Annotated in this window: 182 protein-coding genes, 1 tRNA gene, 2 pseudogenes and 1 riboswitch; of the genes and pseudogenes, 91 read left to right on the plus strand and 94 right to left on the minus strand. The window is 38.9% G+C overall.

Going from position 1 to position 204,027, the window contains the following annotated elements; all coding sequences use genetic code 11:
• Positions 1–97 precede the first annotated feature (97 nt).
• From ABD000_RS04835 to ABD000_RS04905, 15 genes are all read left to right on the plus strand, one after another.
• On the plus strand, positions 98–3,679 hold the full coding sequence (locus ABD000_RS04835) for a S8 family serine peptidase (protein ID WP_343764543.1): 3,582 nt from the start codon (positions 98–100) through the stop codon (positions 3,677–3,679).
• Positions 3,680–4,219: 540 nt separating this feature from the next.
• Positions 4,220–5,362 (plus strand): trans-sulfuration enzyme family protein, encoded by a 1,143-nt coding sequence (locus tag ABD000_RS04840; RefSeq protein WP_343764546.1) that lies wholly within the window; start codon positions 4,220–4,222, stop codon positions 5,360–5,362.
• 140 nt (positions 5,363–5,502) lie between these two features.
• Positions 5,503–6,141, plus strand: a complete 639-nt coding sequence (locus tag ABD000_RS04845) for a peroxiredoxin (RefSeq protein ID WP_343764548.1) — start codon at positions 5,503–5,505, stop codon at positions 6,139–6,141.
• 6 nt (positions 6,142–6,147) lie between these two features.
• Positions 6,148–6,462: a thioredoxin family protein gene (locus ABD000_RS04850; protein ID WP_343764550.1), complete on the plus strand. Its 315-nt coding sequence runs from the start codon at positions 6,148–6,150 to the stop codon at positions 6,460–6,462.
• On the plus strand, positions 6,443–6,691 hold the full coding sequence (locus tag ABD000_RS04855) for a DUF6952 family protein (RefSeq protein ID WP_343764552.1): 249 nt from the start codon (positions 6,443–6,445) through the stop codon (positions 6,689–6,691). The genes ABD000_RS04850 and ABD000_RS04855 overlap by 20 nt, the downstream gene beginning before the upstream one ends.
• Positions 6,692–6,790: 99 nt before the next feature.
• Positions 6,791–7,153: a diacylglycerol kinase family protein gene (locus ABD000_RS04860; RefSeq protein WP_343764554.1), complete on the plus strand. Its 363-nt coding sequence runs from the start codon at positions 6,791–6,793 to the stop codon at positions 7,151–7,153.
• A gap of 51 nt (positions 7,154–7,204) precedes the next feature.
• Positions 7,205–7,630 carry a hypothetical protein gene (locus tag ABD000_RS04865; protein WP_343764557.1) on the plus strand — a complete coding sequence of 142 codons (426 nt, stop codon included), beginning with the start codon at positions 7,205–7,207 and terminating at the stop codon, positions 7,628–7,630.
• A 67-nt stretch (positions 7,631–7,697) separates the two neighbouring features.
• A complete protein-coding gene (locus ABD000_RS04870; RefSeq protein WP_343764559.1) occupies positions 7,698–10,118 on the plus strand; it encodes a DNA translocase FtsK in 2,421 nt (806 codons plus the stop codon).
• Positions 10,119–10,128: 10 nt separating this feature from the next.
• Positions 10,129–10,767, plus strand: a complete 639-nt coding sequence (lolA1, locus tag ABD000_RS04875; RefSeq protein WP_343764561.1) for an outer membrane lipoprotein periplasmic chaperone LolA1 — start codon at positions 10,129–10,131, stop codon at positions 10,765–10,767.
• Between the two features lie 5 nt (positions 10,768–10,772).
• Complete coding sequence (locus ABD000_RS04880) at positions 10,773–12,209, plus strand: LptF/LptG family permease (RefSeq protein ID WP_343764563.1); 1,437 nt, start codon at positions 10,773–10,775, stop codon at positions 12,207–12,209.
• Positions 12,210–12,257: 48 nt separating this feature from the next.
• Positions 12,258–13,409, plus strand: a complete 1,152-nt coding sequence (gene ribB, locus ABD000_RS04885) for a 3,4-dihydroxy-2-butanone-4-phosphate synthase (RefSeq protein ID WP_343764565.1) — start codon at positions 12,258–12,260, stop codon at positions 13,407–13,409.
• 84 nt (positions 13,410–13,493) lie between these two features.
• Positions 13,494–15,566: a T9SS type A sorting domain-containing protein gene (locus tag ABD000_RS04890; protein WP_343764567.1), complete on the plus strand. Its 2,073-nt coding sequence runs from the start codon at positions 13,494–13,496 to the stop codon at positions 15,564–15,566.
• Between the two features lie 592 nt (positions 15,567–16,158).
• The gene (locus ABD000_RS04895; RefSeq protein ID WP_343764569.1) at positions 16,159–19,773 is read left to right on the plus strand and encodes an Ig-like domain-containing protein; all 3,615 of its coding nucleotides are present in this window, start codon (positions 16,159–16,161) and stop codon (positions 19,771–19,773) included.
• 32 nt (positions 19,774–19,805) lie between these two features.
• The gene (locus ABD000_RS04900) at positions 19,806–20,735 is read left to right on the plus strand and encodes a PorP/SprF family type IX secretion system membrane protein (RefSeq protein ID WP_343764571.1); all 930 of its coding nucleotides are present in this window, start codon (positions 19,806–19,808) and stop codon (positions 20,733–20,735) included.
• Positions 20,736–20,750: 15 nt separating this feature from the next.
• Positions 20,751–22,478: an OmpA family protein gene (locus ABD000_RS04905; protein WP_343764574.1), complete on the plus strand. Its 1,728-nt coding sequence runs from the start codon at positions 20,751–20,753 to the stop codon at positions 22,476–22,478.
• 16 nt (positions 22,479–22,494) lie between these two features.
• Here ABD000_RS04905 and ABD000_RS04910 read toward each other — a convergent pair whose 3' ends face one another.
• Positions 22,495–23,706: a DegT/DnrJ/EryC1/StrS family aminotransferase gene (locus ABD000_RS04910; RefSeq protein WP_343764578.1), complete on the minus strand. Its 1,212-nt coding sequence runs from the start codon at positions 23,704–23,706 to the stop codon at positions 22,495–22,497.
• A gap of 1 nt (position 23,707) precedes the next feature.
• Positions 23,708–24,337 (minus strand): NAD(P)H-dependent oxidoreductase, encoded by a 630-nt coding sequence (locus ABD000_RS04915; RefSeq protein WP_343764580.1) that lies wholly within the window; start codon positions 24,335–24,337, stop codon positions 23,708–23,710.
• Positions 24,338–24,431: 94 nt separating this feature from the next.
• Here ABD000_RS04915 and ABD000_RS04920 point away from each other — a divergent pair, with 94 nt between their 5' ends.
• A complete protein-coding gene (locus ABD000_RS04920) occupies positions 24,432–24,818 on the plus strand; it encodes an acyl-CoA thioesterase (RefSeq protein WP_343764581.1) in 387 nt (128 codons plus the stop codon).
• A gap of 4 nt (positions 24,819–24,822) precedes the next feature.
• On the opposite strand, the gene ABD000_RS04925 is transcribed toward ABD000_RS04920, so the two are convergent.
• Complete coding sequence (locus tag ABD000_RS04925; protein ID WP_425545349.1) at positions 24,823–25,284, minus strand: Lrp/AsnC family transcriptional regulator; 462 nt, start codon at positions 25,282–25,284, stop codon at positions 24,823–24,825.
• Positions 25,285–25,438: 154 nt separating this feature from the next.
• On the opposite strand from ABD000_RS04925, the gene ABD000_RS04930 reads away from it, so the two are divergent.
• The gene (locus ABD000_RS04930; RefSeq protein WP_343764583.1) at positions 25,439–26,638 is read left to right on the plus strand and encodes an aminotransferase class I/II-fold pyridoxal phosphate-dependent enzyme; all 1,200 of its coding nucleotides are present in this window, start codon (positions 25,439–25,441) and stop codon (positions 26,636–26,638) included.
• Between the two features lie 72 nt (positions 26,639–26,710).
• Here the strand turns inward: ABD000_RS04930 and ABD000_RS04935 are convergent, their stop codons facing one another.
• Positions 26,711–28,057, minus strand: coding sequence for an autotransporter outer membrane beta-barrel domain-containing protein (locus ABD000_RS04935; protein ID WP_343764585.1), 1,347 nt, complete (start codon positions 28,055–28,057; stop codon positions 26,711–26,713).
• Positions 28,058–28,296: 239 nt separating this feature from the next.
• On the opposite strand from ABD000_RS04935, the gene nhaC reads away from it, so the two are divergent.
• From nhaC to ABD000_RS04955, 4 genes are all read left to right on the plus strand, one after another.
• Positions 28,297–29,781 (plus strand): Na+/H+ antiporter NhaC, encoded by a 1,485-nt coding sequence (gene nhaC / locus ABD000_RS04940; RefSeq protein ID WP_343764589.1) that lies wholly within the window; start codon positions 28,297–28,299, stop codon positions 29,779–29,781.
• 76 nt (positions 29,782–29,857) lie between these two features.
• Positions 29,858–30,574, plus strand: coding sequence for a bacillithiol biosynthesis deacetylase BshB1 (gene bshB1, locus ABD000_RS04945; RefSeq protein WP_343764592.1), 717 nt, complete (start codon positions 29,858–29,860; stop codon positions 30,572–30,574).
• Positions 30,575–30,641: 67 nt separating this feature from the next.
• Positions 30,642–30,717, plus strand: a tRNA-His gene (locus ABD000_RS04950).
• An 821-nt stretch (positions 30,718–31,538) separates the two neighbouring features.
• The gene (locus tag ABD000_RS04955; RefSeq protein WP_343764594.1) at positions 31,539–32,762 is read left to right on the plus strand and encodes a BaiN/RdsA family NAD(P)/FAD-dependent oxidoreductase; all 1,224 of its coding nucleotides are present in this window, start codon (positions 31,539–31,541) and stop codon (positions 32,760–32,762) included.
• 27 nt (positions 32,763–32,789) lie between these two features.
• Here ABD000_RS04955 and ABD000_RS04960 read toward each other — a convergent pair whose 3' ends face one another.
• Together ABD000_RS04960 and ABD000_RS04965 are read right to left on the minus strand one after the other, a co-directional pair.
• On the minus strand, positions 32,790–35,036 hold the full coding sequence (locus ABD000_RS04960; RefSeq protein ID WP_343764595.1) for an FUSC family protein: 2,247 nt from the start codon (positions 35,034–35,036) through the stop codon (positions 32,790–32,792).
• 135 nt (positions 35,037–35,171) lie between these two features.
• Complete coding sequence (locus ABD000_RS04965; protein ID WP_343764597.1) at positions 35,172–35,606, minus strand: nuclear transport factor 2 family protein; 435 nt, start codon at positions 35,604–35,606, stop codon at positions 35,172–35,174.
• 91 nt (positions 35,607–35,697) lie between these two features.
• On the opposite strand from ABD000_RS04965, the gene ABD000_RS04970 reads away from it, so the two are divergent.
• The 3 genes from ABD000_RS04970 (at position 35,698) to ABD000_RS04980 (ending at position 38,052) form a co-directional block, all read left to right on the plus strand.
• Complete coding sequence (locus tag ABD000_RS04970; protein ID WP_343764601.1) at positions 35,698–36,588, plus strand: LysR family transcriptional regulator; 891 nt, start codon at positions 35,698–35,700, stop codon at positions 36,586–36,588.
• A 218-nt stretch (positions 36,589–36,806) separates the two neighbouring features.
• The gene (locus tag ABD000_RS04975) at positions 36,807–37,907 is read left to right on the plus strand and encodes a methyltransferase (protein WP_343764605.1); all 1,101 of its coding nucleotides are present in this window, start codon (positions 36,807–36,809) and stop codon (positions 37,905–37,907) included.
• Positions 37,900–38,052: a hypothetical protein gene (locus ABD000_RS04980; RefSeq protein WP_343764608.1), complete on the plus strand. Its 153-nt coding sequence runs from the start codon at positions 37,900–37,902 to the stop codon at positions 38,050–38,052. The genes ABD000_RS04975 and ABD000_RS04980 overlap by 8 nt, the downstream gene beginning before the upstream one ends.
• Positions 38,053–38,137: 85 nt before the next feature.
• On the opposite strand, the gene ABD000_RS04985 is transcribed toward ABD000_RS04980, so the two are convergent.
• From ABD000_RS04985 to ABD000_RS04995, 3 genes are all read right to left on the minus strand, one after another.
• Positions 38,138–40,786, minus strand: a complete 2,649-nt coding sequence (locus tag ABD000_RS04985; protein WP_343764611.1) for a tetratricopeptide repeat protein — start codon at positions 40,784–40,786, stop codon at positions 38,138–38,140.
• A 156-nt stretch (positions 40,787–40,942) separates the two neighbouring features.
• Positions 40,943–42,760: a phage tail protein gene (locus ABD000_RS04990; protein WP_343764615.1), complete on the minus strand. Its 1,818-nt coding sequence runs from the start codon at positions 42,758–42,760 to the stop codon at positions 40,943–40,945.
• 19 nt (positions 42,761–42,779) lie between these two features.
• On the minus strand, positions 42,780–43,280 hold the full coding sequence (locus ABD000_RS04995) for a hypothetical protein (RefSeq protein ID WP_343764617.1): 501 nt from the start codon (positions 43,278–43,280) through the stop codon (positions 42,780–42,782).
• A gap of 185 nt (positions 43,281–43,465) precedes the next feature.
• On the opposite strand from ABD000_RS04995, the gene ABD000_RS05000 reads away from it, so the two are divergent.
• Complete coding sequence (locus tag ABD000_RS05000; protein WP_343764620.1) at positions 43,466–43,798, plus strand: single-stranded DNA-binding protein; 333 nt, start codon at positions 43,466–43,468, stop codon at positions 43,796–43,798.
• Positions 43,799–44,259: 461 nt separating this feature from the next.
• Here ABD000_RS05000 and ABD000_RS05005 read toward each other — a convergent pair whose 3' ends face one another.
• The 3 genes from ABD000_RS05005 to ABD000_RS05015 are packed head-to-tail and all read right to left on the minus strand — an operon-like array spanning position 44,260 to position 48,226.
• Entirely contained in the window at positions 44,260–46,758 is a 2,499-nt protein-coding gene (locus ABD000_RS05005) for a TonB-dependent receptor (RefSeq protein ID WP_343764624.1), read from the minus strand.
• Entirely contained in the window at positions 46,751–47,653 is a 903-nt protein-coding gene (locus ABD000_RS05010; RefSeq protein ID WP_343764627.1) for a FecR family protein, read from the minus strand. The genes ABD000_RS05005 and ABD000_RS05010 overlap by 8 nt, the downstream gene beginning before the upstream one ends.
• A 54-nt stretch (positions 47,654–47,707) precedes the next feature.
• Complete coding sequence (locus ABD000_RS05015; RefSeq protein ID WP_343764631.1) at positions 47,708–48,226, minus strand: RNA polymerase sigma factor; 519 nt, start codon at positions 48,224–48,226, stop codon at positions 47,708–47,710.
• A 148-nt stretch (positions 48,227–48,374) separates the two neighbouring features.
• Between ABD000_RS05015 and ABD000_RS05020 the strand changes: the two genes are divergently transcribed.
• Positions 48,375–50,153 (plus strand): hypothetical protein, encoded by a 1,779-nt coding sequence (locus tag ABD000_RS05020; protein ID WP_343764633.1) that lies wholly within the window; start codon positions 48,375–48,377, stop codon positions 50,151–50,153.
• A gap of 23 nt (positions 50,154–50,176) precedes the next feature.
• Complete coding sequence (locus ABD000_RS05025) at positions 50,177–50,665, plus strand: hypothetical protein (protein ID WP_343764635.1); 489 nt, start codon at positions 50,177–50,179, stop codon at positions 50,663–50,665.
• Positions 50,666–50,767: 102 nt separating this feature from the next.
• On the opposite strand, the gene ABD000_RS05030 is transcribed toward ABD000_RS05025, so the two are convergent.
• The 7 genes from ABD000_RS05030 to ABD000_RS05060 all read right to left on the minus strand — a co-directional run bounded on the left by ABD000_RS05030 (position 50,768) and on the right by ABD000_RS05060 (position 59,841).
• On the minus strand, positions 50,768–51,547 hold the full coding sequence (locus ABD000_RS05030; protein ID WP_343764637.1) for an SDR family NAD(P)-dependent oxidoreductase: 780 nt from the start codon (positions 51,545–51,547) through the stop codon (positions 50,768–50,770).
• A gap of 44 nt (positions 51,548–51,591) precedes the next feature.
• Entirely contained in the window at positions 51,592–52,896 is a 1,305-nt protein-coding gene (gene nhaA, locus ABD000_RS05035) for a Na+/H+ antiporter NhaA (RefSeq protein ID WP_343764641.1), read from the minus strand.
• 202 nt (positions 52,897–53,098) lie between these two features.
• The gene (locus ABD000_RS05040; protein ID WP_343764644.1) at positions 53,099–54,916 is read right to left on the minus strand and encodes an acyl-CoA dehydrogenase family protein; all 1,818 of its coding nucleotides are present in this window, start codon (positions 54,914–54,916) and stop codon (positions 53,099–53,101) included.
• Positions 54,917–55,343: 427 nt separating this feature from the next.
• A complete protein-coding gene (locus tag ABD000_RS05045; protein WP_343764646.1) occupies positions 55,344–56,534 on the minus strand; it encodes an acetyl-CoA C-acyltransferase in 1,191 nt (396 codons plus the stop codon).
• A 45-nt stretch (positions 56,535–56,579) separates the two neighbouring features.
• On the minus strand, positions 56,580–56,936 hold the full coding sequence (locus ABD000_RS05050; RefSeq protein WP_343764648.1) for a four helix bundle protein: 357 nt from the start codon (positions 56,934–56,936) through the stop codon (positions 56,580–56,582).
• Between the two features lie 39 nt (positions 56,937–56,975).
• Positions 56,976–59,384 (minus strand): 3-hydroxyacyl-CoA dehydrogenase/enoyl-CoA hydratase family protein, encoded by a 2,409-nt coding sequence (locus ABD000_RS05055; protein ID WP_343764650.1) that lies wholly within the window; start codon positions 59,382–59,384, stop codon positions 56,976–56,978.
• A 1-nt stretch (position 59,385) separates the two neighbouring features.
• On the minus strand, positions 59,386–59,841 hold the full coding sequence (locus ABD000_RS05060) for a MarR family winged helix-turn-helix transcriptional regulator (RefSeq protein ID WP_343764652.1): 456 nt from the start codon (positions 59,839–59,841) through the stop codon (positions 59,386–59,388).
• Between the two features lie 338 nt (positions 59,842–60,179).
• Here ABD000_RS05060 and ABD000_RS05065 point away from each other — a divergent pair, with 338 nt between their 5' ends.
• From ABD000_RS05065 to ABD000_RS05080, 4 genes are all read left to right on the plus strand, one after another.
• A complete protein-coding gene (locus ABD000_RS05065) occupies positions 60,180–62,588 on the plus strand; it encodes a T9SS type A sorting domain-containing protein (RefSeq protein ID WP_343764654.1) in 2,409 nt (802 codons plus the stop codon).
• Between the two features lie 138 nt (positions 62,589–62,726).
• On the plus strand, positions 62,727–63,578 hold the full coding sequence (locus ABD000_RS05070; RefSeq protein WP_343764656.1) for a PhzF family phenazine biosynthesis protein: 852 nt from the start codon (positions 62,727–62,729) through the stop codon (positions 63,576–63,578).
• Between the two features lie 79 nt (positions 63,579–63,657).
• A complete protein-coding gene (locus tag ABD000_RS05075) occupies positions 63,658–64,344 on the plus strand; it encodes a T9SS type A sorting domain-containing protein (protein ID WP_343764658.1) in 687 nt (228 codons plus the stop codon).
• Positions 64,345–64,405: 61 nt separating this feature from the next.
• Positions 64,406–64,573, plus strand: coding sequence for a Lacal_2735 family protein (locus ABD000_RS05080; protein WP_343764660.1), 168 nt, complete (start codon positions 64,406–64,408; stop codon positions 64,571–64,573).
• 11 nt (positions 64,574–64,584) lie between these two features.
• Here the strand turns inward: ABD000_RS05080 and ABD000_RS05085 are convergent, their stop codons facing one another.
• On the minus strand, positions 64,585–65,007 hold the full coding sequence (locus ABD000_RS05085) for a hypothetical protein (RefSeq protein WP_343764662.1): 423 nt from the start codon (positions 65,005–65,007) through the stop codon (positions 64,585–64,587).
• Positions 65,008–65,109: 102 nt separating this feature from the next.
• On the opposite strand from ABD000_RS05085, the gene ABD000_RS05090 reads away from it, so the two are divergent.
• On the plus strand, positions 65,110–65,952 hold the full coding sequence (locus ABD000_RS05090) for a 1,4-dihydroxy-2-naphthoyl-CoA synthase (RefSeq protein ID WP_343764664.1): 843 nt from the start codon (positions 65,110–65,112) through the stop codon (positions 65,950–65,952).
• A 437-nt stretch (positions 65,953–66,389) separates the two neighbouring features.
• Positions 66,390–68,615, plus strand: a complete 2,226-nt coding sequence (locus ABD000_RS05095) for a T9SS type A sorting domain-containing protein (protein WP_343764666.1) — start codon at positions 66,390–66,392, stop codon at positions 68,613–68,615.
• Between the two features lie 43 nt (positions 68,616–68,658).
• Here ABD000_RS05095 and ABD000_RS05100 read toward each other — a convergent pair whose 3' ends face one another.
• Positions 68,659–70,410 (minus strand): aromatic amino acid hydroxylase, encoded by a 1,752-nt coding sequence (locus ABD000_RS05100; protein ID WP_343764668.1) that lies wholly within the window; start codon positions 70,408–70,410, stop codon positions 68,659–68,661.
• A 531-nt stretch (positions 70,411–70,941) separates the two neighbouring features.
• On the opposite strand from ABD000_RS05100, the gene ABD000_RS05105 reads away from it, so the two are divergent.
• Entirely contained in the window at positions 70,942–72,279 is a 1,338-nt protein-coding gene (locus ABD000_RS05105) for a M24 family metallopeptidase (RefSeq protein WP_343764670.1), read from the plus strand.
• A 53-nt stretch (positions 72,280–72,332) separates the two neighbouring features.
• Here the strand turns inward: ABD000_RS05105 and ABD000_RS05110 are convergent, their stop codons facing one another.
• The 5 genes from ABD000_RS05110 to ABD000_RS05130 all read right to left on the minus strand — a co-directional run bounded on the left by ABD000_RS05110 (position 72,333) and on the right by ABD000_RS05130 (position 78,705).
• Positions 72,333–73,979 carry a serine hydrolase domain-containing protein gene (locus ABD000_RS05110; protein WP_343764672.1) on the minus strand — a complete coding sequence of 549 codons (1,647 nt, stop codon included), beginning with the start codon at positions 73,977–73,979 and terminating at the stop codon, positions 72,333–72,335.
• Between the two features lie 72 nt (positions 73,980–74,051).
• Positions 74,052–75,230: a helix-turn-helix domain-containing protein gene (locus tag ABD000_RS05115; RefSeq protein WP_343764674.1), complete on the minus strand. Its 1,179-nt coding sequence runs from the start codon at positions 75,228–75,230 to the stop codon at positions 74,052–74,054.
• 100 nt (positions 75,231–75,330) lie between these two features.
• A complete protein-coding gene (locus tag ABD000_RS05120; protein ID WP_343764676.1) occupies positions 75,331–76,110 on the minus strand; it encodes a CPBP family intramembrane glutamic endopeptidase in 780 nt (259 codons plus the stop codon).
• A gap of 298 nt (positions 76,111–76,408) precedes the next feature.
• The gene (locus ABD000_RS05125) at positions 76,409–77,239 is read right to left on the minus strand and encodes an alpha/beta fold hydrolase (protein WP_343764678.1); all 831 of its coding nucleotides are present in this window, start codon (positions 77,237–77,239) and stop codon (positions 76,409–76,411) included.
• Positions 77,240–77,394: 155 nt separating this feature from the next.
• A complete protein-coding gene (locus ABD000_RS05130; protein WP_343764680.1) occupies positions 77,395–78,705 on the minus strand; it encodes an amidohydrolase family protein in 1,311 nt (436 codons plus the stop codon).
• Between the two features lie 480 nt (positions 78,706–79,185).
• Between ABD000_RS05130 and dnaK the strand changes: the two genes are divergently transcribed.
• Complete coding sequence (dnaK, locus tag ABD000_RS05135; RefSeq protein WP_343764681.1) at positions 79,186–81,099, plus strand: molecular chaperone DnaK; 1,914 nt, start codon at positions 79,186–79,188, stop codon at positions 81,097–81,099.
• Between the two features lie 466 nt (positions 81,100–81,565).
• Here the strand turns inward: dnaK and ABD000_RS05140 are convergent, their stop codons facing one another.
• The 5 genes from ABD000_RS05140 to panB all read right to left on the minus strand — a co-directional run bounded on the left by ABD000_RS05140 (position 81,566) and on the right by panB (position 85,562).
• Complete coding sequence (locus ABD000_RS05140; protein ID WP_343764682.1) at positions 81,566–81,847, minus strand: hypothetical protein; 282 nt, start codon at positions 81,845–81,847, stop codon at positions 81,566–81,568.
• An 82-nt stretch (positions 81,848–81,929) separates the two neighbouring features.
• Positions 81,930–83,309: an aldehyde dehydrogenase gene (locus ABD000_RS05145; RefSeq protein ID WP_343764683.1), complete on the minus strand. Its 1,380-nt coding sequence runs from the start codon at positions 83,307–83,309 to the stop codon at positions 81,930–81,932.
• 94 nt (positions 83,310–83,403) lie between these two features.
• Complete coding sequence (locus tag ABD000_RS05150) at positions 83,404–84,108, minus strand: RluA family pseudouridine synthase (protein WP_343764804.1); 705 nt, start codon at positions 84,106–84,108, stop codon at positions 83,404–83,406.
• Positions 84,109–84,293: 185 nt separating this feature from the next.
• Positions 84,294–84,650: a four helix bundle protein gene (locus ABD000_RS05155; RefSeq protein WP_343764684.1), complete on the minus strand. Its 357-nt coding sequence runs from the start codon at positions 84,648–84,650 to the stop codon at positions 84,294–84,296.
• A gap of 93 nt (positions 84,651–84,743) precedes the next feature.
• Entirely contained in the window at positions 84,744–85,562 is an 819-nt protein-coding gene (gene panB, locus ABD000_RS05160) for a 3-methyl-2-oxobutanoate hydroxymethyltransferase (RefSeq protein WP_343764685.1), read from the minus strand.
• A 59-nt stretch (positions 85,563–85,621) separates the two neighbouring features.
• Between panB and ABD000_RS05165 the strand changes: the two genes are divergently transcribed.
• Positions 85,622–86,086, plus strand: coding sequence for a nuclear transport factor 2 family protein (locus ABD000_RS05165; RefSeq protein ID WP_343764686.1), 465 nt, complete (start codon positions 85,622–85,624; stop codon positions 86,084–86,086).
• Positions 86,087–86,103: 17 nt separating this feature from the next.
• On the opposite strand, the gene ABD000_RS05170 is transcribed toward ABD000_RS05165, so the two are convergent.
• Complete coding sequence (locus ABD000_RS05170; RefSeq protein WP_343764687.1) at positions 86,104–86,844, minus strand: CPBP family glutamic-type intramembrane protease; 741 nt, start codon at positions 86,842–86,844, stop codon at positions 86,104–86,106.
• A gap of 64 nt (positions 86,845–86,908) precedes the next feature.
• Between ABD000_RS05170 and ABD000_RS05175 the strand changes: the two genes are divergently transcribed.
• The gene (locus ABD000_RS05175; protein ID WP_343764688.1) at positions 86,909–87,265 is read left to right on the plus strand and encodes a S24 family peptidase; all 357 of its coding nucleotides are present in this window, start codon (positions 86,909–86,911) and stop codon (positions 87,263–87,265) included.
• On the plus strand, positions 87,262–88,530 hold the full coding sequence (locus ABD000_RS05180; RefSeq protein ID WP_343764689.1) for a Y-family DNA polymerase: 1,269 nt from the start codon (positions 87,262–87,264) through the stop codon (positions 88,528–88,530). The genes ABD000_RS05175 and ABD000_RS05180 overlap by 4 nt, the downstream gene beginning before the upstream one ends.
• An 83-nt stretch (positions 88,531–88,613) precedes the next feature.
• On the opposite strand, the gene ABD000_RS05185 is transcribed toward ABD000_RS05180, so the two are convergent.
• The 5 genes from ABD000_RS05185 to ABD000_RS05205 all read right to left on the minus strand — a co-directional run bounded on the left by ABD000_RS05185 (position 88,614) and on the right by ABD000_RS05205 (position 92,733).
• Positions 88,614–89,111 (minus strand): nuclear transport factor 2 family protein, encoded by a 498-nt coding sequence (locus ABD000_RS05185; RefSeq protein WP_343764690.1) that lies wholly within the window; start codon positions 89,109–89,111, stop codon positions 88,614–88,616.
• Positions 89,112–89,177: 66 nt separating this feature from the next.
• A complete protein-coding gene (locus ABD000_RS05190; protein ID WP_343764691.1) occupies positions 89,178–89,891 on the minus strand; it encodes a head GIN domain-containing protein in 714 nt (237 codons plus the stop codon).
• A gap of 88 nt (positions 89,892–89,979) precedes the next feature.
• The gene (locus ABD000_RS05195; protein WP_343764692.1) at positions 89,980–91,773 is read right to left on the minus strand and encodes a PspC domain-containing protein; all 1,794 of its coding nucleotides are present in this window, start codon (positions 91,771–91,773) and stop codon (positions 89,980–89,982) included.
• Positions 91,770–92,111, minus strand: coding sequence for a PadR family transcriptional regulator (locus ABD000_RS05200; protein ID WP_343764693.1), 342 nt, complete (start codon positions 92,109–92,111; stop codon positions 91,770–91,772). The genes ABD000_RS05195 and ABD000_RS05200 overlap by 4 nt, the downstream gene beginning before the upstream one ends.
• Before the next feature lie 10 nt (positions 92,112–92,121).
• Complete coding sequence (locus tag ABD000_RS05205; protein WP_343764694.1) at positions 92,122–92,733, minus strand: DUF4870 domain-containing protein; 612 nt, start codon at positions 92,731–92,733, stop codon at positions 92,122–92,124.
• 267 nt (positions 92,734–93,000) lie between these two features.
• On the opposite strand from ABD000_RS05205, the gene ABD000_RS05210 reads away from it, so the two are divergent.
• The 3 genes from ABD000_RS05210 (at position 93,001) to ABD000_RS05220 (ending at position 94,968) form a co-directional block, all read left to right on the plus strand.
• A complete protein-coding gene (locus tag ABD000_RS05210) occupies positions 93,001–93,462 on the plus strand; it encodes a DUF4442 domain-containing protein (protein ID WP_343764695.1) in 462 nt (153 codons plus the stop codon).
• Positions 93,463–93,848: 386 nt separating this feature from the next.
• Positions 93,849–94,649 (plus strand): TIGR00266 family protein, encoded by an 801-nt coding sequence (locus tag ABD000_RS05215; protein ID WP_343764696.1) that lies wholly within the window; start codon positions 93,849–93,851, stop codon positions 94,647–94,649.
• 124 nt (positions 94,650–94,773) lie between these two features.
• Positions 94,774–94,968, plus strand: a complete 195-nt coding sequence (locus ABD000_RS05220) for a hypothetical protein (RefSeq protein ID WP_343764697.1) — start codon at positions 94,774–94,776, stop codon at positions 94,966–94,968.
• Here the strand turns inward: ABD000_RS05220 and ABD000_RS05225 are convergent.
• Positions 94,961–95,602 carry an alpha/beta hydrolase gene (locus tag ABD000_RS05225; RefSeq protein ID WP_343764698.1) on the minus strand — a complete coding sequence of 214 codons (642 nt, stop codon included), beginning with the start codon at positions 95,600–95,602 and terminating at the stop codon, positions 94,961–94,963. The genes ABD000_RS05220 and ABD000_RS05225 overlap by 8 nt on opposite strands.
• Before the next feature lie 62 nt (positions 95,603–95,664).
• On the opposite strand from ABD000_RS05225, the gene ABD000_RS05230 reads away from it, so the two are divergent.
• The 4 genes from ABD000_RS05230 (at position 95,665) to ABD000_RS05245 (ending at position 99,468) form a co-directional block, all read left to right on the plus strand.
• Positions 95,665–96,087 carry a PaaI family thioesterase gene (locus ABD000_RS05230; RefSeq protein ID WP_343764699.1) on the plus strand — a complete coding sequence of 141 codons (423 nt, stop codon included), beginning with the start codon at positions 95,665–95,667 and terminating at the stop codon, positions 96,085–96,087.
• Between the two features lie 3 nt (positions 96,088–96,090).
• A complete protein-coding gene (locus ABD000_RS05235) occupies positions 96,091–97,218 on the plus strand; it encodes a chorismate-binding protein (RefSeq protein ID WP_343764700.1) in 1,128 nt (375 codons plus the stop codon).
• 51 nt (positions 97,219–97,269) lie between these two features.
• On the plus strand, positions 97,270–99,048 hold the full coding sequence (menD, locus tag ABD000_RS05240) for a 2-succinyl-5-enolpyruvyl-6-hydroxy-3-cyclohexene-1-carboxylic-acid synthase (protein ID WP_343764701.1): 1,779 nt from the start codon (positions 97,270–97,272) through the stop codon (positions 99,046–99,048).
• Positions 99,049–99,126: 78 nt separating this feature from the next.
• Entirely contained in the window at positions 99,127–99,468 is a 342-nt protein-coding gene (locus ABD000_RS05245) for a DUF2853 family protein (protein WP_343764702.1), read from the plus strand.
• Positions 99,469–99,555: 87 nt separating this feature from the next.
• On the opposite strand, the gene ABD000_RS05250 is transcribed toward ABD000_RS05245, so the two are convergent.
• The 3 genes from ABD000_RS05250 to purL all read right to left on the minus strand — a co-directional run bounded on the left by ABD000_RS05250 (position 99,556) and on the right by purL (position 107,567).
• Positions 99,556–101,340, minus strand: a complete 1,785-nt coding sequence (locus tag ABD000_RS05250; protein ID WP_343764703.1) for an AMP-dependent synthetase/ligase — start codon at positions 101,338–101,340, stop codon at positions 99,556–99,558.
• A gap of 123 nt (positions 101,341–101,463) precedes the next feature.
• On the minus strand, positions 101,464–103,857 hold the full coding sequence (locus ABD000_RS05255; protein ID WP_343764704.1) for a M14 family metallopeptidase: 2,394 nt from the start codon (positions 103,855–103,857) through the stop codon (positions 101,464–101,466).
• A gap of 8 nt (positions 103,858–103,865) precedes the next feature.
• Entirely contained in the window at positions 103,866–107,567 is a 3,702-nt protein-coding gene (gene purL / locus ABD000_RS05260; protein WP_343764705.1) for a phosphoribosylformylglycinamidine synthase, read from the minus strand.
• 191 nt (positions 107,568–107,758) lie between these two features.
• Here purL and ABD000_RS05265 point away from each other — a divergent pair, with 191 nt between their 5' ends.
• Together ABD000_RS05265 and ABD000_RS05270 are read left to right on the plus strand one after the other, a co-directional pair.
• Positions 107,759–108,310 carry a hypothetical protein gene (locus ABD000_RS05265; protein WP_343764706.1) on the plus strand — a complete coding sequence of 184 codons (552 nt, stop codon included), beginning with the start codon at positions 107,759–107,761 and terminating at the stop codon, positions 108,308–108,310.
• A gap of 139 nt (positions 108,311–108,449) precedes the next feature.
• The gene (locus ABD000_RS05270; RefSeq protein ID WP_343764707.1) at positions 108,450–110,747 is read left to right on the plus strand and encodes a T9SS type A sorting domain-containing protein; all 2,298 of its coding nucleotides are present in this window, start codon (positions 108,450–108,452) and stop codon (positions 110,745–110,747) included.
• A 106-nt stretch (positions 110,748–110,853) separates the two neighbouring features.
• On the opposite strand, the gene ABD000_RS05275 is transcribed toward ABD000_RS05270, so the two are convergent.
• From ABD000_RS05275 to ABD000_RS05315, 9 genes are all read right to left on the minus strand, one after another.
• A complete protein-coding gene (locus ABD000_RS05275; protein ID WP_343764708.1) occupies positions 110,854–111,924 on the minus strand; it encodes an endonuclease in 1,071 nt (356 codons plus the stop codon).
• Positions 111,925–111,930: 6 nt separating this feature from the next.
• Positions 111,931–113,145 (minus strand): RsmB/NOP family class I SAM-dependent RNA methyltransferase, encoded by a 1,215-nt coding sequence (locus tag ABD000_RS05280; RefSeq protein WP_343764709.1) that lies wholly within the window; start codon positions 113,143–113,145, stop codon positions 111,931–111,933.
• A 71-nt stretch (positions 113,146–113,216) separates the two neighbouring features.
• Positions 113,217–113,648, minus strand: a complete 432-nt coding sequence (locus ABD000_RS05285) for a sensor of ECF-type sigma factor (protein WP_343764710.1) — start codon at positions 113,646–113,648, stop codon at positions 113,217–113,219.
• Positions 113,649–113,665: 17 nt separating this feature from the next.
• Positions 113,666–114,172 carry a hypothetical protein gene (locus ABD000_RS05290; RefSeq protein WP_343764711.1) on the minus strand — a complete coding sequence of 169 codons (507 nt, stop codon included), beginning with the start codon at positions 114,170–114,172 and terminating at the stop codon, positions 113,666–113,668.
• Positions 114,169–114,654 (minus strand): RNA polymerase sigma factor, encoded by a 486-nt coding sequence (locus ABD000_RS05295; RefSeq protein ID WP_486323391.1) that lies wholly within the window; start codon positions 114,652–114,654, stop codon positions 114,169–114,171. Before ABD000_RS05295 ends, ABD000_RS05290 begins: the two co-directional genes overlap by 4 nt.
• 527 nt (positions 114,655–115,181) lie before the next feature.
• Positions 115,182–117,005, minus strand: coding sequence for an ABC transporter ATP-binding protein (locus ABD000_RS05300; RefSeq protein ID WP_343764713.1), 1,824 nt, complete (start codon positions 117,003–117,005; stop codon positions 115,182–115,184).
• Between the two features lie 9 nt (positions 117,006–117,014).
• On the minus strand, positions 117,015–118,733 hold the full coding sequence (locus tag ABD000_RS05305) for a phospho-sugar mutase (RefSeq protein ID WP_343764714.1): 1,719 nt from the start codon (positions 118,731–118,733) through the stop codon (positions 117,015–117,017).
• A gap of 61 nt (positions 118,734–118,794) precedes the next feature.
• On the minus strand, positions 118,795–119,736 hold the full coding sequence (locus ABD000_RS05310) for a glycosyltransferase family 2 protein (protein WP_343764715.1): 942 nt from the start codon (positions 119,734–119,736) through the stop codon (positions 118,795–118,797).
• 3 nt (positions 119,737–119,739) lie between these two features.
• On the minus strand, positions 119,740–120,270 hold the full coding sequence (locus tag ABD000_RS05315; protein WP_343764716.1) for a DUF4199 domain-containing protein: 531 nt from the start codon (positions 120,268–120,270) through the stop codon (positions 119,740–119,742).
• Between the two features lie 178 nt (positions 120,271–120,448).
• Here ABD000_RS05315 and ABD000_RS05320 point away from each other — a divergent pair, with 178 nt between their 5' ends.
• The 3 genes from ABD000_RS05320 to ABD000_RS05330 all read left to right on the plus strand — a co-directional run bounded on the left by ABD000_RS05320 (position 120,449) and on the right by ABD000_RS05330 (position 122,481).
• Positions 120,449–120,700, plus strand: coding sequence for a type B 50S ribosomal protein L31 (locus ABD000_RS05320; protein ID WP_343764717.1), 252 nt, complete (start codon positions 120,449–120,451; stop codon positions 120,698–120,700).
• Positions 120,701–120,806: 106 nt separating this feature from the next.
• Positions 120,807–121,973: a GlmU family protein gene (locus tag ABD000_RS05325; RefSeq protein ID WP_343764718.1), complete on the plus strand. Its 1,167-nt coding sequence runs from the start codon at positions 120,807–120,809 to the stop codon at positions 121,971–121,973.
• A gap of 40 nt (positions 121,974–122,013) precedes the next feature.
• Complete coding sequence (locus ABD000_RS05330) at positions 122,014–122,481, plus strand: hypothetical protein (protein WP_343764719.1); 468 nt, start codon at positions 122,014–122,016, stop codon at positions 122,479–122,481.
• On the opposite strand, the gene ABD000_RS05335 is transcribed toward ABD000_RS05330, so the two are convergent.
• Both ABD000_RS05335 and ABD000_RS05340 read right to left on the minus strand, forming a co-directional pair.
• Positions 122,482–122,751, minus strand: a complete 270-nt coding sequence (locus ABD000_RS05335; RefSeq protein ID WP_343764720.1) for a F0F1 ATP synthase subunit delta — start codon at positions 122,749–122,751, stop codon at positions 122,482–122,484.
• A gap of 76 nt (positions 122,752–122,827) precedes the next feature.
• Positions 122,828–124,441, minus strand: a complete 1,614-nt coding sequence (locus ABD000_RS05340) for an ABC transporter substrate-binding protein (protein ID WP_343764721.1) — start codon at positions 124,439–124,441, stop codon at positions 122,828–122,830.
• A gap of 87 nt (positions 124,442–124,528) precedes the next feature.
• Between ABD000_RS05340 and mtaB the strand changes: the two genes are divergently transcribed.
• Positions 124,529–125,878 carry a tRNA (N(6)-L-threonylcarbamoyladenosine(37)-C(2))-methylthiotransferase MtaB gene (mtaB, locus tag ABD000_RS05345; protein WP_343764722.1) on the plus strand — a complete coding sequence of 450 codons (1,350 nt, stop codon included), beginning with the start codon at positions 124,529–124,531 and terminating at the stop codon, positions 125,876–125,878.
• Here mtaB and ABD000_RS05350 read toward each other — a convergent pair.
• The gene (locus ABD000_RS05350; protein ID WP_425545351.1) at positions 125,875–126,177 is read right to left on the minus strand and encodes a GNAT family N-acetyltransferase; all 303 of its coding nucleotides are present in this window, start codon (positions 126,175–126,177) and stop codon (positions 125,875–125,877) included. The genes mtaB and ABD000_RS05350 overlap by 4 nt on opposite strands.
• 14 nt (positions 126,178–126,191) lie before the next feature.
• Positions 126,192–126,902, minus strand: coding sequence for a pirin family protein (locus ABD000_RS05355; protein WP_343764724.1), 711 nt, complete (start codon positions 126,900–126,902; stop codon positions 126,192–126,194).
• Between the two features lie 173 nt (positions 126,903–127,075).
• Here ABD000_RS05355 and ABD000_RS05360 point away from each other — a divergent pair, with 173 nt between their 5' ends.
• On the plus strand, positions 127,076–127,759 hold the full coding sequence (locus ABD000_RS05360) for an alpha/beta fold hydrolase (RefSeq protein ID WP_343764725.1): 684 nt from the start codon (positions 127,076–127,078) through the stop codon (positions 127,757–127,759).
• A gap of 36 nt (positions 127,760–127,795) precedes the next feature.
• Entirely contained in the window at positions 127,796–128,725 is a 930-nt protein-coding gene (locus tag ABD000_RS05365) for a lytic transglycosylase domain-containing protein (RefSeq protein WP_343764726.1), read from the plus strand.
• Position 128,726: 1 nt separating this feature from the next.
• Here ABD000_RS05365 and ABD000_RS05370 read toward each other — a convergent pair whose 3' ends face one another.
• From ABD000_RS05370 to ABD000_RS05380, 3 genes are all read right to left on the minus strand, one after another.
• Complete coding sequence (locus ABD000_RS05370; protein ID WP_343764727.1) at positions 128,727–129,512, minus strand: UvrD-helicase domain-containing protein; 786 nt, start codon at positions 129,510–129,512, stop codon at positions 128,727–128,729.
• Between the two features lie 104 nt (positions 129,513–129,616).
• Positions 129,617–130,132, minus strand: a complete 516-nt coding sequence (locus ABD000_RS05375) for a DUF2892 domain-containing protein (protein ID WP_343764728.1) — start codon at positions 130,130–130,132, stop codon at positions 129,617–129,619.
• Positions 130,133–130,137: 5 nt separating this feature from the next.
• Positions 130,138–130,974: a DUF6263 family protein gene (locus ABD000_RS05380; RefSeq protein ID WP_343764729.1), complete on the minus strand. Its 837-nt coding sequence runs from the start codon at positions 130,972–130,974 to the stop codon at positions 130,138–130,140.
• A gap of 222 nt (positions 130,975–131,196) precedes the next feature.
• Here ABD000_RS05380 and rpmH point away from each other — a divergent pair, with 222 nt between their 5' ends.
• The 6 genes from rpmH to ABD000_RS05410 all read left to right on the plus strand — a co-directional run bounded on the left by rpmH (position 131,197) and on the right by ABD000_RS05410 (position 137,240).
• A complete protein-coding gene (gene rpmH / locus ABD000_RS05385) occupies positions 131,197–131,355 on the plus strand; it encodes a 50S ribosomal protein L34 (protein WP_343764730.1) in 159 nt (52 codons plus the stop codon).
• A 92-nt stretch (positions 131,356–131,447) separates the two neighbouring features.
• Entirely contained in the window at positions 131,448–134,300 is a 2,853-nt protein-coding gene (gene carB, locus ABD000_RS05390) for a carbamoyl-phosphate synthase large subunit (protein ID WP_343764731.1), read from the plus strand.
• A gap of 557 nt (positions 134,301–134,857) precedes the next feature.
• Positions 134,858–135,325, plus strand: coding sequence for a large conductance mechanosensitive channel protein MscL (gene mscL / locus ABD000_RS05395; protein WP_343764732.1), 468 nt, complete (start codon positions 134,858–134,860; stop codon positions 135,323–135,325).
• Positions 135,326–135,339: 14 nt separating this feature from the next.
• On the plus strand, positions 135,340–136,098 hold the full coding sequence (locus ABD000_RS05400) for an SDR family NAD(P)-dependent oxidoreductase (RefSeq protein ID WP_343764733.1): 759 nt from the start codon (positions 135,340–135,342) through the stop codon (positions 136,096–136,098).
• Positions 136,099–136,114: 16 nt separating this feature from the next.
• Positions 136,115–136,579, plus strand: a complete 465-nt coding sequence (locus ABD000_RS05405) for a hypothetical protein (protein WP_343764734.1) — start codon at positions 136,115–136,117, stop codon at positions 136,577–136,579.
• Between the two features lie 127 nt (positions 136,580–136,706).
• On the plus strand, positions 136,707–137,240 hold the full coding sequence (locus ABD000_RS05410) for a hypothetical protein (protein ID WP_343764735.1): 534 nt from the start codon (positions 136,707–136,709) through the stop codon (positions 137,238–137,240).
• Positions 137,241–137,748: 508 nt separating this feature from the next.
• On the opposite strand, the gene ABD000_RS05415 is transcribed toward ABD000_RS05410, so the two are convergent.
• The 10 genes from ABD000_RS05415 to ABD000_RS05460 form a co-directional block, all read right to left on the minus strand.
• Positions 137,749–139,272 (minus strand): GH3 family acyl-acid amido synthetase, encoded by a 1,524-nt coding sequence (locus tag ABD000_RS05415; protein ID WP_343764736.1) that lies wholly within the window; start codon positions 139,270–139,272, stop codon positions 137,749–137,751.
• Positions 139,273–139,363: 91 nt separating this feature from the next.
• Positions 139,364–139,840 (minus strand): nuclear transport factor 2 family protein, encoded by a 477-nt coding sequence (locus ABD000_RS05420; protein WP_343764737.1) that lies wholly within the window; start codon positions 139,838–139,840, stop codon positions 139,364–139,366.
• Positions 139,837–141,024, minus strand: a complete 1,188-nt coding sequence (gene fabV, locus ABD000_RS05425) for an enoyl-ACP reductase FabV (protein WP_343764738.1) — start codon at positions 141,022–141,024, stop codon at positions 139,837–139,839. The genes ABD000_RS05420 and fabV overlap by 4 nt, the downstream gene beginning before the upstream one ends.
• A gap of 25 nt (positions 141,025–141,049) precedes the next feature.
• Complete coding sequence (locus ABD000_RS05430; RefSeq protein WP_343764739.1) at positions 141,050–141,406, minus strand: DUF4260 domain-containing protein; 357 nt, start codon at positions 141,404–141,406, stop codon at positions 141,050–141,052.
• Positions 141,403–141,960, minus strand: a complete 558-nt coding sequence (locus ABD000_RS05435) for an acyl-CoA thioesterase (RefSeq protein WP_343764740.1) — start codon at positions 141,958–141,960, stop codon at positions 141,403–141,405. The genes ABD000_RS05430 and ABD000_RS05435 overlap by 4 nt, the downstream gene beginning before the upstream one ends.
• Position 141,961: 1 nt before the next feature.
• Positions 141,962–142,330 carry a 6-phosphogluconate dehydrogenase gene (locus tag ABD000_RS05440; protein WP_343764741.1) on the minus strand — a complete coding sequence of 123 codons (369 nt, stop codon included), beginning with the start codon at positions 142,328–142,330 and terminating at the stop codon, positions 141,962–141,964.
• 115 nt (positions 142,331–142,445) lie between these two features.
• Positions 142,446–143,822, minus strand: a complete 1,377-nt coding sequence (locus tag ABD000_RS05445; protein WP_343764742.1) for a DNA recombination protein RmuC — start codon at positions 143,820–143,822, stop codon at positions 142,446–142,448.
• Between the two features lie 71 nt (positions 143,823–143,893).
• Entirely contained in the window at positions 143,894–144,682 is a 789-nt protein-coding gene (locus tag ABD000_RS05450; RefSeq protein WP_343764743.1) for an ABC transporter ATP-binding protein, read from the minus strand.
• 3 nt (positions 144,683–144,685) lie between these two features.
• Entirely contained in the window at positions 144,686–145,708 is a 1,023-nt protein-coding gene (locus tag ABD000_RS05455; RefSeq protein ID WP_343764744.1) for an iron chelate uptake ABC transporter family permease subunit, read from the minus strand.
• Positions 145,705–146,844: an ABC transporter substrate-binding protein gene (locus ABD000_RS05460; RefSeq protein ID WP_343764745.1), complete on the minus strand. Its 1,140-nt coding sequence runs from the start codon at positions 146,842–146,844 to the stop codon at positions 145,705–145,707. The genes ABD000_RS05455 and ABD000_RS05460 overlap by 4 nt, the downstream gene beginning before the upstream one ends.
• A gap of 69 nt (positions 146,845–146,913) precedes the next feature.
• Positions 146,914–147,143: riboswitch (cobalamin riboswitch) on the plus strand.
• 31 nt (positions 147,144–147,174) lie between these two features.
• Here ABD000_RS05460 and ABD000_RS05465 point away from each other — a divergent pair.
• Both ABD000_RS05465 and ABD000_RS05470 read left to right on the plus strand, forming a co-directional pair.
• On the plus strand, positions 147,175–149,055 hold the full coding sequence (locus ABD000_RS05465) for a TonB-dependent receptor plug domain-containing protein (protein WP_343764746.1): 1,881 nt from the start codon (positions 147,175–147,177) through the stop codon (positions 149,053–149,055).
• A gap of 2 nt (positions 149,056–149,057) precedes the next feature.
• The gene (locus tag ABD000_RS05470; RefSeq protein ID WP_343764747.1) at positions 149,058–150,155 is read left to right on the plus strand and encodes a YncE family protein; all 1,098 of its coding nucleotides are present in this window, start codon (positions 149,058–149,060) and stop codon (positions 150,153–150,155) included.
• 61 nt (positions 150,156–150,216) lie between these two features.
• Here ABD000_RS05470 and ABD000_RS05475 read toward each other — a convergent pair whose 3' ends face one another.
• Positions 150,217–151,674, minus strand: coding sequence for a S41 family peptidase (locus ABD000_RS05475; RefSeq protein ID WP_343764748.1), 1,458 nt, complete (start codon positions 151,672–151,674; stop codon positions 150,217–150,219).
• Positions 151,675–151,803: 129 nt separating this feature from the next.
• Between ABD000_RS05475 and ABD000_RS05480 the strand changes: the two genes are divergently transcribed.
• From ABD000_RS05480 to ABD000_RS05505, 6 genes are all read left to right on the plus strand, one after another.
• Positions 151,804–152,313 carry an RNA polymerase sigma factor gene (locus tag ABD000_RS05480; protein WP_343764749.1) on the plus strand — a complete coding sequence of 170 codons (510 nt, stop codon included), beginning with the start codon at positions 151,804–151,806 and terminating at the stop codon, positions 152,311–152,313.
• Positions 152,300–152,728, plus strand: a complete 429-nt coding sequence (locus ABD000_RS05485) for a hypothetical protein (protein WP_343764750.1) — start codon at positions 152,300–152,302, stop codon at positions 152,726–152,728. The genes ABD000_RS05480 and ABD000_RS05485 overlap by 14 nt, the downstream gene beginning before the upstream one ends.
• A gap of 35 nt (positions 152,729–152,763) precedes the next feature.
• Positions 152,764–153,291, plus strand: coding sequence for a DUF4252 domain-containing protein (locus ABD000_RS05490; protein WP_343764751.1), 528 nt, complete (start codon positions 152,764–152,766; stop codon positions 153,289–153,291).
• 7 nt (positions 153,292–153,298) lie between these two features.
• A complete protein-coding gene (locus ABD000_RS05495; protein ID WP_343764752.1) occupies positions 153,299–153,850 on the plus strand; it encodes a DUF4252 domain-containing protein in 552 nt (183 codons plus the stop codon).
• Positions 153,851–154,074: 224 nt separating this feature from the next.
• Positions 154,075–154,284: a hypothetical protein gene (locus ABD000_RS05500; protein ID WP_343764753.1), complete on the plus strand. Its 210-nt coding sequence runs from the start codon at positions 154,075–154,077 to the stop codon at positions 154,282–154,284.
• The gene (locus ABD000_RS05505; RefSeq protein ID WP_343764754.1) at positions 154,268–154,741 is read left to right on the plus strand and encodes a DUF6036 family nucleotidyltransferase; all 474 of its coding nucleotides are present in this window, start codon (positions 154,268–154,270) and stop codon (positions 154,739–154,741) included. The genes ABD000_RS05500 and ABD000_RS05505 overlap by 17 nt, the downstream gene beginning before the upstream one ends.
• Here ABD000_RS05505 and purB read toward each other — a convergent pair.
• Genes purB through ABD000_RS05520 form a run of 3 tightly spaced genes read right to left on the minus strand, consistent with a single transcriptional unit; the run spans position 154,738 to position 157,385 of the window.
• Positions 154,738–156,075, minus strand: coding sequence for an adenylosuccinate lyase (gene purB, locus ABD000_RS05510; protein WP_425545350.1), 1,338 nt, complete (start codon positions 156,073–156,075; stop codon positions 154,738–154,740). The two genes, ABD000_RS05505 and purB, sit on opposite strands and share 4 nt — an antisense overlap.
• A gap of 53 nt (positions 156,076–156,128) precedes the next feature.
• On the minus strand, positions 156,129–156,689 hold the full coding sequence (locus tag ABD000_RS05515; protein ID WP_343764755.1) for an adenylosuccinate lyase: 561 nt from the start codon (positions 156,687–156,689) through the stop codon (positions 156,129–156,131).
• Between the two features lie 15 nt (positions 156,690–156,704).
• On the minus strand, positions 156,705–157,385 hold the full coding sequence (locus tag ABD000_RS05520; RefSeq protein ID WP_343764756.1) for an SIR2 family NAD-dependent protein deacylase: 681 nt from the start codon (positions 157,383–157,385) through the stop codon (positions 156,705–156,707).
• A gap of 109 nt (positions 157,386–157,494) precedes the next feature.
• Between ABD000_RS05520 and ABD000_RS05525 the strand changes: the two genes are divergently transcribed.
• Both ABD000_RS05525 and ABD000_RS05530 read left to right on the plus strand, forming a co-directional pair.
• Positions 157,495–158,355, plus strand: a complete 861-nt coding sequence (locus ABD000_RS05525) for a hypothetical protein (RefSeq protein ID WP_343764757.1) — start codon at positions 157,495–157,497, stop codon at positions 158,353–158,355.
• A gap of 72 nt (positions 158,356–158,427) precedes the next feature.
• A complete protein-coding gene (locus ABD000_RS05530) occupies positions 158,428–159,099 on the plus strand; it encodes a TrmH family RNA methyltransferase (protein WP_343764758.1) in 672 nt (223 codons plus the stop codon).
• 217 nt (positions 159,100–159,316) lie between these two features.
• Here ABD000_RS05530 and ABD000_RS05535 read toward each other — a convergent pair whose 3' ends face one another.
• The 4 genes from ABD000_RS05535 to rlmH form a co-directional block, all read right to left on the minus strand.
• Positions 159,317–160,081, minus strand: coding sequence for a carboxypeptidase-like regulatory domain-containing protein (locus tag ABD000_RS05535; RefSeq protein ID WP_343764759.1), 765 nt, complete (start codon positions 160,079–160,081; stop codon positions 159,317–159,319).
• Positions 160,082–160,280: 199 nt separating this feature from the next.
• Positions 160,281–162,083 (minus strand): DEAD/DEAH box helicase, encoded by a 1,803-nt coding sequence (locus ABD000_RS05540; protein ID WP_343764760.1) that lies wholly within the window; start codon positions 162,081–162,083, stop codon positions 160,281–160,283.
• A gap of 157 nt (positions 162,084–162,240) precedes the next feature.
• On the minus strand, positions 162,241–162,813 hold the full coding sequence (locus ABD000_RS05545; protein ID WP_343764761.1) for a non-canonical purine NTP diphosphatase: 573 nt from the start codon (positions 162,811–162,813) through the stop codon (positions 162,241–162,243).
• 9 nt (positions 162,814–162,822) lie between these two features.
• Complete coding sequence (rlmH, locus tag ABD000_RS05550) at positions 162,823–163,296, minus strand: 23S rRNA (pseudouridine(1915)-N(3))-methyltransferase RlmH (protein ID WP_343764762.1); 474 nt, start codon at positions 163,294–163,296, stop codon at positions 162,823–162,825.
• Positions 163,297–163,365: 69 nt separating this feature from the next.
• Between rlmH and nadC the strand changes: the two genes are divergently transcribed.
• The 5 genes from nadC (at position 163,366) to priA (ending at position 168,704) form a co-directional block, all read left to right on the plus strand.
• Complete coding sequence (gene nadC / locus ABD000_RS05555) at positions 163,366–164,223, plus strand: carboxylating nicotinate-nucleotide diphosphorylase (RefSeq protein WP_343764763.1); 858 nt, start codon at positions 163,366–163,368, stop codon at positions 164,221–164,223.
• A 10-nt stretch (positions 164,224–164,233) separates the two neighbouring features.
• On the plus strand, positions 164,234–165,157 hold the full coding sequence (locus ABD000_RS05560; protein WP_343764764.1) for a YihY/virulence factor BrkB family protein: 924 nt from the start codon (positions 164,234–164,236) through the stop codon (positions 165,155–165,157).
• Between the two features lie 24 nt (positions 165,158–165,181).
• Positions 165,182–165,739 (plus strand): chalcone isomerase family protein, encoded by a 558-nt coding sequence (locus ABD000_RS05565; RefSeq protein WP_343764765.1) that lies wholly within the window; start codon positions 165,182–165,184, stop codon positions 165,737–165,739.
• Positions 165,740–165,801: 62 nt separating this feature from the next.
• Entirely contained in the window at positions 165,802–166,236 is a 435-nt protein-coding gene (locus ABD000_RS05570) for a DUF2147 domain-containing protein (RefSeq protein WP_343764766.1), read from the plus strand.
• A gap of 17 nt (positions 166,237–166,253) precedes the next feature.
• Complete coding sequence (gene priA, locus ABD000_RS05575) at positions 166,254–168,704, plus strand: replication restart helicase PriA (protein ID WP_343764767.1); 2,451 nt, start codon at positions 166,254–166,256, stop codon at positions 168,702–168,704.
• Positions 168,705–168,706: 2 nt separating this feature from the next.
• Here the strand turns inward: priA and ABD000_RS05580 are convergent, their stop codons facing one another.
• Positions 168,707–169,414, minus strand: coding sequence for a LytR/AlgR family response regulator transcription factor (locus ABD000_RS05580; protein ID WP_343764806.1), 708 nt, complete (start codon positions 169,412–169,414; stop codon positions 168,707–168,709).
• A gap of 190 nt (positions 169,415–169,604) precedes the next feature.
• Here ABD000_RS05580 and rpsF point away from each other — a divergent pair, with 190 nt between their 5' ends.
• The 5 genes from rpsF (at position 169,605) to ABD000_RS05605 (ending at position 172,692) form a co-directional block, all read left to right on the plus strand.
• Entirely contained in the window at positions 169,605–169,943 is a 339-nt protein-coding gene (gene rpsF / locus ABD000_RS05585; protein WP_343764768.1) for a 30S ribosomal protein S6, read from the plus strand.
• Between the two features lies 1 nt (position 169,944).
• Positions 169,945–170,241: a 30S ribosomal protein S18 gene (gene rpsR / locus ABD000_RS05590; protein WP_343764769.1), complete on the plus strand. Its 297-nt coding sequence runs from the start codon at positions 169,945–169,947 to the stop codon at positions 170,239–170,241.
• A gap of 12 nt (positions 170,242–170,253) precedes the next feature.
• Positions 170,254–170,703 carry a 50S ribosomal protein L9 gene (gene rplI / locus ABD000_RS05595; protein WP_343764770.1) on the plus strand — a complete coding sequence of 150 codons (450 nt, stop codon included), beginning with the start codon at positions 170,254–170,256 and terminating at the stop codon, positions 170,701–170,703.
• 240 nt (positions 170,704–170,943) lie between these two features.
• Positions 170,944–171,258 carry a hypothetical protein gene (locus ABD000_RS05600; RefSeq protein ID WP_343764771.1) on the plus strand — a complete coding sequence of 105 codons (315 nt, stop codon included), beginning with the start codon at positions 170,944–170,946 and terminating at the stop codon, positions 171,256–171,258.
• 99 nt (positions 171,259–171,357) lie between these two features.
• A complete protein-coding gene (locus ABD000_RS05605) occupies positions 171,358–172,692 on the plus strand; it encodes a sigma-54-dependent transcriptional regulator (protein ID WP_343764772.1) in 1,335 nt (444 codons plus the stop codon).
• Here the strand turns inward: ABD000_RS05605 and ABD000_RS05610 are convergent.
• Positions 172,689–175,094 carry a hybrid sensor histidine kinase/response regulator gene (locus ABD000_RS05610; RefSeq protein WP_343764773.1) on the minus strand — a complete coding sequence of 802 codons (2,406 nt, stop codon included), beginning with the start codon at positions 175,092–175,094 and terminating at the stop codon, positions 172,689–172,691. The two genes, ABD000_RS05605 and ABD000_RS05610, sit on opposite strands and share 4 nt — an antisense overlap.
• Before the next feature lie 79 nt (positions 175,095–175,173).
• Between ABD000_RS05610 and ABD000_RS05615 the strand changes: the two genes are divergently transcribed.
• A complete protein-coding gene (locus tag ABD000_RS05615; protein ID WP_343764774.1) occupies positions 175,174–175,647 on the plus strand; it encodes a DUF6495 family protein in 474 nt (157 codons plus the stop codon).
• Between the two features lie 87 nt (positions 175,648–175,734).
• Here the strand turns inward: ABD000_RS05615 and ABD000_RS05620 are convergent, their stop codons facing one another.
• The 3 genes from ABD000_RS05620 to ABD000_RS05630 all read right to left on the minus strand — a co-directional run bounded on the left by ABD000_RS05620 (position 175,735) and on the right by ABD000_RS05630 (position 179,297).
• On the minus strand, positions 175,735–177,207 hold the full coding sequence (locus ABD000_RS05620) for a S41 family peptidase (protein WP_343764775.1): 1,473 nt from the start codon (positions 177,205–177,207) through the stop codon (positions 175,735–175,737).
• Between the two features lie 66 nt (positions 177,208–177,273).
• Positions 177,274–178,017, minus strand: a complete 744-nt coding sequence (locus tag ABD000_RS05625) for a helix-turn-helix domain-containing protein (RefSeq protein ID WP_343764776.1) — start codon at positions 178,015–178,017, stop codon at positions 177,274–177,276.
• 41 nt (positions 178,018–178,058) lie between these two features.
• Positions 178,059–179,297: an ABC transporter permease gene (locus ABD000_RS05630; protein ID WP_343764777.1), complete on the minus strand. Its 1,239-nt coding sequence runs from the start codon at positions 179,295–179,297 to the stop codon at positions 178,059–178,061.
• A gap of 141 nt (positions 179,298–179,438) precedes the next feature.
• On the opposite strand from ABD000_RS05630, the gene hisS reads away from it, so the two are divergent.
• Both hisS and ABD000_RS05640 read left to right on the plus strand, forming a co-directional pair.
• Positions 179,439–180,890, plus strand: a complete 1,452-nt coding sequence (gene hisS, locus ABD000_RS05635; RefSeq protein WP_343764778.1) for a histidine--tRNA ligase — start codon at positions 179,439–179,441, stop codon at positions 180,888–180,890.
• A gap of 75 nt (positions 180,891–180,965) precedes the next feature.
• On the plus strand, positions 180,966–181,142 hold the full coding sequence (locus tag ABD000_RS05640) for a hypothetical protein (RefSeq protein ID WP_343764779.1): 177 nt from the start codon (positions 180,966–180,968) through the stop codon (positions 181,140–181,142).
• A gap of 112 nt (positions 181,143–181,254) precedes the next feature.
• Here the strand turns inward: ABD000_RS05640 and ABD000_RS05645 are convergent, their stop codons facing one another.
• Positions 181,255–182,541, minus strand: coding sequence for an APC family permease (locus ABD000_RS05645; RefSeq protein WP_343764780.1), 1,287 nt, complete (start codon positions 182,539–182,541; stop codon positions 181,255–181,257).
• A gap of 177 nt (positions 182,542–182,718) precedes the next feature.
• On the opposite strand from ABD000_RS05645, the gene ABD000_RS05650 reads away from it, so the two are divergent.
• On the plus strand, positions 182,719–183,273 hold the full coding sequence (locus tag ABD000_RS05650; RefSeq protein WP_343764781.1) for a phosphatase PAP2 family protein: 555 nt from the start codon (positions 182,719–182,721) through the stop codon (positions 183,271–183,273).
• Between the two features lie 124 nt (positions 183,274–183,397).
• Here the strand turns inward: ABD000_RS05650 and ABD000_RS05655 are convergent, their stop codons facing one another.
• Together ABD000_RS05655 and recG are read right to left on the minus strand one after the other, a co-directional pair.
• Complete coding sequence (locus ABD000_RS05655; RefSeq protein ID WP_343764782.1) at positions 183,398–183,886, minus strand: P-loop nucleotide/nucleoside kinase family protein; 489 nt, start codon at positions 183,884–183,886, stop codon at positions 183,398–183,400.
• Positions 183,887–183,932: 46 nt separating this feature from the next.
• Positions 183,933–186,038, minus strand: a complete 2,106-nt coding sequence (gene recG, locus ABD000_RS05660; protein WP_343764783.1) for an ATP-dependent DNA helicase RecG — start codon at positions 186,036–186,038, stop codon at positions 183,933–183,935.
• Between the two features lie 70 nt (positions 186,039–186,108).
• On the opposite strand from recG, the gene ABD000_RS05665 reads away from it, so the two are divergent.
• Both ABD000_RS05665 and ABD000_RS05670 read left to right on the plus strand, forming a co-directional pair.
• Entirely contained in the window at positions 186,109–188,199 is a 2,091-nt protein-coding gene (locus tag ABD000_RS05665; RefSeq protein ID WP_343764784.1) for a M1 family metallopeptidase, read from the plus strand.
• Positions 188,196–189,104, plus strand: a complete 909-nt coding sequence (locus ABD000_RS05670) for a patatin-like phospholipase family protein (RefSeq protein WP_343764785.1) — start codon at positions 188,196–188,198, stop codon at positions 189,102–189,104. The genes ABD000_RS05665 and ABD000_RS05670 overlap by 4 nt, the downstream gene beginning before the upstream one ends.
• A 240-nt stretch (positions 189,105–189,344) precedes the next feature.
• Here ABD000_RS05670 and ABD000_RS05675 read toward each other — a convergent pair whose 3' ends face one another.
• The 4 genes and pseudogenes from ABD000_RS05675 to ABD000_RS05690 form a co-directional block, all read right to left on the minus strand.
• Positions 189,345–189,866 (minus strand): DUF7935 family protein, encoded by a 522-nt coding sequence (locus ABD000_RS05675; protein WP_343764786.1) that lies wholly within the window; start codon positions 189,864–189,866, stop codon positions 189,345–189,347.
• A gap of 33 nt (positions 189,867–189,899) precedes the next feature.
• Positions 189,900–190,475, minus strand: a pseudogene (locus tag ABD000_RS05680) (TPM domain-containing protein).
• Complete coding sequence (locus ABD000_RS05685; protein WP_343764788.1) at positions 190,472–190,768, minus strand: putative quinol monooxygenase; 297 nt, start codon at positions 190,766–190,768, stop codon at positions 190,472–190,474. The pseudogene ABD000_RS05680 and the gene ABD000_RS05685 overlap by 4 nt, the downstream one beginning before the upstream one ends.
• Positions 190,768–191,598: an SAM hydrolase/SAM-dependent halogenase family protein gene (locus tag ABD000_RS05690; protein WP_343764789.1), complete on the minus strand. Its 831-nt coding sequence runs from the start codon at positions 191,596–191,598 to the stop codon at positions 190,768–190,770. Before ABD000_RS05690 ends, ABD000_RS05685 begins: the two co-directional genes overlap by 1 nt.
• 99 nt (positions 191,599–191,697) lie before the next feature.
• Between ABD000_RS05690 and ABD000_RS05695 the strand changes: the two genes are divergently transcribed.
• From ABD000_RS05695 to ABD000_RS05705, 3 genes are all read left to right on the plus strand, one after another.
• The gene (locus tag ABD000_RS05695; RefSeq protein WP_343764790.1) at positions 191,698–192,651 is read left to right on the plus strand and encodes a PhoH family protein; all 954 of its coding nucleotides are present in this window, start codon (positions 191,698–191,700) and stop codon (positions 192,649–192,651) included.
• A 103-nt stretch (positions 192,652–192,754) separates the two neighbouring features.
• The gene (locus tag ABD000_RS05700) at positions 192,755–193,702 is read left to right on the plus strand and encodes a phosphoribosylaminoimidazolesuccinocarboxamide synthase (RefSeq protein ID WP_343764791.1); all 948 of its coding nucleotides are present in this window, start codon (positions 192,755–192,757) and stop codon (positions 193,700–193,702) included.
• Between the two features lie 6 nt (positions 193,703–193,708).
• Positions 193,709–194,284, plus strand: coding sequence for a pentapeptide repeat-containing protein (locus ABD000_RS05705; RefSeq protein ID WP_343764792.1), 576 nt, complete (start codon positions 193,709–193,711; stop codon positions 194,282–194,284).
• Between the two features lie 29 nt (positions 194,285–194,313).
• Here ABD000_RS05705 and ABD000_RS05710 read toward each other — a convergent pair whose 3' ends face one another.
• A complete protein-coding gene (locus ABD000_RS05710; protein WP_343764793.1) occupies positions 194,314–194,934 on the minus strand; it encodes a hypothetical protein in 621 nt (206 codons plus the stop codon).
• Positions 194,935–195,335: 401 nt separating this feature from the next.
• On the opposite strand from ABD000_RS05710, the gene ABD000_RS05715 reads away from it, so the two are divergent.
• Positions 195,336–195,947: a LytR/AlgR family response regulator transcription factor gene (locus tag ABD000_RS05715; RefSeq protein WP_343764794.1), complete on the plus strand. Its 612-nt coding sequence runs from the start codon at positions 195,336–195,338 to the stop codon at positions 195,945–195,947.
• 103 nt (positions 195,948–196,050) lie between these two features.
• Here the strand turns inward: ABD000_RS05715 and ABD000_RS05720 are convergent, their stop codons facing one another.
• Positions 196,051–196,479 carry a hypothetical protein gene (locus ABD000_RS05720; RefSeq protein ID WP_343764795.1) on the minus strand — a complete coding sequence of 143 codons (429 nt, stop codon included), beginning with the start codon at positions 196,477–196,479 and terminating at the stop codon, positions 196,051–196,053.
• Positions 196,480–196,640: 161 nt separating this feature from the next.
• Here ABD000_RS05720 and ABD000_RS14030 point away from each other — a divergent pair.
• Positions 196,641–196,778 (plus strand): annotated as a pseudogene (locus ABD000_RS14030) (transposase); the annotation flags it as partial.
• 188 nt (positions 196,779–196,966) lie between these two features.
• On the opposite strand, the gene ABD000_RS05725 reads toward ABD000_RS14030, so the two are convergent.
• The 4 genes from ABD000_RS05725 to ABD000_RS05740 all read right to left on the minus strand — a co-directional run bounded on the left by ABD000_RS05725 (position 196,967) and on the right by ABD000_RS05740 (position 201,117).
• Complete coding sequence (locus ABD000_RS05725; protein WP_343764796.1) at positions 196,967–197,428, minus strand: nuclear transport factor 2 family protein; 462 nt, start codon at positions 197,426–197,428, stop codon at positions 196,967–196,969.
• Between the two features lie 580 nt (positions 197,429–198,008).
• Positions 198,009–198,425: a hypothetical protein gene (locus ABD000_RS05730; RefSeq protein ID WP_343764797.1), complete on the minus strand. Its 417-nt coding sequence runs from the start codon at positions 198,423–198,425 to the stop codon at positions 198,009–198,011.
• Between the two features lie 453 nt (positions 198,426–198,878).
• The gene (locus tag ABD000_RS05735; RefSeq protein ID WP_343764798.1) at positions 198,879–199,295 is read right to left on the minus strand and encodes a hypothetical protein; all 417 of its coding nucleotides are present in this window, start codon (positions 199,293–199,295) and stop codon (positions 198,879–198,881) included.
• Positions 199,296–199,929: 634 nt separating this feature from the next.
• Positions 199,930–201,117, minus strand: a complete 1,188-nt coding sequence (locus tag ABD000_RS05740; RefSeq protein WP_343764799.1) for a DUF4932 domain-containing protein — start codon at positions 201,115–201,117, stop codon at positions 199,930–199,932.
• A gap of 425 nt (positions 201,118–201,542) precedes the next feature.
• Here ABD000_RS05740 and ABD000_RS05745 point away from each other — a divergent pair, with 425 nt between their 5' ends.
• Positions 201,543–202,598 carry an IS110 family RNA-guided transposase gene (locus tag ABD000_RS05745; protein WP_343764800.1) on the plus strand — a complete coding sequence of 352 codons (1,056 nt, stop codon included), beginning with the start codon at positions 201,543–201,545 and terminating at the stop codon, positions 202,596–202,598.
• A gap of 253 nt (positions 202,599–202,851) precedes the next feature.
• Here ABD000_RS05745 and ABD000_RS05750 read toward each other — a convergent pair whose 3' ends face one another.
• On the minus strand, positions 202,852–203,901 hold the full coding sequence (locus ABD000_RS05750; protein ID WP_343764801.1) for a serine hydrolase domain-containing protein: 1,050 nt from the start codon (positions 203,899–203,901) through the stop codon (positions 202,852–202,854).
• Between the last annotated feature and the right edge of the window lie 126 nt (positions 203,902–204,027).

Consider the following 204,027-nt stretch of genomic DNA (forward strand, 5'->3'; position numbering starts at 1 on the left):
TATGTTAAAAATTAGGCATTTAACATTCGTGTATGTGAATTTTTTTAACACATCTCCTATATTTGATCTTTATTGATATACTAATTGAACATTAATTATGAAAAAAGCTACCATATTGACATTTTTTAGATCGTTAGGAATAGTTTTATGCTCTTTCTTATTTACTCTTTCCTCCCACGCTCAGGACTATACCATTCAATTTTTGAACGAATCCATTGAGCTACCTGAAAATTTTGGATCGTTTTCCTGGGACTCCTTTTCTGACCAAAATAAATATAGAGATGGATATTATGGTTGGATACAATTCTATGAAACGCCAACTCAGGCTGAGCAAAATCAACTTCGTGCTATGGGAGTAGAGTTGATCGACTATATCCCTAACAAAGCATATTTGTTTTATGCTAAACAAATTAATGTTCAGGAATTTAACAACTTAGAGGTGCGTTCTATCGTTCCTATTGAGGCCCAATATAAATTGAGCTATGACTTGAAGTCTGAAACTGTAGGTGATTGGGCAATACAGGGTAATTCTTATGTGGTAAATTTGGTTACACATCAAGGTGCGAAATCGGCAACACTTGATAATTTGGTTCAGTTAGGAATACAAACCAACAAACACTATAAGGGAGCAGATATGCTAGAGGTAGTTGTTGCTCCTAATAGGATATCTGATTTAGCTTCTTTGCCTACGGTAAAATGGATAGAGCCTATCCCACAACCGGGAGAGCCAGAGGATACCAGAGGTCGCTCTTTGCACAAGGCCAACACCATCGATACGCAAACCGCAACAGGAAGAAATTATACTGGTGATGGGATTGGAGTAATGGTACGGGACGACGGTGTCGTAGGTCCACATATTGATTTTCAAGGACGTTTGGATAACTCGGGAGCTTCAGTATCCGGACCTACACATGGCGACGGAGTAGCAGGTATTATGGCTGGTGCGGGGAATCTCGACCCTGACAAAAGAGGGATGGCCGCAGGTGCGAGTGTTTACGCTGTAAACTATGTGCCTTCTCATTTAGATGCAGCTACGACCAGCTTAATTGAGTCTGGTGATGTAGTGATTACCAATTCATCATTTAGTGATGGTTGTAATGCCGGGAATACAGTAAACATGAGAACTGTGGATACCCAGGCAAATAACTATTTGTCTTTATTACATGTGTATTCTGCCGGTAATTCTAATGGAAATGAGTGTGGTTACGGTGCAGGAACTCAATGGGGAAACATTACCGGAGGTCACAAGCAAGGTAAAAATGTTATTGCAACAGCCAATGTAAATTTTGCCGGTACACTAGCCACTAGTAGTAGTAGAGGTCCCGCGTATGATGGACGTATTAAACCAGACATCACAGCCAATGGACAAGGTCATCTTTCTACTGCCGAAAATAATACCTATCAAACATTCGGTGGTACCTCTGGTGCGGCACCGGGTATTGCAGGAGTTTCGGCTCAATTATATGAGGCTTATCAGGGTATATATGGAACTCTACCTGATGCGTCCTTAATTAAAGCCACGCTATTGAATACAGCTAATGACTACGGTAATGTTGGTCCTGACTTTAGATTTGGTTGGGGTATAGTTAATGCATTACGTGCAGCAATGTTATTAGAGGAAGGTCGTTTTCTATCTGATGAAATAGGCCAGGGTGAATCAAACACACATACCATAACGGTCCCTGCTAATACAAAGCAAGTCCGTTTTATGGTATACTGGAATGATCAGGCTGCTGCTGCCGGAGTCACACCGGCTTTAGTCAATGATATTGATATGACTGTTAATGATCCCGATTCTAATACACTCAGTCCATGGATACTGGATTCTACTCCTAATGCCGGAGCCTTAAATCAACCGGCCACTAATGGTGAAGACCATCTTAACAATATGGAGCAAGTTTTAATAGACAACCCTGTAGCAGGAGATTATACCATCAATCTAAGTGGTTTTAATGTTCCTTTTGGACCTCAGGAATATGTAGTAGTGTACGAAGTCATTGCTGAGGATGTAATGATCACTTATCCTTTTGGTGGAGAAAAATTTACACCGGGTACTGCCGAAGTTATTCGCTGGGATGCATTACCGGGAGACGAAGATTTTTTAATTGAGTACTCTGTTGACAATGGCATATTTTGGAATACTATTGGTACTTCTCCTTCTACAACGCGTTATAGAAGCTGGAATGTACCTGCATCAATTTCAGGAAATTGTTTTGTGCGAATTACGAGAGGAGATGAAGTTAGCGTACATACTGATTCTTTTTCGATTGCAGAACGAGTAAGCAACGTTGAGATTGCTTCAGTTTGCCCAGATACGTATACGGTGACCTGGAATGAAGTTACGGGTGCAACCACCTATGATGTATATGCATTAGGAGAGAAGTTTATGGAAGTTGTTGGTACAGTGAATACCAATACAGCCGATATTCCGGTAGTAGATTTAGATAAACCGCTTTGGGTTGCAGTAGTTGCAAAGAATATAGCACTTGGATGGGAAAGCAAACGTACGATCGCTGTAGGCGGAACAACCGGATTACAGAATTGTGTGCTGACCAATGACTTAGCGATAGAGGAACTTAATGTAAATGAAGATGATTTTCTTTTAGCCTGTGATAATCAACCTGTGGTAGTATCTGCAGATATAAGTAATACGGGAGCGGAGCAACAATCTAACTTTATGATATCCTATCAATTAAATGATGATCCTGTGGTTGAAGAAATGTATACGGAAACACTGGCTTCGGGTGAGCTTATTACCTTTGAATTTGCAGAGCCTGTTAGCATAACGACTGATGGTGACTATTCACTAAAAGTTTGGGTAACCTTAGATTCTGACCAGAATGAGTTTAACGATGAAATTGAATTACCTTTTTATGCTTTTGTAAACCCTGAAGCAATAAACTTTGTAGAAGGATTTGAAGAAGCTAATTATCTTCCAAATGGATGGAACATTGTCAATCCAGATGATGGTACAACTTGGGAAGAACGTTCTGGTATAATTGGGTCTGATGGAAATCAAACGGTAAGTGTAGCAATTGATAACTTCTCTTACAATGCTGCCGGTCAAGAAGATGTTATTGCTACAGCTATATATGATCTTGAGAACGAAAGTAATGCAAGCTTGTTATTTGATATCGCTAAAGCACAATACTCAGCTCAATTTACAGATTCATTTAGAGTTGATATTTCGACAGATTGTGGAGATACCTTTCAGGAGATATATTTTGAAACGGGACTTGATTTATCTACAGTAGCGGGTTATATAACATCTAACTGGTCTCCAACTTCTCCGTCTAATTGGCGTACAGAAATCATAGATCTTTCGGCTTATGCAGGGAGCAATGTAGTACTTAGATTTGTAAATATTAATGGCTACGGGAACAGTACATTTATTGATAATGTAGCACTCCAATCTTCCTTGTCTGTCAATGATAAAGATTTATTTGGAGCTATTAGCATGTATCCTAATCCTGCATCTGACATGTTAACGATTGAAGCTCCGGCTGGAACACCAATATCGTCGGTTAGGATTTATAATCAACTAGGTCAATCAGTACTTGAGATGGCTAATAAAGATGCACAAGCAATTCTTGACTTAAGTAATTTTGCGTCTGGTCTATACCTTGTATCGATTGAGGCAGAAGGTCAATTAATTACGAAGAAATTGATTGTAGATTAGTCTTATGTTATAATCTATTATATTAGAATATATTTGAGGAACTCCCTATTCATTAATTTTATAGGGAGTTCTTTCGTTATATGGCTATTAGCGCGATTAAATGCTCAGTTCGCGAATAATCTATCCACCGATTGGTTGTTTACTCTGTTATTTGTTTAAGGAGTTATTTTGATGTTGATAACTTATCGATGTAGTTTAAAACCTCGGCTTAAAGCCGTACTATTTACGGCGGTCATTTTTATTTTTTTCTACTTGAGTGTATTGTACATTCAAAATCCTAAAACCTGTAACTTATTTCCAATTTTAAGGATAGGTACTGGTTTATTTATATAATTTTAGCCATTGCTTTTATTTTTTCCCTGATAATAGCTTACAGGTCTGGCATTAAAAATTTTGATTTTTTTTCTGTTTTATCAGTTGGGATTTTTCAAGGCCTAATATTCATGCACTATTTAATCATTAGTCCTGTTTATCTTTTAGAACAGGGCTATTATCGTGTCAAAGATTTTCTATCTTTCGCATTGATTTAGAATAGATCCAATGAAAAAAGGAATTAATACCATATGTACCCATGTAGGGGAACTTAAAGATAACGAACACAAAGGAGCCGTTTCACCTTTGTATATGTCTACATCATACGCCTTTGAAGATGTGGAAACCAAACGTTATCCACGGTACTTCAATACACCCAATCAGGTGGCGCTTTCAAAAAAAATCGCTGCGTTAGAGCATGCTGAAGCAGGGATGATCTTTGGCAGTGGTATGGCGGCGGTAAGTACGGCCTTATTAGCCTTTCTTCAACAAGGCGATCATATTGTATTACAGCAAACATTATATGGAGGAACCAGTAATCTGGTGGTAGAGGAGTTTGAAAAATTTGGCATTGACTATTCGTTCACAAAAGATTTAGAGATTTCTTCTTTTGAGAAAGAAATAAAGAGGAACACTAAAGTCATTTATATTGAAACTCCGTCAAATCCACTACTGACGATCACCAATATTGAGGCTGTCGCACGTCTGGCTAAACAGCACGAACTGGTTACGATGATCGACAATACGTTCGCCTCACCAATAAATCAAAACCCTATTGACCTTGGGATTGATATCGTAATTCATTCGGCAACAAAATATTTAGGGGGTCACAGTGATATTCTGGCGGGAGCAATCGCAACATCGACTGCTCATATGGATCAGATTTTTCAATTAGCAAAAAATTTAGGCGGTAGTCTAAGTGATTATACGGTTTGGCTATTAGAACGAAGTATAAAGACACTGGCATTAAGGGTTGAGCGTCAAAACAACAACGCCCTTACCATGGCAGAATGGCTTAAAAACCATGATTTAGTGGATACGGTGTATTATCCCGGGTTGAAGGATCACCCAAATCACGAATTGGCAAAAACGCAAATGCACGGATTTGGTGGGATGTTATCGTTTGAATGCGCTGCTTCGGTGAATACGACCTCGTTTTTTAAGGCACTTCAACTTATCAAACCATCCATGAGCCTGGCAGGAGTAGAAAGTACGATGCTGCTTCCGGCATTAACATCTCATTCGTTGTTAACTCCGAATGAGCGATATGCCCAGGGTATATCTGATCATTTGATACGATTTTCTGTAGGAATTGAAGAGGTTGAAGATCTTCAGCAGGACATTTCTTCGGCATTACGTGCTGGATTATAGCTCATTACAATACTATCCTTTCTAAGCATAAAGATTGCTTATATACTAATACGTAAAAGTGAATAAAAGGCTACTGCATAACGAGAGTTTGCCTGTATTTTTGCACCGTAAAAAAAATTGAACTTTTAATGTATAAGCACATGGCAGTAGTAGGAAAAAAATTTCCAAATATCGCAGTAAATGCAATGAATGAAATGGGTGATACCTTCACCTTAAATGTTTTTGAAGAAGCAACAAAAAATAATAAAAAAGTACTTCTTTTTTGGTATCCAAAAGATTTCACTTTTGTATGCCCAACAGAATTACACGCTTTTCAAGAGGCTTTAACCGAATTTGAAAAACGAAATGTGATGGTGATTGGCGCATCTTGCGATACCCCAGAGGTACACTTTGCCTGGTTAAATATACCCAAGGATGATGGAGGTATAGAGGGAGTAACCTATCCAATTCTTGCAGATTCTAACCGTAACTTATCGGGACAATTAGGTATTCTTGACATCACCAATGAGCGTTATGATGAAGAAACCGGTATCGTACAGGTAGATGGTGATAACGTAACGTATAGAGCAACTTATTTAATTGATGAAGAAGGTACAGTTTTTCACGAGGGTATTAACCACATGCCTGTGGGTAGAAATGTACAGGAATTCTTGCGTCTGATCGATGCTTTTACTCATGTACAGGAAAAAGGAGAGGTTTGTCCTGCAAACTGGGAAGATGGTAAGACAGCAATGAATGCTAATAGAGACGGGGTAGCATCTTATTTCTCTCAAAATTAAATTATTATGGTAGAAACCTTAGATCAAGATAATTTAGCGGAACTTGTTTCAGAAAATGAGACCGTTGTGGTGCAGTACATGGCTTCCTGGTGCGGAAACTGCCGCGTCATGAAACCTAAATTTAAGAAATTGGCACAAGAGCATGAAGCGGCTAAATTTGTGCTGGTAGATGCTGAAAAATTTCCGGACTCTAGAAAATTAGCTACAGTGGATAACCTACCTACATTTGCAACCTTTAAGAATGGAAGCTTTGTGGGTCAGGAACAAACAAATAAATTTGATGTACTCAAAAATTTAGTCAATGAAATTACCAGTAATTAGACATCTCAATAAAAATAACTCAAAAGAGACGCTTGCTCAAACCGTAGAAGTTTTAGAATCATTTACTGAGCATAGATCAATTAAGGAAGAAGAAATGGATGTGATCGGTGAATTGATTACTAATTTATGCGGAGCGATTGAAGTTCATGACATGATCGATAATGGTATGGAGGAACGTGACGCAGCAAATAGTTTTGCCAAAAAAGTAATGGGATCTATTGATCGATAAGTTACGTTTTGAGATATATTGTATAAAACCTCATTGAAAGATGAGGTTTTCTTTTTTTAAGTTCTTTTTTAAGCTAAAAAGAATATATTTTTACATGCTATGAGCAAAAACTTTATTGTTAGCAGGATAAAAAGTGTTGGGTATGCCGCAAAAGGAGCATGGTTACTCATCAAAAATGAGCCAAGCATTAAAGTTCAATCGATTATTGCAGTAATCGTTACGATTGCGGGTTTTTTACTGGATATTTCACGCGAAGAATGGATGTTACAATTTCTGGCGATAGGTTTAGTAATGGGAGTAGAAGGAGTGAATACCGCGATTGAAAAAACAGCAGATTTTATCCATCCTGATTTTGATACCAATATAGGCCAAATTAAAGATATCGCTGCTGGTGCAGTATTTATAGCCGCAATTATAGCGATTGCTATTGGGATGATCATCTATTTGCCTAAATTAGTGTAGCAATTACGTTTAATTTTTTCAAACGTTTATCTAAATCTTACACCTACCATCATGGCAATATTTGAATGTGAACCACCCGTATCAAAAAAAGTAAACCCTTTTATAGGCGTTCTCCTTTTTTTAATTTCTATTGTGCTTCTTGTTACCACCGGCCCTTTAGGTCTTATCTATGGTTTGGGGTATAAGCTCTTCACAAAATTCATGACCGGTATCGGAGACTTTTGTTTAGAGATCGCTATCTCTGTTGATCAATTAGGGAATGTCTTGATGCAGCACCTGTTAAACCATTTATGGATTACTTCTAAGGGATATAAATTTGGGAATCGGGATGAAACTATCTCTAGCGTGATAGGAAAAAATCTACAAACTGATACGCTCACGTCTTTTGGGAAGCTCATGGACAGGATACTGGATTTTTTAGAACCGGAACATTCACTCAATAGTATTGATTATTTTATTCAACCCATTGAGGAGTAAATGCTTTTTAAAACGTAGCCTTGATAATTGGATATATTTGTATTTTCGTGCGGATTATTCAGATTGAATGGCAAAAAAGAAAGCAACCCCTAAAACAAAGAGTAAAAAGCAATTTAAAGCGCCTAAACTGTCTTTAAACAGACAACAACGAGTCGTGTTGGGTAGTTTTTTGACAATTCTTGGTATAGCCATTCTTATTGCTTTTGTTTCATTTATGTTTACCTGGAAGGCAGATCAAAGCATCATCGCTACACTGGGAAATCGCGAAGCCGAAGCACAAAACTGGCTAAGCAAATTTGGCGCGGGCATAAGTCATTTCTTTATTTATAAAGGCTTTGGAGTTTCCGCATTTAGCATTGCGGTTCTCATTATTGTATCAGGAATTTACCTTTTCTTAGACCTTACCTTGTCCTCTTTAAAAAGCTTATGGATATGGGGCATTTTAGTCATGCTATGGTTGTCTGTATTTTTTGGTTTCTTCGGAAAAGAGCATGCGTTACTAGGTGGTACAGTAGGATTTGAGATGAACGATTTTCTTCAGGACTACCTTGGGTTCATAGGAGCCGTTCTTTTGATGACTTTTTTGCTCATTACATATTTTGTGATACGGCTGAAGATTACACCTGAAAGAGTTTCAGCCTATTTTAAAACTGCTCAAAAGGAGATGGAGGCTGATGCCGAAGCTTCTACCGCCACAATTTCAGAAATTGAGCAGGTAGAAGAAGATTATGTACCTAAAGAACCGCTGGATGTAGTTGTAGAAAAACCTCTTCAGGAAAATGTAAATGAGGTAGACTTTGAAGATTCCTTTAAGGCAAAATCTGGAGTTGAAAAGGACTCTACTCCGTCGGAAAAGCCTTCCGCCAAAGAAAAAATGACCATAGCATCAACAACAGATGACGATCTGGCGATGGAAGTAGAAACTACTGCAGAAGAGGAAGTGGTAGAAAATTTAAGTTCAAAACTGGTCAAGGATTACGGCGAATTTGACCCTACCTTAGAGTTGGGAAAATATCGTTTTCCCCCCATTGATTTATTAAAAGATTACAATGCAGGCGGTACAGGGATAACGATTGATCAAGCCGAACTGGAGGAAAACAAGAACAATATTGTTGATACGCTCAAAAACTATAAAATTGAAATTGCGCAAATTAAAGCAACCGTTGGACCAACAGTAACCCTTTATGAAATTGTTCCTGCAGCCGGAGTAAGAATTTCAAAAATCAAGAACCTTGAGGATGATATCGCACTCTCTTTGGCAGCTCTTGGGATTAGAATTATTGCTCCTATGCCCGGTAAAGGGACCATTGGGATTGAAGTTCCTAATAAAAAACCGGCAATCGTAAGCATGCGCTCTGCCATAGCTTCGCAAAAATTTCAACAAGCAGAAATGGCATTGCCCATTTCTTTTGGTAAAACCATTAGCAATGAAACCTTTGTTGTGGATCTCGCGAAAATGCCACACCTTTTAATGGCAGGAGCAACAGGTCAAGGTAAGTCTGTGGGGCTAAATGCCGTTTTAACTTCGTTACTCTATAAAAAACATCCTGCCGAAGTTAAGTTTGTTTTGGTAGATCCCAAAAAAGTAGAGCTCACTTTGTTCAATAAAATAGAACGTCATTATTTAGCTAAATTACCTGATAGCGAAGAAGCCATTATCACTGATAATTCTAAGGTAATCAATACACTTAACAGTTTATGTATTGAGATGGATGCACGGTACGACTTGCTCAAGGATGCCATGGTGCGTAATCTTAAAGAATACAACGCTAAATTCAAAGCCAGAAAACTCAATCCAGAGAATGGCCATCGTTTCTTGCCCTACATCGTTCTGGTCGTAGATGAGTTTGCTGATTTGATTATGACTGCAGGTAAAGAAGTAGAGACTCCAATTGCCCGTTTGGCGCAATTGGCGCGTGCTATAGGAATACATCTGATTATTGCTACTCAGCGGCCTTCTGTAAATGTAATTACCGGGATGATTAAAGCAAACTTCCCAGCACGGGTTGCGTTTAGAGTAACGTCCAAGATTGATTCCAGGACAATTTTAGATGCTGGTGGGGCAGATCAATTAATCGGTCGTGGAGACATGTTATATACCCAGGGAAATGAAGTGATTAGAATCCAATGTGCGTTTGTGGATACGCCTGAGGTTGAGAAGATTGTGGACTTTATTGGGGCACAAAAAGCCTATCCTGAAGCACACCTTTTACCAGAATATATTGGGGAAGATAGTGGCACAAGTCTTGATATAGATAAGAGTGAACGCGATGCGCTGTTTAGAGAAGCAGCTGAAGTTTTGGTGACAGCTCAACAGGGATCCGCATCTTTATTACAACGCAAACTCAAATTAGGATATAACAGGGCTGGTCGAATTATTGATCAGTTAGAAGCCGCAGGGATTGTAGGTCCTTTTGAAGGTAGCAAAGCGCGGCAAGTGTTAATTCCAGATTTAATCGCGCTAGAACAACATTTAGAGAATGAATAAAATTTTTACGATGAAAAAAGTACTAATAGTTATGACTTTATGTCTTGGATTTTCCTTTATAGGAAATGCTCAAAACGCAAAGACCTTACTTGATGAGGTTTCCCAAAAGGTGAAATCCTATGAGAATATTACCATTGATTTTAAGTATATTTTAGAAAACAACGCCGAAAATATAAAGCAAGAGAGCAATGGTAAAGTCTGTCTTGAGGGAGAAAAATATCGTCTTGAACTTATGGGAGTGACTCAACTCTTTGATGGAAAGAAAATTTATTCCATCATGCCAGAGGATGAAGAAATAAATATCTCAAGCTATTCTGAAGCAAATGAGACTTCTATTACTCCTTCAAAAATGCTCACGTTTTACGAGGATGGATATTCCTATACAATGGATAAGTCTGAAAATATAAAAGGGAGAATGATACAATTCATTAAGTTAGTTCCTATTGATTCAAATGCCGAGGTTGACTATGTCATGCTGGGGATTGATAAACAGACCAAACATATTTATACCCTCACGCAAGCTCAAGAAGATGGGACAAACGTGATTATTAAGGTGAATAGCTTTAAGACAGATCAACCCATGCCCAATCAAATGTTTACGTTTGAAGAGGCGAAATACCCTGATTATTATATCAACAGGCTTGACTAGGTTTTTTGAAAATACTGGATCGCTACATATTATCAAGTTATATTAAAACATTTGTGGTCGTTTTAGTGATCCTTATGTTTATCTTTTTATTACAGACGATTTGGCTATATATTTCAGAATTAGCTGGTAAAGACCTGGATATTGTCATCATAGGCAAGTTTTTGCTCTATTTTTCTCCTAAGCTAATTCCGCTGGTGTTACCCCTTTCTATATTGGTAACGTCTATAATGACCTTTGGCAATTTTGCCGAAAATTATGAGTTTGCCGCCATGAAATCGTCAGGAATTTCACTACAGAGAGCCATGAGAGGATTGACTGTATTTATCCTACTGATTAGTATTGGAGCGTTTTTTTTTGCAAATAATGTGATTCCGTTAGCAGAGTATAAGAGCATTAACTTACGAAGAAATATCGCTAAGTTAAAACCCACTATGGCGATCACAACCGGTATCTTTAATGAAGTGGGAGAGTATAATATTAAAGTTAGGGAAAAGACCGGTGAAAATGATCAATTCTTAAAGGACGTTATCATTCATCAAAAATCTCCCGTCGGAAAAAACACCACTGTCATTAAAGCTGACCGCGGAGAATTGGCGGGTAGTGAAGATTCAGATGTACTCTCTTTAATTCTAAAAGATGGAAACTATTACAATGAATTATACACTAAAGATCCTACCAAAAGAAAACGAAAGCCATTTGCAAAAAGCTACTTTGAAGAGTATGTTATTAATATAGACGTCTCTACGTTCAACGACGTAGATCTGGATGAGGAGACTAAAGATAATTCCTATAAAATGCTGCAAATAGGTGAGCTAAGAAAGGAGATTGATTCGCAATCTGTAGCGATCAATGAAGATCAGCTCAATTTTAAAACTAATATCTATGAAAGGACAGGCATAAAAAACTTTAAGAAAAGTTTTGATCCTGTAGATACTGTAAAAGTAAACATTTCTAACAGTGGGATTTTAGATATTATTGAAAAGGAAGATCATCTTCAAATAGTGAATTTGGCGTTAGGTAATACCAATAGTGCTTTATCAACGATTAAAACGACTCAGTCTTCTTTAAAATCAAAAGTGTCTCGCATCAATAGATATGAACTGGTTTTGCATGAAAAATATGTACTGGCTTTTGCCTGTTTTATACTGTTTTTTGTAGGGGCCCCATTGGGAGCAATAATTCGAAAAGGTGGGTTGGGCTTACCTCTAGTTGTCGCTATCTTGTTATTCTTAACGTATCACTTCATTGGGATTTTTGCGAAGAACAGTGCTAAAGATGGAAGCCTGGATGCATTCGTCGCCTCCTGGATCTCTACAATGATTATGCTTCCCTTAGGAATTTATTTAACTTACAGAGCAACTACTGATCAGGGATTACTAAGCTTTGATTTCTTTACGTCGCGATTTCAAAAGCTTTTTAAACGCAAAAAGAAGGAAGATTAATCATTTCTTTATCAGTAATAAATACCTTTGCACAGTAATACACCAATTATGACAACTCAAACGGTTCAAGAGACTACCACAATGAAATTAGATACCATTCAAGAAGCTATTGAGGATATTAAACAAGGTAAAGTGATAATCGTGGTAGATGATGAGGATCGTGAAAATGAAGGTGATTTTTTGGCTGCCGCCGAAAAAGTTACGCCAGAGATGATCAATTTTATGGCAACTCACGGTAGGGGATTGATATGTGCACCATTGACAGAAGGTCGTTGTAAGGAACTTCAGCTTAATTTAATGGTTGGAAATAACACTGATCCTATGGAAACAGCATTTACTGTTTCTGTCGATTTAAAAGGAAATGGAGTAACTACCGGAATATCAGCCTCAGATCGTGCAAAAACTATTACCGCGCTCACTCAGGATTCGCTTAAATCATATGAACTTAGCAGGCCTGGACATATCTTTCCCCTAGTGGCAAAAGAAGGTGGAGTATTGCGAAGAACCGGTCATACTGAAGCTGCGATTGATTTTGCTCGACTTGCAGGCTTAACTCCTGCGGGCGTGATTGTAGAAATCATGAATGAGGATGGTACAATGGCACGTTTGCCTCAATTAAGAGATGTTGCAAAAAAGTTCGATCTTAAAATCGTTTCAATTGAAGATTTAGTGGCGTATCGTATGGAGCATGATTCCTTAATAGAAAAGAAAGAAGATTTTGACGTAGAAACGCGCTTTGGAAAATACAGACTTCGCGCGTATGAACAAACCACAAATCAACAGGTGCATATCGCTCTGACTAAAGGTAACTGGAAAAAAGATGAGCCTGTATTAGTTAGGGTAAACTCTAACCTGGTGAATAATGACTTACTTGGTACACTTACCAATAACGTCAATGAAAAACTGGATCAAATGTTCAAGGCGTTTGAGAATAGGGATAAGGGTGCCATCGTATTCATCAATCAGGATAACCAATCGCTTAATGTATTGAATAGATTAAAAGAACTCAAAGAATTACAAGGCGATGGATTAGCAAAAGCACCTCAAATTCAGATGGATCAACGCGATTTTGGAATAGGCGCACAGATTCTTCATGACTTGGGAATTTCTAAAATCAACCTACTTTCAAATACGCAAAAAACTAAACGGGTAGGTATTATCGGTTATGGTCTTGAAATCATTAAATATGTGCGTTATTGATGATTTAACGTTATTTTAGAAAGACTGCACGGCTGTATTGGCTAATTTCGGGGAAGAAAAATATTCTTTAATATATACATTCCCATGAAAAAAAATTACTGTTACCTATTCTCAAGTGTACTATTTTTGTTTTCTGTAGCTTTATCGGCGCAGAATGCAAGAGTTCAAATTATTCATAACTCGCCGGATGCAAACGCTTCTGCAGTTGATGTTTATGTAAATGATGCACTCCTTCCAGATGGTGATGATGTTCAATTTAGAACAGCAACTCCGTTTTTTGACGCTCCTGCCGGAGTACCCATCACGATAGACATTGCACCGGGTGATAGTGATGATTCTGGTGATTCTATCTTTGACGTTACAGTTACGCTTGATGCAAACGAAAACTACATTATAGTCGCCAATGGTATCTTACCCGGTAGTACAGGTTATAATCCTAGCCCCAATTTTAGTTTAGATATTTTTACAGGCGCTTTAGAAAGCGGAACAAACACATCATTTACTGATATATTGATACATCATGGCTCTACAGATGCACCTACGGTAGATATTGTTGAAACCTCTTTACCTATAGGAACAATAGTTGATGATATTAGTTACCCTGAATTTGAAGGATACGAATTTTTACCAGTGGCAGATTATATTTTGGAGGTCCAAACAGCCGATAACGTAGATATCGTAGCTACGTACAGTGCTCCCTTAGCTACACTGGATTTAGGTAATAATGCAATTACCGTATTAGCCAGTGGTTTTCTTGATCCATCTCAAAATAACGATGGACCGGCTTTTGGTTTATTTGTAGCAACTACTGATGGGGGCGCGCTTTTACCATTACCTTTAATCGAATTTCCCTTGAATGATGAGCCCGTCGATGCTGAAGAATTAAACTGTGGCGATAGTGTGACAGGAAATACAGATAATGCTAATGATAGTGGTGGATCAGGTGCCGGAGATGTCTTTTTCACCTATCAAGGAATAGGAGATTTTGAAACTGTAACACTTTCAACATGTGGTGACGACTCAGATTTTAATACGTCTATACGTGTTTTTGACAGTGTAGATTTAGATAATGAAGTTGCATCTAATGATGATTTTTGTGGTAATCAGTCTGAGGTTATATTTCTTTCAAATGGATTAACAAACTATTACATTTTAGTTGAAGGATCAGGTGATAATGATTCAGGTAATTTTGAATTAAATTTAACTTGTGCAGCACCAACAACTTCTCGCGTACAAATTATACATAACTCTGCAGACTTATTAGTAGAATTTGTGGATATATATGTTTCAGGAGGGTTAATAGTTGATGATTTACAATTTAGATCATCCACACCTTTTGTAGATTTACCAGCTGGTTTTGACATGAATATTGGGGTAGCTCCTAGTAATAGTAATTCCGCAGATGATTCAATTTTCACTACTTCAGTGAACTTGGATCAAAGCGAAAAGTATATTGTTGTAGCCAATGGTATTGTGAGTCCTAATGGATATGATCCAAATGTTCCGTTTTCACTTGAAATCTTTGCGGGAGCGAGAGAGGAAGCTACAAATGGTTCGAATACTGATATTTTAGTACACCATGGAGCGACAGACGCTCCACCGGTAGATGTTACCGAAGTTGGTGTAGGAGCAGGTACGATAGTAAACAACATTAGCTATACTGAATTTCAGGGATATTTAGAATTAGCCACAGATGATTATGCTTTGAGCATAACACCTACCAGTACAACGACTGAAGTCGCAGCCTATTTCGCTCCTTTAGAGACTTTAGAATTAGAGGGAGTAGCATTAACTTTACTAGCCAGTGGTTTTTTATTTCCTGATCAAAATAGTGATGGTCCAGAATTCGGTCTTTGGGCGGCATTTGCAGATGGCGGTGACTTAATAGAATTACCTACAGCTCCGTTGAGCGTTGATGAAAATTCGATACTGGAAATGGATATTTTCCCTAATCCGGCAATTGATCGTTTGAACATTTCTTCAGTGGAAAATATTCGTGATATAGCGATTATTAATACGTTAGGTCAAACCGTTCTTAAAAAAGTAATAAATGCTCAGGAGACGAGTATTGATGTTTCGGGATTAGCAACAGGAATGTATTTTATAAATGCTGGTATAGGTACTAAAACTGCATTATATAAACTAATCAAGAAATAATTAAAATTTAAATACCATAAACTAGGAGTGTTGCGAATGCGGCACTCCTTTTTTATTGCTCATAATTAACGCTGGAATTAATTTTTTAGCTATAACGCAATCTAACAATATCGATTTGCGAAAAGATGAGAAATCACAGATCAATATATATTCTATTCTAAAAGAAGAATATAAAAACTACTACTATGCTTCTCGAAATCTTAGTGATTGCAAGAAAAACCTGCATTTAATGTAATCACTCTTAAATAAGTCTTAATGCCTAAATACTTCACATAAATTTAGAGAAAATTGGAATTATTTTAGGTTAATAAATTAACGATTACGGAAGGAATTTAGAAAGAATTTAGAATAGTTAGTTGATTAAATATCGAAAAATATGTTGATTATCTTTTTTTTAATGCGTTTTGTCGATTATAATGCATTGAGCACACAATAAAAAAAAGCACCTTGATAATTGAAGTAATATTGTTAATACGATATTGATCAATTTTAGCTGTTAACTATAAGCACTATAAAACTTACTAATTCTATGAAACTATATTTACACGTAAAACAAAAAATCATCTTTTCTCTACAAATATTGATAGGGTGCATGTTTTTTGTATCTACTATAGTCCATGCAGAAGTAAATAACAACAAGGACGAATTTATTTTGTTTCCTTCTGTCAATGCTTCAGATTACCGTTTATATCATTCGATAATAGTATTTGTAGATACAGATGGTGACGGTAACGATGACAGTACAGATCCAAATCCTAATGACGCTGTCGCAAATGATGATTTCACCAATGGAGCTGCACAAACCGCAAAGATCGTTGATGTTCTTTTAAATGATGACTTTCTCGCTAATTCTGACCCGAATAATCAGGGAACTACAGAAATTACAGTCTTAGCAACAAGTACAGCATCCGGTTCTATAACTATTGATAATAATACAGGAGAAATTATCTATGTAGCTCCTCTTTCAGAAATAGGCGCACAACCAACAATTGATTATCGAGTTACGAACATAGATACGGGTGTTTTTGCTGAGGCTACATTGACCATAAGCGTAAATGTAGATACTGACGGAGATGGTAATCCCGATGATAGTGATGATAATCCAAATGCCGCCGTTGCCAATGATGATAACGCAAATGCAACTCCAGAGGTTACTAAACTCGTGGATGTATTATTGAATGATGATTTTTTAGCAAATTCAGATGACAATAACTTAGGAACCACTGTAATAACAGACTTAGGATCGGGGAGTGCTGCTGGTACTATAGACATTGATAATGATACGGGCGAAGTCGCTTATACACCCACAATTGGTGAAGAAAACACAGGTAATATTACGATTGATTACAGGGTAGAAAATGTTGAAACCGGTGTTTTCGATACGGCAACAATTATTTTTAATGTCGGCGAACGTGATACCGATGGTGATGGGGCACCAGATAGTATTGATTTAAATCCAAATAGTGCCGTTGCTCAAGACGATTTTGCGACAGTACAACCTCTTAATCCAAGTACGATCGATATTTTATTAAATGACGATTATCTGGGTAATGATGATACCGAAAATGTAGGTACCACAGATGTATCTCTTGATCCTGCCGGCACAACCACCGCACAAGGAGATATTGAATTTGATGATACCACAGGCGAATTAACTTATACTGCTCTCCCGGTAGAAGAAAATACGATTGTTATTGTGGCTTATGAGGTGTGTAATACGCAAACCAATGTGTGCGCTACTGCTGTAGTAGAGATAACGGTAGGTCTGGAAGATACAGATGGAGATGGTAATCCAGATGGGACTGATCAAAACCCAAATGAAGCAGTGGCAGAAGATGATTTAGCTACGGCAAGTCCACTGGTTACCGCAGCGGTTGATGTATTGCTAAATGATGATTTTCTTTCTAATACAAATCCAAACAATCAGGGTGATACGCAAATTACAGATTTAGGAACGGGCTCAGCCCAAGGCAATATTACCATTCTAAATGATATTGGAGAAATCTTATACGTTCCGTTAACTAGTGAAGTAAATACAACAGTGTGTATTGACTATCAGGTTACTAACGCGCTTACAGGGGTATTTGCTACGGCTACATTATGCTTTGATGTAGTTCCGGCGAATCCAGACACAGATGGTGACGGTAATCCAGATGATACAGATCCTAACCCAAATCAAGCCATTGCCAATGACGATTTTATGAATACCGATGTTGGAGTAGAAACAACCATTGACATTTTGGCTAACGATAACTTCTTACCAAATGATAGCCCAATTAATGTTGGGACGACAGAAATAACAGATCTTGGTACAGGTGATGCTACGGGTACAATTAGTTTCAACAATGATACTGGCGAGTTTACATATACTGCTCCAAATGATGAAGATGGAAGTGTAGTTACTGTAGATTACCAGGTGTGTAATATAGATACCAATGTATGTGCAACGGCAACGATCTTTATTACAGTAGGAGTTATTGATACAGATGGTGATGGAAATCCAGATGATAATGATCCTAATCCTACCGATCCCGTTGCCCAAGATGATACAATTGATGTCGAAGCAGGAGATTCAGTGACTGCAGACATTTTGGCAAATGATGATTTCTTAGATAATGACGACCCAATTAATGTTGGTACTACAGATATTACTGACTTAGAAACAGGTAGTGCAGGTGGAACGGTTACATTTAATAATAATACGGGAGAGATTACGTACGAATCTTTATTTTCTGAAGCAAACTTAACAGTTACGGTGAATTATCAAGTCTGTAATACAGAAACTAATATATGCGCTACAGCAACGATTTTTATCAATGTACAAGATACGGGTGGTGGGGCTAATGATCCAATTGCAGTTGACGATACTGTGACTAATCAAACAGTAGGAGATGATGTCGTGGTAAACGTTTTGGCTAATGATAGTGATCCCGATGGGGATTTAGCTGAAAATACAGTGAATATCACAACAGCCGGAGCTACAGATACCGATTCTGACGGAGATAACGATACGCTTGTAGTAGCAGGTCAGGGAACCTGGGCAGTAGATGACTCAACAGGAGAAACCACCTTTACTCCCGAAGCAGGTTATGAAGGTGATCCAACACCTATAACGTATAATGTAAGCGATGAAGCAGGTAACACATCCAATCAGGCTACGGTGACCATTGACTATAATAACGACGGTGGTGGAGCTAATGATCCAATTGCAGTTGACGATACTGTGACTAATCAAACAGTAGGAGATGATGTCGTGGTAAACGTTTTGGCTAATGATAGTGATCCCGATGGGGATTTAGCTGAAAATACAGTGAATATCACAACAGCCGGAGCTACAGATACCGATTCTGACGGAGATAACGATGCACTTGTAGTGGCAGGTCAGGGAACTTGGACAGTAGACGACTCAACAGGAGAAATCACCTTTACTCCTGAAGCAGGTTATGAAGGAGATCCCACACCTATAACATATAATGTGAGCGATGAAGCAGGTAATACGTCTAATGAAGCAGCGGTAACCATAGATTACGATAATGATGGCGGTGGTGGATCAAATGACCCTATTGCTGTAGATGATAATGTTACAGATCAAACTATTGGAGATGTAGTTGTAGTGGATGTGCTAGAAAATGACAGTGATCCCGATGGAGATTTGGATGAACGTACAGTAGAAATTACTACGACAGGTGCTACGGATAGTGACAATGATGGCGATAATGATTCGCTTGTGATTACCGGTGAAGGAACCTGGTCTGTAGATGATGAGTCTGGAGAAATCACTTTTACTCCTCAGGGTGGATTTTTGGACGATCCCACCAGTATAACATACACGGTAAGTGACGAAGAGGGTAATGAATCCAATGAAGCGACGGTATCCATTGACTATGACAATGATAATATTGATAATTTGGAAGTAAGAGTTTTTAATGTGATTACACCAAATATGGATGGTGAAAATGACTTCTTTCTAATTGAGAATATCGAAAATTTTACCAACGACGTTCAGATCTATAATCGATGGGGTGTCTTAGTATATGATGCTAATGGCTATAATAATTCATCTGTACGATTTGATGGAGTTTCTGATGGTCGCGCAACGCTAAATGAGGGTGATGAGCTACCGGTAGGTACATATTTTTACCTTATTAATTATAGCGGAAATAATCTAAGTGATCAACTATCAGGATATCTGTATTTAACCCGTTAGGAAAATACGTTAACATGACAAACTTTACATACATGAAAAAGAATATTTCAATATTGGTAATTTTCCTAATTGCAGGACTAAGCACGAAGATGTCTGCTCAACAGGATCCCCAATACACTCAATATATGTACAACCAAATCAGCTTTAATCCTGCATACACAGGTTCTAAAGAAGCATTGAGTGGTCTCCTGCTTTATCGTAGCCAATGGTTGGGATTAGATGGAGCACCAGATACGTTTACGTTTTCTGTTCATTCCCCGGTTGATATGAGAAAAAAAATAGGATTAGGATTAAATATAATTAGAGATGAGATTGGACCCGTTGACGAAACAACGATAGATGCTACGTTTTCGTATGCGATCAATACCGGGGCGATGAGTAAATTAGCCTTTGGACTAAAGGCAGGTGGACACCTTTTAAACGTAAATTTTCAGGAGCTTAATGAGCAAAACCCGGGTCAGGATGTTTTGCTTCAAGATAATATTGATAATAACTTCTCTCCCAATGTGGGATTAGGACTGTTTCATTACGGTGAACGTCATTATGTAGGTCTTTCAGTACCTAACCTTTTAGAAACAGAACATTTTGATGATGTTAATAATGCAGTGGCTGAAGAGCGAATGACCTACTACCTTACGGGTGGGTATGTATTTGATTTAGGAATTAACACCAAATTTAAGCCCACAGTTTTAGCAAAAGCTATCGATGGAGCTCCATTACAATTAGATGGAAGTGCAAACTTTATGTTTTATGATAAGTTTACACTAGGTGCAGCTTACCGCTGGGATGCCGCCGTGAGTGCTTTAGTGGGATTTCGGTTTGCTGATCAATGGACAGTTGGATTTGCTTACGATTATGATACGACAGATTTTGAAGCTACAAACGATGGATCCATTGAGATATTTTTACAATTTGATCTATTTAGAGCGTATGACATGCTGGTTTCACCAAGATTCTTCTAAAATAACATTACACAAATGAAATATATCACTACTTACGTATTACTTGCACTCCTCATAGCTCCGGTTTTTTTGACGGGTCAAAATGTGGCAAGAAAAATTAAACCTATTAATCAAAAATATGATCGCCTTGAATACGCAGATGCAATCATATATTATGAGGAGTATTTAAAAAAGGGATACAAAAATGAAGATCTTTTGCAACGTCTGGGGAATTCATATTATTTTACTGCGGATCTACTCAATGCAGAGCGTATATATACTCAATTATTTAACATGAATCCTGAACAGGAGCCAGATTATTTGTATCGCTACGCGCAGAGTTTGAGAGCTGCCGAGAAATACGATGAAGCCAATCAAATTATTGAAGAGTTGGGAGAGGATAAAGTAAAGGATATTATTGTACAAGAGTACAGAGAAGATAAAGATTATGTTAAAGACATCTTACGTATCGAAAATACGTACAAAATAAAGGATGCAGGTTTTAATTCTAGCCTTTCAGATTTCGCGGCTACTTTTATGAATGATCATATTGTATTTTCTTCTAATAGAGCAGAGGGTATTGCTAATGTTAAAATTCATAAATGGAACAACCAACCGTTTCTTGATCTTTACATGACTAAGTTAAATGAAAGTGGAGTGCCGACTGAGATCAAAGCCTTAGGAAATAAAGTTAATACTAAATTTCATGAATCCACTTCAGCATTTAGCAAGGATGGTAAGTACATGTATTTTACCCGAAACAACTATTTTGGCGATGAATATAAGAAGAGTGAAAATGGCGTAAACCTGCTAAAACTTTTTAGAGCGACGAATAATAATGGAAAATGGGTAGACATCAAAGAACTGTCATTTAATAGTAATGAATATTCTGTAGCCCATCCTGCATTAAGCCCTGACGGGAAACGTCTTTATTTCGCGTCAGATATGCCCGGTACAATTGGTCAATCCGATATTTATTATGTTACGATCAATGACGATGGGAGCTATGGGGACCCTCAAAACTTAGGAGCGGGTATTAATACTGAAGGAAAAGAATCGTTTCCATTCATATCAAATGATGGAACGATCTACTTTTCATCTACAGGACATCCCGGGATTGGAGGGTTTGATATCTTTTATACAGAAACACTGGCAGATGATTACACAGAACCCAGAAATGTAGGTCGACCGGTAAACAGCAACCTGGATGATTTTGCTTTTGTAGTAAACGACAGTTTGAATATTGGATTTTTCTCTTCTAACCGTGAGGGTGGAGCTGGAGATGATGATATTTATAGCTTTGAACGAACTCAAAAACTCGTTAAAGAAGAAATTGCTCAGGTTGATTCAACTGCTCAGGATACAGCGAAAGTAACCTATAGAAGCGGAGATAAACTAAGTAATTATTTTGATTTCGAAGAGGATGAAGATAAAATATTCTTCGAGTACGATAAATCTCGCATTAGAACACAGGCCAAACCTAAACTAAATAAAATCCTGGCTATTCTTAAAGAAAATCCGGAGATCGAATTGCGCATAGTTTCTCATACTGATATCAGAGGAACAAATCAATACAATGAAGCATTATCAGAGCGCAGAGCTAAAAGTACCAAAGACTATTTGGTAGAAAATGGAATCGACGCCGGTCGACTAGGGATTGATTGGAAAGGTGAAACTCAACCTGCAATTCGTTGTGCGATCACTATAGGATGTTCAGAGAAAGAACATCTTATGAACAGGCGATCAGAATTTTATATTAGATAGTATTTTAAAATAGATATTAGGAAGCAGGTGATGTTGACAGAACGTTCGATATCACCTGTTTCATTTTAGCACCTCTTTGCTGCACCTCTTCTTCACTCCACCCCACTTTTACTAAACAGCTTATGGTACGTGACATCCAGTGATCTGATGCACTAAAATCAATAGTGGAAAAATCCTGCATTCCATTACGTACTTCTTGGGGCAATTTACCCATGGAACGTTGATTTTTGAGATGATCCCATTTTTTATAATAATGCCAGTTATTGTCAAACCAGTAAAAGCATGCGTCTATACCTGCACGACCTAGTTGCGTATGAACACGTTTAGCAGTTTCTTGATCGGGTAAGAAAAAATTTAAGAAGGCACCACTTTCAACTCCATGATCCGGTACACGTCTAAAGGTGACCTCTTCAATTGAAGATAATGTTTCTCTAAGAATGGAATAGTGTTCCCGTTGTTTTGCTAGAACATGATCAAATTTTGTAAGCTGACCTAATCCTACCGCAGCATTAAGTTCAGAAATACGGTAATTATAACCTAAGAAGGGATGCTGTTCTGCTCCTCGATCAGATCCTATATGATCATGACCATGATCCTGAAATTGATCTGCATTGGTGGCATATTTGTGATTATTGGTGATCATTGCACCACCTTCACCACAGGTAATGGTTTTGACATAATCAAAAGAGAAACAACCCAGATCACCATAGGTTCCTAAATAGTTATCGTCATATGTTCCACCAATAGCCTGGCACGCGTCTTCAAGAAGAAGTAAATCATGCTGATCACAAATTTCTTTTAACGATTTAAGATCTGCCATTGATCCACACATGTGTACCGGCATCACAACTTTTGTTTTAGGTGTAATTGCTTTTTTTACTGCTTCAGGAGATAAACATAACGTATCATCAATATCGCACAAGATGGGAACAGCGCCTAGTGCAATAATGGATTCAAAACTTGCGACAAAAGTAAAGGTGGGGATAATCACTTCATCACCGGCTCCTATTCCGGCACTAGCTAATGCAACTGTGAGAGCAGATGTTCCGCTTGACGTGAGCTGGCAGTGGTTTACCTTCATTTTTTCGGCGAAAGCCAATTCAAACTCCTTCGCTTTATGGTGTCCATTACGCATTGCATCAAAGCCGTAGCGCATTAAAACACCATTTTCTAAGACGTCGTTTATGTGATTGCGTTCTTCTTCTCCAAAAACTTCAAATCCAGGCATACTATAATTCTGTAATTGTTTCAGATAAAGGTCTTCTAACCTTTTCCATCTCTGCAAAGATATCATCTTTAGCACGATAACCTATGGGCATAACAAGAACAGACTGTAAGTTTTTACTTTTTAGTGCTAGTGCTTGATCATATGCTACCGGAGAAAAACCTTCCATAGGGCAGGCATCAATATGCTCTAAAGCACAAACAGTCAAAAGATTGCCCATAGCCAAATAAGCCTGGTTAATGCTCCACTGCTTGATTTGTTCACGCTCTTTAGCCTTAAAATCGTCAATCAGAAAATTTTTAAATGGATCTAATATAGTATCTGGAGTATTTCTAATTCGCTGTACTCGTTTGAAGTACTCCTTGATATAATTTTCATTAATTTCTTTCTCTATACAAAAGACCAATACATGTGAAGCCTGAGCCACTTGCTGTTGCCCCATACTGTGTTCCACTAATTCCTGCTGAAGATTCTTATCTTTGATCACAACCAATTGCAAAGGTTGTAGCCCATATGAAGTAGCCGTAAGATTAAATGCTTTTTTTAGGGTCGTTAATTTATCTTCCGGAAGCTGCTTAGATGCATCGAATTTCTTTGTCGCATACCGCCATGAAAGAGCAGAAATAGAATCCATAAACTTATCGTTTTAAAGGTTATGCAAATATAGCTTTTGAGAGTGACCTTTAGCCACTACCTTACAGGCTTTAAAGAAATATTAGATATTGTATATGAGTGACGTAAAACAACGAATAGAAAATGCCAGGACCAGTTTATTTAAAGCCGTGTTTCCTAATACGACTAATCATTACGATACGTTGTTTGGTGGTACCGCGCTGCACATGATGGATGAGGTATCATTTATATGTGCTACGCGATTTAGTCGAAAAAAGGTAGTAACAGTATCTACCGATAAAATTGATTTTAAAAAAGCTATTCCTGAAGGAACAATTATCGAATTAATCGCTCAAGTGATTGATGTTGGAAACACCAGTTGTGTGGTCCAGGTAGATATCTTTAAAGAGGATATGTACAGTCATCATCGGGAAAAAGCAGTATCAGGGAAGTTTACCTTTGTAGCCATAGACGATGAAAAAAAGGCCATATCCATTCTTTAAGGTATTATAGCTCAATAGCCGTACTATTTTTGAGTTCATTAATTACAAAAGAACTTTGGGTACTTCCAATATGGGCAATTGCGGTTAGTTTAGTCACCATAAATTCCCGATAGGCAGCCATATTCTCAACGTAAATTTTTATAATATAGTCATATTCTCCACTAATGTGATAGCACGATAAAACTTCTTTGAGCCGTAGAATTTCCTTTTCAAATAGCTTAATGTGTTGTTCACTATGTTGGATGAGTTTTATTTGGCAGAAAGCGATAAATGCGCGCGAAACTTTTTCAGGATCAATTAAGGCTGCATAGTTCCTTATAACTCCGTTGCGTTCTAATTTCTTAATCCGTTCGTATACAGCAGTTATAGATAGATTGAGCTTATTCGCCAACGCTTTGTTGGTTTGTTTACTGTCGTGCTGGAGTAGACCTAGCAACTGGTGATCTATAGCGTCTAAACGTATCATTTCCTGTAACTGAAAATTATTCTACAAAAATAGTTGATTACCTTTAGATTTAGATGAATAAATTAATATTTCGCTTTTTGATAGCTAAAATATCTAATATTTAAACTAAGGGTTGATTTATATTCTAATTGAGACTAATTTTAAAATAAAAACAATGAGTTTCAAACCCGCAAATGCCATTCAGGATTTACAATACTTTGGCGAATTTGGAGGCGTAAACCCCTCTATTTCAGATTCATCTACCTATACTTTTCTTTCAGCAAAAACCATGTTTGATACCTTTGAGGGTAATGCTGAAGGTTGTTATTTGTATTCAAGACATTCATCTCCGTCAAATTTATATTTAGGAGAGGCACTAGCCGCAATGGCAGGAACCGAGACTGCAAACGTTTGTGCAAGCGGTATGGGAGCAATTACCGCTACATTAATGCAACTTTGTAAGAGCGATGAGCATATTGTATGTAGCAGAACGATTTACGGGGGTACCTATGCATTTTTAAAGAATTTCACTCCGCGGTATAATATCGCTACATCCTTTGTACACATCACTAATTTAAGTGAGGTAGAAGCTGCAATTACCCCTTCAACAAAGGTATTGTATTGCGAGGTAGTAAGTAATCCGCTACTAGAGGTCGCAGATATAAATGCACTATCCCAGTTGGCAAAAAAGCATAACCTCACACTAGTTGTTGATAATACGTTTTCACCCTTGTCCATTACTCCGGCAAAATTAGGAGCAGATGTTATCATACATTCGCTCACTAAATTTATCAATGGTAGTAGCGATACAGTGGGAGGGGTAATCTGTTCAACTCAGGAGTTTATCAATAGTTTACGTGATGTAAATGACGGCGCAAGCATGCTATTGGGAGCTACTATGGACAGTTTGAGAGCAGCTTCTATCTTAAAGAACTTACGCACCCTACATATAAGAATTAAGCAACATAGCCATAATGCACTTTTTTTAGCTCAAAAATTTGAACAAGATGGTTTAAAAGCTGTGTATCCGGGTCTTAAATCTCATCCCGGTCACATCGCATTTAAAGAAATGATGAATCCTGCCTACGGTTTTGGGGGATTATTAACCTTGGACGTGGGATCGTTAGAAAAAGCCAATGAGCTCATGGAACTTTTTCAGGAAAAAAATCTGGGATATCTGGCGGTAAGCTTAGGTTTTTATAAAACGCTATTTAGTGCACCGGGCAGTTCAACATCAAGTGAAATTCCGCTAGAGGAGCAAACGGCAATGGGATTGAGCGACGGGCTGATACGGTTTTCTATTGGTCTTGATGAAGATATTGAACGTACCTATGTTATGATGAGAGATTGTATGAAACAAGTCGGTATTCTTTAGAAACACGTAAAGTTTACCAAACAAAAAACCCGTAAGCGATAAGCTTACGGGTTTTTGTCTAAGTAGAAAATACTATTTCTTTTCAATCAGTTGCTCTATTCTCGCTAAACGCGCTTCAAGCTCTTTAATTTTAGCTTCTTTTGCTTTATTATCAGCATTTAACTCTGTAATGTAGATAAAAAGTTCTTCAATCTTTTCAAGGTTTGTAATAGAAACTTCACCCAAATCGATTGTCATATCGTTAGCTTCAATTTCATTGTATGATTTCACACCTGGTAGGTGGCCATTTTCTTTTACAAAGGCTTCAGCATCTTCTAAGGATGTAAAACGATAGGTAGGATTTATCGTTGAAGATTTTGTAAAATACTCTTCAAATACATAATCAGGGTATGTGTTAGTAGGAGTAGAAAATCCATTTTCTGCAAACACATCACCTTCAACAGTTAAGGTCGCTACAAGATCATTCACATCTCTGTTAATACCAACTCTTCTGTCATCAAAATCTCCACCAATTAAAGGAAATAACGTTAAGTTCTGTGGGTTATCAATATATAATTTTGCATTGGGACTGCTAAAGTTAGCTCCGGTTACGTTTCCAATAGCAATGTTTCGCTGTCTTGCAGCTCCAAAGGATTGTAGAGCACCATTACCAATTGCGACATTATTCACGCTAGTTCCAACATTGAACATAGCACCATCTCCTATAGCAATATCATTCAAATGCTCATTGCCCGTACCTGATCCGTTAGACAAAGCCTCTGGACCTATAGCAACATTATTTTCAGAAGATGTTGAGGCACGTCTCATTGCCCCTCGCCCTACTGCCACGTTTTCAGACCCATCTGTAATCGATCTTCCGGTATTTGTACCGATAAATGTGTTTAATCTTGGCGTTGTAGGATCTTCATTAGCTCCTGAATTTTCACCTATATAAAGCGATCCACCAACATTTTGAGGGACTAGTTGTCCTCTTGTGGTAAGCAATAATCTTGATGTGTTATTTGTTCTAAATGCTAAATTTTGGTTATCTGTAGTTCCCAGGAAATTAGTTCCCGGAGTAGTTCCTGCATTTCCTGTCAATAACCAGGCATCGCCGGTTGAACCACCACCTCCGCTTCCAAGGGCAACCCAATCTGTGGTTGCATTATCCCAAAAATAAAATCCCGGAGCATCTGCACCTACGGTTGTAGTTAAATAAACCACCATTGAATTTTGATCTGCACCAGGGTTAGTTGCCGGGAATGCATCAATTCTCGGGACTAAAAGTCCATCAGTGTCTGCAGGTGATGCTTGATTAGAAGCGACCACATCTAACTGAGCCTGTGGATCAGATGTATTGATTCCAACCTGTGCAGTTGAAATAGTAGACGTGAGTAGGGCGCCTGCGAGTAAAGTAAAATAGTAATTTTTAATTCTCATAACCATAGTATTTAATACGTTCACATTAGAATCTTGGGTGATTACAAATGTTAATTTACGTTCAGCTAGCAAAATAAAGAAAAAAAAAGGGGAAACTCAGACTATAAACCATTAAATATTACCTAAACTCCCTAAATATGTTAACATTTGCAGATAAATTGACATTGTTGTAACATTACGCCAACATATAAAGTGGTTTAATTTAATACTGCTCAATTCCTAATGATCACAAACAACCAATGAATAGTCAATCACAAGATCCTAAAAACGAACAAATTGTAGAGAATAACGAACTTAATATAGGGGAGGCCTTAATCCCTGTGATTGCATTGGTGGGTATGCTGGCATTTAACGTATTTGTATTTGGCGATGATGCCCTTAGTGGTTCGAATCAATTTGTACTTTTACTGGGAGCAGCCGTGGCGGCCATTGTGGGACATTTTAACAAGGTGCATTACACCACGATGGTAGAAGAGGTAGCCCAAAACCTCAAGTCAACTACAGGGGCGATTTTAATTCTTCTTATGGTAGGAGCACTGGCAGGAACTTGGTTGATCAGTGGTATTATACCTACGATGATTTACTATGGGTTACAAATCCTAAGCCCTACCATTTTTCTGGCAGCAAGTGTAATTATTTGTGCCGTAATTTCTGTGGCGACAGGAAGTAGCTGGACGACCTCGGCCACAGTGGGGATTGCCTTAATTGGTATTGCTGAAGCCCTTGGAATCTCCACCGGCATGACTGCAGGAGCTATTTTATCTGGTGCATACTTTGGTGATAAGCTATCTCCATTAAGTGATACAACAAATCTTGCCCCTGCAATGGCAGGTACAGATTTATTCACGCACATTCGATATATGACGTTAACCACTGTGCCTACCATTGTCGTCACTCTTATTGCCTTTATCATCATTGGATTTACGCTTACACCTTCAGGCACGACAGACACCCAAGAAATTCTTACCTCAATCGACAATTCCTTTAGGATTACGGGGTGGTTATTTATAGTACCGGTTTTAGTTATTTTCCTTATCGTGAGAAAGACTCCCCCGCTTATTGCCCTATTAATAGGAACGCTGTTAGGTGCCATCGCTGCGCTCATTTTTCAGCCTGAAATCGTCTTGCTTATATCTGGCGAGCAAGCTCCTTCCTTTACGTCATATTACAAAGGAATCATGAATGCGATCACGGTAGATACAGCAATCCCTACTGAAAATGAATTGCTAAGCGATTTATTTTCTGCAGGAGGAATGAAGGGGATGCTAGGTACAATTTGGTTGATTATATGTGCAATGGTGTTTGGCGGAGTCATGGATGCCATTGGCGCATTGGCAACGATCAGTAGAAGTTTATTACGCCTGTTTGATACTGTTTTTGGATTGTTTGCCAGTACGGTGATCAGCTGTTTAGCCATTAATATTACGGCCAGCGATCAATATTTGGCTATTGTTGTCCCGGGAAAAATGTTTAGCAAAGCCTATAAAGATAAGGGTCTTGCGCCCGAAAATTTATCGCGAACCCTGGAAGATTCGGGTACGGTTACTTCAGTTTTAGTACCGTGGAATACCTGTGGAGCCTATCAAAGTGGTGTACTGAATGTATCGGTAGCAGATTATTTCTTTTATGCTATATTTAATTGGTTGAGTCCGTTTATGACATTGATATTTGCCGCCTTTAGCATTAAAATAAAACAATTGTCTCAGTCCACAGCTGAAGCATAGTAAATAGGGAATAGGCAGTAGGTAGTCCTTAAGAGATAGCATTATAACGTTTACTAAAACAAGGAATAAACATAACATGAAATTAGACATTCTCGCGTTTGGCGCACATCCTGATGATATTGAGCTTTCTTGTGCGGGTACATTGGCAAAAGAAATTGACAGCGGTAAATCTGCCGGAATCATCGATTTGACTCAGGGAGAACTGGGAACCCGCGGAAATAAAGAAATTCGCCGAAAAGAAGCTAAAGCTGCCGCTGACATTTTAAAGATCAGTATTCGGGAGAATTTGAAATTTCGGGATGGTTTTTTTACGAATGACGAAGCTCACCAGTTGGAAATCATTAAAAAACTGCGTCAATATCAGCCGGATATTGTGCTGTGTAATGCCATCGAAGATCGCCATATTGATCATAGAAAAGGCAGTAGTCTGGTAAGTGATGCATGCTTTTTAAGTGGATTGCGAAAAATTGAAACTCAATTCAATGGAGAAGAACAAAAGGCGTGGCGACCAAAAGTAGTCTATCATTATATCCAGTGGAAGGATATAACACCAGATGTTGTGATTGATATTTCGGGATTTATGAAAACAAAATTAGCAGCGGTTAAGGCCTATCGCTCTCAGTTTTACGATCCAGATAGCAATGAACCTGTTACGCCTATCGCCAGTGCAAATTTTTTAGATAGCATTACCTATCGTGCACAAAACTTAGGACGATTAATAGGCGTAGACCATGCCGAAGGATTTACAGCAGAGCGCCATATTGCGGCATCGTCATTATTTGATCTTATCTAAATAATTTATTTTTTTAGAACTAAGCAAAGTATTATCTTTGCAGCCGCTTTAATTATTAAAGTAAAATGGTGGTTGTAGCTCAGTTGGTTAGAGCGCCTGATTGTGGTTCAGGAGGTCGTCGGTTCGAGACCGATCTTCCACCCCTATTTAGAGCTTCGTTGTAATGACGGAGCTTTTTTTGTGTTGTAATTTTAAAATTAACCTGTCAAATCCTGACGCTTCGAAATGCCTCGTACGTAAGCGATGCGGGGAGACCGACTTGCCTTGCCGTAGCTTTAGCGAAGGCAGGTCTTCCACCCTTATTTAAAGCTTCGTTGTAATGACGGAGCTTTTTTTGTGTTGTAATTTTAAAATTAACCTGTCGAATCCCGACGCTTCGAAATGCCTCGTACGTAAGCGATGCGGGGAGACCGACTTGCCTTGCCGTAGCTTTAGCGAAGGCAGGTCTTCCACCCCTAGTAAAAGCTTCGTTGTAATGGCGGAGCTTTTTTTTGTTGTAATTTTAAAATTAACCTGTCGAATCCCAACGCTTCGAAATTCCTCGTACGTAAGCGATGCGGGGGAGACCGACTTGCCTTGCCGTAGCTTTAGCGAAGGCGGGTCTTCCACCCCTAGTAAAAGCCTTGTTTTCACAACAGGGCTTTTTTTATGTTTGGTTTTAATCTTTTAAAGAAAATTAACTTCTCTAACCTCAAACCTCAAACCTCAAACCTCAAACCTCAAACCTCAAACCTCAAACCTCAAACCTCAAACCTCAAACCTCAAACAGTCTAATCGTCTAACAGTCTAACGATCTAACAGTCCAACAGTCTAACAGTCTAACAGTCTAACAGTCTAACGGTCTAACAGTCTAACGGTCTAACAGTCTAATGGTCTAGCAGTCTAAGAGTCTAACGATCTAACAATCCAACAGTCTAACCCATCTAACTCATCTAACCATCTAATCCACTACCTTTGTGTTTTTATGAAAAAAGTAATTGTCATAGGGGGAGGAGCAGCCGGTTTTTTTGCTGCCATCAACGCGAAGGAAATGAATCCTTCCCTGGATATTAGTATCCTGGAAAAGAGAAAAGAAGTTCTTCAAAAAGTAAAAATTAGTGGCGGCGGACGCTGTAACGTAACCCACGCCTGCTTTGATCCCAAAGCCTTAAGCGAGTTTTATCCCCGTGGGCAAAAAGAGTTGTTGGGTCCTTTTCATCAGTTTATGACGGGAGATACCTTTGCCTGGTTTGAAGCCAACGAAATTGAGCTAAAAATAGAAGCCGATAACCGCGTCTTTCCTACCTCAAACTCTTCGCAAACCATTATCGATTGTTTTTTAGATAAAACGAAAGAACTTAACATTGAGGTGCACAAAGGCTGCGGAGTAAACTATATTGAGCCTCAAGAGGATCAATGGATTGTTCATACAAAAGACAAAGACTATACCTGCGACGCAGTCGTCATGGCGGCAGGGAGCAGTAAAAAAACCTGGGAATTGGCTCAAACGCTTGGGCATAGCATTGTTACACCTGTTCCCTCCTTATTTACTTTCAATATTAAAGACGATCGTATTGCCTTGCTTCCCGGGTTGTCTGTTCCTAATGCCCATGTAAACTTAATGGATACTACCTTGGAAGCTTCCGGTCCATTGCTGATTACCCATTGGGGGCTGAGTGGTCCCGCCGTATTGAAATTATCTGCCTTTGGAGCCCGGATATTGGCCGAAAAGAAGTATTCCTACACGGTACAGGTCAATTGGTTATCGCTTCCATTAGAAAACGTGAAAAATACATTGCTTGAACTACGAAAGGCTGAAGCAAAAAAACAGCTTATCCTTCGTTCGGCATTTGCTGATCTTCCAAAACGGTTGTGGGAGCAACTCGTAAGAGCTGCTGGCATAGCACCTAACATGAACTGGGCTGATCTAAGTAATCAACACATTGAAAATTTAGCGCAGCAACTCACGCAATGTGTCTTTAAGGCACAGGGTAAAAGTACGTTTAAAGAAGAGTTTGTCACTGCCGGCGGAGTCGATCTTAAGGAGATTAATTTTAAACGCTTTGAAAGCAGATTACATAAGAATCTCTTTTTTATAGGAGAGGTTTTGGATATAGATGCGGTGACCGGGGGGTTTAACTTTCAGAATGCCTGGACCGGTGGTTATGTGGTGGCAAAAGCATTGGCGACAGATAGCAAACACAGCTAGAATATATCTTTTATAAGGAATGAAAGCTTATACAATAGCCTCAGCATATTTCTTTGTGGCCTTATTCAGATTTTTAGAAAGAGAGTTAAGCCAACTCATGTGGGTAGAAATTAGATAAGCTTCTTGCAGCCCGTGTAAGGTTTCGGTATCTAATTGGGCGTTGCCTTGTTTAATACTTTTATCCCGCGATGCAGCCAACTCTTGGTAACGCTGTTGTAAGGCTTTTTCGGCTTCTTCCGCAGAAATTTTATCGACTTCTTTTGTAACCGAATCATCTTGTAAGCAATGTTGGGCTTGCTCTAGCGTAGTCGCGATCTGTTGTACCAGCGCATTAAATTCATCAGAGGCCGGGGTAGTGGTGTGCTTCATCACAAAATTACCTATAGACGCAATAGCCGAAAGAATCGTATGGTTGAGCGTTACAAGCTCATAAATGAGTTGATACTCCTTTTGCTTCGATTCAGGATCCTGCGTCATGCGTTGAAAGGCCGCATTGAGGTTGCCTATGGCGAGAAAGGCTTCTTTTCTGGCGACATTGTATCCCGTTTTGTTGGCGCTGGGGTCTTCGTAAAAATCACGTGTGGTCAAAAGATACGATCTATTCGCATCTAGCGCCTTCTTCAGCACATCAGTGAGGTTGTTTACTTCCCAGCTGGGCAAGATAATGTAGTTGGAGACCACCGCAATGACTCCGCCTATGATGGTGTCCAGTACGCGATACTGAATCACTTCAAACGCATCAGGATTGATAAACGAATACACAAAAATGATGCTTAAGGTAATGAGCGCGGCGGCCGACTTATAATTTTGCTGCAACAAGGCGAAGGCTAAGATGAGGGAAATAAAGGCCACCGCACCGTACACGATCTCATTTTTAGTAAGCAGTACGATTCCCACGGCAATGGCGGCACCAATAAGCGTACCGATGATGCGATCCTTAGAGCGGTCTTTGGTAAGCCCGTAGCTGGGTCGCATGATGACCACAATGGTCAAAAGGATCCAGTACGTATTTTGTATGTCAAAATAATAGCCAATTCCATACGCGATCAAAATGGCGATGGTGAAACGCAGGGCATGCCGAAACATCTTATCGTCAATGCTAAAATGCTGCAGCAGGACCCCGAGTTTATATTCCTGCAGGGTCAAAAACTTACTCTTATCCTTTTGTTTGAGCGAAACCTTTTCGGCTTCTTTTACGTTAGACATGACCCGCCGTATCGCATTAATTTCTTGCAGCAGTTGCTCCTGGTAATCGTGAAGGTTTTTCAGGATCAACCCGCCTTCACGGGCTTTAGGTAAGCTAAGTGTATCCAGGTACTCGCTGATGGCGTCTTCAACCTTGGATAAGACCTCTTTGAGTGAGTCAGCTTTTGGCAAAGGATCTTTTTGAATCAATACGTCTGCAAGGCGCATCAAATGTTCCCCAAATTGGGTATTCACCTGTTTAGGTGCCTCCATAAAGTGTGGGTGTTCCTTGAAAATTCGATCCAGTTTGTCGTAATCCAGGCGTTCTGCTTCGATCAGTTCAAAAATATTGACCGAAGATAAAAACAGCAACAGGTGCTTTTGGTTGGAGCCGGACTTTCCTGAACGTTTGCGTTCTGTCAATAAAATCTCTCTCAGGGTTTCATGCTTTTCATTGATTTGATGCTGAAGACCAAGCATTTCCTTGAGCAATTCATCTCTGTTTTCACGTTCTGTCAAAAGTTTAGCACGCAGTTGAAGATATTCGCCGATGACCGAAAGGGAATCAGACAGTAGTTGATTGTGGTCTTTTTTAGGTGCCAGCTTTCTAAAGGCGTAGGATACCAGCAAGTACCAAATTCCGCCAACAGCCATTAACCCCACCTGAATCCCTATTTCTTTAGGCGTTTCCTTTTCTACCGCAAAGGCAATCACCATGGCGAGTAATCCCGAAAAGGAAACCAGGGATGCCCTAAACCCATAGACCGCAATAAACGACACCAAAAAGGAAATCAAACTCAGCGCGAGTAGGGTAAGGGAGAGGTAAGGTTTCGCAAACAGGACGATGGCCGTGACCACCATAGTGACTCCAATGCTGACTAAAATGGTAATAATTTTACGTTTGATGCTCCCCGGCACATCCCCGGCCGCATTGAGAAATGCCCCTAACACAATCGCGGGAGCGAGACTTAGCTGTCCTGCAAAATAACAGATCCCAAACGGGATGGCAATCGCCACCCCCAGTCGCAGTCCGCGATCAAAGTGGGAGCTTTTTAAAAATAATTCAATCTGTTTAGGCGTAGTATTCAAGCAGGCGTATGGTTTGCGGCAAAGGTAGTTGAATAGAATGATAGTTGATCCTAAGGAAACGTTTAAAACCTATGAATTAGACGTGAGATTACCCGGATCAGGATTTCGGTTTCCCATGGAATATTTTATGCCTGTTTATTGGAGCACCCGTTCCAAATGCCAGATTTTAGAAACGATCTGCCAGCCTTTTTCTCCGTGTACAAATCCCAGATGATCTACAAATACATTTTGATGCGCTCTGATCCTGATTTTTACGGTGGCGCATTGCGGGGATAGCCAGTCGATGAGGAGTATTTCGGCTTCCGGGGTTTGTTCTTTACTGGCAGGAGAAACGCGTTGCCCTACATCATCGCTAAAACTCTGGATGGATTCTACGAATACCTTCCCCTGATCTACGTCAAATAAACTGGAGTCTTGGTGAAATACTTGATTGAGCAAAGTGGTGTCGCAGTAATAGAGGGCATCAAAATAAGTCTGTACTGCCTTGATCAGATCAGCCGGAGTAGTGGTGTGTGGTGAAGTCATCGTAGTAATGTTTAAATGTTCAATAAAAGTAGGATCTCTATACATCTCTTATGTTTTCGCTCATTAAAATGTTGCACAGCTTAAGCTGAAGATTTTTCACATTCAAGAAAACTACGATTGATTACCTTTGTGGGTGATGGAATTGAAATACTTTAGGCTGATCAAAACAATCCGGGAAGAAGGCAGCATCGCAAACTCTGCCGGCAAACTGTTTTTGACTCAATCTGCCTTAAGTCACCAGTTGAACCAATTGGAACGACGTTTGGGCTTTAAGGTATTTCACCGCAAACGTAACACCTGGCAGTTGACTCCAGAAGGTCAAGAACTCTACAACACAGGAAATATGCTGTTCGACCAGATTGAAAAAAGCTTTAAGACCATTGAGCAGTTGCGCACAGGTTCTGTGGGGAAGATTAGCGTAGGTACAGAATGTTACAGCTTTTACCACGGCCTACCTGCTTTTATTCAAAAAATGGCGGTCCTGTATCCTGATATTGAGGTAAAGCTCAACCTGGAAGCCACGCATCATCCCAATTCAAAACTTCTCTCCAATGAAATAGACATTGCGATGGTCACCAAAAAACCAAAAAACGATAAGCTAACGAGTATCCCAGTCTATGAAGATGAACTCTTTGGCATCCTTCACAAAGAACATCCACTAAGCAAGAAGGATTTTTTAGAGGCAAGTGATTTTACAGAGGCACCTTTAATCATCCATTCGTATCCTTTAGAAACGGTAGCGGTATACAATCAATTTTTACAGCCCAATGGTATCACGCCGACAAAAATCTCTGCCATTCCCCTGACTGAGGTAGCCTTAGAAATGGTAGAGGCGAATATGGGCATTTTATGTATGCCGAAATGGGCGTTGAGTTCGTTTAAATTCTCCGGCGATCTTATTTTTAAGGGGTTAGGTCCACAAGGGCTTAAACGCACCCATTATGTGGTGGTACGAAAAGAGGACCAGCACAAAACATACCTCCAGGATTTTATCGCCACTTTTGAAGAGAACTTTTCGATGGTATAAAGCGTTTTTGGTTTTCTACTTATAGATATCGGAATAATAAATGTTGATGATTCAGCAGTGCAGCTACTGCGGAGCGGGGGAATACGTTTACCATCCTAAGATGTATGATCACAAATTTCTTTTCTTGGGAAGAATAGGGATGGATGATCTAAGTTGATTTTAGCGTTAGAACATCAACTCCTCATTAACCCAAATGAGATCACCTTACATACAAGCATTTGTTTACCTTCACCAAAAAGCAATGCTCTTCACTCATGACAGATATGACCGTACATAAACCAACTCCATTTTTACCCCAAGAAGAACTGGAAGTCTATCATCGTGAAGCAGATCTTTTAGCTACGATAAAAGGCTTAGAAGCGGGTCATTTGGTTCTTATTACAGATTTTTATCATTCCGGTTCGGTCTTACTTAAGGAAGTACAGCGCCATCTTAATACAACATTGCCCAAGAAAACCTTTAAGGAACAACGCGATTACCGTGCAGCATATCATACCTTATCCAACCGTATTATGATCGAAATTAAAGCGCACCAACTCGCCGTAAAGAAGGCTCCGGCGATCGGATGGTTTGAAAAACTATATCCTCAAACGAGTGATTTCTTGTTAACCTTTCCGCAAGTACAAGGCTTAAACAGCGCCTGGCAGTGGTACGAAAACGGGATTTCCATTCCCGTACTTCGCAATAAAATTCATCCCTACTATGGTGTTTACTTTCCCACCCGTTTTGAGCATGTAGCATTGTTTGATCAGTGGCTAAAACGCTACTCGGGGGCAAAAAAAACAGCGATCGATGTGGGTGTGGGTAGCGGAATCTTAGCATTGCAACTGGTAAAATACGGCTTTCAAAAAGTCTTTGGTACAGATACCAATCCCAATGCTATTATAGGCTTAAAAGAATCTATGGGAGAGACAAAACTCTCTCGAAAGATTGAATTGGATGTTGGGTCACTTTTTGGAAAATGGAGCAAGCCCACCGAACTTATCGTATTTAATCCTCCCTGGTTACCCGAAACACGAGAGTCCGAATACCTGGATGAAGCCATCTATTATGATAAAGCCTTGTTTCCGGCTTTTTTTAAAGCGGCCAAAGACATACTTTTGCCAGACGGCAAGCTGGTCCTGATCTTTTCTAACCTGGCACAGATCTCAGGGCTGATCAAAACGAATCCCATCGAAGAAGAGTTAGCCCAGAGCGGACGCTTTCAATTGGAACGCTGCTATAAGAAAAATGTAAAAAGAGCTTCTGAAAAAACAAAACGCGATGCTCACTGGCGAAAAACAGAAGAGGTGGAGCTATGGGTGTTGACGCATGCTTAGGTTATCAAATACAATACTATTTAAAAAGCTAGGTCTAAAAGGGGTTAAACGCACCCATTATGTGGTGGTACGAAAAGCAGACCAGCACAAAACATATATCCAGGATTTTATCGCGACCTTTGAAGAGGACTTTTCAATGATTTAAGGGGTTCTGGGTTTCTGATTATAGATATCGGAATAATAAACGTTGATGATTCAGCAGTGCAGCTACTGCGGAGCGGGCACAGTATTTATATCATTTTAACGGATTTAGCACAAGGACCAGAATTGTTTTCTCCGAGTTCATATGAGACTAGTTGTCCATTCTCGATTTGTTTCCAATCGCTCCAATTTGCTACATCGATAAAATCATATCTGTGGGCAAAAATACTTTCATTTTTAGTCTCTATAAAAGCAAAATTATCTTTTGGATTCCTTGTTCTTCTTAAATTCCCAACTAGTTTTCTTTCATCCTCTTTAAATTCTATTAGGTAGTTTAATGAGTTATCAGTGAATTTATCCTTGAAAAGTAAAATAATTTTTTCCTTTAAATCAACAGTTAGGTTTATATACTTATCATTATTTATAATTAAATCTTTGATATAGCTTTTTAAGTCTTCGATTTTGACTACTGGTAAAATTTTAATAAATGTTAGTATTCCAACGCTGAAATTTTTTGCCATTTTATAATCAACAATTTTTTCTTCCGCACATTCTTCAAATAAGTCAAATGCTTTTTTGAAATGATTTATTCCATTGTCAATATCAGTTTGTATTCTCAATTCACTTTTCCCTGTTTCTGCATAATATGATATTAATTCTGTATTCGCAATTCTTAAATTTTTTGGATCTAATTCAACATTTTCTTTTAAATTTCTTACAACCTGAATAGCCTTGTTGAATTCTTGAGCAGTATTGAAGCATCTAGCTATTAAGAAAGCCGTGTAAGGATGATTCGGTTTTTGAGCATACACTTTTTTTGCATATTCAAGTGCTCCATCTGTATCTTCAAGTTTAAACATTAAAAATTGAGCATAATAAAATAATAAACGAGGATTTTCGGGTGCAATTTCTAAACCAAGTTGATAATCTTCTTCTGCACTCAATAAATCACCTTGAGTAGCCTTAATAAAAGCACCGACTCTATAAACCTCAAAATAATTGGGGTCAATATTTTTTGCTTCTTTGACTTTATTTAATGCGCCCTCAAAATCACCGTTTTTTGAATAAAGCAAAGCTTCTTGAAGAAATTTTGCACTAATCATTTGATTTTGATTGTCGTAAACTAATGCGTTTAAGGCAAACTCATTATACTTTTGAACTTTATTAATTTGCCTTATGCCTATATTGAGTTCTTTTGATTTTTTAATATTTGATTTTATATAAGATTCCTCAATTGGATATTTTTTTGAAAGAAAATCTTTAGCAAAATCAGATATGTAATAAATAACTTCTTCATAGTTGTTCCCATCTTCAATTTGTCTAGATATTAATGTTGTTTTAAATAATTCAATTAAATATTTTCTAACTTCTAATGGTTTGTAATCAGATAAATATATAATTTCTGCATTTGTTACTTTTTTTCTAGATGCACGAATAGTCTTTAATATTGAAATGGCACCATCACTTAATTTCTCATACACATTTGTTAAACAAAAATCTAATAAATCTTCTTTATTATTGATTACCTCGTGTGGTGCAATTCCAGATTCTACAGTACTAACAAACCATTTAATAGCAAGTGGATTGAAATAAAGTTTACTTGATATATCTACTAATGTTTTTTGCGGTAATTTAAGTAATGTTTCACTGTTTCTTATACGAGCAATTTCTCTTATTAACTTTGCGGACTCTGTTTCTGAGAGTCCTTTAAGTTTTCTCGGGTACTCTAATTCTCCAAGACCAATTCTAGAAGTTATTAATATATTACATTTCGTTTGTGCTTCTCGAATAAAATCACGTACCTCGTCACTTTGTATTGTTTCTAGATTATCAATTACCAAAAGAGTTTTAAAATAATCCAAATATTCAAGAACTTCATCTAATTTATTGTTAGTACCAATTGAGCCACTGATTTCTGAAATAAGACCTGTATAATCTGTTATTGCTGTGAATATATCTTCTATTCCTTTTGAGGTCAACATTGTAGTTTTTGCAGAAGTCCAGATTATTAATTCAAATGGACAATTTTCATTCATATCTACAATATCATATGCAACTTTTAGAGCAAGAGCAGTTTTACCAATCCCACCATCTCCCAATACAGAAACAACCTTATTTGATAATATCAATTTTGTCAATACTGCTACATCCTCAGTTCTTCCGATAAATCCTGTTTCATCAAAGTCAGGGACAGGTAAATTGTGACTTACTTTTGATATTTCTTCGTCAATATGATTAGTAGGGAATTTTAAAGTCAGAACATAACTTGGGTCTTTTTCAATCTTTTCTCTTGTATCAATTGTAATTTGCCACTCAATTGGGTCAGATTTTTTCAGGGTGGTTACAAAATCATAAGTGAATGAAAAGTCGCCACCAAGCAAAGGTCTTGTATGCATAACCCTATTTCTTATAGGCGTTAAATCACTTAATTGTTTAAAATTAGATTTTAAATAATCAGATGTTTCCTTTCGTAAAAATTCTTTATTCTTATTCAGAATTGTGAATGTATCTTGAAAATCTAAAAACTCAATTACTTCATCTAAATTTTCTTCATAACTAACACCAGGATTGTCTCTTTCGAATCTATCAATTATTTTTTTTTCTAATTTAGAATCCTTAAAAAAAGCTAGATTTTCAAAATAGGGCGTTATGTTCTTTTTAATGCAATTTTTTAAGTCTATCTCGACACCATAAATTAATGCTGCGAGTGTAAGTCTGGTTTCAGTTATTTTTGACATTCTCTATTATTTTTTATATTGTGTCCAACGGTATTGTATAAGCGCAGTAGAGGTTTTCACACACTAACTTTTCCGCTTATAACTGACGTTAAATTTATACAATTTCTTTGGAGTCATCAATCCACCGCTATTGCGCTTATACGGTGTTGTACCTAGTTATTTAACTCGAATTATAAAGTTTACGTAAGCATTTTTCGGTCTAGATTCGGTACTGGTTTTTTGATTTTTCACAGCACCTGAGTCATCATATTTCTTATTAATACCCAACCTATCGTAATGTTTATGGTGCTCAGCTGATATTCCACCCTTAGAAGTTTGACCTATATGGACGTGTTCTTTAAGTGCATCATCCTGAAAACTACCCACTTCTCCAATTTCGTTATTAGCATTTTTTCTTTCCAAAACATCTGGGTCAACTTGTTTTGAATAGTCTACCCCTCTTAAAAATTGGCCTTGTAAATCGGGAAGCATAAATTCATCTTCACTTACTTTTCCCCAAGTAAATCCAATAGCTTTAAATAATTGAGGATACTCTTTGATTTTAAGAGTATCTCCATTGCATAATTTCCAAGCGTAACTTGGAACTGAATTGCTCTTACCACCATAAGGCAAAATAGAACCTATCGGTGAACTAGTTGTTTTTTGTGTATCTGTTATGTTACTTTCTTGATAGTGCCAATCGCTTGGATAAATTATTGGTGTTGCTACAATTTTAGCGTCTCCTTCATTGAAATTGGCTATAGAGATTTCTAGTGCTGCATTGAAAGAAGTTTGACTTCCAATTTTCATATCCACTTTAGATGGAATCCAATCACCGCCTTTAAATTGCCATTTAATATCATCTTTGTATGCATAAGTATCATTATCTTCTTTCTTTACAGTTACGCCATCATAAGAACCTTCTGCTAAATCTTGCAAATTTGTACTTAAATCAGGTTTGGATTCTAGTATTTCATCTACAGCACCAGGCGTAAGTATGGCATAGTCGCCTTGTTTAGTAATTGCTTGCCATTCTCCGTCTTTATTCTTTTTAATATCTAAGCTAACGTCTTTAAAATAATTTATTAAAATCTCACTAAACTTATTTACAGCAGATTTAGTTCTACTAGGATTACCGTTAACAACTAATTGTAAACTTGCTTTGTTCTCATCAATCATACTTGATAAATAATCACGAGAAACGATACGCTTGTCTTTATAATCTGTACTAACAGTAGCGCCTCCACTTCCACCTCCAGTCTTGATTGGGCCAAGTTTCACGCCCCAACCTCGTGATTTAGATTTGGTACTAACTTTTGAATACTTAATTCGTTCTTCATCACCAAATAATTGCTTTTGAATATTATTTGAGCTTTTTAAAATACTGAAGCCAGTAATTACGTCAGAAGTGTAGATATTGCCTACCGAACTTAAAAATCCTTTAATAGTATTTGTAAATCTTCTTTCTTGGTATAAATCTTTAAGGTCTTTACAACTACCTTCTAATCTAGCTACGTAAGGTGATGGTAAGGAACCGATAGAACTATAGTTTGTGAAAGTTGATGTATTACTATTTAATTTATTTAATATGACATAATTATCTCCTAATTTCAACTCAACTATGAAATCCGTGTGTAATAATGGTGAGATTTCATCAACGATGTAATTTTTCGATTCTAAAAGACCTTTTATTTCAGCTTCTATTTCTACATCGACAAGGTCTATACTCAATCCAACAATCATATTATCATTATCGTTTGAACAATCATCGATTTGTTCTTTAAAGTCCTTCCAGTCAATAACTAATGCTGGTTGATAATAAAATTTATTTTCAAAAGCGCTTTTATATACTTGCAAGGGTGAATCGCCAATTGATGAAATCCTATATACTCCAATATTATTCGGTATGTCAAATTCTAAGCTTGTTATTTGTGAAAATAGTAATGGAGTATAGAATATTGAAAAGCATAGAATTATTGGTCTTAAAGTTTTCATAGTTTTAATTTATGGTTGGTTAGTTATTATTGCCAATTAATTTTTCAAGGAATTTGGCAGGATGATTTTCGAAACCTTTTCTTTTTGGTATATCAAGTTTGGAAGAAAGTATATTAGCTACGTCAATCAAAAATGTTAAGCAATCACTCTCCAATAATTCATAGTTCCTTGTTCTCCATTCATTTAATTTAGAGGTAGCGTCATTGTATTCTTCATCTGTTACTGTAACTACGAGAATCAAGTCTGTAGTTCTTAAAAAATCATCTACTATCTTACCCGGCACTTCTCCCATTATTAAACTTTTACCTCCACTTAAACTTTCTTTAGGATATAAGCCCCAAGACCCCTCGTTTACTGTCATTAATCTTTGAGAATCTTCATATCCAAGTGAGATAAATGCGTGCCCTATTCCGCTACTATCAGCACAAAAAGCAATGAATTTTTTATCCTGCGCAAAAGTTGAACAGTAGATTAAAATAAATAATCCTAATGTTAATGTTGTTCTAAGTGTTTGTTTCATAATTGTGTACAACTCGTTTATAATTACTATCCTAATTTTAAAGTATTTTTAAACGACTACAAACGTTTATAAAAGACTTTAAACGAAAAGAAATATTTCCTAACCGTATGCAGCAAGAGAGCGGGTTCATCTTTGTACCGTCGATCATCGACATCGTTAAAAATAATCATTTAAATCTATTTAGTATGAACACGCTTAGAAACAAAGTACAGTTAATTGGAAACTTAGGCAATGATCCAGAAATCCTCAACTTAGACAGCGGGAAGAAACTCGCTAAATTCTCTATCGCCACCAACGAGTCGTATAAAAACGCCCAAGGAGAAGTGGTCAAAGACACCCAATGGCACAACGTAGTCGCCTGGGGTAAAACCGCAGAGATCATTGAAAAATACCTCGTCAAAGGCAAAGAAGTAGCGATTGAAGGTAAACTCACCAACCGCAGCTATGAAACTAAAGCGGGAGAAAAACGCTACATCACCGAGATTAATTGCAATGAACTGTTGATGTTAGGGAAGTAAAGTTCCTCCCTAAATCCCTCCTAAGGAGGGACTTTTAAATCCTCGTCTGTATGGTAGGCGGGGATTTTTGTTTTGTATTAGGTACAAAGTATAAAGTATTAAGTACAAAGTGCGAGGTACAAAGTACAAAGTAAAAAGTAGCATGAACTACGAACAATGAGCAATGAGCAATAACCAAAGATTAAGTACAAAGTACAAAGTACGAGGTACAAAGTACAAGGTACGAGGTGCAACCTATTAAATACAACAATCAATAATCAATAATCAATGATCAATGATCAATGAGCAATGAGCAATGAGCGATGAGCAATAATCAATAATTAATAAGCAATGATCAATAACCAATAATTAAGTACAAGGTACAAGGTACAAAGTTGGAGGTACAAAGTACGAGATATAAGGTACGAGGTACGAACGAACCTTAAACTCAAAAACCTTAAACTTTCAATCTTCAACAGAATTTACAGAATCAACCTAAACACGGCATTAGTGGTTAAGCCCAGTGCGTACCTGGAAAATTGAGCAGGTTTGTTTTGGGCATTGATGCGGTAATAGTCATTGATTACATTTTGCCGGTCGGTGAGATTCCAGGCAGAGATTCCGGTTTCAGCGCGAAGCGAATTACCCAGCTTAAAGCGGTATAATGCAGAGGCATCTACCCTCAAATAATCCGGCTGGCGTTCTTGATTTGCCTCAGCATATTGAATTTGGTTGTCTTGAACCGAATTTTCCGCCAAGGGAATAGAGGTCGGCCGACCGGTTCTGTAATTGAGTCCGGCAGAAAGATCCCACTTTTCTGTGCTGTAGGTACTACCCACCGTTAGGGTATGGGTCACATCAAAATTACTGGGAAAGCTGATTTCGGGTAGGGATTCAAACCTATAGGTGGCATCCAAATAGGCATAGCTGATCCAGGTACTTAAGGCGCCGGTTTTTTTGCGAAGTAAGAGCTCTACACCGTAGGTTTCCTGGCTGCCTTGTTCTCGCGCAAATTCATATTTGGTGGTAAATCCCTGGCTTTGGGTGGTAATGCCGTCTACCTCTTTGTAAAATCCATTGAGGTCCAGCAGCCAGGATTTTTTCTGAAAGATCATACCCAAAGAGGCTTGCTTACTCGTGAGTATGGGGATGCTGTCATTATCGCTGAGCTGCCAGCGCCTTTTTTCAATGCCTAAAAAGTCATTTTGAAAATTGATGATCTGTGAGGTATTTTGATGTTTGAATTCGGCTAAGGCTTGCAGTTCGATATGCTTGCCCAAGGCTACTCTGGTGGATAGCCGGGGTTCCAGCAGTACGGTGTCCAAGGTACTGATGTAGTTTGCACGTACGCCTCCCCGCACAAAAAGGGTGTTGTTGGGATTGGTGTAATGAACCTGTGCATAGCCGGCGTGCTCCCGCAGCACCTCTTCATCCCTGCGTACAAACCTGGGTACATCCACATCGTTAAGGTTGATGATTTCGGTTTCGGTAAAATCATATCCCAGCAAGGTACGCCAATTATGCTGCGTCATGCGATGTTCCAGTTTTACGCGGGTTTCTGACACCCGATTTTCCTGTAAAAAGCGTTGAGACTCCAGCACATCGGCATTGATCGCCCGCAGGATATAATCACTTTCATAGATGTGCGCTCTGGTGGCGTGAGTGGCATTCCAGTCCCGGGTGTAATTGAGTCCGGCGGCATAACTCCGCTGGGCGATGCTGCTTTCGCGGGTTTGCTGTTCTTGACCTACGTTGGCCGTTTCATTAAAGCGGAGTTCGTTATCAATCACCAACGCATTTAGCCTGATCTTATCCTTAGCTGTGATCTGATACAACCAACGTGCCCCTACATCATAAAAATTAAAGGTTTGATCAGAGTTGGTGACTTCGACCTCATTGAGATCCGCTTCGGTGGTTTGGGTGATGCGGTCAAAGTACGTGGTGTAGGTAGGTGTTCTGTACACCTCGTCTAAAGACCGTCGTGACGCAAGCTGCACCGAGGATCGTGCATTGAGCGGAATATCGGCAAAGGCTTCCGCGTTAAGCAAATTAAGGCCGGCTATACCCTTAAATTTAGTCGTAATCGTCTGGTCTGTTTTCATATGGATGGTGCCCGAAACGCCATCAGTCAATGCAGCATCGGTGCCGTTATGAATCACCTGCGCCTTTTGGGTGATGTGAGGGTTAAAGGCGGAAATAAGGCCGAAAAAATGACCCGTTTGGTACATTTTAATGTCATCCCACAAGATCAAATTTTGATCGTTGGATCCTCCTCTCATGGTGATGTTAGAAACCGTTTCATCTAAGCTGGATATCCCCGGAAGCGCCTGTACGGTATGCAACACATCAGCTTCAATCATTCCGGGCAGTAAGCTAAACTGATCGTAGTCAATCAAGGTGGTTCTATCGCTGGCCTTAGCAATCCCCTTGACCAGATAAGCGTCTATTTGAATGGAACGGAGTTCTTCGCGCTGCGGAATCATCAACACAGGACCACAATCCTTAGTATCAAATGAACCGGCCTCACGTTCCATCACGCCATAGCCTAAATGACTTAGGGTAACCCTAGTCGTAGGATCACTCACTGCCAGTTTAAAATACCCCGAAGCATCGCTTAGGGTGCTTGCATTGGTCGTAACAATTGTAACCCCTTCTAAGGGTGCATTTGAGCCCGGATCCATCACGTAACCGCAGATCTGCATGGTTTTGGTGATGGCGATGATGGAGGCGTCGATACGCGTAAATTTTAACGGAGTGCGCTCTTCCAAGTACGCCAACTGTAGAGTAAGCGAGAACTCGGTAGGAGGAGGGGAGAGCTGTATATCGTCTAAAATGCCGCTTTGATAATTAAAAGATACCTTGTGTTGGGTACTGATTCTGGCAAGAATTTCTTCAAGTTCCACCTTTTGAGCGGTTTCCTGACTCCATACTTGTGCATTAAAACATAGGATTGCGCAAAGACACCAAACGATCTTATTCATCGGTACGGGAAATAATTACCTTGGTGGAATCGATGATGGTATATGCAATAGGTAACGGAGCCGTGATGGAGGTTAAGGCTTTTTCCAGCGTATCGTGTGTAAAGGCACCTGTAAAGTAGAGGTCCTGATCTGCGTCATATTCAATCTTAACCTCAAACTGCTGTTCTAGGGCGTTCAACACCTCTGCCAGCGGAGCGTTTTTAAACACACTTCTATTTTTGAGCCAATAGGGTTCTGCTGTCGCAACGCGCTGTGTACCGGTGCTGCCTGCAAGAGATTTAAATTGTTTTCCTGCGGGGAGTTGTACCGTATCTTTTTGATGGATAACGCGTACTAATCCCTCAAAACAGGTTACTTCAAAGGTGTTTTCGCTGGCGATTACATTAAACTTGGTTCCCAATACGCTGACCGTCCCTTGGGCAGTTTGAACGTCAAATTGTTTTCCCTTTTTGACTTCAAAAAAAGCTTCTCCCTCAAAGGTGAGTGCGCGTTCTTCTTCCCAATTATAGGAGCGAAAGGATAATTGAGAGTTTTGGTTGAGGTGCGCGATGGATTCATCGGGTAGGGTGATGGTGCGGTTTTCAGCAACTACGGTAGAGATGGTTGTGGTAGAAAAACTTACCCAGGCAAGATAACTCAGTCCGCCTAAAACTAAGATGGCAGCTATTCGAGTGATTATTCCGGTCCAGGAGGTTCGGGGATCCTTTTTAGTTTCCAAACGTTGATTTAGCCGGTCAAACGAAATCACGCGCTGTTTATCTGTAACTTTAAAGCGCTGGGCTTCCTCAGCGATTTCTTTGTACAGCGCTGCATCCTCCAAGGCATCAAAGGCTTCTTGTTCTGCCGGAGTAAGGTTATTCTCTAACCACTTCTTTACCAAATATTCTGTGTTCATCTGTTCTCTGGTGTATTACTAAAACAACTTAACGATCAAAAGTCCCAATAAAATTTAGGTCATCTCTTTTAGGCGTGATTTTAAAAAGTGTAAAGCGCCGTAAATGCGGTGTTCTGCCACTTTTTTGGTAATCCCTAATTCATCGGCTACCTGTTGATGGGTTTTTCCGTCGATCTTGTTCAACAAAAAAGCAATCCTGTCGTCTTCCTTCATATCGGCTAATGCCTGCTGGTATCGTTTTAAGAACTCTTTTTTCCGCAGGACAAACTCAGGCGTCTCATGATCGTACTCTCCCGGTTTCAGGTTTTGATACTTGAGGACCACCTTTTGATGCTTGATCTCATTGAGTATTTTATTCCCTGCTACAGTATACAAATAGGATCTTGCGGCTTTAGGGGCTACCTTTTTACAGTTTTCCCATAAGGTGATAAAGGCTTCTTGCACCTTATCTGCCGGGTTGGTATTATCTCCGTATTTATACCGTAATATGGTTGTTAGCGTTTGCGCATACTTTTCATATAAGGCTGAAAATATGCCTTTGTCACAGGTGTCGGGATGTAAGGATTTAGCCAATCGGTGTTGTTTATTTCAGAAAAATAAAGAAAAAATAGGGATTTTTTTTGGGAGATGGTCAGATTGAATTGTTTTATATCAAAGACCGAAGGTTTAAAAGTAGGTTTTAAGACGTTCAACGTATAACACCATTTAAAATACTCATAGTATGAAAACGATTAAAGCATGTATGCTGGTAGTATTAGGAATAGGTTTAATGACCATTTCTTGTAGAACCGAAGATGATCTGGCGATTGATCCTCCCCAAGAGGAACAGATTGAGGCCAACTCTGCCATTGCCAATTTAGTAAGCCGCACCGTAGCGAACGATGGTTCACCCGATAATATCATTGATGGTGCCAGTTGTTTATCAGTACAACTTCCCGTTACCGTTACCGTAAACGGCATTGAAATCGTCATTAACGATAGCGACGGTTATGAGGACATTGAGGACATCATCGACCTTTTTGATGATGATGTAGACAGCGTGGTAATTTCGTATCCCATCACGGTTATTTTAGTTAATTTTTCGACGGTAGTGGTGAATAGTGATGCTGAATTAGCAGCCTTAGCGGCTAACTGCCTTGATGATAATGAAGATGATGATGACATTGAGTGTATCGATTTTCAATATCCCATCACGGCTTCCATTTTCGATGACAACAATGAGGTGATTGGCACGATTACGATCAACTCAGATAGCGAAATGTATGATTTTATTGATGATCTGGAAGACTATGCTGCGGTGACCATGGATTTCCCTATCACGGTTATTCTGGCTGATGGCACTACACAGACCGTGAATACGATTCAGGAATTAGAAAATGTGATTGAAGATGCAGATGATACCTGTGATGAAGATGATGACAATGATTTTGATGATGATGATTGTGATAACTGTACCACCAGTGAACTGGCTGATGTTTTTAATCAGTGTGCGGAATGGACTGTGGATAAATTAGAACGCAACGACCAGGATTTAGAAGATAATTACGAAGGTTATTTCTTTAGCTTTGGAAATGACGGAAGCATTACTGTAACACAAAATGCAACGACCTACACCGGAAGCTGGCAAGCCAGTGGGACAGGAAACAACATTGATGTAGTCATTAATATTCCTTCTCTACCAGATTTTAATGCCACTTGGAACCTGCATGAAATTGAGCAGGAAGATGATGAGGTAGAAGTAGACCTTCGTCTGGGTGATGACCGGTTACGCTTTGAAAGTGACTGTGACGATGATGGAGATGTAGATGATGCAGATTTAGTGAATGCACTCACCACAGGAGATTGGTACGTGACTAATTTCACCGAAGATAATCAGGATGAAACCGGAGTGTATGCAGATTATACCTTTAATTTCTTTACCGATCAGACGACCACGGCAACCAACAGCAATGGAACCACCACTGGATCTTGGGCAACCGACAGTGATGATGGTGAGTTGGAGTTGCTTTTAAATTACGGAGAGGCTGATCCTCTGGATGAATTGACTGAGGATTGGGATGTGGTCGAAGTGACCAACGAAATTATTCGCTTAGAAGATGCCGATGATGATGGAACAGTAGATACACTTACTTTGGAGCGCACACCGTTTGACGGAGGGACTACAGACACTTTAGCAGATTATCTGATTGATGGATTATGGTTTGTAGCTTCTTATGTAGAAGATAACGACGATCAAACGGCAGATTATGCCGGCTACGAATTGAATTTTGATGTTGCCGGAACAGTCGTTGCTTCTAATGGAAATACAACTAATAGCGGTACCTGGTCTGTATTGAATAACGATACTCAAATGACCCTGGATTTTGGAGCAGCCATGCCCTTTGAAGAATTTAATGATGATGATTGGAATGTGATTTCCAGTTCTGCTACTCAGATCGTTATTCAGGATGTGAGTGGAGGTAATGGAGGTACAGATACCTTGACTTTACAAAAAATTTAAACTAATTTATAATATCATAGATCATGAGAAAACAGATAATCATCGCATTCGGTTTAGTATGGGGAATGCTCACCATTACGTCGGCTTGCTCTACAGACGACGATAGTACTGATAACACTAATGACCCTACTGTTCAAATTGCCGAAGTAGAAACGACAGTAAGCAGCGGTACCTGGCGGATCACCAATTACAACGATTCCGGGGAGGATGAAACCTCAGACTTCAACGGCTATGCCTTTAGTTTTAACAGTGATGGATCACTGGTGGCTACCAACGGTACCATTACCTATACCGGCACCTGGGCAGTAGTTGAAGATGATGACAGTGACGACGATAGTCCTGATGATAATGACATTGACTTCGTGATCTCCTTTCCTGTCGATGATGACAACGATTTTGAAGATTTAAATGATGATTGGGATATCGAATCCTATACAGACACGACCATTAATTTGATAGATATTAGTGGAGGTAACGGTGGTACCGATATCTTGGTCTTTGAACGAAATTAAACAAAACCTTTTTTGCCCTTAGTTAAGTTGATTGAGAAGCCGATTGTGACCCTTAGTCATGATTGGCTTTTTTATGGTTTACATACAACATGCTGGCTTGCCTCATTTAGGCTCCTGCATTTTGCGTACTTGCTTTAACAGAATAGACTTGGGCGTAAACGGCACACTTTTCATCATTATTTTTTGCGCAAAAGTCAGTCCGGCCATAACGTCTAATTTTCCGGCAAGCATGGCGTCGTATCCTGCTAAGGCCACCTCACGGGGATCTTGCGGATTGCTAAATAGGTCCGTTTTATCCATACCAGATCGTTGGGCAAAGTTTGTGTCTGTGGCTCCGGGTAATAGTGCAGTGACCGTAATACCGGTATCGTGCAATTCTTCAGCTATGGCATTGCTAAATGAAGTGACGTAAGCTTTAGTCGCATAATATACCGCCTGCATTGGACCGGGTAGTAGAGATGCTGTTGAAGATACGTTGAGGATTTTCCCGTTGCCACGGGCAACCATCTCCGGTAAGAACTTCCGCGAAAGCGCAGTTAAGGCAATAATGTTGAGTTGGATCATGGCGAGGTCTTTTTCCCACTCACGTTCGTGAAACTTTCCTATTCCGCCAAAACCCGCATTGTTGATGAGGTAGTCTACGTTGATGTTCGCATCTTTTATTTGTGCGTATAAATTTTCTACCGCATCATCTTTGGTGAGGTCACTATCGAACATATGCACCTGAATCCCGTAGGTTGACTCCAGTTCATGTTTTAAGGTGCTTAAATCCTCGCGGGTTCTGGCGACGATAATCAAATCACCCCCACGTTGGGCATGGATTTTTGCGAGTTCTTTTCCTATGCCGCTGCTGGCTCCCGTGATTAGGGCTGTTTTTTTCATACTCTATTAGTTTCTTAATTTATGTTTGAGATAATTTAAATTACTTAAAGACTCCTTTTACTCACTAATCGTAAGATTATATAACCTACTAATCCAGAAGTTACTGACCCGATAATAATACCGACTTTAGCAGAATTCATGCTGGTTAGATCATTATGAAATGCCAGTGTATCAATAAATATTGACATTGTAAATCCCACTCCTGCGATAGCTGAAGCGCCCAATATTTGCTTGATGCTTACTCCATCTGGTAATTGAGTAAGATTTAGCTTGATACCCAGGATCGAAAATCCTGCAACCCCTATAAATTTACCTACAAAGAGACTTAGGGCAATATTTCTCATTAATATAAAGTCAAAATTATAGTCTAAGCTGATCATTACCCCGGCATTGGCAAAAGCAAAGATTGGTAATATAAAATAAGCTACAACTGCATGTAATTTATGTTCTAAATGTTGCAAGGGTGACCTTACCTCAAAGGTGATATTTTCAAGATGGTCAATATATTTCATTTCTTTTTTTGAAAGAATGTAACTTCCGTCTTCTTTGGGTGAGGGAGTGATTTTACTGATGAGTTGGTTTAATTGCGTAGAAAAGGAAGTGGTATTAATTTTTCTTTTTATTGGAATGGTAAAGGCCAGCAACACTCCTGCGATGGTGGGATGAACTCCAGATTTTAAAAACAAAAACCATATCACTATCGCCAGTACGATACCTATTGCAAAAGAGTATTTTCTTAAACGATATAAAAGCGCGAGTAAGCCAATTAACAGAGTTCCATATAAGATGTAGCTCCATTCGATCTGGATACTATAAAACAAAGCTATGACGAGTACAGCAGCAATATCGTCTATGATCGCGAACGCAGTAAGAAATATTTTGAGACTCAACGGGATACGTTTTCCTAATGTGCTCAAAATAGCTAAAGCGAAGGCTATATCTGTTGCCATGGCAATTCCCCATCCCTTCTCTGTATCAGGATCCTGATTTAGTAATAAATACATCCCAACCGGAACCGCCACACCTCCTAAAGCTGCGAAGAAAGGTAGGCTAGCTTTCTTTACGGTATTAATTTCACCTACCAGAAGTTCCCGCTTGAGTTCTAAACCAATCAAAAAGAAAAATATGGACATCAATCCATCATTGATCCACAACAGCAAGGATTTTTTTAATTCAAAATTTTGAAAAGATATTCCAATCTCGTATTGCCATAGACTACTGTAAGATGAGGCATAAGGTGAATTCGCCCAAAGCAACGCGATTATGGTTGCTCCAAATAATAATGTACCCGCTAAGCTTTCAGCTTTTACAAATCGCTGAAACGGGGTAAGAAAAATTGATTTTAGCATGAAATTTTGATGTGTCTAACTATATACAATCTAAATTCTGTAAAAAACTGATGTCTTAAATTAAAATTATGAGGAGATTAACGAAATGTGCTAAACAAAAAAAGCCCGAATTTATCGGGTTTTAGGAAAAAAAAGATCCCTTCGGCAAGCTCAGGGACCTAGACATATTATAAAAAGATCCCGGCATAAGGCCGGGATTTGGTTAAAAACAGTATTCGTTTTCTTCGGTCAACTTTTCAGCGATTTCATTACGCAATGCCACTACATTCGGCATGTTGACGTATTTGGTGAAACGCTTAAGCCCCATCAGCATCATGCGCTGCTCATCTCCCTCAGCAAAAGAAACAATTCCTTCTTTGGCTTTTTGGTTGATCGTATCCACAGCGTTATACAAGTAGAGACGAGTCATGTTGATTTGGTGCTTTTGTGACTCTTCACCAAAACGTTTCGCGTTCTTTTCGGTTCGTAACACCGCAGATTCTGCCATATAAACTTCAATCAAAATATCTGAAGCCGCTAACAACAACTGCTGATTCTCTTCTAACTTAGGACCAAATTTTTGTACCGCAGAACCTGCTACCATTAAGAATACTTTCTTAAGGCGTTTGATCAGGTCTTTTTCTTCGGCAAATAATTCAGAATAGTCCGGAGTGTCAAATGATGGGATTCCCATCAATTCTTCACCAACTGCTGTGGCAGGACCAAGTAAATCTACGTGTCCTTTCATGGCTTTTTTTACCAACATACCAACGGCTAGCATACGGTTGATTTCGTTGGTTCCTTCATAGATACGTGCAATACGTGCATCTCTCCAGGCAGATTCCATAGGAGTGTCGGCTGAAAAGCCCATTCCGCCAAAAATCTGAATACCCTCATCAGAGCAATTTTGAATATCTTCAGAAACCGCAACCTTTAAAATAGAACACTCAATGGCATATTCTTCTACTCCTTTAAGCTCTGCTTCTTGATGCGTATTTCCTTCCGCTTGACGGATATTGATACGATCTTCAATCAGCTTCGCCGCACGGTAGCTGGCAGATTCGCCCACGTAACATGAGGTAGCCATCTCAGCCAGTTTAGATTTAATCGCACCAAACTTGGCGATGGGTGTTTTAAACTGTACACGGTCGTTGGCATATTTTACCGCTTCGGTGATAACCCTACGTTGCGCATCTAAACAAGCTGCTGCTAATTTGATTCGGCCAACGTTTAAGGCATTCATCGCTATTTTGAATCCGTTGCCACGCTCAGAAAGCATGTTTTCTGCCGGTACCTTGGTATCGTTAAAAAATACCTGACGGGTAGAGGAGGAGTGAATCCCCAGTTTCTTTTCTTCTTCGCCAAAGCTCATCCCATTGGGATTGTCTTTATCGTACTCCACGATAAACCCTGTTATGTTTTTATCGTCCTCGATACGTGCAAACACGATGAAAATATTGGCAAACCCAGCGTTAGAAATCCACATTTTTTGTCCGCTAATGCTGTAGTGTTTTCCATCATCAGATACGACTGCTTTCGTTTTACCCGAGTTGGCATCAGATCCTGCACCAGGCTCTGTTAAACAATAGGCACCAAAGATTTCTCCTGTGGCTAATTGCGGAATGTATTTTTTCTTTTGCTCTTCGGTTCCATATAAGGTGATCGGCAATGTACCAATCCCGGTATGCGCACCAAAGGCTGTACTAAAAGATCCTGTCGCACCAGAGATATAGTCACACACCAGCATGGTAGAGACAAATCCCATTCCCAGACCATCGTACTCTTCAGGCACTGCCACACCTAAAAAGCCCATTTCTCCGGCCTTACGCATGCATTCTTCGGTAAACGCGTAGTCCTTGTGCTCAAAGCGTTCCCAGTTTGCCCATAGTTCACGGTCTACAAATTCTTTTACGCTATCGCGCATCATTTGTTGTTCTTCGGTAAAATCTTCAGGTGTGAAGACGTCTTCTGCCTTGGTCTCCTTGACGAGGAACTGTCCGCCTCGTAGGATTTCTTTGTTTAGTGTTTCTGTTGTTGCCATATTCCTCTCCCGACCCTCTCCAAAGGAAAGGGCTTATTTTAATTAATAATTATTTCTAGTATTTATGTTCTTCTCAATTATTTCCTCCCCTAAGGGGAGAACTGTAATTATTTCTTATTTACATTCCCCCTTTGAAGGGGGTTAGGGGGATGTTTGCCCTCACCCCAACCCTCTCCCAGTGGTAGAGGGAGTTGTTAATCTTTTATAGTACTATCTCTACTTCATTTATTTAGCCTATCTCTCCCCTTAGGGGAGAACTGTAATTATTTCTTATATACATTCCCCCTTTGAAGGGGGTTAGGGGGATGTTTGCCCTCACCCCAACCCTCTCCAAAGAAAAGGGCTTATTTAATTAATAATTATTTTAGTATTTATGTTCTTCCCAATTAGCTCTCCCCTTAGGGGAGATGCCGAAGGCAGAGGGTATTTAGTTTAAAAACTCAAAGATTCCTGCTGCTCCTTGTCCTGTTCCTACGCACATGGTGACCATGCCGTATTTGCCTTTCATATCGCGTTTGCGCATTTCATCAAATAGCTGCACGGATAGTTTTGCTCCCGTACATCCCAATGGGTGACCCAATGCGATGGCTCCTCCGTTTACATTCACAATCTCTTGGTTAAGATCAAGTTCACGCATTACTGCTAAGGATTGTGAGGCAAACGCCTCATTCAATTCAATCAACTCAATTTGATCCTGGTTTAATCCTGCCAAGCGTAAAGCTTTTGGGATGGCTTTGACCGGGCCTATACCCATGAGACGAGGTTCAACTCCGGCAGCGGCATAATTTACCATGCGGGCGATAGGCTCTAGGTTCAATTCTTTCACCATATCTTCACTCATCACCATCACGAACGCGGCACCATCACTCATTTGTGAAGAGTTCCCTGCGGTGACACTTCCTTTAGCCGCAAAAACAGGCCGCAGTTTGTTCAGTACCTCTACACTTGTTCCTCTGCGTGGTCCCTCATCCTTAGTTACGGTGTACTTTTTAGTGTCCTTTTTACCCTGGTCATTGACAAAGGTTTGTTCTACCTCAATCGGTACAATTTGGTCCTGAAACCTATCTTCATCTAACGCACTCAAGGCTTTCATGTGCGAGTGGTACGCAAATTCATCCTGATCTTCACGAGATACATTAAATTCATTCGCTACGGCTTCGGCCGTGTTCCCCATGCCCCAGTAATAATCCTCATGCCCTGCTTTGACGAGGTCATAATTTAATTCGGGTTTAAATCCGGTCATGGGTACAGAGCTCATGCTTTCGGCTCCACCGGCAATAATACATTCAGCCATGCCTGATTGGATCTTCGCCACTGCCATGCTGATGGTCTCAATCCCCGAGGAGCAAAATCGATTCACCGTTACTCCGGGAACGTCCACAATGTCCAGTCCCATTAAAGAAATAAGACGACCCATGTTGAGTCCTTGTGAACCTTCAGGCATAGCGTTCCCCACGATCACATCATCGATGCGTGTTTTGTCAAATTCAGGCAACTCATTCATGAGGTGTTGAATAGTTTCTGCCGCCAGTTCATCGGCGCGTTTAAATCTAAATACCCCTTTAGGGGCTTTTCCTACTGCGGTACGGTATGCTTTTACGATGTATGCTGTTTTCATTCCTCTTTTTTCTTAGATTCAAGAGTCAGGATTCAAGAATCATGACTACTTAAAACGTTCTATAAAATTGTATATCTTTTTTTGTAATCTAATAATGTCATCTTCTAATTCTTTGAATTTAATTTCAGTAATAAAATCCTGTCTTCTAATGACGTTCAATTGTGTTTCCCATTCAAATGCCGAACCTAAACTATCTTCTAAATACTTTACCAAGTGCTTATCTGTACTCTTACTTGTGCCTTCGGCTATATTAGAAGCAATAGATACAGAACATCGATTCATTTGAGATCGAAGACCATATTTTTCATAATCTGGAAATGTCGATGTTACGGAATAGGTCGCATCAATTAAATTCATGCTCTCTTTCCAAATATCTAGTTTCTTGAAATTATGTCTCGGCATAGATCCTGATTCCTGATTCTTCTAGTCGTGAATCAATTATTAGTTTCTAAGTGGCTTCCCTTTCTTCAACATATGCTGTAAACGTTCTAGTGTTTTTCGCTCTCCAGTTAAGGATAAGAAGGCTTCACGTTCCAAGTCGAGTAAGTATTGTTCTGATACTCGGGTTGGTTCAGATAAATCTCCTCCGGCCATGACGTAAGCCAATTTATTCGCAATTTTTTCGTCGTGTTCAGAGATATATTGACTCGCCTCCATGCTGTTGGTTCCTACCATAAACATTCCCAGAGCCTGCTTACCTAATACCAATACATCCTTCCGCTTTACGGGTTGGGTATATCCCATATCTGCCATAAGGCGTGCGTGCGCTTTCGCGGAAGCGATCTGCCGGTCTTTATTGACCACCACCACATCTTTACCCTGCTGAAGCAAATTCAAATCAAAGGCTTCATGTGCAGAGGTAGACACTTTTGCCATCCCAATAGTCAAAAAGTGCTCCTGAAGCACGTTAAGCTCCACATCTCCTTTTCTAAATTCATCCTGTGCTCTTAACGCCATTTCTTTAGAACCTCCACCGCCAGGAATCACTCCAACGCCAAATTCTACCAGTCCCATATAGGTCTCTGCTGCGGCAACTACCTTATCGGCGTGTAAGCTTAACTCACATCCACCACCTAAGGTCATTCCATGCGGAGCAGAAATTACGGGGATAGAAGAGTAGCGCATGCGCATCATGGTATCCTGAAAATACTTGACAGCCGCATTCAATTCGTCATATTCTTGCTCTGCCGCCATCATAAAGATCATCCCGATGTTGGCACCAACCGAAAAGTTAGGGCCTTGATTCCCGACCACTACACCATCAAAGTCTTTTTCGGCCATGTCAATGGCTTTATTCAATCCGGCGAGTACATCTCCACCAATGGTGTTCATCTTACTTTGAAACTCTACGTTTAGGATTCCGTCGCCCAGATCTTCCACCACTACGCCGCTGTTCTTAAAGACTTCGGCGCTTTTTCTAATGTTATCCAGGATGATAAAGGCATCTTGCCCCGGTACTTTAAGGTGATCCTTTTTAGAGATATCATAATAATAGGTAGCTCCGTTTTTTACTTCGTAGAACGATTTTTTTCCGCCAGAAACCATTTCATTTACCCAATCGGCAGGTTCAAACCCTTCGGCTTTCATGAGTTCAATTCCTTTTTCCACCCCTATGGCATCCCAAATTTGAAACGGACCGTGTTCCCAGCCAAAACCGGCTTTCATGGCATCGTCAATCTTATAAATATCATCGGCAATCTCCGGAATGCGATGTTGTCCATACGCAAATAAGGCGGCAAAGCTCTTGCGGTAAAACGCACCAGCTTTATCCTTTCCGTCTACCAATACGCTAAAACGGTCAATCACTTTATCGATGGACTTGGTAAGTTCCAGCGTCGCGAAAGAGGCTCTCTTGCTAGAACGATATTCCATACTATCTAAATCCAGCGTTTTGATTTCGCTGCTACCGTCCTCTTTTCGTACTTTTTTATAGAAGCCCTGTCCTGTTTTGCTTCCTAACCATTTGTTATCCATCATGGTTTGGATAAAGCCCGGTAACTTGAATAAGTCGTGACGCTCATCTTTAGGGCAGTTTTCATAAATCCCGTTAGCCACATGCACTAAGGTGTCTAAACCAACCACATCTACGGTTCTAAAGGTGGCTGACTTTGGTCTACCAATTACTGGACCGGTAAGTTTATCAACTTCTTCAACCGTAAGGTCCATTTCTTGGACCATGTGAAACAAACTCATGATAGAAAAGATCCCTATTCTATTCCCGATAAATGCCGGAGTATCTTTAGCAATTACAGAGGTTTTCCCTAAGAACTTATCGCCGTACTCATTTAAGAAATCGATTACGTGTGGGTTTGTTTTTGGACCCGGGATAATCTCAAATAATTTTAAATAACGCGGTGGGTTAAAAAAATGCGTTCCACAAAAATGCTGTTGAAAGTCCTCGCTTCGGCCTTCACTCATAAATTTGATGGGTATACCAGAAGTATTTGAAGTAATCAATGTACCCGGTGTACGATGCTTCTCCAAGTTGTCAAAGACTTGCCTTTTAATGTCTAAGCGTTCTACCACTACTTCAATGATCCAATCTACCTTACTTACCTTAGAAATATCATCTTCTAAATTTCCGGTAGTGATTCTACTCGCAAATTTTTGATTGTAAATTGGTGAGGGTTTTGATTTGAGCGAGGCTGCTAAAGCATCATTTACAATGCGATTTCTAACAACTTTATCATCCAGGGTAAGTCCCTGGGCTTTTTCTTTGTCGGTGAGTTCTCTGGGTACGATGTCCAGAAGTAACACTTCAACTCCTATATTGGCAAAATGGCAAGCGATCCCACTTCCCATGATTCCGCTACCTATAACGGCGACTTTATTTATTCTACGTTTACTCATGTTATTTTGTAACAGTTTCAGGTTGATTGTATATTTTTTTGGTGGAGATTAACTCCATGATCGTATGTGCTACTTCCTTAAAGGTACGCAAATCTTCTTCAGAGATGGCTTCTTGTACTGCCTCATCAAAGGTGAGCACTACGCGCTTTGAAAAGTCACGCATTTCCTTACCGAAATCTGTAAGATAAATCAGCACACTGCGTCCATCCAATGGATTTTTCTCCCGTCGTATTAATCCCTTGTCTTCCATATTTTTGAGTGTACGTGATAGACTGGTTGCTTCCATGCCCATCTTAGGGCCTAAAGCGGTAGAAGGTGTACCTTCTTCAGGATCTATACTTAATAATGCAAATCCAGTAGCCATAGTACTTCCTTTAGTGCCGGCTTCTTCATTATACATCTTTGCCACGGCCATCCAGGTTGCTCTCAATACGTAATCAATGGTTTTTTCTCTCATGTAGGGAACAAATATACACATATTTACTATGCGCGCATAGTAAATAACAGAAAAAAATATGAATAAATAAAGATCGCGTATGATTGGAGACGTTTTGTTATCAATATGATAATTTTAACGTTAAGGATGTGTGCAATCATTAATCTGATCTTATGTAAGAATACACATTCTGTGATGTTGTCGTATAGCCCTCTTAATAATGTGTAAAATTTACTCTCTTGAATAATATGTGTAAATAATTTACACAATGAATATAACGTAAAATGACAGATATCAGCTAGTTATTGTTATGGCGTCACTGTTGTGTTTATTAGTGATTAATCATCACTTACCCCCTCATGAAAAATACTATCTCTTTCCTTTTACTAGTTCTATTAGTCACGTTTGCTACTGCACAAGGCGAATGGAAACAATTAAAGACTGGTGCCGGGGGCTGGATTACCGGTATGGACATTCATCCCAGTGGTTCACCACTCTACGCACGATCAGACGTTGCGGGAGCCTTTCGCTATAATGAAGATTCACAAGACTGGACACAAGTCGTTACTGCTTTTAGTATGCCCTCCAGTGAAATTGATGTTCAAAAATATGGCGGAGTGTTAAGTATAGTTTCGGCTCCCGGTAATCCCAATATTGCCTATATGGCGTTTGAAGAAGCTGTGTTTAGATCAACCAATCAGGGAACCACCTGGGAAAAAACCAATCTACCAGCTATCGATCTCAACGCGAATGATGATACCTCTAAACTTTCAGGTGAACGCCTGGCTGTGGATCCGTTGGATGCTAATGTGGTCTACCTCGGCTCTATAAATGACGGTCTTTTCTATACCCAAGATGGTGGTGACAACTGGGAGTTGGTCGCTGCAGTTCCCTTCGGCATAACAGAACGGGGTGTAAGAGAAGTAAAATTTGACCCTTCTGGCGGAAGCACCAACGGAAAAACAAGTATTATTTATGTAAGTGTAGATGGCGAGGGTGTGTATAAATCTGTAGATGCTGGTGTTTCATGGGCTAACATAAATGTCCCTGCTTCTAATCCCATTATTCTGGATACTGAACTAACTCCAAGCGGAAAGCTCTATATCGTTGGTGAAGATGCCAGCGGAACTAGCTTTGGTGTGCTTGAATATGATGGGAATGCATGGAGATCGGTCTACGCCGAAGATGATCGAACCCTACTCAATATCGCTATCGATCCCTTTAATGAAAACAGAGCCTTGGTATTTAGTGAAGGTTTTGAAGATACTTATCAAACCGAAAATTTACTGGAAGCAACACCGGCATGGCAGTTTAAATCAACTGTACGTGCGGCAGACAATATCCCCTGGATGGCATGGTCTGATGGGAACTGGTTCACGATAGGCGAGGTATTTTTTGATCCGGTCAATCAGGATCAACTATGGATCAGTCAGGGGATTGGCACTTGGAAAACGTCAGACTTATTTGATGATCAAATCACCTGGGTAGAAGAATCTAAAGGGCAGGAGCATTTGGTGGCAAATGATGTGGTAGGATTACCCACAGGAGAAGCAGTAACCGCAAGTTGGGATCGTCCGCTTTTCTTTCATGATGATCTGGATGAATATCCAGCCACCTATCAACCTATCAATCGCTTTAATAGTTCCTGGTCCATTGATCAAAGTATTCAGGATCCCAACTTTTTAGTGGCTATTGTTGATGATCACCGCAATTGCTGTTTTGATGCCGGCACGCGCGGTTCAGGTTATTCTGAAGATGGCGGACAAACCTGGACCGAGTTTACTACTCAACCCGGAGGAGATACAAAGCAATTTGGAGTCATTGCAGTAAGCGCAGACAATAGCGATAACATCGTCTGGTTGCCTACCTTTAATCAACTTCCGTATTATACCACAAACCGTGGTGAAACCTGGCAACAGGCATCAATCCCAGGGGAGTCTGGTAACTGCTGTCACAGTAATTTTTTCTTTGAGCGTGATGCGCTGGCTGCAGATCGTGTGGCTGAAAATACGTTTTACTTATACGATTTTGGGAACGGTGCCATACACCGCACTACTAATGGTGGAGCGAACTGGGAGACCTTATCGGGGTTAGACAGTCCATTTGCGTATAATGTAAAACTGTTAAGCGTTCCAGGGCATGAGGGCCATTTGTTTTGGGCGAATGGAATTGAACAGGGTGTCAATTTAATCGAAGGATTGAAACGCTCTGTAGATGGAGGCGAAACCTGGACTGATATTCCAAACACTGATAAAGTACTTAATGTTGCTGTCGGAGCCGCAGAGGCGGGTGCAAATTATCCTACGATCTTTATCCAGGGAGAAGTCAATGGAAACTATGGAATTTATAAAAGTGCTGACGAAGGTGCAACCTGGACACAAATTGGGGATTATCCCTTAGGGATTTACGAAGCTGCTTCGGCATTTGAAGGAAATCCATTTATTCCGGGCGTGCTGTATGTTGGCCTTGGTGGAAGCGGTTTCGCGTACTATGAAGATCAAAATCTATTAACGGCGCCAGAGTCATCTTCGACTTTAATTCCTTCGGAAACTATTGAAATCTATCCAAATCCTGTTAAGAATATACTTGAGGTTAGCGGAATAGATCAGGCAAAATACACCATACACTCCTTAAGCGGAAGATCAGTTCAAGCCGGAAGCTTGGCGAACAACCAACCTATTGAAGTGGGGAATCTAACCAGCGGAATTTATTTTATCACCATGACAACAACTACAGATGAGGTTACCTTGAAATTTATCAAAGAGTAAATTTTTGAATTTTCTTGATTTACAAAAAACTGTTTTAAAAGGACAATCTATGCTATAGCTGTCATATTGAGCTTGTCGAAATGTGCTATAGGTTAGTCTTTAAAAACGTTAGTAAGGCTTTGGTTAAATTAAGTCAAAATGATCAGTTTGACAGCAAAGGGTATTTTTACGAAAGCTTCTTTGTATGTTTATCCCATGAATATACCGCTTTATCAGGTTGATGCCTTCACCACCCAACTATTTACAGGAAATCCTGCAGCCGTTTGCATACTAGAAGATTGGATAACAGATGAGCTTATGCAGCGCATTGCTGCGGAAAATAACCTAGCAGAAACTGCATTTGTCGTAAAAAAAGATGATGTCTACGAACTTCGTTGGTTTACCCCAATGACTGAGGTAGCTTTGTGTGGTCATGCCACCCTGGCAGCTGCTTTTGTGCTGTTTGAAGCATACGAAAAAGAAGCGTCGGTAATAAACTTCAAAACTGTGCACAGCGGGATGCTTCAGGTAACCCGAAAAGACAACCAAAGCTTTACCCTTAATTTCCCGGTGGATACGATTAAAGAAATATCTTTAAAAGAGGATTATGCAACTGCTTTTGGAATTACACCCATCAAAGCATTTCAAGGTGCTTCAGATGTAATGCTTATTTATAAAAATCAATCTCAAATTGAACAGTTATCTCCTAACATGAGTATCATCAGCAGACTTAGTTCCCGCGGAGTTATTTGCACAGCGCCAGGAGATATGGTAGAGGTGGTTTCCAGATGGTTTGGTCCGCAGGTAGGCGTCCCCGAAGATCCTGTCACCGGTTCTGCACACACGACATTAGCGCTATATTGGTGCGAACAACTTAGTAGAAGTGCATTTACAGCAAAACAACTTTCTGCGCGTGGTGGTGAAATACACTGTTTACTCAAAGAGAATCGTGTAGAGCTGACAGGAGGAGCGGTGTTGTATTTAAAGGGTATAATTTTTGTTGTAGAATAATTGGTTTGATATAAATCCATTTGATCAGATAAGAATTACATCATTTTAGCTTAACTTAGTCTCATCTAAACAGAATAGCATGAAAAAATTTTACGTTGTGATACTATTCGTATTGAGTTCATCCTTTATGTTAGCTCAAACCATATGGACCGGTGATAATATCGTGTTTACTAAAGCACCAAATGCTGACTGGACCTTAGAGGCTAATCAAGATAGAATCACCGATGATATTTGGCTTACTCGAAAAAATAATCAGGGATTATTCAATATTAATCAAGAAGATGGTTATGTCACCGAAGTAAGCCCGACAGGAACTGAATGGGCCTTCGGTACAACTGCAGATATTAATAACCTTACCTTTACTGATTGGGAAACCAGCCATGGTAGTAATCCGCCATCTACAGTAGATCAGGATATGGTACTGCATTTAATCGATGAGGATATTTATATTGATATTCGTTTTACCCAATGGGGACAACAAGGCGGTGGAGGAGGATCTTTTACCTATGAACGCTCTACAGATCAAAATCTCAACGTAGCATCATTTGATCAGGATGGTGTTCAGCTCTTTCCAAATCCTGCAAGAGATTTTATAGAGGTGAGGGGTTTAGATAGTCAAGCGCAAATCACCATTTATAACGTTATTGGTAAGAAGGTAAAACAACAAACTATTCAACCTAAACAGAAGATAAACCTGAGTGATCTATCCCCGGGCATTTATTTATGCAAAGTGAATGACACTACCTTCAAATTACTCAAACAGTAGTTTTGTGATAATACTAAGACTGGTTTAGTCAGACAACAATTATCTTTCATGAAAAAAGAAAATGTTCGGACTGTTTAAAAAGAAAACCGAAGTTGAAAAACTCCAAGAGCGCTATGCCAAGCTAATGAAAGAGGCGCATGCACTATCCACCACTAATCGAAAAGCAAGCGATCAAAAAACTGCCGAAGCAGATCAGGTGCTCAAGCAAATAGACGCATTACAAGCTTGATTTTATGATATTTAATTTTTTTTCATGGGTTTAGTGACGCAGATGATATCCTTCATCCATGCTACCGCTTCATTAAGATCACTAAATATGGAAAAAGCCTTATCAAAAAAAAGCTTTTCCAATTCAGCATTCTCCCTGTTTAAAATACTATAGCTCACTACAGCAAAAGCTTTGATGGAGTCTAACTTACTCAATTTAAAATAATCAGTAGGGACTACAGAATAAGGATGCAGCCTATTTGAGATATATCCAAAACCCTTGTTTTCATATAATTCTAATGCTTTAGCGACAATAGGCTGTGCTTCTTCAAATGTAAGGTGTACTCCTCTGCGTAATTCGGCAATAATGATTCTATCGTAAAAGTAAAACGTGCCTAGCGGTATTTCAATAAGGTCAATAAGTATTAAGTTATCTGGATGATGACTGATTTTCATAGCTTAAATATACAAAAGCGCGTAAGAAATTATTCTTATTATGCGCGAAATATTACGCTGGTAATTTGTCAAATATGTACATTTAAGTTTTAAAACAAAACAATGAACTCACCTACTTGGAAAATCGTCAAGAAATTTGACGATATCACCTATAAAAAATCAGGGCACGTTGCGCGTATAGCCTTTAATCGTCCTGATGTGCGTAACGCATTCAGACCTCATACTACCAGTGAATTATACGAAGCTTTTCACGATGCAAAAGAAGACCCATCCATTGGTGTAGTGCTATTAAGTGGGGAAGGACCTTCCAGCAAAGACGGTAAATATGCATTTTGCAGTGGGGGTGATCAAAAGGTACGTGGGCATCGGGGTTATGTAGGTGAAGACGGCAGACATCGTCTTAATATATTAGAAGTACAACGTCTGATTCGGTTTATGCCTAAGGTAGTGATTGCCGTGGTGCCCGGCTGGGCTGTTGGTGGGGGACATAGCCTTCACGTAGTATGTGATTTAACGCTTGCAAGTAAAGAACACGCTATTTTCAAACAAACCGATGCAGATGTAACCAGTTTTGACGGTGGTTATGGATCAGCTTATCTGGCGAAAATGGTGGGTCAAAAGAAAGCCAGAGAAATCTTCTTCTTAGGTAGAAACTACTCGGCTCAAGAGGCCTACGAAATGGGGATGGTCAACGCCGTTATTCCGCATGATGAATTGGAGCAAACTGCCTGGGAATGGGCGCAGGAAATTCTAGAGAAATCACCCATGTCCATCAAAATGCTCAAATTTGCAATGAACCTAACCGATGACGGCATGGTAGGGCAACAAGTATTTGCTGGTGAAGCTACCCGCTTAGCCTATATGACAGATGAGGCAAAGGAAGGGCGAGATGCCTTTGTTGAAAAGCGCAAACCGAATTTTGATCAAGACGGCTGGGTTTCTTAGTCTTATCCCACATGTGATCCAGAATCTTCTCTATTCTGTCACCTGATTGACACCGCCACTAAAAGCCTTGGCGTATATTGAATCTAAGAGTAATTTCGAACCGAATGTAATGAGCGTGAGAAATCTTTAAGTCGATTACCTAGATTCCCGGAGTAACTCTTCGTGGGCAGATTTCTCGTCGCTTTGCCAGCCTTACGTCAGGCAAGCTCTGTCGAAATGACTCTTGCAAAGAGTAAAAATGTTCACATTATTCCAGGCTTGACTCAGAATCTTCTCATTTCATCTAAAATTCTCTCCCTTCCTTCGACCAAGAGTCGTCATAGCTTTGGTGGTGGGACAAAGTAAGGTTGGGTAGAGATGTTTAAATTTCTCGTCAAAGAATTAAACCTTTTTCAATACGCTTAGTCTTACCTAAAAATAAAAAACTAATCATCAAGATGAAAACAATCACACTTATAGGACTCTTTTTCGTTCTCACCTTTTTACCGGTTAAAGCTCAAACCGATCAGGAATTACTTAATGCTGCAGCTCAGTTCCCTGCGATGCCACGGGGGAGTGCAGATCTCATTCCGTTTGTGGGAGCCGGTAATATTACCTTTGGATCCGGTACACCCTATAATGATTTAGAATACACACTATTTGACACCTCTTATATGGAAGGTGAAACCAGTGGTTTTGATACCTTTTACCCGGTAGATCCTGCAAAAGATATTCCCGGTGAGGATCAGGTGAAATATCTACGTGGAGTCAATAATCTCGATCTGGATAGTAATTATCAAGGATCGCTAGGGGATCGTTTTATCCTAGGAACGGCTGAGATTAACACCCCCTTTTTCGCGAAAGGTCAAAATGGCATAGACGATGATTACGTGGTCATCCAGAATTTTGATTATAATTTTGGGTATATTGAGTTGTACGGTAGTTTGGATGACTATTCTTTGTTTTACTGCACCCAGGATGAGGGATGTGAAACTACAGGCTACTATTTATTCTATACACCAGGTGATGAAATTGATTTAATCGCCTTTATTTTTCCCTGTGATGATCTGGGAGAAACCATTAGTGGTAATCCACCTCAAAATCCGTCAGCGTTGTGCAATGCTTCAGGAGAGCTGTCTTTATCCAATCCGGATCATTTTAGAATTGCCCAGCCACTTTCTGCAACCGTTACTCTTCCGCAGGGAATTGCTCAAGTGGGAACCACCGGTAAAGAAGTGATTGGCGGAGTTACCTCAGACGCTGAACTCAACTCCTACATTTTCGGCTTGACCGAGGGAAGCATAGACGGATCGGGTATAAGTGATAATAAGCTGTTCGTGACTAAACTAAGTCCAACCGGGGAAGAGCTGTGGACCTACGCCCTAGAAATGAAAGAAGGTACGCTTTTATTTGATGGGACTACAGATGATAATTATGTTTACTTGGCCGGCCGAACGCTGGGGAATTTACCGGGATTCACCAATCAGGGTAGGTGGGATGCGATTTTGCTTAAATTGGATAAGAATACGGGAGAGCTACTGGCCAGTGATCAATTTGGAAACAGTGGATTGGATGGATATGGCAATATCACGTTAGATGATGCGGGAAACATATATGTATCCGGTGCGGGGAGTCCTATAGACAATGGCGGTACAGATGCATCGTATTTAGTTGCAAAGCACGATGCTCAAACGCTAGCAAATATTTGGCGCGTTATTGAACCACCAGCAGATAATCCCGTTTTTGTATCAGAAGCCTGGGGAGGGATCACTTATTCGGCCGGTGATGATCCCGGAGACGGCAGATTAGTCGTTGGGGGTTGGTACATGACCGCTGGTGGAGCAAATGGTTTTTTAGGAGTCTATGAAAATTTGGATGGGGCAGAGCCAGTACGAACGCATACCACTAATGTCATTGCAAATGGCGTAAGAGCAGACTGGATATTGGACAATACTGTTGATTCACAGGGGAATATCTATGGGGTGGGATATACAACAGGCACACTGGAGGGAGCTAGCCTTGGACGAGGTGATGCTTTTATCGTAAAATACGATTCCGCACTTTCCAACCCCCAGTTTCAGCAAGTAGGAACCGCCAGATCAGATATGTTTAGAAAAGTCGAAATCGATGCACAAGACAACCTCTACGCGGTCGGATACACCTATGGGGATTACACTACAGCAAATTATCAAGGACAAAATCCGGATGCCAGTCAAGAAACCGGAGATGTGCTTATCCAAAAATTTGATTCAAATTTGAATCTGTTGGAAGCGCTTCAGTTTGGAACGTCACATGAAGATAGAGGGTACACTTCGTTACAGGAGGATATTTTATTTGTTGGCGGACTTACCGAAGCTGCCATGGTGGATCAAAGTTCAGGATCTTTTGATGGGTATATGCTTGCGGTAAATGCCGAAGACGTTACGATTGCTGAAAACATACTCAATGTAGATCAACCTCTTATAGTACAACAACTAGCTGTTTTTCCTAATCCGTCAAGCGGAAACATTTTCGTGGAAGGATTAAGAGAAAGCTCATCTTATGTCGTTTTTGACTATGCCGGAAAAATCCTGCAAAAAGGAATAGTTGATTCTGAAAATAACCGCATCGATTTGAGTGTATTAGCCGCCGGAATGTACTTTTTGAATCTAAATAATCGTACGATCAAACTGCTCAAAAAATAAAAAACAGGCATTGAACGCTTGGACAACCTTCGATGCTAAAGAACTATTTGCGCAGCACCATCGCCACCCCATCTTTAATCAATGACTTTTTTTCAGGATGATCAGCGGCGAGACGTTCAATATAGCTCTTGATTTGTGCAGATGCTTCAGGATCGTTTGAAAGCTCAAGCAAGTTAAGCGGTAAGAGCCAATCCCCTTGATGATCATTCTTCACCTCATTAAAAATAAATAAGATTTCTTCGGTTATAACAGTTTTACGTTCTCTTAAGGTTTCAGCTTGGGCATATAATTTTTCCAGTTGTTTTAATGCTTCCGGTTTTTGAGATTTGATGGTCGTGGTGCTTGAAGCTTCATAAAGATTAGGAAAGCTGTTAAAATCTGCCGCTCCCGCAAAAGCCGAAACAATTTCTTTCCCCACCGCCATATGATACGTACCATCTTCGGCAGAAAAAAGTACTTCCTCACCGTGAGAAACCGTGCAATCCTCCAGTTCAATCAACATGAGTTTGCCCTGTACATTTCGTATTCCCGTAACGTTAATTCCCTGTACTTTCACTCCGCTTTCAAATTCTAAGGACATCCATTTGCCGTCATAAAAGTTATACGCCTTTAAATCCACGGGACCCATATCCTCAATTGCCAGACTAATGCTTTTTAGTTTCCCCAGAGGTGATCCAAATCCATTAGAGTGATGTGTTGTGCCGTTACCAATCAATTCTTTTTCGCGGTAAGCCAATGCTGTGGGTCCTGTGGTTTGAAAGTAGATGACCTGCAAATCTTCGTCTTTGATCATGCGGTCAAATACGCCGCTAATCTGTAGCCCGGTACTGAGTTCAATCGTTCCCACGCGTTGTGAATCAATAAGTTTTTGTAGCCCGCGATGCCCGCCCTTTCTTAAGCTCAAGGTGTTGGCGACCTCTTCTAAGACTTGCATGAGGTACGCAAAATCTGGCGTGACGTAAAGCTGGGGTTGGGGTTTAGTAATGTCAAAATTTTGGTAGGCCGCATCGATAGAATAGGGCAGTTTTTTCACGTTGCTGCTCATACACCACTGACTTTCTCCTATGGAAGATAAGAGTCCGGCGCCATAAATTCTGGGATCTTCCGGTGTGCCGATGAGTCCGTATTCAACCGTCCACCATTGTAAATTTCTAATCAATGCCATTTCGCTAGGTTTGACCTCTTGGGCTTGTAGTGTGTTTACTTCCGCTTCCGCGGAAGCGATTTCGGCAGGATTAGAAGCTTCGGCTTCTTTGAGGATAGAGAGTTTACGAACGGCTTCATACAGGGCTATATCGTGTGCTGAAAGGATTGCCCTGGCACCAATTTCTCCCATTCTTCTAAGATACTCGGCATAATCAGGATTGGCGATGATGGGGGCGTGACCAGCGGCTTCATGAATGATATCGGGAGAAGGGGTATAGGCGATATTTTCCAACTGACGTATATCTGAAGCGATCACCAATACTTTATACGCCTGAAACTCCATAAACGCATTAGGCGGAATAAACCCATCTACCGCCACAGCAGCCCAGCCAATCTCTTCTAGAATGCGATTCATGCCGTACATGGACGGAATTTTCTCCAGGTCTATCCCGGTTTTTTCAAGACCTTCTAAATAAGATTCATGCGCCACCTTAGCCAAATAGGACACATTCTTTTTCATCACATAACGCCACACCGCCTGATTGATGGGCGAGTAGTCCTCATAGCGTTGAGGTTTGATAAACTGTTTTAGATGTGGTGGAAGACGATCAATCAAAGGATTTGATTCGAATTCTGGAGTGTTTTGCATGGTCGTTAAATGAATGTACTAAAGTAGGATAAACCCGGTGAAGCTGAAAGCCTTTTTTCCCTCATCCCAACTTTTGTCTTCCTCTCTCCCGAAGTATCGGGGTTCGTCGGAGACAAGAAGGGAGAAGGAGTTCTTGTGATTTCGAACCGAATGCAATGAGCGTGAGAAATCTTGAGGTAAATCATCTAAATGTTTAATAGAACACCTATAAGGCAGATTTCTCATCGTTTTACTATGCTTGACGGCTAAGTGCGCTATTTCGAAATGACTCTCAAATATAGTTCAAGGGATCTCACGGTCATTCCGGACTTGCATCCCTGGCTAAAAGGACGGGATCTGGAATCTATTGAATCATTTTAGATGCTGAATCAACACTTCGACTGCGCTCAGTGTGACAGTTCAGTATGACAATTAGTTTCCCTTTATCATTTTGGGCTTGCCACCGAATCTTCTCAATTTTGTCACCCTGAGTGCAGTCGAAGGGTCAGTTATTATTTTCTTTCCTATATTTCAGTTTTAAAACTAACCTCCATGAAAAAAATCTTTGCGCTCTTATTTATCGTTAGTATCACTGTGGGTTGCGACCAACAGAAAACTGATAAAGATTCGGTCAATCAAGAGCAAAACACGGCTGCTTTGTGGGAAGAAAATCCCTGGCCAGAAATTCGGAAGAAACGTATTCAAACCTTATTGCCTAATGCATTAAAACAAGCAGAGGTAGAGGCATGGCTTACGATTTGCAGAGAGAATAACAATGACCCCATCGCCGATCATATTGGCGGGGAAAATGCCGGAGGTACGGCTGCTTTTTTGTTTTATAATGATGCCCAAGGATTTAACTCCGTCGTTTTTTCACCCAGTGGAGAGGCTACTGCTTTGGATGAATTGGATATTCATGATGAGGTCGTTTCGGTAGAACGGGGGAGCTCAGCCGTTCAACAAGCCGCTGATTTTATTACGGAAAAGAATTTTGAAAAGGTTGCCATCAATACGTCTGAAACCAATGCTATGGCCGACGGGCTGACCTATTCTCAACATCAGGAATTAAAGAAGTATTTAGCTGATTTTAAGGGAGAGTTGGTTTCATCGACTGAGGTAGTCTACCAATGGCTTTCGATTAAATTACCAGAAGAAGTGGAGATTCTGCGCAACGCCGCCCAACTTACGGCAGATTGGCAGGTTGAAGCCTACAAGCAAGTCAAGCCCGGAGTTTCCACAGATGCTGATCTAGCCAAGTTCTTAAAAAACAAAATGGCCGAGTACGGCGTAAAAGATGGTTGGGCACCGGCACAAAACCCTAATGTAAATTCAGGTGCAGATCGGGGGCATTCGCACGCTACCGATAAAGTAATTATGCCGGGTGATGTGATCCAGATTGATTTTGGGATCAAGCTATATGATCGATGGGTAAGCGATATCCAGCGTTTTGCCTATGTGCTTAAAGAAGGAGAGACTAAAGCTCCGCCAACAATCCAGCAATATTGGGAGAGTGGCAAAGCTGGAAACAGAGCCGCATTGGCCGCTATGAAACCCGGCGTAAAAGGGGTGGAGGTAGACCGTGCACAACGTGTGTTGATGGAAAAAGCAGGCTCTGAATATGTGATGTGGAGCACAGGACATCCCGTGGGATATGTTGCCCATGACGTAGGACCGAATCTGGGCGGCTCACAAGCATCTCATGTACGACCTGCAGCTCAACGGGAATTAAAAGAGGGAATGACCTTTGCGTTTGATGGCTTTCATGCTTGGAAGCTCAATGAAAAAGACCTTAAAACAATTTCTGTGGAAGAAATGGCAGTCGTTACGAATGATGGCGCGGAGTATTTAATAGAGCCACAGGAGGAGTTGATATTGGTTAGTGGGGAGTAAATATATCTTCTCTAGCTTATTTTTTTTAGGAAATATATAGAGAATAGTATAAGCTATATTCTCTCAAACCTCACCCGTTCTATGCGATTCGCACTGAGGAATAGTGTAGAAATAACCTTATCCTCTATATCAAATTCAATGACATAATTATTTACCAGCAGTTTAGTTAGAGTTACTAAGCGCCCCTTATATTCTTTACCATCACGGTTTACGGTATACTCTTGTTCTTCATCATACCGAATCGTAAGCGTAACGTCGGTTTCAGTATTTTTATAAGTTCCATTTAAAAGACTAAAATCATAGGTATCCCAATTCGTGTCAGTCCGGGTAAGGTTATAGGGTGCATGAGTGGTGTAATAGGCGGTTACCATCATTTCTCCTTGTTCATTTTTTGTAAATTCTTGTTTAAAAGCAGGGTCATATTTTTGACGAAAGATATTCGCTGCTTCGCGTTCCAGTTCAACTTCGCCTCTTCCAATTCGATCTAGGATCAGGCTTCCATCTTCTTTTTCCTTAAACTCAAATGAGAAGTTATTCGGGGTAAGATAGGTGCCCAGAATCTCTTCCTCACTAATATAATTCCCGATTTTATTGGGCTCTGTTTCATAAGTTGCTGATGTACTTTCCAAATCAAGGACAACATCTATCATCTGTCTTGTTTGATAGGAGGGAATAGTTTTGCCGCTATTGGTCATGGTGATGAAGGATATTTTTGGCTCATCAAAACGTACCACAGTAGCCTTCCAGGCACCTGTGGCTCCTTCGTGAAAACGATAGGGTATGTCTTTATAGCTTCCAAATTCCAGTCCGTAGCCATAGGGAATCTCAGTATCTAGTTGTTCTCGCTGCTGACTTTTGTTGATTATGACCTTAGAAATGTTAGAGTTACCGCATCCCTGTACAATTTTTTCCCATTCAATCTGATCGAGTAGGGTAGAGAAGAAGTTTCCGTCACCCGTAACATTCCATTTCCAATCATAGGTCGACCAGGTGTCGAAATTGAAGTAGGCTTTAGCTATAGGTCCTTGGATATCCAAATAGTTATTTTCAAATGATGTGTTTTTCATGTTGAGTTGACTGAATATCTTATTCGTATAATCCACAAAACTGGTTTTTGTAACGCGTTCAATGAGTTCTGCCAATAAAATATAATTGGAGTTACTGTAGAGGTATTTTGTTCCCGGAGTAAAATTCAATTCGTCTTGAGCTTGAATTAACGCTAAGGAATCCTCATTATCATAGGTATTTCTCCACCAGGTAATGCCTTGCAACGACCATAGGTCGTACACGTCTCTTATTCCGCTGGTATGTTGTAGTAGGTGCTGAATGGTAATTTTTGAGGAGATATTGGGATAAAGCATAGGAAAATACGTTCGAATATCGTCAGACAACTTGAGCTTTCCTTGTTCTTCTAACAGCAGAATAGCTAGCGCAGTGAACTGCTTTCCGTTAGAGGCTAGATTAAATCGGGAGGCTTGATTAATGGTAAGACTGTCTTCTAATTGCTCAAATCCAGCGTAGCGCTCATATAAAAGTTTACCGTCAGCGATAATGGCGGTTGCAATTCCTGGAGCTCCACTAGGTACATCTTGTGTGGCAATTTGATCAAGTTTTGCGTGTTGTTTTGGAGTAAGCTTAATCTGACCCATGGCAATGGTACTAAGACTTACTAAGAGAAAGGCAAGGATATGTTTAATCATGATTATTGCTTTGTGACAAAAGAAGCATTCTAGTTCAAATCATTCGCTTCAAATGACCATTTGAACCTTATTTTAATGCTGTTTTTTAGCGATGTATTCACGCGGAGTTAATGCAGTATGCTTTTTAAATGCCCGATTAAACGTACTTTTAGAATTAAACCCAGCCTCTAGTGCGATGCCTAATAAGGTTTTTTCATTATGCTCCCCATTTTTAATTTTCTGCTCAACAGCTTGAACACGTTTGTAATTGATAAAGTCATTAAAGTTCATATCAAAGCCCTGATTGATTAAGCTGGAGATAAGGTTTCGGTTCGTGTTTAATATTGTAGCAACATCGGTGAGGGTTAAGTGAGAGTTGGTATATAGATGATACTCTTCAAAGAGTTGGGTGAGTTTTTCCTTCCATTGATCTAAGTGTTCAATCTCTGGTGTAACATATTTGGAAATAGGATTGTCTTGAGATGATCTAATTCCTAAATCGTTGGAAATGACAAATGAGCTTTTAGTGAGGGAATGGGAATATCCCGAAATAAGGATATACATTCCTAAAACTGAAAAGGAAAGATAATACCAGTATTTACTGCCAAATTGATCCCACTCTGGATTCAGAATAAAAAATAGCACACGTAACACCAGTATGGCAGCAAAAGCCAGCATATAATGATTAATCCATCTAAATGAAATTTCTTCTACATAACTTACTTCTTGTTGTATGAGGTTGGTGTAGTTGCGGTATTTAATGAGACCCAGCACCAAATAGGTGAGCATGGAGATGAGTCCGGTGAGTTGATACCAAAACGAGAGGTCTTTATCTCTGCCATCAGCATAAAAGTAGAATTCATCTAAAATGAACTTATCGGTTACAAATACTACCAACGTGTAGAGTAGATACAGCCCGAATGGGATAAAATGCAGGAAATCCATTCGTGATAAGGTAAAGTCATTATAGAGCAAACTCAAGATGTAGAAATAGAGTACAGGTCCAATTAGAAAAAGCTGTTGAAACGGAACAAAAAACATAAACTCCCGGTAATTAGTTTTAGAATACCAGCCCCCGTATCCCAGCATAAAAGGGCAAACGTACAATCCACACAAAAAAATAAACAATGCCAACCATTTACTTTCAGCTTGTTCTTGAATAATTCCTTTTCGGAATAAAATGATGGAGAAGATAACCGCGTTAAGGAAGAAGAAAAGCAGGGAGGAGCTTTTTTGGTTGTAGTCAAAGTATAAGAAGTCTTCTCCTAACATGCAGGGTGAAATTATCTTTCATTAAAAGAGTTTAAATATATCATTTATACAAATACGAAACTGGAGATTGATTAGATAAGCACTCTAAAGAGGATAAATGCTAGTTGGACTTCCACCATAAGCTGGTTTTATTAATCTGTAAACGTTCACCGCGCTTTCTTTTATACAAAATGGTTAGTAATAAAATAAGAACGATGGTGACGAGTCTAAATACATTGGCATAAACTCCGCCGAGTGCGTTCTCACTCACATCAAAAAGCTCCCAAGATAAGTTCATCATCATATGGATGAAAACAGGGATCCAAATATTATACGTCCATTCTAGATATAACCAAGAAAAAATAATAGCTCCTATAAAAGTTATAAGAAATATACCTAAGAGCTCCATGGGTTCAGTACTTTGATACAGGTGCAAGAGACCAAAATAAAGTGCACCAAAGAATACTGCGGGTATAAAACCAAGTCTGGTATATTTATACAGAAGACCAAATAAAAATCCTCGAAAAAATAGTTCTTCAAAAAATCCTGCTGAAACCACTCTGATCAATACGCCATCAAGAGAAAGGTCTGTATTGATTTGGTAAAAAATAGCAAAACCCATAAACATGGGTAGCGTACAAACGGCACTAAACAGTAACCCTTGTAGGACAGACTTGTCTAGTCCTAATCCGGCGACTATAGAGCTGGACATCGCGATAAAATAAGTTCCGATGTATAATGGAATTCCTGAAATAGCATACGTGAGAATATGACTTATTCCCAATTGGTTGAGGTAGCTATCGATTTGAGTCCTTAAATCTTTGAAGTAAAACGCATCAAGAACATAATAGATTGCAAAGAAGAAAACGACAAATCCTAGGGTTCTAACGAATGGTTTCATAAGATAAGTAAAGCTTGGTTACTATCTTAATAGACGTTCATTGTTTAAAAAAGGTTGCCCGGACTAAATTTTTTCAAAAAAGGTCATCATATTCGCAGATGTGCTGGAAAATTAAAGAAGCTGTATCAAAACCATTAAAATACTATTTATTGTCACTCCCGAAGCTTGGGGAGAGCCTGCTTGCCGCAAAGCAGGATTGTCGAAATGGGCTAATTTGCAATAAATTGAAAACTTCGATAGGCTCAGTTTGATAACTCTTTAGATTTGGATACATCTTCTTTTTCATGTTTAGATTATCTTATTTTCTAAGAAATTCCAACAAAATTTTATTCAGCTCATCTTTATGCGTCACATTTAACCCATGCGGTGCATTGTTGATGATTTCAAATCGGTTATTAGCGATTCCTTCTGCGGCTTGTTTTCCTGCCGTTTCTATGGGAACGATGTGATCTGCGTCTCCGTGGACAATCAACGTTGGCACCGTCACATTTTGAAGCTCCGCTCTAAAGTCGGTATCAGCCCAAGCTTCGGCAGCTTTTAGAGTTGCCCGTGGTGAGGCATTGCTGGCAATCGACCAGTCATAGTGCAATTGCTGCTCACTCATCCGATCTTTAAGATCCTCATAATTATAGAAGTTGCGATTAAAATCGTGTAAAAAGCCAACCCGATTTGTTTTTACCGCTTCCATAATGCCGTCAATATCTTCTTGTGGCACTCCGTTTGGATTATCATCTTTTTTCTTTACCAGCGGAATGATTGAACTGATTAAGGCAGCCTTGGCAAGTTTGTCTGTTCCATAATCCGTCATATAACGCACCACTTCGCCGCCACCCATAGAAAAACCGACAATGATCGCCTGATCTAATCCTAGCTGAGTAATGATCTCATTGAGATCAGCTGCCAGGCTGGAGTAGTCGTATCCATTCCAAGGTGCTGAAGATCGTCCGAAACCTCTGCGATCGTAAGCGATACATCGAAAGCCTGCGTCAACAATTTGCGGTACCTGACCTTCCCAGGCTTTGGCGCTTAGTGGCCAACCGTGAATTAGGATTACTGGTTGTCCGCTACCGTAATCTTCGTAGTAAATAGAAACTTCTTCTTTTCCATTGGTATTTATTAAATAGGGCATATAGAAAGTATTTTAGATTTTTTTAAAAATACGGGAAACAGAAAACTAGGATGTTCTAGAAATCTTAAAATAATCCATTTAAAAGTTAAGATTTTTATTTCTATAAGGTATTTCAAAATAAGGACTATAGAGAGAGCTGTTTTAAGGCCATGATTTTACTTTTCGTAATTTTCTCTATAAAATGTTTTTCCATCTTTCATTGTAAACTTAATCTCACTGATATTCGTTATACGTTCTACGGGATTTTTTGTTAATATAACAAGATCAGCCACTTTCCCTATTTCAATAGTACCGTGGGATTTTTCTATCCCAATTGCTTTAGCGCCATTTAATGTTGCTGCAATGAGTACTTCTTCTGTGCTAAGAATACCGTCTTGAACCAAACGTTCAATTTGTGTAAATACCGCGGGAAAGGGTTCTTCCAATCTATTGAAATAATCTGTTCCGGTAGAAAATACAACTCCGGCTTTACTGGCTGTAAGCGCCACATCTTTGTACATTTTTTGAATGGTTGGATTAGGAACTACATACGTCAAATCCCAAATTACATTTCTTTCGCGCATTGCTTCAAATAATAAATTCAACTCATTACTAGAAGAATCAATAACGCTCATGTCTTCTGGAAAAGTTGCAGATCGCGCATCTTTGAAATCAGTATGAGTAAACGGAATTTTTTTTGATGGATCAACATCATTGTCTTGCCAAAAGGCTCCCCATACATGAGATACTACATCCACTCCAGCTTTTACGACCTCGATGGGTCGATCAGGAAATACGGTGAGATGTGCCCAAGATTGTATTCCTTTTTTATGAGCTTCGTCCGTAATAGCCTTTATTAAGTCGGACTTTATTCCGGCGTAAAATTTCACTCCGCTGACATCACTTGCGATGGCTTTAGCAATTTCTTTTTCGATATTCATGCCTGTTTTGGCTTCGATAATATAACCTGCATTCTCAATGCCAATACCTTGGGTCACCCTTTTCAATCGCAAGTCCTTTGCGATCATATCACTACTACCAACTGTAGCAGAATAATAGATCGTGGGTCCGGCTTGTTCTCCCGATTTAATGCGTTTATTTTCAACGGCAAGTGCTCTAGCATCACCGCCCATGTCTCTTACAGCAGTCACCCCACTATAAATCCATTTTTTTAACTCTTTCCTTGCTGCTTCTGGAGATTTGGAAAGGCCTTTCATACCCAAATGTACGTGAGTGTCTATGAGACCGGGAATAATGTAATGACCCTTCAAATCTAATCTTTCATATGAATCTGGTATGCTCTTAGAGCCAGCTTCGAATAGATCCTTAATTAATCCGTTTTCTACAAGAATCGTTTTATTCTGCCAATCCTTACTCTTAGTATCAAATACTTGAGCGCCTAGCAAAGCGTAAGAATTATTCTTTTGAGCAGATAGAACCAATGTTGAAAGAGCTACGGTAAAGAAAAGGATAAGATGACGTCTCATGGTAGAAATTTTATGGTATTATCACGTAAAGATAATGATTTACAAAAAACTCGTGAATTGGATTACTTTGCAAGATCTTGAGGTTTAATCAGTTACTTAGGTTTGATTGGGTTATGCCTATAACAATATTTCACTGCCGTATATAGCTTTTCTTACATAACAAGTTAGGTTTTGGTCCTTCGTTACTAAAAATTGCATTAGGGATTGCAGCGGCATCCTTAGGGGGGGGACTAAGCTTGTCGAAGTCACTCTCCTAAGATATAGCGTACCCGCCTTGCCGTCGAGGCAGGAAGCCCGACCCTCCCCAACACGTTGGGGAGGGAAATGCCCAAGAAAAAATAGAGTGGTCCATTGCGAACAATTCAAAGGATTCCTTGTCGCTTCGCTCTATCGGAATGACATCCTGTCATATTTTTTGTGCTGGCATACTACTTGACTTATAGAGGGAAAAAGAAATCAACATAAACCTAAATAGATATCATGAGTAAAATAATAGGAATAGATTTAGGGACAACCAATTCGTGCGTTTCCGTAATGGAAGGTAACGATCCGGTTGTAATCCCTAATGCAGAAGGAAAACGAACTACCCCATCTGTCATTGCATTTGTAGATGGAGGCGAAATTAAAGTAGGTGACCCGGCAAAACGTCAGGCGGTTACCAACCCCACCAAAACCATATCGTCCATTAAACGATTTATGGGGAACAAATATTCTGAGTCTCAAAAAGAGGCAGAACGTGCTGCATATAAAGTAGTAAAGGGTGATAACGACACGCCACGTGTGGATATTGATGGTAGAATGTATAGTCCGCAAGAATTATCTGCGATGATTCTTCAAAAAATGAAGAAAACAGCTGAGGATTACTTAGGGCAAGATGTAACTCGTGCGGTAATTACCGTACCGGCTTACTTTAACGATGCACAGCGTCAGGCGACGAAAGAAGCCGGTGAGATTGCAGGTCTTAAAGTAGAGCGAATCATCAATGAGCCTACCGCAGCATCTTTAGCCTACGGACTGGATAAAAAAGGACAGGATCAAAAAATTGTTGTTTTTGACTTTGGTGGTGGAACACATGATGTGTCTATCCTAGAGTTGGGTGACGGTGTATTTGAGGTACTGGCGACCGATGGTGATACACACCTTGGTGGTGATGACGTAGATCAAAAGATCATCAACTGGTTAGCAGATGAGTTTCAAAAAGAAGAAGACATGGACCTGCGTAAGGATCCCATGGCACTACAGCGTTTAAAAGAAGCGGCAGAAAAGGCAAAGATTGAGTTATCCTCTAGTGGACAGACTGAAATCAACTTACCTTATGTTACTGCCACTGCCAGCGGACCAAAGCACTTGGTAAGAACCTTGACCAAAGCAAAGTTTGAGCAATTAATTGATGACTTAGTCAAAAGAACCATTGAGCCGTGTAAAGCAGCGTTAAAAGCAGCCGGATTATCAACAGGAGACATCGATGAGATCATCTTAGTAGGTGGATCAACGCGTATCCCTGCGGTACAAGAAGCGGTGAAGAATTTCTTTGGGAAAGCGCCAAGTAAAGGAGTTAATCCAGATGAAGTTGTTGCCGTAGGTGCAGCGATTCAAGGTGGGGTATTGACAGGAGATGTAAAAGACGTTCTTTTATTAGATGTTACTCCGCTATCCCTAGGAATTGAAACCATGGGTGGTGTGATGACCAAGTTGATCGAAGCTAACACAACGATCCCAACTAAGAAGTCACAAGTATTCTCTACGGCAGCAGATAATCAACCTAGTGTTGAGATCCATGTGCTACAGGGAGAGCGTCCAATGGCAGCCGATAATAAGACGATAGGTAGATTCCACTTAGATGGGATTCCGCCAGCACAACGCGGAGTGCCGCAAATCGAGGTGACATTTGATATTGATGCCAATGGTATCATCAACGTTTCGGCGAAGGATAAAGGAACCAATAAAGAGCAGAACATTAGAATTGAAGCTTCTTCTGGCTTAACCGAAGAAGAAATCGAGAAAATGAAGAAGGAAGCTGAGGCAAATGCTGAAGCTGATAAGGCCGCAAAAGAAACCGCAGATAAGCTTAATGAAGCTGATGCGATGATTTTCCAAACAGAAAAGCAATTAGCTGAATTTGGCGACAAGTTATCTGAAGATAAGAAAAAGCCGATTGAAAATGCCTTAGCAGAGCTGAAAACTGCACACGAGTCGAAAGACTTAGCGGCAATTACAGCAGCTTTAGAGAAAATCAACGAAGCTTGGAAGGTAGCCAGCGAAGAGATGTATAAAGCGCAAGCAGAAGCTCAAGGCGGAGCGCCGGAAGGTGCCGCTGATGCCGGTGCAGATCAAGCCAGCGGATCCAATGAAGGAAGCGACGTTGAAGACGTAGACTTCGAAGAGGTCAAGTAGCCTGTGCTGAGCGGAGTCGAAGCATAGATTTTGAGGAAGTTAAATAAAATAAAGTGAATACAAGCGCTTGCGCGATGTATGAACGATAATTTTATTAATCCCAAAGAGCAAAGCGATTTCGGGATCTCATAAAAATAGTTTGAAAGCCCATTCTGAAAAGGATGGGCTTTTTTTGAACACCCTCACCCAACCCTCTCCCTCAATGGAGAGGGCTTTTTTTCGAACGGAGAGAAAAATCTGTTTAAATTGAATAAGATTTCTCACGCGTCGCTGCGCTGTGGTTCGAAATGACTGATCAGGCTTTTTTTGTCATTCCCGCGTCCGCGTGTCGCCGAAGCTTCTTGGCCTTCGTAGCTGTGCTGCTATGGCGAAGGAGGCTAGCGGAGGAGCAACGCGGGAATCTTTTTCAACGTAATCCGATGTAATTTTATAGTGTTGGAATAGATTACAAGGACAAAACAGCTCATTACGCATGTGTTGTTTTTCTTCTAAAAACAAACTTTAAAATCGCCAAAATCAACTGCACACCAAGACACAACGGACCTAGAATGATATACGCCCACAGGATAGCCCCGGGACCATTCTCGTTAAACATATTGCCATCTGGGCGGGTATTGATATATGCATAGAGAATAGGAAGGACAAAAAGGATTGCATTCAGTACTAAAAGGATATTCAAAATCAGTCCGCGTGTTTTGGAATCGTCTTTTAAGAATAATAAGCCGATGCTTGAGAGTGGAAGAAGCATTATTACAAAGAGTAAGCCCATTAAGAATCAGCTGAAGATGTAGCTGCCAATATAGTTCAATTCTTTAAATCCTATTGAGAGGCTAAAACCACTTTAAGGATTTCCTAATCAGCTTTAATTTTTTAGCAGAATAAGGTGCATAGCGCACCGGGATATCTAACCAAGTACCGCGTTTGGTGATGGCTTTTTTATGAGAGAAGGTGTCAAAGGTACGTTTGCCATGGTAGGCTCCGTAGCCGCTGTTTCCCACTCCGCCAAAGGGTAATTTTTTATTGGTAAAATGAACAATGGTATCGTTAACGGTTCCACCACCGAAGGAATAGCGGGTGATCATTTCTTCTGCAAAAGCAGCATCTTCTGAAAAGACATACAAGGAAAGTGGTTTTCCGTAGGAATTAATGAGTTCATCCAGATCTTCGGTAGTTGAATAGCTTAAGATAGGTAAAATGGGTCCAAAGATTTCATCTTCCATCACGGCGCTATCCCGTTTAGGCTCATCTAACAGGGTGGGAGCGATGTAGTGATCGTTGGCATTGCTTTGTCCGCCAAAAAGAACCGTTTCTCCCTCAATGAGTTCCTGCATGCGCTCAAAATGCTTAGCGCTAATCATGCGGGCGTAATCGTTAGAAGCTTCGGGTGTGTTGCCATAGGCTTCTTCGATCTCTTTTTTCATGGCTGCAATAAACTTCTCCTTGACCGATTGTTCTACCAAGATATAATCTGGTGCGATACAGGTTTGACCTGCATTAAGAAATTTTCCCCAGGTGATGCGCTTTGCTGCCAATTCTATTTTAGCAGAAGCATCAATAATGCACGGATTTTTCCCGCCTAACTCTAAAGTACAAGGCGTAAGGTGAGGTGCGGCAGCTTTCGCTACTATACGACCTACATTGACGCTCCCGGTAAAGAAAATATAATCCCATTCAAGGTCTAGTAATGCTTTAGACTCTTCCACACCACCTTGTACTACTTTGGCATGAGCAGGATCAAACACTTCTGTAATAAGTTCTTCTAATAGCTGGGAGGTGGCAGCGGAGTATTCACTGGGTTTTAATACCACGGTGTTACCTGCTGCGATGGCTCCGATAAGCGGGCCCATGGCGAGTTGATAGGGATAGTTCCACGGTGAGATGATGAGCGTAACTCCGTAAGGTTCTGAGTATAAATAATCAGTCGAAGGAAAATTAATAAACGCCGACGATACTTTTTTAGGCCTCGCCCATTGAGTAAGTTTCTTAATCGTAAGATCTAGTTCATTGAGGGTATAGGCGGTTTCTGTAATCACGCCTTCAAACTCAGGTTTTTTAAAATCGGCATAGAGTGCCGCGGTGATGTCCTTTTCTCTGGCGACTAAAACTTCGCGTAATTTCTTTAGTATCTCTAACCGAAATTCTACCGGGATGGTATGTTTATCCTTAAAATAAGTGCGTTGTTTTTGGAGGAGTGAGGTGAAATCAGGCATGTCAAACGAATTTGTGGACTAAGGTAAGCAAAGCCAAGTGTTGTATGTTCTATAGTGCGTTAATCTATCGCTAAAATGATGTGATCAGCCAGAGCTATTTACACGCTTTCCACAGCCGATCATGCTGAGGTACAGGAGCTGTAAAGGTGAGAGGTTCTTTTTTTACAGGATGGATTAAGGATAAACTACGGGCATGCAGGCTTATACTGGCATCTGGATTGCTTCGGGGAGCGCCGTATTTTAAATCGCCCTTGATTGGACTGCCAATGGCTGCTAACTGAGCTCTGATTTGATGGTGTCTTCCGGTTTCTAAGGCGATTTCTAATAAGACATATCTGTCTAATTTCTTTTTTACCGTGTAGGTAAGAATGGCTTTTTTTGTGTCTGGTTTTTCTTCCGCGTAAGCGAAACTTTTATTTTGTTTAGGATTGCGTTTTAGATAATGCACTAACCGATCTGTTGCTTTTGGTGGTGCCTTTTGTACCAACGCCCAATAGGTTTTTTGCGTTTCACGTGCTGCAAACAGTTTATTGAGTCGGGTGAGCGCCTTACTGGTTCGCGCAAAGAGTAAGACTCCGCTGGTGGGGCGATCCAGTCGATGCACCACACCTAAATATACTGCGCCCGGTTTATTGTATTTCTTCGCGATGTATTGCTTGATAATCTCACTCAAAGGGTCATCTCCCGTTTTATCGCCTTGTACCAAATCGCCTGCGCGTTTATTTACGACGATAAGATGATTGTCTTCGTAAAGGACTTCAAGGTTTTGTAGGGTGGTATGTTGGGAGGAATGGTTGATAGTCAGATTAGTTAGACGGGTTAGATCGTTAGATTTGATAGACGATTTAGATGTGTTAGACTGGTTAGATGTGTTAGACTGGTTAGATGTGTTAGACCGATTAGATGTGTTAGACTTTTAGATATATAATATTTAATTCAAGGGTTTTGATTAGTATAATATCGATATGGAACAGATGAAACTACTTATTTGAGGGTGGATTTAAATTTAGAAGTCATTTTGATTATTTCTTGTAATTCTGAGATTAACGAATTGCAGTCCTCATTAGTTATAAAGTTTAAATCACTAGATATCATTAATTGAGTTTCTATTTCATACGCTGAACCAATGGCATAATCCAGAAATCGTTTAAACTCTTTGTTTGTTCGTCTTGAGCTACCTTCGGCAATATTACTGGGAATTGAAACGCTGGCACGTCTCAGCTGATTAGTCAAACCAAATTTCTCATTATCAGGGAAGGTCTTGGTCATATCGTAGATGAGTGTACAAAATTCTCTACTCCTTCTCCAAATAGTAAGTTCCCTAAATTTATGAGTTCCCATAATTTATTTTCATATTTCACTAAAGGAAATTACTGTTTAAAGGATGTAATCTGTCTAACAGTCTTATCCATCTAATAAGTCTAGATAATCTAATTAATACTGTTCCTCCTCATTAGGAAAATCCACCGCCTTAACATCTGCGCTGTATTGTTTAAAGGCTTCAGTCATTTGGGTATGCAGGTCTAAATACCGGCGTAAAAAACGCGGATTAAACTCATGGGTCATTCCCAGCATATCGTGGGTAACCAATACCTGACCGTCTACACCACTACCGGCACCAATTCCGATCACGGGGATGGTAAGACTCTCAGCGACTTCTTTTGCCAGTTTTGCGGGAACCTTTTCTAATACCACGGCAAAACAACCGCATTTCTCCAGCATTTTGGCATCATCTTTAAGCTGTTGGGCTTCTGTTTCTTCTTTTGCGCGTACGGTATAAGTGCCAAATTTATAAATGGATTGGGGAGTTAATCCCAAGTGTCCCATCACAGGGATACCTGCGTGAAGAATACGTTTAATAGACTCTTTAATTTCTTTACCACCTTCCATTTTTACCGCATGTCCGCCACTTTCTTTCATGATTCTTATGGCAGATCTAAGCGCCTCTTTAGGATCACTTTGATAACTACCAAAAGGCAGATCAACCACCACCAAAGAACGTTGAATTGCCCTCACCACACCAGAGGCATGGTATATCATTTGATCAAGTGTGATGGGTAACGTGGTTTCATGACCTGCCATCACGTTAGAGGCGGAGTCACCCACCAGAATCACGTCTATCCCGGCCGCATCTACAATCCTTGCCATGGTGTAATCGTACGCGGTCAACATGGAGATTTTCTCGTTGTTCGCCTTCATCTCAACCAAGGATTTTACCGTGATGCGTTTATAGTCTTTCTTAGCAATGCTCATAAAATAGAAATTAATGCGGGTAAATGTAGTAAATTAGATGCATAAAATGACGAGAAGATATGCGTAGACTAGTCCTTATTCTGCTTATTTCGCTTAGCGCGGAAGGCATTGCCCAAGAGACGATAGCTTCTGCGGAAGCTGAAGTAAAGACCACTATACAACAATTTTTTACTGACTTTCATGCACAAGACACTGTCGGACTAAAACAGCGCGTTAGCGATAAAATTTTAATGCAAACCCTAGTCCCTGAAGCAAATGGAAAACACCATGTCGCTCAAGTCAACTTTTCGGTGTTCGCCGCTTCTATTGCGGGTATTCCTACTACCACTACATTTAGGGAAGACATCCTGGATTATACAATTATGATTGATGGCGCCATGGCCCATGCCTGGACGCCTTACCGCTTTTATATCAATGATGAATTAAGTCATTGCGGAGTCAATAGTTTTACGCTGGTCAAAGAAGAAGAAACTTGGATGATTGCCCACATTATTGACACCCGACGAAAGGAAGACTGCGAGTAATTATAGCGCTTAAGTCGCTAACTTGATAATATTCGGGGGAGCAGGATTAAAAAAACGACTCCATTATTCATGGCATGCAGGGCCATTGGCCAGACCATAGATTGGTTGAGTATTTTTATTTTTCCGAAGAAATAACCCGCAACTATTCTAGGGAAGATCAGCAGAAAGAGCACCAAATTAAGTTCAAAGCCTTCTACATAATTCATGACATGGATCAGTCCAAAGAGTAGACTGGTTACCATCCACATAGCCACATAACCACGATTGAGAAAAGCCAGTTGCCGATGTACAAAAGGGGTATTCAATAACTCCTTTAGCGCCATCCACAAGAAGATTCCCAGTACCAGTAAAAATCCATTAGCAATCATCCAATGTACATCTGCCGGAATAAAGCTTCGACCTAAAAATATGATCCAAGCGGTAAGAAAAAATGCTGCTTGAGACAACGTAGGTTTGATCAGCGTTCTAAACATTCCTTCTTCTAATAGGGGCGCAATAATCACCGTCGCCACTAAAAAATATAGCGGATCATCGCGCATTAAATCCATCAAACTAGCCTGTTCGTATTCGTCTCCTGTGATCCAGGGATAATATTCTTTCAAAAGGCCAAGCACGATGAAAAATATAAAGTAAATCAGAAAAAGCCTTCCGAATAATCGGAGCAATACAGCTGCTTTTGAGGAAGAGGAACGACGCACTAATTCTTGTTTAATAATAGGTATTTCATAAAGGATAAAGGTTACAATTTTTTTCGGCAATTTTCATCATGTTAAATATTCCATTAAAATGGATTAATTCCATATTTAGATTTAGTTTTGTGGTATGGAAGTTCAATCTGTAGGAAAACTAAATAAAAAGACGCAACGCTATGAACCCGGAGTGTCGAAGCAAACCGGGTTTCCCAGTCCGGCGACCCACTATGCTGAAGCTACCATCGATCTTAACCATGAACTCATTGCCAATCGTGAAGCGACTTTTTTTGTGAGGGTAGATGGTGAGGATATGTTGGATCAGGGTGTAGCGCACAACGATGTTTTGATCATTGATCGGTCTATTGCACCAAAATCTACTGATGTCGTCTTGCACGTGAAGGAAGGGGAGTTTAAGCTTGACAAGATGTCTACAGAAGTAATAGAACTATGGGGAGTGGTTACTTATATAATACATGCAACTCGATGATCGCTTTAGTGGATTGTAATAGCTTTTATGCGTCTTGCGAACAGGTGTTTCGCCCTGACCTGAAGGGAAAGCCTGTGGTGGTACTGAGCAATAACGATGGGTGCGTAATCGCTGCCAATGCCGAAGCTAAAGCCATGACTCATATCCCCATGTTTGAGCCGGTTTTCAAAATAAAGAATCAACTCATTGGAAATGGAGTTACGTTGTTCTCCAGCAACTACACACTTTATGGCGAAATGTCTCAGCGGGTGATGGATATTTTAACGCGTTTTTCGCCTCAGGTTGAGGTGTACAGTATTGATGAGTCCTTTGTAGATCTTGGGGGGTTGCAACATACAGACTTGACTCAATATGGTCATCGTATCAAAAATGAAATCTTGCGTGATACAGGCTTACCTGTGGGCGTTGGTATCGCCCCTACTAAGGTATTGGCGAAACTAGCCAATCGAATGGCGAAAAAGATTAAGGATAATCAGCACGTGTGTGTTATAGAAACAGCGGCAGATCGGGAGCGTGCGCTCAGATGGGCATCCACCAAAGACATTTGGGGATTGGGCAAAAAACATGTTGCCCGCTTGGGTAAATTAGGCGTATACACTGCCCATGCCTTTACCCAATTGCCATTGGCTTGGGTGCGCAAAGAAATGACAGTAGTGGGGGAGCGCATTTGGCGAGAATTAAGGGGAGAACCTTGTTTGGAATTGTTGATGGCCCCAGAACCAAAAAAGGCGATAGGAACAGCTAAATCTTTTGGCAAAAAACTCACCGACCTTTCTTTGATTGAAGAGGCGTGCGCGTATTACGTGACCGAGGTGAGCGAAGTACTTCGGAATCAAAAGTCCTGTGCGGCGTACATTCAGGTGTTTTTACAAACTAACTATCACAGTCAATATGACAACCAGTATGCGAATAGTATTACTGTGACTCTTCCGCATCCAACCAATAGTACGTTTACCCTAGTGAGTCATGCTAAAAAGGCACTGCACAAGATTTTCAAACCGGGGTTTCGATATAAAAAAGTAGGGGTGAATTTAAGCGGAATAACACCTCAGGAATTTGTACAGGGAAATTTATTTGAAGAAGAAGCGCAGGCACATTCAGCTGAATTGCAAGCGATTGTAGATGCATTGAATGGTCGCTATGGCAAAGCCACGGTTTTTTCGGCGCAAGCCGGAACCCGAAAAAAAGAATGGGAGCTCATTAAAGAGGAGCGCAGTCCCAGATATACCACTCAGTGGAATGAGTTGCTTAGGGTGAAAACGTGAATTTGAATTTGAACTTGAAATCGAACTTGATCTAAAATTTAGATTAAGATAGAACGCGTTAGTAGGTAGTGACCGTAGGAATGCTAATGGTTTGTACTCTGTTGATGATCATAACTAATCACCCGTTTGAGTTTCCAAGTATCATTTTCTAGCAACCAAAGATGTGTAAATTTTGCTGTGCTGCCAGCCGTTTCAGGTTGGTTTTTTACTTTTTCAAAAAAACGATGTTCACCTTGTTGAACGGCTCCGTAGATTACTCCGTTATTCTTGAGTGGATAGACTACTAGGCTCTCAGGGATAAGTTCCCTGCGGGATTGTACGTTTGGGTTTCCGCATAGCCCATTTCGAAAATTGTTGATAAAAACAGCTTTAGTTTTCTCAACCCCTGCGATGTCATGGTAAAATTCCAGGTCATCGCTAAGTAATTCCTCCATGGGTTGGATATTACAGTGATTAAAGGCCACCTCAAAAATTAGGCTGTCGTTCGCTTTTAAGGTTTGGTACACAACATGATTCTGTTCAAGTTGTCCTAAGGCTGAGATCGATATAATGAAAAAGAAAGATAAAACTAAAAATCGCATAGCATTGAGATAAAAGAAGCTCTCTAAGCATGAAGAGAGCTTTTTATGATTTTGGTTGATTAGTGATTACTCTTTAGAAACAGAGCCAGAAACTCCGTCTTTGATATTAAGTTTTACAGGATTACCTACGTAACGAATGTCGCCGCCACTGTTGGCAGTTCCTTGCATTGTTTCTGTCGCATGCACCACGATATCAGCTCCGCTGGTTGCTGTGGTGTTGGCGTGTTTTGCAATAAGCTCCTTTGCATTGATATCTGCCCCGCTGGTGCTGGTGGCATCGATCTTATCTGTTTTACCTTTCAAGACGATGTCTGCTCCACTTGTACTTTTTGCGCTGATACTTTGACTATTTAGTGTGAGCTTTATATCTGCACCGCTGGTAGACACCAGCTGTAAGGTCTGAATTCTAAGTGGTTCGTTCGCTGATACATCAGAGCCACTGGTCGCTGTAATTGAATTGATCTCTGTAAAAGTGACATATACATCTCTTGCATCAGCAAAAGAAATGTTTTCTTTGGTAGTAACAATAAGCGCTTCTTCTTTTACATAAACATCTATGATTTCATGCAAGTTTTCATTCGCTTCTACAACGACTTTTTGATCGTTGCCCTGGGTAAGAAAAACATTCATCCCTGCGGAAGCCTTTATTGAATTGAACGTGGGAACATTTTGTGTAATACGTGTAACTTCTCCCGTCCCTCTAACTCCCAAATCGAAATTGCAGGATATGAGGAGCACAGAAAAAATTAGGCCGATAAGTACTTTGGTAAGTGTGGTCATAATAATTGTTTTATTGGTTGATTAATTATTGATTCAAATGTATAAGCAGTAAACAAATCTTGTTAATATTAATTACTGAATTGGCAGTTTAGTAGACCGAATTGTCGTTACCGGTTTTCTTAATTTCTACTCCGTTTTCATCGATTTTAATGGATTTGACATTCTCACCATTGGCCTTAATGCCATCATCGTTGATTTCAATTTTAACTTCTTTATCATTGATTTTGATGGAAGCTTCAACGCCATCCTCGCCTTCCGGCGTGTTATCGTTATCCCAGTTTTCATCCCAATTGTCATCATTCCAGTCGTCATTTGTATCTTCAGGACAGGTAAGGCATTGTATTTCTTCATCTTTAATGAGCAAGTATTCTTCCTCTTGACCATTTTCAAGCAAATCTCCATAAAAACTACTGCTACGGTGATAATTGTAGGTGTTTTGATCGGCATATAAAATACTTCCGACAGGCAAATACACAATAACCTGTACTTTTTGATCTCTAAATTTATTAGAAATTTCTGTCTCTAAGTAGGTTTCTAGCACTAGCGTATTATCAGAGAGTTTATAGGAATAGTTAATGTATTCTGCAAACTCCCGGGCTTCGGTCGGTGAAGAACCTTCAGCCATTTTTACCAGTTCAATTCGTCCGGTAGGATTTGAAGTTGATCGTACAATGAGGCGCACATCATTTGTCTTAATGATGTTATTCCCTTCGGCGTCTGTGGTAATTTTGAAATCATTGTTGCGACCTCTAAAGCGTGCGTAGTACGTATCGGTATTCATTTGAATGCGCAGCGTGTCATTTGCTTGCAGGTTCAATGATTTAGTTGTAGTCACTTCTCCATCAAATGCGTGAACTGTAGCTTGTCTAATCCCTAGAAAAATAAGGGCCAAGATGGAAACAACCCAAACGACAATCAGGGCGATTTTTGCCGGAGTTCCTATCGATTTTAAATTATTGACTAAAATTTTAAGTCCCACGACGAATAGCACAAAAAATGGTATGGCTATCGCAAAAAATGAAAAGAGAGAGACTAACCATAAGGGTGCGCCAATATTAGCTGCGTCCACATAATCGATCCACGGTGCATCGATTAAGCCAAATGTTCCTACACTAAATAGTCCTATAAATAAGGCAATGAGTGTGGTGGCAGAAATTAGAATCAATAGAATCCCTACGAATTTGATAAAAATGTTAAGCAAAGCACTAATTACGCTTCCTATCCCATCAAAAAATGAGGAAGAGGTTGATTTAGCACGGGATGCGTATTTTTTATAATCCACGTCTCTTACCTTGTCGGCTACATAATCAATTTCTTCTTGAACTTTACGCTGAATGTTATCAATATTCACGGGTTCGCCACGCATATCGAGTTTTTCTGCGGTGGTTCTTGCTTCTTTGGCAAAAATCCAGAAGATGATATAAATGATAAGGAAAGCTCCCTGAGTTAAGATTGTGAGTAAAACCCATAAGATTCTTAGCCAGATCGCCTCAATGCCTAAATAGTGACGCAGTCCAGAAATTACTCCGCCAACATATCCATTTTCAGGATCGCGGTAAAGGCGTTTTTGACGTTTGGAGGATGGTTCTGTGTAAGTTTCTTCTTCGAATAGATCCTCATCTACGCGGTAATCTTCGGGCTGACCCATAATTTCGATCACATGATCTACATCAGTCATGTTGACGACCTGTCTGGTTTCTTTGATGCGCTCATGAAACAGTTCTGCAATACGCGCTTCGATATCTGCAATAATTTCATCACCTCCCTGACTACTGCCAAAGGTTCGTTTTATCGCTTCAAGGTATCTTCTCAATTTAGCATAAGCATCTTCATCGATATGAAAAAAGACTCCGGCCAGATTTATATTTACAGTTTTGTTCATTTTTTGGCGTTTTTTTGTGTGGTAACTAAGTTGACGGCGTGCTGCAATTCATTCCAGGTACCGGTGAGTTCGTGTAAAAAGGTGACTCCATTTTCTGTGAGTCCGTAGTATTTTCGCGGGGGTCCGCTGGTGGATTCTTCCCAACGATAATTGAGTAATCCTGCATTTTTTAGACGTGTGAGTAAGGGATAAATGGTTCCCTCTACTACCAATAGTTTAGCGTCTTTGAGCGTTTCAAGAATTTCGGCTACATAGGCATCGTTATCTTTTAAAACAGATAAGATGCAGTACTCCAGCACTCCCTTACGCATTTGCGCTTTTGTGTTTTCTATATTCATAGAACTGGGTTTAAGTCGTTAAGATGTCGCCTTCAGGGGATGAGTCTGCGGCGGCATCGGTTGATGTTGATTGTTCGTTTTTAGTTTCCCTACGAGGTTCTGACGTAGCGGAATTGATTGATGAATGACCTCCCGTAGAGGATGATTGAGTTGAAATAAATGGAATACTTAGCGGGTAATGATACCGTTCACCTTCTCCCGCTTTAAGGGCAGCAGTAATGGTGCTTACTAATTCAAGGATGATGAGTCCTAATCCTAAAAGACCAATGATGATGTAAAAAATAAGTAAGGGTAGCAAATCATTTTCTACTCCTATTTTTCTAAAATCTCGTGGTAATTGGATAAGCTCATCGATCTGTACCATTGCGATGGCTGTCCCGGCAAGAGCTATAGTACCTAGAGCAATCCAATAGATAAATGTACTTAGCTGAAAGTTGAGCATTTCTTTACCGTGATGATCTACAAAAGTCCTTTTTCGGTTAGGAACCCATAACACTAACGGAAACATAAAATTACCCAACGGAATGAAAAGTTTTGTAAATGCTAGTAAGTGAATGACCGCACTATAGGTTTGATCGTTTTTTTGCTCCTTCTCTGGAGCGATTGATTCATGTTCTTTCATAACCAGTTATTGTCTTATGCAAAGATAAGTCTAAAAAAAGGTAGTGTGTTACACATAGTACTAAAAATTAACATTTAATTAAGAATATCGAATACAATAAATATTATTAATAAATTGATTATCAAGTGTTTAAATTATTGCAGATTTTTTGGATCATATAATTACTTTAAGATTACAGATCGTAAAAATTTGAATTATAAAATGAATTTGATCGCTTACCCTTTTATTCATTCAATTTTTTCTATTTTAGAAATTCAAATTTTTGCTATGTCACTTTCACCCGCTAAGATTAATCTCTTTCTACTTTCAAAATTACCCTCTGCCTGGTTGTGTGGCGTGCGTTTAAAGCACATGAATGAAGAAGAGGCATTAGTTACGGTGAAACATTCATGGATCAATCAAAACCCATTCAATAGCATGTATTTTGCAGTACAGGCGATGGCGGCAGAACTCTCTACGGGAGCTTTAGTTATGAACAAGATTAGAGCTAGTGATCGAAAAATTTCAATGTTAGTAGCTAATAATAAAGCTACGTTTATCAAAAAGGCAACCGGTAAAATCTCATTTACCTGTACAAATGGGAAGGAAATAGCGGCTGCGATAAAAGAGTCCATCAAAACAGGTGAAGGGCAAACCTGTTGGATGCAATCAGTAGGGGTGAATGAAGATGGAATTGCTGTCTCTCATTGGGATTTTGAGTGGACGGTTAAGGTTAAAGGTACTAGGTAATAGGTACAAGATACAAGGTTCGAAATACGAGGGACAAGTTTAAGGTGCGATTCACAAAGTCCAAAATTGAAAGTACAAGGTACAAGGTTGAAGGTACAAGTTTGAAGGTACAAAGTTAAAGATAAAAGGTTAGAGGTATGAGGTCCAAGGAACGTGATCTAAAGCTGAAGATTTAATTAAAGATTATAAATCTGCTCAATTGCATATAAGTATTGACGTGAAGAGTTTATGTGATCATACTACAATACAGAATTTTAAACCAATTTTTATCATAAACCTGTAACATTTCTTATCGCATGTTTACTTACCTATAGATAGTTCATTAATACATAGAATAGAACCTTCAAATTAGTTTTTTAAAATTCAAAACCCGAAACTCAAAACCCATGAACGCACACGAAATTGACTATACCATCTACGGCGAAGAAATGCAATATGTAGAAGTAGAACTTGATCCGGGTGAAGCTGTTGTTGCAGAAGCCGGGACCTTTATGATGATGGACAGCGGCATTAAAATGGAAACCATCTTTGGTGATGGGTCAGAAAAGAATAAAGGTTTCTTAGGCTCACTTTTGGGAGCCGGTAAGCGTATTCTTACCGGTGAAAGTCTTTTTATGACGGCTTTTTACCATGCCGAAACCATGAATAAAAAACGCATTAGTTTTGCCTCGCCGTATCCGGGTAAGATTATTCCTATTGATTTAACCGCTTATCGCGGAAAATTTATTTGTCAAAAAGACGCCTTTTTATGTGCTGCGAAAGGCGTAAGCGTCGGCATCGAATTCAGTAAAAAATTAGGTCGTGGTCTTTTTGGAGGTGAAGGATTTATCATGCAAAAGTTAGAAGGCGACGGAATGGCATTCGTCCATGCAGGTGGAACCATGGCACGAAAAGAATTAAGAGCAGGAGAACAACTTAAAGTGGATACCGGTTGTATCATTGGTTTTACTCAAGATGTGGATTATGATGTGGAATTTGTCGGCGGAATCAAAAACACCATTTTTGGAGGAGAAGGATTATTTTTTGCAACTCTAACCGGTCCTGGCATCGTTTACGTTCAATCTTTACCCTTTAGCCGTTTGGCTGGTCGTGTACTTGCTTCCTTACCTAGAGGAGGAAAAGATAAAGGAGAGGGAAGTATATTGGGTGGATTGGGCGATTTACTCGATGGAGACAATAGATTTTAAAATTTATTTAAGAAATGTTTTAACAATCAGTATAAAAGATAAGAAATGATGATTTACTATATTTATTTCGAATTTATTCTTGGGGACTCTATGATATAAACTACTTAACCTAACGTACGATCACATGTCAAAAGAAATGTTTGAATACACCAAAATGATCTTGAAAAAAGTAAGTTTTGATGTTCACTTATTCTGCAAAGAAGTGAAAAAAGCCATGAATAATTTACTCCCCCATGAAATTGAAGAGCTTAAAATTTACATTCAGTCGCTAATCGAAAAAAATCCAAAATTAGATCAGTGTATGATCTATCTCAATTAACCAAAGCCTGAATAAACCTAGTATTCACCTCGTGTTTTCCACTAAATTCATGGATGCTTAAGCCGGTAGGGAATAGGTGTTGTGCTTTTTCTTTTTCGGTAGTGATTCGATCTTCTGTTAGATACTCGTCTTGATCACCATACACCAAGTAAGTTCGGGTTTCGGCGAGTGCGACTAAATCCTTAGGCTCTAGTTCTGTCGGGATTCCTCCAGAGTGTAAGATCAAATCGTTTGGGACAAGGGTCGTCTGTTTAAGCCATCTCATCATAATTGAAACACCTTGAGAGTAACCCATGCATATAAATCTTTTGTTTGTATGTTTACTTAATTCTTCAAGTTCTGCGACCTTATTCATATAATTCATAACATTGGTTGTTTCCATAGCAGTATCTACTCTGGTTAACCAACTTGCCCCAACATGCTTAAAATCTGGTCCCTGATAATATTTATTTGGGGCTTGCGGAGCGATAATGTAATTTTCAGTTGAATCTAATTCTTTAAAATAGCGAATAAAATATTTACTCAGATAACCCATCCCATGACATACTAACCATATATTTTTTGTTTTATGGGTTATCTTGTTGAGGATGCTATAGGTGTTTGTCGCGGTATAAATGGCTTTCTTTTCCTCCATGGCATTAATGGTAATTATTCTTAGTCGAGTTTGTATCTTTACCTATGTAAATGTAGTACTATATGAAATTATCCAAAGAAGAAATTCTGGCTAAATGCGCACAAATGAGTCAGAACACACTCATGGAAACACTTAATATTGAGTTTATAGACGTTGGTGCCGATTTTTTAATCGCTAAAATGCCGGTGACTTCAACAGTACACCAACCCGATGGAGTCCTACATGGCGGCGCATCAGTTGCATTGGCCGAGAGTGTTGGTAGCGCAGCAAGTATGATGTTTTTAGATGCTGAAAAATACTACATTCGCGGAATAGAGATTTCTGCCAATCATCTTAAGAGCAAACGAGAAGGAGAGGTTTTTGCGCATGCTACCATAATCCATAAAGGCAGAACTACACAGCTTTGGGAAATTAAGATTAAAGACGAAGAAGACCAGCTTATCTCCTTAGTAAAACTAACTACCATTGCTCTACCTAAAGTTTAAGCTGTGCATTCTACTAAAGATTTTTTTAATCAACTCAACACCCATTATTTAAAAAAGTTGCCGTTTGTTGTTTACCGAAAGCCTAATGATAATATCATAAAAGCTTTTTTACAGACCGATACTGCCTTACTCTATACGAGTGAATACCAAGAGCAGGGATTCGTATTTTCTCCATTTAGTTCATTAAAACGCACTGTTTTATTTTCAACTCACAAATGTACGTTGCTGGAGACGAGTGCTAATCAATTTAATTTTACCAAATCTTCACCAACTCAATCTCCTACGTTTAAAATAGGTGAAAAAGAAGATCATATTGCGCGTGTCCAAAATGCCATCGATACGATTAAGAATTCATCCCTTAAAAAGGTGGTGATTTCCAGAGTGCAGGAGCTTCCGCTTAGTGGTCATGATCCATTAGAGGTTATGCAGCGCATGGTTGATCGATATGCTTCGGCCTTTGCCTACTGTTGGTATCATCCTAAGGTAGGACTCTGGCTTGGCGCAACACCAGAGACCTTCTTCCGCTTGACGGGAAAACAGATAGAAACCATGTCCCTGGCTGGAACTATAGATTTACAAAAAAATGATACTAGAAGCTGGAGAAATAAAGAGCTGGAGGAACAGCAAATAGTGACAGATTATATTATCGAGAAGCTCAACATCGCAGGAGTAGAGAAGGTGACCGGTACTCCTGCTGAAAGTCATCAAGCAGGTAATTTGTTACACTTAAAATCAAAGATTACGGGCAGATTGGACAATTCACACCTTAAGAATATTGTAGATGTTTTACATCCAACACCTGCGGTTTGTGGTTTCCCCACCAAAATAGCGCAGCAATTCATTTATGAGCACGAAGGGTATGATCGCGAATTTTACACCGGTTTTTTAGGTGAATTAAATCTCACATCGTCCAAGCCTCGCTCTGATCGACGCCAAAATATTGAAAATCAAGTCTATCGTTCTGTAAAAACAACAACTGATCTTTTTGTAAACCTGCGTTGTATGCAATGGCGTGATTTGACTGCTTACGTATATGTCGGTGGCGGTATCACGGCTTTAAGTGATGCTGAAGCCGAGTGGGAAGAAACCTTGTCAAAAAGTGCAACGATGGCAGATGTGATGGTTAAATAACCGCTAATTGACAGCGGTTTTAACATTGTGTGATGTATTTTTACCTACAGTATGAGTACACCTATTTTCTCCAGTGTTCCGTTAGCTCAATCTATCGTTGCGTTATGCGTAAAACATGGAATTAAGCATGTAGTTATTTCTCCTGGCTCTCGTAATGCTCCCCTAACCATTGGCTTTGCCAATCATCCTAAGATTACTGCCTACAGTATCGTAGATGAACGTTGTGCGGCATTTTTTGCCTTAGGAATGGCGCAACAAATGCGTGAACCAACTGCGATTGTATGCACCTCTGGTTCAGCTGTTTTGAATTATTATCCGGCAGTGGCAGAGGCGTTTTATAGTGATATTCCTCTGGTTGTGATCTCTGCAGATCGACCTGAGTATTTGATTGATATTGGGGACGGGCAGACGATTCGTCAAAATGAAGTATTGGATCAGCACGTATTATATTCTGCCGTGCTTAAAAGTGACATTAGGGACGAAGATAAAATTCATGTTCTCAAGCCTTTACCGGCATTTGTTACAGAAGAGAATTCTAAGGATCTTGCGCAAGAAATCATAGCGGGGAATGAAAAAGAAATCAATACCGCACTGAGCACAGCGAGAGATAAGCGTGGTCCTGTACATCTTAACGCACCATTTAATGAGCCTTTGTACAATACAACAACAGTAGAAGTTGTTCCTGCACTTTTTGACCAAACAAACAAGGTGAAACAGAATGAGGAGAATCCTAAAATAGCGGATCTATTAATTAAGATAAAAAATGCTAATCGAATCATGGTGCTTATCGGTGTATTGCATCCCAATGAAATCGAACAGGATTTTATAGAGCTCTTAGCAAAAGATCAGCGGGTCGTTGTGTTAACCGAAACAACTGCCAACATACACCATCCTAATTTTTTCCCGGGTATAGATACGCTTATTGCTCCCATAGAGAAGAATGAGCAGGCACAAATGCTCTATGAGCGATTACAGCCAGATATCTTAATCACATTTGGAGGAATGATCGTTTCTAAGAAGATTAAAGTTTTCTTACGTAATTATCAACCTAAAACTCATATCCATGTCGACCCTAAACATGCGATGGATACCTTTTTTTGTTTAAGACATTTCATGCAAATCACGCCTAATGAGTTTTTTGAAAAAATAAGTTCTGCATTTGGATCTTCTTCAAGCACATATAGACCCTTTTGGGATGAAGTGAAAACGCATCGTATTGCAAAACGAGACGCGTATAGAGCGCAAGCACCTTACTCTGATTTTACGGTATACCCGGTTCTTTTTGAACACATCCCGCGGCCTCAGATCATTCAACTTAGCAATAGCTCCACAATACGGTATTCGCAGTTATTTGATCTGCATCCAGATCATATCATATATTGTAATCGCGGCACCAGTGGAATTGATGGAAGCACGAGTACAGCAATAGGACATTCACTGCATGCCAAAGAGCCCACAACGCTTATTACAGGAGACCTGAGCTTCTTCTATGATAGTAACGCTTTGTGGATTGATCATTTACGGGATGATTTAAGAATCATTGTCATCAATAATAGCGGGGGTGGAATTTTTAGAATTCTTCCCGGAGATACTTCAGCTGATTATTTTGAAAAATATTTTGAAACAACCCACGAACTCAATGCAGCTTTCTTGTGTACCATGTACAACTTAGCATACGCTAAAGCGGAAACCTTAGAACAGCTAAAAAACCAGTTAACCTCATTTTATTCCTCCTCAAATCGACCTAAATTATTAGAAATTTGCACTCCGAAAGCAATAAATGATGAAGTCTTACTGGATCATTTTGATTTTATGCGGAAGGATTTTTAATTATTTTTTTTAACATTGTCAAATTATGTGTACATTGAAGCATTGAATACGTAACTAATTAATTTTAAACAAATAACTATGAGTAAAAGAGACGAACTAATTAAAAAGTATGCCGAAGATCTTAAGGATAAGGTTGGAATGAATCCAGATATGGATTTATTAGAAAAAGTTACCATCGGTTGTGGTCCTTCAATTTACAATGCTGATGCTGCCACCGTTTCAGGAAGTGATGAAAAAGAACTAGAAACCGTTAAGAATAACTTTTTAGTTAAGAAATTAGGATTAAAAGATGAGCCAAAATTGATGGATGCTATTCATGCCGTTATCGAGAAGTATGGTAAATCCAATCGAAATAAATATCGTGCAGTAGTATATTATATGCTTACAAAGCACTTTAACAAAGAGTCTGTTTACAAATAGGATTAAAACTCTTTTTACAGTAAAAAAGCCCCGAATTTCGGGGCTTTTTTGTGCTATCATCTAAAAAGGGAGTTAGCAACGAGAAGTTTATTCAGTTCGATCATAGATTTTATTGTATAAGCTTTTGTAACGCTCTTTTATTACTTTTCTTTTTAGCTTCATGGTTGGGGTAAGATGACCTTCTTCAATACTCCAAACTTCAGGCGTTAATTCAAATTTCTTCACTTTTTCCCACTTACCAAAATTTTGATTGTGCGTATCTACTTCACGCTGAAAGCGTTGATGTAATTTTTCATCTGCACACATTTCTTCCATGGTCATGGTGTGGTACTTTTTGTCCTTACGCTCAGACCATTCCTTGACAAACTCCCAGTTAGGCTGGATTAATGCAGCTGGCATTTTTTCACCTTCACCTACCACCATGATTTGTTCAATGAAACGGGATTGCTTCATGGCATTTTCAATGAGCTGAGGTGCGACATATTTTCCTCCAGAGGTTTTGAACATCTCCTTTTTACGATCTGTAATTTTTAAGAAACCTTCGGCATCTATTTCTCCAATATCTCCGGTATGAAAATATTCACCGGTCATCACTTCTGCCGTTTTTTCAGCATCTTTATAGTATCCCATCATGACCTGAGGTCCTTTGACAGTGATTTCTCCGTCGCTTTCAATCTTTACCGTGGTATCGGCAATTGGCTTGCCTACGGTACCAACTTTAAACCCCTTGTTTCTCATGTCGTTTACAGATATTACCGGAGACGTTTCAGTCAGACCATAACCTTCCATAACGTTCATTCCGGCAGCATTGAACACCCTGGCTAAACGCGGCTGCAATGCAGCACTACCAGAGGCGATAACTTTGAGATTACCTCCTAGCGCCTCTTGCCATTTTGAAAAGATGAGCTTGCGGGCAATCTTCAGCTTAAATTCATACAAACCACCATTTTGTCCGTAAGGTTCATATTTATGTCCTACATCTACGGCCCAAAAGAATAGATTTTTCTTAATTCCGGTAAGGTCTGCTCCCTTCGCAATGATTTTATCGTATACCTTTTCCAGCAAGCGGGGAACAGCCGTCATCACTTCTGGTTTAACTTCTTTAAGGTTGTCACTAATAGTTTCTAGACTTTCTGCAAAGTAAATGGTGACTCCACTATACTGATAGAGGTACATCAACATGCGTTCATAAATATGACATACGGGTAAAAAACTTAACGCGGTGGACTTACCGGGTTCAATCGGGAAACGGGCTGCACTGTTGATCGCATTACTTACGATATTTTTATGACTAAGCATAACTCCTTTTGGTCTACCGGTAGTACCTGAGGTATAGATAAGCGTTGCTAAATCAGTCTCTTTTACAGCAGCTTTTAGTTCTTCTACTTGGGTCTGTGTTGCAGTGTCTTCGCCTGCTAACAATACATCATTCCAGCTTTTACATCCTGAGATATCATTGAAGGAGTAAATTTCTTTTAGGGAAGGTACATTCGCTTTGATCGCATTGATTTTTTCAAATACTTCTTCATCTGAAATAAAACAATACACAGATTCTGAGTGATTCAATACATATTCATAGTCTTCTTTAGAAATCGTAGGATAAATAGGTACGTTTTGAGCACCAAGCTGTAAGATGCCAATGTCACAAATATTCCATTCTGTTCGATTATTTGAAGAGATTATCGCGATCTTGTCATTGGGTTTTACCCCTAATTGAAGCAATCCACGACTTATCTTATTGGCGCGGTCTAAATATTCTTCGGTAGAGGTAGAAATCCATTTACCAGCATATTTAGTAACCAGTGCTTTATCTAAATTGTATTTCTCTTTTTGATAATATGGAAAATCGAATAAACGAGTAACTGTGTTCATTGGCTTGATTTATTAGTAGTATTGCAAAATATGAAATAAGCTACCTATTCACCAAACAAATGCTTAAAAAAAGGTATGGTTCATCGAAAATCTGTCAATTTTATATCCATTCAATAAGGACTATTATTTGATCAGCTTAAATACTTTTTTCTGATTATTTTCTACAACGGTTAAAAAGTAAACTCCGGCAGCTAAAGCCGATGTATCCAAAACTGTTGAGTTGTGTATTACCTGTTGAAGAATTTGCTTTCCAGATAAAGAGGTTAAGGTAATAGTAGCGGGCTCTGATGTATTTTTAGTGATGGTTAGCTGATCCTGCATTGGATTGGGATAAACCTTGAATTGCTGATCAAATAGATCTGGCGTTGACAATACTGTATTGTCCAGTACATTAACTCTTAGATCATCAAAATAAAAACCGTCTCCTTGTATGATATTGTCTGAAATCAAATGAAAACGAAGCAATATTTGCTCTCCTACATAATCACTCAGTGAAATTTCCTCTTCTACCCAGTTAGTTTGCGTACCGTCATAAAGAGGTTCGCCTGTAGGTTGGTTAGAACTACCTGCATTAGTGAACTTACCACATTGAGGCTGCCAGGTTTGACCATTATCAGTTGAGACTTCAAATTGAACGTAGTCCCAGTCATTCTCAATATCCCAGCGTGCAAAAAAACTAACATTGGCTAAAGTTGCCTCTGTGAGGTCAATAGGGTCTGAAAGCGCAATAGTTTTATCTTCATTACTACCGTAATCACCATTTGGAGAGTCTGTTATAGAAGTGGAAGGACTAACAAACGTAGAAGAGGTTGTACTCCATCCATCCTGATCGTATACAGCTAGGTCTTCGCCTAGTTCTTCAAAAGCAATACTCAATTCACCGTATCGAACAGAAACTTGAATCACTTCTTTACTCCAACCATAATCTGCTTCTACATTGAGAAGCACTTCATCGCCAACGGCAATAGATTGATCCAAGGTGATTGATACTGTTCCACTAACAGTCTCTAAAGGATTAAGTCCTGTGTACAAAAATTGACCATCGTAGGTTTCAATATTATTACTCAACGGAGTAATGTTAATCGCGAAATCACCCTGACCACCGGCACCTAAGCGTTTTAACTCAAAAGGAATTTCAAATGATAAGGCATTTCCAATAAAAGAAGGTGGATCTATACTTATTTCGGCATAGTTATGTGCCAATCGTGCTGTCGTAATGTTAGTAAACATCATTTCTTTTGCGATAGGTTCAATACGGCTTGAAGACGGCCAAAAGGTATCTCCAATCTCTGGAGTGAAGGCGTAGATTTTGTTATGCGTATTGACCGTACCATACATAAAATCATCACTATCACCCGCAGCAGGATAAAGCCCCGCAGAAATTATGTTAGCATAGCCGCTTTCTTGTACCATAAGTTCAGAAATTTCCTCAAAGTAGGTATCCTCTGGAGTAGGTACATTATTGGCGTATCCATAAGGATAAAGTAGGAGTTCGCTAAAACTATGATTGTTGAGGGCAAATACAAATTCATGTTGTTCTACAAACCATTTAATGGCTTGATTTTCTACCTCACTAAATGGCGCTACTCCATGATACGTTTCACTAAACCCGTCTGAAGAAGCTCCCTGACCTCCCCAAACGCCATTAGCAGGATTTCCATTGATATAATAATCATAGTTACGGTTGTTATCTACCCCAAAACTCCCATTTCCATTATTTTTTCTATTTTTTCTCCAAAAACCGCCCCCGTTAGGATCTGTTTTTTGATTGTATAAGTAACCATCTGGATTCACAACAGGAATAAAATAGAGCTCAGATTGGTCTACAATGTCTTTGATCTCATCATCAGAATCATAATTCTCAAGGAGATACCACATATAAAAGATCAACTGGGATAGCGACATGGGCTCACGGGCGTGATGAATGGAAGTATAAAGAACCTCTGGCTCCCCGGTTTCATCTGTAGTAGGATTATCACTTATCCTTACCCATTGCAATGCATTGCCACCTATGCTAGGCGTGACTGATGTATCGGGTTGACCTTCTGTCAAAAAATCACCTACATTTTCTCGGCTGGTTATTAAGTTAGGATAAAGTGAATGCATTTGATCTAATTCATCCAACACTTCTTGGTACGTAAAATAGCCACCCATTGAGCCTAAATTAAAGTTTTGGGGAGTTTCGTACGTAATAGAGGCCTGGCTATCATCACATGAAATATTGCGTAAATTTACAGTTGAACTTTTATTGAGCCTTAAAAAATGTTCTTTAAGATCTTCTACTCTTATAGTTACATCAAATCCTAACTTACGCAATTGATCAATCTCTTGCTTAGAAATTTCTGTTTCAAGCATATTACCTGATTTAAAGATAGCATGGTCAATCGCGATACCATGATGGCTCAATTGTTCCAGTTGCTCTTTACTATCATAGGCTATAATCGCCCGACTGTATTTCACTTGGGCCGTTGTGCTTAGCATGTAAAAGCTTGCTACAGCAAATAAAAATTTCTTCATAATTTATATTAATTTTTTTCGATCCACTCCCTTGCATTAACAAAGGCTTGAAGCCAAGGCGTTACCTCGTCATTTCTGTCTTTTTCGTAATGCCCCCAGTTCCATGGAAAGGTAGAACGTTCTAAATGCGGCATCATCACCAAATGACGCCCAGTTTTATCAGTCATCATGGCTGTATTGTAGTCTGAACCATTTGGGTTTGCCGGATAGGAATCATATCCATATTTAGCTACAATGGCGTAGTGTTTTTCTTGTTTTGGAAAACTAAATTTTCCTTCCCCATGCGCTGCCCAGATGCCTAAGGTACAACCTTCTAACGAAGAAAGCATCACAGAATTGTTTTTTTGGATGGTGACAGAGGTAAAATTACATTCAAACTTCCGTGAATCGTTATGCAACATTGTGGGTTTTTCGTCATCCTCTTTATTTAAGAGACCTAATTCAACAAACAATTGGCATCCATTACAAACTCCCAGTGATAAAGTGTCTTCACGATTAAAGAAGTCAGTAAGCGCTTTATTCGCTTTTTCGTTGTATAAAAATGCTCCTGCCCAGCCTTTGGCTGATCCCAACACATCAGAATTTGAGAATCCGCCAACGGCCGCGATTAGTTTAATTTCCTTTAAATCTTCTCTGCCATGAATCAAGTCGGTCATATGCACGTCTTTTACATCAAAGCCCGCCAGGTAAAGCGCATTAGCCATTTCACGTTCACTATTGCTTCCTTTTTCTCTAATAATAGCGGCTTTAGGCCTGGAGGTCATTTTGGATAAATTTGGTTTTTTACCCGTGAAGTTCTGAGGAAACTTAAATCGTAAAGATTGATTTTTGTATGACTCAAAGCGTTCTTTAGCCTTTTGTGCGCCAGACTGATGTCGATCCAACAAGTAAGACGTTTTATACCACTGGTCACGTAAGGACGAAATTGGCAAGCCTATCTCCACACCATGGTTTTTGATGACTAATTCATTAGCTTCGGCAACTTCTCCCAATCTAATATACTCGAGATTTTGCTTCTCAAATAGCTGAATGTCTTGATCATGGTTAAGCTGAAAAACCACTCCAATATTTTCAGCAAAAAGAAGTTTTATGGTATCTGGTTCGCTTAACGCGGAAAGATCTAAGGATGCCCCCAAATCGATATCTGCAAAACACATTTCAAGTAGCGTCGTGATAAGTCCGCCGGAACCTACATCGTGACCCGAAGCAATTTTACCGGCTTTAATAGCTTCCTGAAATGTATTAAAGGCTTTCTTAAAATACGTCGCATCTTTGATCGTGGGAGCCTGATTACCAATGGTACACTGCGTTTGGGCAAAAGATGACCCTCCTAATTTAAACTCATCTTGAGAAAGGGGTAGATAATATATCGATCCTGCTTCCATCTGTATTACAGGCTCTACTACTTTTGTAATATCGCTGCAATGACCTGTTGCCGAAATAATTACAGTACCGGGCGAAATCACTTCTTTACCATCAGGATATTTTTGTTTCATAGATAAAGAATCCTTACCGGTGGGCACATTTATCCCTAACTCTATCGCAAAGTCAGATACCGCTTTGACCGCTTCATACAAGCGTGCATCTTCTCCGGGATTATTACACGGCCACATCCAGTTAGCTGAGAGTGAAACCGAGTTTAATCCATTTTCAAGCGGTGCAAAAATAATATTCGATAAAGCTTCTCCAATGGAATTTCTGCTTCCGGCAACCGGATCTATCAACGCTGAAACAGGGGAGTGACCTACGCTGGTAGCAACACCATTTTTTCCTTTATAATCCAATGCCATCACCCCGCAATTATTAAGCGGAAGCTGAAGCGGACCAGCACACTGTTGCTTAGCTACTCTACCGGTAACACAACGATCTACCTTGTTGGTGAGCCAATCTTTACAGGCTACTGCTTCCAGTTGAAGCACCTGATCTAAATACTCCTGAAAATGCTCAAGACTGTACGATGGCGTGCTATAATTTCTAGAAAGCCTAGTATCTTCCATGATGGTTTTAGGAGAACTTCCAAACATATCCTCCAGCGCAAAGTCCATGGGTTTTTCACCCGTTTTTTTTGATTCAAAACAAAATCTATGATCCATGGTTACATCTCCCACGGTGTACATAGGAGAACGCTCACGATCTGCAATTTTTTGTAAGGAGTCTATGTGTTCCTGGGCAATGACTAGTCCCATACGTTCTTGGGATTCGTTGCCAATCAATTCTTTAGCAGAAAGGGTGGGATCACCTACCGGTAGAGCATCTAAATTAATGTGCCCTCCGGTTTCTTCTACCAATTCAGATAAACAGTTTAGATGTCCACCGGCGCCATGATCGTGTATAGAAACAATTTCCTGCGCTTTACTTTCTACAGTACCTCTAATTACATTAGCGGCGCGTTTTTGCATTTCGGGATTAGAACGTTGGACTGCGTTAAGCTCAATACCAGAACTAAACTCGCCTGTGTCTGCACTAGAAACCGCGGCACCTCCCATCCCAATGCGATAGTTTTCACCACCCAGGATTACAATTTTATCTCCTTTTTCGGGAGTATCTTTTTGAGCGAGATCGGCTTTACCATATCCTATTCCGCCGGCAAGCATAATGACCTTATCAAAGCCAAGTTTTCTGGCCTCGGTATCTAACTGATCTCTTTTTTCGTTGTGCTCAAAAGTAAAAACAGATCCTGCAATGAGAGGTTGCCCAAATTTATTCCCAAAGTCAGAAGCACCGTTAGATGCTTTGATCAAGATATCCAACGGACTTTGATACAGCCAATTGCGTTTTTCTAAACAGTTTTCCCAGGGTTTATTTTGAGCATCGCCAGCAGACTTAAGTCTGGAGTATGATGTCATGTAAACGGCTGTGCCGGCAAGCGGTAAAGAACCTTTTCCGCCTGCGAGACGGTCTCTAATTTCGCCACCAGATCCTGTTGCAGCACCATTAAAAGGTTCTACTGTAGTTGGGAAGTTATGGGTTTCCGCCTTGAGCGAAATAACACTTTCAAAAGGCGTTTCTTCGTAATATTCTGGTTCGTCAGCTCTTTTTGGGGCGAATTGAATGGCTTGTGGACCTTTAATAAAGGCCACGTTATCTTTATATGCCGAAACGATATCGTTAGGATGTTCGACAGAGGTTTTTTTGATTAGTTTAAAAAGAGAAGAAGACATTTCTTTTCCATCAATCACAAAGGTGCCATTAAAAATTTTATGTCGACAGTGCTCTGAATTTACCTGTGAAAACCCAAAGACTTCACTATCTGTGAGCTTTCTACCTAGTTTTTTAGAAAGGTTTTCCAAATAGCTGATCTCTTCTTGATTGAGCGCTAAGCCTTCGGCTAGATTATAGGCGTCAATATTGTCGATATCCTGAATTTTTTCAGGAGTGATATGTACATCAAAAATATCCTGATCTAAGCAGTCATATTTTTGGGAAAGCATGGGGTCAAAATCGTTGTCTTCTTCCGCCAGGGAAAAGAACTGCTCAATGCGTTGAATTCCTTTAATGCCCATATTTTGTGTAATCTCCACCGCATTTGTACTCCAGGGAGTTACCATCGCAGCGCGAGGTCCCATAAAACCACCTTCTAGTTTTGAGCGATGATTCAACGGGGCATTTCCAAAGAGCCAGGTCAATTTTTTGTTGTCTTCTTGAGAAAAGGGTTGGGCATGTTGAACAGCAAAAACAGGAGAGGGACTATTGCCAAAAAATGAGATCATATTTAGTCATGAAAATGAATAACAAAGTTACAAATTCAATTTATATCAAATCAGATTTTGATTGAGGCTATGAAATCTTTTTTGTGATCATTAACTTAAGAGTATTTTAAAAACGTTAAAGATATCTTCTTTTCAATAAAGGCAGATATAATGAATGCTTTATATTAAAAGTCAAACATATATCTCAAATTATGAAATACCTTCAACTATTTATTTTATTATTTTTTATACAAGTTACTACAGCACAATTATTATCAACTCCTACATGTGGTCCTGTTACGTATGAAAAGCAACCAGTAAAAGCCTGTCGTTTCTCTAATCATTTTGAAATTAGTCCAAGAGGTCGACAAATTCATTTAAGTGAATTTGAGTTTCATGATCAATATGGAAATACGTATTGCACTGAGACTGAAAATTTGAGAAGACCAAATAAGACGATAAAGAGTTCTTATTTTACATTAACTTTTGAATCTAATATTGATGGACAACCTTTTCCGTCAGAGTATATTGAAGTAGCGCGTCAAGTAGTCGCCGATATGGAGGTTTTAATTTTTAAAGAGGATAATCCCGGTAACCAGTACCTTCGAAAAATACAATTTGAATATGGAGGGATTGACGGTGATGCATTGGCGACGGGTTTAGAATACTATAGATTATACCGATCATGGTTACAAGATCCTAGTCAGCGAGGTAACACGATAACAGATAATGGTTTTTTGGCAAAGAGTGAATGGAGGTTGTGACGATATAGTGAATACTAATCTTGGAAAAATAACCATATCTGAAGATTACAGTTTTTATACTAATTTATCTACTACGATACCAAATACAAGTCAAGAATACGATTTATATAGTGTTATACTGCACGAAATGTTACACATTATGGGATTTAATAGTAGAATTAATGAAGATGGTTTAATTGAGAGTTATAATAACTCAAATCCTTATTATCAAGGAGATGCAAGTCCCTTCGACTTGTTATTGATGGATAATGATGATAATGTAAACTTTTTAGATGTCACACCTCTAGGGTTATTTAGTACACCAAATGTCGATGCCCAGGATTTTCTAATAGGATGCTCACAACCAAATACAATAGAGGGAGTATTTTCGAATTCCGAAAAACTTTATTCATCTGATGATGATCAGCAATGGAACGAGGGTACAAGTTTATCTCACATTACTGATCAATGTAATTCTTCTAATGCAGTAATGACCCCTGCAATAAATCCTGGAGAATATAATAGAATTACACAAAATGAAATTGACATTTTGAAAAGTATGCATTATCGCACTATGTCAATTTATGGAACGCAAAATTTGCTGACAGGGGGAACAAATCCAAATTATAGAAATAATCTTGTACCATCAAGTAATAACCTAGTAGCGATGAGTGACCCATGCCATCTGAGTCCATTATCATTAATAGACGATCCTTTAGAATATGTTGATAAATGTGGAATTCATACATTATCATATGATTTGTTATTAGCAAATGATATTTATGATGGAATAATACCTAATGTCGTCAATATGTCCTTCATAGATAATTTTGGATCAATAACGCAACATAGCTCCTCGTTTGATGTTACAGTTGATTCATCTGTTGATGTTGGAAAACTATTAACTCTTTCATATCAGTTACAGCAACCGGGCGGCCAATTAAGCAACATAGCTTATGCTAAGATTAAAGTCGTGGCCTGTACTGATTATTCTAATACATTTAATTGTTCGGATAATACAGAATCAGATAACCTAATTTGCTCTTATTATATTGGTAATAATATTAATGCCGAATTAAATGACAGAAATGGAGGTTACATTGAGGCTATTAACGGTTTTTATCCTGCGAGTAGTAGCGTTGGAGTTTCATCAAATCAATCAGAATTTCCAAATAGCCCTCTAATAAACTTTTTTAACTTACAAAATAATTTTGGTTATCGTCCTGGTTTTATCTTTAAGCTTAAATCTCAAACTATTCAAGAAACAAAATATTTACTATCATTTTTCAATAGAGAAGCTAGCTCCAGTTTTGATGCAACGTTGGCATTGACTAATTTAAATCAAACTATATTTCCACAAGTTGTTACAAATGCACAGGATATCGCTAGTACAAATGATAGATTTACAATTCCTCACTCGAACTTTATCGGTCCGTCTATACCAATTTCTAAACAACATGTATTAAGCTTTACCACACCACCTACTGAAAGCTATGATTCATTCTATCTTCAAGTAAATAATAATCCAACGCAAACAAGCTGGTTTCAATTGGTAGAGGATAATTTCGATGATATTCCTTCATTTTACTCAGCAAATTGCAATGATACCTCACAAACAATCGGCATTGAATTAGCAGACATCGCAGGAGTTAATTATTCTTGGTATGAAGTAGATGATAGTGGTACTTCTACTAATTACATTCAACTAACAGATGGTGTCAATGATCTTAATAACAATGATGGTATAAGCTCTGTTGGAAATGGTTCGCAACTAACTATTAATGTTGCAAATAACTACCGCGAATTTCAGTTGAGAAGAACATTTAATGGTTATGATTCTCCAACTCAAGCAAATCTCTTAGATGTACAAAAGCAGCCTGGTGTAGATCGATCAATAGATGTTATTGTTGAGGTCTGTTGTGATGTTTGCGATGAAGATTCTGCGAACGCTATAATTGCAAATATTTCTTCAAACCTTACCCAAATAACAAATTGTACTATCCAAACTAGATTGGATTTAGAAACCTGTTATGATGCTGTTCGAATTAATTGGGTCAATTATAATGAATCAGATGTAATTTTTTCTAACCAGACCATATCCCGTACTTTTTCTCCAAATAATTCACAAAATCTAACAGTTCAAATACAGGTTTTTAATAATTTCGAATTATGTAGTGAAGGACTACTGTTAAGCTATCCATTTTCCTGTAATGAGACCGAAAGAATTACGATTTACCCAAATCCAGTATTCGATACTTTTACAATCAATTCAGAGCGATCAAACATATTATATTCTAGTTTTAAAGTAAAAGATATAAATGGCAATATAGTATATGAAAATACGATTAATAAAAAAGATCAGTCTTACAATATAAATTTCTTAAAGAAAGGTATCTATTTTTTAGAGTTGAGAAATACAGAAGGGAATAATGCTATGCAAAAAATCATTAAACTATAGAATGATAAAAGAATTCTGGTACATCTAACTATCAATATTCAAGATAAAAGGTGCTTTTATAAGCACCTTTTATTATTTTTTTTGATCTTGATATCCCCAGATTTTACTATTCTCGCACTAGCTTTAATGTACTGGTAACCCCAGCTTGATCAATTTTGACTAAATATACGCCCGCGGTTAGTGGTGATATATCCAATACGTTTTTAATGTTTGACATCTGGCGGATTAATACTTTTTTTCCCAGGACGTCGTAAAAGCTAACTACAGCTTTACTGGATTCTGGAAAATCAAAGGTGAGCGTATTAACCTTAACCGGGTTAGGGTAAAAAACAACTTCTTTTCGCCCAATACTTGATGAAGGGGCAGAGAGCTCTGGAGCCCATATCATGTTCACATATTCAGGATGATCTACAAAGGGATTAGCATTACCTTGAAAGTCATAAGCCGCATCATTGCGATCTAGTTCAGATTGATTAACAGGATCATCATTATGCCATTGCACGAGTACATCTACAAACCAATCCTCATACACTTGATCATTGGTGCCGTTGAGCATGGGATGAGACCAAGAAGAAACTTGATTTTCGTAGCGCGTTGCAAAATATAGCATCGCCCTGGCTATTTCGCCTTTAAATTCGTCAATAGGTTCAAAAACATCTCCGTTATAATCGTCACTACTGGTCCCGCGTTTTGATCCATTGAGTGATGTCCAATTTGCACTGGCTACATTACCAAAAGGAAGACTCCCCCTAAAATTATTCACTCTTCCATCACTGGGTACAACATGATGAATGTCTGACTGCATAGGGAAGTCAGAGTCAAAAACGGACTGCGGCATTAAATGCTCCCGATTATAGCAATCTCCTTCAGAATTTTGGTTGCCGCATTGATCGCTACCGTGCGTATAGTTATACGGATCGGTAGTATTAGGATCTTCAGAATAATAGTCCAACACTGTACTATCATCTTCATAGTAAAAATCAGAATGGGTTAACACATAACCGTCATAAAGATCACCGTAAGATTGTGCCACATGGCCATTAGCGATTATATTCCTCAATGCCGTTTTTAAAGCATAGCCCTCAAGCCCATCTGCAGAGTCGTAATAATCTACGGGAATCTGTGCGAAACTTATGCTCGTGACCAGTACCAGTAACAGGTGTATTTTTTTAATCATATTATCTTACGTATTAGCGCGTTCTAATAGTGCCATATAAAATCCATCGTAACCAGATTGGTGCGCATATATCTTTTTTTCTTTATCAAAAACAAAGCCAGCCCCTTCTTGACTATCCAAAAATGCTGATACTTGTTGTTCATTTTCAGAAGATAGCACAGAGCAAGTTGCATATACCATTTTTCCGCCGGGCTTTACCATTTTAGCGTAGTCCCTGAGCAATTGTGCCTGTGTTTTTTTTATATTTTCTATAAATTCTGGTTGTAACTTCCATTTAGCATCAGGATTTCTTTTTAGTACACCTAAACCGGAACACGGAGCATCAATCAACAAACGATCAGCCTTACTGTGTAATTTTTTTACGGTCTTGGTTGAGTCTATCAAACGAGTTTCAATATTATGCGCTCCAGCACGTCGTGCTCGGCGTTTGAGTTCATTTAATTTATTTTGGTAAATATCCATCGCCACAACATTCCCTTTATTTTCCATCAACGCGGCTAAATGCAAGGTTTTACCACCTGCTCCCGCACAAGCATCCACCACCCGCATACCCGGTTGTACATCAAGCATTCTTGCGACTTCCTGACTGGATGCATCTTGTACTTCAAAAAGACCCTCTTTAAAAACAGATGTTGCAAAAACATTTTTACGCTCTTCAAGTTCTAGCGCATCAGGATATTCTTTTAACAGCTTTGTCACGATTTGTTCGTCTAGCAAACGCTGACGCAATTTGGCAGGTGTGGTTTTTAGCGTATTGGCACGTAGTACCACCGGTGCTTGTTGATTGAGGGCTGCAATTTCTACATCCCACATGGCACCCAGTTCTTTTTGACCAAGCTCATCTAACCAATCTGGGATAGATTGTCCAATCGCTCTGGTCTTTTTAAGTTCGTCAAATCGACCTTTGATGCGGCGGGTAGGTGTACCTTCAAAAACACCCCAATCTGGTAAAGAAATCCCTTTTAAAGTTGCCCAAACAGCAAAAAGGCGGGGAAGTTCGTCGCGTTTAAAGGGTTCGCTAATTTCGGCTATTTCAGCATACAGGCGTTTCCAGCGAACAATATCGTAAGTAGTTTCTGCAATAAAGCCACGGTCGTGTGATCCCCAGCGTTTATCCCGTTTTAATGTTTGCGCGATTTGTTTATCGGCATATACATCATCATTAAATATATGATAGAGTGCATCCATCACGGCAAGCACTAAATTTCTATGTAATCGCATCTTCCTTTTTTGAAGCTGCAAAGGTACGTTTTAAAGATCAATCAACATACCTTAAAAGAAGCTGTTACAGATTATCTGTTTCCTCTTCGATTGCCGTATTGCTTTAAGAGTTTGCGCTTAAAATCATCTTCGGCTTTAAATAATCTAATAATCTTATTCGGTGAAACTACCCCTTTAAGATTTTTGACTAAGTCCCGTCGATCGGTGACTTTTTGTTCTTCGACCTCTAATAGGAGCATCAGTTTTTTCTCTGCTTCTTTTTCACTCATTTCATCAAGATTAGCCTGTACATCATTAATAGTTTCCCGCTCTTTTTTTCGTAGTTCCTGTACGCGTTTAGAATGAGCGTTATAAACGGGCCAAAACTTTTCAGCTTCGGTTGGAGTAAGAGCCAGTTCTTGTGTGATGTAAGCGATGCGCATGGTATTGATGCGCTCCCGTCCTTGCTGAGCAAAAGCATTCAGCGAAAGCGAAATAAAAAGGATGATGAGTATTTTTTTCATTTTATTTTTGGTTTATGCTATTGATAAAGCGGAAGACTGTCTTCCAACTGTTCATCTAAATAGTGTAACATGGTTTCTTCGGAAACATCTACAAATTCCACTTCGTTTAGCTGTTCTACATTTAATTCTTGCAAAAGTTCATCTTCACTGTACTCTGTCACAACCTCCTGAAGGTATTCTTCAAGCATTGTATCTGCTACGCTACTCAATCCATCTTCTACCGAAGTTACATTTTTATTGAGGTTAAGTACCAGCATCAGGATTGCAGCAATTGAAGCCGCGTAAGCGATGTAGTGTATAGAAAATAATTGGACTAATTTTCCTTTTTTGCTCACTTCGACCTTTTGTTTAATGCCTTGGTTTACACGTTCAAAGTAATCCTGAGGTACCTCAAAACCCGGCGTTTTTGGTAAACTGTTCTTTGATGATATAAGCTTTTGTTTTAAGCTACCGTCAATAGAATCAAGGTATTCTTTAGGAATATCAAAACCACTTTTCTTAGTATGTTTTAAAAAATCGCTCATGCTGCTCGTTGTTTTACAAATTCTTCAATTTTTTTTACGGCGTGGTGGTAACTGGATTTCAACGCTCCTACTGAGAGTTCTGTTATCTCTGCAATTTCATAGTATTTCATTTCTTGAAAATACCTCATATTGAACACCTGTTGTTGCCGCTGCGGTAGTTGTGCAATGGCTTGCTGTAAAACGAGTTGTATCTCGTCTCCACTAAAATAGTCGTCTTGGTGCAATTCTCCCGCCAGTTGATACTGGTAGTCCTCTACACTCAAGGCCATTTTTTTAGAACGTTTATGAATAAAGGTAATCGACTCATTGGTGGCGATACGATACATCCAGGAGTATAATTTACTTTCACCTTTAAATGAGTGTACATTTTTATAGACTTTGACAAATACATTTTGCAATACATCATCTGCATCTTCATGAATCTTCACGATATGACGAATATGCCAATACAAACGCTCTTTATACTGATTGACCACCTGCATAAAGGCTTCATCAAAAGTAGAGGCATCTTTTAAACGCTTAATTAGTTCTTCTTCTGTACAGGTCAATGACGTTGATTTTAAGCTAAGACAAGGTAATGAGAAAAAGGTTTAATAAGAGAGTTGATTTTTTTGATGAGTATTCAGTCTCAGTTCATGAGCGTCAATACCCCAATAACAATTAAATACTATAAAATTCCAAAAGGCTAAATTCCAAAATCTAATTCTCCCAGAGTTATTGTCACAAGTCGCAGTCTACGGAAGATTTTTTTAGTAAGAAGTATTTAGTATAAGTTTTCTGTAACAAATAACTCAATAACAAATTGCTAATTCCTATTCACTCATGCCTATTTTCCAACCTTCAAACGCTCATCACTCATCACTCATCACTCATCACTCATCAACACATCACGCAAAGGCGCCAAGGCGCAAAGCAGTGGATTTTTTCAAACGAACTAATCCCTATTTCCTAATCCCATTTTACCTATTACCAATAACTCAATAACAAATAACCAATAACGAATCCAGCATCAATCGAACGACTGCATGGTCACTAATTTCTTATAGGTCCCGTTTTGTGCAATGAGCTCAAGGTGTTTGCCTTGTTCTACAACCTTGCCCTTATGCATGACAATGATTTCATCTGCGTTTTGAATGGTAGATAATCGATGCGCGATAACGATAGAGGTGCGATTCTTCATCATATTCTCCAGCGCATCCTGCACCAAGCGTTCACTTTCTGTATCCAGGGCAGAGGTGGCCTCATCGAGTACCATGATTGGCGGATTTTTAAGCACGGCACGGGCGATGGACAGACGTTGTTTTTGTCCGCCACTTAATTTATTTCCGCTATCACCAATATTAGTATCCAGGCCTTGGGGTAGCTCTTTTACAAACTCCCAGGCATTCGCGATTTGGAGTGCTTCTTTGATCTCTTCTTTAGAAGCTTCGGGTTTACCCATGGCAATGTTATTTCTCACGGAATCATTGAAGAGGATTGAATCCTGCGTAACTAATCCCATTAATGATCGTAAGGAGGCTTGTGTCATATCGCGTAGGTCAGTACCATCGATTCGTATTCCGCCTTTGTTCACGTCATAAAATCGGGTCACCAGATTGGCAATGGTAGATTTACCACTACCAGATTGTCCTACCAAAGCCACTGTTTTTCCTTTTGGGATCGTGATGTTTAGCTCATCAATCACATATTCTTGGTCGTATTTAAACGAAACATTTTCAAACGTGATGCTATGTGTAAAATCGTCTTTCTCCAGGGCAGTAGGGGAGTCCGCAATCTCATTGGTTGTTTCCAGGACTTCTAAAATTCGTTCTGCCGCGGCATTACCTCTTTTAACCGAATAAGATGCTTTACTAATGGCTTTTGCCGGAGTCAAAATACCGTATGCCAGTCCCATGTAAGCAATAAACTCTGATCCATCCAGGGATTCGTCTAATAACACCATGCGACCACCGAACCATAGGATGACTCCAATTACCGCTATCCCTAAAAATTCACTGGTGGGTGAAGCTAGGTTTTGACGATGCGTAACTGAATTTGAGAATTTAAAAAATCGTCTTGTGGAATCATCAAACCACTGATAAAACTGACCTTCGGCATTAAAGGCTTTGATCACCCGCAGACCCCCCAAGGTTTCTTCTACAATAGAGAGAATATTACCTTGTTCTTTTTGCACCCGATCAGAGCGTTTTTTTAGTGACTTGCCGATACGTGAAATCAAAAAGCCAGATACCGGAATAAAAATAAACACAAATACCGTAAGCTCTGGACTAATCAAAAGCATCATGCCTATCGTAAAGATAATCGTAAGAGGTTCTCTTATAATAAGTTCTAAGATGGATAGAAAAGAGTTTTGTACCTCAAGCACATCTGAAGTAATCCTAGCAATGACATCGCCTTTTTTCTTTTCAGAATAAAACGAAATTGGTAAGGCCGTGATTTTAGCATACATCGCATTACGAATGTCTTTCAAAATACCATTGCGTAGAAAAGTTATAAAGTAATTGGCCAGATAGCCAAATAGATTTTTGAAAAAGAATAAGATCAAAATCAAGACAATTACCACTAGTAGGGCTTTGGAGGGATCATCGCCGGTTTGTTGACTCACATAGTACCCCAACCATTCGCGCATGTAGTCTTTTAAATCACCTATACCATCAAGAACAGGCTCCTCAGATACTTTTTTGGTGGTATCAAAAAGTACATCCAGCATGGGTATAAGTGCTATAAATGATATAGCACTAAACAACGCGTAGAGCACATTAAAAAATATGTTGAGGTAGGCGTACTTTTTATAAGGACCGGCGAACCGAAGGATTTTCTTGAGATATTCCATGCACTGGATTTAGAAACCTAAGTCGGCTTTAATTCGGTCAACTTTTGTGGATAGTTCTGCTGAAACTCGGTCAAATTTGTTCGTAGAGTCAAGTTCTGTATTTACGCTGATGTAAAATTTGATTTTTGGTTCCGTTCCGCTGGGTCTGGCCGCTACTTTGGTACCATCTTCAGTATAATAAATCAATACGTTTGAAGTAGGTATTTCTAGCGGAATTACTTCATCTTCTAAGGGTCTGATGGCTTTAGCCGATTGGTAATCTTCTATTAAGACTACTTTTTCGCCATCGATCGTTTTCAATGGATTCTCGCGCAGATCAATCATCATTTGTTTGATTTCTTGCGCCCCCTTGATTCCTTTTTTAGTGACCGAAATTAATTTTTCCAGATATAAACCATGTTCAACGTAAAGCTGAAGGAGTTTTTCATAGAACGAACTGCCTTTTGCTTTTAACCAAGCGGAAATTTCGCACGCCAGTAGAGTAGCGGTGACAGCATCCTTATCTCGTACAAAATCTCCAACCATATATCCGAAGCTTTCTTCACCACCACCAATAAAATCAAGCTCTGGGTGATCATGAATCATTTTCGCAATCCATTTAAAACCTGTTAGCCCTTCTTTGTATTCAACGCCGTAGCTTTCGGTAAGCACTTTTAGCATCGGGGTTGAGACGATTGTAGAGCCCACAAATTCTTTTCCGTTGATTTTACTGGCTTTTTTCCATTGTTCCAGTAAAAACCAGGTCATTACGATCATGGTTTGATTCCCGTTGAGGAGTGTCATGTTGCCTACAGTATCTCGTACCGCTATCCCCAGGCGATCACAATCTGGATCAGTACCAATAACGATATCGGCATTTTTTTGTTCGGCTAAATCAATAGCCATTTTGAGTGCTTCGGGCTCTTCGGGATTGGGTGATTTTACTGTGGGGAAGTCACCATTGGGCTTGGCTTGTTCTTTAACGATATGCACCTTAGTAAATCCTGCTTTTTCTAATACCTGCGGAATCATCGTTATTGAGGTACCGTGCAAAGAGGTGAATACAATGTCTAAATTTTCGCGGGCTCCATTGGCTGCAGAAAAGCTTCCGTTTGCTACAGAGGCTTCCGCGAAAGCGGTATCCACCTTAGTGTCTATATATTCAATAAGATCTTTGTTTGCTCTAAACTGAATATCGCCATAGTCCAAGCTTTCAATTAAATTTATAATCGCCTGATCATGCGGGGGTACTAATTGACCTCCATCTTCCCAATAGACTTTGTAGCCATTATATTCCGGCGGATTGTGACTCGCCGTGAGTACAATTCCACATTGGCAATCCAGGTATTTTACGGCAAAAGAAAGCTCTGGTGTAGGTCTTAGATCACTAAATAGGAATACTTTAATGCCATTGGCAGAAAATACATCCGCCACCACTTTTGCTAAGGATTGACTATTATGACGGCAATCAAAGGCAATGGCGACCTTGATATCTTGGTTAGGAAACTGTTGTTTTAAATAAGTAGAAACTCCCTGCGTGCTTTTACCCAGGGTGTATTTATTAATTCGGTTAGTGCCCACACCCATCACACCACGCATACCGCCGGTTCCAAAGGCAAGATTTTGATAAAAACTTTCTTCTAGCTCTTTAGGATCATGATCGATAATATGTTGAACCTCATCTTTTGTTTTTTGATCAAATAATTCGCTTAGCCATTGTTTTGCCTTGTCCTGTATGCCGGTATCCATAAATGGTATAATTCAATATTGGTTAATGGATTACAAAAGTAAGGAATTGCAGGCTACCCCGCTAGTTTAATTGGTTTGCAATGCGGTAGCGCTTTTTATCGCGCTTGCTTCTAAGCACGAGTTCACCTATAAATCCGGCAATGAACAGTTGTGTTCCTATAATCATTGAAGTAAGGGCAATATAGAACTCTGGTCGTTGGGTAATCAATCGTTTACCGGGATTAATGAATAATTTGTCTATTCCCAGGTAAAAGGCAAAGCTAAAGCCAATCACAAACATGACGACACCCAATGCGCCGAATAAGTGCATGGGTCTGCGCCCAAAGGTAGACAAAAACCAAATCGTCAACAGATCTAAAAAGCCATTGATGAATCGCTCTGCACCAAATTTAGTTTTGCCGTATTTACGTGCCTGATGTTTTACTTCTTGCTCTGTAATCTTAGCGTATCCTGCATTTTTAGCCAAAACAGGAATGTAGCGGTGCATCTCGCCATACACATCAATGTCTTTTATAACTTCTTTGCGGTAGGCTTTTAAGCCACAATTAAAGTCGTGTAATTGCAGTCCGCTAGTTTTTCGTGCCGCCCAATTGAATAATTTGGACGGAAGATTTTTAGAAAGCACCGAATCGTAGCGTTTCTTTTTCCACCCAGAAACTAAGTCATATCCCTCTTTAATGGTGGATACCAATTTTGGGATTTCTTCGGGGTTATCCTGAAGATCAGCATCCATGGTGATGACTATATCACCCAGTGCTATATCGAAGCCGGCGTGCAGCGCCTGAGACTTCCCGTAATTACGGTTAAATTGAATGGCTTTGACTTGAGGATATTCGGCAGAAAGAGATTGAATAGTTTCCCAGGAATGATCTGTACTGCCATCATCGATATAAATAACCTCATATACAAAAGCATTGGATTGCATAACACGTGCAATCCAATGCTGTAATTCTGTAAGAGATTCCGCTTCATTGAGTAGCGGGATGACGATAGATAGTTGCATAAATTATGCTTCGGCGGGGTCTTTTCTTTTAATAATAGCGGCTACGATCAGACCTATAATACTTAGAAATACAATAGTCATTGCTAAGCCTTGTAATTGAGCACCAATGGAGAACGAGTTTTGATCTGCCATTTGAGCCATGGCTTCATCAATGCTTTGCTGAGGCGCGCCAAATTTCTCCATCATCTCTCTGGTAGAGATCATAATTTGTTCTTGAATCGCTTGAGCGGCATCGGGATCAATAAAATTATAAATAATAATACTTATAACAGTATTTATAGCAATGCCAATGACAACTGTAATAAAAAAGGGAATGAAAGCGTCTTTAAAAGAGATAAATCCACCTACTGCTTTTCGTGATTTTACAGATGCTACAATACCAAAAATTACTACTAAAATAAATACGCTTAAATTAATATACCACTCTGTGGCTAAATTTTGTGCAACTGCATAAACTAAGATGGTGATAGTAGCTAAGATGAGCCCTAAAGTTAATCCTTGATTAACGCCAATTTTTTTAATATTTGCTTCCATGATACGATTGATTAATTAGTTGGTCGGTTAGTGAACAAATATAACAAAACGTTACAGCTAGGGCTTATTTTTCTGAATATGATCAAAAAAGAAGAATAAATAGTTTTTGTTTTGTTGGATTAAAAGAAGTTTTATAAATTTGCACGCCTTAAACGGGAAGATTATAAACGATAATACGATGAAACAAGGAATTCACCCAGAAAATTATAGAGTAGTAGCTTTTAAAGATATGTCCAATGGAGATGTTTTTTTAACAAAATCTACTGCTGAAACTAAAGAAATGATTGATGTTGATGGTACAGAGTACCCGGTGATTAAATTAGAAATTTCACGTACCTCTCATCCATATTATACTGGTAAATCTAAACTTATTGATACGGCAGGACGTATTGACAAGTTTAAAAACAAATACGCGAAGTTCAAGAAATAAACTTCTTGCACTCCAACATCTCAAAGCCTTCAGTCTACTGAAGGCTTTTTTTATACGCCGGAGTGTATATAATTTTCCTATTTTTACTTCTTTACACCTCAAATCTATGAACTACATTCTTTTCGACGGACCATACAGAAACAATTTGTTGCCTTTTACCTTTACCCGCCCGGTGGCTGATCTGCGAATAGGCATCACGACCATTAGAGAAAAATGGGAGTATTATTTAGGTAAGGTATCTACGAAGACCGAAGAATATTTACAACAAAAGTGGCCGTTAGAGACAAAAGAAAAAAACTGTTTTGTTCATGCGGCTGTGTTACCTTCGGAAGAATTAATATCAAAAGTTAGAACCTTAACACATCATCAAGTCTTATTGGTTGGAGATGAGGTAATCGCTTTTTCAGCGGAACGTTTTACTGAAGACTATAGTAATTTTGAGAAAATTGAGCTAACAAAGGAAGCATTTACTGTAAAACACACCTGGGATATTTTTTCTAAAAACGGTGACGCGATAAAAGATGATTTTAATCGACTTACTGCCGGAAGATTGTCACAAGTAATTCCGGATTATATTCACGCCAGAAATCCCGAACACATTTTTATAGAACACGGCGCTCAAGTAAACGTATGTGTGTTAAATGCCGAAGACGGACCAATTTACATAGGTAAGGATGCACTAATCATGGATGGAAGCACCATTAAAGGTCCCTTCGCACTAGGGGAACACGGCGTAGTAAAAATGGGAGCTAAAATTTATGGTCCAACCACAGCCGGTCCTTATTGCAAAATAGGAGGGGAGATTAATAACTCTGTATTGTTTGGATATTCGAGTAAAGGTCATGATGGATTTATGGGCAATAGCGTTATAGGTGAGTGGTGTAATTGGGGAGCCGATACGAATAACTCTAATCTCAAGAATAACTACGCTGAGGTGCGCTTATGGAACTATGAGAAAAAAGGATTTGATCGCACCGGTTTACAATTCTGTGGACTTATGATGGGAGATCATTCTAAGTGTGGGATTAATACCATGTTTAATACGGGAACAGTAGTAGGCGTAAGCGCCAACATCTACGGCGGGGGATTCCCTCGTAATTTTATTCCCAGCTTTAGCTGGGGTGGTGCAAGCGGGATGACTACGTATCGCACCAACAAGGCCTTTGAAACTGCCGAAAAGGTCATGGAACGTCGTGATCTGTCTTTTGGCGATGATGAAAAAGCAATTTTATCCCATGTTTTTGAGTTAACAAAGGAGTGGCGCAAAGATTAGTCAATATTAAAATGTATTTTTAAACCCCAAAACTATCACGATGAAGAGAATTAATCTAATTATTTTAGTCATATTAGGCTCTGCCTCATTCCTACATGCTCAGGAAATTATTACAGAGCGCTCATTTGTGGGTGTAAATTTCTATCAAGGCGAGGAGCAAAAAACCTTTAAAGAGGTTTTAGAAATGAGTGAATCTGTTCCCCAAGCATATACCGCATTAAAAAAATCCAAGCAAAATTTACTGGTTGCTCAAATTCTTGCCGGTACAGGTTTAGGATTTTTAGCATTTACAGCAGTGAACTCTGCTGATGGAGGAGAGTTTTTATGGGAAACCGCTGCGATTGGAGGTGGGTTGTTGTTAGTGGCCTTACCATTTAATGCTGCAAAACGTAATCGCGTCAAAGAGGGAGTCAGGTTACTTAATGAAGCAATAATGGATGGAAGTTATGAACCCAGGGTTGAGCTTATAGGCAATGGCAATGGCATTGGTGTTGGATTGAGGTTTTAGTTAATATCCATTTAGCAGAAGGTAGATTAAACCTGTCACTATAACACCTCCTATTATTGTGGCAATTATACGCTTAACCAATAATCTTTTTTGTTGCATTTTTCTAGCTAATCTTATTTGAGCTAATTGCTCTGGTGAAGAGGTAATATCGTTCACTATTTTCGAGTTGCTTGTAGAAGATTTGTGCTTTGTATCAAACAGAGTTTTTCTATCCCGCTTATTATTTTTAAGCGAAGTAATCATAGCTGCTACAGATCCACCAAAACCCATTTTGTTTGTTTCTTAATAGGTTGTCAAAATGATAAAAATGTTACAGATCGTGCAGTATGGTTGCCTTAGCGAGTATTCATTCAGATTTCCTCACTCGTTTTAAATCGAGTAAATTAATGGGATTGATTCCTAATCCACTTACTTTTTTAGAGATAAAACGCGTAGCTTCATCATAATATAAGACCACGACAGGTGCTTCACACATTACTAACGAATCCATTTTTTTATAGAATTGGCTACGTGCATCACTCGATGTAGTCATAGAAGCCTCATCATACAGGCTGTCAAAGGTCTTGGACTGGTAATGCGTATAGTTTGGGCCATTAGGAGCCAGATTAGCACTATGAAAAAGAGAGAGATAATTTTCGGCATCCGGGTAATCAGCGATCCAACTGGCTCTAAAAATAGGTAGCTTTCCTGCGCTTCGCTGTTGTCTTATCGTAGAAGGCGGTAAAACATCAATGGCTACATCAATCCCAATTTTTTGAAGTTCCCGCTGAATATATTCTACGAGATTAAGATAATTAGCGTTACAGGTAATGCTGATTTGAACGTCTTTGTCTCTGGTTTCTTGTTGGTATTGCCGGACTAGTTTTTTTGCTTTTTCCGGCTGGTAATCGTACTGCACTGAAGCATTAAAGCCCGGTAAGCCTTTGGGAATCATACCATGTTCTCCAGGAATACCAATCCCGTTGCGCAGGTACTTGATCATCTTCCTGCGGTCAAAACCATAGTTGATGGCTTTTCTAAGATTAAGTGACTGAATTTCGGTCGTATTGGTTGGGAGATGAATACCCAAATATTCGGTGTTGAGGTACGGACTTTTAAGGATGTAAACATTTTCAACGTATGCTTCACTCAATTGTCCGCCGGCGGTAAGAAGTTCATCCTTATAAGAAGGATCAAGTCCACTGATAAAATCAATATTTTTTTGTGCAAACTGTAAAAATTCACTTTGTTTATCGGGTAAAAAAGTAATCGCGACTGATTCCAGATAAGGGAGGGAATTACCTTGTTCGTCTTTTTCGTGGTAGGCATCATACCGCCTAAATACTAATTTCTCATTTTCTTCCCAACGCTTAAAATAAAAAGGTCCTGTGCCAATAGGTTCCCGACTAAAATTGACATTCTCAACAATTTCTTTAGGCACCACAGAACAGTGCTTGTTGGCGAGTAATCCCAAAAAAGCAGGGAATGGGGAGGTTAATTTAATTTCAACTATGTGTTCTTCAGGTGCTGTTATTTGTGTAACCTGCTGCATCAACCAACTGCCCGGTGACGCTAGTTTATCGTTAGTCAGACGATTTAAACTATAGACCACATCGTTTGCAGTTAGGCTTCGGGTGCTGTCCTTACCAAATAAAATATGCTTGTGAAAGTAAATATCCTTCCGAAGAAAAAAAGTATACACGCGTCCGTCTTTCGAGATCGTCCAGCGCGAGGCTATATCGGGTTGAATAATAAGTTCGTGATCCAGTTGAACCAATCCATTAAATAATTGATTGCACGCCCAGATATTACGTTGATCTTTGGCAAATGCCGGATCCAGGGAGGTAATGTTCGCATGTTCATTATACCGAAAAACCAAGGCGTCATTTTCGTTATTTATATTATTAGAACAGGCAGAAAAAATGAGGAGATACGCTAAAAATATACTTAGGGTAATAAATGAGTTAGGATGCGTTTTCATTAATTTTAGTAGCCGAAAATAAGTTTGTATTTTTGCGCTCCGCTAAGATAAACATTAATCGCAGTGGTGGAAATCTAATTTTAGATCGTGTATACTTCAACTCAACTCAATTCAAAGAAAGTCGCTTTTTACACCCTTGGGTGTAAGCTTAACTTTTCTGAAACCTCTACCATAGCCAGGTCGTTTGTAGATGAAGGCTTTCATAGGGTTGATTTCAAGGAACCCGCAGATATTTATGTGATCAATACCTGCAGCGTTACTGAAAATGCTGATAAACGTTTTAAAAATGTAGTCAAGCAAGCCTTAAAGCAAAATGAAGATGCATTTATCGTAGGCATTGGCTGCTATGCACAATTAAAGCCTAAAGAATTAGCCGCTGTAGACGGAGTGGATTTGGTGTTAGGTGCCACTGAGAAATTCAATATTACCCAATACTTAAATGATCTTACAAAAAATGATTTTGGTGAGGTTCATTCCTGCGAAATAGCCGAAGCCGATTTTTACGTAGGTTCTTATGCCATTGGTGATCGTACACGGGCATTTTTAAAAGTTCAAGATGGGTGTGACTATAAATGTACCTATTGCACCATACCGCTGGCACGCGGAATTTCACGCAGTGATCGTTTAGAAAATGTATTAAACAATGCTGCTGAAATTTCTGCACGCGGAATCAAAGAAATTGTCCTCACCGGAGTCAACATTGGAGATTATGGTAAAGGTGAATTTGGTAACAAAAAACACGAACATACTTTTTTAGAATTAGTACAGGCCTTAGATGAAGTTGAAGGCATTCACCGCTTGAGGATCTCATCCATAGAACCTAACTTACTTAAAGATGAGACCATAGATTTTGTGGCCGATAGCAACAGTTTTGTTCCGCATTTTCATATTCCTTTACAAAGCGGAAGCAACGACATCTTAAAAGCAATGCGCAGAAGATATTTGCGAGAACTTTACGTGGATCGGGTAAAACGAATCAAGGATAAAATGCCTCACGCGTGCATAGGGGTAGATGTAATTGTGGGTTTTCCGGGGGAGACGGATGAGCATTTTCTTGAAACATACAATTTTTTAAATGAGTTGGATATTTCGTATTTGCACGTGTTTACATATTCTGAACGTGATAATACACCGGCTGCCACAATGCCCGGTGCAGTAGACAAAAAAGTACGCGGCAAACGCAGCAAGCTATTAAGAGGTCTATCTGCTAAAAAACGTAGAGCCTTTTATGAATCTCAATTAGGAAGTACGGCTACAGTGCTCTTTGAAGGCGAAAATAAAGAAGGCTATGTTTGCGGCTTTACTGAAAACTACGTAAAAGTAAAAACGCCTTGGAATCCTGCCTTAGTAAATACACTGCATAAAATAAACCTTACCTACATCGATGAAGATGGTACGGTAAGGTTTGATTTTGTAACAGTAGAAAAAGTTGCTTAAAGGGCGATTCCAGCCGGCAGCATACTTTTATACTTTAATTTGTTGGATCGCATAAACTTTGCAATATCTGGACTGGTAGGAACTACGCGTACATTGCGCTCTTCAATGATGGCTAAGACCTGTTCAATAAAGTCATTCATCATTCCTTTTTCCTTGAGCTCATCGCTCATCACTACTTTAGTTAGAAAGATTTTACGCTCTTGACTGGCGTATTCAATTTTTGCTTTTTCACCATCAATTTCGGTCTCAAATTGGCGGTGAAACTCATTGTCTGTGATTTGTAAGCTTACGTCTTGCATCATTATTTCAGTTTTTAATTCATTGGTATTTCTATCACTAATATTTTGCTGGGAGCAGTGGTGGTAAATGAGATTGAGTCAGTTTCCCAAACGCCTAAGGCATCTCTTTTTTCAAGCTTCTCACCTTCACACATTAAACTTCCTTCAATTACGAACATATACACTCCATGACCAGATTGATTTATTGTATATGTATGAGAATTATCTTGATCAAATTCACCCAAGTTAAAGTAAGTCTGTTGATTGAGCCACAAAGAATCATCTGTGGTATTGTCTCTGGGAGTAACTACGGTTTTCAATTCGTTTTTACGCAATGAAAATGACCTTTGGTCATATCTAGGTGAAACACCATTTGCCTGAGGTAAAATCCAAACTTGTAATAAATTGGTTGCTTCTGTCGTGCTGGGATTGTATTCGCTGTGTTCAACTCCAGTACCTGCACTCATCACCTGTACTTCTCCTGTTTTAATGATTTCTTCATGCCCCATGGAATCTTTATGGGCTAGTTTTCCGTCAAGCGGAATAGAAACGATCTCCATATTTTGATGTGGATGAGTTCCAAAGCCTTTACCAGGCGCAATAACGTCATCATTCAATACACGTAACGCTCCAAATTTAATGCGGTCTGGATTAAAATAGTTCGCAAAACTAAAAGAATAATTAGCCTTAAGCCAACCGTAGTCTGCTTTTCCTCGTGTGTGTGCTGGGTAAACCGTTTTTTTCAATGATATGCATTTATAAAGAAAAATCTACTTGTTGAACACGACTCTTGGAGCGAAACTCGTGTTGAAAATTTAGGTAATATATAAACCCTGATTTTTCTGTTTAAGAAAGCAAAACCTCTTAAATTTGATGCAAAGTTACGGATTTTATTAGAAATCAAACTCTTAAAATTTTTATGGGCGGTAATAAAAAGCTCACTCAAGTATATATGATGCCAGGAATGGCGGCAAATCCAAGTATTTTTGAACACATCAATTTACCTAAGGATGAATTTGACATACATTGGTTAAATTGGATCATTCCAAAAAAGAATGAATCCCTTTTAGGTTATGCCAAGCGTATTTGTGAGGATATACCTAAAGAGCCTTGTGTACTCATTGGAGTGTCTTTTGGCGGAGTTCTGGTGCAGGAGATGGCAAAATACCTTGAGGTTAGTAGGCTGATTATTATCTCAAGTGTAAAGCACAAGGAGGAGCTTCCGCTTAAAATGAAATTAGCACGAAAAACCGGGGTGTATAAAATGATTCCTACCAGTTTAGCTGGTTATCTAGGTGAATTAGAACGTTTTCCTGTTCCGCCGGCGGCTAAAAAAAGAGCACGACTTTACAAGCAATATTTGTCAGTGAGTAATAAACATTACCTGGATTGGGCAATACAAGAAATTATTTGTTGGGATCAAGCTGAAGCCCCTCAAGACATCATCCATATTCATGGGGATAAAGATCCTGTGTTTCCTGTCAAATATATAAATGATGCTATCGTTATTCCTGAAGGGACGCACATCATGATTATCAATCGGTATAAATGGTTTAACAAACATCTACCCTCTCTAATTCGGACTGGTTTTTGTGCTGAATAAGTCATACTTTTAAAGAATTAAAAAAATATTATTTTTATGAAGGACATCAAAGCAGGCATCGCATTTTTACTTTTAGCCTTAGTAGTAATTCTAAGCATTAATGCAGTACAAGACGCACCTACCGATGAGAATTTGAATACCAAGATCATCAATGAGTATAACGTTTACGCCTTACCATTGCCCGATGACCCTAAATTTGCAGGAGAAGATGTCCCTATTGAAAATCCTGATATTAAGGAACGTTTGGATCGAGAACTATTGGTAAATACCTATTGGCAGTCCAATGGTTTGCTCATGATAAAGCGTGCACACAAGTACTTCCCAATCATTGAACCTATATTGAAAAAGAATGGTGTTCCAAACGATTTTAAGTACCTGGCAGTTATTGAAAGTGGGCTGACGCAGGCTGTTTCTCCCGCAGGAGCAACAGGTTTTTGGCAGATTATGAAGCAAACAGGGAAGGAGTATGGGCTTGAAATCAACGATAATGTTGATGAGCGTTACCATATTACTTTGGCGACAGAGGTAGCCTGTAAATACCTTAAAGAATCTAAAGAGCGTCTGGGGAGTTGGACTCTTGCTGCGGCTGCTTATAATGCAGGTAACTACGGGATTTCAAAACGTTTAAAGGCTCAACAGGTAGATGATTATTATGATTTGTTGCTAGGAGAGGAGACCGGTAGATACCTGTTTAGAATTTTGGCCTTAAAGGAAATTCTTAAGGACCCTAAGAAATACGGCTTTAATTACAGACAAAAAGATCTATACGATAAAGTACCTACTTCTAATTTCATCGTAAAGGAATCTATTGAAGATTTAGCCTCTTGGGCTAAGCAGCAGGGTATCAACTATAAGATTCTTAAAATTCATAATCCCTGGCTACGAGAGCCTGAGCTTAAAAATGCTTCCGGGAAAAAGTATATTATTGAACTTCCTAAGCAGGGTTTTTACGCGGTAGGAAACTAATTTAAATCTTAGCCTTTTGATCGACGTCCTCATCTTGATCGATAGGCGTTTCGGGTGTCGTTACATCTTCTTGAGGTTCTCCTTTTGGTTCTTCAGTATTGCTCAAAAGAATAGAAACGCCTTTAGACAATTCATTAAAATGCATGTTAAACGATTCTGTTTCGTCCACATCAATATGATGAACAAGTGGTTTTTTTACCGAAAGTATTTGTTTTGAATCTCCTACGAGATAAGTCATGGGATAACCAAGTGAGTGTTTAAGGATTTTAATGATATACGGATCTGTATTTTGGCGCTCATCAATATAGGCTATGTGTACTTTTTGATGGTATTTTTTGGCTATTTTTTTGACATCACTTTCTTCATTCCAAAACAATAAGACGAAATCAATCTTATCATGATGATTTTTCACTAATTCATTAATTGCTGTCAATTGTGGCTTATCCTTACTCTCTGCAATAAACTTAGAATAGGTTATTAAGTATACAGGTTTTTCAAACTCGTGAAGTTTTTTGTGTCGGCTGCGCAAGGAATTAATATTGAAATCATCCAGGTAGGTCCCCACTATACAATGAGTGATCAACGAGTCTGCCAGCCAAATGATTCGCTCCATGTCATCTGTGGTCTTGGCTTTGTAAACCTCATTGTTGTATCGGGGCATATTTAACTCAATGGCATCAGAAAGTAGCGTGCGTTGCATTTCCTCCTCTTCTTTAGTCTCTTCTAGGACTTGAGAAAAGGAGAATGGTGTAGTTATAAATAAAAAGAAAAGTAAATATCTATTCATACGCAATCATAAATATTACTTTGGGGTAGTTCAAAGGTAATTTTTTTATGCTAAAAGTGGCATTAAATCACCGATTGAGGTAATAATAAAATGAAAATTATAAATTAAATCTTTTTCATTTGTTGTTTCATCATCCTGATTTGCTCATTGAGCATATTGTGTTTGTCCAGTTTTTTGGCTTCGGTGAGAAGCATTTGAGCTTCTCTTTTTCTTCGCTTCGTCATTGCGATACCGGCCAAATTTAATTTAGCTACAGCCAAATCCTGACTCATGGATAATCCCAGTTTAATGGCTTTTTTAAAGTGTTTTTCAGCCTGCGTAATATTAGTCTGGGAAACCATTAGACCGTGAAGATAGTAATAATAGCCTTGCTGCTTTTTTACCAATGCAGCTTCAGGATTTGAGATTTTATTCAGCCATTTCTTCGCTCCTTCAAAGTTTTGTTTTCTCAACTGAAAAAATGCCAATAGGATTAATTCATTTTTAAAATAAAGAAAGACAAAAATCCCGGCGAGTAGAATGAGCATGATACCATTGCCTATTTCTCCTTCATAAAATTGATATCCGGCAAAGAGGACTATGAGTACAGCGAGAATGAGTTTTATATTTTTATTGAACATATGATTTACTTAATTCTATTATAGGTTATGGTCGACGTAATATTGGTTGGAATTTTTTGATCTCCCAGTTGGGGCATAACAGATGATCCTGTAGCTTCTTGCTCTACAGTGATATCCTGAAATAGCCAGCTTCCTTTATTCCCATTGATGATAGTGCTTTGATTTCCTTCTAAATTCATGGTAACACCATTTTCATTGGTATTAATTACAACAGGAGCTTTTCCTTCTATTTTCCAGGAATCAGATTGCGCGTCCAAAAGAGTCCAGGTAGTAGTTGCTGATAATTTTCCGGTGTATTGATTTTTCCACTGGGCGTTTTCAGTTGATTTTACAGCAGTATCAGGAAGATAGTACGTCATTTGTGTAAAACTTTCGGCTAAGGCATTAGAGCCGTATGAGTTGAGCAAGGTTTCCGATATAAGCGCTTTCGTATTTTCATCGGGCAGATCAAGTTTATTCACAATGAGGTCAACGAGTTCTTTTCCGCCAGAAACCGAAGTAATTTTACCATTTTTTTGCATGATCAGGGTAAAGGGTTTATTGAGAATGGAATTAAAGATTTTAGTTTCCATACTTTCATCGCTTGTATCATTGGCATTGATATCCATAAGTGTCCCCATTAGATTTGAAGACATTTTCATAACAAGATCGGTAAACATCATGCTTAATTCGATTTGATCATTGTTTACACTTTTCACTGTAAAGTCAAGTATACCGCTAATGTCATTCGTGATAATTTGCTCTGTACCTTGAATGTTTTGAGTGATTTTTTGAACCGCACGCTGTTCCACGGTAAAATGTTCATCTACCTCAAAGACATAGGCGAGTGGCTGTTGAGCCATGCATACAAGAGTTAGAAATAAGCAGAATAGTGTGGATATAGAAGTAGATTTGTTCATCATTTTTTTGTGTTGCGCGCAAAGGTAAACAAATGCATCAAAAAGAATATGACTTTTTTTTATTTCTGGGTTGTAAGAGTTAAAAGATGTTGTATATTTGCCCCCGGTTTTTGAAGGGTATTTTTCCTTCATAATATTTAGAATTACGACTTAAGATCCCTATAGATGAAAAGAACATTTCAGCCATCAAAAAGAAAAAGAAAAAACAAGCACGGCTTTAGAGAGCGCATGGCGTCTGTAAACGGAAGAAAGGTGCTTGCGCGAAGAAGAGCAAAAGGTAGAAAGAAATTAAGTGTTTCATCTGAAGGTAGACATAAACACTAAATGACTGTTTTGGTTAAACATATAAAAGGCGTTATTCGTTAAGAATAACGCCTTTTTTATTATCTCATAGTTTCAAGATTAAAATTTATTCCATGCCTAAAAATTCATCCCTTAAAAGTATTTTAATTATCGGTTCTGGTCCTATTGTGATCGGTCAAGCCTGCGAATTTGACTATTCTGGTACCCAAGCGCTACGCTCCTTGCGTGAAGATGGTATAGAAACGATATTGATCAACTCCAATCCCGCAACGATCATGACTGATCCTTCAATGGCAGATCATGTGTACTTGTTACCGTTAACGACGAAGTCGATTGTACAAATTCTAAAGGAGCATCCACAGATTGACGCTGTGTTACCCACCATGGGAGGTCAAACAGCCTTAAATTTATGTATCAAAGCAAACGAAAAAGGGATTTGGAGTGATTTTGGAGTAGATATTATTGGGGTTGATATTGATGCCATAAATATTACTGAGGATAGAGAACAGTTTAGAAACCTTATGGAGGAGATTGGTATCGGCATGGCACCACAGGCGAAAGCTACTTCATTTTTAGAGGGGAAAGAACTGGCACAAAAATTTGGATTTCCTCTGGTCATTCGTTCATCGTTCACTTTAGGCGGAGCGGGCGCATCTTTTGTGTTTAAGGAAGAAGACTTTGAAGAGCTGCTTAAACGAGGTTTGGAAACTTCTCCCATTCATGAGGTTATGATTGACAAAGCCTTGATCGGTTGGAAAGAATATGAGCTGGAATTATTACGCGATAATAATGATAACGTGGTTATTATCTGTACGATTGAAAATATGGATCCTATGGGGATTCACACAGGGGATTCAATCACCGTGGCTCCTGCCATGACTCTTTCTGATAAATCCTTCCAAAAAATGCGTGACATGGCAATTCATATGATGCGCAGCATTGGAGATTTTGCCGGAGGCTGTAATGTACAATTTGCCGTTAGCCCAGATGAAGAAGAGGAAATTATTGCCATAGAGATTAATCCACGGGTTTCACGCTCTTCGGCATTAGCGAGTAAAGCAACAGGATATCCCATTGCAAAAATTGCGGCCAAGCTGGCCATAGGATATAATTTAGATGAGCTGGACAATCAGATCACTAAGTCAACTTCGGCGTTATTTGAGCCTACGTTAGATTACGTGATTGTGAAGATTCCACGGTGGAACTTTGATAAGTTTGAAGGCAGTGACCGTACCTTAGGGCTGCAAATGAAATCTGTGGGAGAGGTGATGGGTATAGGGCGTTCGTTCCAAGAAGCCTTGCACAAAGCCACACAATCTTTAGAAATTAAACGTAATGGACTTGGAGCTGATGGAAAGGGATACAAAGATTATGATCAAATCATCAGCAAGCTTACTTACGCCAGTTGGGATAGGGTGTTTGTGATTTATGATGCCATCCAAATGGGAATCCCTCTCAGCAGGATTCATGAGATTACCAAGATCGACATGTGGTTCTTGAAGCAATACGAAGAATTACATTTCTTAGAGAAAGAAATCTCTACCTATACCATAGAGAGCCTAACCAAAGAATTGTTGCTGGAAGCAAAGCAAAAAGGTTTTGCAGACCGCCAGATCGCCCACATGCTTGGGTGCTATGAAAGTGAAGTCTATAACAGGCGCGAAGAATTAAAGATCAATCGCGTCTACAAGCTGGTTGATACTTGTGCTGCCGAATTTAAAGCAGAAACTCCTTATTACTACTCAACCTTTGAGAGCGAAATTGAGCGTCCAGATGGAACCCGATTTGTAGATAATGAAAGCAAGGTAAGCGACAAAAAGAAGATTGTCGTACTGGGCTCTGGTCCTAACCGAATAGGACAAGGGATCGAGTTCGACTACTGCTGTGTGCACGGCGTATTAGCTTCAGCTGAATGTGGATACGAAACGGTGATGATTAATTGTAATCCAGAAACGGTGTCTACTGACTTTGACGTAGCCGATAAGCTTTATTTTGAACCTGTCTTTTGGGAACATATTTACGACATCATTCGGCATGAAAAGCCAGAAGGTGTTATCGTACAATTAGGAGGGCAAACCGCACTAAAGCTAGCTGAAAAGTTAGATCGCTACGGCATTAAAATCATGGGTACAACCTATCAATCCCTGGATTTAGCCGAAGATCGCGGGAGCTTCTCTACGTTGTTAAAAGAAAATAACATTCCTTATCCCGAATTTGACGTAGCCGAAACTGCTGAACAAGCCTTAGCTGTGGCCGATAAATTGAACTTCCCTATTCTCGTAAGACCTTCTTACGTATTAGGTGGACAGGGAATGAAGATTGTGATCAATAAAAATGAATTAGAAGAACATGTGGTTGACTTGTTGCGAAAGATCCCAAATAACAAACTACTCCTTGATCACTATTTAGACGGAGCCATCGAAGCCGAAGCAGACGCTATTTGTGATGGTGAAGACGTATATATCATTGGAATAATGGAGCACATTGAGCCTTGCGGAGTTCACTCTGGTGACTCAAACGCCACCTTACCACCCTTCAATTTGGGAGATTTGATCATTGAGCAAATAAAGGATCATACCAAAAAGATTGCCCTTGCGCTTAATACGGTGGGACTGATCAATATTCAGTTTGCGATTAAGGATGATAAGGTATATATCATAGAGGCAAATCCAAGAGCATCGCGAACGGTTCCTTTTATTGCAAAGGCCTACGGTGAGCCATATGTAAATTATGCCACAAAAGTGATGTTAGGTGAGAAAAAAGTGAAGGACTTTGAATTTAATCCTCAGTTAAAAGGTTATGCGATCAAACAACCTGTGTTCTCGTTTGACAAATTCCCAAATGTAGATAAGCAATTAGGCCCAGAAATGAAGAGTACGGGTGAAAGTATTTTGTTTATCGATAGTCTGCGTGACGATGAGTTCTATGAGCTTTACAGCAGACGGAATATGTATTTAAGTAAGTAAATGAAGTCCAACGTTGAAAAGCCTTCGGCGCATTCAACGTTGCTGACTGAATTTATCCCGAAGGAGCGAAGCGATTTTCGGGATCTCACGAAGCATTCTGGATTTTAATAAATTTATCCCGAACGAACGTAGTGAGATTCGGGATCTCATGAAGAATCCGAGATTGTTGTAAGTCTTTCCCAAAGGAGCGCAGCGAGTTTTCGGGATTTTTTGAATTGGAAGTAAGCCTTCGGCTCATTCAACCTTGCTGACTGAATTTATCCCGAACCAACGCAGTGAGATTCTGGATCTCATGAAGCGTTCTGGATTAGTGTAAGTATTTTTCGCTTTCGCGGAAGGAGTGGACTGAGTATTCAAATAAATTGATAAATATTATATTTTAGGATATCGTATTTCAAACCAAAGTCTTGTTTACTAACCTAGAGAGGAAGATTAAAATAAAAACCCCGAACAAGTGAAGCGAGTTTCGGGATCTTATAAATCATTCTGGTGACTTCAGGGATAAGTTCCTATTTTTACCTTCTAAGTTTAGTTTTACCATTTTTCAACATAGCAACATGATTAAATTTAAATTTATAAAGGATTTTAAGGAGTTCGCACTTAAGGGTAATATGATTGATATTGCGATTGGTGTGATTATTGGCGCAGCATTTAATAAGGTAGTTGATGTAATCGTCAAAGAAATTTTTCTACCACCTCTGTCCTTACTTACAGATGGGATCACCTGGGGCAGTAAACGCTGGATTCTTCGTGAAGCTATGATCACAAATGGCGATGTTGTTACAGAAGAAATTGCTATTGGGTACGGTAAATTACTCGAAACAGGAATGGACTTTTTGATTATTGGATTTACGGTATTTCTGGTCGTACGACTCATGAATAGCTTACGCCAAAAATCTGAAGATCCTAAGAATAAAGAGGAGGTTACCCCAAAAAATATTGAATTGCTCAACCAGATGGTTGAAAAAATGGAAGTGCAAATAACCTTACTGAAACAAATGGCAAAGTCTGGCACAAAAAATTGAATTATATTTCTAGTATGGATTTTAAAAACAAACATGTCCTTATTACCGGCGCTTCTCGCGGAATTGGCAAAGCCACCGCTTTAGCCTTCGCCGCTCAAGGTGCTAAAGTTGGGGTCAATTTTAAACGCAATCATGAAGAAGCTAAAAAAACCTTGAAAGAGCTGGAAGGGAAAGGACACAGGTTGTTTCAATACGATGTCGCTGATAAAACCATGCAAGAAGCCCTGATCAATGACTTTATTTCTGTGTATGGAACCATTGACGTTTTAGTCAATAATGCCGGAATTTCCATTGACCACGATATCGAAGAAACTGATTTTGAAGAGTGGTTCGCCGCTTGGGAAAATACCTTTCAAACTAATCTTTTTGCCGCAGCTAACCTCAGTTTTTTAGCTGCTAAGCAAATGATGACCTCTGGTGGAGGGAATATTGTCAACGTATCTTCCCGCGGAGCTTTTAGAGGAGAACCCACCAAACCGGCGTATGGTGCAAGTAAAGCAGCACTTAATGCCATGACGCAGTCGCTGGCAAAACGACTTGCTCCACATAAGATTTACTTAGGCGTCGTTGCTCCCGGGTTTACCGAAACTGATATGGCTGCAAAAACACTCACTCCCGTTGAACGAGAGAATTTGCTAAGAGAATCTCCCTTTAAGCGCATGGCACAACCAGAAGAAGTGGCTCATGCGATTCTATTTTTGGCTTCAGATGGAGCCGCGTATTCCTCAGGTAGTATTATTGATGTGAATGGGGCAAGTTATTTACGTAGTTAAGGTTTGGATTAATCATATGAAAAAGATGATCTTTTTAGTCTTAGTCTGTTCTCTCTTTATGGGTTGTCCTGCAGGTCAATTTTATGAATACAGTTATATTGGTATTGCAGAATCAAAAGGCGATGATGATTTCACTAAGATTAGATTACGTGACGGAGTTCAACTTTCAGCTAAAGTTGGATATTTTGTCGATTTTAATGCAGATAAAATGAAAGGTGTTGCCGTACTATTTAATACTATTGAAAATGAAAGATTGACACGTAACTTAATCAATAATATTGTGTCTAGTAAATTTGGCAAACTAGAGTTGCTCCATGATTCTCCCTATATCATTCAAAATAAGAGTTCAGAGGATCTAACTGTTTTCGCTAAAAAGCTAAATGAATATAGCGCAAGGCAGTTGAACAAAATGATTATTAATGATTCTATTGTTTTGACGTTAAAGTCCGGAGAATCGTTCATCTTTGTTTATAAAAAATGATTCCCCCAGTGATGAATAAGAATTAGACTAAAACATATGATATCTACTACTATGAACGGTATCATTCCTTAAACTTATGCAAATCACTTTTCTGACTTTCTTAACTCTAGTATCTTTAAACAAAAACATGAATCACATCATTCCTGTGGCCATTGAAGAAGAGGCTAAAATAGCGCTCTCTTATTATCCTGAGCTGGCAGACACCTACATTGAGTTTAGGTTTAAGGATGGCATCAAAAAGTCTACGATGCAAGCCCAGCCTACATATACTAGCTTTTTACGCAGCAGGAAAAACAGGTCGTATATTATTTTGATGAACCGTTCCTTCAAAATTGAGGATGAAGAGTATCTCCTTACCAGTGTTCCTAAAGACGTGCTTATTGGTTGGTTAGGACATGAATTGGGTCATGTAATGGATTACCGGGGTAGGGGAACCGTAGATATGTTGTGGTTTGGATTTAAGTATTTATACTCTGGTAAGCATATCAAAGAGGTAGAGCGTGCAGCAGATACCTATGCCGTAAAACACGGCATGAAGGATTATATACTAGCCACTAAAAATTTTATTCTCAACAACAGTAAACTTTCACAAGCCTATAAAGACCGAATTAGAAAATTCTACATGTCACCTGAGGAGATTATGGAGTTGGTGGCGGAGTAAGTTCCTCCCCAACCGTCCAAAGGAGGGGCTTTGATCTTTGCCGCGATTGGCAATTTCATCGCATCTTAGACCCTTATCAGGATCTGCTTTTTACTTTTTCAACACCTCATTTTAGACATCACATTTCGACTCCGCTCAATGTGACAGTACATTCCCGTGCCCGCGTGCCGCCAGAGCTTTAGCGGAGGAGCAAGGCAGGAATCCCCAAACAACAACTGTAGTGTATACCTATGCTCGTGATGCTTAGTATAAGATTTCTCGTAGCTGTGTTGTTTTGAAATGACGATGTGAGAAGTCTATATTCTAACAGCGTAGCGGTCTTGTTTCTATATTCTACAAGCATTACGATTTCATGATATATGCTTCGACTGCGCTCAGCATGACAAGAGAGGTAAATTATTCCAACAGCAAGGCCGTCTAATTTCTAAATTCTATAAGCAAAGCGATCTCTAATCTATGTTGAAATAAAAACCTAAGTAAAAATTGTCCTCAACTTCAAATGATAATCTTAAGAGCGTTCTTTTACAAAGGTCTCCCACACACTAAATTTATCTTCATCCATAACGCGCTCCATTTTTACTTGTCCGCCCTTCTTTTTGTTATGCTCATTCCAGTCGTGAAATAGGGTAGGATCTATGGTCGTTACTTTGACACCTTTAAGTGCTTTTGAGCGTGCAACCTTATAGTTTTTGTTGGCGTCTTTTAGAGCTTCGTCCAGTTTTTGAGCAACTTCTTTATCATTGAGGTCTGCGGTTGTTCCTAAATACCAATGGTGATGGAACTCTTCGTCAATGCGGACTGCAGCTAAGGTAAATTCAGGAATTTCAACGTCATATTCCTCTTCTATTTCTCCTATAGCGGTATTCATTTTATTTACTGAAAGTTGCGAACCCACTACGTTTAGAAAAAATTTGGTACGTCCAGTAATCTTGATTTCAGCTTTTTCAATATCGGTAAATTCAATGGTGTCACCGATCAAATAACGCCAAGCTCCAGAGACTGTACTCATGATTAAGGCATAATCCTGATCCAATTCAACATCTTCTAACATTACGACAGGGGCATCCTGGGTAAGCGAACCATCCGGATTGATATATTCAGGTTTAAACGGAACAAACTCAAAGTAGATCCCATTATCGGTCACTAATTTCATCGCATCTGTTTCGGGTCCCTGCTGAAAAGCGATAAACCCTTCAGAAGCTAAATAGGTGTCTATCACCGTAATTGGACGCGCCAGGTGTTTATTAAAACTCTTTTCATAGGGTTGAAAGGCGACTCCGCCAGAGGTATACACCTGTAGATTAGGCCAAATATCATGAATGGTAGCTACGCCATGATGTTCGATTACTTCTTGCATCATGAGTTCCATCCAGGATGGGATTCCACTTAAGGCTCCAATATCCCAGGTTTTCGCATTTTCAGCAATCGTTTTGACACGATCATCCCAATTGTCAATTTTTGCAATATCTTCACCGGGTTTGTAATATCCCTTAAACCAAAAGGGAATATTGCTTGCGCTTATTCCACTAATTTCGCCTTCTAAATGTCCGTCACGTTCTTGTAAGTCTGTTGAACTACCCAACATCATGATTTCTTTCTCGTAGAAATCTGCTTCCAGATCAAAATTAGCCAGAGCAGTAACTTGTTGGATTCCGGCAGCGCGAATGGCTTCTATCATCTCATCCGTAACGGGAATACGTTTACTGGTTTTTCCCGTGGTGCCAGAGCTTAGGGCGAAGTAAGAGGGGCTTCCGGGCCAGGTGACATTCTTTTCACCTTTATGAAGCTTTGACCACCATTCAACGTTCATCTTATCATAGTCATGATACGGTACAGCTTCCGCGAAAGCGGTTCTAATATCTACATGAGTGAGAATTTCTTTAAAGTTATAGTGTTTCCCAAACGAAGTATCCTTTGCAGTTTCAAGCAATTGGTACAACACTTTTTTCTGCTCTTCTACAGGATTAGCATCTGGGGTAAGTTTATCTTTTAAATCTATCGCGCCTTTAATAAGGGAACCTAGAATTGCCATGGAAAAATTTTTATTCGAAAATAGTTTTCACAGTTGCGAAATCGTCCCAATAAAACGCTAAAACAAAGGCTATAAGGTGTTAATTCTAGAGTTATTCTTGTGATCTTTCAAATGCAGTCAACATCGCATTGGTTTGTTGTTGCAATTTTCTTTTAAAGAATGAAGTCCAGCCTAACAGATAACCTTTTATGCCCATTGTCTGAGTAGCCCAACGGTGTAAATCAAATTTATCTGTGTGCGTATAAATTAAGCCGTCTTTTAATTCAAAATTAGCGTTAACAATATTATGTACTTTTCTGCCGGTTTTGCTAAAGAGGTAATGCGTTTCCCAAACGGCGCTTCCGGCCTCATAAGTCTGTTGGATATCACGATAGGTTACTGTAAAATCTTTACCCAGCTGACTTTGACATAGCATACGCCACATGTTTTTTGCTTCATCACCTTGCAACGTACCGAAAGCAGGATCTGTAAATGTTATCTCATCGTGATAACAGGCTGCCATAGCATCGCCATCCAGGGCTTTGAATGCACGATAAAATTGCGCTATAATTTGGTCAGGGGCGCTCATTGGAGTCCGGGAATTGCTACCATTTCATTCACCTCTTTGTCGTAATCTATTTCTTCAACTTCAAACCCAAAAAGGTTGAAAAAATCGGTATGATAGCCTTTTAAATCACTGATCTCATAAATATTTTCTGTGGTGGCTTGTTCCCAAAGTTGTTCAACCTCTTGCTGAACATCTGCCCGCATCTCCCAGTCATCAATTCGAATGCGACCTTTATCATCTAGCGGAATTTCATCCACATACAAACGCTCCTTAAACATGCGGTACATTTGTTCAATACAGCCCTCATGAATGTTTTTTTCTTTCATGATTTTATATAACAATGAAATGTACAGCGGTATCACCGGAATAGCAGAACTCGCCTGAGTGACCAAGGCTTTGTTAACAGAAACATAGGCTTTTCCCTTTACATCGCTTATTGATGTTGTGATTTCTGAAGCGGTATGTTCTAAATCTTCTTTTGCCTTACCAATGGTACCATCGCGATAGATGGGTTGGGTAAGATCGGGACCTATGTAGGAGTAGGCCACAGTCATCACATTTTCTGAAAGTACATTAGCTTTATGCAAGGCACTCATCCAGCGTTTCCAATCATCGCCTCCCATCACGGTGACCGTATTTTCAATATCGTCGCCTTCGGCTGGTTCGATGTGAACTTGACTGATTTCACCAGTGTGAAAATCCACGGTTTTATTCTTAAAGGTTTGCCCTATGGGTTTTAACACCGATCTAAAGCGTTCGCCGGTTTCCGGATGTTGTCTTACCGGTGATGCCAGGCTGTAAATGACCAAATCAATTTTTCCTAGGTCTTGTTTGATAAGTTCAACAGTTTGAGATTTAATTTCGGTAGAAAAGGCGTCTCCATTAATACTTTTGGCATACAATCCTTGTTGTTGCGCTTTTTCTTCAAACGCTGCAGTATTGTACCATCCCGGCGATGCAGGCCGCCCTTCTTTAGGGGGTTTTTCCAAATAAACACCTATAGTAGAGGCGTGAGAACCAAACGCGGCTGTAATGCGTGATGCAAGTCCAAAACCGGTCGATGATCCTATAACCAACACGTTTTTAGGACCGTCGATCTTTTCTTTAGCGTTTACATAGTTGATTTGGCGTTCCACTTCTTTAGCGCACCCTGTGGGGTGAGCAGTAAGGCAAATGAATCCGCGTGTTCTGGGAGTGATGATCATAGTTAGTTTTAGTTAGATGGGGTTACTAGTTTTTATTATTGGTCCAACCTAAATGTGTATGCTTAAAATGATCTGGATATTTTAAGCCATAGCCCAATATACGATCAAATGCTGAATGCCCTAATAAAACACTCCCAGTCAAGACTAACCATTCATCTAAGAAGTACAAGCCTGCGGCAATTACCATAAAAGCGACGCCTTTATGATGGAATAGGTTATAGCTTATCGCTCCAAATTTGGTGTTTATCAGGTATCCAAGCATCCCGATATCTGGAGCTAAAAATAAAGCGGCATACCACCACCAGGCAATGTCAGTAAAGCTAAAGAGTAAAATAGCAAAAATTAGGGTTGCGATTTCTTCTAAGTTTAGGAGAGTTTTCATGATGTTTTAAGTTCAATGACTGTATTCAATCCCTCTAATTGACCCAAGTACTTTTCTATGTCAAAGGTTTTTGCATCAAATTCTTGTTCGCTGCGTTTGTAATCATCTTTTTTACGCATACGTTCTACAAATCGGCGTACGTCTTGCTTATACTCCAATTTTAAACCGGGTACAGCCGCATTTTTACCAAGTTCATCTTTAGCCACCATCGTAAAGTAAGAAGAGTTACAGTGCTTGATGACTCCGGTTTGAATATTTTCGGCTTCTACACGTATTCCAATCACCATACTGGTGCGACCGGTATAATTCACGCTGGCTTTCATCGTGACCAGTTCACCCACTTCGATCGGTTGAATAAAATTTACCTTATCCACACTTGCCGTTACGCAGTAATTCCCGCTATGCTTAGAAGCACAGGCAAAGGCAATTTGATCCAATAAATGGAGGATATAACCTCCATGAATTTTACCGCTAAAATTTGAATGGGAGGGAAGCATAAGTTCCGAAATCACCATGCGCGTTTCTCGTGGAGTTTTATAAGCGGGCTGATCCATGCTAATTTCGGTTAAAGTGAGGTGATTGCTCTAAGGTTGCATCTGTAATAAAGTAGACCGTATCTCCCCACCAAAAGAAGGTGGCGTAGCGTTCTTCATAGGTAAGTTTGACATACTTGCCTTGGTATTCTTGCAGCTTGTCAATAACTTCTTGATTCTTGTCCAATACCGAAAAACTAAAAATCTGTGCTCCACTAATTCCCTGACTGATTTCTCCTTCCCAGGTTTTTGAGATGATGCCTTTCTTACTGAACTTGATCAATTCACCCGCTCTGGTTCCTTCACTGTAAGTGACGAAATAAACGAAGGCAAAATAGGCTAGAAAGAGCACCAAGACTCCACTGATAAATAGAATAAGTATTTTTTTCATAGTATTTTAGTTTTATGCAATAGTCAAGCTATACCATAGAGAACATCCCTCTAAATCTCCCTTCCTTTGAAGGAAGGGTTGGGGATGGATGTAGTTTATATTTTTTTTAATTTTCTTACTCACTAATAAACAACTCCTCCTGATCGTTTTCTTCAGCCTTGTTTAACAGCTTTTCATCAATGCTTTTATTGGCCTTGGCTCCCAGTTTCTTTAATTTTTCTACTTTTTTGATCAGGTTGCCTTTCCCAGTCAGTTTTTTCATGGTGGTTTCATAACTACCCTGCGCAGTTTGCATCTGTCTACCAACTTTTAAAAGGTCATCTGTAAGAAGCGTAAACTGATCGTAGAGCTTTCCGGCTTCCATGGCAATTTCAATGGCATAGCGCTGCTGCTTTTCATTTTGCCACATCGTATCGATGGTTCGCAGGGTGGCGAGTAAGGTGGTAGGTGTGACGATCACAATATTTTTATCAAAGGCTTCGCTGTATAAATTTGAATCAGAATTCAGTGCCATGGCAAAAGCCGGTTCAATGGGGACAAAAAGCAAGACAAAATCTGGACTTTCAATTTCATACAACTCATGATAGTTCTTGGCAGAAAGGTCATTCACATGCTTCTTTAAGGCTGCAACGTGTTCTCTTAAATAACGCTCTTGTATTTCTTCATCTTCTTCATTGACATAGCGTTCATAGGCATTGAGCGAGACTTTAGAATCAATGATCATCTTTTTGCCACCGGGTAAGTGAATAATCACATCTGGGAATACGGTTTTACCTTCTTCGGTCTTAAAGCTGGTTTGTACTTCATATTCCTGATCTTTTTCTAACCCAGACTTTTCCAAGACACGTTCTAAAACTAGCTCTCCCCAATTGCCGCGCATTTTGGCATCTCCCTTTAAAGCTTTGGTAAGATTCTTAGCCTCATCACTCATTTGCTTATTCAGGTCTTTTAAACCCAAAATCTGCTCCTTAAGGCTGGCGTGGCGCTCAATGCTCACTTTATCAGAATCTTCCACTTTCTTTTCAAAGCGAAGGATTTTTTCTTGTAGTGGATTCAAAATTTGCTGAATGTTCTCTTTGTTCTGGCGAGTAAATTTTTCAGATTTTTGATCCATAATCTTATTGGCTAGATTCTCAAATTCTTTGGTGAATTTTTCTTGGAGTTGCTCAATTTCGGCTTTTTGTTCTACTAATTTTTGGGTGAGATGATCTGCTTCGCCTTCCTTTCGCGTAAGCGAATCTTTTATAAATTCCCGCTCTCTGCGCAGTTCCTCTTGAATCTTGCGTTCTGTTGAGAGTTGTTGATCACTTTGGCTTTTTACCTCTTGTAGCTGAGTTTCTTTTTCTGAAAGCTGAAGATTCAATTGCTTATTTCGCTCCTGGAGGGTGCTTTGAGCTGCTTTTGAGGTGAGTCGGGATAAAAAATAGCCTACTAATCCACCTATGATAAGTGAAGCAAACAGGACTAGGATTAGAAGAACGTCATTATTCATTCAAACAAAATTTACCCAAAGATAAGAAGTTGGAATTACCTAGCCGTGTTGAAATGCGTTCCATTCTACGCTTATTCAAGATTCATCTTAAAACTACCTGAAGTTTGATCAAATACGATGTATTCTTTGGGGAATAATTGATTAAAAGCGCCGCGTTGAACTAAATTCTCTGAAGTGTCCATGACGACTTTTTTGTGATTAACAAGTATTATTTTATCACATAACTGAATTGCCGGATTAATTTCATGAGAAGCAAAAATGATGGTTTTATCCCGCTCATGTGCCAGTTTTTTGAGTAATCCTAAAGTGTAGGTTTTGTGGAATAGGTCGAGATGAGTCGTGGGCTCATCTAATAAAATGATGGGTGTGTCTTGAGCCAATGCACGCGCCAGCAGCACGCGCTGCAACTGTCCATCACTTAATTGATCGCAAGTGGTTGAAGCCATGCTTTGCATATCCACCTCGTGCAGGGCGTTAGTTATTTTTTGTTGATCCAGATTAGAAAGTTTGCCATTCCAACCTGTATAAGGATGCCTGCCAAGTGCGATGAGTTCGTAGACGGTGAGTCGCTTAGAAATAATTTGATTCGTAAGCACAACGCTGATCTGTTGTGCAAATTCTGCGGGAGTATATTCCTGAATAGTTTTTTTGTTGAGGTGTATATTTCCGTCAAGCGGAAGTAAAAATCCTGCAAGTGTTTTTAAGAGGGTAGATTTTCCCGACCCATTGATCCCAATAATGGCGACTAACTCTCCTGAAGAAATCTCAAGATCAATTTGATCTGCGACTAAACGTTCACCTTTTTTTGAAGCATACCCTATTTTTAGATTGTTTGTATGGATTAATGTTGCTTTCCCCATGATCTAAAAGATAAGCCGTTTTCGTCTCACTAGTAACCAAATAACCACCGGCGCTCCAAAAATAGAAGTCACCGCATTTATGGGCAAGGTATAATCGCTGCCGGGCAATTGTGCAATACTATCACAAAGCAGCATTACGATGGCTCCGCCTAGCGCAACTAGCGGAATTAACCCAAAGTGATTGTTAGAGGGCGTGATTTGCCTTACTAGATGCGGCACCGCAAGTCCTACAAATGCAATAGGACCGGCAAATGTAGTGATGCTGCCTGCCATGCACGCTGTTGCGATCATCACGATAAAGCGGTTTTGCTTTAATTTTAATCCTAGGCTTCTGGCGTACCAGTCTCCCAATAATAACGCATTAAGACCTTTAGCTCCTGCAACGCTCAATAGCATACCCAGACCCCAAAACAGGCTAAGTACAGCAAGTTCTTTATAAGTTAAGTCGCCTAGACTGCCCAAAGACCAAAATACATACTGTTGTAATTGAGCTGCCGGACTCATATACGAAAGCACGCTTACCACAGCACCTGTTAAGCTGGCGAACATTAAACCAATAATCAAGATCGCCATGGTATCTGTCAATCTAGCCGAAGCGATTAAAATGGCCATTAAGAGCAACATGCTGCCTAAACTTGCAGCAATCACAATCGTCCATGGCGATAAGATAAATGCTCCTAAAAAAACACCGAATAATCCCGCCCCCATAATGACTAAAGCCACCCCTAAACTTGCCCCGCTACTTAGTCCTAAAACGTAGGGGCCAGCTAACGGATTTTTGAATAAGGTTTGCATTAAAAGTCCGCTAACTCCAAGTCCGGATCCAACCAAAATTGCAGTGAACATTTTCGGGATTCTGTAGTCCAAAATAATGTAGTTCCAAGCCTCTTTAGACGACTCTCCAAAACCTATGATATTAAGGATTTCTTTTAAGGGAATTTTGACCGATCCTAAACTCAAATTGAGTAGGGCAGAGGCGACTAAAAGTAGAATGCCAAAAACGATATAAGTAGACGTCTTTTTCACTCGTTTTTTAGCGGTTTAAAAAAGGTAAAATTATAAGCCTTAAATTGCGCGGGATGAAATATCTTAGCCAGGTCTTTTAAGACCAAATCAGGGCGATTTGGCGCTAATTCGTAGTATAAAACACCTCCGGTAGCTCCATTTTCTACGGTAAAGCTATACACATTTCGCTCTTCAAAAGACTTAAACTTTTTGTAATGGTCACTTGAGGTAAGCATCTGGTTATAAGAATTATGTTGACCGGGACCAACCCACACATCTGTACTATAGGCTTTCTCTATAACAGCCTCAATTCCTAAAGAAAGGCTTCCGCTGGCGTTTGTTTCGCTAAAAATATAGTTCCCGCCGGCATCTGCAATCAATTTTGCTTGCCAACTCTTTCCGCCGGGTGCATACCAAACGTCTTTATACAGTGCTCCGGAAAGTACTGTTGGGCGATCTTCTTTTTGCGCTACTTTTTCTTGAATTTCAAGGTAGTTTTTTTCAACGGTTTTGAAGGTTTTTTGGGCTAAAGAGAGCTTGCCAAAAAGTACCCCAAAAAACTTAATCCATTCGGCTTTTCCCAGGGGGTGTTCTTCAACCCAATCTCCATTAAAAAGAACAGGAATTTTTGCTTGGTTTAAGGTCTTAAATGATTGGTTCGTTCCATCGACTGAAAAGGCAATAAGCGCATCTGGATTGAGGTCTAAAATGACTTCAGTATTTAAGGATTCATTTCGACCAACTTCTTTGATTTTTTTGTCCTCGATGAAGGAGCGCGTGAGCGGAGATGAAATATAATCTAATTGCGGAAAACCCATCAAACGATCAATCACCCCTAAGGTTTCTAAAGAGGGAATATGTGTAGTAGAAGTAGTGATGATTTTTTGAATAGGTAATTGAAGAATGGCATCTGCTTTAAGACCCTTGGGTGCAGATTTATTCTCTTTTACTAAAACGTAGGTATACGTGATATCAGCTTTGGGCCATGGAGAATTTACGTTTAAAGTGTAATAGTCTTGGTATTCTAAAATAGAAAAGCCCGTGGCGTATTGAATTTGGACTTCATTTACGAGTTTTGACTTGCCGGGGTCCTCTTCTTTTACTTTTTTACAAGAAGAGAGTGCGAGTAAGAACAAGATGAGATACCGGTACGTCATTTTTTGATTCACAAGATTTCAAAAATAAGACTATTTATTAAGTCTGCTGAGTGATTATAATTGATTACTTTCGCGTTCAGTTCATATGGTTCTGTGATTTATGTACCGATCGCAGATTAAAAGGGAAGAAAGTGATCTAATAGAGAAAATCTTTCGCTGTTCCCGCAACTGTAAGCTTTAACTCTTATGTAATAGAGTTGGTGAACAATACTTCTATACCACTGCAGCTAAAGAGAAAGGTGCGGGAAGGTAATTGTTCATACGCAAGCCAGGAGACCTGCCTTATGGATATAACACATAAAAACCTTCGGGATAAGGGTTTCTATATCTATGAGATCGACAGTATTCATTTTAGTCATACTCTATCTGAGTGTACATAGTCTTTGTGCGCAACGAGATTCTATTGAACTTCTTCAAGAAGTTTATCTAAGTGACGAACTTTTAACCGATTTTTCAAAAGGAATTATTGTTCAAAAAATTGCTGACTCTACCACACTTTTGTTTCGACCCAGTTTGACAGCTACGCTTCGAAATACTTCACCTATTTACTTTAGGGAAAATGGTCTTAGCGGAGTATCCTCTGCATCATTTAGAGGGACAAATGCTGCGCAGACAGCTGTGGTGTGGAATGGTATTAACATCAATTCACCTTTGACCGGTCAGACAGATTTTAACGTGATCAACGCTACTAATTTTGATGCTATCGATGTTCGTTACACGGGTGCCGGGGTTCAATATGGTAGTGGTGCGATCGGTGGTACCGTTCACCTGTCGAATGAGCTCAAATTTATACCGCATACTGAACAGCGCATCATAACCTCTGTAGGTAGTTTTGATCATTATCGTTTTAATGCGCGTACTTCTTTCGGAAAAAATGGATTTTCAATCAACACTAGTTTTAGCGTAGTGGATGCCGAAAATGACTATAATTTATTCAGAAGCGATCAACGCAACGAGAATGCAGCGATAAGTCATACCACATTCCAACTCGCTGCCGGAAAATTATTAGGAGAGCGCCATTCCATAAAATTTTATCATCAAACCCAAGAAAGCAATCGGGAGTTTGCCGGAAGATTGTTTGGAAACAGTTATTCTCCTTCTAATGATAGTTATAAGGATACTTTCTTACGAAATTTAATTAAATGGACGTATCGCAAAGGTCATTTTTCATCTACTACCAGTGTTGCTCATCTCTATGAGGCGTATACGTTTTCTTCGGGAGCAGATGATACTGAAACATCTTCTGAAGAAACTCTTATTGGAGATGGTGAAGCCAACACGTCAATCCTACGTTGGAAAGGCGATTATCGCATTCCCGCCAAGGCAAAATTAAGTGTGATCGCCGAAGACAATTTCACCCAAGCTTCAGGTTTAAATATCCCGGTTGAGCAAACACGTAATTTATTTTCTATATCAGTACTGGGATCACATCAACTTACGCAGCGTTTATCGTATGGGGTTAATTTTCGGCAAGAATTTACGCCAGCTTTTGAATCTCCCTTTCTCATTGGAGGCGATATCAATTATTGTGTTCAAAAGCAAATTGAATTGACCTTAAGCGGTTCAAGAAATTATCGTATCCCTACGTTTAATGATATGTATTATGGAGGTGCGGGCGGAATAGGAAATCCGGATCTCAAACCAGAAGAATCTGTACAATTAAATGTAGGAGGAAGTTTTGATAATGAGTTCATGGAACTTTCACTAAATGGTTTTATCATCAATACCACAGACATGATTCAGTGGTTTCCTTTAGACAACGGTTTATGGTCTCCGGTTAATATAGCAGAGACCAGGCAAACGGGACTTGAATTTATAGCCGCCACAAGTAGAGAAGTAGGATCAGGAAAGCTAACCGGCAATGCGACCTATGGATATACTCATGCCGTTAATTCATCTACCTTAGATCGTTTGATCTATGTGCCTGCGCACATGTTTAATGCCAGAATCGGGTATGAGATAAAACGATTTTCTGCCTTTTATCATAATCTATATACAAGCAAAGTATTTACAACGGTTGATGAAAGCTTTTCAATCCCGGGATACGATATTTCCAATATTGGTCTAAACTATACGGTCGTGCAAGGCGAATATCTCAATCTTACATCTCAATTTATAACACGTAATCTTTTTCAAAAAGAGTACCAGGTTGCGGGAGGGTTTCCCATGCCGGGCCGCTCATATCAACTCCAATTAATTTTTAATTTTTAACTATGAATATTCTTAAGAGTATATTTTTGATAGCCCTAAGTGTTACATTATTTTTTTCCTGTGATACAGACGATGATCAACCAGATCCAGTGCCGGCCGGAGATTATACCCCGGGATTTTTAGTTTCTCATGAAGGAACGTTTAGCGGAGTTTCAGGATCAACTTCATTTATGTCTGCGGATTTGATGAATGTGCAAAATGAAATTTACGAAGCAGTTAATAAGGATGTTGTTGGAAACTTTCAGCAGTCTATTGGCTTTAGAGATAATTTTGCCTATTTGGTAGTAGATAATACAAATACAATTACTATCGTAAACAGAAATACCTTTAAAAAAGTAGGGGAATATACAGCTGAAGATCACGGTATTTCTACCCCACGTTACATCGCCTTTGATGATGATAACGCCTATGTAACGAATCTAGGGGACGCTTTCACACCAACAGATGATTACCTGAGCGTAATTCCTTTAGATGAGTCTGAAGATGTAGTCACTGTTCCATTGGCTGAAGGTCCTGAACAACTCTTGGTTCAAAATGGTTTTGTTTATATTACGCATAAAGCAGTTTTTAGTTCTCAGGGTAGTGAACTTCTTTCTATTTACAATATAGCAACTGGATCTGTTGATGAATTAGTAGTGGGTCAAAGCCCAGATGAAATTTACAGTGATGTCAATGGGGATATTTGGATTTTATGTGATGGGAAATTTATATACAATGATGATTTTACTCAAATAATTGATGTTTTACCCAGTAGATTGGTGAGGTTAAGCGGAAATTCAAATAGCATTTCCCAGACGTATAATTTTACTGACGAGGTTCTGGTGAATTATATGGCGGTTGAAGGCGATAAGATCTATTACATTAAAAATGGTAGTTTTTATGCCATGTTGGTAAATGCGACTGATGTGCCTGCTAGCTCAATAGCTGCCCTTGAAACTGATGCTATTTACGGGTTGAGCGTTTTTGATAATCAATTATTTGTGTCAGATGCTGGAACATTTTCTGAACGCGGAGATATCGAGATATATGATGTCAACAGTGGAGTTTTGATCAATGAGCTGGAAGTAGGCATGATACCGTCAAAAGTCTACAAGAACTAATTCAATCAAAAATCCCCCTATTGAGCTATAGCGGGATTTGATTTTTCCTTTAATAGTTTATCTACTCTTGATTGAACTCAACCTGCATTCCTTTGTCCTTGATTAAAGGATTTGAAAGAAATGAGGCAGAAGCTTTACCATCAAACGGAGCAGGAGGCACGGGATCTCCTGATATAATTGACAACGCCTCAGCTAACCAGGGTTCATTAGGATCTCCAAGTTGACCTAAATTAGCTACATTTTCCTGACCTAGAAGTATATTAGGAACTAAGCCATCTACCGGCACAGTTTCATCATTCGCATTTGAGGTTATCAAGACTAAAGGTTGTATAACATAAAAATGGGCTTCATTAAATTCTGGTCCGTTTTTAGTGAAGTTTTCAGAATCATACAATGTAATAGATGCCTGAGATTTTCCTACCGTCTGATCTCCCACATGGGTTACTGTAATATAGGGTCGCAGACTATTAATTAATAATTCACTGGCAGATGCACTTCTTCTTCCGGCAAGAACAAAGAGTCTATTGAGACCTAGACTGTTAATACTTTCTCCCGTTCGTATGGTATCATCAAATTCATTGGTGATGTCTCTGTTTATATCACCCGATAGAATTGCTGCTTGAATATCTGCATTCCACTGTTCACTGGCATAAAGTTCATCATTGAATTGACCGGTAACCATGCTAGAAAGATCTTTGGCACTTTCTACAGAACCTCCTCCATTATAGCGCACGTCAATGACAAGTTCTGTGATACCTTCTGCTTGAAATATAGCAAATGCATCATTAAGTTCGTCATCAAAATCAGCTACAAAACTGGTGTAATGAAGGTAACCCACTTTAGATCCATTAACATCGATAATTGAAGTAGTTAAAATAGGATTTTCAATAAGCTCAACGCGATTGAGGGTTACTGTTTCTCCTGTAGAACTGATCGTATTGCCATTTAAAGTAGCTATACCTAATTCAAAAGAGCTACCAGATAATAACGCATTAACATCATCCTGATCGTCAAGTACATTTCCATCAACGCTATTAAATAATGTTCCTCTGGTTAGTCCGGCTTCATCTGCGGGAGATCCGGGGATAACATATAAAGTCGCTAGAAACGTATCAGAACTTCCTTCGATAGAAACATACGTTAATCGTAAACCTGTAGTGGTCTCTTCTCCTGCAAATTGTGCTTCCAGTTCTCTGTAGTCCAGCGATCTAAAACTAAACCGGTCAAAATCAGTTACCAAATCATTAAAGAACAGATCATCAGCATTCTCAAATGAGCTGAGGTAATCTGTATATTCTTCATTTGTACTAAAACGATCATTAGCAAGATTAGGACTGTCTGCTTTGTATAAATAGAACGCATTCATTCCTTTCCATACAAAATCTTCAATCTCAAGATTACTGGGGTCGTTAAATTCAATAGACTCAACTTCTTTTACTTCATCATCTTCATCTTTAAAACATGATGTCAATATACTTGCACTTATCACTCCTAGGAGTATAACTTTTATACCTTTCATAGTTCTTATTTATGGGTTAAAAATAAAGAGAATATAGATAGAATAAAATAAATTGTAACAAAATGGAGGATGTATCGTCATCACTATGTACGGCAATAAGAATGCCATACTTTTGACCAAACCAATCAAATGAACCAAGAAGCGTTCTTAACTTTATTTACTCCTGTACAAGACAAGATGTATAGGTTTGCACTGCGCCTTCTCAGTTCAAAAGAGGCGGCTCAGGATGCAGTGCAAGAGGTGATGACAAAGCTCTGGAATAAAAGAGAACGAATTAAAGGGTATACCAATCCACAGGCATTTGCCATGACGATGACAAAAAACTATTGTCTGGATCAGCTTAAATTAAAGCAAAACAATACGATGAGGATTGTGCACAGTAATTATGAGGATCAGGGTAGAAACCCGGCAGCCATTGCAGAAGTTAAAGATGAATTGGATTTTGTCCGTAAAATTATGGATCAATTGCCAGAGCAGCAGCAAATGGTGTTGCAGTTGAGGGATATTGAACAACAGGAATTTAAAGAGATTGCAGAGGTATTGGAAATGAGTGAAACAGCGATACGGGTTACACTTTCAAGAGCACGCAAGAAAATTAGAGAAGAACTTTTAAAAGTACATCGTTATGGAATTGCATAAGGTAAAAGAATTATTAGCCAAATATGAAGAGGGAAACACTTCATTGACAGAAGAAAAAATGCTAAGGAGCTATTTTTTAAGTGATCACATAGCTCCTGAGGTCAGCTCATACCAGCCGTTATTTAGTTTTTATGATAGAGAAGGAACTCAACGATATGAAGCCAAAATAACGGTAAACAGAAGTTCTTATGTAAAGTGGATAGGAATAGCGGCATCTATCATTGTCATTTTAAGTTTGTTCTTACTAAATGAATTTGGCACTACTAATGACTTAGGAACTTATGAGGATCCAGAAATAGCGCTAAAAAAGACTAAAGAGGTACTTCACTTAGTTGGTAGTTTCATGAATGAAGGAACTGAACAATTAGGATACATTAAAGAAATTGAACATACCGGAAATCAAATTTTAAAGTAAATAACAATCAAAATAAATAATTTAAAACAGGAATGATGAAAAAACTAGTATTAATTATAGCCGTTCTCCTTTCAACGTATGTGTCAACAGCACAAAACTTTGATAAGTACGAGAACATGAAAGATGTAAAATCTATGGTGGTGACCAGTAAGATGTTCAAATTGCTCACTAAAATTGACCTGGATAGCAATGATCCTGAAACACAGCAGTACATTGATCTGATCGAAAACCTAGATAACATAAAAGTCTTCGCGACCGAAAGTCAATCGTTACGATCTCAAATGAAAGCTGATGTAACTAGTTATCTAAGTTCAAGTTCATTAGATGAGTTGATGAGATTTAACGATGATGGTAAATCGGTAAAATTGTATTCCAAACCAGGCAAAAATAGCGATTACGTCAAAGAAGTCTTTATGTTCATTGATGGTATTGAAGATGGAAAGCCCATGTCTGTGGTAGTACAAATCAAGGGAGATTTGAGCTTAAAGCAGATCGGTAGACTAGCCGAAGACTTAAATATTACCGGAGCAGATCAGTTAAAAAAAGTATCAAAATCTAAATAAGACAACCATGAAATCAGCCTTAAAAATAGTAGCCGTTTGTTTAACTGTATTCTTAGCATCCTGTGAGCAGGAGCCCACATTACAAGAATACTATGTAGATGCACAGGAAAAAAGCGGAATCATCACCTTTGATATTCCTACCAGTCTTATGACCGGTGAAAACTCCAATCTTGACCCGGAGCAAAAACGAATTCTTGAAACGATCAATAAAGTAAATGTTTTAGCGATTCCCAGCAATGAGGGAAGCTTTACAGCAGAAAAAGAACGCGTATCATCCATCCTAAATGATGAGCGATATAATTTGTTGATGAAAGTAAATGATAACGGCAAGCAGTTTAAAGTGATGTACCTGGGCGAAGATGATGCTATTGATGAGATCGTAGCCTTTGGAGTGGATCAAGATCGCGGATTCGGACTAGCGCGTATCATAGGAGATCAAATGAATCCTGAAGAAATCATGAAACTTGCCTCCAGCATGAAAGATGGTGATTTGAATGTGAGCGGAGTACAGGAGTTTTTAAAAGGTATCGACACCAGCGGTTTCGAAAGAAAGGATTAGTGTTCCTTTTTGAACATACAAACTAAAATGAAGCTGTCTAAAAAGTATACATTTTTAGTATTTATGTCAATTGAGCCTGTCGAAATGGTCAATAACAAGCCTTTAAAGAACTTCGATGGGCTCCATTGACAACTAAAAATTTTTTTGAGACAGCTTCATTACTTTTGGGTCAGAGTGTTTTTAAGAAAATCAAGATTTAGAAACAATTTTTGTAGCTTTATCTTATGAAAGTAAGTTTTTTAACCAAGGAGGAGTCTAAAAGACAGCAAGAAGAGGATTTTTTGGCGTTGTCACAATCTGAACGTATGGTGGCATTTTTTAACTTGATACGACAATCTAAACGTTATTTCCCCACCAAATCTTCTATGCCAGAGTTTGAAAAATCAAATTTTGTAATTGAGATTAAATCAAAAATCAATGATTCGTCACTCTAAAATCATCGACGAATTTATTTCTCAGGCAGCTGCAAAAAAAGTTAGGATGCTTATGGTTGGCGGAGGGGCTGTTAACTTTCATGGTTATCAACGCCATTCTGCGGATATAGATTTTTGGATTGAAACAACTGAAGAGAATTTTAATCGGCTTCTTAACGTATTTAAATCGCTTGATTATGATATTGAGGATTTTCCAGACACGGTGAAGGAAGGTAATCAAAATATTGCGATTAAATTCTCTCCTGTTGATCAACAATTAGAACTTATCACTCGCTTTTCTCTTGACAAAAGCTTTGAAGAAGCTTATCTTAATTCAGAAGAAGTAATAATACAAGGAAACAAGATTCTTAAATGGCGTGTTTTAAGTTATGATGATCTAATAGAAAGTAAATTAAGATCTATGCGACCTAAAGATTTACTAGATATTCAAGAATTACAACGTATCAACAAAGACTAAATCCCCGTATAACTCTGGGGACTTATTGCCTTGAGTTCTTTTTTGATATCTTCAGCAACATCTAGCGTTTCAATAAAATCTGCGATACTGTCTTTTGTTATTTTTGCATTAGTTCTGGTGAGTCCTTTAAGGGCTTCATACGGTTTTGGGTAGCCCTCTCTTCTTAAGATAGTCTGTATAGCTTCAGCTACTACCGCCCAGTTATCTTCCAGGTCATGATTGATTTTATCTTCATTTAACAGTAACTTAGATAGTCCCTTCAGCGTAGACTGAAAACCAATAATTGTATGCCCCAGGGGCACGCCTATATTTCGCAAAACTGTACTATCAGTTAAATCTCGTTGCAATCTACTAATAGGTAATTTAGCCGAAAGATGCTCAAAAATCGCATTTGCGATCCCTAAATTACCTTCACTGTTTTCAAAATCAATGGGATTCACCTTGTGCGGCATGGCAGAAGAACCAACCTCTCCAGCCTTTATTTGCTGCTTAAAATAATCCATGGCAATATACTGCCATACATCACGATTAAGGTCAATTAAAATGGTATTAATGCGCTTTAATCCATCAAACAGCGCTGCCATGTGATCATAGTGCTCAATCTGTGTCGTGGGAAAAGAGTGTTGTAAACCTAATTTTTCCTGCACAAATTGAGTCCCAAAGGTTTTCCAGTCCATCTTAGGATAGGCAACTTTATGCGCATTGAAGTTTCCAGTGGCACCACCAAACTTAGCTGCCGATGGGATGTCATTGAGCAAATCTAGTTGCTCCTTTAAACGAACTACAAATACCTCAATTTCTTTTCCCAGTCGGGTGGGGGAAGCCGGTTGACCGTGAGTTCTCGCCAGCATCGGGATTTTAGCCCAATCTGCTGCTAACGATTCCAGTTGTTTAATAAGATCAAGCAATAATGGAATATACACTTCATTTACTCCATCTCTTAGTGACATGGGGATAGCGGTATTATTGATGTCTTGTGAGGTTAATCCAAAATGTATAAACTCTTTTTCAGTGGATAATCCCAGTCCATCGAACTTCTCTTTGATGAAATATTCAACCGCCTTCACATCGTGATTTGTCACCTTTTCAATATCCTTTATGGCTTGCGCATCAGCAGTTGAGAATTGAAGGTATATTTTTTTTAAGTCCTCATATTGATTACCAGATACATTTGATAATTGTGGCAAACCAGCTTCACAAAGGGCGATAAAATATTCTACCTCTACCAGTACGCGGTATTTAATCAATGCCTCTTCACTAAAAAATCCGCGGAGAGACTTTGTTTTTGATTGGTACCGACCATCAATCGGTGAAATAGCTTGTAAAGCTTCCATAGGCACTAATTTTATCAAGCGACAAATATACAGTATCGCAATGCCTAAGAAAACTAGGGTTCAATTTTTTTTAAAATCTTTCGTGCCGTCGCTCTGTATCCCGCACTTTGATCGGGTGCATCTTTCTTTAGTTGTGCAATCAATGCAGGGTAGATCCAGTCAATATCTTTCCCCAACCAATACAGACTATAGATGCTATATGCTTTTGGAGCGACTTTAATGTCTGCTATCAGCCAATCAAAACAAATTTCAGTAAGTTTTTCTTTTCGCTTTCGCGGAAGATAAAGTACTTCCATGGTAATTTCTTGAACATAGCGCGCCTCACACATCAACTGAATCACTTTTGCACACGGCCGTATGGCAGAACTCTCCTGAAGCTTTCCCGCGTGAGTTAAAAAATAATCTAAATGTTGAAATAGTAGCGATAACTTCTCTTTACAAACAAACTCAAGTATCCATGCAGCTTTGTGGGAGACCTCTGCGTCATTAGAAAAAATCAATTCAAGCAAGGGTTTGACAAGTGTTGGATTCTCCAGAACAAGTCGTGACGTATGCTTCTGGTCCTCTCTAAGGGCAGATGTAGATAGTAAGGCTTCTTTTAGTTGATCATACATTTGAGATACTACGTTTTATGAGATAAGTAATTTATTAATTACTTTTTTTACTCCGGTAGTCGCTTTTTCGGCGTAGACCGTAAAATTTTTATGTGAGTCTAGCGTTGGTTTTGGATCAATAAAATAAATGGGGGTATTTTTTTGCGCAAAATCAATAAGTCCCGCAGCGGGATACACCTGCATTGAAGTTCCTACAATCAGGATGATATCTGCAGTTGAAGTAAGCGTAGCAGCTTTTTCGATCATTGGCACCGCTTCACCAAACCATACAATATGTGGTCTAAGTTGTGAATTGTGTTCGCAATAGTCCCCTAAGTTCAAATCTTCAGTCCAGTCGAGAACAAGGTTTTCATCAAAAGAACTGCGTACCTTGCGCAATTCGCCGTGTAGGTGAAGTACATTAGTGCTTCCGGCACGTTCGTGAAGATCATCCACATTTTGAGTGATAATTTGAACGTCAAAACGCTGTTCTAATCTCGCTAAGTCTATATGAGCCTGATTGGGAGAGACCTCTTTTAACTGTTTTCTTCGTTGATTATAAAAATCTAAAACCAGTTGTGGATTCTTGCGATATCCATGGGGTGAGGCAACCTCCATTACATCATGTCCTTCCCACAGGCCGTTAGCATCTCTAAAGGTGTTGATGCCACTTTCTGCACTCATCCCTGCACCTGTTAACACTACGATTCTCTTCATAAGGCTGTTAAATTAGGTTAAAAGTCGTTAAAAAGTATTAAGATTGTTGATCAAATTTACACTAACGCTACAAAAGTAGTATCATCGCATAAATCAAATATAATAAGCAATGAAAAAATTAGTAATGAGTATGATGGCGTTATCATTAGTTTTCACGGGATGTGGAGACGATGATGATGGAGATGTAAATGTAGATTTTACTGGTGAGTCTAAAGTATACCAATTAGGTGAGCGAGATATTGATGGTGTTTCTGGTACAGCAACCTTTAGAGAATTAGAAGATGGAACAACAGAAGTTACATTAGACCTAGATGGTGATTTAGAAGATGGTGAAGATTATGCTGCACACATACATGCGGGGTCAGCGTTTCCAGGTATGGGAGCTATAGTGGTTACATTTACACCGGTAGACGGAACTACAGGAGAGAGTGTTACAATTGTGAGCGAACTTTTTGGAGATGATGACGATGATGATAATGATGAAACAATCACTTATGATCAACTATTGAATTACAATGGTTACATTAATGTTCACAAATTTGATGATCTTAGTGTATTAGCAGCTCAAGGAGATATAGGGTCAAATGAACTAACAGGAAATTTCAAGGTGTATGAATTAGATGAAAAGGATGAGCCGGGAATTTCAGGTACTGCGACATTTGAGGAAAGAGCTGGTGGTTCTAGTCTCGTCACTTTAAACATTCAAAATACTATTGATGGGGCTACGCACCCGGCGCATATTCATGCTGGAAATGCAAATCCGGGCGGTGGAGCAATTATTTTTTCTTTTGAGCCGGTAGATGGTACCACAGGGATCAGTAGGACTAATTTGTCTGCATTAAACGACGATACAGACCTATCTTATTCAGATGTTTTTGATCTTGATGCATACATAAATGTGCATTTAGGACCAGGTGATGATTTAAGTACAATCGTTGCTCAAGGTAACATTGGATCAAACGAAGACTAATAAATAGTTTTCTAACTAAAACTAATCCCGACCGTATGGTCGGGATTTTTTTGTTTTAGTATTTTCGTGATCATGAAGGAGAAGCTTACCGATCATTTGATTCAATATGTTGAAGGTTTTATCACCGATGAGCGCAGAGAACGCTTTAAACACATTCTAGCCCAACGCACTAATCATTTTACTGTTGTGACCGAAGATGTGTACCAACATCACAACGCTGCAGCTGTGGTGCGTTCGTGTGATGTGTTTGGGGTGCAGGCCTTACACTTGGTTGAAGAAATTTATAAAAACAGAATAGATACTAAAATCGCTCTAGGCGCACAAAAATGGGTTACGCTAGAAAAACATAACAAAGTAGGGGAGTGCATGGTTAAGCTTCGTGCAAAAGGCTACAGTATTGTAGCCACAACGCCGCATCATGATGCGCAATACGTGTCAGATTTTGATATTACTAAGCCTGCTGCCTTCTTTTTTGGAACGGAGAAAGAAGGGTTAAGTGATATTGTAATGGAAGAGGCTGATGAATACCTAAAAATTCCCATGGTTGGCTTTACAGAAAGTTTAAACATCTCTGTCGCGGCGGCAATCATTTTGGAGCAACTCACCACCCGACTTAGAAAAAGTGATCTCAACTGGCAGATTCCGGCAGATCAGCAAAGGGTGATTTATTTTCAATGGATTAAAAACACCATCAAAAGTATTGATCAGATTTTGGAAAGGTACGAGGGAGAAAATGAGTCGTGAGTTGATGAGGTTATGAGTTGACAAGGGATGAGGACATGGGGCATTAGGCATGAGGTGATTAGAAAAGAGACTCTTGAGAATAAGCCATTAGTTGATGAGTCTTTAGGGTGAATTTTTTTAAGCTAGAATCAACACTTTCAGGATTAGTCTACAATCATGCTAATATACCAACGTACAAATATTCCAAAATACAACCTACCAATATACCACCGGCGTATTAATTCTTCTGTTCTAGCACTTTATAATCCTCATAGCAACCACTAATTGCGTCTAAGAGTTGAAGATCATTCGCCGTCTTAATAAAATCATCAGAGTAACTGCAGCGTCTAAGAATTTCGTCAATATCGACTTTGGTAATTTGGAGCAGGGCAGAAAGGGTTTGACGGTCGTATTTAGATTGAAGCAGATTTCTAATCTCATCATCTTCTTTCATTTTGCGCAGTTTACGCATTTGTTTACCTCGTTTTCCAAAGGTGTTGTACAAGAAATCTGCCGGATTAAAGATGGACTTTATCACTTTAGTGATTGCCCCGGGTTGATCCGGACCGCCTTCATACCCCGTATTGAGTCCAGAAATACTGTAACGGTAATTCTCGTAAATCGGAATGTTTTTTGCGTCAATTTCTAAGTAACCGGTTAGTTTTACAGGTTTAATTTCGACTTCTTCAAGAGCGATGCCAACTTCAGTCATTTTGATTTTGACTTCACCGTACTTTGTCCAGTCATTCGTAACCTTCACTTGAATAGGTTCAAACCCTAAATAAGAGAAATATAAGGTATCGTTGGGTGTCGCCCGAATTTCAAATTTCCCCTCCTCGTCAGAGATGGTACCTTTTACAGCATTGAGATTAATGATGTTTACATTGTTTAACGGGGTGTCATCAGTACCATTGAGAACAGTCCCTTTTATGACTTCTGCTTCGGTTTGAGCATGCAGCGCAGCGATAAAAAAGAATGTAAAAAGATATAAAATTCGTTTCATAAACGTATACAAGCAACAAAGTTACAATATCCTAAAGAGAAAACCGTACCAAAATGATGTGTTGAGTAAATCATTCCTGAAAATATTCTTTCAAGATATATTCAATCCCGAACCGTTTTTAGGAACTGTCTTTATGATCATGCAAAAACGACAGAATTTAATCCGTTCTGCAGTCTTGTATGCATATGAAAAAAAATTACTATTTACTTCTGCGTTTGGATCTGCTTTGAAAAGAAGGTTTTTTGCCTTTTCCGGAAGCTCCACCACCAGATCTTCTAGAACCGCCGCTAAAACCTCTGTCTCCTCCACGGGATTCGCTGCGTCTTCGGCTTCCTCCTTCACCATCACTTCTACGTCTTTTTCCACCACCACCAGATCTTCTGCCAGGTTTTCCGCCGCGATTTCCTTTATCTTTCGTAAGCTCTATTTCAACTTTACGACCATTATGCGTAAGCTCCTGGGCAAGTTCAAATACCTGTTCTTGCTTGTCTGCTTCGGTATTAAAAAATGCGAAGCTGTTCATCACATCTACTTTAAAGACTCCGTCGCGACCTAAGTTTAGATTGTCTTTAAGATAATCCTTTAAGGTCATCCAGTTAAAATCATCGCGTTCTCCAAGATTGATAAAGTAGCGAACCTCATTCCCATTGCTCTGGGCATAGTCTTTTCCATCTGCCGACGGCGTATTAATCTTAGGTTCGTTCTTGTAATAGTTGAAAAAGCGTGTGAACTCTACTGTGAAGAATTTTTTAATGAGTTCTTCTTTGGAATAGCCTTCTAGAATTTCTTCAATCTGCGGTAAGAATGCATCAATCTCATGATTGATTTCGGTCTTTTTTACGCTGTTCGCCAGATGTAATAACTGCGTTTTACAGATTTCTTTTCCGCTGGGTAATTCCTTTTGTTCAAAGGATTTGCTGATCACCTTTTCAATTTGTCTGATCTTTCTAAACTCACTTTTGGTAATGATCACCATAGAAGTTCCTGTTTTACCGGCTCTACCGGTACGACCTGATCTGTGCGTGTATGTCTCGATCTCATCTGGCAATTGATAATTGATCACGTGGGTGATATCATCTACATCAATACCACGTGCAGCAACATCAGTTGCTACAAGCATACTGACTTGACGTTTTCTAAAGCTGTTCATGACCAGGTCACGTTGTGCTTGACTTAGATCCCCGTGAATAGCCGCGGCATTGTAGCCATCTGTGATCAGTTGTTCTGCTACTTTTTGGGTGTCGCGTTTGGTTCTGCAAAAAATGACCGAAAAGATATCTGGATTCGCATCTGCCAGGCGTTTTAAAGCTCTATAGCGATCTCTGCCGCCCACCATGTAATATTCGTGAGTAACATTTTTAGCTCCTGTATTTTTAGTACCTACCGTAATTTCATGAGGAGAGTGCATGAATTTTTTGGCGATAGTAGCTACCTCTTTAGGCATTGTTGCACTAAACAACCACGTGCTTTTATCATCTGGGGTTCCAGATAAAATATCGGTGATATCTTCATAAAATCCCATGTTCAACATCTCATCGGCTTCATCAAGAATGCAATATTCAATGTTGGTGATATCAATGATTTTACGACGAATCATATCTTTCATCCTTCCTGGAGTAGCCACAATGACATGTGCACCACGATTAATTTGTCTCGCTTGATCTGTAATGCTGGCGCCACCATATACGGCTACGGTGCGAAGACCTTTAATCTTCTTCCCATAGTTTTGAATTTCATTCGTGATTTGTAAACAAAGCTCACGGGTAGGTGAAAGTATCAACCCCTGTGTTTGCTTGCTATTAACATCAATATGTTGTAGCAAGGGTAATCCAAAAGCAGCTGTTTTACCTGTTCCTGTTTGTGCAAGAGCAACCAAATCGGTTTCTTGTTCTAAGAGTAATGGAATTGCTTTTTCTTGGATTTCACTGGGAGTTTCAAAACCCAAATCTTCAACCGCAGCGACTAGCTCTGCGTTAAGTCCTAACGTACTAAATGCGTTCATTCGTTTTTATTTAAGTCCTCAATTCACGCAGTTTCACAGGTCGTGTGAGGTCCTCTAAACGCACTGAATGAACAAAGGTGTTCGTTTTAAGCGCGCAAAGATACGTCTTAATAAACGATTATTAGATGCAAAGGCGAAATACTTTTTTAATTGATTATCAATTGTTTAGGAAGTTAATGAGCTTTTTAATGCCTTTTGCTCTATGGCTATATACGGCTTTATCGCTCATTTGCATCTCCCCAAAGGTGATTTTGGAGCCTTTAGGTTTAAAAACAGGATCGTAACCAAATCCCTGACTTCCAATTTTTGCCTTAGTGATTGTGCCTTCGCAGATCCCCTCAAAAAGATATTCCTTACCATTGAGTAGTAATGCTATAATTGTTTTGAATTGCGCACTGCGATCATCTTTGTTCGATAATTGCTGAAGAAGCTTATTCATATTATCATTAGGATCCTTTTTTGGCCCCGCATAGCGTGCCGAAAATACTCCGGGTGCTCCGTCTAAGGCCGAAACTTCTAAACCCGTATCATCTGCAAAACAATTCAAGTTAAATCTATCTTTCACAAATCTTGCCTTTTGTAATGCATTGCCTTCAATGGTAGGCTGAGTTTCAGGAATTTCTTCCATTTGATTAATATCATGCAAAGAAAGAAGTTCAATGTGTGCAGGCATTAATTCTTTTACTTCTTCATATTTATTAAGATTGTGCGTTGCAAAAACAAGTTTCATAGGAGTATATTAACGATGATGATAGGGTTCATTTTTTAAGATGGTATAGGCTCTGTATACTTGTTCAACAAAAAACAGGCGAATCATTTGATGGGAGAATGTCATGGTAGAAAAGGATAGTTTTTCATCAGATCGCCGGTAAACTGCTTCAGAAAATCCATAAGGCCCACCAATAACAAATACCAGGTTTTTGAGTCCGCTATTCATTTTCTTCTGCATCCATTCCGCGTAAGCGAGAGAAGTGTATTGCTTTCCCTTTTCATCTAATAAAATCAGTCGATCTGCTGTTTGTACCTTTTTTAAAATAGCCTCTCCTTCTTTTATTTTTTGATGCTTCTCATCCATACGCTTGGCGTTTTTCAAGTCGGGGATAATAATCCACTCAAAGGACACGTAATGACTTAAACGCTTTACATATTGATCAAGCAAGTGCTGTAAATCGCGATCATCAGTTTTACCAACGCTGATAAGAGTAATATTCATACGGACTAAAATACGTGTAAAAATAGGTTTTACTTTGTTCAATTCTTACTTTAGCTAAAAACTAATTTCATGATATCTGCAGATCAGTTTAATGCCGAAATTCAACAAATTATCGTTAATGCGGTGAGAGAGGATGTTGGTGACGGTGATCATAGTTCGCTGGCATGCATCCCTACTAATGCTGAGGGTAAAGCTAAATTGCTCATTAAAGATGACGGTATTTTAGCGGGGGTTGAATTTGCCAAGCAGGTATTTAAATATATAGATAGGGGATTGCGAGTGGATACTTTTATTAGTGATGGTACTGCTGTAAAATATGGTGATGTAGCATTTCATGTGAGTGGGTCGAGTCAATCTATTCTAAAAGCAGAACGCCTTGTACTTAATGCAATGCAGCGTATGAGTGCAATTGCTACTAAAACAAAAGACTATGTAAAGAAATTAGAGGGAACAGACGCCAAAGTACTTGATACACGTAAAACAACTCCTGGTATTAGGGCATTAGAGAAATGGGCCGTTAAGATCGGCGGGGGAGAAAATCACAGGTTCGCGCTATATGATATGATTATGCTTAAGGATAATCACATTGATTTTGCTGGCGGAATCAAACAAGCTATAGAGAAAACTCATTTGTATTTGAAGAGAGAAAATCTTGATTTAAAAATTATTGTCGAAGCCCGAAATTTGGATGAAGTGAAAGAAATACTGGCTGTTGGAGGAGTTTACCGAATACTACTGGATAATTTTGATTATGACACGACGAGAGAAGCTGTTTCCATTATTGGTGATCAATGTTTAACAGAATCCAGTGGTGGGATTACATTAGATACGATTAGAAATTATGCTGATTGTGGTGTGGATTTTATCTCAAGTGGTGCATTAACCCACTCGGTATACAATATGGATCTGAGCTTAAAGGCGGTTTAACTCAAACAACTTGCGCAATCCATTTAAAAATATTCCAATCTTAGGGTGGTTAATCTCCATTACCCAAAAGGTCAAGCTTCTGGGTTTTGAAGGATTAACCTTATATGATCTAGCAAACCTATACATTCCAGGAATTATTAAAGGAACCTTTGCTACACGGGCAAGTGCGATAGCATTTAGTTTTTTTATGGCCATTTTCCCATTCATCCTCTTTGTCATAAACCTTATTCCTTTTGTGTGGTTTATTGACGATTTTCAGGCAGAACTATTTGATTTTATTCTTGAATTAATTCCTACTCAAAGTCAACCTTTTGTGGATGATGTTTTGTTAGATATTATCGATAAACCACGCGCAGGCTTACTTTCTTTTGGGTTCCTATTATCTATTTTTTTAATGGCTAATGGCATTAACGCTGCATTTACCGGCTTTGAGTTTTCTGTACATACACAAATTAATCGCTCTTTTATTCGGCAGTATGCGGTGGCTATGGGAGTATCATTTATTGTGGCATTGTTATTGTTTACTACGGTTATATCAATCATATACTTGTCGTATTTGATTGAAGTATTTACAAAAGGTGGATTTGTTCAAGATGGAGCGGTGTATGCTTTTTTAGGAAGAGGATTGATTGTGATTGTCATGATTTTTAGTATTGTAGCCACGTTATTTTACTTTGGGACGAAGGAATCTAAGCAATCCCGTTTCTTTTCTGTTGGAGCCATTTTCACAACACTATTGATTTTATTATTTACCTACTTGTTTAGCCTTTATATTGAAAATTTTGGCTCTTATAATGAGCTATATGGTTCAATAGGAGCACTTTTAATTTTGATGGTGTATATTTGGCTAAATTCTAATATATTGCTGCTTGGTTTTGAGCTTAATGCTTCATTACATCGCCTAAAAAACAACAAAAACCTTAATCCTAATTAACACAATAATAGAAAAATAGAAATGATGAAAAAATTAATACTTTGTTTCGCTATCTGCGCATCAGTAATGCTTAATGCACAAACTAAAGTTGGTGATGCAACATTACCAAATTCGGTTACCTTTGGTGAGAGTCAACTAATGCTCAATGGAGCAGGTGTACGTGAAAAGATGTGGATTGATTTGTATGCAGGCGGATTATATTTAATGAATAAGTCTGGTGATGCGAACAAGATAATCGCAGCAGATGAGACTATGGCAATTAAACTTCATATCGTTTCACGTTTAATTTCCAGTGATAAAATGATTGATGCTGTAAATGAAGGATTTGAAAATAGCACTAAAGGCAACACAGCTCCTATAGCAGATAAAATCAAAACCTTTAAAGGTTTCTTTATGGATGAGATTTCTCGTGAAGATGTATTTGATATTACATATCAACCTTCTCGTGGAGTAGTCGTATATAAAAATGGTAAAGAAAAAGGAGTCGTAGAAGGCATGGACTTTAAAAAAGCATTATTTGGTATTTGGCTTTCTAGTAAACCGGCAGACGATGATCTTAAGAAAGCTATGTTAGGCAAGTAGATCTGCTATAATCAAAATAAAAACGTCCTCAAATGGGGCGTTTTTTTATTATATTTATTTTTATGAAAAGAGTGTTTATTTGTTTTGTTGCACTGATTTTTTTTAGTCCGAGAGTTATTTCACAAGAAGTGACCGGAAGCTGGAAAACCATTGATGATGAAAGTGGTGTTGCGAAGTCTATAGTTGAAATTTATGAGGATGACGGCAAGCTGTACGGCAAAGTAGTTCGTATTTTAAAAGAGTCTGAACGTGACAGAATCTGTACCTTATGTAAAGGTCAGGATAAAAATCAACCCATTGAAGGTCTTGTCATTCTCAAAGATTTAGAGTATGATCAGGGTGACGATGAGTTTGAAGATGGTACGGTTACTGATCCCGAGAACGGCAAAGTATATGATGTGAAAATTTGGTTGGATGAAGATAATCCTGATCTACTTAACGTTCGTGGATATATTGCTTTTTTCTATCGCACTCAACAATGGAAACGCGTTAAGTAATTCCTTATTTCTTTAGTATGAAGTCTTTCCTGGATGTGCTTTTACCCTTGCCACTCGCCCAGTACTTCACATATAAAATTCCGCCAGAATTCGAACGGCGAATTGAAGTTGGGATGCGTGTTTCAGTACCTTTTGGAAAATCAAAAATCTATACAGGTATAATTTGCAAAATACATGATCAGCAACCGCTTCATTATGAGGCTAAATATATAGATCAGGTTCTGGATGATGAATCAATTGTTACTGCTGAACAATTGGCTTTTTGGCAATGGATAGCGTCATATTATATGTGTGCGGAAGGCGAAGTAATGAAAGCAGCATTGCCGGGAGCATTATTATTAGAAAGTGAGACTATTATCCAATTAAATACGTCTACAACCGAAGCAGAAGTAGAACTAACAGATGACGAATTCCTAATTACGGAAGCACTACATGCGCAAAGCTCTCTTAAAGTGCACGAAGTAATGCAGTTGTTAGATAAAAAAAGAGTGCTACCTATCCTTAATGCCTTAGTTCAAAAAGGAGTAGTTGATCTCACTCAAGAGCTATATGAGCAGTATAAACCCAAACTAGTTCGTTATGTTCGATTGCACCCTTCGTATGCTTCAGATGAAGCACTACATAAATTGTTGGATCAATTAAGCAGGGCGCCTAAACAGCGCGAAGTTATCCTGAACTTATTTTCGCTTCAAGCTAAAGATAAGGGTCCTATAGAGGTTGCAACTCTAACTAAGGTTAGTAATGCATCCTCAGGAACAATCAAAATTTTGATCGTTAAAGATATTTTAGAGGAGTATCATCTTCAAAAAGATCGAATACACTATGATACCGAAAATTCTTCGGGTGATTTAGAACTTTCAACAGTACAACAAACAGCGCATGCTCAAATAGAACAAGGTTTTAAAAAGAATCGTGTGTGTTTATTGCATGGTGTCACCTCTTCGGGCAAAACCGAAATCTACATAAAACTCATAGAGAAAGCACTTCAGCTTAAAAAGCAAATTCTTTATCTATTACCTGAAATTGCGCTCACCACACAACTCATCTCAAGATTACAATCCTACTTTGGTCAGGAAGTCTTAGTCTACCATAGTAAATACTCTGTACAGGAGCGCGTAGAAGTCTACCGGCACATCAAAGAAGGTACTAAAGGCAAAATTGTCATTGGAGCCAGATCCTCGGTTTTACTACCTTTTACTAATCTGGGGTTGATTGTTGTAGACGAGTCCCATGAGAGTAGTTATAAGCAATACGATCCTGCACCACGTTATCATGCCCGGGATGCCGCGATCGTTTTAGCAAAACAATTTGATGCCAACATTGTTCTGGGGTCTGCCACACCCGGTGTGGAAAGCTATTTTAATGCACAACAAGACAAATACCAACTGGTAGAGTTAGGAGAACGTTTTAAAAACATTTTACCTCCTGTAATCAAGACAATTCACCTTGGCGATAAACATAAGCGCAAAGAGATGAAGGGAAATTTCTCTAACGATTTGATCCTGGCAATTGAACGAACTTTGAAGGCGCAAAAACAGGTTATTTTATTTCAAAATCGAAGGGGGTATTCTCCGATTTTAACGTGCAATAGTTGTGGACATGTTCCTCAATGCGCGAATTGTGACGTAAGCCTGACCTACCATCAATACAACAATCAATTGCGTTGTCATTATTGCGGATATCACATGGCCATGCAGACACACTGCCTGGTGTGTGAAAGTAATCAATTGACGACAAAGGGTTTTGGTACAGAGCAAATTGAGGCAGAACTAAAAGAATTATTTCCAAAAGCTACATCTGCCCGCATGGATTTGGATACCACACGTGGTAAGCATGGATATGAAAAAATTATCCATGCTTTTGAGAATGCCGAAATTGATATTTTAGTGGGAACCCAAATGCTTTCTAAAGGATTAGACTTTAGAAATGTTGATTTGGTCGGGATAATGAGTGCAGACAGCTTATTAAATTATCCTGATTTTAGAGCGTATGAAAGAAGTTTTCAATTGATGTTACAAGTCGCAGGGAGAGCAGGGCGTACCCAACAACAGGGAGAAGTTTTGATCCAAAGTTTCAATCCAAATCACGCCATCATAAAGCAAGTCGTTCGTTATGATTATGCGGGAATGTATAGAGATCAAATTAAGGATAGAGAAGTATTTCATTATCCGCCTTTTTTTAGGCTCATTCGATTGACATTTAAAGGGAGAGATTTTAATCGTGTCAATGATGCCTCTCAATGGACCGCTGATGTCATGCGTCAACAATTTGGTGAGCATGTGTTAGGACCAGAGTATCCGCCGATTTCTCGTATTCGTAATCAGTATCATAAAAATGTATTACTTAAAATTCCGCAAGGGCAGTCCCTTCCTAAAACAAAAAAAGTACTCCGCAGAGTACTTAAAAGTTATGAAGCGATTGGATCGTATAGATCAGTTCGCGTAATTATAAATGTTGATCCCTATTAGATTTAGTCCTTTTTTAATTCTTCTAAAGCTTCAACCATATTCTTTTTTTTATGGCGGCTAATTGGAATATCTGTTCCACTTACCATGGCATATTTACTATTATATCCTTCAACCCTGTGTAGGTTGATTAAAAAGGATTTATGAATACGCATAAATTGATCTTGGGGTAATTCCTTTTCATATGCTTTCATGGTAGAAAGGACTACGTAGCTGTCTTCATCTGTTACGAACTTCACATAATCCCCTAAGGCTTCAACATAGCGAATGTTATTGAGGTAAACCTTGTGTTTCTTTTGATTACTTTTTATAAAGATGTAATTATCATCATTTTCATAGAGATTCTTATTCTTGAGAACGAACGCGGCAATAGCTTTTTGTATTGCAAGTTCAAACCTGCTTTTGTCCACAGGTTTACTTAAATAATCCACCGGCTCATAATCAAATGCTTTAAAGGCATATTGCGTTTTACCTGCTACAAAAATAACTTCGGGCTTATTGGGCAATCCGTCTAAAAGATCAAATCCAGTTAAAATGGGCATCTCAATATCGAGAAAGATTAAATCAACGCGAGTGTTAGCAAGTCCCTTTTTAGTCTCGATGGCATTTCCATATTGTGCTACTAATTCAAGATTAGGATGATCTTTAATAAGTTTTACCATAGCAAGTCGCTGTAAACCAGAGTCATCAACAACAGCACATTTTAATTTAATATTTTCCACGCAGTTAGTTTCTTACTTAATCAAACAATAGTATTGATTATTTATTATTTTAACAAATATAAATTCCTATAATCCTGTAAGTTTTTAACTATTTACTGTGAATTACTCTTTTACCCGTGGCGTCATCCTTGGCTAATAAGAAATAAAGCATTACTTTTGCAGCCAATTTTAATAAAATAATATGAATCATTACGAAACTGTTTTCATTTTGAATCCCGTTTTATCTGAAGATCAGATAAAGGAGACAGTAAAGAAATTTGAGGATTTCATTGTTTCAAAAGGTGCCAAAATGATTCACAAAGAAGACTGGGGTCTTAAAAAATTAGCGTACGAAATTCAAAACAAAAAGAGTGGTTTTTATCACTTGTTTGAGTTCACTGCTCCTGGAGAAATCATTGAACCGTTTGAGGTTATGTTTAGAAGAGATGAACGCGTGATGCGTTATCTTACCGTTAAGTTAGACAAGTATGCCGTGGAGTGGGCAGAAAAAAGAAGAACCCGTAAAAAGCAAAACGCATAGTATGGCAACTTTACAACAACAAGCAAAAGGAAAAAAAGACGGAGAGATAAGATATCTTACTCCGTTAAATATAGAAACAAGTACAAAGAAAAAATACTGTCGTTTTAAGCGTTCTGGTATTAAGTACATAGATTATAAAGACGCAGACTTTTTAGGATCATTTGTTAATGAACAAGGTAAATTATTACCACGTCGTATTACGGGTACTTCTCTTAAATATCAGCGTAAAGTGGCTGTAGCGGTGAAAAGAGCACGTCACATTGCAATCATGCCTTATGTAACCGATTTGTACAAATAAAAATAGATAATCATGGAACTTATATTAAACAAAGACGTTGATAATCTAGGATTTACAGACGATGTAGTAGAGGTTAAAAATGGTTACGGTCGTAATTATTTGATCCCACATGGATACGCAAGCTTAGCAACACCTTCAGCTAAAAAAGCCTTGGCAGAGAAGTTAAAGCAAAGAGCTTACAAGGACAAAAAGATTATTGATGCAGCGAATAAAGAGGCTCAAAGACTTAATGGTTTAGAAATCAATATTACTGCAAAGGCAGGGAATGATGGAAAATTATTTGGTAGCGTAACTAATGCAGATGTATCTACTGCTCTAGAGAAAGAAGGAATTGAAATTGAAAAGAAATTCATTTCTATTGCTGGTGGTGCTGTTAAACGTACCGGTCAATATGAAGCGACGATTCGTTTTCATCGAGATGTAGTAGAAACCTTAACTTTTGAAGTGGTTAGTGAGAGTTAGTACTACACTTTAATGCATAAGAAAACCCTCTGGAGCTTTTGTGACAGAGGGTTTTTTGTTTCTAATATATACAGCTTGTTATACAGTTTATACACATTTCAAGCAATTGAAATAGTTTAAACTTTACGTTAGACTCTGATAAACAAAATCTTACGTATTAAAAGGATTGATTATTCACTACTGGTACAGTTTTTCTATAGTTTACATCAAACAGAAATAAACTTTTAAATTTTAAAAACAATGAAAAATTTGGCAATAGCAGCAGCATTCGTAGTAGGAGCAAGTTTTGCGTCATTCGCATCAACCCCTATTATCTTCCATGACGGAATAATGGAAACAGTGCTACAGGATGAATACAAAGAAGTAGCAGCTTCAGAATTACCGCAAGCCGTAGTTAATTCTTTTGCAAAGGATTTCCCAGATGCAAAATTAATTAAGGCACACACCAATGAAGAGGGTAAATACAAATTAGAGATCGCTGTAGAAGGTGAAGCTAAGACAGTATATTGCTCTGCAGAAGGCGAGTGGCTAACTGAAGAAGACAATGAAGAGTAGCTAGTAGGTTGTTTTGATCATCACCTTGATCAATTATTTAAGCCATGCAGCAATGCATGGCTTTTTTATGCGTTATCTTTACCATAAGAAATCAAAACTGTGGCTAAAATCTTACTTATAGAGGATGATGTAGCATTTTCTGCAATGCTTGAGCGCTTTCTACTGCGTAAAGATTTTGAGGTAGAACAGTGTTATACAGCAGAGGATGCCAAGCAAAAATTAAAAAATAACACGTATCAATTGGTCTTTACCGATTTGCGTTTACCAGATGGGGATGGAATCTCTATTCTCATTGCGGCTAAAAAATATCAACCCCATATTCCGGTCATCTTAATGACTAGCTATGCAGATGTTTCTACAGCTGTAAAAGCTATGAAGAAAGGGGCTTTTGACTATATTTCTAAACCGTTTAATCAAGATGAGGTGCTGGTGGTTATCAATAATGCGCTGAAGAGTGAAGTATCTCAACCTAAGAAAATCGAAACAAGCACAGAGCATACCACAAAAAAGCTGGTTTATGGTATAAGTGCATCTTCTAAAAAATTAAATGAGTACATTAAATTAGTTGCCCCTACCACCATGTCAGTCTTAATCTTAGGCGATAGTGGTACGGGAAAAGAGGTTATTGCAAAGCGTATTCATGAACATAGTGATAGAAAGGATAATGCATTCATAGCTGTGGATTGCGGAGCAATTCCTGCCGAAATAGCAGGAAGCGAATTTTTTGGGCACATCAAAGGTTCTTTTACGGGCGCAATTCAAGATAAAGAAGGTCATTTTGCCGCTGCTAATGGTGGCACACTTTTTTTAGACGAAGTGGGTAATCTATCGTATGAAAATCAAATACAACTTTTGCGTGCATTGCAAGAGCGAAAAATTAAACCTATTGGAGCCAATCATGAAATCAATGTGGACATACGTTTGATCACAGCGACGAATGAAGATTTAACTAAAGCGGTCGAAGCAGGAGATTTTAGAGAAGACCTGTTTCATCGTCTCAATGAGTTTTTTATCAAAGTACCCAGACTGGCAGAACGAAAGGAGGATCTCTTAATTTTTGCAGATCATTTTCTGGCTAAGGCTAACGCCGAATTAAACAAAGAGGTAATTGGATTTTCTGACGAGGTATTGACAATTTTTCAGCAGTATGACTGGCCCGGAAACATTAGAGAACTTGCAAATGTGATCAAGAGAGCCACACTTCTTTCTCAAGATAAATTACTTGGACTACAGCATCTTCCGCAGGAATTATTGTATCCTAAAACTACTCCATCAAGTTTAGACGGTACTTTCTCAACCAAGACCCACGAAAAGAACTTGATTATTTCAGCACTCGCCGAAGCAAAAAATAACAAATCAAAAGCAGCCAAACTCCTCAATATAACTCGTAAAACTCTGTATAACAAGCTTAAGCAATATGAAATTGATGCCTAACTTTTTAAGCTTGTTTTAAAGAGTACGGTGTTTTTTTTGATCATCTTTTTAGTTAATGTAAGTTGCTTCTTCACATTTGTAGTCTGATCTAAGCGATCTAATAAATCAACCAAATCAGTCGCATTCACCTGTAAATACATGGTTCTCATCTTGTGTAGTTTAGCAGAAACTGTTTTTTGATCATCATTGATCACCGCACTATGAAGTTCTTTCAAATCTTTAGTAGATGAAGTTTTAAATAGAGACCTGACATATTTTTCATCTTCGGGATCATGGATAAAATCTGTGATAGCAGTGTCCATACTTATGTTACCATTAGAATAGGCATGGGGTGTATTGGTACCCGGATATAGTGCTCGCTTTACTACTTGTTGTAAGTGTATAGCCGAAAAAGGTTTTTTTAACACAGCCGAAAATCCTGCATCCAGATAGGATGATTCATCAATATTTTGACGGCCGGTCATAGCAATAATGGGTTGACCTATATAATTAAAATCAGGGGAATTTTTGAGTTGTTCTGCAATATGAAATCCATTAAAATCGGGTAGCTGGATATCGGTTAAAATAAGATTATAGTTAAGATCTTTAATGTGTTGCACCGCTTTTGCTCCACTATTGAACGGGTGAACCTTTATATTTTCACGATTCATGAGAATTGTGATCAATTCTAATAATGCTTCGTCATCATCGATAAGTACCGCACTAATAGTTGCAGAATCTGGCGCGCTATCAGGTTGATCCTTACTCAAATGGGGTTCTTCCAACTGGGCGGGTAAGATTACGGTGAATGTACTTCCTACACCAACCTTACTGGTTAGGCTTAGCGTACCGTTGAGCAGTGTAACCAATTTTTTAGAAATGGTAAGTCCTAGTCCAGATCCCCCGTACTGTTTTTCAATAGACTCTTCGGCCTGTGTGAATTCTTCAAAAATAAGGGTTTGCTTTTCAGATTGAATACCTATTCCTGTATCCTTTATCTCAATAGTAACTAAATCTTTGTTTTTATTTAATTTGGCTGATACCCAAATGCTTCCTTCTGAAGTAAACTTAACCGCATTACCGATCAAATTTGAAAGAATTTGCCGAATCCTAAAAGGGTCTCCCACTAAGCGTTGACCTGAAACATCATCAATATGTAAGATAATTTCAACTGACCGCTCAGGATGAATATCACTGTATTGATCAATGACGTCTTTAATAAGATCACCTAAATGAAAAGGGACTTTTTCAATGGTAATTTTATGTGCTTCTAACTTGGAGTAATCCATAAGATCATCGACCAATTGGTTAACGTAATGGGATGCTTTTTTGATGCGATCAACATAATAATGGTCTTTGATCGCCAATGCAGATTCGTTAAGTAATTCGCTATAGCCGCTTATTGTTCCTAAGGGTGTTTTGAGATCGTGACTTACCATAGAGATGAGCTGTTCGCGGTTCTTAAGCAGTTTTTGATTGTACTCGCTGGTTTTTTCGGCTTTTACCCTATAGCGCTGAGTATTCCAAAAATCATTTACAATTAAAACCGAAAATATAATCACCAGAATAGCAGCTAGTATAGCGGCATATATAATAGTGTCGACGCTTTTACGCTGAATGCTTTTTTGCTCCAAGCCCACAGTTCGTGCCGTTTGCAAAAATTCTTGTTCAAAATCTGCTATGATTTCGCGCAATTGCTCAGATATAATGACGTCTTTTTGTTGAAGCTTTCGTTCTTCAAAAATAAGCTCCTGTCTTTCTTGCGCCACTTCTTGCTGAATGCTTTGCAAGACATTTCTAGATACAGTAACGATAGAATCCAGCGTGCTTTGATCCACAGAATTTGTGGAGTCGCGCGGGATGTACTTATTATAAATGGCGATACGTTCTTCAAGTAAATCTCTGATCCTGGGAGATAGTTTTTCAGGGTCTTTAGTATAGTCTTCTAAGGTAAGTCGGCCCAGGGTGGATTCAATAGAACTTAATTGATTGATCGCCCGTTGCAGGGTAACCTCAGATCCTTTGTCGTTTCTAATACGTTGGAGTGCTGTGATGTTTTCAGCTTTTTGATCAATTAGAATAGCAATGCTATCCAATCGCTGACGTTGAGCCGAATCTTGAATAATTTGTTTCAACAACTCAATTTCTTTCGTTATTGAATCCTTTTTTGCCTCATACAGGCTAATGACGCCTGGATTATCAGATTGCTGAGCAGTACGGGCTAATCCTTCACTTTCGTACATATAGGTAAGTAGCTTACCAAACCTAAGTACATGATTTTTCTCTTGTGTATCTTTTTGTTGGATTTCAACAAAATTGGTGAATTCCCCGTATACAATGTACCCTACTACCACAACCAGTAGGGTCAAAGCAAAATAGCTTAGAATTACTTTAAGAGTGATTTTATTTGTGAGCGCAGTCAAAATGAATAGTTGATTCTAGTAAAGATACGAACGAAATTTTTGAAGGTTTATGTTTACTTTTGCAGAAAATTATAAAGGTTTGAAATACGCACGCTTAACTAAAGAGCAATTAGATGAACTCCGCCAGGAATTTATCAACTTTTTGGCTATTCAAAAAATAACGGCAGAGGAGTGGGAAAGCATTAAAAAGGAAAAGCCCAATGTTGCCGAAGAGGAACTGGATCTCTTTAGTGATCTGGTGTGGGAGGGAGTTCTAACTCAAGTCAACTATCTGGAACATTTCTCTACCAACCAGCTATTTTTATTTAAAGTTTCTGCCTTAACCATGAGTTTGATTGGGATTAAAATTGATCGTGATGATATTGATATTACGACTGCAACGGGCTATAACTGGTTACAGCAAAATCTAATGGATGATCGGGTGAATTTATATTCAAGTGAAAAAGTGATCAAAGAAGAGGAGCGCAACAGTGATATCTTTGCATTAATCCAACAAGGCGCTAATATTACGAAAGGAGAGTTGTACGAGTATATGGAAGAGAAGTTGCCTTGAATCTTTTTGAGTAATTCTAGTATCAGTGTTATTTTTTAGCTTGCTATTATTTTTGCTCACAACTCACAACTACTTCCGTTCTTATTCTTAGTGACCGGCTTTGCCATTTATGATAAATTCTACAGGAACATTTTTTCCAGCTAGATATTCTGTGATCGTTGGAATAACTTTATAGTCTGGAATCACTCCTCTTCCAAATTCACCATTTTGAACATTCATATCAAATTTTAGCGAAGGAATAAAAATTGATAGTTTTGAGTTTGGTAAAATTAATTTACTTCTGTACCCGCTTGTATTGCCGTAATATCCTCCGCCTGTTTCTTCTCCCACAAAAATTCCGCGATTAGAGGTTTTAATCATATTTGAAAATTCGCTGCCGCCAGAGTATGTTACCGGACTAATAATGACATAAAGCTTCCCCTTGTATTTATAATTAGGCTCTTTCTTATAAGCCATTAGTCCAAATCCCCAATTAGCTTTTCGGCAATAACTTTTATCGGGCATTTTATCATTGGCAAAAATCCGCTCCAGCAACCCAAAAGTTTTAAGTTTTACGGGCTTATCAATTCCATTATCTAGTATAGATACTTGGCTCTTTGCGCAAACAGAATTATATTTTCTATAGTTATCTGCAACATAAGAAAATAATAAATTTTCATTACCCTCATTACCACCACCATTATTGCTTACATCTATAATTACATGATCAATTTCTAGGGTATGAATTTTTTTAAAGCTACTTTTTAAAAATGTTGAGAGACTTTTATTTTCTTTGTTGTACCTATAACTGGAAGTTGAAAAAGTATGTACACCTAAATAGGCAATCGTGTCATTTAGTATTTTAAATTCTAAATTTTCTTTAATTGATGAACTTTGTTTCTTTGGTTCAATACTATCTTTAAAATCCTTTAATTTTTTAGCTTTTAGTAAAATAGTACTTATTACGCCACTAGAATCTTTAACTTTAATGGAGTAATCATTTATAAAACCATATTTTAAAAAATGGTATCGAGAAAAATTGTGGGCATATAAATCAGAATATTTTACAGCTTTGATGTAGCCGTCTGAAGCAAATAATTGACCAAATTCATCGACCAATTGAGAAGGACTTTTACCATTGATGCTTAAAATTTGTTTTCCTAAAAGAGGGCTATCATATAATTTGCTCTTTTTTGCAACATACATTTTCTTATCGAGAAAAATAACATTGAGCGGAAGATAGTGTGCTTCATTTTGTAAGAACTTTTTTGTTTCATTTGAAAATTTTATATCAGTATGATCTTCTCTAGACAGACCAACTAAAGGTGCGACAATATTAAAAAATTCAATTTCATTGAGGTCTTTCGTTATCTTCATCTTTGCAGTAGAGAATGCGTTATCAACACTATCCTTATGCGTGTACCAATACATACCAGAATGATGTTTATCCAGTCCCTGTTTAAGTAGAGCTAGATCGCGTAGTAATAAGTTCTCATCAATTTTTCTTAGATAACCATAATCTTGCGCAGCGGCTATCGTAATAAAATGATATAATATTAAAGCTAATGTGAATCTCTTCATCTTGTCTCTTGATTTTTGACAAAAAGAAAAAAATTATATACACTAATGTGGTATTATATTGACTTTTTAGACTAAGAACTCTTTTTGATAGGTTTTAGGTCTTATGCCAATAAATTTTTTGAATGATTTTGAAAAATGGGAAGTATCGGTAAAATTATACTCATAGGCCTTCTCTGTGATAGAACACTCTTTTGTCATTGTCTTTTTACAATGAAAGACTTTCTTCATTAAGGTGTAATGAATTGGTGATATCCCAGTTGTTTCTTTAAACTTTCTTGCGAAACTATATTTATTAAGATGTGCAATTTCTGCTAATTGCTCTAGGGATATAATTTCTTTTATATTAAGTTCTATATATGCGTCAATACTACCCCAGTAACTTAATGGCTTTTTAATGCTTAATGTTTTTGTTAACTCACCAAAAGATGATAATTGTAGAATAAACTTTTTTAGTAAAGAATTATCAGGGCGGTTTTCAAGATTCATTAACTGTTTGAATAGAGTATTTAATTTATCATTTCGTATTACTCTATTCTCAAAATGTAACGTTTGGTCCAATGGGAGCATTGCTCTCACTGTTTCTTCAGGGATATACAAAGTATCAAATGCTAGTAAATTAGATGAAGAAAATATAGGATTTGAATGTAATTCATAGGGATGTGTGATAGTGATGTCATCTACGTTTCCAACAAATTGTTCTTCTTGTATATTTATAAGTTCTACGCCATTTTTAATAATTGATATACAAAACTCAGGATGGTAATGAAGTGGAAACGCCTCTTTCTGATTCTTGAATGATAATCTATTCACGATATTCTTTATATTGAATATGACTTTTAATAAATTAACTACTATTCATAACGCAGCGACTCAATAGGATCTTGTTTTGCTGCTTTAGTAGCAGGATATCCGCCAGAAATTAACGCAATTATGAATGAAATCACTACGGCCCAAATCATAGCTGCCCAAGGTGTCGCAAACTTAAAGTCCGCAAAATTAGCCACGGCATAGCCTATACCAATTCCCAAAATAATACCTAGCAAAGCACCCAGCTGACCAATCATCATCGTCTCAACAAAAAACTGTGTTGCTATGCTTTTCTTTTTGGCACCTAAGGCTTTTCGCACTCCTATTTCCCGGGTTCGTTCTGTCACAGAAACCAGCATGATGTTCATCAACGCGATAGATGATCCTAACACGGTAATGATTGAAATGATCCATGCGGCAATGTTTAGCACACTTGTAATTTGAAAAATTTGATTGATCAAACTATCACTGCGTTCCATCCCAAAATTATTTTCTTCAACCGGGGCGAGTTTGCGAATGTTTCTAAAGGTAATGATAGCTTCATCCTGTGCATTTTCAAGCATGTCTTTATTATCTACCTTAATGCTTACACTGTAGTTAATGTTTGCGTTTGTATAGATGGAGCGGGCAATTTCTAAGGGAATCAAGACGCGTAAATCCTGATTATTCCCAAAGGTAGATCCCTTAGTTTCAAGAACACCGATTACCTTGAATTTGACTCCACGTATTGCGATGGTTTTCCCAATAGGATTAACATCTTTAAGGAGATCCTTTTCAAAATCAGCTCCTAAAATGCACACATTGTTATTATTTTGAATATCAAAAACGGTAAAATCACGACCTTTCCCCAGGTCTAAACCAGAATTCCTCAGGTAATTTTCATCAACCCCTAGTACGCGAACTTCGGGATCGGTTTTTTCAGATTCATAGCGCACTTCGGCTGCACCCGTTCCCGTAAAAGAAAGCGACGTTTGGGTGAATGGATATTGGTAATCCTCTTTAAATTGGCGCACTTCACGATAGGATAGAATAGGATTTATTTTTTCGCGTTCACCACCTCGTCGTTGTACGGTGAATTCGTATTGACGCAGGCTAAACGTATTAGAACCCATGGCAGCAAAATCACTGGTAATTGTATTTTCTAACGCTGTAACGGCGGTTAAAATACCAACTAATGCAGTTATCCCAATTGCGATAATTAAGACAGTAAGAATAGTTCTAAGCAGCTGTCCTTTAATGCTGTTCGCTGCGATGCGAATGTTTTCTCTTAATAGTGTAAACATAAACCTAAGGTATAACTAAAACGTTAGTACAAAAGCATGGCTTAAAGTTACACTAATCTGTTAAAGATTCGTGGAGAAACTGATCTTTATAGGTAGATGATCTATGCAGCTAATCCATATATTTGCAGCTTTAGAACAATTATGGCTCAAAAACCAAGCATCCCAAAAGGAACCCGCGATTTTTCTCCGGCTCAGGTTGCCCGCAGAAACTACATCATCGACACCATCAAACAAAGTTTTACCAGATATGGGTTTCAGCCTATTGAAACGCCTAGTATGGAAAATAGTTCCACATTGATGGGCAAGTATGGTGAAGAAGGCGATCGTTTGATTTTTAAGATTTTAAATAGTGGGGATTTTATGAAAAACATAAAGGATTTTTCAGAAATTGTTTTTGGAAAAGATTTTGAAACCGAATATACAGAGAGTGAGGTAAGTGGAATGCCTGTAACCACGGGTAAAATTTCAGATATTGATAGTAATAAGCTTTCAACATTTATATCAGAAAAAGCATTGCGCTACGATTTAACGGTTCCCTTTGCGCGATATGTAGTACAGCATCAAAACGAAATTGAACTCCCATTTAAACGCTATCAGATTCAGCCGGTATGGAGAGCTGACCGTCCCCAAAAAGGAAGGTATAGGGAGTTTTACCAATGTGATGCAGATGTGGTGGGGAGCGATAGTTTATGGCAAGAGGCAGAGTTCATTCAATTGTACGATCAGGTATTTACTGATTTGGGGCTAAAGGGCACCACAATAAAAGTGAATAATCGTAAAATTTTAGCAGGAATTGCTGAAGTTATGAACGCTCAGGAAAAGTTAATTGACTTCACGGTGGCATTGGATAAGCTGGATAAGATAGGTGAGGAGAAGGTCAAGGAAGAAATGCTGGAGAAAGGTATTTCTGAAGAAGCTATTGAAAAGCTAGCGCCTATTTTTCGCTTACGCGGAAGCTTTCAAGAACAGATCGATCAACTCAAGGAACTGTTAGTAACCTCTGAAGCTGGTCAGCAAGGCATCAAAGAGCTTAGTTTTATTCAGCAAATTATAGATGCAAACCCATTGCAAACTGCTAAACTTGAATTAGATGTAACCCTTGCGCGTGGTCTAAACTATTACACCGGAGCGATTTTTGAAGTTTCAGCTCCTGCGGGAGTAAAGATGGGGTCCATTGGTGGCGGTGGACGTTATGACGACCTCGCCGGAATTTTTGGGCGGGATGATATTAGCGGTGTAGGAATCTCTTTTGGATTAGACCGAATTTATCTCGTAATGGAAGAGCTTCAGCTGTTTCCTGAAACAGTTACCGCAAATACAAAAGTGCTTTTTATCAATTTTGGAGAGGCTGAAGCAGGGTATGCATTCACGGCAGTGCAACAGCTTCGGAATAAAAAAATCAATGCAGAGCTCTACCCGGATGCTGCCAAGATGAAAAAGCAAATGACCTATGCCGATCGGCGTGACATTCCTTTCGTTGTGCTGGCCGGAACCAATGAAATTTCGGACAAAACCTATACTTTGAAAAACATGAAGACTGGTGAGCAGCAAACGCTTGTTCTGAAAGATTTAGTAGAAAAACTTTCATTTTGACAGTATTTATTAAGTATTAACGCCCATTTAACGCCCGCTTTTTTAAGTTGTGTTTATCTTGAAAACAAAAAAACTATGAAAAAGGATATTGAAGATATTTCCAGAGAGAATCGTGTTGATCGTGAAGATTTACCGTTAGCAGATATGCATCAAGACGGAATACGTTTTAGTGATGAACATGCCGCCGAAAAGCAACGAAAAGAAAATCAAAAAGAACGTATAGAACGTTTAGAGAAAGAGAAGAAAGACTAACATCTAATCGGTTTATGCCTTGAAGCATACCTCTTCAATTATACGAAAGCATTAGCAAGCTATTGTTTAAAAGTAAAAAAGTATCCAGATTTATCTGGATATTTTTTTAGCGTTATTTTTTCTTCATCTGTTTAAATAGCAAATAGAGTATAGAGGCTGAAGCGGCAAAAATTCCTGTTCCAATCATTTCAGGACGGGTCATGTGAGATAAAAAATAGAGAATGATCAGCATACTCAGTACAGGGACGATATATCCACCGGCGATCTGAAATTCTTCGGCTTTTTTGGGTTGTTTACTTCGCAGTTTAAGCACAGATAATGCTACGCCAAAATAGATAAATAATAGTGAACTGCTGGCAATAACAGCTAATTGTTCAAAGCTACCCGTAGCAGCGATGATAAATCCTAAGAAGGCGTATAGTAGAATAGCAACATGCGGGGTAGCAAATCTTGGATGAATGCGTTCCAATCCTTTTGACACGATTGCTTTATCCCGTGCGAGAGCATACAGCACCCGCGGACTGTTAAGAATAGATCCACTCATATACCCAAACATTGAAACACCGGCACCTGCAATGAGAATAGCATAGCCAATCGGTCCAAAGATGACACGAGCAGTTTCAGCTAATGGGACTTCTTTAAAATTAACCAAATCATCACCTAACACGCCTTGCGCAACTGTTTGAATCAAGATGTAAAGTACCAGTACACTAAATATACTAATGAAGATAGCTCTGGGAACGGTACGCTTTGGGTTTTTTATTTCGCCCCCTACTACGAGTCCCATTTCACATCCTTGAAAAGCAAAAAACAATATCAAAGCAGTTGCACCTAATTGTTCAATACCGGGAAGAGCTTCGATCACTAAATTTTTGGATTGTACTGCAGTCCATCCAATTGTGATCAGCAGTATTAGGGGGATGAGCTTCGCAACTGTATTAAATTTTATGAGCCACATACCTTGTCTTATTCCGGCGCTATTAATTACTGCTAAACCCATAAAAAGAAAAAATAAAATCAAGAGCCTAAGCCATTGCTCCCCGAAAACAGGATCGATGACAGGCAGAATGTTAATTAAAGCGTTAGAAACCGCAGCGTCAGCAAATAAGGTAGTGCCAATGGAGAATAATCCCGCTAAAAATCCCGGATATGCACCAAAGGCAGTTTCAATATAGGTGTAAGAGCCTCCTGTTTTAGTGACTTTGCTACCGATTTCGGCATAACAAAGTGCAATTAGTAGAACCAGTATTCCACAAAATAGATAAGCGATGATGCTAGAAGATCCCATTTTGGCAGCAATAACTGCCGGTAGCGCAAAAATACCAGCACCTATGATAATATTCATGATATTAGCCGATAGGCCTATGGTACCTACGCTTCGGGTGAGTTTTTCTTTCATGAATATTCCATGTCATATTTGTTAAGCGCAAAATATAATATTTAGTTTAAATGCAATGATTTGTTTTGCGCGTAAGATTTAGTGAAGGTTGATTCAAAATTAGTACTATTTTAAAATTGCTAAGTGACGATAGTTGCTATATTTGGATTATATATAGTCAGTCATTAAATCGATCTCTTGAAAAATTTTTGGTCTCAATTTTTATTTTTTTGCCTTCTAATTAGCTTATTTCACAGCCAATCTGCGTCTGCTCAAGGTGATTTAACCAGCCAAGAATTTGGAGATGTCTTTTTAGTCACACTTCCTGCAGCAACGATGACGACCACATTAGCCTTGCAAGATTTTAAGGGCACCTGGCAATTTAGTAAAGGTCTTTTAGTAACTATGGGCGTCACCTACGGTTTAAAATATATTGTTGATAAGGACCGTCCTGATAACAGCGGGAGCGATTCATTCCCATCGGCTCATACCTCTGCTGTTTTTCATAGCGCCGGATTTGTACATAAGCGTTATGGATTAAAATATGCGATCCCATCCTACCTCATGGCGGGATTTACAGGGTACAGCCGTATTGATTCAAAGAAACACGATGTATTTGATGTGCTGGCAGGTATGATCATAGGCTTAGGAAGTAATTTTCTGTTCGTCACAGAGTATCAACAGCAGCACATGCAGCTCACTTATTCTCAACAAGATGAGATGCGATTGATAGGTTTTGAGTATAGATTTTGAGACTAATCTTATATTTTCTCAATCGCGCCTAAATCATTCATTAGATATCATTTTATGCTACCTTTTTCTTAAGTATTGGAATTTTTAAGAAAAAATGCGTTATACTCCTGGAAGACAATTTGATTTATTTCAATAAAACAATAGCATCTACAAGCTCTTCATTCGTAGGTCGTTCGAACCATTTTTCCTTAAATTCAAACTCCTCATTAGTGACATCAAATGAATACGTAGCTCCGCGAGTTTGATTTCTTTCCTCAATCCGACTTAAACGCTCTTCTTTAGAAATATCTAAATAGTGCAACTTTAACTGATAGCTATTCTCTAGGGCGAATTCTCTAAACTTTTGTCTGTGATCAAATTTAGATAAGCCAAGGTCTAGTATGGTATCTACACTTGATTCTTCAAGCTGATGTATGAGTGACATAATCATTTCTTCGGCTCTGTCAATGCGCTCAAGAAACCATGCTAGTCCGTCGTGCTCTTTTTTGTCGGGTAGAAATAACGTTTTATTCCAGTGATCAATAGAGAAAATCACTCCGTTATTCTTTTCTTTAAGTACGTTAGAATATGTTGTTTTTCCTGCACCAGTATTACCGACTATGAGATGTATCATTCCTGTAGATTTAGTATGTTAAGATCCCCTCTCTTTCCATATATCATTAACTAATATAATTCCACAGTGATTTATGCTTCATCATTTTAGCAAAAGCTCTGGCAATGGGTAGGTTGTCCGATTGACTTAGATTAGGATCTTTTTTAAGCAATTCTTGGGCGTAACTTCGGGCTATGTTCAGCAAATCATTATCACGGATCAAATCAGCTACTTTGAGTTGTAGAATTCCACTTTGTTGGGTGCCCATCAAATCACCGGGACCGCGAAGTTTCAAATCTACTTCCGCAATTTCAAAACCATCATTGGTAGACGTCATGGTTTGCATGCGGGTTTTGCTGTCATTGCCCAGTTTGGATCCCGTCATTAAAATACAATAACTTTGATCTGCTCCGCGACCTACACGCCCTCTTAGCTGGTGCAGCTGCGATAATCCAAACCGCTCTGCACTCTCAATGACCATGACACTGGCATTGGGCACATTAACTCCAACTTCAATGACAGTAGTAGCAACCATGATGTGGGTTTCTCCCTTAACAAAGCGATTCATTTCGTACTCCTTATCAGCAGGCTTCATTTGGCCGTGAACGATAGAAATTTGAAATTCTGGTGCCGGGAATTCTCTGGCAACACTTTCATAGCCATCCATCAAATCCTTATAGTCTAGCGTAGCAGATTCTTGAATCAGTGGATAAACCACATAAATCTGTCTTCCTTTTTGAATTTCATCGCGCATAAATTTAAACACCTTTAGTCGATTACTATCGTATCTGTGCACCGTTTTAATGGCTTTTCTGCCCGGGGGCAATTCATCAATTACAGAGACATCCAAATCGCCGTATAAGGTCATGGCTAAGGTACGAGGGATGGGGGTTGCCGTCATCACCAATACATGAGGGGGTAGGCTATTTTTCTTCCATAATTTTGATCGTTGTGCCACACCAAAACGATGCTGTTCATCAATAATCGCCAGCCCTAAGTTCTTAAACTGAACCGTATCTTCAATCAAGGCATGGGTACCCAGAAGAATATGCACACTACCATCTCGTAAACCTTCATGTAATATTCTACGTTCAGCGGTTTTTGTTGATCCTGTCAATAACGCCACCTTAATATCCATAGGTTCCAGCAGTTCGCTGATGCCTTGATAATGTTGAATTGCCAGGATTTCTGTAGGTGCCATTAAACAGGCTTGGTAGCCATTATCAATAGCAATGAGCATTGTCATTAACGCCACAATGGTTTTACCTGATCCTACATCGCCCTGTAATAATCGATTCATCTGTGCGCCGGTGCCCATATTATGCCTAATTTCCTTCAACACATGCTTTTGCGCATTAGTCAAATCGAATGGGAGGTGTTTACTGTAAAACTCATTAAACTGTTCACCTACGGTATTAAACACAAATCCTTTGATTTTAGCTTTATGCAACAGGTTTTTATGGATGAGTTGCAGCTGAATGAAAAAGAGCTCTTCAAACTTTAAACGATATTGTGCTTTTGCCAGCAGCTGCGGACTTTCAGGAAAATGAATGGTAAACATTGCTGTGCCACGATCGATCAGGGCTAATTGACTGAGTAGAGAAGGGGACAAGGTTTCAGCGAAGTTTTTGCCACTCTGCATAAAAATTTGCTGTACTAGTTTGCTAATGATGCGATTGGTGATATTAGCTTTTGCCAGCTTTTCTGTAGATGGATATACGGGTTGCATCGCTACGCGAATGTTTTGTTCGTGTTCGCTGAGTAGTTCCAGTTCAGGATGGGGCATCGAGAAAATTCCGCTGTAAAAATTTACTTTTCCAAAGATTACATAGGGCGCATTGAGTTTTAGATTTTCTTGCAGGTATTTATGACCTCTAAACCACACCAGTTCCATTTTTCCAGTTTCATCGGCAAAGGTTGCGACTAAACGAGATCCGCGTTTCATAGGAACACTCTTGAGATGGACGATTTTCCCAACAATTTGTACCTCGGCAGAGCTTTTTACCAGCTCACTTATGGTGTAGTATTTCGTTTTATCGATGTATCTGTGCGGAAAATGGTGCAGCAGATCTTGATATGTCTTGATTCCCAGTTCACTACGCAATAAGGCAGCGCGGTTGGGACCTACGCCTTTAAGATATTCGATAGGAGTTTGAAGATCTGAAGCACTCATGCTAAGCGAAAATAAAACATTTGGCGTAATTTTAGCGGAGTAGACAGATGCAGATCACATTGTTTTGAACATGGTGTATAAATTATTTATTTTATTATTCTTTTCTTTCTTCGGAAAAGGTATTGCGCAGCAACAAGCTTTGGTCGATTTCCAGAGAATTGATGCATATTTGACCTTAAGTGATACTACTAATCACGTGAGCGGAAGGGTTTCAGCTACATTTGAGATTAAAAAGGCTATTGATTCAGTATACCTAAATGCTAAAAATATAACGGTCTATGAATTGTCTTCTTCACCTTCCGAAGAAAATAGTTATACACTTTCTTACGATCAGGAACATCTTATTTTTAAAGGTGACTTTCAGCCTGAAAAAGCATACACCGTAGATTTCACCTATTCTGCAAAACCTGTCAAGGCGTTATATCACGTCACAACTACACTCGGGGATCAAGTATGGTCTCAGGGTCAGGGAAAATATACGTCTAACTGGCTTCCTTCTATTGATGATATGAATGATAAGATTGAGTTTGATCTTAAGTTTACGGCTCCAAAGGGATTTGAATTAGTTGCCAACGGTCTGCTCACTGAGAAATCTGTTCACGGCGATATGATTATTTGGGATTTTGATATGACTCATCCCATGAGCAGTTATCTGGTGGCAGTGGCGATGGGTGATTATGCTGCAAAGGAGGAGCAAAGTGCTAGTGGAGTACCAATGAAGTTCTATTATTATCCGCAGGATAGCAGCAAAGTGAATGCTACTTATCGCCACAGCAAGCGCATGTTTGATTTTTTAGAAGAAGAGATTGGCGTTGCCTATCCGTGGAAAACCTATGCGCAAGTTCCTGTGAAGGATTTTCTATATGCAGGGATGGAAAATACCTCTGTTACTATTTTTAGCGATGCCTTTGTAGTAGACGAGATTGGTTTTAATGATCAAAACTACGTCAATGTAAATGCCCATGAATTGGCGCACCAATGGTTTGGGGATTTGGTGACTGAAACCAGCGGAACTCACCACTGGCTGCATGAAGGCTTTGCGTCCTATTATGCATTATTAGCAGAGCGTGAGATATTCGGGGATGATTATTATTACTTCAAGTTGTATGAATCTGCAGAACGTCTAAAAGCCCTAAGCGATCAAGGGAAGGGAGAAGCTTTACTCAATCCTAAGGCGAGTTCACTTACTTTTTATGAAAAGGGTGCATGGGCATTACATATGCTTCGGGAACGAGTTGGAGATGAGCCCTTTAAAAAGGGTGTAAAAAACTACTTGGAGAAACACGCATTTAAAAATGTTACTACATCTGATTTTTTGAGCGAAGTTGAGAATACATCTGGGATGCCTTTGCAGCTTTTTAGAGAAGACTGGTTGGAGCAGTCAGCTTTTCAAGGCTATGCGGCTGTAAATTCATTAAAGAAGTCGGCGTTTATGCAGCGATTATTTGAGTTGATAGCGCTACGCGAAAAAGGAATCGATGCGAAGAGAACCGCGATAGAAAAGACCTTTGCATTCCCAGTGAACACTTACCTGGCACAAGAGGCCGTCAATCAACTGAGTGAATTTGAAGCCGAAGCGGTGCTGGAATTATATGAAAAGGCATTGGCAACTAATGACCTTTACGTACGGCAGGCTGTGGCGAAAATGATGAATACGATTCCGGAAGTTTTTCGTAAAAAATTTGAAACTCTGCTAAATGATGAATCCTACGTCACCCAAGAAGCCGCTTTTTTTAGGCTATGGGAGCAATTCCCGGCGAATAGAGTAACGTATTTTGAGACGATGCAGGGCAAGGTTGGTTTGCCCAATCACAACCTAGAATTGTTATGGCACGCCTTACATCTGGCCAGTGATTATAAAAATGTCGAAAAACCAGCAGTTTTGGCTCATCTGCAATCATTTACTGCACCTGAGTATGCCTATCAAATACGAACAGAGGCATTTAGCTATCTCTATCAATTCAATCAATTTAGCGACCAAAACTTATTGGATCTAGCACAAGCTTCAACCCATCACGTATGGCGATTTAGAAAAGATGCCCGACGTTTGATGGGATTATTGGTAGAAGATGAAGAATATCAAAACCGCTATAAATCGCTTTATGATGGCATGGCTGCGGAAGAGCGCGCATACGTCACTAAAACCCTGGCAGAATTATGAGAGCGTTGGTCATTTCTGGTGGGGGAAGTAAAGGTGCGTTTGCCGGTGGAGTGGCGCAGTATCTCATTGAAGAAGCGGGATATGACTATAATTTGTTTATAGGAACTTCTACCGGAAGTCTACTCTTAAGTCATTTAGCACTGAATAAAGCTGAAAAGATGCGCGAGGTTTATACTTCGGTTAATCAGCAGAGTATTTTTAGTCGAAATCCTTTTACGATCAAGAAAAAGCACGGTGTACATCAGGTGGGGATAAAGCATAGAAATGTACTCCGTAATTTTTTTAGGGGTTCAAAAACCTTCGGCGAAAGCCATAACCTTAAACAACTTATCCGGAAAAATTTGACTCCTGCAGAATTTGAAGAATTAAAACAAGGACCAAAAGAAGTGGTCGTCACAGTTTCTAATTTGTCGTTGAATCAAGTGGAGTATAAGTCCATCAATGACTTTACGTACGATGATTTTTGTGATTGGATTTGGATATCAGCGAATTACATCCCATTTATGAGTTTGGTCAAGAAGAACGGCTGTGAATATGCTGATGGTGGTTTTGGATGCGTAGTTCCTATCGAAGAAGCGGTAAAACGTGGCGCCACGGTGATTGATGTGATCATTTTAGAGACTGAGGTGACGTATATCAATCCGCTGCCGAGTAAAAATGCCTTTGGCTTGTTGACTAATCTGCATGGTTTTATGATGGATCGCATTGAAAAACAAAATATACGTATTGGCCAGTTTGCAGCGGCGAATAAGAATGTGATCATTAATCCGTATTACACACCAACGGTACTTACTACCAATTCGCTCATTTTTGATAAGGTCAAAATGAACTTGTGGTGGGACAGCGGATTTGAATTTGCAAAGTCTCGTAATGTTACAAAAGATAGTCAAGTGGATTTGGAGTAGGATTCCCTCATCCCCCGCTTTACTGTCTTCCTCTCGCTCTTTTGTCACTCGTCGGAGACAATGAGGTAGAAGGAGTTAATTTTTACACTGATTGTAATTTTAGATATGATAATGAGATTCCTGCTTTGCTCCTCCGCTAGCCTCCTTCGCCATAGTAGCACAGCTACGAAGGCCGAGAAGCTTCGGCGACACGCGGACGCAGGAATGACAGGGCGACACGCGGAGGCGGGAATGATATGGTTATCGAAACAATTGCTTGACTTCACCTTTTAAAATCGAAATCGCCTTTTCTGTACTGGCGCTTTTGTCTAATAAATCGGTTAAAATGGATTCTCTTAGCTTATCGGCGCTATTGACCTGATCGCTGATGGTACTTCTACGTATCACTTGGATGGTAACATTCTTAGCTGTTTTAATCGCGGTCCAACATTCATCAGATACATAGATCTGTTGTGTGATATTGTGTTCGTATTCCTGTTCTATGTGCTGCACCAAAAGTCGCTCATAGCTATTTTTGCTTTGGGAAGTGGGTTTAACTCTAAGTAAGAGATTAACCAGAGAAATGCGTTCTAAGAAAAGGGTCAATCGTTCGTACGCTTGCAGTCGCAGCGGTAATGCTTTTTTTTGATTTTCTTTTAAAATAGCAAATCGTTGTTTGCGATCTTCTTGCAGGGTATACGTTCGTAAAAAGTAAAAGGCTACTCCGCCAACGATAATGGCTGGTAAAAGTGATATAAATGCGTTAAATAACTGGTCTTCCATGGGTTGTTATTGGTTACTGGTATTCGTTATGGTTTAATTGTTATCTGTATCTGTTTTCTTTTTCCAGATTTCAATTAATTCCTCTATTCCTCGTTTTGTGCCTTCGTAATAGTTTGCCTCTTTAAATTGAGGTAGGATATATTGATCAATGACCTTTTTACATATTTAATCAGTAAGTATTTTTTCAGTTTCAAATCCGGTACTTATCCACAGCTTTCTTTTTTCAGGGTAAATGCAAAAAACTAATCCGTTGTTAGAGGATTCTTTACCAACACCCCAGTGATTGGCTAAATCTGTAGTGAAGATAGCCAAATCTTCGTAAGGATGAATGTTTGTCACAGTAACTAAAGCTATTTCATTGGATGTTTCTTTTTCAAAATCTTGGATGAGCGTTCTAAACTCGTCAGTTTGACTACTCGTGTATAGATTCGCAAGATCAGTAACGACACCAGTGCTTTTTGGTAAATCTGCCGATTGATATAGGAATTGTACATGTTCGGATTTCTGTATAGAGGTTTTACAACTTAAAACTAAGCAGGATAGCAGTATTGCTAAATATAACCTTGGCATTGTAGGAATTGATATCTTTTCAATTAGCCATGGTCTCATTTCAAACTCACTTTTTTATCCACACTCCAGGCTTCGGGTTTACCGGCAAACATGGCTTTGGTTTTTGTCCAAACTTCATTGAATAAAGGTGAATGTCGGTAATTTTCAAGGTCTTCTTCTGCTACCCAGTAACTATAGGTAAAAAATACCTGCGGGTTATTTTGATCTTGATATAATTCTAACAAACGGCATCCCGGGCTGTTGCGTATCTTATGTTTAACTTCATCAAACAAAGCTTCAAAATTGTTGATCTTATCCTTTTGAAACGTCATTTTTACAATACGTACCAGCATTAGTCAAAGGTAATGTTTACGGTGTCTAAATATTTTAATCCAAAAAGTGAGGCTGCGCTCCCAACTGTACTTGGATTACTTTTATAAACCGCCAACTCGATATAGCCGGCAGAATTGAATAAGGCGATTTTCTTGCCTTCTTCTTCACGTTTATTTTTAGGCGAATCAAAATTGATCGCATCGCTATAAGACTCGTGTATTTTCTTAAACTGCACAGATCGTGTTGATATGGTAAAGGTTCGCCCTTTACCAACATCTTCGAAAAATGTTCTGGAAATATTGGTAACCACATTGCCATAATGATCTACATATAAAACGTAGCCTATGATTTGTTTTTTATCGCTGTTCACCTGTGGTTTTACTCCAATAAGTTGTTTAATGGCGGTAATGTCTTTTCCGATCACATCCAATGTTCCGCCTCTGGCTATGTGCGCAGCTGCTTTTACAAATACATCCAGCAGGGTAAAGTTGCTTTCGACTTTATCATGAATGTTGATTTGTACAATTTTTTCAGGTATAATTTCGGCAGCAATTAAAGACATGATACCGTTGTTGGCACAGATAAAGTAATGATTATCAAGTTTTAATGCGATGTGGTTATTTTCCGGCGTAAGCTCAGAGTCGACCCCAATAATATGGATAGTACCTTCAGGAAAATTTTTATAACCGTTTTTGATGATATAGGCTGCTTCAACAATGTGGAAAGGAGAAATCTCATGAGAGATGTCAACAATGGTCGCTTGATCCAATTCTTTATAAATCGCTCCCTTAACCGCACCAACAGAGTGGTCTTTATTGCCAAAATCGGTCGTTAAGGTAATGATAGGCATAGCAGTGTTTTGTTAATATTTTTTAGCCTTGGCAGTGCTTATTTTGTTTAAATTTGTTTTGCGAAAATAGCGTATTTACTTAAAAAAACCTTTCTGCTTTTGAACGAACTTATCATCGAACTTTCAGACATTAACCCAAGAGAATTTTTCGGCTCTCAAAATGCTAACATTGAACTTTTAAAAAAGTATTTTCCAAAGCTCAAGATCGTTGCACGGGGAACAAAAATCAAAGTTTACGGTGACGAGGAGCGTTTAGAGGAGTTTGACAAGCGTTTTAATATGATATTAGAACATTTTTCAAACTACAATAAATTGGATGAAAATTCTATTGAGCGGGTATTAACCAGCAATCATAAGGATGATTATGCAACTTCTAAAGAAAGTGGTAAAGCATTAGTTCACGGTGTAAGCGGCAAGGTGATTAAAGCCCAAACGGCTAATCAACGTAAGTTGGTTGAACTTACCGAAAAAAACGATATGGTGTTTGCCATTGGCCCCGCGGGAACCGGAAAAACCTATACAGGCGTAGCGCTAGCAGTAAAAGCCTTAAAAGAAAAACAAGTCCGTCGTATTATACTAACCCGTCCGGCTGTAGAGGCCGGAGAAAACCTGGGATTCTTACCCGGGGATTTACGCGAAAAGCTGGATCCTTATATGCAACCACTGTACGATGCACTGCGCGATATGATTCCGGCAGAACGATTAGAGAAGTTTATTGAAGATGGCACGATCCAAATCGCACCTATGGCATTTATGCGTGGTCGCACGTTAGATAATGCGTTTGTGATCTTAGATGAAGCGCAAAATACCACACATGCGCAAATGAAGATGTTCCTAACGCGTATGGGTAAAAGTGCAAAATTCATGATTACCGGTGATCCCGGGCAGATCGATTTACCGCGACGTGTGATTAGTGGGCTCAAAGAAGTCTTGTTAATTCTAAAAGATGTAAAAGGAGTCGGGATGATTTACCTGGATGATAAAGACGTTATTCGTCATCCACTGGTCAAAAAAGTAATTGCGGCGTATAAAGATATTGAGAATAGGAACTAGTTTTCAAGTACAAAGCCGAAAGTACAAAGTACAAAGTATAAAATCAAAAACTAAGCTACAAAGCCAAGATCTATAACTCACAATTTTGAACTTTTATTCAATCATGAACACCCTTACCCACACCAACTTTAATTTTCCCGGTCAAAAAAACGTATATCACGGTAAAGTGAGAGAAGTATATACTCTGGCGAACGATCAATTGGTGATGGTAGCAACAGATCGGTTGAGTGCGTTTGATGTCGTGATGCCTAAGGGAATACCCTATAAAGGTCAAATCCTAAACCAAATAGCCACAAAGATGATGAGGGATACTCAGGATATCGTCCCTAATTGGTTAACCGCTACGCCAGATCCCAATGTGGCGGTAGGAGAGTTGTGTGAGCCTTTTAAAGTTGAAATGGTTATACGCGGTTATCTGGCAGGTCATGCTGCACGAGAATATAAAGCGGGTAAGCGCATGTTATGCGGAGTCTCCTTACCGGAAGGAATGAAAGAAAACGACGCATTTCCCGCTCCAATTATCACTCCGGCCACCAAGGCAGAACAAGGTGACCATGATGAGGACATTTCAAAAGAAGAGATTTTGAAAGGGGGGATTGTTTCGGCGGAAGATTATGCCGTATTAGAAAAATATACCTATGCACTCTTTGAACGCGGTACAGAAATCGCCAAACAACGCGGACTCATCCTTGTAGACACCAAATACGAATTCGGTAAGACCAAAGAGGGAAAAATCGTGTTGATTGATGAAATTCACACGCCGGATTCCTCGCGTTATTTTTACGCTGAAGGATACGAAGAACGTCAGCAGCGGGGAGAGGCTCAAAAGCAGCTTTCTAAAGAGTTTGTACGCCAGTGGTTGATCGCTAATGGTTTTCAGGGGTTAGAAGGGCAGCAGGTGCCGGAAATGTCTGATGCCTTTATTCAAACCATTTCTGAGCGATACATTGAGTTATACGAAAGTATCACCGGCGAAACCTTTGTAAAAGCGGATTTGAGTGATATCGAAAAACGTATTGAACAAAATGTTCTTGCCTATTTGTCCAAATAAGTAACAATGGATATAGTAGAATGCTTTGATGAAGTTTTTGAGCAGAAGGATTTTACTTCTGCGCGCTTAGCTAAAGGTGATTATGAAGGTTGTTTGTTTAAACAGTGTCAGTTTACTGAAAGTGACTTATCTGAGATCAGATTTATTGACTGTGAATTTATTGGCTGTAATTTAAGTAATGTCAAATTGCAGGGAACCAGCTTTCAACAAGTTAGGTTTGATGAATGTAAATTATTGGGCTTGCATTTTGAGCATTGTGATGCATTTGCCTTTGGAATTACCTGTAAAAAAACTCAACTGATGCCCGCGTCATTTTACCAATGTGCCTTAGCCAATACCATTTTTGAAGCCTGTGATCTAACCGAAGCCGATTTTACTCAGGCTAATCTCACCAATGCTGTATTCAACGAGTCAACGTTGAATCGTGCAATTTTTGATCAAACTATTCTCGAACAAGCTGATGTTAGTCGCGCTTCTGGCATCCAGATCGATCCTACCAAAAACAAACTTCGCGGAGCAAAATTCTCTAGGGAAAATGCTTTAGGGTTACTGCAGGGATTTGGGATTGAGGTTGTTGATTAGCCTCCATTATTTTTACAACTAAAACTTCTTTAATCTGCTGCTAAAATGACGCGGTAATTGTCGTGGTGAATGTCAGTATTATTCTTAAGTGTTAGTGTTTTTCTATCCTCGCTTAGAATAAATTGATCTGATTGACAACCGTCTACAATATTAATCCCTGGGAAATGACTCAGATTATCTTCACAATAATCTACAGAAGCAACTCCTAATTCATTGTTACTGTTTCCTAAATGATCTTCTTCTCCTAATCCTGCTCTCATAATAATACCTAAAACAGGTTTTGAAAATTTAATTACGGCATTTACCTGGTATTGACCAATACAATTAAAATAATTGTTTATATCAAATGTATCATTATAGGTTTCGTTATCGTAATGCAGGTAATACGAATCAACAACTGTTCCTGCAGGAATGTTTCCCGGCATAAGGGCTTCCCAGGTTTGTTCATCACCAGGAAAGGTACTTGGAAAGTAATTACCAGGCATAGATAAATCTATCTCAATTGATGTTACTAAAGTATGACTTCTTTTTTCGGCAAAAATAAACAGTAAAGTATCTGAGGTCAATTCGTCAAGTTCGAGAGAAGCTGGAGGTTGTTCTAAGAGTTTGATCTGACCAGATAGGCTCTCAATTTCTGCGTTTATATTCATGTTATCCACTTGGCTATCATCGTCTTTACCGCAATTGGCCACAAATATCGATAATAACAACATGAAACAAAACAGATATAATTTATTATAATATGGAGAATTCATAAGATTTTGGATGTATTAAAATTGAGCTGTATTCTTGGAAATATTTATTACTAAGTACGATATTCAATTTAAAGAAACGAAAAATCCTATTTTTTTATATTTGTAGCGATGACTATTCAATGAAACGATGGATAAATTCAATCAATGATCTTCTCAAAAGGCATATTTCGCTGTGGGGTTTGATATGGATTTACTTTTTTTTCCTATTCGCCTTAGGTTATTATCTTGAGTTTTTTGAGTTTTTAGTTGCTATGCTTTCGGCAATAGGTATTACTGTGATTTCTATATGTATACTTATGATAGGTTACCTAAGATTGGGAGCCTGTACCAGATTCCCCGTAAAAGAATTTATATTATTTACGGCACTATTTACCGGCATACGATTTACCTTTATTTATTTTTTCTTAAGTAATCATTTACCTTCGTATACGGTATTTCATTATCCGCGTAGGGCTTTGCCTTTTACTATGTTTAGTTCAGCGGGATTGCTTTTTCTAGGCTATAGTTATGCTATTTACCAATGGGGATTAGCAGCAAGAGAAAAATATAAAGAGAGATTTAAAGAATCTGGACAAAAACTAGAGCAGCCTATAAAATTACGCTGCGGAGGAAAGACCATCTATGTTTTATCTCAGGATATTCTGTATTTAAATGCTAACGGAGAATATGTGGATTATAACACCTTATCTAGAAAATATACTTGTTTTAAGCGCCTTAAGGTAGCCGAAGCAGAAATGAATCCCTTAGGATTTATTAGAACCCATCGCTCTTATATCATTAATCCTAACTATGTTGAAGCTGTAGCATTGACTGAAGTTACTTTAAAAGGAAATATTTCCATCCCATTAAGTAAGAAATATAAGGTAGAGGTTCATACTTTTTTAGAAAATTTGCTAAAAAGAGAATAAAATTATCTCTGACTATTACTCAAAAGGGTTGGTGAAAATTCTAATTATTATCCACGTGGTCTTCCATTCAAATGGTCTTTTATCATGGTATAATAGAAATCATTTAATCGTTTTTCCTCGTGTTCTTTTCAATTAATTCAGAAATATCATCAAAATAGGTAGGTTTTGAATGTCTAAAGATGATCCAAATATCTACATTAGTACAATCAATTCTTTCATTACTTATCCAGCCATATTTCTTTGTAATCTCTATAAGTTTTTTAGTTTTGTGATTATCTATTTTTCGTTGTAAAACGTTTATGGAGTCAATCTCTTTTATTGAGTAGTGAATTTCATTACCAGAAAATGCATCAGGAATTTTTGATCTGTGCAATTGATCACGACTGGACATTTTAGCTAATAGCTGACACATTTCAGCTTTGTTTTCAATCATTTTTTGACTGTGAAATTGTATAGATAATAGTACTGCTAAAAAAAAGAAACTATTTCTCATATGACTTAATGGATTAATTTCAAGTTTTTCTCTATTCAACTCAACAATTGTTTATAAAGGTTGGGTTCTTTACTTTTCAAGATGTTGGAAGCTCACAATACTAATGACGCTTCAATTTAATATTTTAAATATAGTGAAGATTACAAAAGTGTATCACTAATTGCAACTGTATTGAACTTGATTTCATTACGTTGTGTAGGCTTACCCAATTTATGGGCTTGAGAAAGATCAATACAATAGGAATACGGCAAGCCAACAAGGTGATGCACCTTTCCGCGGTGGCCTATAATCTGAAGAAGTATCTAAAATTCACTAAAAAACTGGTTCAAAATGGAGCGGGAGTAGGTAACTTCATGCAAAAAAACAAAAAGCCTATAATAGATCTCATGAGACTACATCTAAGCCACTCAATTTTGACAAAATAAAACTAGCTTGAAATAAAAAGCGCCCCTAAAATGGCGCATGTGAGGTCTAATTTTAGGATTTATCGGGTTGTGCAACGGTTACCGTTGTTGTACAACGTAAATTAATTAGTTATTGGCATTTCTTTTACGGTTGAGTGTAAGTGCGTTATTTTCCACTCTCCATCAATTTTTGTCCAAATTTTTGTGACATACTCCGACATTTTTATAGTTTCATTCTTTGGATATTCTAATGTCCTAATTACATATCCAGTGGTTTCGTTTAACGGATAAATTTCGAGTTTGTCAACCGTTGCTGTTTTAAACGGTCTGGGTATAGAGTTGCAAAATTTTTCTACGACTTTTTTTGAAGGTACTTTTTTGCCATTCGCTAGAAAAGTAATGTCATCAGACATCAAGCTCAATACTTTTTCACAGTTTCCATTTTTGAATGCCTCTTGTTCAAGCAAAGCTGCATTTTTTATTTCGAGTTGTATTTTATTCCTGTCAAATTTTTGCGCAAATACATTGGTAGAAAAAAAGAAAATAGCAAGAAAAAAAATATTCACATTCAGATAATTTTTCATGGCTTATGGTTTATGTTATACAACGCGATTTGTGTCCTGCCTCCGACGATCCGCTGTCTGGCGGAGAGAGGAAGGCATTTTAAAGGCGCAGCGCCACGAGTAACCATTCCCGAAGTTTCGGGACGCCCCATTGGTTATTTGTCCGACTACCGGCGGATACACTGTGTTGAATGTACTTCGTCTTCGCTCAGCACGCTTTTTGCCTTTACACCTTAGGATAAAAATAGACAATTAGATTTAATTGGGTGTCTTGCATCCGACGATCCGCCGGCTGGCGGAGAGAGGAATGCAAAAAAGTCCCTTGGGCCATTGCCTTCAACGGTTGGGCTAAGCGTAGTGCGGAGGCGAGGAAACTTTTCGTTGCCGTCTGCCGACGTAGCTAAAGCTTTTGGTTTCGCTTTTTCCTTTTTTGTCCAAAGCTAAATCCCAAAGATTTAGCGACTTAGTAAATATACACAGACCTTTCGATTTAGCCCAAAACCCCGCATTACGTTTAGGTATTGTTGTAAAACGTTTTTTCCGCCCGAGTAAAGTCCATCTGCGCATAGTTTTTAATTCCATTCGCAATTACTTTGCTTTATTACTCAGGTTTTAAATAAAGCCCCAATAGGTTGTATGCCGTCGCTAATTCGTAACCAGAATCTGTACATATTTCAGTATTTTCAAAATAGCGACAAGCTGCAATGTCCAAATAGTTGCCAACTCTTGGGTTGACACTTCTATCTGTTATTTGTTTTATTTTAAAAAAGTAAGAATTGCCGTTTTCAAGCTTAGTCCCTTTATAGGGCTTTGAAGAAGATTTTTTAGATACAATTCTAAACCAATTATTTTCATCAGTTACGTTAATGAGGTAATAACTTTCTAGAGAATCTATTTTTGTAACTTTTCCAGTCAATTCAATTCCTAATTCAAATGGTTTTTTTAAAGGTTCAGTCACACTTTTATTACTGTCGCAAGCAACTAATATCAAAACCAAAAAGTAGAGTACTTTATTCAATCTATATTTTTTCAAAATGTTTTACAACGGGATTTGTGTATGGCACTTCGACTTCGCTCAGTGCAGGCTGTGGGGCGCAGCGCCACGGGTAGCCATCATCGCGCCCCATAGGGTATACACTGTGTTGAATGTACTTCGTCTTCGCTCAGCACGCTTTTTGCCTTTACACCTTAGGATAAAAATAGACAATTAGATTTTAATGGGGTGTGATGTACAAATCCCGTTGAAGGCGATGGAGCAAAAAGGGAAACGCACAGTGTGCGTGGTTTTTGCGTCCCCCTAGGGCCATTGCCTTCAACGGTATCGGCTATGAACAGTTGCGTGCGTTTTAACGGACTTTTGCAAGTACACGACAAGCTGAAAATTCCGCAGGAATTTTCAGGATAAGCCTGTTATAGCAATTGTTTATAGCCATTGTTGTGCAACGTTGTTTTCGCTCTGTTTTCCGTTTCTTTATTGTTTTTTTACTATCAATTCTATTTCGTCACAACCAATTCTGATTGTTTTATCGTTCTGAAAGATATAAATAATATCATCATCAATTTCTGGTTTATTTCGTTGCATAAAACCGTCGTTTATATTCCGCATTGATTTTGGAAAATAGCCGATAACGCTTAAAGTATTTTCGTCTTCGGGATATTCATCATTATTCCCGTTTTCAAAAAATTCGTAAGAGATGTTTTTATGGACAAAAGTCAATTTGGCGAATTCATTTTCGTGAACCCAATCGTCATTTAATTTTAGGAATTCAATCAATATGTTTTTTCCGTCCGTTTCTTTTAGTTTCAGTTCAAAATTATTGTGTAAGTCGATATGAATTCCGTCATATTTTACGCCACTATTTTCGTCTATCTCAAAATTTGTTTTCATTCGTTATTCGGTTGGAATTGTTACAAACCCTGTCCAAATCAAAACAATATAAATCAGACAAGCAAATGCGAATGCTTTGAAGAAATAGCGATAGAATTTAAAAATTCCAGGTGCTTTCTCAACCAATTTTGGTTTCGCTTTTCCAATCCACCTTTCAATTTGTCTGTTAATATTGGACCTAAAATCCAAAAAAAGAAAAATCCGCCGATGAAAAATATACTCAATTTAATTTTCAATTCCAATTTGCGATGGTTTTGGTAAATGTTGCACAACGGGATTTGTGTATGGCGTGTGGGGCGCAGCGCCACGGGTAGCCATCATCGCGCCCCATAGGGTATACAAAGTGTTGAAGGCAGTGCTTTTTGCCTTTAAACCTTGGGATAAAAATAGACAATTAGATTCAAATGGGGTGCGATGTACAAATCCCGTTGAAGGCGATGGAGCAAAAAGGGAAACGCACAGCGTGCGTGATTTTTGCGTCCCCCTAGGGCCATTGCCTTCAACGGTCTCGGCTATGAACAGTTGCGTGGGTTAGCACGGACTTTTGCAAGTACACGACAAGCAGCAAATACGTGGAAATTTTCAGGATAAGCCTGTAAAAGCAATTGTTTATAGCCATTGTTATGCCACTTTTTTATTTTAATTTTTCATTTATATATTCAGTCGTGCTTTTCTCAAATACACCTAAAAGTTCGGGAATAAAATCTTTCCACATGGGATATTTTTTTCGGTTATTCTCGAATTGAAGTACTTTTTCCTCCAATTGCGGAAGAAAATTAAAATGCTCTAAACTAGTATGATAATTTCGTAAATAATCAGCCCTTTCTTTATCATTTTGAATTTCTGCTATTCTAATTTCGCCCAATCGAACTAAACTCTCAATAACATAAACATTCCAATTTTGGATGCCTTTTGTTTGCATTATTTTTTTGAGCTTATCTGTAAATAGGTAAGAGGAATTTTCTATTTGTTTATGGAAAGGCTCAAGTTCCCTATTAACAAATGTATGTCCAAATTCGTGTATTGTTAGGGTTCTTGCTCTCGGTTGATAATCAAAACCAAATTGGGTATAATTCTTTTTTGTGGAATCGACTGGTACTTGAACGTAAGGGCTCATAATTTCATAGACAATTTTCTTATTGTCTTTTTCGACTGATGCTCCAATTCCACGTCCTTCATTGCCTTCTATCGGCCAAATCATCATTGGACTTACTAAAGCAACGTATTTTTCTCTACTATCTCCATAGTATTCCTCCATTGCTTCCGTAAATCCTTTTGGTATGTGAGTTTGAACCTCGTTGATAGCACCACTGTAGAAATTTGCATTTTTAGTATAGAAATCATTAATGTTCTCAGTTTGGTAGAAATTGTAAAGTACTTGTAAATAATTCGAAATTATGTTTTCTAATACTATTTGTTTGTCGCTTTTCAAATGGGTTTGTGAAAATTTAAATCTCGAAGGTTTTTGAAAAAGGTCAAATTCTGGTTGCTCCAATAGAATTCTCATCATAACATCGTTACCATACCCAAAACTCCCCAATGTATCATTAAGTTTGGCTGTTTCAATTGCAATTTCACTTTGGGTTAGATTTCCAAAATCAGCTAATGCTTTCGCAACTATCGGTTGGTATTCTTTGCACGTTTTGAGTTTATATTCCTCCCATTGTTTGTTGGTATTTCTATGGTCAATGGAGAGTATCTCGGCAAGAAAATATGTTTCTATATTTTTGTTAAAGTCCGCGCTGAATTTGTCTGGTTGTTTTTTTTCTGTTTGGCAAGAAAGTAATAAAGTCAAAAATCCTAAAGTCAATAATTTTTGCATCAATTTTGTTTTGTGTTTTATTCTTATAGACGTCATTTAAAGTTAAATGGTTGCCTGATGATTATTTTTTGGTCAAATGTGGCACAACGGGATTTGTGTATGGCGTGTGGGGCGCAGCGCCACGGGTAGCCATCATCGCGCCCCATAGGGTATACACTGTGTTGAAGGCAGTGCTTTTTGCCTTTACACCTTGGGATAAAAATAGACAATTAGATTCAAATGGGGTGCGATGTACAAATCCCGTTGAAGGCGATGGAGCAAAAAGGGAAACGCACAGCGTGCGTGATTTTTGCGTCCCCCTAGGGCCATTGCCTTCAACGTTCCGTGTATGGTGTCGTAGCTATCCCGCAGGGTAGCTATGCACTATAGCATCTATGTAAAAGCAGCCTGTCGAGTATCTTTAAGATTCACTAAAATCAAAAGGTATGGACACCCAACAAACTGCGACACCTAAGTTATTCATTGGTATTGACATTCACAAACGAAGCTGGAAAGTTCATTGTGCGACTGATATTTCAGGCGGTAAGACATTTAGTATGTCTCCAAATCCTGTTGAGCTCAAGAATTACGTAGATCGTCATTATAAAGGTTATGAGGTATCTACAGCTTACGAGGCAGGTTGCTGTGGGTATTCTGCTCATCGTGATTTTGAGCGTTACGGCTGGCGATCTCTAGTAGTAAATCCGGCAGATATTCACAGAAAAGGCAAGGAGAAGTATACCAAGACTGATAGGATAGATGCTCAGCTAATCGCAAGAGAGCTAAAAGATGGTCGATTAGAAAGTATAAATGTTCCTGATACAAAGAGAGAACAATTACGCAGTTTATTTAGGCGTCGCAATGACTTGGTTAAGGATATGCGCCAAATCAAGAGCTACATCAAGATGCAGTTACTTTACTATGGCGTTGCGATACCTGAAGAGTTTGATAACGATCATTGGAGTCATAAGTTTCGTCATTGGTTAGATGCTTTAGTATTTGAGTATGATCCGGGCAATGAGGTTTTAAGAAGCCGTATGCGCAGTTTTAGATTCATTGATCAGGAGTTTAGAGATGTCTCTACTCTTTTGCGTAAGTATACGAAGGCTTACTATAAGAACGACTACATGCTGCTTCGCAGTATTCCGGGGATAGGGGGTATCGTTGCCAGTGGGATATTAAGCGAACTAGGTGACCTTCGTAGATTTAGCAGTGTGAAGCATTTGGCGGGCTATGTAGGTTTATGTCCCGGGATCTACCAGAGTGGAGATACGATACGCCATACCGGGATAAGTATGAGAGCTCATCGCTTGCCACGTAGCTACTTTATTGAAGCATCTTGGCAAGCTATACGGACAGATCCTGTCATGCAGGCCTACTATAGGAAGCATCAAGGTAAGAACGTAAAATCAGTCATTGTAAAGGTGGCGCGTAAACTTTTAAGTAGAACTCTGGCGGTAATTAAGAGCGAAACACCCTATGTGATAGGAGTAGAGCAATAAATAATAATTTAATAACGAAGCTCATAATAAAGTAGAAAAGATCTGTATCACAAAACAACGTGGGTGATCTCAGAATATTGGGAATCACATTTTATAGCAAGTGAACAGGTCTATTATAGCTTATAATCATACAGATGCCGGTGAATCCCGTACTTACGGAATATCACATATAGGATGCTGAGCAAGTTATATTAAAAGAAAAAAAGGTGGTTTAAGTAAAAAAGAAAATATTAGTTAACTTTAGAGAACTGGACTAAGGCTTTTCATAGGAGCCATTGTTGTGCGTTCGTTTTTTTATTAATTCCATAATTGATGTATGTATCTTAAATGTCTGTTTAAAGTCATCTAAATTATTTGCAGTATTTTCCAAAATCACAAGATTCAAATTTTCCTGTGGATAATAATAGCAAGCAGATACAAATCCAGGTGCATAGCCTAATGCACCAACTTGAACATTTTGTTCTCCGTCTTTAAAAAGTAGTCCATATCCATATTCAACTGTTTCAAAAATAGGATGGATTCGAGTTGCGTATTTGGTTGTCATTAATTTCAGAGTCTCTTTCGTAACCAACTTTCCCGAATATAAATTTTCGTTCCATTTTTTCAGGTCGGCTGCGTTTGATATAAAACTACCGGCTGGAACATAATTATCTAAACTATTTGCAGCAAAAACCAAAACCCCATTTTCGTTTTCTTCATAGCCTTTTACTAGGTGTCCGTATTCTTTGTTTTTTGGATGAAACGTGTTTTTGAGTCCATAGTTTTCAAAAAGTTCAGTCGACAATTGTTCAAAGGACTTTTCCGTAACTTTTTCAAGGATTTGAGCGAGCAGTTCATATCCCAACTGGGAATAATGAAATTGTGACCCTTGTTTAAATTCCAATGGTTTGTTTAAGTCAACGATTCCGTGAGTGTGAGTTAACAAGTGATGAATGGTTACTTCTTTTGTCCAAGGTTGATTTATTTGGGTTAAATATTTCTCAATCGAATCGTCAAGTTCTAGATTTTTCTTTTCATATTCTCTCAAAACCAATACAGCCGTAATCTGTTTGCTTATAGAACCTATTACAAATTGGTCGTTTAAGTCAAGTTTAGTTTCTTTTTCCAAATCCGAAAAACCAATTGCTTTAGAATAAATGTCAATTGAGTCAGTGGAAACCAAAATCACCCCATTGAATTTTTGTTCGCTAATAACCGAGTCAATTTTCAACGATAAGTCAGAATCGTCATCTTGTTTTTTCTGTCCTTTGGTTTGACAGGAGATTAGAAAGTAAAAAAATATGATTATTAAACTATATTTCATTAAGTGTTCTCTGTTTTTTAAATGACGCACAACGGTTTAGGCTATGCGCAGTTGCGTGCCTTAGCCTTGTCTTCCCAAAGATACCCAAACCATAGAAAATTTTGCAGAAATTTTCGGGTGAGCAAG

Source organism: Gangjinia marincola (assembly GCF_039523415.1).
Lineage (GTDB): Bacteria > Bacteroidota > Bacteroidia > Flavobacteriales > Flavobacteriaceae > Gangjinia > Gangjinia marincola.

Coding starts and splice junctions, on each gene's coding strand:
- rlmH (WP_343764762.1), bottom strand. CDS start 163,296: ATGAATATTACTCTTATCAGCGTTGGTAAAACTGATGATCGCGATTTA.
- panB (WP_343764685.1), bottom strand. CDS start 85,562: ATGAGCATTGCTAAGAAAGACTATAAACGCATCACGGTAAAATCCTTG.
- ABD000_RS05420 (WP_343764737.1), bottom strand. CDS start 139,840: ATGAGCGCCCCTGACCAAATTATAGCGCAATTTTATCGTGCATTCAAA.
- ABD000_RS05465 (WP_343764746.1), top strand. CDS start 147,175: ATGAGATCGACAGTATTCATTTTAGTCATACTCTATCTGAGTGTACAT.
- ABD000_RS05600 (WP_343764771.1), top strand. CDS start 170,944: ATGAAAAATTTGGCAATAGCAGCAGCATTCGTAGTAGGAGCAAGTTTT.
- ABD000_RS05125 (WP_343764678.1), bottom strand. CDS start 77,239: ATGCCCTATTTAATAAATACCAATGGAAAAGAAGAAGTTTCTATTTAC.
- ABD000_RS05175 (WP_343764688.1), top strand. CDS start 86,909: ATGGAAGTTCAATCTGTAGGAAAACTAAATAAAAAGACGCAACGCTAT.
- ABD000_RS05340 (WP_343764721.1), bottom strand. CDS start 124,441: ATGAAAACGCATCCTAACTCATTTATTACCCTAAGTATATTTTTAGCG.
- ribB (WP_343764565.1), top strand. CDS start 12,258: ATGACAACTCAAACGGTTCAAGAGACTACCACAATGAAATTAGATACC.
- ABD000_RS05025 (WP_343764635.1), top strand. CDS start 50,177: ATGAGAAAACAGATAATCATCGCATTCGGTTTAGTATGGGGAATGCTC.
- ABD000_RS05195 (WP_343764692.1), bottom strand. CDS start 91,773: ATGAACAAAACTGTAAATATAAATCTGGCCGGAGTCTTTTTTCATATC.
- ABD000_RS05290 (WP_343764711.1), bottom strand. CDS start 114,172: ATGAGCGATTTTTTAAAACATACTAAGAAAAGTGGTTTTGATATTCCT.
- ABD000_RS05305 (WP_343764714.1), bottom strand. CDS start 118,733: ATGGATACCGGCATACAGGACAAGGCAAAACAATGGCTAAGCGAATTA.
- ABD000_RS05295 (WP_486323391.1), bottom strand. CDS start 114,654: ATGCAGGTGGTCAATCAGTATAAAGAGCGTTTGTATTGGCATATTCGT.
- ABD000_RS05090 (WP_343764664.1), top strand. CDS start 65,110: ATGAACTCACCTACTTGGAAAATCGTCAAGAAATTTGACGATATCACC.
- ABD000_RS05360 (WP_343764725.1), top strand. CDS start 127,076: ATGGGCGGTAATAAAAAGCTCACTCAAGTATATATGATGCCAGGAATG.
- ABD000_RS05415 (WP_343764736.1), bottom strand. CDS start 139,272: ATGGCAATTCTAGGTTCCCTTATTAAAGGCGCGATAGATTTAAAAGAT.
- ABD000_RS04980 (WP_343764608.1), top strand. CDS start 37,900: ATGCTTAGGTTATCAAATACAATACTATTTAAAAAGCTAGGTCTAAAA.
- mscL (WP_343764732.1), top strand. CDS start 134,858: ATGATTAAATTTAAATTTATAAAGGATTTTAAGGAGTTCGCACTTAAG.
- ABD000_RS05180 (WP_343764689.1), top strand. CDS start 87,262: ATGATCGCTTTAGTGGATTGTAATAGCTTTTATGCGTCTTGCGAACAG.
- ABD000_RS04850 (WP_343764550.1), top strand. CDS start 6,148: ATGGTAGAAACCTTAGATCAAGATAATTTAGCGGAACTTGTTTCAGAA.
- rpsR (WP_343764769.1), top strand. CDS start 169,945: ATGGCAACTTTACAACAACAAGCAAAAGGAAAAAAAGACGGAGAGATA.
- ABD000_RS05055 (WP_343764650.1), bottom strand. CDS start 59,384: ATGAGTAAACGTAGAATAAATAAAGTCGCCGTTATAGGTAGCGGAATC.
- ABD000_RS04845 (WP_343764548.1), top strand. CDS start 5,503: ATGGCAGTAGTAGGAAAAAAATTTCCAAATATCGCAGTAAATGCAATG.
- ABD000_RS05500 (WP_343764753.1), top strand. CDS start 154,075: ATGAAAGTAAGTTTTTTAACCAAGGAGGAGTCTAAAAGACAGCAAGAA.
- ABD000_RS04955 (WP_343764594.1), top strand. CDS start 31,539: ATGAAAAAAGTAATTGTCATAGGGGGAGGAGCAGCCGGTTTTTTTGCT.
- ABD000_RS05505 (WP_343764754.1), top strand. CDS start 154,268: ATGATTCGTCACTCTAAAATCATCGACGAATTTATTTCTCAGGCAGCT.
- ABD000_RS05410 (WP_343764735.1), top strand. CDS start 136,707: ATGAATCACATCATTCCTGTGGCCATTGAAGAAGAGGCTAAAATAGCG.
- ABD000_RS05185 (WP_343764690.1), bottom strand. CDS start 89,111: ATGCGATTTTTAGTTTTATCTTTCTTTTTCATTATATCGATCTCAGCC.
- ABD000_RS05470 (WP_343764747.1), top strand. CDS start 149,058: ATGAATATTCTTAAGAGTATATTTTTGATAGCCCTAAGTGTTACATTA.
- ABD000_RS05045 (WP_343764646.1), bottom strand. CDS start 56,534: ATGAAAACAGCATACATCGTAAAAGCATACCGTACCGCAGTAGGAAAA.
- ABD000_RS05320 (WP_343764717.1), top strand. CDS start 120,449: ATGAAACAAGGAATTCACCCAGAAAATTATAGAGTAGTAGCTTTTAAA.
- ABD000_RS04985 (WP_343764611.1), bottom strand. CDS start 40,786: ATGTCAAAAATAACTGAAACCAGACTTACACTCGCAGCATTAATTTAT.
- rpsF (WP_343764768.1), top strand. CDS start 169,605: ATGAATCATTACGAAACTGTTTTCATTTTGAATCCCGTTTTATCTGAA.
- ABD000_RS05440 (WP_343764741.1), bottom strand. CDS start 142,330: ATGAAAAAAATACTTATTCTATTTATCAGTGGAGTCTTGGTGCTCTTT.
- ABD000_RS05080 (WP_343764660.1), top strand. CDS start 64,406: ATGTTCGGACTGTTTAAAAAGAAAACCGAAGTTGAAAAACTCCAAGAG.
- ABD000_RS05565 (WP_343764765.1), top strand. CDS start 165,182: ATGAAAAAATTAATACTTTGTTTCGCTATCTGCGCATCAGTAATGCTT.
- menD (WP_343764701.1), top strand. CDS start 97,270: ATGAGTACACCTATTTTCTCCAGTGTTCCGTTAGCTCAATCTATCGTT.
- ABD000_RS05545 (WP_343764761.1), bottom strand. CDS start 162,813: ATGAAACTTGTTTTTGCAACGCACAATCTTAATAAATATGAAGAAGTA.
- ABD000_RS05065 (WP_343764654.1), top strand. CDS start 60,180: ATGAAAAATACTATCTCTTTCCTTTTACTAGTTCTATTAGTCACGTTT.
- ABD000_RS05095 (WP_343764666.1), top strand. CDS start 66,390: ATGAAAACAATCACACTTATAGGACTCTTTTTCGTTCTCACCTTTTTA.
- ABD000_RS05460 (WP_343764745.1), bottom strand. CDS start 146,844: ATGACGTACCGGTATCTCATCTTGTTCTTACTCGCACTCTCTTCTTGT.
- ABD000_RS05670 (WP_343764785.1), top strand. CDS start 188,196: ATGAGAGCGTTGGTCATTTCTGGTGGGGGAAGTAAAGGTGCGTTTGCC.
- ABD000_RS05665 (WP_343764784.1), top strand. CDS start 186,109: ATGGTGTATAAATTATTTATTTTATTATTCTTTTCTTTCTTCGGAAAA.
- ABD000_RS05100 (WP_343764668.1), bottom strand. CDS start 70,410: ATGCAAAACACTCCAGAATTCGAATCAAATCCTTTGATTGATCGTCTT.
- ABD000_RS05525 (WP_343764757.1), top strand. CDS start 157,495: ATGAAAAAATTAGTAATGAGTATGATGGCGTTATCATTAGTTTTCACG.
- ABD000_RS05245 (WP_343764702.1), top strand. CDS start 99,127: ATGAGTAAAAGAGACGAACTAATTAAAAAGTATGCCGAAGATCTTAAG.
- dnaK (WP_343764681.1), top strand. CDS start 79,186: ATGAGTAAAATAATAGGAATAGATTTAGGGACAACCAATTCGTGCGTT.
- purB (WP_425545350.1), bottom strand. CDS start 156,075: ATGGAAGCTTTACAAGCTATTTCACCGATTGATGGTCGGTACCAATCA.
- ABD000_RS04905 (WP_343764574.1), top strand. CDS start 20,751: ATGAAATATATCACTACTTACGTATTACTTGCACTCCTCATAGCTCCG.
- ABD000_RS04855 (WP_343764552.1), top strand. CDS start 6,443: ATGAAATTACCAGTAATTAGACATCTCAATAAAAATAACTCAAAAGAG.
- ABD000_RS05265 (WP_343764706.1), top strand. CDS start 107,759: ATGAAATACCTTCAACTATTTATTTTATTATTTTTTATACAAGTTACT.
- ABD000_RS05375 (WP_343764728.1), bottom strand. CDS start 130,132: ATGTTCAATAAAAATATAAAACTCATTCTCGCTGTACTCATAGTCCTC.
- ABD000_RS05270 (WP_343764707.1), top strand. CDS start 108,450: ATGGGATTTAATAGTAGAATTAATGAAGATGGTTTAATTGAGAGTTAT.
- ABD000_RS05495 (WP_343764752.1), top strand. CDS start 153,299: ATGAAATCAGCCTTAAAAATAGTAGCCGTTTGTTTAACTGTATTCTTA.
- ABD000_RS04895 (WP_343764569.1), top strand. CDS start 16,159: ATGTTTTTTGTATCTACTATAGTCCATGCAGAAGTAAATAACAACAAG.
- ABD000_RS05215 (WP_343764696.1), top strand. CDS start 93,849: ATGAACGCACACGAAATTGACTATACCATCTACGGCGAAGAAATGCAA.
- ABD000_RS05210 (WP_343764695.1), top strand. CDS start 93,001: ATGTCACTTTCACCCGCTAAGATTAATCTCTTTCTACTTTCAAAATTA.
- nhaC (WP_343764589.1), top strand. CDS start 28,297: ATGAATAGTCAATCACAAGATCCTAAAAACGAACAAATTGTAGAGAAT.
- ABD000_RS04990 (WP_343764615.1), bottom strand. CDS start 42,760: ATGAAAACTTTAAGACCAATAATTCTATGCTTTTCAATATTCTATACT.
- ABD000_RS05310 (WP_343764715.1), bottom strand. CDS start 119,736: ATGCAACTATCTATCGTCATCCCGCTACTCAATGAAGCGGAATCTCTT.
- ABD000_RS05285 (WP_343764710.1), bottom strand. CDS start 113,648: ATGAAAAAAATACTCATCATCCTTTTTATTTCGCTTTCGCTGAATGCT.
- ABD000_RS05645 (WP_343764780.1), bottom strand. CDS start 182,541: ATGAAAGAAAAACTCACCCGAAGCGTAGGTACCATAGGCCTATCGGCT.
- ABD000_RS05325 (WP_343764718.1), top strand. CDS start 120,807: ATGAACTACATTCTTTTCGACGGACCATACAGAAACAATTTGTTGCCT.
- ABD000_RS05490 (WP_343764751.1), top strand. CDS start 152,764: ATGAAAAAACTAGTATTAATTATAGCCGTTCTCCTTTCAACGTATGTG.
- ABD000_RS05735 (WP_343764798.1), bottom strand. CDS start 199,295: ATGAAAACAAATTTTGAGATAGACGAAAATAGTGGCGTAAAATATGAC.
- ABD000_RS05330 (WP_343764719.1), top strand. CDS start 122,014: ATGAAGAGAATTAATCTAATTATTTTAGTCATATTAGGCTCTGCCTCA.
- ABD000_RS05515 (WP_343764755.1), bottom strand. CDS start 156,689: ATGTATGATCAACTAAAAGAAGCCTTACTATCTACATCTGCCCTTAGA.
- purL (WP_343764705.1), bottom strand. CDS start 107,567: ATGATCTCATTTTTTGGCAATAGTCCCTCTCCTGTTTTTGCTGTTCAA.
- ABD000_RS04925 (WP_425545349.1), bottom strand. CDS start 25,284: ATGATACGTTTAGACGCTATAGATCACCAGTTGCTAGGTCTACTCCAG.
- ABD000_RS05715 (WP_343764794.1), top strand. CDS start 195,336: ATGATAGGTTACCTAAGATTGGGAGCCTGTACCAGATTCCCCGTAAAA.
- ABD000_RS04890 (WP_343764567.1), top strand. CDS start 13,494: ATGAAAAAAAATTACTGTTACCTATTCTCAAGTGTACTATTTTTGTTT.
- ABD000_RS05475 (WP_343764748.1), bottom strand. CDS start 151,674: ATGAAAGGTATAAAAGTTATACTCCTAGGAGTGATAAGTGCAAGTATA.
- hisS (WP_343764778.1), top strand. CDS start 179,439: ATGGCTCAAAAACCAAGCATCCCAAAAGGAACCCGCGATTTTTCTCCG.
- ABD000_RS04865 (WP_343764557.1), top strand. CDS start 7,205: ATGGCAATATTTGAATGTGAACCACCCGTATCAAAAAAAGTAAACCCT.
- ABD000_RS05110 (WP_343764672.1), bottom strand. CDS start 73,979: ATGATTAAACATATCCTTGCCTTTCTCTTAGTAAGTCTTAGTACCATT.
- ABD000_RS05365 (WP_343764726.1), top strand. CDS start 127,796: ATGAAGGACATCAAAGCAGGCATCGCATTTTTACTTTTAGCCTTAGTA.
- ABD000_RS05005 (WP_343764624.1), bottom strand. CDS start 46,758: ATGAATAAGATCGTTTGGTGTCTTTGCGCAATCCTATGTTTTAATGCA.
- ABD000_RS05255 (WP_343764704.1), bottom strand. CDS start 103,857: ATGAAGAAATTTTTATTTGCTGTAGCAAGCTTTTACATGCTAAGCACA.
- nhaA (WP_343764641.1), bottom strand. CDS start 52,896: ATGCTAAAATCAATTTTTCTTACCCCGTTTCAGCGATTTGTAAAAGCT.
- ABD000_RS05060 (WP_343764652.1), bottom strand. CDS start 59,841: ATGAGAGAAAAAACCATTGATTACGTATTGAGAGCAACCTGGATGGCC.
- ABD000_RS05075 (WP_343764658.1), top strand. CDS start 63,658: ATGAAAAAATTTTACGTTGTGATACTATTCGTATTGAGTTCATCCTTT.
- ABD000_RS05620 (WP_343764775.1), bottom strand. CDS start 177,207: ATGAAGAGATTCACATTAGCTTTAATATTATATCATTTTATTACGATA.
- lolA1 (WP_343764561.1), top strand. CDS start 10,129: ATGAAAAAAGTACTAATAGTTATGACTTTATGTCTTGGATTTTCCTTT.
- ABD000_RS04910 (WP_343764578.1), bottom strand. CDS start 23,706: ATGCCTGGATTTGAAGTTTTTGGAGAAGAAGAACGCAATCACATAAAC.
- ABD000_RS05445 (WP_343764742.1), bottom strand. CDS start 143,822: ATGAATAATGACGTTCTTCTAATCCTAGTCCTGTTTGCTTCACTTATC.
- ABD000_RS05485 (WP_343764750.1), top strand. CDS start 152,300: ATGGAATTGCATAAGGTAAAAGAATTATTAGCCAAATATGAAGAGGGA.
- rplI (WP_343764770.1), top strand. CDS start 170,254: ATGGAACTTATATTAAACAAAGACGTTGATAATCTAGGATTTACAGAC.
- ABD000_RS04835 (WP_343764543.1), top strand. CDS start 98: ATGAAAAAAGCTACCATATTGACATTTTTTAGATCGTTAGGAATAGTT.
- ABD000_RS05130 (WP_343764680.1), bottom strand. CDS start 78,705: ATGAGACGTCATCTTATCCTTTTCTTTACCGTAGCTCTTTCAACATTG.
- ABD000_RS05405 (WP_343764734.1), top strand. CDS start 136,115: ATGAAAAAGATGATCTTTTTAGTCTTAGTCTGTTCTCTCTTTATGGGT.
- ABD000_RS05480 (WP_343764749.1), top strand. CDS start 151,804: ATGAACCAAGAAGCGTTCTTAACTTTATTTACTCCTGTACAAGACAAG.
- ABD000_RS04900 (WP_343764571.1), top strand. CDS start 19,806: ATGAAAAAGAATATTTCAATATTGGTAATTTTCCTAATTGCAGGACTA.
- ABD000_RS05220 (WP_343764697.1), top strand. CDS start 94,774: ATGTCAAAAGAAATGTTTGAATACACCAAAATGATCTTGAAAAAAGTA.
- ABD000_RS05705 (WP_343764792.1), top strand. CDS start 193,709: ATGGATATAGTAGAATGCTTTGATGAAGTTTTTGAGCAGAAGGATTTT.
- ABD000_RS05430 (WP_343764739.1), bottom strand. CDS start 141,406: ATGAAAACTCTCCTAAACTTAGAAGAAATCGCAACCCTAATTTTTGCT.
- ABD000_RS05145 (WP_343764683.1), bottom strand. CDS start 83,309: ATGCCTGATTTCACCTCACTCCTCCAAAAACAACGCACTTATTTTAAG.
- ABD000_RS05530 (WP_343764758.1), top strand. CDS start 158,428: ATGAAGGAGAAGCTTACCGATCATTTGATTCAATATGTTGAAGGTTTT.
- ABD000_RS05190 (WP_343764691.1), bottom strand. CDS start 89,891: ATGACCACACTTACCAAAGTACTTATCGGCCTAATTTTTTCTGTGCTC.
- ABD000_RS05165 (WP_343764686.1), top strand. CDS start 85,622: ATGCGTAGACTAGTCCTTATTCTGCTTATTTCGCTTAGCGCGGAAGGC.
- ABD000_RS05105 (WP_343764670.1), top strand. CDS start 70,942: ATGAAAAAAATCTTTGCGCTCTTATTTATCGTTAGTATCACTGTGGGT.
- ABD000_RS05070 (WP_343764656.1), top strand. CDS start 62,727: ATGATCAGTTTGACAGCAAAGGGTATTTTTACGAAAGCTTCTTTGTAT.
- ABD000_RS05535 (WP_343764759.1), bottom strand. CDS start 160,081: ATGAAACGAATTTTATATCTTTTTACATTCTTTTTTATCGCTGCGCTG.
- ABD000_RS05400 (WP_343764733.1), top strand. CDS start 135,340: ATGGATTTTAAAAACAAACATGTCCTTATTACCGGCGCTTCTCGCGGA.
- ABD000_RS05520 (WP_343764756.1), bottom strand. CDS start 157,385: ATGAAGAGAATCGTAGTGTTAACAGGTGCAGGGATGAGTGCAGAAAGT.
- carB (WP_343764731.1), top strand. CDS start 131,448: ATGCCTAAAAATTCATCCCTTAAAAGTATTTTAATTATCGGTTCTGGT.
- ABD000_RS05570 (WP_343764766.1), top strand. CDS start 165,802: ATGAAAAGAGTGTTTATTTGTTTTGTTGCACTGATTTTTTTTAGTCCG.
- ABD000_RS05370 (WP_343764727.1), bottom strand. CDS start 129,512: ATGAATAGATATTTACTTTTCTTTTTATTTATAACTACACCATTCTCC.
- ABD000_RS05225 (WP_343764698.1), bottom strand. CDS start 95,602: ATGGAGGAAAAGAAAGCCATTTATACCGCGACAAACACCTATAGCATC.
- ABD000_RS05020 (WP_343764633.1), top strand. CDS start 48,375: ATGAAAACGATTAAAGCATGTATGCTGGTAGTATTAGGAATAGGTTTA.
- ABD000_RS05380 (WP_343764729.1), bottom strand. CDS start 130,974: ATGGCTCAACAGCCACTCGCCTATGTCTTTGAGGTAGATGAACATTTT.
- ABD000_RS05675 (WP_343764786.1), bottom strand. CDS start 189,866: ATGGAAGACCAGTTATTTAACGCATTTATATCACTTTTACCAGCCATT.
- ABD000_RS05085 (WP_343764662.1), bottom strand. CDS start 65,007: ATGAAAATCAGTCATCATCCAGATAACTTAATACTTATTGACCTTATT.
- ABD000_RS05725 (WP_343764796.1), bottom strand. CDS start 197,428: ATGAAAAATTATCTGAATGTGAATATTTTTTTTCTTGCTATTTTCTTT.
- ABD000_RS05740 (WP_343764799.1), bottom strand. CDS start 201,117: ATGCAAAAATTATTGACTTTAGGATTTTTGACTTTATTACTTTCTTGC.
- ABD000_RS05685 (WP_343764788.1), bottom strand. CDS start 190,768: ATGCTGGTACGTATTGTAAAAATGACGTTTCAAAAGGATAAGATCAAC.
- ABD000_RS04935 (WP_343764585.1), bottom strand. CDS start 28,057: ATGAGAATTAAAAATTACTATTTTACTTTACTCGCAGGCGCCCTACTC.
- ABD000_RS05750 (WP_343764801.1), bottom strand. CDS start 203,901: ATGAAATATAGTTTAATAATCATATTTTTTTACTTTCTAATCTCCTGT.
- ABD000_RS05050 (WP_343764648.1), bottom strand. CDS start 56,936: ATGCCGAGACATAATTTCAAGAAACTAGATATTTGGAAAGAGAGCATG.
- ABD000_RS05690 (WP_343764789.1), bottom strand. CDS start 191,598: ATGCCTATCATTACCTTAACGACCGATTTTGGCAATAAAGACCACTCT.
- ABD000_RS05710 (WP_343764793.1), bottom strand. CDS start 194,934: ATGAATATAAACGCAGAAATTGAGAGCCTATCTGGTCAGATCAAACTC.
- ABD000_RS05540 (WP_343764760.1), bottom strand. CDS start 162,083: ATGAACGCATTTAGTACGTTAGGACTTAACGCAGAGCTAGTCGCTGCG.
- ABD000_RS05450 (WP_343764743.1), bottom strand. CDS start 144,682: ATGGGGAAAGCAACATTAATCCATACAAACAATCTAAAAATAGGGTAT.
- ABD000_RS05640 (WP_343764779.1), top strand. CDS start 180,966: ATGAAAAAGGATATTGAAGATATTTCCAGAGAGAATCGTGTTGATCGT.
- ABD000_RS05120 (WP_343764676.1), bottom strand. CDS start 76,110: ATGAAACCATTCGTTAGAACCCTAGGATTTGTCGTTTTCTTCTTTGCA.
- ABD000_RS05300 (WP_343764713.1), bottom strand. CDS start 117,005: ATGGAATATCTCAAGAAAATCCTTCGGTTCGCCGGTCCTTATAAAAAG.
- ABD000_RS04965 (WP_343764597.1), bottom strand. CDS start 35,606: ATGTATAGAGATCCTACTTTTATTGAACATTTAAACATTACTACGATG.
- ABD000_RS04995 (WP_343764617.1), bottom strand. CDS start 43,280: ATGAAACAAACACTTAGAACAACATTAACATTAGGATTATTTATTTTA.
- ABD000_RS05200 (WP_343764693.1), bottom strand. CDS start 92,111: ATGAATATAGAAAACACAAAAGCGCAAATGCGTAAGGGAGTGCTGGAG.
- ABD000_RS05435 (WP_343764740.1), bottom strand. CDS start 141,960: ATGGATCAGCCCGCTTATAAAACTCCACGAGAAACGCGCATGGTGATT.
- ABD000_RS05030 (WP_343764637.1), bottom strand. CDS start 51,547: ATGAAAAAAACAGCCCTAATCACGGGAGCCAGCAGCGGCATAGGAAAA.
- ABD000_RS05115 (WP_343764674.1), bottom strand. CDS start 75,230: ATGTTAGGAGAAGACTTCTTATACTTTGACTACAACCAAAAAAGCTCC.
- ABD000_RS05205 (WP_343764694.1), bottom strand. CDS start 92,733: ATGAAAGAACATGAATCAATCGCTCCAGAGAAGGAGCAAAAAAACGAT.
- nadC (WP_343764763.1), top strand. CDS start 163,366: ATGATATCTGCAGATCAGTTTAATGCCGAAATTCAACAAATTATCGTT.
- ABD000_RS05275 (WP_343764708.1), bottom strand. CDS start 111,924: ATGATTAAAAAAATACACCTGTTACTGGTACTGGTCACGAGCATAAGT.
- ABD000_RS05010 (WP_343764627.1), bottom strand. CDS start 47,653: ATGAACACAGAATATTTGGTAAAGAAGTGGTTAGAGAATAACCTTACT.
- ABD000_RS05280 (WP_343764709.1), bottom strand. CDS start 113,145: ATGCGATTACATAGAAATTTAGTGCTTGCCGTGATGGATGCACTCTAT.
- ABD000_RS04970 (WP_343764601.1), top strand. CDS start 35,698: ATGGAATTGAAATACTTTAGGCTGATCAAAACAATCCGGGAAGAAGGC.
- recG (WP_343764783.1), bottom strand. CDS start 186,038: ATGAGTGCTTCAGATCTTCAAACTCCTATCGAATATCTTAAAGGCGTA.
- ABD000_RS05250 (WP_343764703.1), bottom strand. CDS start 101,340: ATGAACACAGTTACTCGTTTATTCGATTTTCCATATTATCAAAAAGAG.
- ABD000_RS04920 (WP_343764581.1), top strand. CDS start 24,432: ATGAGTGACGTAAAACAACGAATAGAAAATGCCAGGACCAGTTTATTT.
- ABD000_RS05315 (WP_343764716.1), bottom strand. CDS start 120,270: ATGGAAGCAAATATTAAAAAAATTGGCGTTAATCAAGGATTAACTTTA.
- ABD000_RS05700 (WP_343764791.1), top strand. CDS start 192,755: ATGAACACCCTTACCCACACCAACTTTAATTTTCCCGGTCAAAAAAAC.
- ABD000_RS04915 (WP_343764580.1), bottom strand. CDS start 24,337: ATGGATTCTATTTCTGCTCTTTCATGGCGGTATGCGACAAAGAAATTC.
- ABD000_RS04930 (WP_343764583.1), top strand. CDS start 25,439: ATGAGTTTCAAACCCGCAAATGCCATTCAGGATTTACAATACTTTGGC.
- ABD000_RS05155 (WP_343764684.1), bottom strand. CDS start 84,650: ATGGGAACTCATAAATTTAGGGAACTTACTATTTGGAGAAGGAGTAGA.
- ABD000_RS04840 (WP_343764546.1), top strand. CDS start 4,220: ATGAAAAAAGGAATTAATACCATATGTACCCATGTAGGGGAACTTAAA.
- ABD000_RS05000 (WP_343764620.1), top strand. CDS start 43,466: ATGAACACGCTTAGAAACAAAGTACAGTTAATTGGAAACTTAGGCAAT.
- ABD000_RS05630 (WP_343764777.1), bottom strand. CDS start 179,297: ATGTTTACACTATTAAGAGAAAACATTCGCATCGCAGCGAACAGCATT.
- ABD000_RS05040 (WP_343764644.1), bottom strand. CDS start 54,916: ATGGCAACAACAGAAACACTAAACAAAGAAATCCTACGAGGCGGACAG.
- ABD000_RS04860 (WP_343764554.1), top strand. CDS start 6,791: ATGAGCAAAAACTTTATTGTTAGCAGGATAAAAAGTGTTGGGTATGCC.
- ABD000_RS05140 (WP_343764682.1), bottom strand. CDS start 81,847: ATGCTTCTTCCACTCTCAAGCATCGGCTTATTATTCTTAAAAGACGAT.
- ABD000_RS04870 (WP_343764559.1), top strand. CDS start 7,698: ATGGCAAAAAAGAAAGCAACCCCTAAAACAAAGAGTAAAAAGCAATTT.
- ABD000_RS05655 (WP_343764782.1), bottom strand. CDS start 183,886: ATGATACATCTCATAGTCGGTAATACTGGTGCAGGAAAAACAACATAT.
- rpmH (WP_343764730.1), top strand. CDS start 131,197: ATGAAAAGAACATTTCAGCCATCAAAAAGAAAAAGAAAAAACAAGCAC.
- ABD000_RS05350 (WP_425545351.1), bottom strand. CDS start 126,177: ATGCAAGACGTAAGCTTACAAATCACAGACAATGAGTTTCACCGCCAA.
- fabV (WP_343764738.1), bottom strand. CDS start 141,024: ATGATCATCACTCCCAGAACACGCGGATTCATTTGCCTTACTGCTCAC.
- priA (WP_343764767.1), top strand. CDS start 166,254: ATGAAGTCTTTCCTGGATGTGCTTTTACCCTTGCCACTCGCCCAGTAC.
- ABD000_RS05230 (WP_343764699.1), top strand. CDS start 95,665: ATGAAATTATCCAAAGAAGAAATTCTGGCTAAATGCGCACAAATGAGT.
- bshB1 (WP_343764592.1), top strand. CDS start 29,858: ATGAAATTAGACATTCTCGCGTTTGGCGCACATCCTGATGATATTGAG.
- ABD000_RS05745 (WP_343764800.1), top strand. CDS start 201,543: ATGGACACCCAACAAACTGCGACACCTAAGTTATTCATTGGTATTGAC.
- ABD000_RS05335 (WP_343764720.1), bottom strand. CDS start 122,751: ATGGGTTTTGGTGGATCTGTAGCAGCTATGATTACTTCGCTTAAAAAT.